Here is a 205882-nt window from a genome sequence, read left to right as displayed (position 1 = left end):
CCTTGTGCTAACCGACCACCTCAACACCCCCCGGCAAATCATCGACACCAGCAACCGCCTGCGCTGGCAATGGGACTTTAGCGACCCGTTCGGCGGCAACGCGGCCAACGGCAAGCCCGACGCCAGCCTGACCCGGTTCGACTACAACCTGCGCTTTCCGGGGCAGTATTTCGATGTGGAGACGGGGTTGTTTTACAATGTCTTCCGTAGTTATGACCCTAAGACTGGCAGGTATACGCAGAGTGATCCTATCGGCATTCAGGGTGGGTTGAATACTTTTGGGTATGTGGGGGGGAATCCGTTGGGGTTTGTTGATCCTACAGGTGAATACGCGCTTGTCGGCGGCGGTCTATTGGTTGGCAGTGGACTATTAACTGCTGGGGTAATGATGGCTACCCCAGCAGGACGAGATGCACTCAAGTCTGCTGGTGAGAAGATTGCTGATCTTTGTAAGCCCGATAATTTTGGGTCTAAATGTGATGAACTGGAAAAAAAAGTTCGTGATGCAAAAGATCACATGGGGGCTACATATCAAAAGGGTGTAAACGGTTCTAAATGCGAGGTAGGTATGTCTATTTTCCAGCTTACTCAACGCGCAAATGACTGGTTAAGACTTGCTATGGCAAGGGCACAGCGTGATGAGGTGTGTTATGGTGGCGGTGACGAGGATCACCAAATAGAACAAGCAACTGCTTGGAAACAGGTCTCTATATGCCAAAATTTAATGAGATGAACGAACTTATAAATTCAATAAAATCTGCCTTTGGATGGCGTTCTCGACCTGCTATTCTCAGCAATTCTAAGCAACTTTCATCGGGTGATAAATCCGATCTTCTAACTATTGGTAATCTCAAGTGGGAGGAAGTGACTTGTGAAGATTGGGAAAAGAACTTTGATGTGATTAGTTTGTTTTCTCCAGAGGCTTTTTGCTATTACTTGCCGGGTGTATACAAGGCATCAATTGAAGAAAATCTCGCGAATTTAATTGTTGTCAGCAATATTATAGACTCGTTGGATAGAAGTCCTACCCCAGAATGGTGGGATGATTGGTTTCTTAAGCGATGGCCTTTATTAACCTTGCCAGAATATAAAGTCACTCAAGATTGGATATGGTGGTTATCTTCTTTTAAGAATTCTCAATTTTCAGATGACTCTTTAATGAGAGCATTACATACAATTGAGTTACTAAGTAAGAATCAAAGGGGTCAGACCTGAGCAAGTAGCCCGTATGGAGTGAAACGGAATACGGGTTTTCCCGGCAACGATATGCCGTATTTAACCGCGCTGTTCCGGCACGGGGTTTTCGGGATTGGGAGCGGATTACGGGATTTTCCAAACCTAACATTGATGTATTTCATCGCACTGTTCCGGAACGGGGTTTCGGAATTGGGATTTATGCGGCTCCGAACCCCGTATTCCACTACCGCTGCATACGGGCTACCTCGCTGGAGCGAGTAGCCCGTAAGGAGCGAAGCGGATTACGGGATTTCTCGGCTACGATATGCCGTTTGTCATCGCACTGTTCCGGCACGGGTTCTCGGAATTGGGAATTGTCCGGTTTCGAACCCCGTAATCCGCTTCGCTCCTTACGGGCTACGCCAATCCCTGCCTTTTTACGGGATTTTCCAACTCCGCCATGCCGTATTGAATCATGTTGATTCGGTACGGGGGGTTGAAATTGGGAATGATGCGATTTCGAAACCCTGTATGTCGTGAAACGGATTACGGGATTTCTCGGCAATGATATGCCGTATATCATCGCACTGTTCCGGCACGGGATTTCGGAATTGGTAATTGTGCGGTTCCGAACCCCGTATTTCGCTATCGCTGCATACGGGCTACCTCGCTATGATCCCCCAATGGGCAAAAACAAAAACGGTTCCACCTTCAACTTCAAGGAAAAATGCGGATGCGAAAATTAATTAAATACTTGTTGCCTTTTATCATTGTTTTTCAAAGTAATTTTTCTTATGGGGAATCAAATAACAGCATTGATTGGTACAACAAAGAATTAATAATCAATGGCCAATATGTACGGGTTCTTTTAGTGGTCGAAAAAGAATTTATTTCACATATTACAGAGAAAGCCAATGAAATAAAAAAAAAGGGGATAAAGTACGATGTGGAATCAAGCACGTATTTGTCTAAAATTGAAAACTATAATATTGAGATAGGAGTTGGAAAGGGTAAGTTTGCTGTTTGGATATCGCCGCGTCTATCAGAAGAGTTTCCCGGATTTTTTGGTGGTGATGCTTTTTATGCAGTTGACAGCAAAACTTTCAAAATTCTCGATACCCAATATGGAAAATAAGGCTGTAACACGTAAGGCGGATTGGCCGCGCAAGGCCATAAGATGAGCTTATAGCAAGTAGCCCGTATGGAGTGAAACGGAATACGGGTTTTCCCGGCAACGATATGCCGTATTTAACCGCGCTGTTCCAGCGAGTAGCGAGTAGCCCGTAAGGAGCGAAGCGGATTACGGGATTTTTCGGCAACGACATGCCGTTTGTCATCGCACTATTCCGGCACGGGTTATCGGAATTGGGAATTGTCCGGTTTCGAACCCCGTAATCCGCTTCGCTCCTTACGGGCTACGCCAATCCCTGCCTTTTTACGGGATTTTCCAACTCCGCCATGCCGTATTGAATCATGTTGATTCGGTACGGGGGTTGAAATTGGGAATGATGCGATTTCGAAACCCTGTATGTCGTGAAACGGATTACGGGATTTCTCGGCAATGATATACCGTATATCATCGCACTGTTCCGGCACGGGATTTCGGAATTGGTAATTGTGCGGTTCCGAACCCCGTATTTCGCTATCGCTGCATACCTTGCTACCTTGCTTAATTCTTTTCTATCACGCTGGCTGCCGACAATGCCCCGTTAAGGTTATCCCTGTTTGCGGCCGCCTTGTGGATCACCATTTTTATTTCAGGGCTTTGGGTGCTTTGGTTTTGTGCCGCCGAGATTGGGGCCAAGGCTTGTTCATCATCAATTTTCCCTAACCAGCCTTCAAGGTTCCTGGCGCCTTCCGGGGGCGCATCTTTAGCCCAATCGGCGATTTGTTGGGTGGCGGCGACCGAACTCATTGCCGCCAAGGCATTGCCGCTGGCTTCAAATGCGGGCGCCCCAACAGGCTCTTGCCTTAAACTGGCCCCTAAGACTTTGATGGCGGCGGGATTGCGCACTTGCGGGACGGCCTTAAACGCCACTTCTTGTTTGATGCGGTTGGTCGCTTCAGGTTCTGTGTTTTTGGTGCTGCCTGATACGGTCAGCAGTAGTTGGCCGACGCCCTGGGGCGCCCCCACCACCGCAATGGCTTTGCCCAGCGCAGCCAATAACGCCGGGTCGGTGGCTTCTGGATCAGTCCAAGCCGCTTCTAAAGCCGGGGAAAGCTCTTCATGGAACTGGCCATGCCAACGGTTGTCGCCTATCCTGGAAATGGCTTGCAATACGAGGATATACAACGAAGACTGGAGTTCCTGTTTGGCCAGGTCAAGCAATTGGGACAAGGCCTCAGGGGTGGCGGTTTCGGATAAAAAGTCCAGCAAAATGGCTTTAATCGCCAAAGACAACTCCGGTTGCATCAGCAAACCGGTGATGTTTTGATAAATGTCCGGATCCGGATGCAGGCGCAAGTCCTCGGCCAACAACGCCGCCATGATAGGGATTTGTTGGAATTCCGATTGGAAGAGCAGGGTTTCCAAGGCTTGCCAGCGTTGCATGGCGGATGGCTGTTGAGGGCCTTTAACCGGGGTGGGCGCGGCATTGTGCACGGGGTTCCGTTTCTGCCAGCCCAAGGGGGCCGCCACGCCGGGGTTGCCGCTCCGCCCAGTCCCCAGCTGGGTTTGTTGCCGGATAAAGGACGCGTGCTGCGTCTGCAATCCATCAATGCCAGGCATAACGACGAGCAACAAACAAACCAAGACGGGTATTGACCGGTGTATCACCTGGGCATCCGCCGAGATGGGGCCAATTGGGCCAGCGCGGCACTGATTTTTGCCACCTGTTCCGGGCCCGCCTGCAATTTAAGCAGGGAAACATTTTTAGGCCGTCTGGCGGCGCGATGGTTTTCCCCTCCATCCCTAGGTTCCTGCAACACTAACAAACCCACGATGCGCTTCCGTTCCGCTGTATCCGCCTGCATAAAAGACTGCGCCGCCGAAGCCGCACGCCCCTGCCCGACTAACGTCAAGCTAAGTTTGGGATGACGGCCCAATATCCCCAGCACCGCCGCCCGCACTTCGTAGGCCAACTGCCGGACGGGGACGCGGCCGGGTTTTTCCGGATCGCCAAGCGATGGCGGCAAACCTTTGGCGGCGGCTTCACCATGTTGCAACAAATCGTAATAACCAAAAGCAATCCGGTAACAATAGGCTTTATTCTGCGGATCGTAAGCATCATCCCCCAACACGACACCGCCATAGATGACCGGGCAACGGTCATTGAAGCGTTGTTTGGCAAACTCATTCCAAACCGTGTTCTTAGCGCCTTCGCCATGCAGCAGCAGCAAGGCCTTGGTAGATGCCTGCGAGGCTTGGTTTTTGGCAAACCGGGCGGCCAAGCGTGTATCACCGCCCGGCCTCAGCGTGCACAACGGCCCTAACGTCCCGGCACAAGCCCCTTCCCAACCATCAAACCGATAGCCTTCATCAGGCAAGGCGAACAGGCTCAACAAAGAACCGTCGGATGTTTCGGCTATGCAATAAGGGGCGCATTCCATATCCCCAGGCACATTACCGATACGCCCACCCAAACCGCCGGCCACCCCAACCCCCAAAGTGGCTGCGGGTGCCGGTAATGGCAATACGGCCAGGCTTAACAAGCTTGGCAAGGCCCATTTCAAGCGGGCAAAAAATAGTTTCAAGCCATAGTTAAGGACAGGAAAACGGTGGTGATGGCGCATTGTCAAATTCCAAAAGTCATTATTTTTCGCATGATACAAGACAATTTGCCGTTCCGCGAGCGGGTTTTACGGTTAACCATCCATTCACCCTGCAGCTGCTAATATCTCCCTATCTAATGGATTTACAAACAGTTTTTAAGCTTCCATTAGATTTTCCCCTTCAATCAACAACAGTGGAGCATGACATGAACAAAGCAAGTTTAGGTGCCATCTTTTTGGGCATGGCCTTGACAGGCACATCCGCCCTTGCCGCAAACCGCGCAATTGAAATCAACATTGGCGGACGCGGCCCGGCAGTCGACGGGCCGGCTTTTGAAACAGTCAAGGATGTTATCGGGCATGCGGTGGCTAGCGGGATAGTGGATAAATTTACCGTGAGGGGCTATGGTGTCGAAGGTGGTTTTTCCGCTTGTGCCCAAGCATCGCCTTGGGTCAAAAATGTTGACTTTTATGCTTTCATACGCCAGCTACGCACCATCACCCCTAACGCACAAACGACTTTTTATTCGCTGGCCCCGGTTGAAGCGTGTAGCGATGATGTAGTGGTGCCTTTACAGGAATAAGCAAAACAGAACCCATAGGCCTTCCGGCCCTTTTATGCCTTAGAGGGCAATCCCAACCCGGAAGGCCTATTCGACAACACAGGCGTTTGAACGGGGTGGCCGGGGCGGTGCCGCTTACAACATATCAACCGAACTAATATCCTCCTTAATGCCACCTACACCCCCCCGGTTTTCATGGATATTGGTTTGCTTTTTCTGCATAATCTTAATTTTCAGCGTACTGTCAAGAAACATCCAACCCTACCTTAAACCCATGGTATCCAAGCATATTTACCCCATTGCCGGCCTTAGCCACGATCAAGCATGCGTATTTTGATTATCGAAGACGAAATAGGCATCCGTTCCCAAATCCGTAGGCAGCTTGAAAGGGAAGGTTATCACGTTGATGAAACGGGCGACGGCCGCGAAGGTTTTTATTTTGCCACCGAATATCCCGTGGACGCCGCAATTGTGGACTTGGGGCTACCCGGCCTCCCCGGCTTGCAGATCATTAGGCAATTGCGCCAACAGGGCAATACCTTACCGGTGCTGGTGCTTACCGCCCGGGGACGTTGGCAGGAACGGGTCGAGGGTTTGGAAGCGGGGGCGGACGATTATCTGGCTAAGCCCTTCCAAATGGAGGAGCTTTCCGCCCGTCTGAAAGCCTTGTTGCGGCGGGTGGTGGGCGCGCCCCAATCGTTGCTTAACTGTGGCCACCTTATCCTGAACCTGGATGCGCAGCGGGCTATAGTGGACGGGCTGGAAATTGAGCTGACCAGCTTTGAGTACCGGATGTTGGAATATTTGGCCCGGCATCACGGCAAAGTTGTCGCCAAAGATGAGCTGGCCGATTACCTCTACCCCCACGATGGCGATCCCGAAAGCAATGTGCTGACCGTATTGGTGGGCCGCCTTAGGCGCAAATTGGACCCCACAGGCGCGCGCAACCCCATCGAAACCCTACGTGGCCGCGGCTACCGCCTGCTTTAAGTGCTAAACTCGCTGTATTTCCGGCTTAACTTCACCGCCATTTTGGTGTTGGTCATTTTCCTGACCGTCACCGGCACGGTTTTGGACAATGCTTTTGTGACCAGCACCCGCCTCGCGCTACGCGAACGCATGCTGGGACAAATGTACCAGTTGTTGGGCGCATCTATGGTAGACGAAAGCGGGCGGCTGACCATGCCCTTACCCAGCAGCTTGCCCTATCCCCAGCTCGCCTTACCCGACTCCGGGCTGTATGCGTTTATCGGCACCAACGGTAACGGCACCTTGCTTTGGCGGTCGCCTTCCTTGCTCAACCGCCCGGCGCCCCCGCCCTTTGCCCTCCATGTCGGCGAAAAACATTGGACGGACATACACTTGGCAGACGGCAAAGAGTATTGCCTGCTCGGTTTCGGTTTCCAACGCACCGTAAAATCCGGCATTTACCCGTTCAATTTTTATTTGCTGGGTGAATTGGCACCGCTACACCAACAAGTCGCCAGCTACCGCCAACGCTTATGGGGCGGCCTGGCGGTGGCGGCGGTGATCATGCTGGCGACCCAGATTTGGGTCTTGCACTGGGGACTGGGGCCGTTGCGGAGGGTCAGGCGGGAACTCAATGCCATCGAAGCGGGCGAACACCCGCAAATTAACGGGCGCTACCCTAAGGAAGTCAAACAACTGACCGACAACATCAACGCCTTGCTCATCCAAGAACGCGCCCGCCAGACCCGCTACCGTAACGCCCTGTCTGACTTGGCCCATAGCCTGAAAACGCCGCTGGCGGTGCTGCTAGGCGCAACCGACCAGCCGGAATCGCTTCCCGAAACGGTCACTGAGCAAAGCACCCGCATGCTGCATATCGTCGAGCGGCAATTGCAACGCGCCGGCGCGGCAAACTATTCCACCACTGCACCGCCTGTCGCCATTTATGGGGTGGCGGAGCGCATCATCATCCCCTTGGGCAAAGTGTACCGCAACAAGAACATTAGCCTAAGCAACCGCATCGACCCCGACCTGCTGTTCCGCTGCGACGAAGCCGACCTGATCGAAATCTTGGGGAACCTGCTGGATAACGCCTACAAATGGAGCCGCTCGCATATCGAAATTTTGGGGCATAGGCAAAACCGCCAGGTGACCCTCAGCATCCATGACAACGGCCCCGGCATCAGTGCCCGGCATATTGAACATATCCTGCAACGTGGCGGACGTGCCGACGAATCCACGCCAGGCCATGGCATTGGCCTCAGCGTCGTTGCCGACATCGTCGACGCCTATCAGGGGCGGCTCCGCATAGAATCCAGCTTCTTAGGCGGCGCAGCGGTGATTATAGAATTTTGGGGATAAGCCCCAGCCTGCCATTTTTTTAACCCATTTCCTAAACAGCCGGGCCTCCCTTCCCAGGGCAAGCGCATATAAAATGAATAAAATATCAATGACTTATATTTTAACGTCGTATAGATGAATGCGGGATGGGGTTTGAAACCCCATCCTTAACGTTTTGAGCCACCTAATAGACACTAAAAACGTTACGGAACGGGTTACAAACCCGTTCCAGCACTCTTGTCTTGATGCTGGGTTGGTGTCGGCAAACCCGAAATTTCGTAACTTAATTGATTGTTTAATTTATTTATATGCGCTTGCCCTGCCTCCCTTCCCTTCCCTTCCCTTCCCTGCCCTGCCGGCGTAGGGGGCCGGAATGCCTGTCCCCCCATAAAGCATCTACACAACATTTCCTAAGGAATAGCTGAACAAATCGCCGATTCCCTAAGGGCAAAAGCCATTAGCGGAACCCTACCCACATAACATGACGTAACAACCACAAGAGTACTTTTTATGGATAAAAATGATTGGACATCCGAAGAAATTGCTTTTACCGCAGCAAGGCAAGCAGAAATAACCCAACAAGACAAAGCCGTTTTGGAACTGAAAACCAGTAAAAAACCTTCATTATTTTATATTGTTATCCGGCTTTTGATTGGCCTTATCCCCACGTTTTTCGTACTCCACTTGGCATATCTCCTCTGGGTTTGAGGTTATAGCCGAATACCTGCAAATATTTAGCTTACTGATGCTCTCATCTGGCTTTTATTTTTGTTACTTGGCTTTTTGGGCGAGTAAGGTGAATTTAATACCTTCCATATTTTATTCAGCCTTTATAGTAGGTTGCTTTGCTTTGTTACTGGTAATGAAACAGTGATAAAGCGATAAATTTTAACAGGAGTACAAATCCCAGTTTGTGCTCCTTGAATATGGGCTGTGCAAACCTTCATTGCTTGCATCGTAAACTTAGACAGTTACGCACATGATACCCAGCTTTAACGGCTTTACTTCGCCAAATCTGCCAAAATCTTATCCCGCACCAACTGCCCGGATAATGTCACCATCGGCATCCCGCCGCCGGGATTGACACTGCCACCGACAAAATACAAATTCTTCAACACCTTGCTGCGTTGGGCGTTTTTAAAACCCAAATTTTTAAAACGGTCAGCCACCACACCGTAAATTGAGCCTTGGTTGGAATAGTATTTCGCCTGAATGTCGACAGGTGTCCAGCTTTCTTCGCAAACGATATGCTTACGCAAATCTGTCAAGCCCATGCGTTCTAGTTTAATTAAGACCCGCTCGCGCATGGTGGCGTAATCGTCGGCAGACAAGGGTTTATCAGGATCAAGATGCGGGATATGCGGCAAGATTTTGATGATTTCACAACCGCGTGGCGCTTGGCTAGGGTCGCTTTTGCACGGCGCGACCAGATAAATGGTGGGGTCTTCCGATAAGCGGTGATCGTGGAAAATGGCTTTGAAATGCTCACGCGGATGGTCGGAATAAAAGAAATTGTGATGCGCGAGTTGCGGATAAATCGTATCCACACCCAAATGCAACACTAAACCGGAACAGCTAGGCGCGAATTTTTCCAAGCGGCGGATTTCACCCTCCTGCCCTTGCAGCAGATTTTTATAAGCCGGAATCACTTCCATATTGGAGACGACAATATCCGCCGCCAACACCCTGTCATCCGCCAAACGCACACCCGACGCGCGTCCGCCTTCGTGCTGGATTTCGACCACTTCGGCATTGACGTGAATATTGACCCCCAACTCCACTGCCAATTTTTGCAAGCCTTCCGCCATGCCGTACATGCCGCCTTTGATATACCACAAACCATAACCAAACTGGATATATGGCAATAAATTCATCAAAGCCGGTGCGTCATACGGTGAAGAGCCGACGTATTTGATGAAATAATTCAGCACATCGACCAGTTTCGGGTCTTTGATGAATCTTCTGACCCCCTGATCCATCGAGCGGAAAACATCGAACTCCTGCAAACTTTTCACTGGCCCGTAGTGCTTAAGCAATTCCCAGAACGAATCCAAACCGTGGGCGAAATAACCGTTTTCCGTCACTTCACAAAGCCGTTTGGAATACGCCAGAAATTTGTCAAATTGCCGTACCGTATCCGCGCCTAATTTATCCAACTCCTGTTTCATCACCACCGGATCGGAACTCAAGTCGAGCGTGCTGCCATCTTCAAAGAAATTGCGCCAATGTGGCTCAACGGTTTGGATACTGACGTAATCATCCATATTTTTGCCGACGCGCTCAAACAGCCTACGGAAAATATGCGGCATGGTCAGGATGGACGGCCCCAAATCGAAGGTGAAACCGTCTTTTACCAAGACATTCAATTTGCCGCCAACTTTGTCGTTTTTTTCCAGCAGATCGACGCTAAAACCTTCGGAAGCCAAGGAAATCGCGGCGGACAGGCCACCGAGTCCAGCGCCGATGACGACGATGTGGGGTTTATTATTGTTCATTCAAAATCTCTATTCAGTTTAAAAATGGGTCTGATTAAAACGGGGTTAAGCATTCTGGCCTTGGCATATATTTCAAACGGTCAAGTTTTTGGTTTTACAATTCACTAATTGCTATTTTTTGTAATGAAAATCCACAAGTTCCGACAATGTTGGCGCAAATTTAGTGATGAATACTTCTGGAACGCCCGCAATCTCCGCCAATTTCTGGCAATCCGTTGATATAAGCTCCCCGCCCCAAATCGCAAATCAATAAACGCACGCATTTCCTGATAACGGGTTTCGGAATAGGGGAACCAATTGGGTTCGTCATCCAGGGTCGTACGGCTGGTCAGTCCGGCGACGGTGTAAGTGAATTGCCGCAAGCCTTCCGCGCCATGATAACGCCCGAAACCGCTGTTTTTGACACCGCCAAACGGCAAGCCGACGTGACCGATGTTTTTGATGACATCATTCACCGCCCAATTACCGACTTTCAATTGTTTGGCGACTAGTTCGGCTTTGGCAATATCGCGGCTCCAGACACTGGCATTTAAACCAAATTCGCTGTCGTTTGCCAATTCAATGGCTTGAGCTTCCGACTCGAACGCCATCACAGGTAATAAGAGCCCGAAGGTTTCTTCGCGCATGATGAGCATGTCGTGGGTCACATCCCATAACACTACCGGACGCAAGTAACGGCCTTCCAATCGTAATGGCGACGATGCTTTCGCACCTTTGGCAAGCGCATCATTATATTGGGCTTCAATAACAGCAAATTGTTTTAGGCTGGTCAAACCACCCAAATCGCCGACCGCACCATGTCCGACGGTGATCTCCGCCACCGCTTCGACCAATTGCCCGACAAACTCGGCATAACACAAAGCTTCAACATAACACCGCTCAATCGACACGCAAACTTGCCCGCTATTGCTGAATGCACCATACATGGCGGCTTTCACGGCGCGTTGTAAATGTGCATCGGCAAAGACAATCATGGCATCTTTACCACCCAACTCTAAAACTACCGGAATAGGATGTTGCGCCGCACGAGTCATCACCGCCCTGCCCGCCGCCACGCTGCCGGTAAAAAATACCAAATCGGGACGGGCGTTGATAAGCTTTGTGCCTGTGTCCGCTTCGCCGATGACTTGTTGCACTAAGCCTTCGGGCAAGTCCAATTTTGCCAATAATTCCTCTATCAATTCACCCACGGGCAAACTGAGTTCGGACATTTTGAAGACCACGGCATTGCCGCTGAACAAAGCCGTCAACAACGGGCTTAAAGTCAGTTGAAATGGAAAATTCCACGGCGAAATGATCGCCACCACGCCATAAGGCTTTCTTTCATAAGCCGCGCTCGCTTGAGGAAAGGCCAATGGTGCGGTGTGGATAGGACGTGGCGCGAGTATGCTGGCGGCATGTTGTTGATAGTAGCGCAATAGCTCCAAGACAAAATAAATCTCGCCCAGTAGGACTTCGGTTTTCACCTTGCCGGTGGCTGACATGATAACTTCGGTAATAGGGTCAAAATCCGCCAAGATAATGGCTTGCAAGTGTGAGAGGATGTTTACACGCTGTTTGATGCCAGTTTGCGCCCAGATAGTCGCAGCTTGTTGTGCGGATGCCATGATGCCAGTAATTTCATTGGCTTGGGTGATCGGATAGCTGTTTAAGGCTTGTTCGGTTAAGGCGGAGATGGCGGTGATTTGCTGGTTCATGGGCAGGATAAAAAGTGTCTCTTGAATTGGTTTTTTCAATAGCAGCTTACCCTACTTTATCCGTGGAGGCGAAAACCGTCTCCACGTTTTAAAGCCGCCATTAGTGTTTGTGGCTGTGTGGGTAACTGTAAATCGCCGGGCCATAAGCCTGGTCGACATAAATCATCTGCAATTTGACTGGTTTTTGCCCGACATTGCTTGGGTAGCTATAAATGGCCGGCCCATTGGCTTGACTGACATAAACCATCTCGGCATTTTCAACCACCCGCGCCGGAATGGGATTAGGCGCATTGTGGATGGTGTAAATCGCCGCAGGGCTATCGTAAACAACAGTGCCGGAAGTGTCAGTATCGGCATTAGCAATACTGGTGATAGCCATAGCCGCAATCATGGCAATGATGGTTTTGGTATGTGTTTTCATGGTAATTCTCCTAATGAGTGTTTGGTTCAAGCCGAGCCTTTCGCTTTAAGTAGCTGAAAAGGCTTGTCGTCTGGCTTGGTAAACACTATACGGGCGAATTACCTATAAATAAAATTGATTGTTTTTATTATATTGATTGATTAACACTATGATTAAATACGGTTTCACACCCATCTAAATCAATAATAACTTTACCAATCCCTCCGCCAACCATAAATGAAACACCAACACCAACAATAACTAGCAAAAACATCAAAAAAGCCATAACAGCCTGCCGCAATGGTCGGGAACGAAATAAATAAACGGGAACCGCAATAATTCCGCAACCTACCACAGCCATATTCAGCCATTTCCCCGCCCGATAATCATGCTGCGCTTTATCGAGGTAATACCACCAATACATAATGAAAGAAAACAGGATAATTTCAAAAGTCTTCCAAGGTTGTCCAACAATGGGATCACCTGTCATCGCCACGCTTAATAAACTACTTACGAACACGCAGATTAGCAAAATCAGTATAGGGGCAATTCCAGTATTGAAATATTCCTTTACACTTTTTCGGGGTTGATTGCTAAATTCACGGCTAATTTCAGAAACCCAAATTAGCACTAAGATTCCGCCTGAGCAGCCGCTAGACAGTTCTGAACAGATATTGGCAATCGCGGAGGAAACGGTAGGCTCAAAAAACGGGGGGTAAAAATATACCAAGAATAATGAAGTATACAACCAACGCGCCCATGATCTTAATCGCCAAAGTCCATAGAGGGATGCCAAGTAAGCAAAAGCAATTCCCAATATAGACAATATCCAGAAGGCTCCCCATTGAAATTCCGATGAATCAGAACTAGTAAAATAATCTTGTAAAGCTTTAGGCAATAATTGAGGAAAAAACTGATCAATTATTGCGCCTATCAAAGGAGAAATGATTTCACCTAAGATTAAAATCCGTAAGAGTGTTTTTTGGGACATGGTTATTTCTCCTAAATTAAACCCTAAGCCATTGTTTAAAAAAGTATTAAGATTCCAACCCAAAAACTACTCCATACTTCTTACAAATCAGCTTAGCCGAAATATGCGCCGATTCATAAATGGTCGGCAAACCACTGCCCGGATGCGTACCACCGCCAACCAAATAACACTGGCGCAATTCCTGAAATTGGTTGTGGGGTCGCCAGTAAAGCAGTTGGCTGAATTTGTGCGACAAGCTAAACGTAGCACCTCGATACACGTTTTCCTCGGTTTCCCACGCTTGCGGAGTGATGATTTTCTCGCATTCGATGTGTTCACGGATGCCCGTCAAGCCCATCCGCGTTTCCATAATATCCAAGACTTGTTCGCGTTTTTCCGCACACAAGGTTTCCCAATCCAAACCGCTTTCGTTATTGGGCATAGGGACTAACACATACAAGGCCGATTTACCTTCCGGCGCGAGCGTGTCATCGCTGACACAGGCGTTTTGCACGTAAAAGGAAAAATCTTTGCTTAAGGTTTTATTGTGGAAAATATTGCTGACGTTGGTGACGTAATCCTCGGCAAAGGCGATGGTGTGGTGCGGCAAATCGTAACGGGTGTTTAAGCCCAAATAGAGCATGAAGGTCGAGCAAGAATATTCCAGCTTCGCGACCTTCTCAGGGCTGTATTGTTGCAACGCGTCCGGCTCGACCAGATTAGTCATCGCATACGCAAAATCGGCGTTGACGATCACTTCATCCGCCAGCACTTCACTACCATCTTGCAGACGCACACCGTTGACGGTTTTGTTGTCAACAATGAGCGACTTGACCGCCGTGTCGGTAAAGATTGCCCCACCCTGTTCAATAATCACTTTCGCCATTGCCGCCGCAATTTGGTTCAAACCGCCTTTGACATGATAAATGCCGTACTCGTGTTCCAAATACGACAGCATGGTAAACAAAGCGGGACAATCCCACGGCGACATGCCTAAGTATTTGGATTGGAAAGAAAACACCAAACGCATTTTCTCTTCTTTAAAATACTTACCCAAATTAGTGAACACGCTGTGGTTCAGCGCCAGGCTAGGCACAGCGCGGAGCAAATCCCACGAGAAAAACGCTTTCAGGCTGGAATAATCGCATTGGATGCACGGATATAGCTTTTCAAACCGCGCCCCTTCTTTTTTCAGATAGGCATCATAGCCCGTGCTGCCTTCAGGAAAGGCATCACTGAGTTGTTCACGCATTTTCTCGCGGTCGGAATACACCTGCACGGCACGGTCAGAAAACAGCAAGCGGTACATGGGATCCAGCTTGATAAAATCCAGATAATCCGCGCTACGCCGTCCGCATAACGCGAACATATCATCCAGCACATGCTTCATCAGCAAAAACGTAGGGCCGGTGTCGAAGACGAATTTTCCTAAGCGAATGGGTCGGTTACGTCCACCCACTTCGCTGTTTTTATCAAAAATAGAGACTTTAAAGCCGCGTTTGGAAAGCAGCATTCCAGCGCACAAGCCACCAGGGCCTGCGCCAATAATTACGATATGTTTTTTTTCGGGCATGGATTGGGTAGGGTTACGGGTTAAAGGGAATTTGGGGATTTATAATTTTGGATTTGTAGGATGTACTGACGACAGGTAGCACATCCTAAATATATGTGAGGTAAAGATGATATTGCTACATCTTTAGCTTGGATGCTAACAAAGCATATGTTTCAGCTGCCAACTCCATTTTATTTACATTCAAGTGTTTTAAATTTTCATTATCACGTATGTTATCCAAACAAGATGAATATTTTGCTTTACATCCAAAGTAGACTCCCCTAATACAATTTGGATCTATCCTAAATAAATGTACAGGTGGATTATTCATATCGTTTGACAGAAAATAAATTTCATTCTTAATACTTTCATCTCCCATTTCTTCATACATTTCATAACCTTTCGGATACGTTATTTGAATGAATCCATCAGCTAATTCAATCAGTTCAATTTCAGAATGTTTTAAGCAAATCTCACGAATTTCCTTTTGGTCTTTGCATATTATTCGATCCGCATCTTGCAATCTGACAATACTTCTACATTCCTTTTCGTAAATCCAATCATTTGCTTTAGTAAACAATATCGATTTATTAAATTTATTCCAATGATATTCATTGATTGATTCTGGTTCTGCATCTTCTTTATGCTCAAACGATGGAGTTTCTCTACGATAAACCACGCGTTCAGGGAATTCGAAAACATCACCTAAATAAGCTTTCCCAAATCGAGTTTTACCTATGCCTTCGACATCTTTAAAAGAATCAGAAAACAATGGAACCTCTGTTTTAAACTGGATCACCATACCTCTATGCTCATCAGCATAGTGTGCCCACATAAGTGGATTAATATGGTCTTCAGTAAATGAAATTATACCTAACGAAAAGAAATCACTTTGTATAACACTCATTAATTCTTCAGTTTCATTTTCTTCGAATTCATTTACATCTTCAATGCCGGATTCTTTAAAAAAGTTCGTTTGATGACGACTTGCATTAATAACTTGATTTTTATTGAATAAGCCTTCAAACGGGTCGTTCAACGCGGTAACTGGAGTTGCCCTCAACATTGGTTCGTTAAAAAAACTAGGTCTTAAAGGCATGTATTTGTATAAAAATTGAATCATTAAATTTCCAGTTAATGTTAAAAATTATGTGGTAACTCCTCAATAAACCCAAGGAATCAATTTCTTAGTACGTTGGCAGTAATCATAATAGACTTGCCCGAAATATCCTATCAACAACGACTCTTCATACTGAATGCGTTTTGCCAAGGCATAAGCCAGCGGGGCGCATAAACTGAACAACGCCAGCCAATCCCCCATCGCCAAACCTGCCGCGAAAAAACTGATTAACAAGCCTGAATAAGCCGGATGGCGGATGAAGCGGTACGGGCCGTGGTTGATGAGTTGGTGCTGGTCTTGCACCATCGCCGTGGTGGTAAAAAACCGCCCCAGACTGGCGATGGCGTAAAAGCGCAACGCCAAGCCAACGCTAAATAGCAATAACGCGATGATTTGCCGTAATTGGTAATCCAGCGGGATCGGCACTAATTGCCAGCGTTTGAAAGCCAAAGCCATTATTAATGCGGCGATGATCGCCCACCAAATCCATTTAGCCGAACGGAACGCGGCGGACTTCGCTTCATTGGCTGTGCGGGTTTTTATCACAATGGCGATTTCGGCTACCGCCCAGAGGCTGGCGAAGATTAGCCAGAGGGTTTGTGTTGGGTTCATACCGTTTCATTTGTAGGGTGGGCAAGCGGTTCTGCCCACCGGTCTATCCGATTGAAGGTGGGCAAACGATAAAGCTGTTTGCCCACCCTACGCAAATTGTGCCACATGCTAGAATCTACCAGCATTTCCTAATAATACCAGCCCAAATCCCGCCATGCCCAACATCATCCAACTCGATAACGTCCATAAAGCCTACACACTGGGACCAATTACCACGCCTGTGCTGCACGACATCAACCTGACCATCACCGCTGGCGAATTTGTTGCCATCGTCGGGCCGTCGGGCAATGGCAAATCGACTTTGTTGAATTTGTTGACAGGCATCGACCGCCCTTGCCAAGGCCAAGTGCAGATCAACGGCGCGGCTTTGCACAAGCTGAAAGAAGAACAATTATCGAAATGGCGTGGAGTTAATGTCGGGATTGTCTTTCAATTTTTCCAATTGTTGCCGTCGCTGAATCTTTTGCAAAACATCCAGTTGCCGATGGATTTTGTCGGCAAATTGCCCAAACGTGAGCGGCTGGAGCGGGCGCGGTATTTGCTGAATTTGGTCGGACTGGACGCGCAGGCCAAGCAATTGCCAGGGCAAGTGTCTGGCGGTCAACAACAACGGGCGGCGATTGCCCGTGCTTTGGCGAATGATCCGGCCTTGATTGTCGCCGACGAACCCACCGGCAACCTCGACACCGCCACCGCCGATGCCGTGTTTGCGTTGTTCAGCACCTTGCAACAACAAGGCAAAACGCTGGTGATGGTGACGCATAACGAGGAACTGGCGCAATCGGCATCGCGGCGCATTGCCATTCATGCGGGGCGGATTCATCACGATAGTCAGCATTCGGAGTAAAAAAACATGTTTTTTTATTCCAAGATTGCTTCTGATCTTCTGACTCATAAATCACGCACCGCCCTAGCCATCTCCAGTATCGCCATCGGCCTGTTCGTCATCGGCACTTTATTGGGCATGATGGATTTGCAATTAGGCGGCATGGACAACGCCCATCGGCAATCACAACCCTCGCACATCAGCCTGATTCTGCGCCAAGATGCCGATATGGCGATTGCCGAGACGCTGAAAAATATCGAGGGCGTTGCCAATATCGACTTGCTGACGCAATTCACCGCGCAATACAAAACCCCGCAATCTTCAAAATGGCAGACGGGAACGGTGATTTTCCGGCCTGATTACCAAAACCAACGCTATGACTTGATGGGCTTGGTGTCCGGCGATTTTCCCAAAAACCAGCACATCGCCGCCGAACGCTTATCGGCGCAGTATGCCAAACTCAACATCGGCGACAGCATCGAATTCGCCACGGCTAAAGGCTCAGAAATACTCAGCTTAAGTGGCATCATCCGCCATCCCTTCGTGAAACCGCCTGCCTTTGGTGGGCAATTGCATTTTTTCATCGCGCCCGAATTGGCACCCAAGTTTGGCATTCCGGCACATAGCTTCCGGCAAGTCTTGGTGCAAATCCAACAGCCCTACTCAGCCGACAAAGCCCGCGACATCGCCGGAAAACTCCGCGCCGAGTTGGCGAAATCCGGCATCGCCGTCAACGCCACGCTGTTGCAAAACCCTGAGGAACACTGGGGACGGGCGATTTTTTCGGGCATCCATTTGGTGCTGACGGTGATGGCGTGGGCATCGTTGGCTTTAAGTTCGGTGCTGATTTCAAACACCGTCGCCGCATTGATTACCCAGCAAACCGACCAAATCGGCATCATGAAATCCGTGGGTGCAAGCCGTTGGACCATTGCCAGCATTTACTTAAGCGAAGTGCTGATTTTGTCGCTGGTTGCGTTGGTGATTGCCGTGCCGTTGAGCTGGGCGGGCGCGTTTTTTAGCAGCTGCTGGTTGTTGGGCTTGTTCAATATCGAATTGGCAGATTTTGCCTATTCGCCCCGCGCACTGGTTTTCATGATCGTAGGCGGTCTGACTGCGCCCTTATTGGCAGCAATCTGGCCCATCTGGAAAGGCGCGGTGATGTCGGTACGGCAAGCCCTCGCCAGTTATGGTTTGGGTGCGGATTTTGCCAGCGGCGGTTTTGACCGCTGGCTAGAGCGTCGCGCCACCAGTTTGCTGCCAACCATTTACGCCGTCGCCTTGGGTAATTTGCTACGCCGTAAAGCGCGGTTGTTTTGGACGCAAAGCGTGTTAATCATTGCGGGCGTGTTGTTCATCATCATTATGAGTTTGATTGCGTCCGTCAAATTAACGTTGGACAACGAACTGGCGCGTAGCCGCTACGCCGTGCGCTTAGGGTTCAGCCAAGACCAAGCCGCAGACACCATCATACCCATCGTTCAGGGCATTGCGCCGACCACCGCCGTAGAATTTTGGAACCGCCTACCCGCCGAACTTTCGCAACACGGGCAATTGATAAAACAATCCGGCAGTTTGGGTGTGCAGATGATCGCCTTACCTGTCGAAACAAAAATGTACCAGCCCCTAATAGTTGCGGGGCGTTGGTTTGATCAATCTGATGATGGGCAACAGCATTTGGTTTTGAATGCAGCAACGGCTGAATTGAATGGGATTGAGGTGGGCGATAGCTTGCAAGTGAAGGTTTTTCAGCAAATATCCATGAAACATCTAAACGATCAAGGCTTAACCGTTCGCCCTGAGCCTGTCGAAGGGAGAACGGTTAAGCCGCTCATGGTTCGACAGGCTCACCACGAACGGCTTAACCTAACCGCACCTATTCCAAAATTGGAAACCCAACAAACCACCACCGATTGGCAAGTCATCGGTTTCTACCGCTGGTTCGCAGGCTCAGGCTACGCCGTCGAACCCGTGTACGCCCCGCTCAGCAGCATTTCAACCGACAACCGCCATTCCTTCGCCCTGCTCGCCGCCAACATCAACAACCTAGACGAAGAAAAAACCTACACCGACAGCCTAAAAATCGCCTTCGCCGAGCAGCAGATCAAACTCGACATCTACACCACCCTCGCCAAACTCGAACAACGCCAATTCGCGCAAAACCAATTCCGCCCGTTAACCAGCATGTTGCTTGGCTTAGCCAGCATGATCGCCGCTGTCGGGGCAATTGGTCTGTCCGGCACACTCGCCATCGGCGTATTGCAACGCACCCGCGAAATCGGCGTACTCCGCGCCATCGGTGCCAGCTCGTCCGCCATTTTTAAATTGTTCATGCTCGAAGGTTTGTTCCACGGTTTGCTGGCTTGGTTGGTCAGCATCCCCCTAGCCTATTTGCTCGCCGAACCGCTCGCCAAACAACTCGGCATCACCATGCTGGGCATCCGTCTGGATTTTGTCTTTGCTTGGACGGCGGAGGGGATTTGGTTGGTGGTGGTTTTAATTTTAGCGGTTTTGGCGGCATATTTGCCGGCCAGAAAGGCTACAAGGATTATTGTCAGGGTTGGATTGGGTTATTGAGCTTATATCATTAAGAAATTGCTGAACAAATCGGCGATTCCTTAACGTATGGGTTAGCTGACGTGTGTTTGCAGGTAAAATAAGCCGCATGGCCGCCAGGGCCGACCGATCCCCGTAAGCTGATCCCATGCCGAAAAGCGGGCGGCAGGGTCGCTTAAAGAATGGGGTATCTGGGCATTGAAATAGGGTGGAACTGGCCCCAAGACCAATCAACGCCGACCCTATCCATCAAGCAAAAAGCCGCTTTTATCGCAAAATTCAACGGTCTGGGGCATAATCAGGCAGATTGTGAAAGAAGCCCGGTGATTAAGTTTAGAAAGCCCTCACCCAATAGACGCAAGCCTTTACACTACGCTTCACCCTATCCGGGATGGGGTACCTTATCGTGGCCCTGAATTAAGACCGGTGCAAAAGGCCATGGAGCCACTGGCCGCCACAACCCCTAAACGTACCCTCCAGTTTCTTGGCGGCAGACCCTGGTAAATAGCCGATGAGTAAAAAACCTTTTTTGCTTGATATGCTGGAACGTAGTCAGCCCCAACGCTGGCGCCCATGGGTGCTGGCCACATGGGTGGTGGCGACGCTGTATGTCATTGGCTGCATGTTGGCGATGCTGCCCTTTTACGGCACCCTGACCAACCTGTTCTGGGCTCCCGCCGGTTTTGCCTTTGCCTCGTTGTGGTGGTTTGGCAGGCGTGCCGTGGTTGGCGTGATAACCGGTTCACTGCTGGCCAGCACTTTCATCTTCCCCAACCCGGTAAGCCATATTTTGCCAGCGGCATTTGCCATCACCTTGGAAGCGCTGGCCGCCGTGTGGTGGCTGAGGCGGCAAGGTGTCGCGGATATTTTCGAGGATCCGGAATCCATCCTCACATTCATTCTGGCAGCGGTATTGGTTGCCCCCATTCCGGCGGCCGTCATTGGCGTGTCATCCTTATGGCTCAACGGTTTGCTGCCCATCTCCAAGATCCCGCAAACCTGGTTGGCATGGTGGGTAGGCGATAGCATGGGGATATTGCTGGTGGCGCCATGTCTGCTTACCCTTCCCCATTTCCGTAAAGGCCTCCTCCCAACGGCCAAGTTACTGGAGCTAGCGGGGGTGGCGATACTATTGGCTTGGCTCTGGGCCAAGCTGTTTATGGCCACTCCGGAAAGCCTGCCTCCGCTTTCCTTCGTGACCCTCCCGTTGATCATCTGGGTCGCCGTGCGTTTCCCTATCGGTGTGCTGGCGGCGGTACTGTCCCTGATTTCACTGTTCGCCATCTACGGCACGTCCATCGGGCACGGCCCCTTTGTGCGCGACACCCTGCAACAGGGCATAGCCTATCTGTACGGTTTTCTCTGGACGCTGGCCAGCATCGGCCTGTTCCTTGGGGTGAGCGTCAACCATGGGTTCAAGAAACGTCTGGCATTGGAAGCCAGCGATGAACTTCTCGCCAAGTTATCCAGGCAGGTGCCGGGCATGATTTATCAGTTCCGGCTGTTCCCGGACGGGCGTTCAAGTTTCCCTTACGCCAGTGGCGGCATCCGGGAAATCTACGAAGTGGCTCCTGAACAGGTACACGAAGACGCATCGGCGGTGTTTGCCATCCTCCACCCCGATGACCACGACATGATAGCCGCTTCGATCCAACATTCCGCACAGACCCTGCAACCCTGGCACCTGCAATATCGGGTCAACCTTCCCGTAAAAGGGCTGCGCTGGCTTTCCGGACATGCCAGGCCGGAAAAGCTGGAGGACGGTAGCGTCCTGTGGCATGGGTTTATCACGGACGCCACCGAGCGCATGCAATTGGAAGCTTTGGCCCATGAAGCCGAAGAACGTTTCCGGCTCGCGGCGGATGCCGCCCCCGTCTTAATCTGGTTGGCCGGCACCGACAAGCTCTGTTGCTGGTTCAACCAGACCTGGCTGGATTTCACTGGACGCAACATGGCCCAGGAAAAGGGCAATGGTTGGGCGGAGGGGGTCCATCCTGATGACCTCCGGCGCTGCCTCGATATTTATACCGGGCATTTTGACCGGCGCGAGCCATTCCACATGGAGTACCGCTTGCGGCGGCATGATGGGGAATACCGTTGGGTGCACGACAACGGCGTGCCGCGGTTCGTCGACAACGGGGCATTTGAAGGCTACATCGGTTCCTGTGTCGACATCACTGAAAGCAAGCTCATTGCCGAGCAGCTTGAGGTTTTGGCGCGTGAACAAAAGGCGATGTTGGATACTGAACTGGTAGGTATCGCCAAAACCAGGGGCCGGGTGATAACCTGGAGCAACCCTTTATTCGAAAAAATGCTGGGCTATGGCAAAAATGAATTGTTCGGCTTGTCAACCAGCATCCTATTTCCGACTGTCCAAACCTACCACGCTTTTGGCAATGCCGCTTATCCGTCCCTGGATTCTGGAAACGTCTACCGGACAAAGGTCGAATTTATCCGCAAAGACCGGGAACCCATATGGGTTGATTTGTCCGGCATGATGCTAGACCCTACCACTGACGAAATCATGTGGGTGATGATAGACATCACCAAAGACCTCAAGGCGGAAGCGGAACTTCGCGTCGCCGCCACCGCCTTCGAGTCCCAAGAAGGCATGTTTGTCACCGATGCCAACCGGCGGATCTTGCGGGTCAACCACGCCTTTACGCACATCACCGGATACACCGAAGCAGAAGCTGTGGGCAAAACCCCAAACCTGCTCAAATCAGGGCGGCACGATGCGGCCTTTTATGACGCCATGTGGGACTGCATTCATCGGACGGGTGCGTGGCACGGCGAAATCTGGAACCGGCGCAAGAACGGCGAAATTTATCCCGAGCATATCACCATCACCGCCGTGACCGACCCGGACGGCAAGGTCAGCCACTACATCGCCACCTTGATCGACATCACGTCAATCAAGGCGGCCGCCGAAGAAATCGAAAATCTGGCATTCTACGACCCGCTCACCCGCCTGCCCAACCGGCGGCTGCTGATAGACCGCCTCCAGCAAGCATTGGCGGCCAGTGCGCGCGACCAACGGCGGGGCGCGCTGTTGTTCCTGGACCTCGACCATTTCAAGAGCCTCAATGACACCTACGGCCACGCCACCGGCGACCTGCTACTGCAACAAGTCGCCGAACGCCTGGGCGCCTGCGTGCGCGAAGGCGACACCGTTGCGCGGCTGGGCGGTGACGAATTCGTCGTCTTGCTGGAAGACTTAAGCCCGCACGCCACTGAAGCGGCGGCACAAGCGGAAATGGTCGGCAACAAAATTTTGGCCGCCCTCGACCATAGCCACCAGTTTTCCATGGGCGAATACCAAAATAGCGGCAGCATCGGCGTGGCGCTGTTCAGCGACCATGAACTGCCTTACCAAGATCTGCTGAAACAAGCCGACATCGCCATGTATCAGGCCAAGAAAACCGGCCGCAACACCCTGCGTTTCTTCGACCCGCAAATGCAGGCGAGCATTGACACCAACGCCGCCCTGGAAAATGCCTTGCGCAAAGCCATTGAAAACCGGCAATTCCATCTTTACTACCAGATACAGGTGGACAGTTCGCGGCGTCCTATCGGCGCCGAGGCCTTGATCCGTTGGACACACCCCGAACACGGACTCGTTCCGCCCGTGGATTTTATCCCGCTGGCGGAAGAAACTGGCTTGATCCTACCCATCGGGTTATGGGCGTTGGAGACGGCTTGCGCACAACTCAAGGCATGGCAGCAAACGGCGCTTACCCGTAACCTTGAGCTCTCGGTAAACGTCAGCGCCAAACAATTCCGCCATACCGATTTTGTGGCGCAAGTGCAAGACGCCGTGCGGCGGCATGCCATTGATCCGCAGCTGCTCAAACTGGAATTGACCGAAAGCATGTTGCTGGAAAACATCGACGGCACCATCGCCATCATGAATGCCTTGAACGGGATGGGCATCCGCTTCTCGCTAGACGACTTCGGCACAGGCTATTCGTCCCTGCAATACCTCAAGCGGCTACCGCTCAGCCAGATCAAAATCGACCAGTCGTTCGTGCGTGACATTGCCGTCGATAACAGCGACAAGGCGATTGTACGCACCATCATCGCCATAGCACACAGCCTAAACATCGAGGTCATCGCCGAAGGTGTGGAAACGGAGGTGCAGCAACGCCTTCTCCTGAACAAAGGCTGCCTACACTACCAAGGCTATTTGTTCGGTAAACCGATGCCGCTGGCGGAGTTCGAACAATTGCTGGAACACGGTGCCGGGGTAAAGCCCGGCACCGCTTAGTATCAGCAGTGACTGGCGGCTATGCCCAAAACCGGGAAACTAAGCCTATCAGGCCAGCCCTTAACATTTTCACCTAGGAATCCTATGAAAGCCTTACGCCCCCATTTAACCGCCTTATTTTTCCTGCCCCCCTTCTTGGCTTTTGCTAATCCCCAAACTGCTTGGGAGGACGCCTGTGGGCACGCCAAAAACCTTGAGTTGCCCGCCCAAGACCGGCCTGATACCAAGACCCTCCCAATGCTCAAAGATTGCGACTCTGAGGCGCTTTACTATGGCATTGGGCAAGCGGCGGATTATCAACAGGCAAAAGCGTGTGCTTACTCCGAATTGGGCAAGGAAGAATCACCGTTCCAAGGGGCATCTATCCTGATGATGGTTTATGCCAATGGTAAAGGCGCCAACCGGGACTACGGCCTTGCCATTAAGCTGGCTTGTGCGGTTGACGGTGCGCCAGCTGAAAATGAAGGCAGGATCGGGCATCTCCAGCAATTGCGGCAACAAGGGCCGGGGACAACGGATTTTGATATTTGCGATGACATCACTAGCGGTATGATGATGGGGCTTTGCACGGCCCATAATGACCGCATCGAACAAGTGGCACGCACTGAAAACTGGGCGGCTTTGACCCGAGCGTGGAGCCAAGAAGAGAAAAACGCCTTTAGCCTACTGGAAAAATCGGCCCGGCAATTTTTCCAAGCGCGTAGCGGCAACGAAATTGACCAAAGCGGCACTGCCCGTACGGCATTTGTCATTGCCGCAGACGCTTCGCTTCAAGACGATTTGCTTTCTTCATTGGCGGCCTTTGAGAAAGGCCGGCTCCCTAGCTTCACAGACCAACAGTTCGCCGCTGCCGATGCCAAGCTGAACGCGGTTTATAAGAAAATCCAAACGGACAAAGGCTTTTCCTGGGGCACGGTCAGTAAAGATGGCATCAAAAGCACCCAGCGGCAATGGCTCAAATACCGTGATGCCTGGGTCAGTTTCGGCAAAGTGAAATATCCAAACGTCAGCGCCGGAAGCTGGAAAACGTTTTGGACTGAAAAACGGACAAAAATGCTGGAGGACTTTCTGCAATGACCGATTTTGGCAGCGATCAGCAAACAGCCGCCCGGCCAAAACCCGCCATTGGCACAGCGATGCCGGGGATTCAAAAACCAACGGCGATACAGAGCGGCTGTCCTGTTTAAAGCCCTCGTTCCGGCATGGCTTGCAGGAACGAAGGCCACGAAGCAAATCCGGCTTACAGGGAGGCAGGCTTTTCAAAAACAGGCTGTTAAACCACTACCCAAAAGTGGCTTCTGGCCTCCCCTGGTTTGAACAAGCCATCCCCCCTTGAATGAGTTGTAACAGCCGAGCACCATCCCCTTATCTGGCGCATATAAGCATTTGCACTTTGCCGCCAACCTCATAGGAACAGCAGCTCCTGGGACTGGCCAAAGGCCAGGTATCCAGAAAAAACTTTTCTTAGGCGGTTTTTCCTTCCGGCCATGGCGTTGTCATTAGCGAGTAACAAATAACAGGCATCCTTTAGGGGATTATAAAATTCGTTTGTAATCCTACAATTCTAATCCACCTGATAAGGGCACATCCCAATGAACGGTAAGAAATCATTGTTTTATTCATCGCTGGCGCTCGCTATTTCTGTAGCGGCCAATAGCGGCATGGCCTTGGCCACCGCACCGGAAACCGCAACCCCCATCCAGCACGTTATTGTGGTCATCGGCGAAAACGTCACATTTGACACCTTGTTTGGTGCTTATAAACCAGCAAAAGGCCAAACAATCAATAACCTATTGTCACGCCGTATCATCAAAGCCGATGGCACGCCAGGCTCTAATTTCGCTAGGGCTTTGCAGCTTGAAGGCGTTAACCTCACTGACCGATACAATGCAAGGCCTCCCAAAGGCGCACCGTATGCAACCTTGCCGCAACCTTTACGCACTGGCATCTTGAATCCCAGCACTTTGCAGTTTGAAGGCCCGGCGCCTGATCCCCGTTTCCCTGCCGACCTGCCTAACGGTCCCTTCCAAATCACCAAATATGTCCCTTATGGTTCAGCCAATTCTGCCACAGGCGACCCGGTGCATAGGTTCTTCCAAATGTGGCAACAAACGGCGGGCAACAACCGCAACCACAGCCTGTTCACTTGGGTGGCCACGACAGCCGGTACCGGTGGCGACAACGGCGCCAATGGCCCGACACCAGGCAATGCGCAACAAGGCGGCGAGTTGATGGGCTTTTTCAATATGTCCCAAGGTGACGCGCCTATATTCAAGCAGCTGGCACAGAACTTTGCTTTGAGCGATAACTTCCACCAATCCATCATGGGCGGGACCGGGGCAAACTTTTTTGCCATCGCAACGGGGGATGTCGCCGTCTATAACAACAATGGCGTGTTGGCGGCCCCGCCTGCCAACCAAATCGAAAACCCAAACCCAAAAGCTGGGACTGACAATTTTTACACGCAGGATGGTTATGCAGGCGGCTCTTATGTGAACTGCTCAGATGCCAAACAACCTGGCGTCAGGTCAATCCTTAGATTGCTTACCCTGGTTAACCGCACCAGTAACTGTGAAAAAGGCGCGTTTTATCTCGTCAACAATTACGACACACCTTACAACGTTGATGGAAGCCCCAAGGCATTGGGCGCAGACAAATTCGTTTATCCCCCACAAACCGTCCCTACCATTGGCGAAGCGTTATCAGCCAAAGAGGTCAGTTGGAAATGGTATACCGCAGGCCGTGACGCTGGCGACGTGCTGAACGACAACCTTTATCCGTATGTCCATGCATTCGTAGATTCCCAAGTGCCCAAAGACATACCCGAACCGACCCGCACCCAAATCGTCGATGCCAAAACTTATTCCACAACCCAAACCGTTGTGTACAACAGTATAGGTGATGCGCATAATGCCTCATCAAAGGTGGTCAACACCCCCGCCTTGCGTGACCATTTGAAAGGTATGGAAACGTTTTTAAACGATGTCAGCAACGAAACATTGCCGGCCGTTTCATTCGTAGTCCCCAAAAACCTTGATAGCGGGCATCCAGGGTATTCCGCACCCGTGGCCTATGAATTGTTTATCCATGACTTAGTCAATAAAGTCCAAGCAAAGCCGGCATTATGGGCGAACACCGCGATCATCATTACGACTGACGAAGGTGGTGGCTATTTCGATGGCGGCATTATCCAACCCATTGATTTCTTCGGAGACGGCCCACGGATCCCATTTCTGGTCGTATCGCCTTATGCCAAAAAAGGTCATGTTGACCACGTTTACCACGACCATGCTTCAATCTTAAAGTTTATTGAGCATAACTGGGGCTTACAGCCATTGTCAGCGCGTAGCCGTGATAACCTGCCCAACCCGGTTGCCAGCAGCAACCCTTACCTGCCCGCCAACCAACCCGCCATTGGCGATTTGACCAGCTTGTTTGATTTTTCTGCAAAATAAATAGGCTGTAACGTGTGGGGACAGGCGCTCCGTCTGTCCCCACGACAAATTTGCGCCCCACCTCAATTACTTCATATCTGTCCCAACTGTTACCTAGATTCCAAAGGCGCCCCGTTTCAATGGAAAGACGCACAATGCCTGTTTGACAAGCCCTTAAAAAAATATTAAATAGTGTGGCGGTCAATCACTGTCAGAGTTGCCCCCCGTTTTCTGACTTTTCCGACGTTGGTGAGCCATTCGTATCTAACTGGCCAATAAAGCATGCGCTTCGTCGAAGGCTAGTGGCACATCACGGACAACGGCCTGGTCGAGCCAATCCGGCATCCATTTACGTGGGGAACTAGAGCGCGAGCGACTTTATAAAGCCCGGGATAAAACCGACCCACAAAACGTAGATTTTTCCAAGAAACAGTTTCCATTGAACCCCCTACCAAACATTTAATGCTAATCAAGTATCCAATACTCCGATTTGCTATTTCCCGACAATTGCCGGATAAAAAGCATGGACGAGTATTATCTGGCAATACCCGTACCCACGCCCCACACTTTGGGGAAGATTTTTATTGAACGTTAGCTTAAGACTATAACTAGGCCATGTCACCGTGAATTATGGAAGCCTTAAACAACGTGGCTTTCGGCGAAAACCACAAGCCGCATTAAAGATGACTTTTGTCGGAAAGTAAAAATTTTTCAAAAATTGATGGTGACATAGCCATAAACTATGATGCCCGATTAATAATTAGGTGCAAACAATGACAACTATTTACGATCAGCTAATTCAGAAAGGAAAACAAGCTAGGCAAGGGAAGGACAAGCCACAGGCATTAGCCCTATTTAAGGAAGCGATTGCGTTGGCTCCGTATCAGACCCAAGCGTACTTGGAAGCCGGAATCGAATGTAGGGACTTAGGTTTGTTTAGTGAGGCGGAAAGCTTTTTCGATAACGCATTAGTATGTGTGCCTAATGATTTTATTACGAAGACCCATCGGGCAATATGCAACCGCCTTCAAAAAAAATATGAACTTTGTTTGCAGCAATTAATGGAGCTTGTTGATAATAAAATTGAAAATGGATGGGTATACAGTGAATTGGCGATCACGCTAAAAGAGCTAGGGCGCTTTGAAGAAGCGGAGCAATGGTTTCGGCAGGCTTTGGCAAAAAATCCGGCCGACATCAGTTTTTTATGGGAATTCGCCCTGTCCGCCAGGATGGCAGGCAATAAGGAACTGGCTTTAGCCCAATTTGAAACCATTTGCCAATACAACCCCCTCCATATTCGCGCCCACATTGAAGCCACTGCGGAGTTATCGGCATTGGGCAGGCAACTAGAGGCGGCCAACAAGTTGCATGTTGGGTTTGTACAAACCCAAAACCCGTTTTTATTGGATAAGTACTTGTTACTTTTGTTTGGGCAAAAGACCCCAATAGCCGTCCACGAGTTATGTATACATGCCGCCCACTATCCTATTACCGTTAATGTAATGCAGAGTTTTTTCGATTACTCATTGGCTTTCCCGCAAAATATCAACCATTTAATGCGTTTCCCCAAACCTCTCATCCTAGCATTAGCGAATCAAAATAGCTTTGCTACACAGCTAATGTTTGTTAAAAACAATAACATTAACGCCTTCAATGCGCTGTTGGCCTATTTTAAGCCGGTATTTTTATTGCTTATAACCCACGACCACCCGCCATTACTTGGCATTAATTTATATATATTGCTAATTCTCTTTTCCAAACAGACAAAACACAATGATGTTAGCGCTTATGTTTTGGGACACGTTGAACAATATTTTGCCCAGTTTTCTTTCAGCGAATTATGCAAAGCCACGTCCCCGTTAGTGGGATTGACCAGCGAAAATTTTGTCCTGTCCCTATTCTCAAAAGTGGCAAGGGAGCGGCACGCTGCCAATTGCCTGTTAGCCAGTTTGATCATACGCGGTTATTATCCCCAGGAACCTTGCCTAACGGTATTTGATGACAAAAAAATGTTACTCAAACTATTGCCCCATTTTTGTGTACCAGAAAATAAGGCTGTCCTTAAAAATATTTTTACCCACTTTTTACAGAAAGAACTGCTGACGCTGGCTGAAATCAATGCGCTGTATCCAAAACGCAAATTTATTAAATCGCTTGGAGCCGTTGATAAGGCACTAAAACCCTTGTTCCAGGCCAATCACCCAGGTCACGGCAAACCCCAAAAACTGAATATGGCCTTATCCCTTTCCGGGCAATTACGCGGTTATAAGGAAGCATTAACCAAAACGTTTTATCCGGGCAAACCCATTAAACCGCATCCACCTGTTGATAAACCGCTAAAGCCAGTGTTCCATAAAAACCGCCTGGATCAGCCCCTCCCCCCCAAAAAAGACCTCAACGTGGCACTATGTATATCCGGGCAATTACGCGGTTATAAGGAGGCGTTTGCCGCCATCCAAAAATCAATTGTCGAACCCTTGCAGCCAGATATTTTTGTCCATACTTGGCAAGATGTCGGCTTTAAAATTCCCTACCCAGGCATAAATGCACCTAGGGTTTTTCAAGGAAATTTTTTGCGGGCGTATCAGGACTTTTTATTGGGAAACCCATATTCCTATGACGACATTAAAAAAATGTTGCCGACCGTCTTTTCATTATTTGATGAGAATACCTCGGTCACCGCACAGCAGCTTAAGGAATTTTACCAAACGGATTCTGTTATCGTTGAAGATGACCAAGCACTTCCCTACGCAAGTTTCAACAACCAACAGAAAATGCGCCATAAAATCGCCGCCTGCAACCAACTGGCACAAGAACACGGACAGGCAATTGGCAAGCAGTATGATTTGGTTATCCGTTTGCGTCCCGATTTAGAATTCCATGCCGTTGATCACACCAATTGGGTTCAAATCGCTGAAATTTGCAATAGCGAAAAAATAATTTTTCTGGATTGGAGTTTAGGATTGCGCAATTTTACTGAGAATGGCGTTTACGGGACAGGCGATGTCGTCGCCATCGGCTCCCCATCGAGCATGGCTTATTATGCAAGCATGTCGAAACTGAAAGACATTTTTGTCGAACATGGCCTCAAGCACTTCTCTGCAGACATGATGACACACCACTTACTCGCCCATGGCTTATGGGTAGGCGGATATACAACCCGAATCCCACCCTTGGAAAAAGGGCGTCTTATAAGCACCTCCCTTAAAGCCGAAGAAGTCCTTAAAGCCATTCAAAATGACTTGTCCAATCTGGACAAAAAAGTTGCGGATAGTTTAGTTAACGCGTTAAGGCAAGATATTATTAATGAATAACAAGCTGATAATGTATGCGCATTGGAGTACCAGCCATCGCCCGGTGCCTCACATTCGCTTGGTCAAGTATCCATCGCCCCCACTTTTGTGCAGCGATTTTTCTTTTAGCAACAAACAGTTTTTTACCCAAAATACAGTATAGCCTTGCTACCATATCGGACTTTGCAGATTGACTGATCCTTACTTCTTAAGCCCCCAATTGTGGAGGAATAACATGACCTATATCATTAAAATAACCAACAACACCCAATCATTTCCAGGCCATAGCCTAGGGGAATTCGGCAATTATTTTTCCTTCGCGGTGATCACAGCTGACGGTTCGGTGGCCGCTTGGGGGGATCCAAGCTCTGGCGGCAGCATCAGTGCGGTGTCGGCGCAACTTGACGGCAGCATTGATGTGACGCAAATCTATTCCACCAATACCGCCTTTGCCGCGCTACGCAAAGACGGCTCGGTGGTGACGTGGGGAAACCCATACTATGGCGGCAACAGCAGTTCGGTCGCGATGAAGCTCGACGGAACCATTGATGTCGCGCAAGTTTATTCCACCTACAATGCCTTTGCCGCGCTCCGTACCGACGGTTCGGTGGTCACTTGGGGCAGATATGGTGGCGACAGCAGTGCGGTGGCCGCACAACTCGACGGTACGATTGATGTGTCCCAAATCTATTCCACTGGCTATGCCTTTGCCGCCGTACGCACGGACGGCTCGGTGGTCACTTGGGGGGATCCCTTCTTTGGCGGCGGCAGCAGTGCGGTGGCCGCCAAACTCAACGGCACCATTGATGTGACAGCGATCTATTCCACCTACAATGCTTTTGCCGCCGTCCGTACGGACGGTTCTGTGGTTACTTGGGGAAGCGCTACTGGTGGGGGTGACAGCGGTACGGTCGCGGCGAAGCTCGATGGTACGGTTGATGTGTCCCAAATTTATTCCACTGGCTATGCCTTCGCCGCACTCCGCACCGACGGTTCGGTGGCCACTTGGGGGGATGCCAGTGGTGGTGGGGATAGCAGCGCAGTCGCAACGAAGCTCAACGGCACCATTGATGTGGCGGCAATCTACTCCACAGGCTACGCCTTCGCCGCACTCCGGACGGACGGTTCAGTGGTCACCTGGGGCGACAGCCTTCGTGGCGGTAATAGCAGCGCGGTGGCGGCGAAACTTAACGGCACCATTGATGTGGTGCAAATCTTTTCCAGTAACGATGCCTTTGCCGCGCTCCGGACGGACGGCTCGGTGGTCACTTGGGGCGGATATGGGGGTGACAGCAGTTTAGTAGCGGCAAAGCTCGACGGCACCATTGATGTGACGGCAATCTATGCCACCAACTCGGCCTTTGCCGCCGTCCGTACAGACGGCTCAGTAGTAACCTGGGGATATGACCTGGAAGGCGGCAACAGTAGCGCAGTGATGGCAGAGCTCGACGGCACTATTGATGTTTCCTATATATTTTCGACTGGCACGGCGTTTGCCGCACTCCGTACGGACGGTTCAGTAGTCACATGGGGGAACGGTAGTTTTGGCGGTGACAGCAGCATCGTGGCCAATCAATTGGCACCAGGCGTGCTTAGTTTTGCCAATATCAATACCAACGATGTCGTTGCCATTAATAGCGAGCCATCCGGTAGTGTGACCATTAACGATTACACGCCCGAAACCGGGCAAACCTTAACAGTGGCCAACACCTTGATGGATGCTGATGGCATGGGGCCGGTCAGTTATAGTTGGTTTGTGGGTGACATTATAGTCGGCACGGGCAACAGCTACATAGTCAACACGGACTCTGTCGGTAAGGCCATCAAAGTTACCGCCAGCTATACCGATGGCTTGGGTATCGCTGAAAGCGTCAGTAGTGCCAGCACTAGCGCGGTGAAATATGCCAATCTAACCTTGTACGGCACGGCAGGCAATGATGTGTTGAATGGCAGTGGCGGCAATGATTTACTAAAAGGTTATAGTGGTAATGATTCGTTAAGTGGCGGGGCTGGCAGTGATAGATTGTACGGCGACAATGGCAGCGACACCCTCAATGGTGGCTCCGGCAATGATACCCTTAATGGCGGTACGAAGGCAGATATGTTAAGTGGGGGCACTGGTAGGGACAACTTTATCTTTAACGGCGCTTTCGACGGCACTTTTGATAAAATAGACGATTTCAAACCCATTGATGACACCATCAAATTAGAAAACAAAATCTTCACCAAACTGGTTGTGACAGGCGTTTTGGACAGCCTTAACTTTGTCACTGCCGCCGTTGCGGCCGACAGCAATGATTATATTATTTACAACAACGCCACTGGCGCACTGTACTATGATGCCGATGGCAATGGCGCGGGCGCGGCGGTGCAGATTGCCCTTTTGGGGGCAACAACACACCCGGCCTTGACCAATGCCGATTTTGTGGTGATTTGATGGGTTAAGTTAAGCAGCTATCCAGCTAAAAGCGCTCCCCATTCGGTTTTCCCAATCCGGCTGCTTAACTAAAAGCCTGCGGGCGATGTGTGCCCACCATAACTTAAACCTGCCGATGATAGAAATATCCAGGCTTTAGACAAGTAAGCCTGGATATTGCCAAATAAGCAACCGATATGCCTCTTCCCCTTTTGTCTTCCCCCTCGCGTCTGCATGCTAAGGTTGGTTAAAACCTTGCTTTGGCCTTTAAGGCTTTCTTCAGCCATCTAATCGGCCATTTGTGTCAAATTGCCTCCCCAAAATCCTTTTCCAACCAACTCCCACCATTCTTTTGTTAAAATCAAACGCATTTTCACAGCCATCCTCCTGATAACGGTTTACTAAATGGACAATAGTGCTTTCCCAAACGATATCCAACGGTTTAAAGCCGCCACCTTTTTGCCCCAACCCCAGTTGCGCGCCCGAAACACCCAAGATATTGACAACATTGAGTTTTTGCAAACATCCGCCGTAGAAGCCTTATTTTATTTTTTCAGCAACCAGTTCGAGAAAATCTCTGACGGGCATATCAACGGCCTTCATACGTTGTTTGTTGCTGCCAAAAGTGACATCAGCGCACTGATAGCGCCAGTCACCATACTTAATTCAATAAAGGCCATCCAATCAGAAAAATTGACTGTCAACAAAAATAATTTGGCCGGATTAATTGCCGAGTGCAAAACCGAGGATTTTGCAATCAGGCTTGTGCAGGCGGCGGTGGCCAATAACTTAACGCTGATTAGCCCGTTCTCTGGCAATAGGGCGACTTGTCAGGAAAGCTATGAAGTTGAAAATGAAATGTTTTTTTTAAGGTTTACAGACAGCCACCGGTGTTTTTTCCTGATCCAATATGTCTCTTCCGCAGACGGTTTATATTTCCCAGAAGAAAATATCCTCATTACCCTTGCCCATGTCAAAGATGTCCATATAAAACGCTTCCTTAAAAAATTGATCAGCACATTTCCAAGCGCCGTTAACTATGCGACGTCAATGAACCGTTTTTTGGGTGTGCTCGCTTCCCATAGCCGCCCTGGGCATTTTTATTATGATATTTGGCCAGTATTGCTTGAGGTCTACCAGCAAAAGGAAATCATTGACCAAATCCCCTATTTGATCATGCGCAAAGACCATGATTTTTATGATATAGGGCAGCTATTTGAGGGCTACAAAACATTAATCACCGAAAAAAATGAGCTCGACAAGATATTGCTAAATGACGACAAATGGGTTATCCATTTAGGCACCAACCGTCAGCTCCATTTGCATAGGTTCTATTATGAAGTGTCCGATAAGTATTGGGTCAATAAGGCAATAAGTTCACCCACTGGAATTGCTTTAGCGAAAGTGAAACAAGTGGAAGGATGTTATCCGTTGGTCTGGATAGGGGTGGAGGGACAAAAACGGAGCTGGTTGGAACAGGTTGAAGGTTATGCTTATATGCTTAACCAACTTGCCAAAAAATATCCCAATTTAGGGGTGGTCATTGATGGCTGGACATTACCATACACGCCGTCAGAAGCCTCAATAAAAGAAGCCGGCAAAGACCTTCTGGTCGAAGGGAAAATCCTCAAACGGCTTAACCCTGCCATTAAGCATGTTTCGGTTATTGGCGAGAACAGCAATACAAAAATTTTCGTTGGCAATAAAATAGACTTTTTTATTTGTAATTTTGCGACGGGGTCAATACATGTTTCAAAAATGTTGGGTAAGCCTGGATTTTGTCATTTAAGTGGCGACTTATCGTCTATGTCCTTGCAATTTGGCATACAAATCCACCCTAATAATAGGGTTTATCTATTGCCTAAAAAGTATGTGGCTGACAAACACAAAATCCAAACCACTTATTTCAAAAAATTAAAAACCGCCCTTCTCAACGTAAAAAATAAATTCAGTAAAAATCAAAACACCCTAAAAATAGCCCCAGGAAGCCTCAGTTACTCGATAGACAAGAAAGTTTTTTATCATTTTATCGAACAACGGTTAGACAAGGTTCTTGACAAGAATGAACCTACAAAAACCAACATTTTTATTGAACCCGCTTTTGGCGTCCATTTCAGCCTGCGCCAGCATTTAAAAATGGCGGCACAAGGCAATTTCATCCAGATTTTCCAACATCAAAACTTTCCTAAGAAAATCGAGGATATTGCCGGTTTCTCAAATAGCTACCTAGCTAGGAATATCATTTATGGTGTGTTTGGGTTTGGCATCCATCATAAACTCAATACAGAAGCCAGCTACATGATCTGGCTAGGCGATCCACTGCAACGGCTCAGGCTCCATATCGGGCTATTCACTAAACAGGCGGCCAATAACAATCAACCGCCTGATCTAAACCACATCCTAACGGTTGGTTATAAAGGCTTGGATAACTATTACACACGTTTAGTGTCCGGGATGGAGGATGTGCCTTTTGGCCAATGTAGCGAAGACATGTTGGACACCGCGGTCGACAACTTAACCCGGCATTTTATTTTTATTGGCATAGATGAACAGCAAGCGCAGTCCTTTGACCGCCTTTGCACGCTGAAGGATTGGGACAGGTCGCTGTTCCCGGATGAGTTACCGAATAGGCTTCAAGCGGCTATTGATGAGTTTTCGGATAATGAGCAGCGGCTTGTAGACGCCTTGATCCAATACGATTTGCGTTTGTATGATGCGGCATTGGCCATGGTCAATAAGGTGAAGCCGTAAGTGTTAGGCGTTTTTATTTAAATTTTAATGTGTTTACCTATTGAAGGCCATCTAAATGACCCATAACGAGCCCCATACTGATATTCAGCAATTTAAAATTGCCAATTTCCTGAAAAAGCCCCGGTTACCACTCCACAAGGCAAAGGCCTATGCGGAATCACAACCCCCGGCAGCAGAAGCGTTATTTTATTTTTTCAGCAACCAGTACGAAAACATCTCCGAGCAGCATATTCAAAACCTGAATTCGCTGTTTGTGGCGGCCGGAAAGGACATAGGCAATTTTATGGAACCGGCTACCGTGCTTAATCCAACAGAAGCGCTCCGGTCAGAAAAACTACACGTCATCAAAGCGCATTTGGCAGGATTAACCGTTGCTTGCAGTGATGGGGAATTTGCCCTCAGGTTAGCGGAATCGGCGGTTGCCAATAATTTGGCACTGACGAGCCCGTTTTCTGATGGCAAAGCGACCTGCCAGGAAAGCTATGAAGCGGAACGGGGCATGACCTGCTTAAGGTTCATTGATAAAACGGATTGTTTTTTCTTGATCCAATGCGTTTCTTCAGCCGATAGCCTTTATTTTCCTAAAGAAAACATTTTAGTTTATTTGTCCCATGCCAGAGCCGTTGATGTAAAGCGGCTGCAATTCAAGTTAATCAGTGAATTCCGGAAAATTATCGGCTATGCACAAGCCAATAACCGGTTCGGCGGGGCCATCGCCTCCCACAGCAGGCCTGCCCATTTTTACTACGAAAGTTGGCCGGTCTTGGTCGCCATCCATAACCGGCCTGACATTGCCTCTAAAATACCCTGCCTGATCATGCGTAAAGGCCATGATTTTAATGACCTTAAACTCCTGTTCCCCCAGATGGGTAGCATCGTCCTCAATCCTGACGACATCTCGGACATGACCTTAGATGGCCACCAATGGCTTATCCATATCGGCAACAACCCGCATCTACGCAGGGCTTATAGGGATTACGATGCGGCTGACCAATACTTGCTTGACCGGATTCTCCAGGCACCTAGTGATGTTGCACTGCAAAAAGCCAAACAAATTGATGGCTGTTACCCGCTTGTTTGGATTGGTGTGGAAGGGCAAAAACGCTGTTGGCTAGAGCAAGTGGAAGGTTATGCCTACATGGTCAATGAACTGGCAAAACGTTTCCCAAGTTTGGGCGTGGTTTTTGATGGTTGGACGCTACCGTTTACACCTTCAGAAAAATCCATTAGTGAAGTCAAAAAAGACCAACGCATCGCCCATCAGATCATTAAAAAATTAAACACAGGCATTAAGCAGGTTTCGGTCATTGGCGAAAACAGCAACACCAAAATTTTTGTCGCCCATAAAATTGATTTTTTTATCTGCAATTTCGCGACCGGTTCTTTGTATGTGTCACGTATCCTGCATAAACCGGGGTTTTGTCATCTGAGCAATGTGCTGGCCAAGCATACCCTACAAACCAACATACAGATCCATCCCAACCGGAACGTTTATTTGTTGCCTAAAAAGTTTGTGACAGATAAACGCAGCAGCGTTTCTTATCAACAAACAGCCAAGCGTTGGTTTTTTAATATGATAATGCGCTTACTGAAAAACAAAAACCTAAAAGCCGTTGAATCAGGGGAAATTAGCTATTCGATCAACAAAAAAGAGTTTTACCCATTTATTGAACAACGGTTAGACAAAGTCCTGCTTAACATACAAAATGAAAAAATCCGGCTGTTTCTGGAGCCCTCTTTCAGTATCCACCCCGATGTCCGCCATTACTTAAAAATGGCCTGTTATGGGAATATGCTTGAAGTCTTCCCTACCTTAGACTTCCCCAAAAAGTTGTCCGATTTGATCGGGTTCAGGGAAAGTTATCTCAAACAACATATCATCTATGGTGTATTTTCTTATGGTAGCCATGCCGAACTGGACTTGCCCAGTGAATTTATGGTTTGGCTGGGCAATCCCTTAGAGCGTGTCCAACTCCATGCCCAGCAATTTGCCATCAATGCCGCCAATGAAAACCAGCCGACAGATATCTCCACCATCATAAATGCAGGGCATAAGGCTCTGGATAATTATTACACCCGCCTTATTTCAGGTATAGATGTGCCATTTGGTGAATGCACCGAAGCCATGCTCGATAAGGCCATTGAAAACCTTGCCCACCAATTTATTTTTATCGGGATTAATGAGCAGCAGGCGCAATCATTTGACCGCCTTTGTACGCTGATGGATTGGGACAGGTCATTGTTTCCGGACCAGTTGCCCAATAAATATCAGGTAGATGCATCGGCATTTTCCAATGAACATCTACAAAAGGCACAGGAGTTGATCCAATATGATAAGCGTTTATATGAAGCGGCGTTAAACTGGGTGGTGCCTTAATCAACAACCATCCCTCCGGGCACTCAGTTTTTGCCCATCCATCTGTCCTTAGTAACGCCCCATACCATTTTGGTGGTGTCACCACATAGCAAATAATTTTTACTACGGTGACTAAAGAAGCTTGCCGGTTGCATTGCACAGCCGGCAAGTGATGTGGTTATCCCAGAAAATAGGATTTGTTTAAGGCTTTAGCTGATCAGGAAATCGCTAGCGCTGAGTGCCGGGATACCCGTCAAGGTGACAAACTGGATCGCCGCACCCGCGCCGCTACCATCGGCATCGTAAGACAAGCCACCTGTTGTGGTGTTATAGACCAAATAATCATTCGCGTCGAGCGCAGTTGCGCCAGCTCCTGATACAAAGTTGCCTACGGCAATAGCCCCGGTTGCTACGAATTTGGTGAAAACAGCATTTTCCAGCACTATAGTGTCGGAGACGACATTAAAGTCAGTGATAGTATCCAAGTTGCTGGCAGCATTTAGCGCAGTGTTAAAGGCGAACTGGTCAGAACCTGTGCCACCCGTCAACGTGTCATTGCCAAGGCCACCTGCGATTGAATCATTACCTGCCGCACCTGACAAGATATTGGCTTTGGTATTGCCTTGTAGGCTGTTGCCCAGGCCATTACCCGTCCCGTTGATGACCCCAGATCCTGATAGGATAAGGTTCTCAACGTTTGCATCCAGTGTATAGGTAATCGAGGAAGTCACCGTATCCGTGCCTTCACCGCTGGCTTCGCTCACCGTATCCCCGGCATCATCAACAACATAACTGTCATTGCCTAAACCGCCGTTCATCTGATCACTGCCTATGCCGCCATCCAATAAATCGTTGCCATCCCCGGCATTGATGATGTCGTTGCCTTGGAAGCCATATAATTTGTTGGCATCTGCCGAACCGGTAATGGTGTCGGCTCCCTGCGAACCATAAACATTTTCAAAAGAAACGAAAGTCTCGTTGACGCCATCAATACTGGCTTGTTGGGTACTTAGGTTGATAGTGCCGCCTAATGTTGCAAAACGGTAATCGACAGTGTCGAATCCGTAACCGCCATCCATACTATCAATCCCCAAACCACCAGAAACAATATCATTACCCGTTTGTCCGTATAAAGTGTCTGCACCGTCATCGCCATTCAGGGTGTCAGCACCTGAGCCCCCATAAAGGGTGTCGTTATCATTACCACCACTGAGTTTGTCTGCATTGGCACCACCCGTAATGTAATCTTTACCATTACCCCCCTGCACATTATTGATGCCGTTGCCTGCTGAAATATTGTCATCACCGTCACCACCATTGATGATGTCGTCACCGCCACCACTGTTAAGGTAATCATTGCCGGCATTGCCTGAAATATTATTGTTGCCTTCACCGCCGTAAATCGTGTCGTCTTTATTCCCTCCGCTCAGCTTATCGTCGCCATCGCGGCCATTGATATTCAGAATGACCGTTTGCCCTGAGCCGTTGAAGTTATCGTCACCCAAGCTACCGGTAATATTTTCAATGCTTGTTGTCGTCAAATTAAGGGTTAAACCCGTGGTGGCACTGCCGTAATTACCGACGTAAACGCTATCAGTGCCTAACCCGGCTTGTAAAGAAAGCACGTCCACATTGCCGTCGATATAAATAGTGTCATTGCCTGCGCCGGCATCGACTTTATCCTTACCGCCACCAGCATAAATAGTGTCGTTGCCATCGCCACCCGTAATAGTGTCATCGCCCAATCCGGAAGAAATGCTGTCGTCACCAGTCCCGCCATCAATAATGTTGTTGCCTTCATAAGCGTTGATGTTGTCACTACCATCGCCGCCATTGATATTATCTATGCCGCTACCGCCAGACAGGTAATCATTACCGCTATTACCGGAAATGGTGTTGTTGCCTTCACCACCATAAATGGTGTCCGCTTCGCTACCACCAGCCAAAGTGTCGTTACCTTCACGGCCACTGATAGATAAAACCACAGACCGTAGTGAGCCATCAATATTATCGGCACCTTTACTACCGGTAATGTTTTCAATGCCAGCCGTTTCCAAATTGACAGCTATACCCTTAGTTTCACTGCCATAGTAGTTACCGACATAAACCGTGTCATTGCCCGCACCTGCTTGTAAAGCGGCAACGTTGGCAAAACCGTCAATATAGATAGTGTCATTGCCGCTACCCGCATCAACCTTGTCGGCACCGCCCCCTGCATAAATAGTGTCATCGCCATTGCCGCCCGTGATGGTATCAGCGCCTAGCCCGGTTGTGATGTTGTCATTGCCATCGCCGCCATCGACCAAGTTATTGCCAGCGCCTGCATTGATGGAATCATCACCGAATCCCCCATAAATTTTGTCATTGCCGGCACCCGCGTTAATGGTGTCATTGTCATCATTGCCATAGACCGTATTGTTGCCTTCACCTGCATAAATGCTGTCTTTAAAATTACTACCTTTAATGGTGTCGTTCCCAAAATCACTGCTGATGTAAACGGCTTCCGTTTGTGCAGAACCGTCGATATTGTCATCACCCACACCGGTGTCAATGTATTCAATGCCCGTAGTGGCCAAATTGATATTGAGGCCCAAGTCGGTTTCCGCATAGTAAACAAACAACTTGTCATAGCCGTTGCCACCTTTAATCGAACTGACCCGGTCGCTGACATACATCGTGTCGTCGCCATCACCGCCATTGACCGAGCCTGCACCGTAACCGGCATCAAGAGTGTCGTTCCCGTCACCGCCGTTCAAAATGTCGTCGCCATCACCACCATATAGATAGTCATTGCCAATTTCACCTGACAGGGTGTCGTTGCCAACATCGCCGTAGATATTATCGTTACCGTCCCCACCGGCAATGATATCGTTGCCTGCATAACCGTATATGTTGTCGGCATCTGCTGTCGCTGTGCCACTTACACCCGCTGATGCGGTAGTTGTAGTGATTGTGTCGTTACCGATGGTACCCGTAATAGTCGCCATTGTGTGTCTCCTGATAGGTTTGATTGCCAAATTAATTTTTGTTAGCAAGAAATTCTTTTCTAGTTTCTATCATCCGTTGCTAAACATTCTAAATATCCCTAAAGAAATTGACAGGCATATTTTTTATGCGGCCGGATTATCATCTACCTTAATACGTATTAATAAACCTGCTTCACGAATTACGGCAGGGATATGACCTTGAAATGCGCCATTAAATCCGTTGCCTAAATTTTTGAAGTCAGGTATAGGTTAAAATGATCTTAAAAAAGGTGTTATGCGTTATTCACCAAAACCTTTGTGCGTTATTTACATACCCGTCCAATATAGAGGATTTTCCCTATAAGCCAGAATAAGCCGTAATTTTAGGCTTACCGGAAGTGACAAACGGTTTCTGATTTTATGGAGGGAAATTTTCAACACCTAGGCTAACCTTGAGGCTAACCCAGGTATGGTTGACAGCAAGCGGGAGGGGTTACGTTTCAAGAAGCGCCCCAGGACATCACGGTTGACGTTGTCCAAATGCTTGGACAATTTGAAGCAGGTGAAATTGATCGTAAAATTCTATATAGCGTTGTTTTATTTCATTTTTTTTTCGTATATTTTCAGCACCAGCCGATAAAACCAAAGAGGCCTAAAGAGCACAATCCAAATCAGGAAAAGCCCGGTAATGGGTATGGGTCCAATCTCAAGAATGGTAATGACAAGAAGCACAAAAACACAAAGGATGCGCATAGTTTCTGCCCATATCCCAACGGCTTAAAAATGTTAAAAGTTAATGAAAACAGAACCCATGACCAAATTCCGCATCGTGTTGTTGGTATGCGAGGCATCATCCAAATATTGGTTCATATAACCCAATTCTGTACGCACATTTTTGTTAAACGTCCAGCCCAGACCAGCGAAAGCACGGTTTTGGTCAAAACCGGATTGGCCGCCGTAAGGCGTGGAATTCAGCCGGACAAAAAACTCATCCCAAGCAATCAAGTTCAGGCGCGGCTCAAACCCCATCGGGTGCATAAAGCGTATCATCTGCCGTGGCCGGACACGCACATTGTCATCTTGCAAAAAATTGCTTTCAATCAAGGTCCTGAATGAAAACGTCCCCAAACTGGTCGGCAATACATAGCGGAACCCTGGCCAGACATCTTGTTGGGAAACAAAACTCTTGCCTATATTTTCTGTAGGCAACCATGTGTAACCGGCCCAAACCGTAGCACGGTCACTCAGTGAATAACCGATAGCCACCCGCGCCATGCCTTGATACCAATGGCTAAAATCGCCATCATAACGGGACTGCCCTTCCAACCAAATACGGGTTTTTTCCAATTTTGGATCAAGGATTTTTAAACTCCCTTCACCGACCATTTGCAACCAGCTGCCATCGTCTTCAACTAAATTGCCGTCCACCGCTTTTGCCGCAAATGGCAAAAATATTATGTTCAAGCACATAACCATTATTGCCAAGCGTTTAATTTTTTTCATATTATTTTACCTATTGTTTGCTAGTTTCCACTAGTTGGGTAACGTGATCAGGCGCATTACGTAGTTTAAAAACTTACGAAAGTGACACGGGGCTTCTACGGGTATTGCCGGGATACTCCAATAACTTGTCTTGGAATATCCCGCCACTAAAGTTGTGATGGCATATAGCGGATAAACTGGGCTTATCGGCATGTGTGCATTAAGCCCAATCCATTGTTTCTAGCTATATCCAGAAACCATTTTTTGCTTGCGTGCCGCTAACGGATGGTTTGAGTAGGCATCATGATATTCCAGACCGTAAAAGTCACACTTTCCACCTTGCGCTTCATAGTCGTGCTGGAAATGGTGCATGAACTCCATGACGCTATGGTCAAGCAAATAGGCATCGTTTAACTGGAAAATAACCATCTTGCCTGGTTCCACAGCCATCATCGCATCTTTTAACGCCATGAAGTTGGAGAAAATGGCCGCCCCGCTGATTTTCACCAAAACAGTATTGCTGTCAGGCTGTTGGATTTCAAAATGGATTTTGAACAAATTGTTCAACTTAACGCCACGGCTGAGATGGATCAGCAATTTGACAACAATGCCCAAAGCGACCCCCACCAATAAATCGGTGGCGATGACACCAATAATAGTGACCACAAAAAGGAAAAACTGCTCTTTACCCAAACCCAACACTTTGCCAAACTCTTTGGGCGAAGCCAGACGGAAACCTGTGAACACCAGCAATGAAGCCAAGGCCGCCAAGGGTATGCTATGGATCAAACGCGGGAAAAAGACGACAAACAGCAACAAGAACAAGCCATGGAAAAAATTCGCCCAACTGGTTTTGGCGCCGTTGTTGACGTTGGCGGAACTGCGGACAATTTCTGCGATCATCGGCAAGCCACCGAGCATACCCGCCGCCACGTTACCCACGCCCACCGCCATCAAATCCTTATCCAGATTCGATTGGCGTTTATATGGGTCTAACTTATCAACCGCCATTGCGCTTAACAAACTTTCCAAACTGCCGACCAAGCAGATGCTGACCACGGCTTCCCAAAACTCTACCGTGGCGACTTTTGAAAAATCAGGGAAATAAAAGCTAGACATGAAATTGTCGGAAATGGCGACCAAAAATTTTGGCCCGACGGTTTCTTCATGGTGCGGCAAAAACGTCGCATCAGGCAAAAACAGATAAATATGCTCATGGTCCAAATCAAACAACTTGCCCAAGCCTATGCCCACCAACACCACAATCAACGGGGCGGGGATCATTTTCAAATACCTGTTCTTTACGACCGACCAAAGGATCAAAATAGCCAACCCCGAAAAACCGATGATGGCTATTTCATGGTTCATATTGATCAGGCTATGCGGTATTTGGGCAATCGTCGAAAACAGACTGCTGCCCTTTTCCGGGGCATTACCCAACACCACATGGATTTGTTTCGCCATGATAATGATGCCGATAGCCGCCAACATGCCATGGACAACCGAAGACGGAAAAAACGAACTCAACCGGCCTGTTTTAAAATAACCCATCAGCACTTGGAAGACGCTCGCCACCACAATTGCCGCCAAGGTGTAACGATACCCCGCCATCGCATCGCCCTCGCCCAACCCCTGCACAGCACCCAACACCACAACGATCAAACCGGCCGCCGGCCCGTTGATCGTGACAAACGAGCCACTCATACGCGAAACCAACACGCCACCTATCACCGCCGTGATGATGCCTGCTGACGGCGGAAAACCGGAAGCCATGGAAATGCCAAGGCACAAGGGCATGGCAATCAAAAAAACCAGGAAACCCGACAGCAGATCACTGCGCCAGTTCTCTTTTAATCCGGCCAAGCCGGTTTTAGGTAAAGCGGACAAATTAACTACACTCATGATTATTTCCTCATATTAATCGGACATCTGGAGCTGTCTTAGCGATTAATATGCCAGTTTTTTTCAACACATAACCAACTGGTTTTAAAAGCAATTTCTAACCGCAATCCTTTTACGCATGGGATGGGCGGATAACCTACGGGCAAATCAACCCACGGTTGGTTTATTTCAACCGTTACTGGCGGCGGTTAATTTTGTTATCCCAAGCCCTGCAAATTGGGCAGGGCTTGGCTTAGTCGCCCCAATAAACTCATACTAAAAAAGTCCAGTTACGCTACACTAAGCCAATTTATAACCTTCCCCCAACCTTGGAGCTAAAGATTATGAGCGACTCTATCTCAAACAACGCCGTCATTTACGCCACGCTTGCCTTAAACAGCGAAGTGGCTTTGCAACGCGAATACTTGGCTTCTGACGATGTCCCTGAAGATGAACGGGAAAATGAGGAAGATATTCTGGCTGATCTGGAGCAGGCTTTTATGGAATTTATTGACATTTACAAGGTGCGTTGCAAAGCCGACCCTGAATTGCCGACCCTTGACGAATTGTTAAACAGCCAGCTCTAAACGCACTATGACGACAACCTTTACCCTATACGGCGTTAAAACCTGCCAGACCGTGAAAAAAGCGCGGGTCTGGCTGGAACAACATGGCAAGCCTTACCGTTACCACGATGTCCGTGTGGATGGCCTGACCGCCACGCAACTTGACGACTTTATGGCCCGTGCCGACTGGAAGCTGCTGCTTAACCGCAGCAGCACCGCATGGCGGCAATTGTCCCCCGAACAACAAGCCGACCTGGACCAGGACAAAGCCAAGGCTTTGATCCTGGCGCATCCTACCTTAATGAAACGCCCCGTGCTGGACACGGGTGAGCAACTGCTGGTCGGCTTCACCGCCGAGCGCTACGCAAGCGAATTATGAGTGACACGCTGGAATTATTAAAAACCCTGATCAGCCGCCCGTCCGTAACCCCCCAAGACGCTGGCTGCCAGGAACTGCTCGCAGAATGCCTGGCACCGCTAGGTTTCACCGCCGAGCGGCTGGATTTTGCCGACACCCAAAATATCTGGCTACGGCGCGGGCAGGACAAACCTTTGTTCACCTTTTTGGGGCATACCGATGTGGTGCCGCCCGGTTCATTAAGCGCCTGGGATTCGCCGCCGTTTGAACCAACGATAAAAGACGGCAAATTGTACGGACGCGGGGCCGCTGATATGAAAGGCGGCATCGCGGCGTTCGTCACCGCCGTGGGGCGGTTCCTTGCCAAACATCCCGACCATCAAGGCTCGATTGCGGTCATGATGACCAGTGACGAAGAAGGCATCGCCACGCATGGCGTGGTCAAAGTCGTGGACGTGTTGGAACAACGCGGGGAAAAAATAGACTGGTGTTTGGTGGGCGAGCCTTCCAGCGACAAACGCATCGGCGATGTCATCCGTGTCGGCCGGCGCGGCTCCTTGTGCGCCCGTTTGACCGTCATCGGCATCCAAGGCCATGTCGCCTACCCTGAACTGGCGGAAAACCCTATCCACACTTTCGCCCCGGCGCTAAAAGCCTTGACCGAAGAGGTCTGGGACCAGGGCAACGAATTCTTCCCGCCCACCCGTTTGCAAGTCTCCAACATCAACGGCGGCACAGGTGCGGAAAACATTATCCCCGGGCATTTGGACGTGCAGTTCAACCTGCGTTTTTGCACCGAACTTGATGCACAAACCATCCAGCAACGCACCCACGCCATCCTCGACCCATTCGGTTTCAAATACCAGTTGGATTGGCGTTTGTCAGGCCAACCGTTTTTGACCGCTTCGGGCGAACTGGTCGCCGCCACCCATGCCGCGATCAAAAGCGTCACAGGATATGCCCCCCTAGATGACACGGGCGGCGGCACTTCGGACGGGCGTTTTATCGCACCGACCGGGGCGCAAGTGATTGAGCTGGGGCCGCTGAATGAAAGCATCCATAAAATCAACGAGCATATCGGGCTGGAGGATTTGGAAACCTTGTCGGCAATTTACGAACAGGTGTTGGTCAATTTGTTGGTTGCAACATAACAAGCGCACTCGGATGCCTAAGCAACATCACAAACCTATCTTTATTCTTGCTTAACCAGCCCCGCACTTCCAGCGTTTTGCCCCGATAACCCTGCACCTCGGGGAACAGCGGCAAATTGTCCTTTTCGATACGTGCCGCAAAGGTGCCGGTGAATTTCAGGTACACCGACTTGCCCGTCGCATAAACATCCTGCACTTTGCCCGTCACGCGCTGCCAATGGTGCCCGTCATAAACGGCTTCGTCCACTTGACCGGCCGCAACTGGCGCGTATTCGGGACGGTTCCAAATGCCCCGCCGGGCTTGTTCTGCTTCCTTTTCCGCCGCGACCAGCTCACGGACATAACCCAAGTTCGGCGGGAAAATGTTCACCGTCCCCAACCCCAACGTCACCAATTGCACATTGATATGCTCCTGGTTTTCGGTGATCAAATGCGCCAATGTCCGTCCGTATTTGTCGGTTTTTTCAACCCCCATTTCTAGCCGCACACGGGTGTGTTTTAGTTTCTCCTGCAACCACTGTTTCGCCGCTTCGCCACCCGCATCGGCCTTATTGCCGCGATGCGCGACTTCCGGCGTGTTCACGCCCAAAAAACGGATCTTGCGCCCATCCTGCAATACCACGGTATCGCCATCGTAAACCGTCCGCACAGACAAAAAGCCATAACCAGGCTTGATGTCCAGTTTTTTGGCAACCGGCTCAACGGGCTTGTCAGCAAAATGCCGTTGTCCACTGGCGTCTTGCCATTGATAAATATCGGCGTGCGCATTGACCAACACACACAACCATAACATCATTAAAATCTTCATAAATGGGCCGGTCTGCTAAAATTTGGATAGACTATCATTAATCCACGCCATTAAACCCCAACACTGCCAATGGAGCTTAACCATGAAACCTGCCGAACCCTCCCCACAAGTTAAACTGCCGTATTTTGATTACCTGCTGGAATTATTAAAAGACGGCAACGAAGCCGTGGCAAAAAGTTTTGGCCGGCATGTCCACTGGGGCTACTGGGAAAATCCCAAACAGGCCATGCTTAGCACCGAAGATTTTGGACAAGCCGCCGAAGAACTTTCCGCGCAAGTTTGCCAAGCGGGCAATATCCATAATGGCCTGGATGTGCTGGATGTCGGTTGCGGTTTTGGCGGCACAATCGCCCATATCAATGAGCGTTATGTGCGTATGGGCTTGGTCGGCCTGAACTTGGATGACCGGCAATTGGAACGCGCCCGCGCCACCGTCACCGCCAACGGACACAACCGCATCGAATTCCACCAAGGCGACGCCTGCGCCCTACCCTTCCCCGACCAGTCTTTTGACGTGGTGCTTGCCGTCGAATGTATTTTCCATTTCCCTGACCGCGCCCAATTTTTCAAAGAAGCTTACCGCGTCCTCAAACCCGGCGGCTATTTGGCCTTGTCGGATTTTGTGCCCAAAAAAAAACTGCTGCCGTTTACCCGTATGAAATTGCCGGATTGGAGGTTTTACGGCAAATGTAACTTGCAATTTTCCGCCGATCATTATCGCAAGCTTGCCGCACTCACCCAATTCGATTGCCTGGTTGAGCGCGACATCACCGTCAACACCCTGCCCACTTACCGCTATTTAAGAAAATTGGCGATGCATCAAGGCAAGATTGCCAGCACAAGCGCCGTTGCCGAAACCTTGGGCGCTGAAATCCTGAGCCGGCTGGCTTTGCTGAGTTACGTCATTTATGCGTTCAAGAAGTAGATTCATACGCTTTGGTTTTCCAAGTTTACCAGTTCCGCCATGGTATTGATGTTCATAAACAGTCCGGGTTGGTGGCTGAAATCCACAGGGACAACGTGATGCCGTACCAACCACGTTTCCACCTTGCGGTGGCCATCGGCCAGATACCTTTGCAAGTCCGTTTTTAATGAGGCCTTTATCGCCAGAAACACCGGATGCCAGCGCCCATCCGCAACGGCGACCGCTATGTCGGCATTGTTGTCCCGACGGGCGTCAAGCAATTGTTGCAAATGCCCTGTCCCCATCAGGGGCGAATCGCAAGGCATGACCAGCAACTCTTCGGTTTGGCTGTAGGACATCGCAGTGAGCACACCAGCCAAAGGGCCATCAAAGCTGCTGGTTTGGTCACTAATGACGGGTAAACCAAACTTCTGGTAATCCCCGACATTCCGGTTGGCGTTGATGACCAGCACACCAACCGCAGGCCGCATCGCGGCGATTGCATAACTGATGAGCGGTTGGCCTTTAAAGCTTACCAGGCCTTTATCTTGGTGGCCCATGCGCCTGGCCAGACCGCCAGCCAGAATCACGCCTGTTATTGTTTCTTTATTATCCATAAAAATAGCCCGTCTGCCCAAAGTGAAACACCAGCCAATTATCCAACAGTTCATGGGTGAATGTTTATTTTTCCGGCTTGCCTGAAAAACGCCAGGGATTTTCGGTTAAAATACTTAAACAAGCTGATAGGCCGCAATCTTATCAGCCATTTATCGCCCCCTACGTGTAGGGCTTTTTATTTTATAGGGCATTATTATCCATGAAAGCACCCTCTTTATTGTCTATTTTAACAATCGCCTTAATCACCATCACTACGGGCTGCTCAACCACGCCGGAGCAACCTTCCGCACCAGCCGGACCCGTTGTTGAAAAAACACCGGGCAATGACTTCCCGACCCGTGACCGCGTCGAATATGTCTTAAATTGTGTGGCGCAACACGGGGGCTTGAGCTATATCAACCAGTATGCTTGCGGTTGCAAAATCGACAAAATCGCCGAAAAGCTGACTTTCAGCGAATACGAAGCGGCAAAAACCTTTAATTACTTAAAAAGCACGCCTGGGGAAAGCGGCGGTGTTTTTCGTGACCCCAAACAATCCAAAGACTTACGCGCACAGCTTAAAGAAGCGGAAGCTTATGCGGAAAAAAGCTGTTTTGTAAAATAATCTCCCGTATTATTGGACAATTACCATTCGCCTGGCGGCGGCAACCCTGCCCGCTGCCATTATTTTCCGTCATTACCTTGGATGTCTGTGGATTTACAATCTCCTGCCCTTTTTTCCGATGTGGCGCCTACCCGGCTACGCGAAATTCCTTACAACTACACGTCTTTTTCAGACCGCGAAATCGTCATCCGCCTGTTGGGTGAAGACAACTGGCGCATCCTGGATTCGTTGCGTGACGAACGGGTGACCGGGCGCTCCGCACGGATGCTTTTCGAAGTGTTGGGCGATATTTGGGCGGTGCAGCGCAACCCGTATCTTGAGGATGACCTGCTCGACAACCGTAACCGCCGCAAGGCCTTGCTAGAAGCCTTGCGCCACCGTTTGCGGCAAATGGAAAAACGCCATGACGAGCTTGAAAATGAAGATGTCGGCCGGGCGAGGCGGGTCGCGTTATTGATAACCGCCGCGCACCAAGCCGTCAATGCTTTCGAAGCACATTTCGAAAATACCCGGGAAATGCGCCGGAAGGCCTTGGCGTTGCTGTCCAAACATACCCGTAAGGACAACATTTGTTTCGACGGTTTCGCCCGCGTGTCGCATGTGACCGACGCCACCGACTGGCGGGTGGAATATCCGTTTGTCGTCTTGTATCCGGGCAATGAAGAGGAAGTCGGGCAGCTGGTGCGTGATTGCATCAAACTGGGCTTGACCATTATCCCGCGCGGCGGTGGCACGGGCTATACCGGTGGTGCCGTGCCCTTGACACCCTTCTCTGCGGTGATCAACACTGAAAAGCTGCTGGAAATCGGACGTGTGGAGCGCGAATCCAGCTTGCCGGGCGTGGCGCAAACCTATGCGACCATTTTCACCGGGGCGGGTGTGGTGACCCGGCGGGTCATGGACGTTGCCGACAATGCGGGGCTGGTGTTCGCCTGCGACCCGACCTCGGCGGACGCGTCTTGCATAGGCGGCAACGTGGCCATGAACGCGGGCGGCAAAAAAGCCGTGCTGTGGGGTACGGCACTGGACAACCTGTTGTCCTGGCGCATGGTGACCCCGGACGGCAACTGGTTGGAAGTCGAGCGTTTCAACCACAATCTCGGCAAGATCCACGACCAGGAACACGTCAGTTTCTTGCTGAAACGGTACGATGCTGACGGCCGCAAGCTGTTGTCGGAAGAACCGCTTGTCATCCCTGGTGCGCAATTCCGCAAAGCCGGCTTAGGCAAGGATGTCACCGACAAGTTTTTAGGCGGTTTGCCTGGCATCCAGAAAGAAGGTTGCGATGGCATCATCACCTCGGCACGTTGGATTTTGCACAAAATGCCGCCACACACCCGTACGTTTTGCCTGGAGTTTTTCGGCCAAGTCCGGGAAGCCGTGCCGGCGATAGTCGAGATCCGCGATTACCTCGCCGCGTTGCCTAAAAACGGCCCGGCACGGGTGATGCTGGCAGGCCTTGAGCACCTTGACGAACGCTATGTGAAAGCCGTGGGTTACGCCCCTAAAGCCAAACGCCACGGCAGGCCCAAAATGGTGCTGGTCGGTGATATTGTTGGTGATGACGAAAACCAAGTCGCCTTGGCCGCATCGGAAGTCGTGCGGCTGTGCAACGCCCGGAATGCGGAAGGTTTCATCGCCGCCAGCCCGGAGATGCGCAAGAAATTCTGGCTGGACCGTGCCCGCACCGCCGCCATCGCCAAGCACACCAATGCCTTCAAAATCAATGAGGATGTGGTGATACCGCTGCCGCGCATGGGTGATTATTGTGACGGCATCGAGCGCATCAACATCGAGCTGTCACTGCGCAACAAATTGCGGCTGTGCGATGCGCTAAGCCATTTTTTGGCTGGCGATTTGCCGTTGCGTTCTTATGAAGACAACACCAACAAAGCCGAACTGGTCGGCGACCGCCGCAGTTTGGCCTTAGATACTGTCGCGCAAGTGCGCGGGCGTTGGCAGTGGCTGTATGACCATCTCGATTTGCCTTTGCTACAAGCGGAAGCGGCGTTCGGCGACTACGGCATTCACGTTTCCGAGCTGACCAATCGGGCAGACCAACCGACCTTGTTCCACCGTATCCAAGACCACTCGCTGCGCGTCTCCTGGAAATCGGAGCTATTGCCCCGTTTGCAGGACATTTTTGAAGGCGATAATTTCCGTCCGGTCATAGAACGGGTGGAAGCCGTACACAAGGAAATTTTACGCGGACGGGTGTTCGTGGCCTTGCACATGCATGCCGGTGACGGCAACGTGCATACCAATTTGCCAGTCAATTCCGACCATTATGAGATGCTGCAGGAAGCCAATGCGGCGGTGGTGCGGATCATGGGCTTGGCCCGGTCTTTAGGCGGGGTCATCTCCGGTGAACACGGTATCGGCATCACCAAATACGAGTTCCTGACCGAGGAAGAACTGGCAAGTTTTCACGACTACAAACAACGTATAGACCCGGAAGGACGCTTTAACCGCGGCAAGCTGATGCCGGGGGCTGACCTGCATGCAGCCTACACCACCTCGTTCAGCCTGATGGGCTATGAATCCCTGATCATGCAGCAAAGCGACATCGGCGCTATTGCCGACTCGGTGAAGGATTGCCTGCGCTGCGGCAAATGCAAGCCCGTGTGTTCCACCCATGTGCCACGCGCCAACCTGTTGTATTCACCACGCAATAAAATCCTCGCCACTTCCTTACTGATCGAAGCCTTCCTTTACGAAGAGCAGACCCGCCGGGGCATTTCCATCACCCATTGGAAAGAATTTGAAGACGTCGCCGACCATTGCACGGTCTGCCACAAATGTTACAACCCCTGCCCTGTTGATATTGATTTCGGCGACGTGTCGATGAACATGCGCAACCTGTTGCGCAAAATGGGCAAGCAAAGTTTCAATCCGGTTAAAACAGCCGCCTTGGCATTTTTGACTAGCAGCCATCCCAACACTGTCAAAGCCATGCGCAAGGTCTTGATCGAATGGTCTTACAAAGGGCAACGCTTGGGCAATGTCTTGCTAAAGCCCTGGGGCAAAGCGCAGCTCTCGCAACCGCCTTCATCGACTGGAAAAACACCGGTATTCGAGCAAGTGGTCCATTTCACCAACCGCAAAATGCCCGGCAAACTACCAAACAAGACGGCGCGGGCCTTGCTGGACATCGAGAACGACCATATCGTGCCGATCATCCGCGACCGGCATAAAACCCGCACTGACTCCGAAGCGGTATTTTATTTCCCTGGCTGTGGCTCCGAGCGCTTGTTCTCACAAGTCGGTTTGGCGACCCAAGCCATGCTTTACGAAATCGGCGTACAAACCGTCTTGCCTCCGGGCTATTTGTGTTGCGGTTATCCCCAACGTGCGGCGGGGCAATTCGATAAGGCGCAGAAAATCACCACGGACAACCGCGTGCTGTTCCACCGGGTCGCCACTACGCTGAATTATTTGGACATCAAGACCGTCGTGGTCAGTTGCGGCACTTGCCTGGACCAACTGGTGGATTACGAATTTGAAAAGATTTTCCCTGGCTGCCGGTTAATCGACATCCATGAATATCTATTGGAAAAAGGCGTGAAGCTGGAAGGTGTCAACGGCACCCGTTACCTATACCACGACCCTTGCCACAGCCCGCTGAAGCAGCAAGACCCCATGAAAACAGTCAACGGTTTGATCGGCACGACGGTCAACAAATCCGAGCGTTGCTGCGGCGAATCGGGGACTCTGGCAGTCGCCCGCCCCGATATTTCCACCCAGGTGCGTTCCCGCAAAGCCATTGAATTACAGGAAGACACCGCCAAGCTGCGCACGGACGGTTACGAGGGGCCCGTCAAAATGCTGACTTCCTGTCCGTCTTGTGTACAAGGCTTGCTGCGTTACCAGGATGACCTGGAGCAAATGGAAGTCGATTATATTGTGGTCGAAATTGCCCGGCACATATTGGGTCCGGACTGGATGGGCAACTATATCGGGCAAGCCGCAAACGGCGGGATAGAGCGGGTTTTGGTGTAAGGTTTTGACAGCCTTGGCAGCCGTCCCGTAACGTTTCCAACGCCCTATGGCAAGTTGAAACGTACGGGCGGATACCAATCCAATGCCGCTATAAAATCTAAAAACCGCTTCACCACCGCCACCGCCCTTTTGCCTCTAAAGGTTTCCGGGACTGACAGGCGTATTGGGGCATGCCAGGAGCTTGCTTTCTAGGGATCAGGGGAACGGCTTACCAAATGCCCCGGTGTTTTTGCGCGTAGATGTTGGGCTACAAGCAGTTTTTAACAATATGCACGCGGATACGGGCAATTGGCACGATATAAAGCGCCCAACTATTGGATTTTAATGCGTCCAGGCAATAAAAAAGGGCGGTAAACCGCCCTTTTAATTTTATCAGCCCAACGCCGCCAATTAGGTGGAAGGTTGGCCGTCTACAATGACTTTTAGTTTTTGGCCTGGACGCAACCCTTTACCCAAAACATCTGCGTTTGACTTACGTAAATCAGTGACCGGGACATTAAATTTTTTGGCAATCTGGGTCAATGTGTCACCCGCCCCAACCTTGTAGTGGACCAGGCGGATAGATGATACGGAAGCGATTTGCTGGTTGGCGCTTTTAATGACCAACTTACGGCCAGGAACCAATGCCGTTTTCAAGGTAATTTTATTCCATTCGGCAATATCCTTTGGGGTCACCGCGAAACGCTGGGAAATGTTCCAAAACGTATCACCTTTTTTCACCGCATACATTTGATGGTTTGCGGTTTGGATTTTTGCCGCCTTCGCGGCCAATAAATGGCTATCTGGCTTATTATCGGATACGGAAGGGACCTGTAGCATCATACCGGAACGTACCGTATTGCTGGCTAAATGGTTAACGCGGCGCAACGTTGATAGGGTGGTGTGGCTACGGTTGGCAATAGCCGACAGGGTTTCACCTGATTTGACCTTATAACGGCTAAAGGATGAAGCGACGGCTTGGGATTCTTCGTGCCTGGTGTCTTTAATTTCAGGCTTTTTGATTTGCGTCAATAGGCGCTCTTCGGGTTTGTTTCTCGCCAGTATCGGCTCTGGATTTAAACTGCCGTAATTGACACGTTCGTGATACGGAAGCTGGGCCAGGTTCCTTTTGAAAGTACTCGCCTGCTCAACAGGCACCAGCAAGCGGTGCGGGCCTTGCGGGGCGGTGCACGATCGGTTAAATCCGGGGTTGAGCTTTAAAAACTGGTCATACGGGGTATTAGCCAATTGCGCGGCCTTATGCAAGTCCAACGGGGCTTTAATGTCAACCACTTCAAAATAGGGCTTGTTGGGGATGTATTGCAAATGCAGGTTGTATTGCTCGGCGTTGGCGAATATTTTTGCGATGGCCAGCAAACGCGGCACATAATCCATCGTTTCTTGGGGCAAATCCAAGGACCAATAATCGGTCGGCAAATCACGCTCTTCATTTTTTTCAACTGAACGCCGCACACGGTTTTTGCCGCAGTTGTATGACGCCAAGGCTTTTAGCCAATCGCCGTCAAAAAGCTCACTCAGCTCTTTCAGATAGGTTGTCGCGGCTTTAGTGGACGCGTAAACGTCACGGCGGCCATCATACCAGGCATTTTGTTGCAAACCGTATTCTTCACCCGTTGACGGGATAAATTGCCAAAGGCCGGAAGCTTCGGCTGAAGAATAAGCATTCGCCACAAACGCGCTTTCCACCACAGGCAACAAGGCCAATTCGCCTGGAATGTCTTTGGCTTCGACTTCATCAAGGATATGGTGCAGATATGGCTCGGCACGTTCTTGGATAATGGCCAAGGATGCCGGATGTTGCAAATACCAGTCCATCGCACGGTCAACCCGATAGTTATCAATTTCTGGCAAGGAATATAACGACAACAAACGGTCCCATACCGTCTCATGTTCACCGGAGGCGCTTTTTTGCCTGTGTTTATTGAATTTAAGCCGGGAACTTGCTGAAGGATATTGTCCGGATAAATCATCCTGACTATCATAATCTGACCGCCCTGGAAGCTGATCAGCGACACTTAACTGGTTTTTGGGGGTTTCCGAACAACCTGCTGCGATTAAAGACAGCAAAATCAAAAGGAAATTGGCTGGCCTTTTAAAATTAACGTGCATCATCTTAAAGCCTAAGAGTGTAGTTTAATCATAATAAGGGTTATAGTATAACTTGTTTTTCTTGTAAATAACCCAAGTAATATTACATTGTAGTGAAGAATTCCCTAAATCCCCGCTATATTTTGAGCTGCCGATTGATCTTGTATACTCACGCCACCGTTTCAAAAACAAGGCATTGCCCCAAAATAGGCCAGGCTTAAACCCTTAATGCACTGCAATGAAACGTAAATTTTTATTTTCTTGGTATCAAACGCCACGAGGCAAGTTGCTAAAAGAACTGGAGGCGGCGTTCTTACAACGCGCCATCACGGTCAGTTGCCAGCAAACCGTATTGCAAATAGGCGGCTTGGGCTGGGAAAACGACTTTATTGATTGTTCTTTATACAAATTTTATACCATACTTGATGTAAACAGTCTGGGCAGTCAAGATGCCAGAAAAATTCAAGCCAAAGCATTCCGCTTGCCGCTCAAATGCGAAAGTGTCGACATGGTGATCATCCCGCATTTGCTGGAATTTGACACTTCCCGCTTCCAGACCATGCGCGAAATTGAACGTGTCTTAAAACCGGAAGGCATTGTTCTGATAATGAATTTTAACCCTTGGAGCTTATGGGTCAGATACCATTTTTTATGGGAAATAAAACTGGCGGACTCTTGGCGCGGCCACTTTATCAGCCATGGGCGGGTTATGGATTGGTTAAAACTGTTGAATTTTGAAGTCACCACTTCATCCAGTTTCTATCTTGATGAAGTCAAAACCAAACACAGTAAAGCCATTAATCCATCCGGCTCGTTGTCTGCGACCTCCTATGCCATTAAGGCCATAAAGCGCCGCTATAATCTAATCCCCCTAACCCCGGTGACACAGGAAATGCCCCGCTTAGTCAACGAAACATCTTTAGCGTCCTCCCCTGCAAACACCATCAGCCATGAGTGATATTGTCATTATTTATACCGATGGGGCTTGCCGTGGCAACCCTGGCCCAGGTGGCTGGGGGGTGCTATTGACTTACAAAGGCAACGCCAAGGAACTGTTTGGCGGCGAAAAAACCACCACCAATAACCGCATGGAACTGATGGCGGCCATACAAGCTCTGGAAGCCTTAAAAAAGCCCTGTAACGTCCAGCTCAACAGTGACTCCAGCTATGTCCTCAAAGGCATCACCGAATGGCTGCCCGACTGGAAAAAACGCAATTGGCAAACCGCCGCCAAAAAACCCGTCAAAAATGACGACCTTTGGCGCAGGCTCGATGCCGCCAAAACCCTGCACACCATCGAATGGAAATGGATTAAAGGCCATTCTGGCGACCAAGGCAATGAACGGGCCGATGCGCTCGCCAATTTTGGGATCGACTCATTGCCTTGATCCCCCCTCACTTTTTAGCATCCAACAGGCTTTTCAAATCCGCAAACGGGTTATGGGTGACCGTCGGCGTGCTTGGCTTGCGGGATTGGACACTGGCAAAACGTGTCTCTTCATAACGGGAATGCTCGTTGTCATGGCAATACAAACACAACAATTCCCAATTGCTTCCATCTGCGGGATTATCATCGTGATTGTGGTTCCTATGGTGCACCGTCAACTCAGCCAAATTCTTGTGCGTGAACTCCCGCGCACAGCGCCCGCAGACCCACGGGTACATTTTCAATGCCTGGCCGCGATAAGATTGTTCCCGTAACTCCTGGTCGCGGCGTGCAGCCATCACCAATTGGCTTTGCTTATTGTTATGGGGTAAGGGATTTTTGTGTGTCATACCAATGCACCTAAGATTTAATTCAAAATTCATATTGTAGGGCCACGCTCCGGTAAGCGATAGCCACCCGAAAACTAAAACCGCCCCTATTTTGTCCCGCCTGTCGAATTAAGGGTTCGTCCCTTCGCGCAACGCGCGTTTTATCCCCAAGAAAGCGCACAGATACTGGTCGCCCCTGTCGTAACTGACAATCGCCTTGTCAAAATCACACAAATAAGCCACCAAACGCTTGTTCAATTGAATAATATCGCCTTTTTGGCAAGCGTCCTGGATCACCGTAGTTTCCGTGCCACGTTCTGGAATATGCACGCACACTTGACCGTCAGGAGATTCGGCATGGCAAAGAAAGGCCAACAGCAACAGCGGCAAAATGGATAAGGGTTTCATAATGGGGGCATTTTATTAGGGATCCATCCATTTTAACCAAAAACACACCATCCGGCTCCTTAAAGTGCCTAAATGCCCGTTACCTTAAATGCCGGGTATTACGTAATTACCCAATACCACCTACCCTGGCTGCAGATCGAATGACGGAAACAGTTTGCCTCCCAAATGCAAACCCATCCTTACAGAATCTTTATTTCAGAAACCCTATTCCCTATCCACCGTTGAGGCAATAGGAATTTTGCGATGGGCATCACTTAGAAGCTGTCTGGGAAGGAGTACAGGAAGCGTAACGTTAGTGGCGCGGTGTACGACGCCCCCCGCGTAGCCGTAGGGGCCGGGCGTGTTGACGGAGTTGGGGCGCGAGCGGAAGCATAGTCAATATGCAAGGCCATCCCGACACGGCGTCAAGTCATTAGCTATCCTCAATATTTGGGTTTCATGGACCTTTATGTGGATTGTCCCCTTAACCGCCACCAATAAAGCCTACTTTTTAAGGGCTTTTGGCGGATGCCTATCGCGTGATACGTGTGCCTGCGCACAGAACTTTTGTTAAAAAAAGCAGAGGATAAGCACTGTACGATGATGATGCCCAGGCAACATTAAGGCCATTACTGGAATTTACGTCACCAACCGATTGCCAGCACCGCTTCCCTTATCAACAGGTAACGCCATTAATAACAATCCTTTAAACGGTTACATGCCGCTTCATCCATCGTATAGCCAACCCGGCCCGCTTATTAAGGCGGGGGAAGTTAAAGCTTCCTTAGCACGCTGGCGATGACTTCAAACCCAACTCTCACAATCATTACGAATAAGGACTAATCATGGCAATTTTTACACTCACGACGAATCTCGACAATTTTGTCGGCGGTTCTGGAGATGACACTTTCGAAGCCACCTATAATGACGGGGCAACCGGGACATGGGCCATCCTCGATTCCATCAATGGCGGTGACGGGATTGATACGCTGAATATCACCCCGATAGGCACCGCTTCGATCACGCCCGTCGACGGCTACTGGAGCGGGGTGAGCAACATCGAAAAAGTCGTCATCAACTCAACGGGGGCTGGCGCACAAACCATCACCACGGGCGGTTTTTTTGAAACGGCGTTCGCAACCGCCGGGGTTGACCTAGTGACGACATCTGGCGCAGGTGCGATTACGATTGACATGGGTACATTTACCGGAGCGGCAACCATCACCGCCACCTCGGTGGATGGCGCACAGGACATCACCATGGGGTCAGGCATTGCCACTGTGACGGCCATGTCCACAGCAGGTGCACAGACGATCACCGGGGCAAACCTTACGCAGGCGATTGCCATAACTGGTGCGGGCGCACAAACCATTTCGGGGGCAAACCTTGCGCAAGTGACCGCCATATCAGGTGCGGGAGCACAAACCATTTCGGGCGGGGATCTTACAGCCGTGAGCGTAACCTCGACGAGCGGTGCGCAGACCATCACCAGCACGGGTGCGCCCGCTGTCACCCTATCGGCCATATCGGCTTCAGGCGCGCAAACGATTGTAACGGGTATAGGCGCGGACTTTATAACGGCAAAAACGTCTGCCGCCATCAACACTATCACGTCCGATGCAGGCAACGACACTATTTTCATTAAGGCGGCGACGGGTAACTACACTATCAGTGCTGGTGCGGGTGATGACTTGGTCTACGGTGGATTTGGGAACGACGCCATCAATGGCGGCACAGACAACGACATCATCAATGGTTGGTATGGTAACGACACGATTGACGGGGGCGACGGTAACGACACCTTGAAGGGTAACGTGGGTAACGACACCCTTTTGGGTGGTTTGGGCAACGACATTTTGGGCGGTGGTGATGGTAATGACTGGATCGACGGCGGGGCGGGTGACGATTTGTTCACGATCAACCCGTCCGGCGACGATGTCATGATTGGCGGTGTCGGTACCGACACCGTGGATTACAGCAACTCGACCGATGGCGTGACCGTCAATCTGGCGACGACCGCCGCGCAACTTATCAGCGTCTTTAGCGGGACAGACACGCTGAGCGGCATCGAAAACGTGATTGGCAGTGCATTGTTTAATGACACTATTGATGGGAATTCAGCTGCCAATAACCTCAATGGCTTAGGAGGTGATGACGTAATCAAAGGCTGGAGCGGTAACGACACCATTTTTGGTGGTTTGGGCAACGACAATTTGGGCGGCGGTGATGGTGATGACTGGATCGACGGGGGCGACGGTAACGACACCTTGAAGGGTAACGTGGGTAACGACACCCTTCAAGGTGGTTTGGGCAACGACATTTTGGGCGGTGGTGATGGTAATGACTGGATCGACGGCGGGGCGGGTGACGATTTGTTCACGTTCAACCAGTCCGGTGACGATGTCATGATTGGCGGCGTCGGTACCGACACCGTGGATTACAGCAACTCGACCGATGGCGTGACCGTCAATCTGGCGACGACCGCCGCGCAACTTATCAGCGTCTTTAGCGGGACAGACACGCTGAGCGGCATCGAAAACGTGATTGGCAGTGCGTACAATGACCGCTTGGCTGGGAATAATCAGGCCAATGTCCTGACAGGTGCTGGCGGGGTAGATCACTTTGTGTTCAAAACGGCACTGAGTGGCTCAAATGCCGATACCATCACCGATTTCCTGAGTGGCAATGATGTCATTGAGCTGTCTGCTGCAATCTTCAATGCTTTCGCTGGTCAGGTGGGCAATACGGTAGGGCTGGGTGTAAACCTTAGCTACGATGCTGGCCTTGGCGTTGTCTCTTATGATGCTGACGGTGCAGGTGCGGGAAACCCGGTTGCTTTAGTTGTTCTTGGCGAACTATCCCACCCTGCCTCGTTGGGTAATGATTTCCTGATCATCGCCTAAGGATCTGGCTAGAAATAACTCACCTACCCATTGCAAATAACAGCCGCCGTCCATGGAATAAAAAACGCTTGGACGGCACAGGCCGGAAATAAAAAGAAACCGAATAGCTTAGGCTCTGTTGACATAACTTAGCGCAACCAAATCAAGGCGGAGACGAAACAAAGGAACCCCCTGTAGTTACGTGCAAGCCTTTCGAAGCGGGAGAAGATACGGCGGTAATGCTTTATTTTGCCGAAGAAACACCCGATGGCATGGCGTTCCTTTTTAAATGCCATGACCGAGCGGGGCATTTTCGACGCCTTGCGCATCGTCTTGGAAAACCGGCAATACAGTTACCGGCAATTATTTTGGATAACGGGAGCCATCGCCTTTTTGCTGTCTACGGTTATCAGCAGTTTGACGGTGGGCTTGTTGATGGGCTACATCATCTTGCAGATAGGAAAAAATCAGCCTAAATTTGTCGGCCTGGCAGGGCTAAATGCCGTGGTCGCCGCCAATGCCGACGGCACGATGAGCCCTTTAGGCGGTATTTCCACTTTCTTCGTTTGGCAGCAAAACGCGCTGCATTTCACCGAATTCTTTACCTTAACGATCCCCTGCATCGTCAATTTTTTAGTGCCCGCGGCCATCATGCACTTTTCGGTTACCCAGGAAACCCCTCGCTTTTCCAAGGAAACACCCGTGTTAAAACGCGGCAGCAAGCGGATTATTTTTATCTTTATCCTCACCTTCAGCATCACCATTTTATCTAATGTATTTTTTGACATGCCTGCCATAGCGGGAATGATATTTGGTTTGGCGTTATTGCAATTCTTTGCTTATTTTTTAACCAAAACCAAAAAACTGAGCCATTTTTTAATCCCTGAAACTCAAGAAACCATTGATTCGAATAAAGGCTTCGATATTTTCAAGTGTATCGCCGGTGTGGATTGGGATACCTTGCTGTTTTTCTATGGCGCGATGATGATCGTCGGCGCACTGAGTTTCTTGGGTTATCTGGATGCGATGGCGCATTATTTGTTTACCCAAATTAGCCCGACCCTTGCCAACGTGCTGATCAGTTTGTCATCATCCACTATTGATAACGGCACCTTGATGTTTGCCGTATTGAATATGCACCCCGACTTTCCAAACGGACAATGGCTGTTATTGACCTTGACTTTGGGCGTGGGCGGCAGCCTGTTGGCGATCGGTTCCGCGCCTGCTCTCCATGTGCTTGGGCTTATGAAAGGCGTAATGAAAGAAGGCGAAGGCCATACCTTTACCCTGCATTTACGCTGGATGCCTGCGATTTTATTAGGTTTTTTTGCCAGTATTGGCACACTATTTTTAATCAATGGCGGCAAATTTTAATGTTAATGTCCCTACGCAATAGTTTGTTAAGCATTTGTAGTATCGTCCTGCTGAATCCTGTAGCGAGTGCAGACGACTCGCCTTCTAGCCTGATTGCCGGGCTTTCTGGAAAAGAGGCCGCCAGTTGGGCCGGACTGCAAGCCCATGGGATAAACCTGGGTGGTTGGGCGACCACGGGCATCAATTACAACCCCGATGAGCCAACAGACCGCAGCAACAGCCCGGTATCCATGACGGACCGGGCGAACGAGTTTAATCTGTACCAGTTGGATTTGTTCATCGAGAAAGCGGTTGTTAAAGCCTCAAACTGGGATATAGGTGGCCGCTTCGATTTCATGTTCGGCACGGATACCCGTTATACCCAGGCAACCGGGGATTGGGACATCGGCATTATCAGCCAGCGCGACGAACGCTTTTATAATATCGCGCTGCCGCAGGCTTACATGGAAGTCTTCGCGCCTATCGGCAACGGCCTGAGCGGAAAATTCGGCCATTTTTACACCATCATCGGTTATGAGTCAGTGCCGTCGCCGCTAAACTTCTTTTCCTCGCACACCTACAGTTTCAAATCCTCGCCTTTCACGACGACAGGCGCATTGTTTACTTATCCTATCGACGGGCAATGGAGCCTGAACCTCGGCGCGACAACGGGTGCGGACAATTTCGACCGGGATTTCGGCGCTTGGAGCCACATGAGCGGATTGACTTGGAACCATGCCAAAACCGGCACCACCGTCTCTTTCTCGGTCTTGCAGGGCGATGTTTACGAACGCCGAAGTTCCGAACTAATGTATTACTCGGCGATACTCCAGCAGAATCTCGGCCGGTGGCATTATGTGCTGCAACATGACCGGGGCGCCCAACAAAATGCCATTGCCCAGGGACAAAATGCCGAGTGGTATTCCATCGTCCAGTACCTTACCTATCAGGCGGCCGATACCTGGGGGCTGGGTGTGCGCGGCGAATGGTTCCGCGACGATGACGGCGTTCGTTATTCGGCGGGCGCGGCGAGCTATTACGCGATGACGGCGGGCTTGAACTGGAAACCCAACGGCTGGTTGATGGTCCGCCCCGAAGTGCGTTACGACTGGAGCGAAGCACATACGCCCCCTTTCAACGTCGGGCGTAGTCCTGACCAAATCCTGTTGGGCGTTGACGCGGTCATACAATTCTGACGATGCGGTTCCGACCATGACTGCAATATCGTGCATACGCTAGAGCGGGTCTCGCTGGCGGAACAAGCCAAGGAGGCTACTTTAATAGGTCAATGGTTTGCCGTTTTCAAGAGAATATCGGCAATAACCCGCCCATCCCTTACCATCAACGGATGGCATAAGGCATACACTTTAATGTTCCCGGCCCTTGCCCAAACTGAGCTGGCCGCCGGCAAAATCATCAGGTCAAAGGGCGTCCAGTAGGAATAACACGCCACGTTTTGCAAACGCGCTGAGCTTTGCCACAGTGACTGGAGAAAATCACTGTTTGGGCGCATTTGCTTGGCACCCAAATTACCCGACAAATACGCCAAGACACTACCATGATGCGGTGCGGAAATGGAAAAGAAGTGGCTGGCTTTTTTATGGCCCCCCATTTCCTGCAAGTAATACCTGGAAATTAACCCGCCCATGCTAAAACCCACCAAACAGAACGGGGTGTCCACGCCCACCTCGGCGTTGATAATATCGCTTAATTGCCTTGCCAAAAATTCCAAGCCCTTGCTGCCATTTTTGGGAACCAAAGACGGCACGATACAAGTGTGGCCTTCACCTTCAAAAGCGGCCTGCATGGTTTTAAATTTACGGGACGTATCATTGATGCCGTGCACTAAAACGAAAATCATAGCCTTTCCAAATGTAATTTATTGATTAACCAATTACTTAGAGTTACCAACATCCTTGTCCCGTTACCCCCTTAATACTCAGTCAGCATTGTTTCGTCAGGTAAATGAGGGTTAGCTCGTAATTACCTCCCCTCTTTTTCAAAGAGGGGAACCTACGCACACTCATTACCCGTTATAATTAAAATAACTGATGTTACGCAGACTTTTTCTTCGAGTTGAAAATAAATAAACAAGCCAAATGCACACCTTGCAAAATAAGGCCAAGCATCCGTCTTTGTAATTTCCGCGCTTTTAATGGCACACCCGGCGCCACCAATACCGCACCAAAATTTCCGGTAGCATTGGCCAGCACGCCAATAAGAACGGCAAACGCATGGTAAAAGTATCCACTTTATAGGTTGGAACCACAAGGCATCCCTACGATTTTCACTTAGCATTTGCTATCGGCAATGCGACAATGACCCTATTGACAACTTATGAGAAGGAAATAATGGCGTCCCAATCCAATAATCATGAACCCTCCGGCGGTGTGCTCGCCTTAATGTTAGGTGCTATCGGTGTCGTTTACGGCGATGTGGGCACTAGCCCGCTGTACACCATGAAAGAGATTTTCAACGGCCCCCATGCCGTGGCGGCGACGCCGGACAATGTGCTAGGTATCCTTTCGCTGATTTTCTGGTCTTTGATTTTGGTGATCTCGATCAAGTATGTCTTGTTCGTGATGCGTGCCAACAACCGGGGCGAAGGCGGCATCATGGCCTTGATGGCGTTGGCGTTACGCCACCGCAACCAGCAACGCCAACGCAATATCATCATTGCCCTGGGGTTGTTCGGCACGGCGTTGTTTTACGGGGACGGGATCATCACACCAGCCATTTCGGTGTTGAGTGCGGTGGAAGGCCTACAAGTTGCCGCGCCCGCGTTACAGCCTTATGTGCTGCCTATCACAATCGTCGTGCTCATTGTTTTGTTTATGTTCCAAAGCAAAGGCACGGAAAATGTCGGCCTGCTGTTCGGTCCCATTATGATGGCATGGTTTGGCGTCTTGGCGTTGTTGGGTGGCTTGAGCGTGTCCCAAAACCCTGGCGTCTTGGAAGCGCTGAACCCGCTTTATGGGCTACATTTTTTTCTGGGGCACGGCTGGCATGCGTTTATCGCGCTCGGTGCGGTCGTGTTGGCCTTGACAGGGGCAGAAGCCTTGTATGCCGATATGGGGCATTTTGGTAAACGCCCGATACAATTGGCGTGGTTTTCGATGATTTTACCGGCGTTGGCGTTAAATTATTTTGGCCAAGGGGCGCTGATCCTACGCGACCCGACGGCGATCCTGAACCCGTTTTATCTGCTCGCCCCTAGCTGGGCCATGTACCCCATGATCGGTCTGGCGACCTGCGCCACGGTGATTGCCTCGCAAGCGGTGATCTCCGGCGCGTTTTCTATCACTAGCCAAGCCATGCAGATGGACTATATCCCGCGTATGCAACGTGTGCACACGTCAACGGAAGCCATCGGGCAGATTTATGTCCCCACCATGAACCGCACGTTGTTAGTCCTGGTGATATGCACGGTGCTTGGCTTCGGCTCTTCCGGCAACCTCGCCGCCGCCTATGGCCTGGCGGTGACCGGGACGATGATGATCACCACCTTGCTGACCCTGATTGTCGCCTTGGATAGCTGGCAATGGCGGCCATCGACAGCCTATTCGCTGGTGGCGGTGCTTTTGGTGATTGATGGCGCATTTCTGGGGGCGAACCTTTTAAAAATCCCGCAAGGTGGTTGGTTCCCGTTGGTTGTCGGCGGCCTGCTGTTTTTATTGATGTCCACTTGGCGAAGCGGACGGGAAGTGCTGACCTACCATCTGCAAAAAGCCTCCATGTCACTGACGGGGTTTATCTCCCGCCTCAACGCCCACCCGCCACTGGCGCGGGTTCCCGGCACAGCGGTGTATATGAGCGCCCGTAACCTCAGTATGCCCCATGCCTTGCAAGTCAATTACGCGCACAACCAAGTGCTGCATGAACGGATTGTCCTATTGACCATCGCCACCGAGGACGTGCCGACCATATCCGACGGGGAGCGCATCAACCTTGACGCCTTGGAGCATGGCTTTTACCGTGTGACGGCACGGCATGGTTTTATGGAAACGCCGAATGTGCCCAAAATAATAAAATTATGTAGGGCGCTAGGTTTGGATATTGACTCCGCTAGCGCGTCATTCTTTATTGGCAGGGAAACCTTGATCCCTTCTGACAAACCGGATTTGAACCCTTTACAAGAAAAAATCTTCCTGGTGATGTTCCGCAATGCGTCATCACCTATCCAGTTCTTTAAGGTCCCGCCAGAACGGGTGGTCGAGCTAGGTGTGCAATTTGAAGTTTAAGCAATGTTTTAACCATTGTCTTATGCATAAGCGGGGTTTGCCGAACCGCCGTTAACCCAAATAAGGAAACTTATGAGAATACTGATTTTAGGTGCGGGCAGGACAGGGAGATCCGTCGCCGAAGCGTTGGCGGATGAAGCCAACGAGATTGTCGTGATAGATGCCGATGCGCTCCGCCTTGAGGCATTGAAAGAACTCGTCAACATCACCACCGTAATTGGCAATGCCGCCTATCCGCATATTTTGGAGCAGGCGGGCATACGCCAAACCGATCTGGTGATTGCCGTCACTGACCGCGACGAGACCAATATCCTAGCCTGCACGATCATCCATAAACTGTACAACCGGCCCAAAACCATCGCCCGCATCCGCGCGATTGATTACCTGAAAAACCCAAAACTCTTCGGGCCCGAAGGCATCCCTATCGACATCGTCATCAGCCCCGAACAAAGCGTGATGGAATCCATCCGCAACCTGATCGACCTACCGGGTGTGCTGCATGTTTCTGATTTCGCCAACGGCCTGGTGCGCCTATTTTCGGTGAAAGTCAAGGCGGACGGGTTCTTGACCGGAAAGAAAATCAAGACCTTAAAGGGCCGTTTGACCGAAGGCAAAATCCGGGTGGTGGCGATTTTCCGTGATGGCGCCGCACTCCCCACCAACGGGGAAGCCGAAATCATCGCCAATGATGAAGTGTTCTTCTTTGCCCCCAGGCTAGAAGTCCGGCGTTTGTTAAAAGATTTGGGATGCCTGGAAAAGCCGCTCAAGCGCATCATCATTGCAGGGGGTGGGCATATCGGCAAACGCCTGGCGCAAGCATTGGAAAAAGACCACCATGTCAAAATCATTGAAGGCGATTTGAAACGCGCCAGAAAAATCGCCAATGAATTGAGCCACGCCATCGTGATACACGGTGATAGCGGTGACGAAACCTTGTTATTGGAAGAGTCCATTGACAAGACAGATTTGTTTTGTGCGATTACGGATAACGATGGCGTGAACATCATCTCCGCCTCGCTGGCAAAAGCCCACGGCGCACGCAAGGCAATTTGCATACTCAACCATCTGAGCTACAACAAATTGTTGCCAGGGACCGGGATTGATTTGGCCGTGCTGCCTAATGTTGAAACGCTGGGCGGCATACTCAAACATGTGCGGCTTTGCGATGTCGCACAAATCAGCCTGTTACGCAACGGCACGGCGGAAGCGATTGAAGCGATTGCCCATAAAGGGAATGGTGAAAATTCGGTGGTCGGGCGTAAGGTGGACACCGTCAAATTACCTGAGGGTATCGTCTTGGGCGCGTTGATCCGCAATAACGAGGCCATCTCGATACATCATGACACCATTTTTGAAGAAGACGACCATGTCGTCATGTTCACGTTGGACAAGACGCTTGTGCCGAGCATTGAGGAGAAATTCCGGTCACTGGTTAAACTTCGTGACCGGGGCGCTAATGGGAAACCCGGCTTGGCTAAATTGGGCTGATGCTTAGGCTTTCACGCCTACCGCCAAACAATCCGCCAGACAGGGCTATTTCAGTTGTTGGTAGTAGCTAGCCAATTCCTTGATTTCCGCCTCGCTTAATTGCTGGGCGATCAAACGCATACGGCTGTATATGTCATTATGGCGCCCGCCATTTTTATAAGCCAACAAAGTCCGCTCGAAATAATCGGCTTGTTGGCCTGCCAGCGCCGGAATATCCATCTTCTCGCCCTGCCCTTCGCTACCATGGCAAACCGAACACGGCGGCAAAATGCGTTTGCCGTCGCCTTGGGCAACCATCTTTTCCGCCCTGGCGGAACTTTGGCCAGCCGCCTTGTGTTGCGGCATAGGCAACGACGCAAACCATGCCGCCAAATCCGCCGCATCCTGTTCCCCCAAACCTTTGGCAATGGCGGTCATGGAATCATGGTTGCGGCTGCCGTCAAAATAATCCCGCAACTGTTTGTAAGTATACGTGGCCACCTGACCCGCCAAGGCGGGGATGGCGGCGAGAGTCTCCCCGTCACGGGTTTCCGCGGGCATGCCTTCGCCTTTTGCACCGTGGCAACTTTGGCAGGTTTCCGCCAAAGTTTTGCCTTTGTTCAGGTCGCCTTTTTTGACCAGGCCCAAGGTTTCTGGGGTCCAGGCAATGTTAGAGCCCGGCCCGGCGTGGACGGCAAGTGGCGCAAGCAATGCGATAGCTAACAATAAGTGTTTCATGATTAATATCCCCACGCGCTTGAGCCAAAGGTTTTCATAAAAAAGAACTGCAAGATCGGATAACCGAAGCTGACCGCCATTAACACGGCAATGACTTTATTCCAAAGTTTTAAGCCGTTCAGATACTCAGGCAGTGCAGTGACGGCATGGATAGGTTCGGCAAACTCAATCTCTCCGGCAACGGCTTCCGGCGTAGGGTTTAACTGGGTTTTGACCAGATTGTAGATGAACAGGCAAGCTGAACCCAGCAGGATCAGGCCACCAAAAATCATCATGAACTCATAAGGTTTCCACGCCAAAGTCAGCAAATTGTTGTAAACCACGCTGGATATACGGCGCGGCTGGCCCAACAACCCCAAAACATGCCAAGGCGTAGTCAAAATCGCCATGCCGATGAACCATAGCCATAATTGGGTCACCGCCATGGTATTGGAAAACAAGGCTTTTCCGATCAGCAGTGGCCAAAGGTAATAGGCGATAGCAAAATACATGATGATGGTCGTGCCGCCAAAAATCAGATGGAAGTGCCCGGGCACCCAAGCGGTGTTATGGATCATCGCGTTCATCGCATAACTGGCGTTGACGATACCGCCGAAACCGCCAAATATCAGCATCAGCAGGGCTAAAATCACCGACAGCACCATGGTGTTCGTCCACGGCAGGGTTAAAATCCAGCCAAACAGCCCTTTACCGCCACGCAAGCGTCCGGCGATTTCCAACGAAGCGATCACGGTAAAACCGGTCACCAAGGTCGGCAAGGCCACCACAAAGGTGCCGATGCCATGCAGCAATTTCCAGCCGCTGGCTTGCTCAGGATCCATGTACAAATGATGGAAACCAATGGGCAAGGCAAACACGGCGAGGACGATAAACGCAATCCGCGCCATTTCGTCACTGAACAAATAACCGCCCGCTTGTTTCGGTACAAACACATAAAACGCGGTGTAAGCCGGAATCAGCCAGAAATAAACGATAGGATGCAATGTCCAAGCGAACAAAGTCCGTGCAAGGCCCGGGTCAACGGTGTCAATCCAACCCAAAGACAAGGGGATTAATTGGAACAGCACTTCCAAAGCCACACCCGCGCTAGTCCATAACCACAACATGGCATTGGCGGCGGTGGCGAACATGGCGAGCGGCACGGTCTGGCCGGGATTGGCTGTTTTCCATTGGCTAAACATCACCAGCATGATGGCGCACCACACCCAAGACCCCACCACCAACAAAGTCGCGCCGATATAAAATGCGGCGTGGGCGACTATGGGTGGGTAAAACGTGTATAACACCGAGGCTTTGCCCGTCAGCAACGGAACCGCCGCCAACACGACACCCACTAAAGCCAACCAAAACCCGCCCCAAGCCAGCGGCATATTCCATACCGGCTGTTTCAGGCTGGCGGTTGCGATGGTGTAACCAAAGCCCATGATGAAAAATATCGTCAGTACAAACGCCATCAACACGCCGTGGGTACTGACCGAAGCGAAATAAACCGGGGCCGAATCCAACGCGGGGATAAAGCCGCTACGTTCCAGCACCTGATATTCGCCCATGAAACACGCCACAATAAAAGCGGCAAACGCCACCCATAAATGGCTTAACGCGAGTTTTTTAGTTGCCGCACCGTTCATTTTTGCTCTCCACTGGCGGGTGATTTAACCGGAGCTTTCCAGTCTTCTTTGGCGATGACGGAAATATTGCTCCACATGTGGTTATGGCCTAAGCCGCAATATTCATTGCACAACAAGGGATATTCACCTGGTTTAGGGAAGGTGGTGGACACTTGTGCGACATAACCTGGCACGATCATCGTGCTCATATTGGTCATCGGGATATGGACACCGTGCAGCACGTCCATACTGACCCAGCGGAAAGTCAACGGGGTTTCGGCAGGCACGTCAATGTGCTTAGGGAAAAATGAATAACGTCCGGCGACCATACGGATGGTGACCACGCCTTTTCCGTCCACTTGCACACCGAGGTTTTCTTCGGCAAACTCTTTACTGAGATGCAGGCTGGCGGAATCAATGGTTTCAACCTTGCTGGGAGGATTGACGCCATGAAAGAAAGCATCCAGGGTAATAATGCCGACCAATAGGCCAATCACCATCAACGAGATAGTTATCCATTTTTTTTCCAGTGGGTCGATATGGATTGCGTTAAACTGGGCGCACAAATCCCGTAGGAGGTTTATGGCTTTTGCGAGTTCTGTTTGCATAATAAAATCCTATCCCCGTGGCAAAAATACGCCGTAATACAGAAACAGCCAGGCGACGGCCATACCACCAATCACCGCTGACATCAGGGCAAAAGTGCCGACTGGGGAACTTTCGAGAATACGTTTTCGGTCTTCTTCACTCATTTGATCCATACTATCCTCCCACGTTGGTAACTATTACGGTGTTAGCGCGAATTTGGAAAAAATCGGCACAAAAAACGCTTTTTCGGGCGGATTTTCAAATTCACACAACATCATTCGCCCAGCTCAATACCATCAGAAATGGTGCGGTAATTATAGAGACAAAGCACTCCCTTGTCTGTTTTAATAAACAAAACATCCTGTTACTGATGGACTTATCATGCTGCACTAAACAAAGCCATCAACTCCAAGCCCATCATGGATAAAATGCGCCACCACACCTAACCACGAAAACATGGACATTATCTTAAAAGAATACAGCCGCGTTATCTGGCAGAAAAAAGCTTATTTCCTGCTGGCGTTGACCGCCTTGACCATTGAAGTCATTCTGGATTTGTCAGCACCCATCTATTACAAAAACATCGCCAACGGCCTCGCCGCGCCTTATTCAGATACCACACTGACTGTGTTGCTGGATAACCTGAAGACCATCGCTTTGCTGTATGGCGGTATCTGGCTGGCTTGGCGGTTCCTGGAAATCGCCCTGGTCCCGCTGGACGGCGGCGGCGTCAATCTGCTGGAAAAACGCTGTTTTGACGTGCTTAAAAAACAAAAATATGGTTTTTTCGAAAACCAGTTTTCCGGCAGCCTGATCAAACAAGCCAACCGCTTCTCGCGTTCGTTCGAAATTATCATGGACTGGTTCCTGTTCCAGTTTTTTATGAATTGCCTCGCGGTCAGTATTTCGTTCGCCATTTTTTACCAACAACAACCTGAATTTGCCTTTTATTTTCTGGTTTGGGTGGTGCTGTTTGTCGGCTGGAACATCGGTTTTTCGATCTGGAAACTGCGTTTTGACGAAGCGGTCGCAGAAGGCGATTCCAAAGTCGGCGGCCTGTATTCGGATGCCATCAGCAATATTTTTATCGTCAAAAGTTTTGCCTTGGAAAACCGCGAACAGCAACGCATCAACCAAGCTTCAGATTTAGTGTACCGCAAGAAAAAAATCGCCTGGACTTTGCTGTTTGTTTCTTTTGCGATACAAGGCCTGATGACTTTCGGTATTGAACTCTGGCTGGTGTACCTGATGATAGGCAAATGGCAGGCGGGTAATTTTCAGGTCGGGCAATTCGTGCTGTTCCAGTCCATCATGATTATGCTCATCCAACGCCTGTGGGAATTTGGCCGCAACTTCCGCAATTTTTTCACCGCCTTAGCCGATGCGCGGGAAATGACCGAGGTTTTCCGGCAGACGGATCTGGAAACCGATCCGCCCGATGCTCGCCCGCTAAGCATTGCACAGGGCGAAATTAGTTTTAACCGCATTAATTTCAGTTATAACCCGCATTCCCCGTTGTTTACCGATTTTTCCCTGCATATCAAAGCCGGTGAAAAAGTGGCGCTCGTCGGGCAATCCGGTTCCGGCAAATCGTCGTTGACGAAATTGCTGTTCCGTTTTTTGGAGCCGCAATCTGGCGCAATCACGTTTGACGGCCAGGATGCCAAAGCCTTTACCTTAAGCGCGTTACGCGGGCAAATATCCATGGTCCCGCAACAACCCGAACTGTTCCACCGATCGATACGCGAGAATATCACGCTAGGTGCGGACATCCCTGAAGCGCGTCTGCTGGATGTCGCACAAAAATCGCGGAGCCTGGATTTCATCGAAAAACTCCCGGATGGTTTTGACACGCTCGTTGGTGAACGCGGGGTCAAATTATCCGGCGGCGAAAGGCAGCGCGTCGCCATCGCCCGCGCCTTCCTGGAAAACGCGCCGATAGTCGTGCTGGATGAAGCCACCAGCGCCTTGGATTCCCTCACCGAACAACAAATCCAGACCGCCATTTTCGAACTGATCGAAACTAAAACCGCGATTGTCATCGCCCATCGTTTATCGACGATTTTACGCATGGACAGGATAGTGGTTTTGGAACACGGGCGTATCATAGAGCAAGGAACCCATCAGGAATTGCTGGATAAACAAGGCAAATATCACGCAATGTGGCAGCACCAAAGCGGTGGGTTTTGGCTTGAGTGAAGCCGGGCAAGCTTATCTTGCTGCCTGAAAAAAACCTCCATTCCACGCCATTCCCCCTGTCCTAAAAAATTTTTAAAATTTAATTGTAAGGTTTTCATTTTTAATTCGACTGATGAGTCAGGAAAGCGGTTGGCCATCCCAACCGGCTTTTCCTAACCGACCTTTAACTGAATTAAACAGGAATTGACCATGAACAAAACAACCTTGACCTTAACTTTTGGCGGCATCATCGCAACGGCCTTAACCGCATCCCCCATCGCTTTTGCCGACAACAACCCTTTTGGCATGAAAGAAATTTCTAGCGCCACGATGGTGGCCGAAGCCAATCAAGCCGGTACTGAAAAAACCATGGAAGGAAAATGCGGCGAAGGCAAATGCGGTGCTGAAAAAGCCAAAAAAGCGGCGGAAAGTACCGGGAAAGCTGCCGAAGGCAAATGTGGCGCAGGCAAAGCGGGTGCTGACAAAATGCAAGAAGGGAGCTGTGGGGGCAATAAAAAATAAGCCGCTGTAGGCAAACGGCCTTCGCAATCCTGGTGTTTGCGAAGGCCGGCTTTTTTTATCATCCAAAAACCTGCCACCGAGGAGCCATCATGGACTTACCCAAAGCCGCTAACTGCCAATGCCTGATCCCGCAAACCAAGCGGATACTGGCCCAAACAAACCATTGGATCGGAAACAACACGTCCGGCTATGCCCCGATTTTCCTGCGCTTGGTTTTGGCTTATGAATTTGCCGAAGCAGGTTTGGAAAAACTCATGGGCGAAAATTGGTTTGGCAATTTGCCTTTTCCCTTCCCGTTCAGTCTGTTACCTGCTGATGTCAGTTGGAATTTGTCAATGGGGCTGGAGCTGATAGGCCCTATCGCTTTGATTTTGGGATTGGCCACCCGTTTTTTCAGTCTGGCCTTGATGGTTCTGACCGTGGTCGCCATCGCCGCCGTGCATTGGCCTGCCGAATGGCACACTTTGGGGGAATTGTGGCAAGGTTACGCCATCACCGATAAGGGCTTTGGCAATTACAAATTGCCGCTGTTGTATTTGCTGATGCTGGCTTCGCTGTTTTGTAGCGGGGCGGGCTGGTTAAGCCTGGATTATTGGCTTGGCCGTAAGTTTGTCAAACACTGATGGTATACGGGCCATGTCCACGAAAACCTACGGCAAGTGCATTCGTGGACATTATGGCAAGACCAGTCAACTGGCCAAAATCAACCCTTCGTTTTTCCCGCCAATTTTTCCTTAATCCGTAATCTTGCCGTTTCCGGCAACTGCATCGCCTTACCCCGACTATCCAACATTTTTTTCATGAACAATAATTGCTTACGGTAACGGCGGCAGTTTTTGCAGACCGTCAAGTGCAACCGCATCGCCCAACGTTTAGGCCACGGCAATTGCACGTCCAGGCTATCAGAAAGCAAATCAGTCATTTTTTTACAGGTCAGCATCTTCTTATCCCTGATCAAACCATTGGATTTCCAGGCATTGCCTGAGCTTCAAACGAGTGCGCGATAAAGCCACGCAGAGTTGGTTAGTCGTTTCTATCGCCAAAACCTTACAACACTCTTCACTCGACAGGCCTTCCACCGTGCGCAAAATAAACAGATCCGCCATGTTTTGCGGCAAGCGGGCCAAGCAACGGTGAAACACTTGCCAAAATTGCTCATCATGGAGGTTTTTATCCGGAGACTCCCAATCAATCAGGTTAATTTTCCAATGCCCGTCGGCATCAAAAGAATGCGCCAGCAATTCGTCATGATCTTCAAAACCATCCAGCGATTCGGTTTCCTGGCTGTATTTTCGGAAATGGTCGATGATTTTATGTTTCAGAATACCGATCAACCAAGTTTTTATTGATGACTGCCCGCCGAATTGGGCAAACGATTGCCACGCCGCCAATAGCGTCTCTTGCACCATATCTTCGGCAAGCGGTTCCGAGCGCACACGTAACATCGCATAACGGTAAAGCGAATCGCCATAATCTTCTAGCCAGGTTGCGGGGTCAGATACCATTGATCAAGCCATTGTCATTATTTAATTAACGGAGATTTTAGCCACTGGAAATGACAACTGCCATTATCCTATTCCCAAAATTATTGTAACCAAAGAAACCGAAAAAAACCTAACCCTAACTTCGCCATCTTACAAGCCGGCAAATATAAGGCCGCAAATTAAGGGTGTCATTGAAGGCTGATAAAAACAGTCGGATGCCACCTTAGCATATAGGCTATGATAGGAACCGGACGTTACGGATTTTACAAGCATTGTCCATCCCTTATCTCAATAACCCTACAAAGGCATTTCAAAATTTATGAATTCCATCAAAAAAACTGCGCTAACGTTCTTTATGGCAATTTCTTTAGGTGCCGCCAGCGCCCTAGCATTCGCCGAAGAAGCGGTTAACAGCCCGGCGGCAAGCGTCGCTGAAACCATTGCGCATGTTGAAAAAGCCTTAGTTGAAGTCAACAAAAGCGATTTCTCCGCCGCCCGTTTGCATTTAAAAGCAGCCCGTTCCGCGTCGGAAAAAATCTCTGGTAACGAAGCCATCGTAAAACAAGCCAATGCCAGCGTCGTCCAAGGCCAAATCGAATCTAGCCATGGCGACGTCAAAAAATCGGCTGACGAATTGAACAAAGCGTTAGTGCTGTATAAATCACTATAAATTGAGGGCCTGAAAAGGCCGTTAAACAAAGGCCCAAGGCAATCGAGATAGCCTTGGGCCTTTTTTATTGCTTAATTATTTTCTGACGTTACGCAGTAACGTAGTTTGTATCCCGTTTGCCGCGTCGAGCACCGCAGTATTGGTCGGGACTAGCCCGAAGGGGTGCGGCAGGGATGCCGCACGGAGGCAGATGGGCAGGAAGCCCATTCTGCCTCCCTCCGGCCAATGCGAGGAGCGCAAGACATCAGCGGCAACCGGGCCGCCTTTTCTTTGGGCACTTTCTTTTGGCGGAGCAAAAGAAAGTGCCTCGCCTTCGGGTGCGAGAACCCGATTAAAATACCGTCGTGAAGCGACTCTTTAATTATTTATTTTCAACTCGCAGAAAATGTCTGCGTAACATCAGTTATTTTTCTTTAAAAACAGCCGCCGTACCTTTTTCCGGCTGCCGATGGATAGGCGCATGACACGGCTACTTGACCCGCATCCCCGCCACCGCGCCGTCGTCAGGGCTTAACAAGAAAATCTCCTTATCCCCCGGCCCTGCCGCCAACACCATCCCTTCCGACACGCCAAAACGCATTTTTCTAGGCGCCAGATTGGCAATCACCATAGTCAACCGCCCTTCCAAGGCTTCTGGCTGGTAGGCCGATTTGATGCCGGAAAAAATTGTGCGGGGTTCGTCGCCAATATCCACGGTCAACTGCAACAACTTATCCGAACCTTCGACGTGGTTGGCTTTGAGGATTTTGCCGATACGCAAATCCAGTTTGGCGAAATCGTTGAAATCAATGGTCTCGGCAATCGGCTCGAATTGGGGGGCGGCTTTTTCCACAACAGAAGCAACAGATGCGGCGGCTATCGCTGGCGTTTTCTCTAAATTTTCTTTCGACGCTTCGACTATCGCCGTGATCTTGTCGGGATCGACACGGGTCATCAATGGTTTAAACTCGTTGATTTGATGTGCCAATAACGGTTGCAACCCACTCACCCACGCTTGCGCCGGGATATTCAAAAAGCTTTCCGCTTCACCCGCCAAAGCAGGGATCACGGGTTTCAGATACACCGCCAATAAACGGAACAGGTTGAGGCCCATTGTACAAACTTCATGCAATTCCTGTTCTTTGCCCTCTTCTTTTGCCAACAGCCACGGTTTTTTCTCGTCGATATACTGGTTGGCTTTATCCGCCAAGGCCATAATCTCACGCATGGCCTTACCAAATTCGCGGGTTTCGTAAAACTCGGCAATGGTTTCGCTGGCGTTGATAAAATCGGCAAACAACGCAGGTTCGGAACAGTTCACCGACAACATCCCGGCAAAGCGTTTGGCGATAAAACCGCTGCAACGGCTGGCGATATTCACCACCTTGCCGACCAAATCGGAATTGACGCGCTGGCTGAAATCATCAAAGTTCAGGTCAATGTCATCGACACCGGCACTGAGTTTGGCGGCGAAGTAATAGCGCAGATATTCAGGGTTCAGATGTTCCAAATACGTCCGCGCGGTAATGAACGTGCCGCGTGATTTGGACATTTTCTCGCCGTTGACCGTCAAAAAGCCATGCGCAAAAATCGCTGACGGCGTGCGCAGATGGGCGCCATGCAGCATCGCGGGCCAGAACAAGGCATGGAAATAAATGATGTCTTTGCCGATGAAATGGTACAGCTCGGCATCGCTGCCTTTGCCCCAGAATTCATTAAAATCCAAGCCTTGCTTGTCACAGAGGTTTTTAAAACTCGCCATGTAACCAATCGGCGCGTCCAGCCAGACATAAAAATACTTGCCTGGCGCATCGGGGATTTCAAAACCAAAATACGGCGCGTCGCGGCTGATGTCCCATTGCTGCAAACCGCCGCCCAACCATTCGGCAAGCTTGTTGCTGACTTCCGCCTGCAAATGCCCGGCATTCGTCCATTCGCTGAGCATCTCGGTGAAATTCGCCAAATCAAAGAAATAATGCACAGAATCTTTGGCTATCGGCTTTTCGCCAGAAATCGCCGACACCGGATTTTTTAGATCCGTCGGTGAATAGGTCGCCCCGCACACTTCGCAACCATCGCCGTATTGCTCCTTCGCCCCACATTTGGGACATTCGCCTTTGATGAAACGGTCTGGCAAGAACATGTTTTTGACAGGGTCATACGCCTGGGTGATGGTGCGCGAACTGATATGCCCGGCATCGCGCAAGCGCGTGTAAATCAAGCTGGCAAGGACTTTGTTTTCATCCGAATGGGTGCTGTGGTAATTGTCAAAGGCCACGCCAAATTCGCAAAAATCGGCATAGTGCTGATCCCACACTTTGGCGATCAAGGCTTCTGGCGCAATGCCTTCCTTGTCGGCGCGGAGCATAATCGGCGTGCCATGGGTGTCATCGGCACAGACGTAATAACAGGTGTTGCCGCGCTGCTTTTGGAAACGCACCCAAATATCGGTTTGAATGTATTCGACCAGATGTCCTAAATGAATCGGGCCATTCGCGTAAGGCAACGCGCTGGTGACAAGAATTTTTCTGTTCAACATGGAGTAATGCACAAATAATGATGGGGGAAATTATGCGGCATTATGACATAAAACAGCGTGTGCCGCAGTGGCCCACACTGCGCGGGATGCTGGAAAGCGGAGTAAAAAATTTCTAGTTCATCAACTTCATGCCACTTCGAAACACAAAAATAAACGGCCAACATCCCCGACCCATAGCGGACTTTTTTCGGAAATCCGTCGAGAAAGCAGAAAAAAGGGGATACCACGAATAGCCGGTATCCCCTTGGGTGGAACGAGGCGTTTACCCCGTTCCGGTGTGGAATCAAAGTTAATAAAATATCAGTTAAGCACGACGGTTCTTCTGTTGTCTGCGGACAGCCAGAATGCCTAACAAACCGATACCTACCAGGGTATAGGCTTCAGGTTCTGGAAGCAGGATGCTTTCTTGGAGGGAAATGCTGTCCAAAAAGGCAAAAGGCGGCTGCCCGCTGGGTGTGCCTTTGGCGAAGAAGCTGAGAACTTCGCTTGCATTCGTTGCAGTGAATGTCAATGTCTGGAAATTCCAACCCACACTGCCATGATTGGGAGTGTTCATTAAGGTTGACAGATGGCTTTCGTTGCCCAATGCAACTTCCCACTGCTCGGTAGTGATACCGGAAAAGCTAGATTGCTGGCCTGACGCTTGCCAAAAAGAGACCTCATATTGCCGCCCCACAGTTAGGTTGTTGATTGTTTGCGTCAGGGGTACGCTGAAACCCCGATCACCATCCATCCCGACATAATTCCCTCCGTCCGGGCTTGCGCCGGGATTGACCCAGAATGTCAGCCCGCCCCCGAAGGAAGCCCCACAAAGACTCGTTGTGTCTCCGGTGACAATCAAACAATCGAGGGTGTTAGAACCAGCGCCTACGGCTGTCCAGTTTGGAATCGCTGTGGGGTTGTTGATGGAAAAACTGTTCGTAACCCCAGGAGTGTCAAAACCACCATTAATGACTAAATTAGCCGCTTGCACGGAACAAGCGAACAGAGATAGGGCAAGCCCTTTAAAACCAACAATTGCGATTTTACTGATATCCATAAACTTAAATAACCTATATGAGAAATTAAAGTGAGAAATCTATCACACATTTGCAAGTAATTTACTCACACATTGAAAAAAATTTTCCCATTGGTATCTCCCAAAAAAAATCATTAGCCAACCTAATTGTCATTGTTGGACTAACGTAAATTTCAAGCGTATTCGAGTTGGATGGGCATTGTTGAATCATTAGGCTGGATGTCCCGCTGTCAAAATATCAAAGGTTTTATCTGGGCGACGCGTCAAGCCAAGAAGAACATGAAAATGAGAAAGCAAAAACCTCGTGGTATTAGTGCCCTTAGCAGTTCATGGTTTTAAAAAAATGGATAGTTGGATTTACTTTATTCGCAAAAAATTTCTGGGCATCCATGGCCATAACCATTTTGTCCGCCTATTTCAAGGCAATATGCACATTTGCGGCAGGGCTGATAATACAATAGGATAGGCATCCTTATTGCTTCCACCTGTATGGAAAGGATATGCGTCATCTCATTTTTCTATTACTGGTTTTTTTTGCACGGCAGTGTTGGTCCGGCACGGATACCAGTAAAAGTTGCACGGGGCCATTTTCCGCCAAGCTGGTTTCTTTACAAGGCAAACTGTTCTTCGACCCCGACGGCAAAGGCCATTGGCAACCCGCACACCTTAATGAAAACTTTTGTGAAGGTAGCCGGGTACGGGTGGAACCTTATAGCCGCGCCTCATTATTGCTTCCAGACGGTATTGTTTTGCGCCTCGATGAAGGCACAGTCCTTACCCTAAACGGTATTGGCACTGACCAACCTACGTTGTTGGCATTGCTCAAAGGTTTTGTGCATTTCATTAGCCGGACCACCAAACGTCTTGAGATCAGCAGCCCCATTGCCAACGCCGGCCCGGAAGGCACTGAGTTTGCAATGGGCATTGACGGCAACAAAGCCTCATTATGGGTTTACGAAGGCGGCGTGAAATTTTTCAACCCTCAGGGTAGCGTCCACCTGCTACCAGGACAAGGCGCACAAGCCCAACTTGGGCGAGCGCCGCAAGCCCACATCACTATCAAACCCCAAGATGCCGTCAATTGGGCGCTTTATTACCCGCCAATATTGCCGTATCCCCTTGCCACCACAGCCATCGGTAACGATGTCCGCACCGCCATCCGGGATTACCGCCAAGGCCGTTGTGACGCGGCTTTATTAAGGCTGGACGCCTTGCCGCCAGCCCAACAGACGCCTTATTTTTTCAAAGTGCGGGCGGCGATACGGCTTAGCGTGGGGCGGGACCAGTTAGCCTTGCAAGATATTGACGCGGTGCTGGCGAACCGACCCAACGATGCCGAAGCGTTGGCCCTACAATCGGTATTGGCACTGACGCAAAACCGCAAAGAGGAAGCCTATGCCTTGGCAAACCGGGCGGTTGCGGCTGACCCTAACTCGGCAACCGCTTACTCCGCCTTATCTTATGCCGAACAGAGCCGTTTTGCCTTGGATAAAGCCCAAGAAGCGGCCAAGCAAGCAGTAAGGCTCGCCCCGGACGACGCGATGGTTTGGGCACGCCAAGCGGAACTTGAACTGGCCCAAGGGCTGGCTACGGAAAGCGCAAAAACCGCACAGCAGGCCTTAAGACTTGATGCCAGTTTGGAAAGGACACAAACAGTGATGGGCTTTGCCTATTTATTGCGTACTGACCTGGATGCGGCATTGCAAAGCTTCACCGAAGCCGTCCGGCTGGATTCCTCATCACCGTTGGCACGCTTGGGCTTGGGCTTAAGCAAAATCCGCAAAGGCGATTTGCCAGCAGGCCGCCAGGATTTGGAAATCACCGCCATCCTCGACCCAAGCAATTCCTTGATCCGTAGCTATCTGGGCAAAGCCTATTACGAAGAAAAACGTAACGCGCTCGCCGAAGACCAGTTTAATTTGGCAAAACTGCGTGACCCCAAAGACCCTACGCCGTATTTTTACGGTGCGATACAGAAGCAAACCACCAACCGCCCGGTTGAAGCCTTGCAGGATATGGAACAAGCCAAGGAACTGAACAATAACCGGGCGGTGTACCGGTCCAGCCTGTTGTTGGATAAAGATTTGGCGGCGAGAAGCGCCGCCCAAGGGCGAATTTATAATGACGTAGGTTTCCAACGGCTAGGTTTGCTGGAAGGCTGGAAGTCCGTGAATACCGACCCGACCAATTACTCGGCGCACCGGCTGTTAGCGGACAGTTATGCTTCCCAACCCCGCCATGAGATCGCCAGGGTCAGCGAATTGCTGCAATCCCAATTGCTGCAACCCCTGAATATCACGCCTATCCAACCCCAGTTAGGCCAGAGCAATATTTTGATCGTTGATGGCTTAGGCCCCTCATCCTTATCTTTTAATGAATATAACCCACTATTTGCCCGCAACCGCTATGCCCTACAGACCTCAGGCATTTATGGCGGCAACAATACCTGGGGTGAAGACGCCGTGCATTCAGGGCTTTGGAACCAGTTTTCGTATAGCCTAGGGCAGTTCCATTACGAAACCGATGGTTTTAGGCAAAACAACTTTGTTAAACAGAATATTTACAATGCCTTTATCCAAGGCAATGTCAGTGATTCGCTGAACCTACAAGCAGAATTTCGCTACGAAAAACGCAACAATGGGGATTTGTCGATTAATTTTGATCCTACTGCTTATTCAGCGGCGTTTAGGGAACATCAAAAAATTGCGTCTTATCGGATAGGCGGGCGTTATACCTTTTCTGAAAAGTCTGCTTTGCTTGGGTCTTTTATTTATCAAGACGCAACCCTTAGACAAACCGATATTTTGGATGATGAAGGTTTATCGCTTCTTAAAACCTTCGATGAAAACAGAAACGGAGGAATTGCAGAACTCCAACATGCTTATAGTACCCACGGATTTAATTTGATTACAGGGGCTGGTCATATCGAGCAAACTGTAGAGTCCAGTAGAAATGTCATATTCCTTGATTTTCCAGACCCATTACCCCCATTGCCTCCAGAAAGGCCGGATGTCAGTAGATCAAATATCTATAATTATTCAACAGTTAATCTTGCCCATAACCTAACTGCCACATTAGGTTTAAGTTACGACCATTTTGAAATATTAAAGGAGGTTAAACGCGATCCGATTAACCCTAAATTCGGTATTATTTGGAAACCATTAGCCTCGGCAACCTTCCGTGCGGCAGCTTTTCGAAACATGAACATCACCCGCACAGCAAATCAAAGCATAGAACCCACTCAAGTGGCTGGATTTAACCAATTATTTGATGACAACGACGGCACTATAGCTTGGCGTTATGGGACGGGGCTAGATTACCAATTCACAAAACTTATAACGGCGGGTCTGGAATACACCGAACGGGACTTAGATGTTCCCCGTAGCCGGGGAGTAACACTAGATTGGAAAGAGACACTAGGTAAAACATACCTTTATTACACACCGCATAATTGGCTTGCCGTCGGATTAGAATACTACTATGAACGATTTGACCGTCAGAGAAATAATTTTTCAGAATTAACTGACGATGATTATAAAACTATCAACCATTGGGTGCCTTTAACCCTTAATTTCATCCATCCCTCAGGTTTTAGCGTGATGATGAAAAATACTTACGTCAACCAATCAGGAAAGTTTATTAAAGACCCAACAACCATAACGCCAGGGCATGATGAATTTTTTATTGTGGATGTAAGCCTGAATTATCGCCTACCATCCCGACATGGCATGATTAGCCTAGGGGTAAAAAACCTGTTCGATAGCCGCTTCCATTATCAGGACATCAATTCCACACAGAGCAGAACCAATGAAAATTATTTTGCCCCGCAAACCACCTTATTTACCCGAATCAATCTAGCTTATTAATAACAATGCCCAAAGGGGGAAACATGAACATTATTGAAACTTTAAAAACATCCGTTAAATACCATGTAATTATTGAGTTGCTGCTTTTAGCCATTATCATTTTTTTATTAGCAAAACCTAACAAAGAAATAACGCTAGACACCAACGGTTTGGTCAAAAATAATCTGCTCAATATCAGCTTATTAGAAAACGGTACATTGGTTGCCTCCCATCCATTTGCCAATGAAACAACAACTATCACTAACGAAAACCAACTAAGCCAAACGGCCTTAAAACAATTGCATAATATTGTTATTGCAGTAACGGAAGATGGTATGGATCCAAAGCGTGTTGAAAGTGGAATTTTTGATAGCATTATTTCATCCGCCCATGCGACTCAACACAATATACCAGGTCATGTATATAGAAATATTACCTTCGATGGAGGAAACAATGTAACCTGCAGAAGATACGACAAAACACTCAACATGAAATATGTAGGAGCTTGCATGTAAAAAACCTAAAAATCTATTTTTCAGCACATTGATTGCCACACTTTTACTGGAGATAAAAAATGAACACTTTCGTCCGATTTTGGTTATTAGCGTTAACTGCCGCTATCAGCACCAGCCTTCTTGCAGCAGATTTACCCGTAACTGAACATAAAACCGCCATTGAAATTTCAATTGGTGGCAGCGGCATGGGATTTGATGCGAGTGCATACGATAAAATACGTAAGGTGATTGGCAGTGCGTTTGCTAATGAGGTGGTGGATACATTGACCGTTTACGGATATGGCAATCAAGGTGGCTTTTCTGTTTGTGCCGAAGGCAAAGTGGAAAATCCAGACACTAAAACAGCTAGGTTATTGCTAAAACGCCTGAAAACCATTCATCCCCAAGATGGCACGACCTATTCCGTACAGCGCGTAGACCATTGTTTTGCTTTAACGACTAACACCGATAAAACCCCAACTTTTCAGGTCTTTAAACCTAACAACAGCACGACTTGCAACATAAACAGCGGCATCCCGCTCACCACCATGCGCCAAGAGTTAGCTGCCATCAACATCTATTCCGCCAAAAAAGTTTTGCCTAATGGCATATTCCCCAATGGCTGTGGTTTTGACACCAATGAAAACAACATCTACGAAATCTCCGAAACTGACATCGGGCAGGCCCTTTCTTTAGGCTTTAACACCTTGTCTGAAATGGCTTTATTTGCTTTGGCATCTAGTGATTACTCTAAAATCAACAATATACCAGGGCATATTTATGTGAACATCACACTTAGAAGCCAAAATAACGTGGTGTGCAAAAGATATGACAAGACCCTCAATATGAAATATGTAGGTGCTTGCATCTAAAATCAGAAGCCAAAAATCCGATCCGTTACGATCCCGATTGGGTTGGTAAGCAGCAAATGTAGGATGGGCTGACGACAGGAAGCCCATCAATCCCAGCGGCAAATGCTGCGTGCCCCCTTCGCCCAGCACCTCCTACATTTTTAACCTTTTGACCATTAAACCCCATTTATTACGTGCCATCACCATTGCCACAATCACTGTATTCTTAGGTAATGGCATTGATTATTTGACTGGCCTGGAAACCACGCTAGGCTTGGACACCTTATTCCACATCCGGGGCACACGCCAACCGCCTCCCGAAGTTGTCGTCGTGGCAATGGATGAAGCTTCGGAAAATCGTTTAGGGGCGGGGCGGGATTTGACCAACTGGCGTGGTTTTCACGCCCAATTGATACAAAAATTGCAAACCCAGGGCGTGGCGCTCATTGTTTTTGACCTGCAATTTATCACTCCCCATGCGGACCAAGACCCGGCATTTGCGGCGGCGATGCGTTCAGCCGGTAACGTGTTGCTCACCGAATGTGTACAAAAACTACGGCACGGGGTTGAGGATTTTTACGGGCGTGATGAATGTTCGGAAACTAACCAAAAGCCTTTCGTCCAAAAGGAAGCAGGACAAGACATCCCGCTTTCTGAACAGCTCATCGCCATGCGCAAGGTTCCCCCCTCACCCATCCTAGCTAAAGCCGCCTTAGACCACGCCCCGTTTTCCCTGCCCAGTGATGCTGAAAATGAAACCATCCGCGAAGCCTGGACATTTCTTGACCCGCTGGCAGAAACCCCGGCTTTGCCCGTAGTGGCTTGGCTACACTACCTTCAACGTACGGGTGCGCTGCAAGGCATAAGCCAAGCCACCTCCCCTTTTTCTGCGTGGTTAACCGGACAACGACGGCAATGCGCTGGCCACTTGGCAAAAACCTTACCGGATCCAGCCAGTTTGGCAAGCCGCCTCAATGCCGTGATTTGCCAAGGGGAGACCCGCCACCTGGATTTTTATGGCCCGCCACAAACCATCAGGATGGAATCGTACAGTGACGTTTATGACGGGAAAGTGATGAATTTAAAAGGCAAGGTGGTGTTTGTAGGCAAAGCCAACCGCAAATTCTCGCCCGGCAAAATAGACTATTTCCCAACACCTTTCACGGACACCCACAGCGGCAAAATGGCAGGGGTAGAAATTTTGGCGACGCAATTCGCCAATTTACTGGAAGGCCGCTTTGTCGCTTCACCCTATCCCCCATCGCTTTTGCTGCTGATAGCCAGCTTAGTGCTTGGCGTGTCGCTGGCCCAGTTCGCGGGCTTTGTAGGGATACTCCTGAGCTTGGCCATCAGCGGCCTATACGCTGGTTTGGCCGTGTGGGTTTTTAACCGCCATGGCATGTGGCTACCTATTGCCGTACCGCTACTGGTCCAATTACCGTTATCGTGGCTGATTTCTTTAATCGGCTCGCGCCGTGATTTGATCAATGAAAGAAAACGGATACTTACCTTCGTCCGCCGGGTTTTCCCACAGTGGATACCCTTGGTCTCAACATCGCCAGGGGAATGGTATCCTGACCAAGGCACGGCACAAACGGCCACCACCCGACGGGATGTTTGCGGCATCTGCCTGGCCACCGACATTGCTGGTTATACAACCATTTCCTCGCAATACACGCCCCACCAAATGTGGGAATTGATGAACGCTTATTTTCAGGTGCTGGGGCAGCCAGTCAATGCGTATAAAGGCATCATCACTGATGTGGCCGGTGATGCGATGATGGCGGTTTGGTTTGATTCTCCCGTTGCCGAGCAACGGCTTGCCGCTTGCTTGACGGCCTTAGAGATGCAATTGGCGATAGACTTGTTTAACCAAGGTTCTAACCTTGGCAGCCTGCCAACCCGGATCGGCCTAAACGAAGGGGATATGACACTAGGCAGGTTGGATGCGGGTAAAGGTAGCCATTACAGCGTCATTGGCGACACCGTAAACACCGCCTCACGCATCCAAGGCGTAAACAAATATTTGGGGACGCGGATTTTAGCTTCCGCCACTGTTGCCGCCAACCTTACAAGTTTAACGTGCCGGCCAGTGGGTAATTTCCGCTTGGTTGGACGGGAAGAGCCCATGGAATTGGTTGAGATTGTCGGCAAAGCAACGCCGGCCATTGCCGCCAAGTCCCCCATGTATAAACAATTTGCTTTGGGGTTAAGCTTATTCCAAAACAGCCAATGGCCAGAAGCGTCAACCTGCTTCCAAGCGGTGCTTGATCAATATGGGCACGATGGCCCGACCCGGTTTTATTTGGATAAGGCATTGGCTTACCAAGAAAATCCGCCATCCTATTGGGATGGGGTGGTTACCCTGGATGCTAAATAGGATAGCGGGTCAAATCCTTGGATTAATTGGGCTGGACGGAGTGCAAACCTAGGTTTGTACTCCAAAACACAATTTTGACCGCCCCCTAAAATCGTTATAGGCACTGACAACATTACGGAACGGGTTGCAACCCCGTTCAGGCTCGGAAGCACAGGCAATAGACTGTCATGGATTCGCGTTCCACGATTTAAAACGCAAAGGGATAAGCGATACGGTTGGCGATAAAATGGAAGCATCAGGTCACCGGACGGTATCCATGATGAAGACATACGATGTTAAACCGGCAAAGGTAAAATCGACCCAAAGCGGGTATATCTAGGATTGTATACAGAAGGCGTTAAGCAATGCTAGTTAGCATGTTAACTGATTGATAATATTGGGGTGAACGACGGGGCTCGAACCCGCGACAACAGGAATCACAATCCTGCACTCTACCAACTGAGCTACGCTCACCATAAATGTTGGGAAACTATGGGGATACAAGAAATGGCGCGCTTGGCAGGACTCGAACCTGCGACCCCCAGCTTAGAAGGCTGGTGCTCTATCCGGTTGAGCTACAAGCGCAAAAATGGTCGGGGTGGAGGGACTCGAACCCCCGACATTCTGCTCCCAAAGCAGACGCGCTACCAGACTGCGCTACACCCCGACAATCTTCTTTAATGGCTTGTAAACTTTATAACCACCCTTGAAGAGCTGCATATGATAATCATAAACCCTGTTGCCGTCAATCTATTTTTCATAAATTAATCATAATTTGTAATTTACCCGATTTCAATTTAACTTCCCTAAGCCTATATCCCTGTTATTAGGCGCGTGTTTTAACAGTCAGAAATGCCTCGCGATTTGCTCAGGTTAATCTTTATTTGTGGCATTTCTCTTATTTGGAAAAGAAAATAAGGCTTCTCTTCCAGGAACAATAAGAACTAGAGGAGAGGATCTTTCAAAACACGCGCCAAGCATTGGCAGATAGCTGCGATGCCTTTAAGTTTAACGGGCATCATTGCCTGAAATATCATAACTTGGCTTTAACTTGTTGAAAAATGGCTTCAACATTTACGTCAGCACCCTTTATGATAGTTTCCAGTTCAGCCACCTTGGCACTGGCATAATCCAAATCCTTCAAACAACCCGTATTGATGTAAACATTCAAGGCCGCACTTTTTAATCCGCTATAGGCGGCCAATACTGCCGCCCCGGCATCACTGACAACACCAAGATTACCCTTATCAACGGCCATTTGGCTCAACTCCATGACTTCCCTGCAAGCACGGGCACAAGCTAGCGGAACTTCCGTGGCATCTTTTAAGACGGCCTGGATCGCCACACTCCGTGTGGTTTTTTCGGCATCAGACCCTTTAGGTAGATGATAAGTCGCCATCAGACGGTTAAAAACATCGACATCGGCCTTAACCAGTGACGTGAGTTCCGTACGTAACGCTTCCGCTTTATCCAGCAGCGCATGCATTTGATCTTCAACTTCGGCATATTGGGGCTTGCCTATCGTTAGGTTGCAAACCATGCTAATTAAAGCCGCACCTTGCGCGCCCATCAGTGCCGATACGCTACCGCCCCCAGGCGTTGCTGATTTGCTGGCCAATTCGTCAAGGAACACCTGGATTGATTTATCTTTTATGTCACTCATGGTATGTCTGCTTCGATAAGTAAAGTGGTTGATTGCCAGTTTGCAAACTAAACGCGCTAGGCTTCACGCCGCCAAGTGGTTGTGCCATTTGGCGAGTCTTCCAGGATAATGCCCTGCCCTTTTAGGTCGTCACGGATTTGGTCAGCCAAAGCCCAGTCCTTGGCCTTTTTGGCATCAATGCGGGCTTGGATTTGTTGCCCGATGGACTCATCGGCATCGCCTTGCAAGAAATTATCCGAATCGTTTTGCAATATGCCTAGCAAACCGCCTAAGAACCTAAGCGTCGCCGCATATTCCGAACATTTCTCCAGTTCGGCGGCTTGTTTGGCGATATTCAGCTCCCGCGCCAAGTCAAACAATACCGACAATGCCACAGGCGTGTTGAAATCATCGTCCATCGCCTGTTCAAAACGGCTAACGAATTCTGCGCTAATTGCCGCACCGCCCGCTGCCAAGCCACGCAAAGCGGTGTATAACCGTGTCAAAGCAACCCCTGCTTCATCCAATTGTTCATCGGAATAATTCAGCGGGCTGCGGTAATGGCTTAATAAGATGAAAAACCGGATAATCTCTGGCCTGTAGGCTTTCAGCACTTCGCGCACGGTGAAGAAATTCCCTAGGGACTTGGACATTTTTTCTTCATTGACGCGGACAAAACCGTTGTGCATCCAGACATTGACAAACTTTTCGCCCGTCGCCCCTTCGGATTGGGCGATTTCGTTTTCGTGGTGCGGGAACTGCAAATCCATGCCGCCGCCATGGATGTCGAAGTGGTTGCCCAGGCAGCAAGTGGACATTGCCGAACACTCGATATGCCAACCGGGGCGGCCTAAACCCCAAGGCGATTGCCACGCAGGTTCGTCTGGTTTCGCCATTTTCCACAGCACAAAATCCAGCGGGTCATGTTTCGCATGGTCAATATCAACCCGTTCCCCCGCTTGCAAGTCATCCAAGTTTTTACCAGATAATTGCCCGTAGTTTTCAAACTTGCCCACAGAATAAAACACATCGCCGTTACCGCCCACATACGCCAAGCCATTGCCGATCAGAGCTTCGATCATGGCAATAATGTCAGGGATGGATTGCGTGGCTTTCGGTTCGATGTCCGGCGGCAACACCGACAAGGCGCGTTCGTCTTCGTGCATCGCGGCTATGAAGCGTTCGGTTAAGGCCGTAAACTCTTCGCCGTTATCATGGGCGCGTTGGATGATTTTATCGTCTATATCGGTGATGTTGCGCACATACGTCAACTGATAACCGGCATGGCGCAAGTAACGCGCGACGGTGTCAAACACCACCATGACACGGGCGTGGCCGATATGGCAATAATCATAAACCGTCATGCCGCAGACATACATGCCGGCTTTACCTGCCACGCGCGGTTGGAACGGTTCTTTTTTACGGGTCAGGGTGTTATAAATTTTCAGCATACCGAGTCAGGCGAAGTTGTGTATTAATTGTTTCATAAGTGCTTGCACTGGAAATGGCCCGTGTCCGCTAATTTTTTCGGCAAGCACTTATGAAGCAATTAATACCTTATTGAAGGGGTATTACAATCCCATAAGTTTTTCCAACAGCACAATGAGAAGGATACTGTGCAAAAACTTATGGGATTGTAATACCAACAAATCTGTACAATCTACCAAGCGTGCACTTCTCTTTCAAGATAAAAACACATAAACTTATGCGTTTCCACTAATTCAAGGAAAAATAATGCGTCCACTGATGCTTGCCCTACTGTTTTCATTAACAACAACCCTCTCTTTCGCAAAGGAAAATACCATGTCAGAACCTTCAAAAGTTAAACTGACGACATCATTAGGTGTCATCACCATTCAGCTTAACCCAGAAAAAGCCCCCATTTCAGCCGCCAATTTTTTGACGTATGTTAAAGAAGGCTTTTACGACGGCACGATTTTCCATCGGGTGATCCCTGATTTCATGGCGCAAGGCGGCGGTTTTGATACGTCTTTCACGCAAAAAGCCGTGCACGCACCGATCAAAAATGAAGCCAACAACGGCTTGGCGAACAAACGCGGCACGATTGCGATGGCGCGCACCAATGTCCCCGATTCCGCCACCGGACAATTCTTCATCAACCTGAAAGACAATACTTTTTTGAACCACACCAGCCCGACACCTAGCGGTTGGGGCTATGCGGTTTTCGGCGAAGTGATTGAAGGCATGGACGTGGTTGACGCCATGGCAAAAGCGCCAACAGGTAACCGTGGCGGCCATCAGGATGTCCCCAAAACGGATATTGTCGTCGAAAAGGCGGAAGTGGTTGAGTAATAAAAACGTGTTGTAGCTATTTTTTGGGGAGTACAAAAACCTGTTTCTGTACTCCCCTGCTTCATAAAAGCCACTATCAACAGGAACTCACCCATGCCCAAAGACATCCTGTTCATCTCCGATCTGCACCTTTCGCTAGACAAACCCGAAATTACCCGCCGTTTTTTGGATTTTCTCAGAAACCGCGCGCCCCAAGCTTCCGCCCTCTACATTTTAGGGGATTTGTTCGACGCGTGGATAGGCGACGATGATTACACCCCACCAAACCGCGTGATCCGCCAACAGCTCAAACAGTTGGCCAATACAGGCACGCAAGTCTACTTGCAACCCGGCAACCGTGATTTTTTGCTGGGCAAACGTTTTTGCCAAGAAACAGGCGTGACCCTCTTGGATGATTACGCGGTGGTTGATTTGTTCGGCACACCGACCCTATTGACGCACGGTGATTTGCTTTGCACGGATGATTTGCCTTATCAGGCGTTCCGCAATAAATCCCGCACCCCTGAATGGCAAAACAATGTCCTGTCCAAGCCATTGCTGATCCGCTTACTGGCCGCACGCTGGTACCGCCTGCGGAGCTTTTTCCATAAACGCAATAAAAGCCAGGAGATCATGGATGTCAACCAAGGCACCGTCATCAATGCCATGCGCGGACACGGCTGTTTTCGCCTGATACACGGCCACACCCACCGTCCGGCCATCCACAATTTTGAGCTCGACGGCAAAACCGCACAACGTTTTGTGCTTGCCGCCTGGCATAAGCAAGCGGGCGATGTCTTGTGCTGGAACCAAGGCGCTTGTCGTAGCGAAGTTATTTAGGAAACAATAGGCTAAGCAGGCCTTAAGAAGCCTCCCAACTGCCATAAAAGACAACTAAACAATGTCCCTTCCATTAATAGTTGACTTTTGACCCAAAATCATTAAATCTAGGCACTTGGCGTGATAATTTCCTGTATACGAGGAAACAAAATAATTCACCCAAAAACTAATATTAGTCTAAAAAAACTATCACTATTTTGTTTCACGACAAAATATCAGGAGAAATAAATTATGATGAAGCCTTTAAAAAGCTTGCTACTTGCTTCTAGCGTAGCTGCTTTATTAGCCGCACCAGCGATTTCAACTGCTAACAGCGGTGTTGAACAACTGACCAAAAACCCAGCAAACTGGGCGACTTGGGGCGGTAACTATGCCGGTACGCGTTATAGCGAACTGAGCGATATCAACACCAGCAACGTAAAAAACCTGCAACCAGCATGGTCTTTCTCCACAGGCGTTTTACGTGGTCATGAAGGCGGCCCATTGGTTGTTGACGATGTGCTTTATATCCATACCCCTTTCCCTAACACCGTTTACGCGATTGACCAAAAAACCCAATCAGTCATCTGGGAATTCACCCCAACCCAAGATGCTGACGTCACTATCCCTGTGATGTGCTGCGACACTGTCAACCGTGGTTTGGCTTACGGCGACGGCAAAATCTTCCTGCAACAATCCAACACTGTTTTAACTGCACTGGACGCTAAAACCGGCAAACGCGTTTGGAGTGTCCAAAACGGCGACCCAAAATTGGGTATGACCAACACTAACGCCCCTCTGGTTGTTAAAGACAAAGTCCTGACCGGTATCTCCGGCGGTGAATTCGGTGTCCGTGGTTTCTTGGCTGCATACGACATCAACACTGGCAAATTGGCATGGAAAGGCTACAGCATCGGCCCAGATAAGGAGATGTTGATTGACCCTAAGAAAACAACTACTTGGAAAGATGGCAAAGTGGTTCCTGTTGGCGCGGATTCAAGTATCAGCACTTGGGAAGGCGACCAATGGAAAATCGGTGGCGGCACCACTTGGGGCTGGACTAGCTATGACCCAAAATTGAACTTGGTCTATTACGGTTCAGGCAACCCTTCAACTTGGAATCCAGTACAACGTCCAGGCGACAACAAATGGTCCATGTCATTATGGGCCCGTGACGCTGACACAGGAGCCGTGAAATGGGTTTACCAAATGACCCCGCACGACGAATGGGACTATGACGGCATCAACGAAACAGTCTTGGTTGACCAAGAAGTGAAAGGCAAAATGCACAAAACTATCGTGCATTTTGACCGTAACGGCTTCGGCTACACCTTGGACCGTGAAACTGGCGAATTGTTGGTTGCAGAAAAATTCGACAAATCTGTCAACTGGGCAACCCACGTCGATATGAACTCTGGCCGTCCACAAGTCGTATCAAAATACAGTACCGAACAAAACGGTGAAGACGTCAACACAACTGGCGCTTGCCCTGCTGCGTTAGGTTCTAAAAACCAACAACCTGTTTCTTATTCCCCACAAACTGGCTTGTTCTACATCTCAGGCAACCACCTGTGTATGGACTACGAACCATTTGAAGTGGCTTACACTGCGGGACAACCCTACGTTGGCGCCACGTTGACCATGATGCCCGCCGGTGCCGATGTATTGACAGGCAAACCAGATGGCACAACCAACTTAGGCCAATTCACTGCGTATGACGCTAAAACTGGCAAAATCGTTTGGTCAAATAAAGAACAGTTCTCTGTTTGGTCAGGTTCAGTAGCCACTGCTGGCGGCGTCGTTTTCTACGGCACCTTGGAAGGTTACTTGAAAGCGGTTGATGCAAAAACCGGTAAAGAATTGTACAAATTCAAAACCCCATCAGGCATCATCGGCAACGTCAACACTTGGAGCTATAACGGCAAACAATATGTTGGCGTATTGTCAGGGATCGGCGGCTGGGCGGGCATCGGTATCGCCGCCGGCTTAGATGACGGTACTGACAAATCTGGCTCAGAAGGTTTGGGCGCTGTCGGTGCATATAGAAGCTTAAGCTCTTACACCAAATTGGGTGGTACATTGACTGTATTCGCACTGCCCAACTAAAATCAAACCAATTAATTAGTTTGATTTGGAAAGCCCTGGCTGAGATTCAGCCAGGGCTTTTTCTATTCAGCCTACCGCATGCCAAATGCTTCTTAACAACCCACGCAGACAAAAGCGACTATACTTTGTCCGCTTTGCTCCCATGGTTTTTAAATTTCAAAACCCAGACGGCACTTAAAGTAAAGGCCATGTTTGAAGTTGCCTAAGCCCTTAGGGCGTACCCCACTTCGTGATCCGCAAAGCAAGCTACGCAGCCTAACAATTCAGGCGGCCCATACCAGGGTGACAGGGCAACCCGCACAGTCACACGGTAACCACCACCGAAACCACAGTCCACCACAAAAAAATCATACCGGAAACCAAGATGCACTTACGTTTCATCTGTTGCCTACTATTGGGCTTGCCTTGCATCAACTCACTGGCGGCGGCTGATGACGATGACACGGCAAAATTAACTAGCAAAGTCCAATCCGTCAATGGCCTGGCTGTCATCAAACTGGACGGGGAAGCCCAACGGCAGACGGGCTTGGCGGTCACCGTGCTCAAACCTGCCCGGCATCACTCCGAATTCCTAGCTTACGGCAAAGCCATTAGCATACAGCCCTTGCTGGACTTGCATCACCGTTACTTGGCGGCACTCACCGAACGCAACCGCGCGGCCGCCAAGTTCAAACAAGCCGAGCAAGCCATCCAACGCCAACAAGACTTATACCAGCATGGTGTCACCGCCAAACGCAACCTTCAAGACCAACAGGCGCAATGGCAAACTGACAAAGCGTTACTCGATGCCACCCAATACCAAGACCAGGCCATCATCGACGAAACTTTGCTTAGCTGGGGAAAAACCCTGTCCGACTGGGCATTGACACCCCACGCCGGAAAACTAACGGCATTTTTGGCTGGCGAGCAAACGTTGCTGCAAGTCACCGTCCCTAGCCACCACAAACCCATCGAAAACTTGCACACAATCGCTGTCAACGTTTCCGGGGAGCGCAGCGCAGCGCAAACGGCTGAATTTATTTCAACCGCGCCGCAAACTGACAGCAGCAACCAAGGCATCAGCTATTTTTTCCAAACCAGCGGCAAAACCATCAAAACGGGCATGAGCGTCAGCGCGTGGTTGCCGGAACAAGGCCAGCAACACGACGGCGTCATCATCCCCGCTTCGGCCGTATGCTGGGCTGCCGACCAAGCCTATGTCTACCTAAAAACCGATGATGGCACCTTCAGCCGGCGCGCCATCAGCCAGTACACCGCCACCGCCAACGGCTATTTCCTCAGCGGCATCCTAAAACCCGGCGACACCATCGTCACCACAGGGGCGCAAATGCTCTTATCCGAAGAATTACGCGGACAAATCCCCAACGAAGACAACGATTAGCTTTACTGCGGCGGCCAGTTATGCGTCTCCGTCTGGCAATGCCGGCACCATGCATACAGCGCGTCATACATGACCATCCCGTGCCCTAGCAAAGCATGGTCATCGGCAAAGGTTTGCGACAAACCCAATGAAATCGCATACAAACCCGCCGATTGCGGTGCCAACTCCAGCCGCGAAGTATCCGCGCCACGCACGATAACGGCAAGCTGTTGCAATGCCGGATCGTCCAACCGATATTTCTGCAAAAACGCGTCAAAACTGCACGACCCGCCGACATGCGACAATTCCACATCAGGAATATCGTAAGGAATGGCCCCCACCTCCCCAGCAATCCGCAAAACATCAGCCGAAGGCACATACAGAAACTCCGCTTCGCTATCTATAAAACGGGCCACCAACCACGGACAAGCAATGCGGTCAATTTTCGGACGTTCACGGGTAATCCACTTCATCTTAAACTCCTAGCACAACCACCAACCATGGCTTTAAAAAAGTAAAGGCCAAACCAACTACACCAGCCGTGGCAATCACCGGAATAACGCCAATTTTGTAACGCAACAAAGCCAACAAAGCCAACGCGGACAACAGGGCGGAAAAACCGTCAAAAACACCTGCCCAACCCTGGGGCCAAAAGGTGTGCCAAGCAAAAAACAACGCCAAGTTTAAAATAACGCCGACCACCGCCGCCGTGATGGCTACCAAAGGCGCGGTGAACTTTAGATTGCCGTGCGTCGATTCAATTATCGGCCCGCCCGCCAGCACCAATAAAAATCCTGGCAAAAACGTGAAATACGTCACCACAATCGCCGCCACAGTCCCTGCCAAAAACAAGGCGTCCGCACCCAATAAAGCTTGCGTCCAACCCGCGACAAAACCAACGAAGGTCACCACCATAATCAAGGGCCCGGGGGTCGTTTCCCCTAAGGCCAAACCGTCAATCATCTGTTGCGGAAGCAACCAGTGATAATGCTCAACCGCCCCTTGATAAACATAAGGCAACACGGCATACGCCCCGCCAAACGTCATCAAGGCGGCTTTAGTAAAAAACCAGCCCATCTGCGTCAGCGCGTTGTCCCAACCGTATTGCATCGCCAGCCACGCCATAGGCAACAACCACAACAAGCCACCGGCAATCCCCAAAATAACCAACCGCGGCCACCGGAATCCGGTGTGCGCCAACCTGGGCGTGTCGTCGTCAATCAAAGCCGGGCCGTAGGATTTATTGGCCTTACCGTGCCCGCCACCCGTTTTAAACCTTTCCGGTGCAACCCGCCCGCCCACATAGCCCATCATCGCCGCCGTGGCGACAATCGCCGGAAACGGGATGTCAAACGCGAAAATCGCCACAAAAGACAAACCGGCCAAGACCCACAGCAGCCAATTTTTCAAGGCCCTGGAACCGATACGGTGCGCCGCCTGCAAGACAATGGCCGTCACGGCGGGTTTAATGCCGTAAAACACACCTGCCACCCACGGCACATCGCCAAACGCGATATAAAACCAAGACAGCAATATCAGGATAAACAAAGACGGCAACACAAACAGCAAACCCGCGACAATGCCGCCCCAAGTTTTGTGCATCAACCAACCGATATAAATCGCCAGTTGCTGGGCTTCCGGGCCAGGCAACAACATACAAAAATTCAACGCATGCAAAAACCGCTGCTCGGAAATCCACCGGCGGTTTTCCACCAATTCTTGGTGCATGATCGCAATTTGTCCGGCGGGGCCGCCAAAACTAATGAAGCCCATTTTTAACCAAAACCCAAAAGCCGTCCCAAACGGCACGGCGGCAGGTCTGGCCAAACCCTGTGCCGTATTCGTTTTATCTGTCATTTTTATCCCCCCTCTATCGCCATTGCAAAAGCCGCCAGCAAGCCATCGAACACGCCGCCAGCCGCCGCCAAAAGTTGGCCGTCATCGGTTATCGTTTCACGTAAGCCTTTCAGCACCGATTCCACGCCACTCGCTTCGGCGGCTTGCACACCGCCGACATCCAAATAATGCACCAAGGCCGCAAGACGCTTTAACGCGGGTTGCCCGAGTTGGAAACGATGCAACAGCACCTCAAAAGTGACGTAAGGCCCGACATGGCTGAACACCGCACCGTCAAAGTCAAAACCTATCGCTTCTGGCGGGCAATCGGACACTGACTCCAGCCATAAGAACTGCGCCCGGGCGTCAATAAAACGTCGGATCAACCACGCACACGCCAAACGGTCCACCCACGGATGGCGGCGCGTTGCCCATAATTTATTTTGGTATTCGCCAATGGCTAGCGGCGCAAGCACGCCTTCAACCGGATGGGGCTCATCAGGTGACCGCAATCTTTGTAGGGATTCTTCAATCTCCACCAACGCCACGCCGACTTGTTGTTGGGAAGCGTTGGGGAAGAAATCAATCGCGGCCAATTGCGTAAACGCCTTGCGTAGCTTGGTGATTTTTTTAAAAGTGTCGGGCAGGTGATGTGTCACGGGCAAGCCCTGACGCACCACCTCAATGTCCTGCAACAACGTCGCGTAATCCCCGTCACGCAAAAACAGGCCGGACCAATCAACTGCTTCCAAAGTAGCCACCCGTAACAAATAAGCCACGCCGCCACTACTTTGGATATCATCATGCACGGCTTGAAATGCCGCCAAGCAAGCGTCGCGTTCAGGGAGCAAATACACGCCGTCACGCAAAACCGCCGCACCGGACGCTTTGACCGCCCGCCATGAGCGCATCCGTCCGGCGGCAGCATTGTCGGTGGACAACGAGATAATAAGCAATAACCAATTCATGTCTTATATATAACATAATTGTTATTTATATAACATATTTTTAAACATCCCTAAATGGAACCCCGTCACCAGACACCAACACACCCTAGAAAACGCCATTTTCGCCAAATGGCTACAGACGCCCCAGGAAAGCTCCTTCTAAAACCATCATGGCACCGCCAGCATAGGTGGCTTTTTATTTGCAACCAACCCCGGGAGCGTGGTTTTATACCGCTGATGGCTACAGGCAGATGCACCGGTACGGATTACCCTGCCAGATATTGGCCTGGCTTATGTCCGAGACGGATTTTGTGTCTAGCTGTCCCTAGCCCTTTTGTGGGCACGACCAGGCCAGATCATTTTGCAGGAACAAAAAAACCGCCCTGAAGGCGGTTTCCTTGTGTTGCCGGTAAGTAAAAATCGTTCCGATAGCTATTGACCCCAACCATTTTTCGCCCGACGGCGCGATAACCCCAAACCCGCCAAGCCCATCCCGAACAAGGCTATGCTGACCGGTTCGTCAACGCTGTTTGACTGCTGATAGCTTATGGAACCCAAACCAGAATCACCCGAAAGCGTATCGTATGAAAAATACGCCGCTTCCAATAGACCTATCCCGTAACCGGAGACTAGGGCGAACGCAGGGTCGAAACCGCCCACCGAAAAGTTCACGCCAAGAAACACGCCATCCAAAAAGTCGGCGCTTGCGGTGATATCGGCGTCACCCAAACCAAACGGGGTTGATAAAAAATTAAAAGACAGTGTGGACAGGTTGATGGATTCATCGCCGGAATGGGTCAGGAGAAGGTCGCTGTAAGAAAAACTTCCGCTAAACGTTTCATTCAACAACAATCCCGAATCGACAGTACCGCCGAAAGTGTAATTGAAATCAGCCGCTTGTGAACTTGGCATCAACAACATCAAGGCCGTGAACACGCTCGCGGTGTAAACGGTTTTAAACGGTTTGAACATGGTATTTATCCTATGGGTAGAGGCTGGGCGCCGCCATCGGCAAAGAGCCTAGGCGGCGAACTTATTATGTTTAGAATTTAAAATTGGCCGCGTTATTCAGGTCAATTGCACTGATGTTACGCACCACAATTAATGCCCTTTGCACAGCCGGGCCTGCACTGCCATCAGCATCAATATAGACAATGACATTGCTACCGGAAGCGGCGAACTTGATGACGCCGTCAGCAATAGGGTCGCCACCCTCATAACCTAGGCTTAACAGCAATGCCGCCAAATCAATAGCGTCCTGCCCTAGGGTAAAGTCAGTGATGGTGTCGATGCCGTCGGTTACGCTGGTGAAAACAAACTCGTCATTGCCCAAACCTCCCGTCAAGGTGTCGGCGGCGCCAAAACCCGTGATACGGTCTTTTCCGGCGGTACCTGCCAACACGTTCCTGGCGGCAGTCCCGTTAATAATGTTGAATGCTTCATCCAGTTTCAGGCCGATAATGACAGGATCATGGTCAGACGTACGGAAAGGGTTGGCCGCGTACAACGGCAAAGCGGAAGGCTTGGCTTCAAAGCTGGATTCGCCGGTATCCTTGATAGTGTCGTTGTAATCAAATGATGGGGGTTCGTCAGCATTAATATGCCAATCTGCGGCTCCCGTCACTTGTGGCAACAACGTCTTGCTGGCGATGGCATGGTCGAGATAACCCGTTTGGCCGTCAAAAACATAAGAGTAAGCGGCGTTGCCGCCAAAGGTTTTCACCAAATTGGTGTAATCATCAACCGTATTGGCGGTATCGTCGGCACCTTTTTCGATGGCTTTGATCGGGTCTTCCTTAGCATAGCTGTTCATGTCTCCGATCAGCAAAAAGTCAGGGTCGCCGCTGCCGGTCGGGTCGGCCGCCAGCCAGTCCACCAAAGCCTGGGCGGCGGCGACGCGGGTCAAGTTACAATTGCCTTGGCCGTCATTGTTGTCGGTGTCACTGGCATTGATGTCGGTACACGCCGAGCCTTTGGATTTAAGGTGGTTGGCGACAACCGTCAACTTTTCGTTGGTCGCGTTTTCCTTGAAGGTTTGCGCCAATGACGGACGGTTCTTAGTGTCTATGAAACGCGCATCTTCCGCCGAAGTCAGCAATGCGTAGTTGCCAACAGGCGTAACCGTCGCCGCCTTGTACAAGAAGCCTGGTTTAATCGCATCGCCACCGATAGTGCCGGTGCCGATGTATGAGTAAGGCCCGCAACCGCTAACCGCTGACGTCGCCGTAACCAGGGCGTCCAACGAAGCCGTCGTGTTATTTTCAAGCTCCATTAGCCCAAAAATATCCGCGTTGATGCCGCACAAAGCCGCGGCGGCCTTGGCGGTTTGACGCGCCAATTCAGCCGCCGAATCGGCGCCACGGCAATCTTGGTTGGCTGTAGGGCTGCATGGGCCTGAAGTGCTGCTGGCCGTGGTGTCTATAGTGGTGAAGAAATTCAAGACATTGAAGTTGGAAATTTTCAATGTCCCGCCAACATTTGGCGAGTTGTTTTTACGCGGGTTAGCAGCGGTGAAGGCATAATCGTACACTTCTTCAACCGGACGGATACGCCAAGCATCAGTGCCGCTTTGGCCTGCAAAAGACCAGTGCAATACACCCGTCAAGTTTTTGATGCTGTCGCCACCACGGAAACGGTTGGTGAGGCTTAAGCCACCCGTTGGATAAGGCAGAGGGATGCTGTTGGTGGTCGCGTAGGGCGTAACGTAAAAATTCTGGGTGTTGTTACCGTCATCCAAAATGATTTGGCGTTTCGCCAATTTGATTTGATGGTTGATATACCCTGCAATGCTTGGTGTGCTGACGTTGGTATAGGTCGGGATACGCCCGCCTTGGCTTAACACTAATTGGCCGTAACGCTCCAGTTCAAAGTATTCCGACACTTTCAATGTGGCCGGGAATGTCACTAACATCCCTTCAAAGGCTTCGAAGTAATTGTTGATGGCGGTGGTTGCCGCCGCCAAATCCCCATTCGGCACACCTGGAACCGGTAAAGCCAAGGCCGCTGGTGTCGGGATGGTTTGGTTATTGGCGCAAACCTCAACCCTAGTGACCGTACCCAATTGCGTCATATTAAAAAATTCGGTTGGTGTCCCGGTGACCCGGACGCGGTCACCAACAGCGACGTTGACGGCAGGATTAGTACCATCAAACACAAAAAGGCCTTCTGAAGTGGCGGCGTCACCGTCTGCATCGGCATCTTCTTCTTGGATAAAGAAACCACGTAGGGAATTAGTGTTGTCACCTTGGTAATCACCGACGACAATGCCTTCCACCGAAGTCGAGGTGTTCAACGGCGTGCTTGAACCGTTGCCTTGGACGGCAGAAATGTTGGTGGCCGGTTCACCACAAGCGGAGGCGATGTCATCATTTACGATGGTGCCGGAACCTTGCCCGTCAGTCAGGGCTGCGCCAGTGACACCAGTGACATTGACCGAAAAGGCCTCATTGGGCTCAACAGCCGTGTCGCCGTTGACGGCAACCGTAAACGTATAGCTTGAAGCGCCTGCGGCAATGGTTTGGCTAGACAATGATTGGCTGGCATAGTCGCTTCCTGCGGTCGCGGTGCCGTCCGCCGTGGCAATAGTAAACGTCACGCCACCTACAGGCGCCGGGGAAGAAAGGCTTACCGTAAACGTGTAATTTGTTGTGCCGCTATTGCCTTCGTTTTGTGAGGCATCGTTGATGCTCAAATTAGGTACAGCGTCGTTGTCGGTAATATTTGCTGTCACCGCACCGATGCTTAAGCCATTGTAATTGCTATCAGTGCTAGTTGCGGTGTGGGAAACCGTGCCTGTGTGCGCGCCCTCCACGGCAGCATCGTCCACGGCAGTGACAGTGACTGCTTGGGCGGTGTTCCAATTGGCAGGAGTAAACGTGAGCGTTGACGGACTGGCCGAAACTTGCGTATCGCCAGCCACACTGACCGTCACGTCAGCGCTAGGTTGGCTATCAAGTACAATCGTGTAGGTATCGGTCGCCCCACCTTCGGTGACATCCGTGCTACCGCCCGTTTGGGCCACCGTCACTCCGGCAGTGGCGGCACCTGTGGGTGTCAATGAAAAATCATCCACTGCCAAACCGTCGTCCGCCCCGGTGGCGTCTGTATCTGTCCAACGGACCCAAAAACTTGCCCCGTTGGCGATAGATAATGAGCTAACACTTGAAGAAATTGAGGTACGGTCAGCTGACGCGTTACCATTTTTGGCTCCGGTTGTGACGGTGTCCGGGGTAATAAAATTAAGGCTGGCTACACCCGTCCAGGTGCCGGTAACCAAATCCGTCGCCGTTGTGCTGTATTCAAAATTGATCTGGTCAGTACGTGCCGCCGTCCCTAAACGCCATTCTTCGCCAGTGTAGGCAATGTTCAAGGCATTAATTGCCGAACCCGTATCATTTGTGAAACACGCACCGAACACCGGGATTAACGTGCCACTGCGCAAGCCACCCAAAGCCCTGTCGCTATTGGCCGACGGGCCATAGCTGTAAGTGTCCCCCGTACTGCTGGCACCGGTGTCAGCGCCATATTGCTCATTGTCACGGGCACCGCCGCCTGATTCGGTCATGACCCATCCGTTTACCGACAGCACATTAGTGGTGCCGCTGGTTGCCAAGGTATCGAAGTTTTGCGTGTAAGCGCTGCCCAGCGCCGTCAAGGAAATGCAGGCGGCCTGGACAGCAGGCGTTAGGTTAAGTGCGGCAAACACCGCCAAAGCCAGCGGCCGCAATTTAAGTAATCGTTGTTCAATCATGTTTTTTCCAGATATTTAAGATGCAATAGATGATGTGGGCTTACAGCAAGGTTGGCTGTCAAAGTGCCCACATCATAAAAAATGAAAAGGAAAAAATTGTTACTGCTTTAAGTTAGTTTGATGAAATGTATTACAAGCACTAAGAACGTGTTTTAAACGTGCCGAAAGCAGTTCGGGCACAACGGCTGCTGGATGCATACCCTCTTAGGGCATAAAGGTGGTAGGGCAACGCAACCGGGCCGCGTAGCCGTTTTTAAACACGTTCTAAAATACCCAGGCGGGTTCAAAAACGGGCTGTAGGTGATTAAAACCGCCCATTTTTTGTGTTCCAAGCGCTGCGCAACAACGTCAGTATTCGAGGGATTATGGGCTATAGGCGTCTGGTTAAGCTGCTTAACCTTGTGCTTAAAGATGGGCGCACAACCGTGGTGATCGCCGGGCCAATCTGGCTAACATGGCCCGTCAATTTTGGGCGGAAGCGATTCGAGGGTAAGCGGTAGTCCGGCACATCCTAATAAAATTTGCGGATACGGAGGGAGGGCTTAGCGTTAAAAGCTACGGTTAAGGCAGGCCATCACAACAGCAGGCTGATTAATTGAAAAAAGAGTTTTTGATAGCGATTTGCTTATTTTTTTAACTGTTGCTTGGCTTCATTCCATAACGCATCCAATTCCGCCAATTCACAATCCGTCATGCCCCGGCCCGAAGCGGCAACGTGCTGTTCGATATATTGGAACCGTTTGGTGAATTTTTGGCTGCTTTGCTTGAGGGCGATTTCAGGGCTGACTTTTAGATGCCTTGCCAAATTGACGGCAACAAACAACAAATCGCCGATCTCTTCCTGAATATGCGCCTGGTCGCCGGATTGCCAAGCTTCTTTGACTTCATTAAGTTCTTCCAGGACTTTTTCGAACACTGGCGGCACATCCGGCCAATCAAAACCTTGTTGTGCGGCACGGTCTTGGATTTTTTCACTGGCCATCAACGCCGGCAGGCTAGCGGTGATGCCGGCCAACGCGCCAGTCATTTCCGGTTGTTTTTCCAAACGCTCTAACGCCTTGGCTTGCTCCCAAGCTTGGTGGCGCTGCTCATCGTTGGCGAACACGGCATCACCAAACACATGCGGATGGCGGCGCACCAGCTTGTCGCCGATACTTTCAGCAATGGCTTCGAAATCAAAGAGGCCCAACTCTTTGGCAAGCTGGGCTTGAAACACCACTTGCAACAACAAATCGCCAAGCTCCGAACGCAAGTCATCGTGGTCGTTGCGCTCTATCGCATCGACCACTTCATAAGCCTCTTCGATGACATAGGGGATCAAGGTCGAAAAATCTTGCTTGAGATCCCAGGGGCAGCCTTGTTCGGGGTGGCGTAGCTGCTCCATGATGGACAGCAATTGTTGGGTGTTTTTCAGCATCGTTCAGCCCATTTTAAAAGGACGAGCCAAAATTTTCACGGTAACGCTGCTTGAACGAGGCCATATCGAAACGATGGTTTTGCGTGCCATGATGCTCAATCTTGATAGCCCCTATTAACGACGCGATACGTCCGGTCACGTCCCAATCGAGCTCGTTCATCAAACCGTAAAGCAAGCCTGCGCGATACGCATCACCACAACCGGTCGGGTCATTGATGGCATGGGGCCGCGCAGGCGGAATGCTGATGCATTGGCCTTGGGTATAAATTTTTGAACCTTGCGCACCGAGGGTAATGATTAACGCCTCGACCCGATCCGCCATGGCTTCAAGCGACAAGCCGGTGCGTTCTTGCATGAGTTCCGATTCATAATCGTTCAGGGTCACCCATGTTGCTTGGTCAATAAACTTGAGCAGTTCAGCGCCGTCAAACATCGGCATGCCTTGGCCCGGATCAAAAATAAACGGGATGCCCTGCTCGACAAATTGCGCCGCGTGTAGCTGCATCCCTTCTTTGCCGTCCGGGGAAACGATGCCGATGCTGATGTCCTTACGGTCTGTCGGAATGGCGTTTAAATGCGAGGAACCCATCGCACCCGGATGGAAAGCGGTGATTTGGTTGCCGTCTTCGTCGGTGGTGATATAGGCCTGCCCGGTGTAATGGTTATCAAGGATTTTGATAAACTCGCTAGACAAACCATACTGGCTTAACCATTGGCTGTAAGGTTCAAAGTCATGGCCGACAACGGCCATGATCAAGGCTTCTTCACCCAGAAGGTTGAGGTTGTAGGCAATGTTGCCGGCACACCCCCCGTATTCGCGGCGCATGACCGGCACTAAAAAAGACACATTCAGGATGTGGACTTTCTCCGGCAGGATGTGATTTTTGAATTTGTCATGGAACACCATAATAGTGTCATAGGCCATGGATCCACAGATTAATGCACTCATTGTTTTTCCTTCAAAGTAAAATTAACGCCCAAGTGATGGCCGCCCAAGCCAATGACATCATCACCGCCGCCGAGCCTATATCTTTGGCACGCCCGGATAATTCATGATGCTCAAAGCCAACGCGGTCAACTACGGACTCTACGGCGGTGTTAAGCAGTTCAACTAGCATCACCAGCACCATACTACCGATTAGCAGCAGTTTTTCAATGACGGTTTCACCCAGCCAGATCGCCAATGGTGTGCTGGCCACAAACAGGATGACCTCTTGACGGAAAGCTTCTTCGTGCCTCCAAGTGGCCTTAAAGCCCGCTGCGGAAAAAAAGCACGCATTGATAAGGCGTTTAAAGCCTTTTGCATTTTGATTTGCCATGTGTTGTTAGGGTTCTTTTGATAAAAATGGGGAGAGTGGGGGCAAGCTTTCCATACCACCGCCATGAAGGGTTATTGGCCGACCATTTCCTGATAGGCCGTCGCATCCATCAGTGCGGCCAGTTCGGCGGCGGCACTGGGTTTGACCGTAAATATCCAGGCATCATAAGGGCTGTCGTTAATTTGTTCCGGTTCGTCCTGCAAACTTTCATTAACGGCGACAATTTCACCCGTGACCGGACTGTGCAAATCGGAAGCGGTTTTCACCGATTCCACGACTGCGCATTGTTCGCCCGCCGCCACTTTACGTCCCTGTTCGGGCAAGTTGATAAATACCAAATCACCCAATTGCTGTTGGGCAAAATCAGTGATGCCAACACGCACAGTGCCGTTTTCTTGCCATAACGCCCATTCATGGGAGGTGGCGTATTTTAAATTTTCGGGTAAATCGCTCATGTTAATCCCTCATAACGCTGGTGTTGGCCGGGCCAAGGCTTTGTTAATTTCATTCCATTCTTATCAGGCTATGGCAAACAAACAGCGTGCAGCACGCCCCATTGACATTGAATAACAATACCTTTACCGATAGAATGCCTGCATAGTTTAACAAACATTATCCGCCTATGCCTGAGATACTCATCTATACCACTAAGATTTGCCCTTACTGCATCATGGCAAAACGCCTGCTCGACAAAAAAGGCGTGACGTATAACGAAATTAATGTGGATGGCAATCCTGGGTTACGCGAAGCCATGATGCAAAAAACGCGGCGGCGGACTGTACCGCAGATTTATATCGGCGATTTGCATGTTGGTGGCTTCGATGAACTTTATTCGTTGGAACAAAACAAAAAACTGGATACTTTGCTGGTTTCTTGACCCTCCACAACGGGCAACATATTGCAGGACATTTAACCCATGGGCAGCAAACTATCATGACCGCACTTAAGCCCTATACCGCTTCACCCTGCATCAGAATATGCTGCCTGGATGATAAGGACATCTGTTTGGGTTGTTTCCGTTCGCTGACGGAAATTACCCAATGGGCGCTGGTTGATGACCATACCCGCCAGCACATATTACATAACGCCAGCCATCGTCAAAGAGCGTATGGCCCGCATAGGCCACGCTTGGATAATCCACAATAACTATTCTAAAGAGATTGCTGATGAAACAATTACACCGTAGAGATTTATTTGCCTGGTCGGTCTTCAATGAAGAGCGTGATTTGGACTTCCATAGCTATGTTTGGGTACGGGAAGGCGGCAATGTGGTCATCGACCCTTTACCTATGTCACCCCATGACCACGCGCATCTACAAAGGCTAGGAGGCGTGGCTTTTATAGTCATCACTAACAGCGACCATTGCCGTGCCGCCGAATTGCTTGCCAGCCACACAGGCGCGAAAGTGTATGGGCCGGCGGCTGAACAAGACACTTTCCCCATTATCTGTAGCCGTTGGCTATATGATGGCGATGAAATTGTCGCCGGGCTGCATGCCTATGAACTGCAAGGCTCCAAGACCCCAGGCGAACTGGCTTTGCTCCTGGAGCACACGACCTTGATAACAGGCGACTTGATCCGCTGCCATCTGGGCGGCGAACTCTGCATGTTACCGGACGCCAAACTCGCCGACCGCAAACTCGCCATCCAATCGGTCAAACGTATTGCCAGCTTGCCTGGCATACAAGCGGTGCTGACGGGCGATGGTTGGCCTTTGTTTGCGCATGGTAGCGAAGCGTTGCACCATCTCGCCCGATCCCTTTAATTCATTGGCCGCCTGCCCCCGGCAGGCAGCTACACAGCCAGAAACCCCATTCAACAACACATGATTAGAATACTTTCAAGTTTTCTGTTACTTCTTATCTTAACGGCCCTTGCTTTTGTCTATGGCGATATTAATCTGGACACTTTGTTTAGCACCAAGGATGCAGGCAAAGCCACTTTTATCGCCATAGATTCCAAACACAAACCCGGGAAACTGAACTATAGCTCGGTCAAAACGATATTGGACAACCGTTGTGCAAGTTGCCACTCAGGTGCGGACGCCCCCTGCCAATTGCAGCTCAGCTCTTATGAAGGTTTGCAGCGCGGCGCCAGCAAACAGCCGCTCTATGAAAACCGGCTGCATGCCATTGCCCCTAGCCGCCTGATGGTTGACGGCAAAACCGCTGAGGATTGGCGGACGAAAGGTTTTTTTCCGGTCCTGAACGAAAAATCCCAATTCCCTGAAATCAACCTCAACAATTCGCTGGTTGCGAAATTCCTGGTGCTAAAACACGACAACCCGCTATCCGGCACTGACGAAAAGCTCCAACCCACCGGCAAATGCCCATCCTTGGAAGAATTCCCCGGCTTTGCCCAAAGCCACCCTTTGGCAGGCATGCCTTACGCCCTGCCTGGATTGGACAAGGCCGAACAAGACAAGCTCATGAATTGGCTGCAGGACGGTGCGAAAAACAGCCCGCCAGCCGCCTTGCCCGAAGCCGCCCTTGCGGAAATTGGCAAATGGGAACAATTCCTCAATGACCCCGCACCACAAATGCAGCTGACCGCCCGCTATATTTACGAACACCTATCCAGCGGCCATTTGCATTTTAAAGGCCAACCCGCCCATGAATTTTACCGGCTCGTGCGCTCGAAAACCGCGCCAGGGCAAGCCATTGAAGAATTGGCCAGCCTGCACCCTTACTTGGAGGCCAGCACTGGCGCCTTCGCTTACCGCCTGCTACCCATCAACGAAACGCTGACGGACAAAAGCCATGCCGTGTACGAACTCAGCGACGGCAAAATGGCTAGGATCAGGGATCTGTTCCTAAAACCGGCCGTGGCCGTGGCGCAATTGCCCGCCTACCCACAAGAAGGTTCCGCCCAGCCGTTCACGACCTTCAAAGATTTGCCGGTGGACGCCAGATACCAGTTTTTGCTGGATGACGCCTACTTTTTTTTACAGGTGATTTTTAAAAGCCCGGCGCTTAACCGCCATGACGGCCTTAACGGTTTGCGTGACCAGTTCTGGGTGGCCTTCCTCAAACCCCGGCCCGATGCCAATCCACAAACCGCGCAGTTTTTAAGCGAAAACCAGGGCTTTTTACGCTTGCCCGCATCAGCAGGCGAAGCGGGCGGGCTTGCGCAGTGGTTTGAGCTGAAAGCCTTACAAAAACAGTACCTCGCCAACAAGGCCACGTTTACCCAAACCGTCTTGCTGAAAAACCAAGCCCTTGACCTAGGTTTGATATGGACGGGCGAAGGCGGCAACGGCGACGCCTTATTGACCGTGTTCCGCCATGATGACAATGCCTCCGTCGTCAAAGGCTTGCAGGGCAAAACCCCAAGCACCGCATGGGTCATCGACTATCCGCTATTTGAGCGGCTGCATTATTTGCTGTCGGCGGGATTTAATCCCTATGGCGGCACCGCCCATTACCTGGCCACCCGTTTGACGCTGGATTTGCTGCGTAGTGAAGCGGAAAACGACTTCCTGCAATTCCTACCCAAATCCGTCCGCCAAGCCGTACATGCGGATTGGTATCCGGATTCTGAAAGCCAATGGTTAGGCGTGTTCAATACGCCCGATTTTGCCGCCCTCCCCGAATCCGCCATTGCCTACGGAAGCCAGGATTATCCAAACGAATTTTTTAACCAACTCGCCAAAATCTCCGTCCCGGCAAGCGCCCCCCCCAGCCCAGCCCAAGCCGCCTTGCCAACCCCGTGCCCGCAAGAACCCTGCGCCCCGCTGCCGGCAACGCCCGAAACGGCCGCGCCATCCCCGCCATACTATGACAATTTCGCACGCCAACTTGCCGAAGCCAAAGGCCAGGAAATCGCCGCCTTGCCTGAAGTGTCGTTCTTGCGTATCAGCACGGCCAACGACCCGGCCAAAAATGTCATTTACACCTTAATCCGTAACCGCCAGCTCAGCCATGTCGGCGTGTTGCTGGGCGAAAACCACCGGAGGCTACCGGAGCAGGACACCCTGAGCGTGCTGCCTGGATTCGTGGGCAGCTATCCAAACCAATTTTTCACCATCACCAGCGACCAGATGGAAGCATTCATCACCCAGCTAAAACAGGCAAAAACCGGGGCTTTGATAGCAGCGTTCCGCGACACGTTTGGGGTAAGCCGCAAACACCCGCAGTTCTGGACGGCTTACGACAGTTTCAACCAACAACACCGGGACGGACGGCCTGAAAATGCCGGGATATTTGATCTGGGCCGTTATCAAAACTAACCGGCCACGTCCACACCAAGCTAGCCCATAAACGATCTAAACTAAAAAAGTGCATAAAATAACAATAAACAAATGCCATCAGCGCTTTTCCAGCACCGCCCGGCATTCCCCTACTTTTTACATGAGGATACATTGATGCCAGCAACAACCGATATTGCCGCCGAAAAGAAAAGCCACCCATGGCAATTTGTGCGCTTGGGTGGTTTTGATCAAGTTAAACTGGAGCGGACTGAAGATTTGATCGCCTTAGGCGAGTTGGACCAAAAACTCTGGACAGCCTTAAGTTGCCCCACGGAAGGGCTGCATTTCGATCCGCGCACGTTGGCGTTACTGGACAGCGACAGCGACGGGCGCATCCGGGCACCAGAAGTTATCGCCGCTTTACAATGGACAACCGCACGGCTTATCAATCCACTCGATCTCAAACAAGGAAGTGGCGTGTTGCCGCTGGCCGCCATCGACCAGTCACATACTGAAGGCGCCACCCTTTTGGCATCCGCCCTGGAAGTCCTAAAAATTATCAACAAGACAGAATCCAGCGAAATTTCCATTGAGGATGTGGCCAATATCGCGCAAATTTTTGCCAACACCCAATTCAATGGCGACGGCATCATCCCCGTAAAAGCCGCCGATGACGTTGCGGGCCAGAAAGTGATAGAAGAGATCCTTCGCTGTGTGGAAGGCAAACTTGACCGTTGCGGCGAGATGGGCGTCAGCCAAGAAAATGTGGATTATTTTTTCTCCCAAGCTGAAGAGTACGTCAAGTGGTGGCAATTAGGGGCTGTGGGTTCCGGCCAAAAATTGCAGTTAGGTACGGAAGCCCTATCCGCCGTTGAAAACTTCAAGCAAATCAAACCTAAAATTGATGATTATTTTACCCGCTGCCAATTGGCGGCTTTTGACACGCAAGCCGCACCGTTGTTAAACCCGTCGGCGGCCCAATATGAGCAAATCTCACTGCATGATTTGTCGCCTGACGACAGCGGGCTAACCGCCCTACCCTTAGCCAAAATTGAGGCCGACAAACCATTGCCGTTGGCCACCGGGTTGAATCCGGCTTGGACCAAGCAAGTAGCGCAATTGTCCCGACAGGTGATTAAGCCGCTCTTGGGTGATATTGATAGCCTAAGCCTTGGCCAATGGCAGGAAGTGAACACTTCATTTGGTGAATATGAAACGTGGCTGCAAAACAAACCTAGCGAAAACCTCGAAAAATTAGGCATTGACCGCTTATTGGAAATATTGGCAGGTGGTTATCAAGAAGAATTGGGCAAATTAATTGCCAAAGACTTGGCTTTAACGGCGGAAGCGGAGGCTATCGAGTCGGTCGAGCGTCTGATCTATTACTACCGTGACCTATACCGCTTGCTCAACAATTTCGTCTCTTTCCGGGATTTTTATTCCGCCACGCCTAACGGCATTTTTCAAGCAGGCACTTTGTACTTGGATGGCAGAAGTTGCAATTTGTGCTTTAAAGTGACGGATATTGACAAACACAGTGTCCTGGCAAGCTCTAGCCTGATATTTTTGGCCTATTGCGAATGCAAGCGCCCCGGGACATCGGACACCATGAAAATTGCCGCCGCTTTTACAGGTGGCGATGCCGACAATTTGATGGCGGGGCGGAACGGCATTTTTTATGACCGCCTGGGCCGTGATTGGGACGCCACGATCGTCAAGATCATCGACCATCCCATTAGCATTCCACAAGCTTTTTGGTCGCCCTATAAGCGCATGGGCAAAATGCTCGGCGGGCAAATTGAAAAATTCGCCGCCGCCCGCGACAAAGACGCGCAGGACAAAACCATTGCCGGCACAACAACCGTAGCGACGACAACCGTATCAGCTGCGGAAGCCCCGCCACCGCCTTTTGATGTCGGTAAATTTGCCGGGATTTTTGCCGCGATTGGCCTGGCGATAGGCGCGATAGGCACCATGCTGGCATCTATTGTTGGTGGCTTCCTGTCATTGGGGCTATGGCAAATGCCGCTGGCGATATTGGGGGTCATGCTCTTTATTTCCGGGCCGTCAATGTTGATTGCCGCCTTGAAGCTGCACCGCCGCAATCTGGCACCAGTCCTTGATGCCAGCGGCTGGGCAATCAATACCAAAGCCCTGATCAATATCCCTTTTGGCCGCTTGCTGACAGGGACAGCCAAATTGCCTAAAAATGCGGAACGCCAGTTGCTTGACCCTTTTGCCGATAAAAAAACACCCTGGCGGAGCTATTTGTTGATCGCCATTTTAATCGGGGCGATTTTGGCCGCGTGGCAACTACATCTATTCCAACAGAGGCCAGGCCATCCGGTTAAACCGGCGGCGACAGGACAAACCCAAGCGACTCCCCCGGCCCCTAACCATCCTTAGCCGAGTCCCACAAAATGGCTATGGTTGAATTTTATTGATTGCTAACCTATTATTCCTTGCGTTGCCGGGTCAATTTTAACCGGCAATTTCCAGGATAGGAGCAATTTATAATTATGAACATCATTGACTTAAGAAAAAACCTGTTTACCTCGCCTGCTAACCAACGCACTGGCGACAGGCGTAAAAACCCCCACCCTTTTGGCTCGCAAGAATGGCGGGATTATATTTACAAAAACGGGCTTGAACCTCCTACTTTTGACCGGCGCAAAACCATCCGAAGGGCTAGCGACCAACAGGCGCAAGCCGAAACTGAGCCTAGTGAAAGGCCTTATGCCCGCATTTTGCTGACACCTGCAGAAAAAAAGTTACTGGTGGACATGTATTTGACGGACTTGAAATAAGGCGTCTTGTTGGCCGGGAACGCCTAATGGCACAGGATTTTTATTCATTGATACCGCAGAAAACGGGGCTTGGGGGAATATGCTTCCACAAGCCCCTCCATTTTTAGCCGCCCGGTTTGACTGCCGTCTTTACAGCTTGCCTAATCGCGGCAATCGCGGCGGGATTTAACTGCCCTGTCCTCTCACAGGCAAAGCATAACGCCCCGCGGAAACCTAAATAATCCGGCATAAACGCCAATAAGCGGGCAATATCGCTTTTCCTCAAGGAACCCGCCAAACCACATAGCAATGCGCTTTGTTTGGCCATGCTAACAAATTGACGGATTTGCTTGCCATCCATCACTTTCGTTAACGAGCCTTTGCGCTTGTTCATGGTGTCCAGCATAACCCCTTTGAAACCGGCGGCTTCCAATGCCTTAATCACGCTAATGTCCGGCTTCATGTCGGCGAACAATACCGCAATTAAATTATGCTGCGGCGTCAAATGCGCCAGTTTTGCAATGACCGCCAGCCAATCCCCTCCCGGAAAAAAGCCGATTTTTATGTAATCGACACCGGTTTTCGCCATTATTTGCGCCGCAAAAAACACCATTTCTGGCTGCATCGGCAAATCGCCAATCGTGGCGCTGACCGGACAACGCCCGTTAATGGCGGCCACTATCTGTTGCACAGTTTCGGTGTCCAACGCGCCCAACGCACCATACTCAGGCTGTTTCAGATCAATGATGTCAACTCCCGCCCCCAATGCCAATAAGGCTTCTCCGACGCTGTTGACGCTTGCCAGCATTCCGGTCATAGGCCCGCCCCATTTTTAAATGCCCCCACCGCATCCATCAACCAGCCCCAAGCTTCACGTTCACGTTCGCCCGCCGTTTTTTCAAAACCTATACGCAAATAGGCCAGTTCCGATTCGATTTTTGCCATTGGCAACATAGACAAACGGCTGACTAATATGGCGGCTTCCAGCACGGCAAATTGGGCGCGGTTAAACCCTGTAAAAGGGGCATGGTTACCACTATGCACGGCTTTACAAAATAACTTAGGCCGGGTGGCGTCGTCTTCGATGCGCACCACTTCGACTTCAGTATGGGCTAGCGCACAGGCCAACATCGGGGCGTTGATTTTTTCCGCAGCCAACAAAGGCCAACCTCGCCGTCCGGTCAGACAGCCGGCAAACACGCGCACATCATCACAATAGTTCAGTACGGCAACCGGATTTTCCAGCAAGTTGTCGAGCGTGGTGGACGGGCGGAACGGCATGATAATGAAGCCATCATCATGGAGGTGCACGCCCATCGGCGCGATATGCGCAAGCCCTGCACTATTTTGGGTCGTGACTAACGTTTCTTGAATCATGCTTTTTCTAAATTATGGCTTCTGTAAAGTGGTTCCGGCAGGCTTAAAGGTATGCAAATCCACGGTGGCTTCGGCGAGGTCGGTGGCGCACCCCCAAGCCAGGGCTTGGTCTTGGGTGAAACGTTTGCCCAATTGCCAGGCGATTTCCGCCCGCGCCAATTCAACCCCCAGATAAAATGCATGGCCACCGTCCTTTTCCACCTGTAGCTTCGGATATAAGGCAAACGGGTCGGCCGCGCTGTGCAAGCCGTCACGGTTAAAGATATGCAGGCCTTCATTGCTGGTTTGGATGCGGAAACTGGGGTCTTTGATTTCCCCCGCCAGTTCCTGGATTTCCGGCAATGTGTACGGGAACGGCGAGGGTTCGTGCACCGTCAGCAAACCGGGATGGATATGCTTGGGTAAGGTGCCGTGCTGTTTGGCGGCGAACATGATGCGCCGTGCGACATCGGCTTCTTTAATGGCGCGGCAAGCGTGGCGGCTGACTTCGGTCGCCAAAATATGGTTGATGTCGAGCTCCGAACAAACCCCCAGCAACAAGGCGTTCATCCCAACGGTGTCCGCATGGGTCAGCTCGGTGATATTGCCAACCCCCATCATCATTTCCACATCAGGATGCTGGCTGCGCACGGTGTGGTAACGCACAAGCGACTGGGTAAAGCCAAAATGGATGGGGTCTAAAATCGGGTCGACGATGAAGGCGCGCCCCCTGTCCTGCATCCCCTTGACTGCACGGTCTAAGGAAGCCAAGTCCTCATGGAGTTTAGGGATTAAAATCGGGGTGCTGGCGACCTCATCGGCAATCCATAAGCTGGATTCGTGCAAGCTCAACAAATAATCCGCCCCCGCCTTACCGCCCCTCAGCAAATCCTGGTCTTCCAACGAGTCGATGCTGACCAGGAAACCGGCGCTTTTTAGGGCTTGGATCAGCTCCTCCATGTGCGGGAACGGTGTGCTAGGCAGGCAACCGATGTCAATGACATCCGCGCCGTTGTGTTGGTAATAACGGGCGCGTTCCATCACCTCATCGACACCCAGATTGGGCGCATCGGTGATTTCCGCAAAAATCTTTACACGGTATTGGCTTAAATCATAGCTATGGGCATTTTGGCCGAAATACTGGGGCAAGTCTTTTAGCTCTTCCGGCCCGCGCATAACCGGCAGGTTGTTGAAGTGCCGCGACAAGGCCTCTATATCGCCCCGGCAACGCCCCGGCAGGATTATCCGGTCAGCCCCAAAGGTGTCATGCAAGCGCCGCGCAACCATGTCGGTGGTCATCAAGGCCGCGACCTTTAGCCCCAATTGATGCACCGTATAAGTGAACTCCGGCCGCATTTTTTCGAGGATGCGGTGCAACTGTTTTTCCGCCAGTTTGCCCGTCAAAAAGAGGATATGTTCGCTCATGCCAAACTAGCCAAACGTGCTTGCACCGCCGTGACCAATTCGCCCACGCTGTCAACCACGGTGGTGTATTCAAATTGGCGTAACTTGTCAGTCCCTTCCAAATCAATTTTGCGCGGATAGACCATCACCTTACCCCCTGGTGCGGTGGTTTCCATTTCCGGGGCGATGTCGCAAGGATAAACAATGCTGGGTATGCGGCATTTGCCTGCTTGGGAATAGAGGTTGGTGACCAAGGTGTCAGCAATGCCCAACACGCATTTGGCCACCGTGTTGGAGGTGGTCGGCGCCATCACAAAGGTGTGGTAATAGCCTTTATAAAACAGCCCGACAGGCGGGGCTGACGCCGCCTTGTCGCGGTACACCGACATTTTCGAACGGACGTCATTGAGCTGGATGCCATACATTTTCAGGACTTCCTCACCCGCAGGGCTGATGTACAAGTCCACGGCGTCCAAAGTCATCAAAAAAGCGATACATTCTTCTATATAATGCCCAGAGCCAGTGATCGCCCAAGCTAATCGGGGTTTATCCATTTGGTGTCAAATCGGTCTATGTAAATGGCTATTATAACCGAATCGTAACGGCTCGCGGTTGCCGCTTTGGATTTTGCGGGGCAAGCACACTAGAAAATAACGGGCTTGTCGGCATTGTATAAATATCCTTGCGCTTGGACATGCCAGTGCAAATTTAAAAAAACTACCGGATTGGCCATGCCATCGTATCTATCCCCCTAAGCCAATTCATCTATACATAAAGCAAAAGCCTCTTCCTCCGGACAAAGCCTAAGGATGTCTATATGGTCATGGAGATCAAAGTAAGTGAGCCGTGAAATTGATTCGAATGAATTGAATAGCGGCTTCCTCAGACCTTTATTAGACAGCCATACCAATGTTTGCGGGTTATCCCGCCCCCCACTGAGGGTGCGGTAATTTAAGGAAGGATGGAAATCATGTAGGGCAAATACCACCTTAAAAACATCACCATGCCATTGCAAGCCCTTGCCTCCCGCCTGTTTACGGAATTGGTTCGCTTTCCTCTGGACATTAAGTGAAGAGTACACATCGCTTGGTTTTGTATCGTCAATTAAAAAAACCGTACGGTCATGGGAATGCACGAGGCAATTGCAAAAATCCCGATACGCCTGCTCGAAAGTATGGAGGCCATCAATAAAAATAAGGTCAAACTTCTGTGCCACGGGTAAACGCGAAAAAAACTCATCGGATGAGGTTTCGCTAAAGAGGGTATTTTTATCCGTAACCGTAGCCACATCAAAAAGGAACTTTGGGTCAACAGCGGTTTTTTGCGGAATGGACACATCAAAAAATGTGACCCCTTTGTTAACGCCGATTTCAAGATAATTTTGCGCATTGATAGCCAAAGCCATTGTGTTAATGCGGCGGGCCGAATGGTTCATATCATCCTGACGATAGGGGAGACCATTTTCCCCCTCTGTGCCTTGGTTTTTTAGTTCTTCGTTCATCGTCGCTTGTCTGTGGTGAGTGGAAATTTTTTTTGGGGAGGCTTCGTAACTTATTTGAAGCCCACCTCAATAAACTAGGGAAAAACATTCAACCGATACCGTTGCTACCCTTACCAGCAATCCTGGCAGTTCAGTTTCCGGACTTCAAAATATATTCGTCCGAAATTAGGCTTTCCTGCCCTGAAGACTGCACCGCCGAAATTGAAGGCTATGTCACCGTTAATTATGGAAGCCTTAAACAACGTGGCTTTGGGCGAAAACCACAAGCCTCATTAAATGTGGCTTTTGTCAGAAAGTAAAAATTTTTCAACAACTAACGGTGACATAGCCAAATTGAATAACGGTAAGTTGCCCCACGCCGCATGTGCCGGTCTTTAAAGTGGCGGGATTTGACACTTCGTAACCATTTTGCCGGGCCATTGCCTACGGCGCGATAAGCATTGTAATGGATCAAGCCCCCCGAAACACCAATGCAACCCATTCTGTAAGCACTGTTTTCCGTGCCGCCAAGTAAACATGCTTTATTGGTTATTTTTCATTTGCAGGTATTCTTTATAGGTCAACTCAGGGATTGGCTTCGTCTCGCTCAACGCGCTGATACCGTTAACGCCGACATCACCGCCCAAAAATTCTAAGTTTTGCCAATCCAAATAACCACCCGTCAGAGTATTGACGGCACCGTCACCATTAAGGTCAACGGATACCCCTAGGTTGTTACCGGCCCCGTTGCCGTCCCAATCCACCAGCCGATGTGCCCCAACTAGCTTGCTCTTTGTCCTGACAAGCGCATCGAACCATTGTGTCCCATAATGGGATAAATCAGCTTCTAGCGTCCCTTTTGCCGCATTTAAACCGGCTGGTTCGCTTAGGTTAGCTTCATCCAATGCCCTTGTATTGACCCGGCTATAATCGAGCCTAGCCCTCCTGTCGAAGTTCAACCAATCGACTTGAAAGAAATAATTCATAATACTCAGGTAATTGGGTTTGTAATTGACATGATCGCTGCCGCCATGGCGCAAGCCAAGATTATGCCCCAATTCATGCATTAACGTACCTGCCTGTTGCTTGGCCGTCCCCACTTGGTTATCCCACGAACCTAGCGTCACAATAAAATCGCTGGCAGGAATTCCACGGGATAAGCCACTGGAACCGTCGCCGTCATAATTATGGGCAAACAGGCAATAATGGAAAATGCGTGCCCTTTCCGGTTTGAAATTCACCGATTTAATCGCATCGAAATCAGTCCACACGGGCGCAAGGTCATCATCATGGGCAACCGCATTGCCGCCTTTTAATGAACCCGCGTCCAAATGCAAGGTAATGCCATTGATGCCATCCGGGTTGGTGACCGGTGCGTTGGCGAACGCGCTGATGACACGCGACATCACGCCCAAAGTCGGCTTGTGGCTATGGCTTGCGTTTCTCATCCAATCGATTTCAATGAAAATGTCCTTGTGTTTTGGGTTAGCCCCCATACCAGGCAGGTTTACGTCAACAACACCGTCACTATCATGGTCATAACCGTTGCTTTCCCATTCATCCAACAAACCATCACCATCGGTGTCCTTATTGGCATCGGCATTCGTTGACAAATCGAAATAGGCAAAAAAGATGTTGTCGTTATTGGACGGGTTGACCGTGTCAACGGTAATCGACGTATCCGTTTTTTTGATCCACGGTAACAAAGAATACAGCTCGTCATCAAATTTCGGGTCGCCGTTAGGTAAGGCACCGGGATCGGCCGGATTGGCGTTTGCGTCTCCGACACCCCCAACAGTTATCAAGCTCCCATCGAAAGGGCTACCATCATCCTGCCCTCCCGCAGCCGAACTGAGCAGGTTGCCATTGACCTTTACCGTGCTGTATTGTTCACCTCCTTGATAACCAAAAGAAATGCCTAAACCCATATCGGCCCTGGCATCCAATGCAATTGGGTTTAAGGGGGCGTTCAAGCCAATTTCGAATCTGCCGCCCGAAACGGGTTGGGCCCCGAACAACAAAGCCACCGTACGGGATTTGCTCAAAGATGGCTGGTCGAAGACAACAACGAGTATCTCCCCGTCTATCGTATCCGTATTAGTTTCCGCAACAGGAAAAGCGATGTCGCCAGGAGCCGCCGCATCAACGCTTGGTTTGACGATAGTGGTGACATCGGCGAGCACATTGTCAAAATAATTAGGCTTGTATTCCCAATAACACGAGGCACAAAGGTTCCGGACGGAGGACACCCAATTGATGCCCACACCATTTAGCTGAATGTCCCCATTGGCGATTTCCCGGCTATCTAAACTTGCCGCCATCAAAAAAGCTTTTTTAACAACCGCGTCAGCTGATGGCTTTTTAATTGTAATATGATGACTAGGGCCATTACTGCCCATAGCATTAACGGATAAAGACAACTTGCCATATTTCCGGTAAAACACGCCCAAACCTGCCACGCCTGTTGCCGACGGGAGGATGTTGTCCGGAAGCCCGTTGGCAGGCATCCCGCCACCTCCTTGCTCTAATGCCAACACACCCGAACCAGGCAACAACAGCAACCCGGCTATCGCCGCTAACAACGTGTATCGATTTAACGCTTTCATAAAAATAACCTCCCGCCCCCAATAGATGAAAAATACAAATGCCCCTTTGCGCAACCACCCTATCACGGATGATAACAACAAATTTGTTCACAAAAACATTAATTAATCACGGGAAAGGAAGCGCACATATTACCCAAATGAACCGCCTTAATTGCCAATGGGCCATTCCGGATGCTTAGGGAAATAAGGCTAACCCTCCCATTACTATCACCACGAAGCTTACATCTCCTATATAATCCCGCTTCGCTTCCACCCACCCAAACCACCCCATGGGCATCTTAAAAAAACTCGCCTCCCAAACCGCAATTTATGGCCTTAGCAGCATCTTCGCCCGGTTCTTAAATTACCTGTTGGTGCCGCTGCTGACTTATTCGTTCTCGGCGCAGGAATACGGCGTAGTCTCGGAATTTTACGCTTATTCGGGTTTTTTGTCGGTCTTGCTGTTGTGCGGTTTTGAGACGGGCTACTTCCGCTTCCGTGATAAAGAAGAAACGGGCCGTGACACCGCTTATTCCACGGCGCTGATTTTCACTATGCTGCTTAATCTGGTGTTTTTTCTGGGGATATTTTTTGCCGACAAGCAATTGGCGGGCATGCTCAATTATGCCAAGCACCCTGAATATGTCTGGTGGTTCGGTTTGATTTTGACCTTGGATGCCGTCGCTTCGCTGCCGTTTGCGCGCTTGCGGGCTGAACAGAAGGCTTTCCGGTTTGCGGGCATCAAACTGGTTGAAATAGGGGTGACGGTGTTGTCGACACTGTTTTTCATCGTTTACTGCCCGAAACTATACGCCAATAACCCGCCCCCGTGGTTGGGCTATGTCTATGACCCGGCTATTGGTTTAGGCTATGTGTTCATTGCCAATTTGCTGGCTAGCGCGTGTAAGTTCTTATTGTTAAGCCCCCAATTGGCGGGGATCGTTTGGGGCTTTAACCGCCATTTGTTCGGCAGGATGCTGCGTTATTCCGCACCGATGGTGGTGATTGGTTTTGCCGGAATTATCAATGAAATGCTTGACCGCGCCTTGCTGAAATACCTGTTGCCCTTTGATTTTGCCACCAATATGCAGATGCTTGGCGTTTACAGCGCCTGTTACAAGCTGGCGATGTTGATGTCGTTGTTCATCCAAGCGTTCCGGTATGCCGCAGAACCCTTCTTTTTTGCCTACGCCAATAAAACTGATGCGCGGGACGTTTATGCGAAAGTGCTGAAATTTTTTGTGATTTTTTGTGTGCTGATCTTTTTGCTGGTGACGCTATACATTGATGTCTTCCAATATTTTATGGGCGAAGAATTCCGCACGGGGTTGCATGTGGTGCCGGTGTTGCTATTGGCGAACCTGTTCTTGGGCGTGTATGTCAATCTGTCGATTTGGTACAAACTCACCGACCGCACCGGGATGGGTGCATGGGTGTCGCTAGGCGGTGCGGCCTTGACCATTGGCCTGAATGTCTGGTGGATCCCTTTGTACGGGTACGAGGGTTCGGCGTGGGCGACCTTGGCGTGTTATGCCAGCATGGCGGCGGCCTCATATCTGTTGGGGCGGTGGTTTTATCCTGTCCCCTATCCGGTCATGCGTATCCTTGGCTATATTTTGCTGGGGATTAGCCTGTATTTTGCTGAAGAATGGCTGCGGCCTTATCTGGCTTGGCCTTGGTGGCTATTGTCTTCAGGCTTGTTGGGCGAATACCTGTTAACCGTGGCGCTGCTCGAAAAACGCCGTCCCCTCCATATCAAAATCTGACCGCCACTTTTTGTGGACAGCATGTTTTCACAGGGGCTTCGGTGTTAGAATGCCGCACCATTTTAGCAACCTGTAACCTGTCATGAACGATTTACTGCAAATTCGGGCGCGTTTGTCCGCTGTCGCTATCCTCCTGTTATTAGGAGGCTGGGTCGTCCAGGGTTTTTTGCCCCTATTGGCATGGGCGGTGGTGTTGGCAATCAGCACCTGGCCTATTTATAACCGCTTGCTGGCCAGCAAAGAATTGCATGGCAAAGTCACCTGGGGGGCGGTAGCTCTGACGCTGTTCATCGGCGCGATTATTTTGGCACCCTTGAGTTACGGATTGGTCAAGCTGTTTGCGGAAGCGGAAGCATTGGGGCAATGGTTGATGGAAGCGCAAAAAACCGGCATCCCGCCACCCGATTGGTTGGAAGCCATGCCCATGATCGGCACTTCGGCAAAAGAATTTTGGGTTAAGTCCTTAGGCAGCAAAGAAGCCGCCAATAGCACACTGCACTGGTTAAGCACCAGCGGTGCCTTAGGCTATACCAAGGTCTTCGCAGGCCAATTGATGCAGCGCTTGGTCAGTTTCCTGATCATTTTGCTGGTGCTGCTGTTTGTCTACCAACACGGCGACACCCTGAGCCGCCAAGTGTTGGCAAGCAGCCGCCGGATTTTCGGCGATATTGGCGTACGTTATCTGCTGCACGCCGCCGCCGCCGTGCGCGGAACCGTCAACGGCATGATGCTGATCGGCATTGTCAAAGGCCTGTTGCTGGGCGTCGGCTACCATTTGGCGGGACTGGGGCATCCGGCCATTTTAGGCACGTTGACGGGCATTTTTGCCATGATCCCCTTTGCCGCCAAACTAATTTTTGGGGCATGTTCTCTGGTGCTGGCTGCCGAAAGCCATTTCACCGCCGCCGTTGTCCTGTTTAGCTACGGGATGGTGCTGACCTTGATTGCGGATAATTATGTGCGCCCGGTACTCATCGGCAATGCCGTAAAACTGCCATTTATCTGGACCTTGTTGGGGATATTCGGCGGCATGGAAGCATTTGGCCTGCTCGGCCTGTTTTTAGGCCCCACCCTCATGGCGGTATTGATGTCGATTTGGCGTGACTGGATTGAAGATATAGGGAAATCAGCGTAAATTGGGCGCTGTATAAACATTCAGTTTGGATTAAGCAAGGCTACCTATATTTGGCTTCCCCGAATGGCGACATCCAGGCGCATCATTAAGGCTGGCAATGGTCCCATGGACATAATAACCACAACATAAGGCGACACCATCATGAAAAAAATTTTAATAGTAGGCATAACTTCCGCATTGTTAACGGCTTGCGTGACCGACCCCTATACAGGCCAATCGGCTATGGGTAACACCGCAAAAGGTGCGGGCCTTGGCGCATTAGCCGGTGCTGGCGCCGGCGCCTTGTTTGGCGGCAATAAGCTTCATAACGCAGGCTGGGGGGCGTTGGCCGGCGGCGTTGTCGGCGCGGCGGTCGGTGCGTACATGGACAACCAGGAAAAAGAGATGCAGCAATCCCTGCAAGGTACAGGCATACAAGTGCAAAGGACTGCCGAAAACACCTTGAACCTGACCATGCCCAGCAGCATCACTTTCGGTTTTGACTCCGCCGACCTGACCCCACAAGCACAAACCGCATTGGATTCGGTCGGCAGGGTACTAAACCAATATCCTGATTCTTCAGTGACCATCACCGGGCACACCGATGACCAAGGCGCTGACAAATACAACCAAAAACTGTCCGAACAACGCGCCGCAAGCGTGTCGGGTTATTTGTCCCAACACGGCGTCAACTATTCGCGTTTGACGACTCAAGGCATGGGCGAAAAACAGCCCAAACTGCCAAACACCAGTGAAGCCAACCGCGCCCAAAACCGCCGTGTAGAGCTGGCGATTGTCGCCAATAACAACGCCGGGGCAAACCAACAAGGCGCCCCACAACAGCAAGGCTATCCTCAGCAACAAGGTTATCCGCAACAGCAGGGCTATCCACAACAGCAAGGTTACCCTCAGCAACAAGGGTATCCACAACAGCAAGGTTATCCTCAGCAACAAGGTTATCCGCAACAGCAGGGCTACCCACAACAACAGGGTTATCCGCAACAAAATAACCCATACTATCAACAATAGAATGTCCTAAGTTAAGTGCCCGGTTTCAACTTCCCGTAGATTTACGGGCACCTAAGCAACACGAAAACAGGCACACCCTCCTTGGCGTGTGTCCGCCGAATCCGGATTGCAAGGCTTGAAGCCCGCTTAATGTTAGGGGGCAATTAAAGCTTATATCACCTTTGAGCTTGTATGTACCGCCCATTTCTGTTGCCATATCGGCCTTATCCGGACTAACCCAGAACTTTCATAGTAAGCCTATTCAGCAGGCCTACCTCCCAACCCATCCATCGGGCCGTGTGATGTTGGAAACCATCATTAAAGCGATACATGACCGTGAAGAGCTGTCTTTGGCGTACTATAGCCTTGTCCGCATCGTGGAGCCGCATGCCGTCGGCGTGTCAATCACAGGAAGCAATGTCCTGTGGTGCTTCCAAACCCAAGTACGGCCCGCCGCCGCCAAACCCACTATGTTCATCCCCCCTACGCTCTGTTATGACTGGGAATTATTGGAACTCTCACAAATCTCTTCCCTGCATCCTGCCGGAAGGCACTTTGCCAATGAACGGTTTGGCTACAAACGCAGTAACAAACACATGGTAACTATCTTTGCGGAACTTTAATGCCACTATTATCCCGCCGACATTTTCTTGAAGGGCTCATGGCAGCTGGAGCCGCCTCGATACTGCCCAGCTGGTATAAGAGCGCCCAAGCAAAAACTGCCGGAATCCTCAGCGGTACGGAATTTATCCTTACCATCGCCGAAACGCCCGTCAATTTCACAGGATCTGCCCGTATCGCCACCACGGTCAATGGTTCCATCCCCGCGCCGACGTTGCATTGGCGCGAAGGTGACATGGTCACGCTCACCGTCATCAACCAGTTGCAAGAAACCACCTCGATACACTGGCATGGCATTATCTTGCCTTACGACATGGACGGCGCACCCGGCGTCAGCTTTAACGGCATCCCGCCCGGAAGTAGCTTCACCTACCGGTTCAAAGTGCAACAATGTGGCACGTACTGGTACCACTCGCATTCGGGCATGCAGGAACAAACGGGCCTATACGGGGCGATCGTCATCACACCCGCCCAAGAAAGCCTTCAGGCCGACCAAGACTACGTCATCCAATTGTCCGACTGGACGGATGAAAACCCCTTGGCCGTGTTCGCCAAACTCAAAACCCAAAGCGATTATTACAATTTCAACCAGCCAACCGCAGTTGATTTTATCCAAGAAGCCCGCAAAAACGGACTCTCGGCGGCATTTGAGCAACACAAAATGTGGAATGAAATGCGCATGTCGATGACCGACTTAGCCGACATTTCCGCTTACACTTACACCTACCTGCTCAATGGCATGACCGCGTCCGGCAACTGGACAGGCCTCTTCAAGCGCGGCGAACGGGTGCGTTTGCGCTTTATCAACTCCGGTGCCCAGACCTTTTTTGACGTGCGTATCCCTGGCTTACCCATGACCATTGTCCACGCCGACGGGCAAGCGGTTGAACCCGTCACGGTCGATGAATTCCGTATCGGTTTAGCGGAAACGTTCGACGTCATCGTCACGCCCGAACACGACGCTTATACGATTTTTGCCCAATCTATGGACAGAAGCGGTTTTGTTTGCGGCACATTGGCAACCCGCCCAGGCATAAAAGCCGGGATTCCCGCACTGGACAAACCCAAACCCTTGACAATGACGGACATGATGGGCCACGGCACAGCCACCGCGCACCATGCCAAAACCGAGTACGGCGCGGGCGTCGATATGCGCGTTGACAACCCGCGCACCAACCTTGATGACCCTGGCATTGGCTTAAGGGACAATGGGCGGCGGGTATTGGCTTATGCCGATTTGCGCAGTGCCAACGGCATTATCACCGACCACCGGCCACCGGAACGCGACATTGAACTGCATTTGACGGGTAATATGGAACGCTATAGCTGGTCAATAGACGGTGTGGAATTTAGCGAATCCACGCCTATCCATTTCCGTTACGGCGAACGCTTGCGGGTGATTTTCGTCAACGACACCATGATGGCCCACCCCATGCACCTGCACGGCATGTGGAGCGACTTGGAAAACGCCGAAGGTGAAGTGCAGGTACGCAAACATGTGGTGGTCGTGCAACCCGCCCAACGCGTCAGTTTCCGCGTCACCGCCGATGCGAAAGGCTACTGGCCATGGCATTGCCATTTGTTTTACCACATGCACGGCGGCATGTTCCGGGTTGTGGTGGTGGCATGATGAAAATAAACCCGCTGTTACTACTGGCCATCCTGGCTGCCCCGCCCGCCCAAGTCCAGGCCGGAACTGACCCTATGGAAGGCATGGACCATAGCAAAATGTCCCACGGGGGCACGGCCAGCGATCCGCAGCATGCGGTTGATCCCGCTCCAACAGCACATCAGCACGGCCATACCGGAAACCACCCGCCAGCTACCCAAGCGCCTGAAGAAGCACGGGATCCCAACGCCTATTCTGACGGCTATGGTTTTGGCGAAAACATAGCCTATAGCCACAAAGAAGAACACAATCTTGGCGCCTTGCTGGTTGACCGGTTAGAAGGTTTGGGCAATGGCAAGCAAAGCTTGATGACTTACGATTGGCAAGCCTGGTATGGCAAAACCTATGACCGTGCTGTAGTTAGGGCAGAAGGCAACCTGGAAGAAGGCCAATTTGCCGACGCCCGTAACGAAGTGCTTTGGGGGCATGCACTGACCCCCTACTGGGACACCCAACTGGGTGTCCGTTACGACACGGGCTTAGGGCCGGATCGCAGCTGGTTCGCGTTTGGCTTCCAAGGACTGGCCCCATACTGGGTTTATATCGAAGCCACCGCATACGTCGGCGAACAAGGCCGTTTCGCCTTCCGGTTTGAAAGCGAATATGACCTGCTCATCACCCAACGCCTTATCCTCCAACCGCGCATCGAAGCCAATATCTATAGCCAACACGACACTGGGCGCGGCGTCAGCGACGGCCTATCCTCTTTTGAAAGCGGCCTGCGGCTACGCTATGAAATCCGCCGCGAATTTGCCCCGTATATCGGCGTGGAATGGTCAACATCGCATGATGCCAATAGCGCTACGGATACCAGCACGGACAACACACGCTGGGTGGCCGGGGTGCACTTTTGGTTTTGACGGGCTTTGTTGCATAAATCATCGGGATCATGCAATGCTTAAAGCACCTACTGTTGGTGCCCTACCTCCTTTATGCCTAGCACTCAGCCAATGTTGAATTGCCAGCATTATTTTCGTAGGCGCGGGCGGTTGCCCGCCTAACCGCTACGGATGTTGGCACAGGCCCTAAAAAAGGCGGACAACCGTCCGTTCAGGTTTAGATTGGCCCGACAAAAAATCAGTGACCGGGCACTAGAGGTATGCATCCATGCCGCACCCGAACCGACCGCGACGCCTTTAAAACACCTTCCAAACCCAAACCAAAATTTGTCGCATGATAATAGCGCGTGGCGCATAACTTGCTTGCCGAACAAGAACCGTCTTCAGAAACCCATTTGCCTTGCAAACCCATCCGATGAAGAAAAGCCCCCAAACGCCACATTACCGTAAGCCGGGACACTGGCAACTGAGCAAGATATTGTTGGCAAGCATTTTTTGCCAAAGCTATGCTTATTCAGAAACCTTGAGCCTACCGCAAGTGCTTAAGCTGTTGGAAGCAAGCAACCCGTCAATCGCCCATGCCAAAGCCCGCCAAGAATCGGCCCAAGCGGCATGGGTCACTGCCAAAGCTTATCCCAATCCGGAGCTGGAAATAGGTGGCGGGACTTCAACCGGCCTGGGCCCGGGTGCGCTCAGCGGCTCCAACCAACAGATTGTGATAGCCCAGCCGTTAGACCTGCCCTTCGTTAGGGAAGCGCGGCGTAAGATTGCCGAGGCCGGCATCGCGTCGGCAGACGAAGCCAACCGTTACACATGGTTAATCGTCCGTAGCCAAACCAAGCTGGCATACTATGAAATTTTACGGCGTCAGGCAGAACTGCAAGTCAGCAAAGATAATGAACAATTGCTGATGCAAATACGCGACAAAATCAAGCTCAAGGTGTCTGTCGGTGAAGCGCCACGTTACGAACAGGTCAAATCTGAAGCTGAAGCGCTCAATGCCTTAAAATTAAGGGAAAGTGCGGAAACGCGCGTGGATGATGCAAAATCGGCGCTGCGCATGATGTTCGGCCCGGCCATTCCGCACCAATTTAATGCGCAAGGGGAGTTGCCCGCACCACCATCACACCTACCTAGCCTGGAAAACTTACGTGAAGAGGTGCTCGGCAAGCAACCCGTTTTGCAACAATTTAGGGCGGATGCCCAAAAAGCCCTGGCTAAAATCAAGTATGAGGAAAACCTCCGCTACCCGCTACCCACCCTGAAAATGGGCGCACAAAGCGACCCCGGGCTCGAACAATGGCAAGTTAATATTGTCCTGCCCTTACCCGTCTGGAACCAACGGCAAGGCCCGATTGCCGAAGCAGCCGCCGAGCACCGCCAATCCGAAGCCTTGGTCAACCAACAAGAATACGCGGTGGTACGTGAACTGGAAAACGCCTATAACCGCTACCGGATAGCCCACCGCCAAGTGGAAACCTTTGATGCCGGCTTGCTAAAGGAAGCCGAAACGGTGCTGAAAGTCGCCGAAGCCGCTTACAAGCTCGGCGAACGTAGCATCCTTGATTACCTTGATGCGCAACGGACATACCGCACTGTCCGGAACGATTACCTGAACGCCCGATTTGACCGCCAAGACGCACTGATTGACCTGGAACGTTTACGCGCCACCGATTTGGAGAATTTAAAACTATGAACTTGTCCTACCCGCTTATTTTGTTGGCGATCACGTCAATGGCCCATGCAGAAACGCCGATGACCGTCAAGGCTTCCCCCATGCTGATGCAGCAGATCAAGGTCATCGCCATCGGCGAAGGGCAAGTGCATGATTCCCTGCGCTTGCCGGCACGGGTGGAACTCGACCAGCAACGGGTTGCCCGCATAGGGGCGACGGTCACCGGACGCATCACCGAAACCCAAGCGGTGCTTGGCCAGGCCGTCCACAAGGGCGAGCGCTTGGCCACCCTCAACAGCACCGAATTGGGTATGGCGCAATCGGCTTATCTGAAAACCCGCTCGCAACTCAACCTACGCCAACTTGCGGTCAACCGGGCCAAACGCCTATTCGCCAGCGACGTGATTGCCGCCGCCGAACTCCAAGAAAGGGAAAGCATGCTGACGGAGGCGGATGTGGATATGCGTACCGCGACCGACCAGCTGCGCGTGCTGGGCATGTCCGACAGCGATTTGGCGCGGCTGTCCAAAGAAAAAAAAATCCACTCCATGTTGCCGATCACCGCCAGCATCCAAGGCACGATAGTCGAACGCAAGGTCACCGTCGGGCAAGTGGTGCAACCGGCCGACGCGCTGTTCACCGTCGCCGATTTGTCCCATGTCTGGGTGGTTGCCGAACTGCCTGAGCAACAGGCGCATTGGGCGCATACAGGCGATGAGGCCTTGGCCACCATTGCCGCTTTGCCGGAACAGGGGCAAAGCGGCCGTTTGATTTACGTCGCCGATATGGTTGACCCCCAAACCCGTACCGTCACCGTACGCATGGCATTACCGAACCCCCGGCGCATTTTCAAACCGCAAATGCTGGCGACCCTGGTCATACACAAACAAGGTGAACAAGAACTGGTGTTACCGGACTCCGCGGTCATCCGCGTCAATGACCAGGACCACGTATTCGTACAAACCACCCCCGAAGAGTTCACCTTGAAGCCGGTAAAACTCGGCATCCGCGACGGGGCGATGCGCCACGTTTTGGATGGCTTGCAAGCGGGTGATAAAGTCGTTGTGGAAGGCAGTTTCCATCTCAATAACGAGCGCCAACGCAAAGAATTAGGGTAAACCATGATTGAGGCTTTGATTAGCGGTGGGTTACAAAACCGCATTTTAGTGGTGGTGCTGGCCATTGGCTTAGGCCTGTTTGGCATTAACGCCTTAAAAACCTTGTCCGTCGACGCTTTTCCCGATGTCACCAACGTGCAGGTACAAGTCGCCACTGAAGCGACCGGACGCTCGCCGGAAGAGGTCGAACGCTTCATCACCGTGCCGCTGGAAATTGCCATGACCGGCTTGCCGGGGCTGACCGAGATGCGCTCCTTGAACAAAAACGGCTTGTCGCTGATCACCTTGGTGTTCACCGACAACACCGATGTCTATTTTGCGCGGCAATTGGTGATGGAACGGCTGATGGAAGTCAGCCACAACATGCCGGAGGGGGTCACACCGATTTTGGGGCCGGTGTCCACCGGTCTAGGCGAAGTATACCAATACACCCTGGACAAGGCCGATGACGGGCAAAACACCTTAAGCCAAGCCGAGCTGATGCGCCGCCGCGAAGTCCAGGATTGGGTGGTGCGGCCGCTACTACGCGGCATCCAGGGCGTGGCGGAAATTAACTCCCAAGGCGGTTACATCAAGCAATACCAAGTCCTGGTCAATCCCGACCGCTTGCACCATTACAATATTGCCTTGGGCGATGTCTTCAACGCATTGGCGCAAAACAATGCCAACAGCGGCGGCGGGGTATTGCCGCATTATGCCGAACAATACCTGATCCGCGGCGTGGGCCTGATCCGCGATGTCGCCGACATCGGCAATATCGTTCTGAAAGAGGCGCACAGCGTGCCCATCCATATCCACGATGTGGCCGAAGTGAAAATCGGCCATGAAGTGCGCGTGGGCGCGGTCATCAAAAATGGCTACACCGAATCGGTGGGCGGCATAGTCATGATGCTACGCGGCGGCAACGCCAAGGAAGTGGTCAGCCACATCAAAGCGCGGGTACAGGAAATCAACGGCAAGAACATGCTGCCGGACGGCCTGAAAATCGTGCCCTATTATGACCGCAGCGAGTTGGTCGATGCCGCGTTGCACACCGTCACCAAGGTGTTGATGGAAGGCATCGCACTGGTGGTCATCATCTTGATATTGTTTCTGGGTGACCTGCGCTCCAGCGTCATCGTGGTGTGCACCTTGGTGGTCACGCCGCTGGCCACCTTTATTGTCATGAACCAACTGGGCATTTCCGCCAACCTGATGTCCTTGGGCGGCTTGGCGATCGCCATCGGCCTGATTGTCGATGGCTCGGTGGTGGTGGTCGAAAACGCCTTCACGCTGTTGGGGATCCGCAAAGGCCGGGCGACCAGCCGCATCAAAGTGGTGTTGGCGGCCGCCATGGAAGTGGCGACACCCGTGCTGTTTGGCGTCGGCATCATCATCGTGGTGTTCCTGCCCTTGATGACCTTGCAAGGCATGGAAGGCAAAATGTTTTCGCCACTGGCCTTCACTATCGCCATCGCTTTGTTGATTTCGCTGATATTGTCGCTGACCTTAACGCCCGTTTTGTGTTCGTTTTTGCTGAAAGGCCATGATAAGCATGACCACGACACGGCCATCATCGCCTTCATGAAAAGGCCTTACCTCAAATTGCTGGATATGGCTTTGCAGCACGGCAAACTGGTGGTGCTGGTGGCGGCCGGGCTGTTTGCCGGCACCATCGCCATCTTGCCGTTTTTGGGCAGCTCGTTCATCCCGGAAATGAAGGAAGGCTCGATTGTGCCGGGCATTAACCGTACCCCCAATATTTCCTTGGATGAATCCATCAAAATGGAATCGGCGGCAATGCGGATGATTATGGACATTCCCGGCGTGTTGTCGGCGGTGTCCGGCCTAGGACGTGGCGAAAGCCCGGCCGACGCGCAGGCGCAAAACGAATCCACCCCCATCATCAGCTTAAAGCCGCGTGACCAATGGCCAAAAGGTTGGGATCAGGACACAATTGCCGATGCCATGCGCGATAAGCTCAACACCAGCCTGCCCGGTATCCAAGTGGTGATGGCGCAGCCGATTTCCGACCGCGTCGATGAAATGCTCACCGGCGTGCGTTCGGATTTGGCGGTGAAAGTTTTCGGTGATGATTTGGAGCAACTGAAAGCCACCGCCAATGCCATCGCGAAAGTGGCCGCCAACGTTAAAGGTTCACAAGACATCCGTGTGGAGCGCCTGACCGGCCAACAATACCTGTCCATTAGCGTCAACCGCGAAGCCATCGCCCGCCACGGCATCAATGCCTCCGCCATCCACGACGTCATCGAGACGGCGATAGGCGGCAAAACCGCCACGGAAATCTACGAAGGCGAGCGGCGTTTTTCCGCCGCGGTGCGCCTGCCGGAAAATTTCCGCAACAGCATCGAAGCGATAGACGCGATTTTGCTGACCTCCACTAACGGCGCACGGGTCCCGTTAGGGGATTTGGCGGACATCCGCCTAAGCGACGGGCCTTCGCAAATTAGCCGCGAAATGGGCAAACGCCGGATTGTCATTGGCGTCAATGTGCGCGATCGGGACTTGGGCGGCTTCGTCGCCGAATTGCAACAGGCGGTCGCCCAGCAAGTCAAGCTGCCGGAGGCCTATTATCTGGAATGGGGCGGGCAATTCCAAAACATGGAACGTGCCTTGGGGCATTTGAAAATCATCATCCCCATCACCATCGGCGCGATTTTCTTCTTGTTGTTCATGCTCTTCAACTCACTGCGTTTTGCCGCGCTGATTATCTTGGTGTTGCCGTTTGCGTCAATTGGCGGCGTGGTGTCGCTGTTCATAACCGGCGAATACCTGTCCGTCCCCGCCTCGGTCGGCTTTATCGCCTTGTGGGGCATCGCGGTGCTGAATGGCGTGGTGCTGGTGTCGTACATCCGCAATCTGCGTGATAATGGCCTAAGCCAAATTGATGCCATCCGCCAAGGCTGCGCCCAACGTTTCCGGCCCGTCATGATGACCGCGACCATTGCTTTGCTGGGCCTGGTGCCGTTCCTGTTTGCAACCGGGCCGGGTTCGGAAGTGCAACGGCCTTTGGCGATAGTGGTGATTGGCGGCCTGATAACCTCTACCTTGCTGACGCTGGTGATGTTGCCGACCCTGTACCGGTGGTTTGAGGAAAAACGTGGGGACGGGTTAAGTTAGCTGCCAACCAAGTGCCTAGCCAATGCGCCCACATAAATTGGTTTGGTAAGCGCATCCATTAAGGACGATGCGCTTACCCCAAAACCGTATCCGCTAATCCAGCGCAGGATTACGGCGGAAAAAGCCATAGGGCACGAGCTTAAAAGCCAACAGGCTTTCAGTGTTCATCACCGGATATTGCTCAACATCGGGTATGTGCGTCAAACCACTTGTCACCCACAACACCAAGTCTTGGTCCACTAAATTTTCCGTACCGGAATACTTTGGCAACCCTTCCCCAACGCCACCTTGGTTTGGATAGTCGCCAGTGGCATACAACTCATTGGCCTGATACTGGGTCACCCACAACGGGTATTCTACAAAGGCGGCGCGTTGCCGGGCGGGAAAAGTGCTGGCGGCGTAAGGGACGGCCGTATCCCCCAAAGCCAAGGTGTAACCGGTAGGCATCCCTAAGGCATTTTTGGCATCGGCGCTAAAGATTTTCCAGCTACGCGCCTTGTCGATATTGGCAGGGCGTTTCGCTTCCGCTTCGTCCTTCAGCAACGTTTCCTCGGCGGCGAACGCATTGCCCAGGCTGCTGTCTCGCGGGCCCACATTGCTTTCGCTAATGCGGTTTGACCTGCCATCAACATCCAAATCCACACGGAAGTTAAAAAAATGCTGATGGTTGGGGGCGGCGACCAAAGCCGTGCCGCCATCCAAAGACCGGGCCACATCAACGACATGACCATGTTTGGAACCTTCGCCAATACTGTTCACGCCCTGGTTTAAGGTGGTGCCTGTCGCGTCCACCCGCACTTCCAACGCGCCAGTCATGTGGAAAATATAATTCACACCGTAAATATAATTGCCTATCCACGCATTGGAGGTTATGACCAATTCGCGGGCTTCGCGCCGGTCTTGCCCGGAAGAACTGGGATCCACCCGTTTCCACAATAAGCCGGCATTGCGCTCATAAAGCGCGACCGCGTTGGGGAAAACCAGGGAGCCACCGACATCATCGGCGATACGGGCATTAAAAAAGGCCGCGTTGCCCGGCACGTCCACATTTGGCGCCAGCGGGTTGGCATAGCGGCCCATACCGTATTCCCCGGCATCAAACGCCGTACGCCACACCCAATTGCTGTCCGGGACGCCATAAGGCACAAAAATCTCGCTTAAACCCAAGCGGTAAGCGACCGGGCGCAGCACCCCTTTGTTTTCATGGCTTAAGGTATAGATCACCAAGCCTTCACGGGGATGCAGCGCGAAACGGAAACGCCAGCCCTGCCAACTCACTTCCTGCCCACACAGCTTATAGCCAGGTTGGTCTTGCACAACTTTCAATGGTGCCAAAGGCTCATGTTGGCTATCAGTGCCTTGGCCCTGGTATTGGGAAACGGGCATGACCACGGTATCGGTGACTTGCAGCACTTTCAAGCGGTTCATGTCCACAGCCACCACCACGCCTTCGATGGGGCGGTCATAGGGGTTGGGCTTGCCGCCGCCCAAGAACGACAAAACCCGCATAATACGCGTCCCTGGTGGTACCGTGTTGCCGTCACGGTCAACGCTGATGGGCAAGTCGCCGCCCGCCCAAACATCGAGATAAACATCATCAGGGTTAACACCGCGTTTTTGCATGGCCGCACGCCAACTGGCGTCTTGGCTTACTATTGGCAAAACCGTGGTGTATTCGTCAAAAAACGCGGGGGGTTGGGTCGCCTTAGGCAATGGCACAAAGCTTAAGATTTTTCTTGCCCCCAAATCCACGATGGCCCGGTACAATTGGTTATTGGGCCGGTCATAAGCTTCCACCACCGCTTGCCGGGTAAATGCCTTACCCGCCTGATAGGACAACACTTCCGCTTTAGGGGGCTCGTTGAGCACCACATTCGGGAAAAACACCCCGGCAGGCAGACCCGGATGGGCCTTGACCAAAGCCACGGCATGCTCTATTTCCAAGCGGCCCAGCGGATCCAATGGATGTTGGCAAGCCTCGGATGCCGATTCCGTAGCGGACGGCAATTGCAAAGCGGCCGCCCGTTGGATGTCGTTGATCCGAGGCGACATACTGGTGGGTACGGAAGCGGCATTAACCGTGAAGGTGGTTAAACTGGCAAATAAAATACAGTGGCGCATAGGGAATATCCTTTACATTTTCTGGCTTGGGCAATCTTGCACTATCTACAAAAAAATTCGTGGGGGTTGGGTAAAACAACGGCTATTTGAAATCAGGATGAGGTTAGCATCCTACCCTTCCCTTCTTGGCCGCCGTCATTTGAAGCATTTAGCATTTTAAAAATGCCTGCCATATTGATACCTTTAAGCTAGTGTGTAAACGTTTTAACATTGAATTTTTGTATCACCCATACCATAACTGAAATGGGGTTGTACTCACAGTAGGCGCATTACGACTTATATGGGCGCAGGAGGTAGGGCAACCGCCTGCCCGGCGTCACCGGACAGCCCACCGTCGTCCGTTACCAGGACAGCAACGGGCGCATGCCCCAATACACCTACTTTAAAGGCCCTAGCGAGCGCAAACGGCTGCTCTATGACCGTATCGGCAACGTCATCCAACTGGACGAACTCGTCCTGGGTTCCAGTTTTCACCGCTATGTGCGTCGTGGGGTGTATCCAGAGAATTGGGGTAATGATGTCAATGTTTCCAACGTTACGGTGGAGGAGTGACGCGAACGATGCGGTTCGTACCTCACCGCATCCTACGGGCTGGTGCTATAATATGTGCAACCAACCCTGTTTTATGCAAAAAAGCAATTCAGGGCTGCTTTGATTCAATTAACAAAATGTTCAATGAAGGCGTGTCTCCTGAAATTGACCCTAAAGAGATTGCAGGAAAAACGCCATCCCAGATCGACAAAATTGCGAAGGGCAAGGGTTTGATCCCAAAAGGTGACCCTGAAACGGGCAATGGTTCTTACATTGATCCAGTTACAGGCAAGCAACGAGTTTTAACTCATCCTGAGCCGGATAGTGGTTGTTCTGGCTCTCACTGCCATGTAAACAATCCAACAGGGGAAAGATTAGACATCAACGGTAATGTTGTGCCTGCAAATTCACCTGATGCGCACCTTCCTTTAAATTACCCTTAGAGAGATTTAGAGCTTATGCATGACTGGACTTTGCTTTCCATCGTAGTTGAGTGGATGAAAGGTATAGTTACGATTACCTTTGATACTTATGAATACAATCGCGTAACTTTAACAGCCGAAGGACTGACTGAATTAGTTGTTCCTAAACATGATGAGTGGGGAGAAAGCGTATCAGTTAATAAAGTACAAGGCCCCGTGAAACTTGAAAATGGTAATTACCATTTGGCTTTAGAAATTCAATCAGGAGATACGATTACCCTCGAAGCAAGGTCTATTCAAATGCCAAACATATAGCGAGCCCGTATGCAGCGATAGCGGAATACGGGGTTCGAAACCGCACAATTGCCAATTCCGAAACCTCATGCCGGAATAGTGCGATGACATACGGCATGTCGTTGCCGAAAAATCCCGTAATCCGCTTCGCTCCTTACGGGCTACTTGCTGCCGTTCGCTCCCAAAATGACATTGGTGACAGGGAGCGTTTTAGAGTTAATGGTCGTGATAGAATCTCCGATGGTTCAAATAGAAATGCCGTCAGCGAAGTAAAAAATGTTCAAAATACACAAAGCCTTACTCAACAGATACGAGACACTATCCAGCATGCTCAAGAAACGAACAGAGCAGCCGATTTATATTTACCGGAAAGCACAAAGGTGACCGGGCCGTTGCAAGACGCAATTGATAATGGGTTCGTTACTCGAAAACCAATTCCCTAGCTATGTCTAAAATTAAAAAAGCTGAAATTAAGCGTAGCCCTTTAAGCTATGAAGAATTAGAGAAATTAACGATAAACGATCTATATAAATTAAAGTTGACTGATGAAGAAACATCAATGTTGCGGGAGATCAATCGACTTCGTCAGGAAAGAAATATCGAACGAGGGAAAAGGCTTGACATAGAGGAAGAGCCAATTGTCGCCGATTTGCGTACCGTTGGCTTAGAGCTTGAGTCCGTCTGGGATTTAGTCAGTAGGCCTTCAAATTATCCTGAGGCCATCCCTATTCTTCTAAAGCATTTGCAAAAACCCTATTCCGACCGGACCCGGGAAGGCATTGCTCGTGCTTTATCTATCCGTTATCCGGTGGTCAGAGCGGCTTGGCCAATTCTCGTCAAAGAGTACTGCAATACGCCCGAAGGCTGGGGCATTGTCGCGCCAGATGATACAGTCAATGTAAAATTGGGGGCTAAAGATGGCCTTGCCTGTGCACTTTGTGTTGCAGTCACGGATGAAACCTTGGAAGAGTTCATTAATTTGGTCAAAGACCCGGCAAATGGAGACAGCCGGATACTGCTATTAAAACCTTTGCGTAAATCGAAAAACCCACTGGCAAAGATGGTACTGGAAGAGCTTGCAAGCGATCCTGTTTTTGCAAAGGAAATAGGTTCTTGGAACAAAAAGGGCCGTAGGGATGATTAGCCGAGTAGGACGGGCATGCTGTTTATGCCCGACGCTCCACCGTCCGGAGTTGGATGGGTCATTGGTTTCGTTGCGGTTTTCCATCATCGGACGCTTAAACGTCGGGCAACGATACGGCTGTTGCCCGACCTTGTATGATAAAAATAACTGAACTGACTCAAAAAAGATCAAGCACGTAGGATGCGGTGAGGTACGAACCGCATCGTTCGAGAAACATGGCTCCATTTATTAAACCATGACCGAATACCGCCGTTTCCGACATCCCGGAGCCACTTGGTTTTTCACGGTGAACTTGGCCGAACGCCGGGGAAACCGGTTGTTGACTGACCGAATTGACCTGTTGCGGGTGGCCTTCTCCCATGTAAAAGCCAAGCATCCCTATGAAATTGATGCCATCATGGTTTTGCCCGACCACCTGCATTGCATTTTGACCTTGCCGGACGGGGATTCCGATTTCTCTACCCGTTGGGGATTAATCAAAGCCCATTTTTCCCGTCATCTTGAAAAAGGCGAGCGGATTTCAAAAAGCCGTGCAAAACGGGGCGAGCGAGGCGTGTGGCAAAGGCGTTTTTGGGAACACTTGATCCGCGACGAAGCCGATTACCGGCAACATATCGACTACATCCATTGGAACCCCGTCAGGCATGGCTGGACGCAAAGTGTCAAGGATTGGCCGTATCCAGTTTTCACCGCTATGTGCGTCGTGGGGCGTATCCAGAGAATTGAGGTAATGATGCCAATGTCTCCAACGTTACGGTGGAGGAGTGACGCGAACGATGCGGTTCGTACCTCACCGCATCCTACGGGCTCATAAGCCAAAGCGTGATAATCGGCGGGTAACTCTTTCATAAATTCTTCAAAGCGGATGTCTTGGGATGTGGGCGGGACGACCATGTTTCATTACAAAACCAACTATATGCTGCTACTTATTAATTTTCTTAAGTTAGCGCGTATCGGTTTCAACCTCCGTCCTACCCTGGACTTTCCACGCATTTTTAAAATCCAATTTCGAAATGGGGCGACAAAAAAGCCCGGAACAATTGCCATCACCATAAAACCCTTATACAATCATTTCAAACAACCGTTTAATATTACCGTTTATATGCCGGAAACCCCTCAGGAACTGACCTTTAACCGCTTGTTGCAAGCCGCCGTCGAGGTGTTCGCAGAATATGGCTTCCGTGACGCGACGGTGCGCGAAATTTGCACACGGGCAAATGTCAATGTGGCCTCAGTCAATTATTATTTCCGTAGCAAAGAAGCCTTATACGGCCAAGCCTTGGCTTTTGCGTTTACAGAAATGAACAGACGCTATCCTTACCAAGCCGCCCAAGATAAAAGCTTGCCCCCGGAACAGCGCCTGACCTTATTCATCAGCCATTTTGTGCATAAGCTGTTGGATGATAGCCATTTTGGCATCGCAGGCAAACTGATCAGCCGCGAAATTGCCGAACCGACTAAGGCCTTGGATATTATTATCGACCAGGCAATTGTCCCACAATGCACGTTGCTGGAGGAGATTATCGGGCAACTTTTAGGCGGGCGGGCAGACAAACTGGCTTTGCAGCGTTGCGTGCTCAGCGTTTTGGGGCAATGCCTGATGTTCAAGCATTCCCGCTCCATTATTGACCGCCTGTTCCCCGAGGCCATCGCCGGACAAACCGCCATACAAGCCAGCGCCGAACATATCGCGGCATTTTCCTTGGCCGCCATCAGCCATTTAAAGCCAACCACGGCAGGCGCCTTATGAACCATATTGCCTTGAAAATGTTAATGGGCGACAAAGGGAAATATTTGGGTATCGTTATGGGACTGACGTTCGCCTCGTTGATCATGACCCAGCAGCCCGCTATTTTTGTTGGCCTGATGGCGCGGTCTTATAGCTTTATCTCCGATGTCGGCTTGCCGGACATTTGGGTGATGGACCCGAAAGTGCAGTTTATTGACGACATCAAACCCATGCAGGACACCGAACTGTACCGTGTGCGCGGCATTTCCGGCGTGGAATGGGCGATGCCGTTATATAAGGGCATGCTAAAAGCGCGGCTGACCGACGGCACTTTCCAGACCTGCAATGTCATCGGCCTGGATGACACGACGCTAATCGGCGGCCCGGCGGTGATGCTGGAAGGGAAATTAAGCGATTTACGCCGTAGCGACGGGGTCATTGTCGATATTGATGGCGCAAAAGACAAATTGGGCAAAGCGGCGGCAAGCCCTGACGGCAAAAACACGCCGCTGAAAATCGGCGACAGCCTGGAATTGAACGACCGCCGGGCAATCATCGTAGGGATCGCCAAAGTCACGCGCACCTTCCAATCGCAACCCGTGATTTACACCACCTATTCCCGCGCCAAAGCCTACGCGCCCAGGGAACGCAGGTTATTGTCGTTTGTCGTGGTAAAAGCCAAACCAGGCCAGAACCTTGACGAACTGACCCGGCGCATAACAGCCACCACGGGCCTGGCAGCCTATACCCAAGACGGTTTCAAACAGCTGACTTACAACTATTTTCTAAAAAACACGGGCATCCCGATCAACTTCGGGATTACGATTGCGTTAGGTTTTATCGTCGGCACCGCGATTGCCGGACAGACTTTTTATAACTTCACGCTGGAAAATCTCCGCCAATTCGGGGTGTTAAAAGCCATGGGTGCCAGTAATGGCACCTTGTTGCGCATGATCTTGCTACAGGCGGTATTGGTCGGCAGTATCGGCTACGGCATGGGGGTCGGCATCGCGGCCTTGTTTGGTTTTCTGATGCGCCATACCATTTTGGCTTTTAAAATGCCTTGGCAACTGCTGCTATTCAGCGGTGCAGGTATCAGCCTGATTTGTATCATGGCCGCGCTCATCAGCATCATGAAAGTCATCCGGCTGGAACCCGCCATTGTCTTTAAGAGCTAAGCCATGAACGCCAAACCTCCCGCTATCCGGTGCCAAAATCTCGTTAAAATCTACGAAGCTGGCGGACAACAGGTGACCGCGCTCAACGGCGTGGATCTGGATATTGCCATGGGCGAGCTGATGATGTTGGTCGGGCCTTCGGGTTGTGGCAAGACCACGTTGATTTCGATCATCGCCGGTATCCTTGACCAAACCTCGGGCGGTTGTGAATTGTTTGGCGAAAATTTACTGGCGTTGCGCAACAAGGACAAGTTGCTCTTCCGTGCGGAAAATATCGGTTTTGTATTCCAGGCCTATAACCTCTTGCCCACCCTGAACGCCGCCGAAAACGTCTCCGTCCCCTTGATCATTAACGGGGTAAAGCGTGCGGAAGCCGAACGTAGGGCAAAACAAATCTTGGATAAAGTCGGCCTGGGCGCGCGGACCAAAGCGTTGCCTGCCGAGCTGTCCGGTGGCCAGCAACAACGGGTGGCGATAGCGCGGGCATTAATACACGACCCGCGCCTGATCGTCTGCGACGAACCGACTAGCGCGTTGGACCATGAAAGCGGGCAAAAAGTCATGGACATCTTAAAAGCCGTAGCGTTAGACCATCAGCGCGTACTGGTGATCGTGACCCATGACGCACGGATTTTTAATTTTGCCGACCGCATAGCCGAGATGGACGACGGGCATATTCTCAAGGTGGTCAATTCCGCCGCCAAACTGAAATAAATTGCCCCCAAGGCCAAGGCGTAGCGGGACGACGACAGGCCCGCTTAACAATATTGACCCACTATTCCCAAGAGGCGATATGAAAATCAAATACCTGCTACCCATACTTGCCAGCACCGGGTTTATTTTTGCCACGTATACCGTGATCAGCGGCAGCCAGCCCATGCCCGTCGCCGCCGCCGTCGTCGAACCCGCATCGGCACCGTTCAAGGCCTTCATCGCGGGTTCGGGGATTATTGAAGCCCAAAGCCAAAATATTACCGTCGGCACGCCCTTATCAGGCATAGCCAGCAGCGTCACCGTCAAAGTCGGCGACAAGGTCAAAGCGGGGCAGCCATTGTTTTATTTAGACGACCGTGAAGCAAAATCGGCCATGGCGGTCAAACGGGCCGACCTCGCAAAAGCCCAAGCCGAGGTCAACGTCGCCCTCGCCAACGTCAACGAAAGCCAAGCGCTTAGCCGCTTAGCCGAAGCCGTCAGCGACAAACGCGCGATCAGCGCCGAAGAATTGCTTAAACGCCGCAACACGGTGCTGGTCACCAAAGCCCAATTGGACAGCGCCAAAGCCGCCGTCCGGCAAGCCGAGGCGGGTATCGCCGACATCCAAACGACGCTGGACAGGATGGTGGTGCGTGCGCCAGTCGATGGCGAAGTGCTGCAAGTCAACCTGCGCCCTGGGGAATTTGCCCAAGCGGGCGGCTTAGGCACGGATTTGCTGATCCTGGGGAACCTCGAGCAACTGCATATCCGGGTTGACATCGACGAAAATGATGCCTGGCGGTTTGATAAAAACACGAAAGCCGTGGCGTACTTACGTGGTAACCGGGATTTTAAGTTCGACCTGCAAATAGCCTACGTCGAGCCGTTTGTCGTCCCCAAAAAATCCCTGACCGGGGATAGCACGGAACGTGTGGACACGCGGGTTTTGCAAGCTTTGTACCGTTTTGACCGCAAACAATCATCGGTTTATGTCGGCCAACAAATGGACGTGTTCATCGAAGCGCCGGAATTTGCCACCGCCCACCGCGCCGGAAACTTAACGCACACGGGGGGTTAGCCTTTATGAAGCCCCAACAAATGGCCTTGGCCATCAGCTTATTGCTCACGGCCTGCGCGGCGGTAGGCCCGGATTATCAAACGCCCGACATCGCCACCCCTAAGCAATGGCAGTCTGCAAGCGGCAAACAGACGGCGGCCGGCACACAAACGGGGACTTGGTGGCAAACCTTCAATGACCCGCAGCTCAACCTACTGGTCGCCGAAGCCATTGCCGCGAACCTGGATTATAAAAAAGCCCTGGTCCGCATCAAAGACGCCCGCGCCCAACGGATGTCCATTTTCGCTTCCGCCTTGCCGGCTTTAACGGCAAAAAGCAATATCAGCCGCCGCCTGAACAACACTTCAGGCGGCTCTTCCCAAGGCGGCACGGCGGGCAGTGGTTTTGGCGTCGGCAACCAACTGATTGACATTTTCCAAACTGGCTTTGATGCGCAATGGGAATTGGATTTTTTTGGCGGCGTCCAGCGTTCGGCGGAAGCGGCGGATGCGGCAGTGGAAAGTGAAATCGAAAACAGCCGTGCCGTGCTGGTGACCTTGCTTGCCGAAGTCGCTAGAAATTACCTGGAACTTCGCGCCAACCAACAATGGCTGGCCATCACGCAAGACACCCTGGATAACCAAACGGAAACGCTGGAATTGACCCAAATCAGGCAAGAATCGGGGTTGGCCAATAGTTTGGAAGTCACCCAAGCGCAAGCGCAGCTGGCCGCCACGCAGGCACAAATCCCTAATTATGAAAGCCAAATCCAACAAAGGCTGCACGCGCTGAGTTTGCTATTGGGATTGCAGCCTGCCGCCCTGAACGCCAGGCTGCAACGCCCTGCCGCCATCCCCAGTGTCACGGCCACCGTCATTCCCGACCTGCCTTCTGAATTGTTAAAACGCCGCCCTGATATCCGCCGCGCAGAACGCCTGTTGGCGGCGGCAGTGGCCAATATCGGTGTGGCCAAATCAGAACTATACCCCAAGATAAATTTGACGGCGTTCTTGGGCTTGCAAAACCTGAGCGTCAAAGACGTCACACCCATCGGCAAATCGTGGTCAACCGCCGCCTCCTTGACGATGCCGATTTTCAACTGGGGCAACCTGCAAGCCAATATCAAAAGCAAACAGGCCTTGTCGGAAGAAGCGAAGCTGGATTATGAAACCAGCATCTTGACGGCGTTTAAGGAAGTCGAAGACGCGCTGGTTGCCTACAGCAAGGAACAACAACGCCATAAGGCCTTGGAACGCGCTGTCGCCGCCAACCAACTCGCGGTGCACTTGGCGACTGAGCGTTACCAAAAAGGCCTGACCGCATTTATCGACGTGCTGGATAGCCAACAGGCGCTGTACCAAAGCCAAAACAACCTCACCGACAGTGCGATGGCCGTTTCCAGCCAATTGGTCGCGCTCTATAAAGCCCTAGGCGGCGGCTGGCAAACGCAGGCCAGCGCCGGCACCTGCAATGGCTGTAAAAATAGCTGGACCGAGAGTATTCACCAAGGGACAAAGGCTTTATCATATAAAAACCCGCCTTAACACCATCATCGCCAGCATTTGTCCACACATCATAATCCACCAACCCCACCACGATGGCCGATCAGCGCGATACTGCGCAATCTCCTCCTGTTTTTTCTCCTGTCATCTATCGGCCTCGGCTTCCTGCTCCGCTGGTTACCGCCACCGACCTCCGGGGTCATGCTTTATCGGCATGCCGAAGACCTATTGGGACATGGGTTATTCCATGCCATAGATTACCGTTGGGTCAGCGGCGATGAAATCGCCCCGGCCGCCTACCTGGCGGCGGTAGCCGGGGAAGACCAACAATTTTTCCGGCACGGGGGGTTTGACATCAACTCCATCCAATCTTCATTGGCGGTTTACAGCCATGGGGGCAAACTGCGCGGAGCCAGCACCATATCCCAGCAAGTCGCCAAGAACCTATTCCTGAGCCCGTCAAAAAACGTCATCCGCAAAGGCCTGGAAGTCTGGTTCACCCTAGTGCTGGAATTGCTCTGGGATAAGGAACGGATCTTGGAAGTGTATCTGAACATCGCCGAATTTGGCGACCATCTGTTTGGCATCGAAGCCGCCAGCCAACATTATTTTGGCATCCCCGCCAAAAAATTGAGCCGCCCGCAAGCCGCCTTGCTGGCCGCCACCTTGCCCAATCCCTTCAAGCTGAAAGCGGCGAAACCTTCGGGTTATCTGATCAAACGGCAACAATGGATACTTAGGCAGATGCAGAATTTGGGGACGCTGCATTAACAATGCCGGAATGTTTTTTTAGCCCCATTCGGTAAGGTTTTAAAAACGCCTAACCAGCCCCGGCGCAAGTCCCATACCAGCCAACCTTATCACCACTGGGACTCGCCCGTTTCAGGGTCATACATCTCATGGACTATCGTATGGCGGTTGGCGATCAGCTCCTCAATGCTCGGCGACAAATTCATGGCCCGCGAGATGGCCAATTTCATGGCTTCATAGTTAGTGCGGTACAAGTCCTTGCGGTCAAGATCCGGGTTGGTGGCGCATTCTGGCGCGATCCAGACCATGGCGACGATGCACAAATCATTCGCCAATCCGGCGGGGATGACGCCGTCAATGACACTGTCCAGCACCGCATCGGCGATGGCCGATTGCACGGGGCCGCCGAACAGGTTGACGTAAGCCGCCGATTTGATGGTCACTTTCGGCACGATCATGGTCGCCGGACGCACTTGTTGGTTACAGGCCCGGATGGCGAACATGCGCGTATGGCCTTCGGTTTGCCCCATCAGGTTGGCGAACGCCTGCCCCGCCGGGCCTTTGACGCTACCGATCAAAATTTCCGGCATGGCATCGGTGCCTTGGCCTTCACTGGAAAATACCGTGGCTTCGCCGGTCCTGAACCAAATGGAATCTGCTGTGATGTCTGACATGGAAAACCCTTTCTTATAATAGGAAAAAGTTGGCATTCTAGCGGATAATCACCAATGGGCAATAGTTATCTGGTTTTGCCAAAATCGTCTGAACATTTGGCCCGTTACGGGTTCAGAGAAGATAACCAATACTTAAGCCGTTTTAACTTTGTCAGGAAGCCATTATGAATATGAAACCCATTTTATCCGCAGCCACCTTCGCCTTATTCACGTTTAGCCACTTCAGCCAGGCACAAGCCTTAAACCTGCCCTTACAGCTTGATTACGGGCTGATCAATAAACTGGTGAGCAACAGCCTCTATAAAGGTTCAGGCAACACCGCCGAGCTTTGGCAAGACGGGCAAAAATGCAGCTCCTTAAAGCTCGCCAACCTGAAAATCGACGGAAAGGACCAACAGATCCGCTTGGCCAATGATGTGTATGTGCAATTCGGCACGAAACTGGGCGGCCAGTGCATTCCCTTGTTGAACTGGCAAGGTGTACTGGAAACCTTGCAGCAACCCGTCTTGAGCGCCGACCATACCGTGCTGAGCTTGCCCGTGACGCAAGCGATCGCTTACGACCAACAAGGCCATCAGGTCAATATCAACAAATTGCAGGAATTGCTGAAAAGCGTTGTCGAGCCCAAACTGGCCGGGCTAAGCATTGATTTGAACCGCGTGCATAAGGATATGGAACGCAATGTCAGCACCTGGCTGCCCAAACAGGAAGCCGCGGAAGTCAGCCAGATGCTGGACACCTTGACCTTTACCAGCGCTACGGCCAACGACCAAGGCATAGCGGTGCAACTGGGTTTGGACGCCCCCGTCAAACATGCCGCACAAGCCCCTAGCGCCGCACTGACGGCGGACGAACAAAAACAATGGCAGGTGATTTGGAAAAATTGGGAAGGCTTGCTTAACAAATCTATCCAAAGCATCGGTCAGGACGGACAAAGCCAAGCCTTACAAGCAACCCTGAGCAATATGCTGCAAACCTCCGGCACAGCCTTCCAGGCGGGTTTGGCGGGCCAAGAAAGCAATGGCAACGACCCCGTACGTGATTTTTTTAGCCAGTCGTGGGAAAAACTGGCCCCGCAATTAAAACAGCTCAGCAAACAAATGCCGGGGCTTGATGGCTTTAATTATCTGGGCATTATCGCGGCGACGGATGTGCTGTACGAATTGGAAAATAACGTAGCCCCGCTGGGCATCACCTTTACTTCGGACGGTTTGCGGAAATTGGCGCGATTATTGATTGCGGGAAAACAACAACAGCTGCAAGCCCGCCAGTAACTTAGGCCCAACGGAATAGGCCATCGTAAGTTGGATAGCGACGGCTAGCTGGACGCCTTCCCAAACTATGCCAAGTAAGCGAATCCTAACAACTATTTTTAAATTAAAAAAATTGGAAGGAGGACATAATGAACAAAATCATATTATTTTTCCTGTCACTTTTTCTGGCATGCTTTACCACAAGCGTACGGGCCGAGGTGTTCAAATGTGTGGTTGACGACAAAACCCTCTATCAACCCGACCCCTGCCCCGCTACCGCCGTCAAACAGGCGGAAATCGCCATCGAAAAACCCGATCCGGCAAAAACCGCCGAAGCGGAAGCTAAGTTAAAAGCCTGGGAAAACGATTTCGCCAGAAGGGAAGCCGAAGAGCGGCAAGCCCAGAAGGAGCGGCAAGCCGAATTGGACAAACAAGCGGAGCTTGACGCACTTAAGCGTAGCGCCAGGGCACAGGAAGAGCTTGCCGAGGAAGCCCGCAACCCCATCATCATCAACCGCCCTTATGTCGTCAACCCTTACTTCTCGCCTTACCATCGTCCAGGCGGCTTTGGCCATGACTTCCCGTACCGCTTTGGCAATGACCACCAGCCCCAGCAGCCACCTAACAAACAACCACGGCATTACGAGCTCAGCCCCCATTCACGATAACCATCCCTGACACCATGACCGAAAACCGCCCGCTAGCCCCATTAAACTTCGATAATTCCTTCATCCGCGAGTTGCCAGCCGACCCGGAACCCCTCAATTTCCGCCGCCAAGTATTGGGTGCCTGCTATTCAAAAGTCCAACCAACGCCAGTCAGCCGCCCCCGATTGGTTGCGTATGCCTGGGAAGTCGCGGATTTTTTGGGTTTGCCGCCCCAAGCTTGCGTAACCGATGAATTTGCCGAAACCTTTGCCGGCAACCGCTTGGCGGAAGGCATGGACAGTTACGCCACCTGTTACGGTGGCCATCAGTTCGGCAACTGGGCAGGGCAATTGGGTGATGGGCGGGCGATCAATTTGGGCGAAGTCGTCAACCGGCACGGCGAACGGTGGACACTGCAACTCAAAGGCGCGGGGCTTACGCCCTACTCCCGCAACGCCGACGGCCTGGCGGTGCTGCGCTCGTCGGTGCGGGAATTTTTATGCAGCGAGGCCATGTTCCATCTCGGCATCCCCACCACGCGTGCGTTGAGCTTGGTGCTGACGGGCGACACCGTCATCCGCGATATGTTTTATGACGGCAACCCTAAAGCTGAACCCGGGGCGGTGGTCTGCCGGGTTGCGCCCTCATTTACGCGCTTTGGCAATTTCCAAATTTTTGCCGCCCGTGGCGACTTCGCCGTGCTCAAGCAATTGGTCGACTACACGATACGCACCGATTTCCCGCATTTGGGTGAACCCTCGCCCGCCGTGTATTTAAAATGGTATGAAGAAATTTGCCGCCGTACCGCCGAAATGATTGTGCATTGGCAACGGGTCGGCTTTGTGCATGGCGTGATGAACACCGACAATATGTCAATTTTGGGCTTGACCATCGACTACGGCCCTTATGGTTGGCTGGAGAATTTTGACCTTAACTGGACGCCCAACACCACCGATGCTTCTGGTAGACGCTACCGCTTCGGCAACCAGCCGTCCATCGCTTTCTGGAACCTAGGGCAATTGGCAAACGCGCTGTTCCCGTTGCTGGAAACGGATGACATCGCCCCCCTGCAAGCCGCACTGAATGTCTACCAGCAGGCCTTTGCCGAAGGCTGGCAAACCATGATGGCAAACAAATTGGGTTTGCAACAATTTAATCAAGAGACAGACCATGACTTATGCGCAGAATTGCTCACTATCCTACAAAGCATCGAAACTGACATGACAATATTCTTCCGCCGTTTGGCGTTGCTAGACACCCATAATGTCCAGGCCGGCGACTGGCAACTGATGTCGCCGCTATTGGATGCGTATTACTTACCAGAACAAATCACCCCGGAATACCAAGCGCGGTTGGGGGCATGGCTAAGGGCTTATCTAGGCCGCCTCCACGGCGAAGGCCTGCCGGATGGCACACGCCGCCAACGCATGGACGCCGTCAACCCCAAATATGTGCTACGCAACTATCTTGCGCAACTCGCCATCGACCAGGCCGAACAAGGCGACTTTACCAAGGTGGATGAACTGCTGGAATTGCTGCGCCATCCTTACGATGAGCAACCAGATAAAGAAGGGTTTGCCGCCAAACGGCCGGATTGGGCAAGGCAACGGGCGGGATGCTCTATGTTGTCCTGTAGCTCTTGACACCATAAATAATGCCCGAGCTTTTTAAACCACGACGGCCTTCAAAACCTAAAACTAAGTTTCACCCAGTCAACGTTTATTCCGGTATCTAAAAGGTTGGATCATTTGCTCAAGAATACTGGGCGACATCCTTTCATTAATGCCATAGCGCTTAGGCCACTGTTGCTTAGGAAGGTAATAAGTGCCAAAAAGCTTATCCATCCACGGCAACATCGGGGCATAGTTTTTGTTGATAAGCTCTAAACTATCATTGGTGTGATGCCAATGATGGAATGCGGGGGTGGAAACAAACCACTCCAAGCAGCCAAAACGCCATCTTAAATTGGCGTGTATGAAAAAGCCCCAAATTGTCCCGACCAAGGTGACCAACAAAGGCATTAAATCCACACTATTTCCGCTAGGTTGCGCCAACCCCAAAAAATACATGGGGATAAACCCACAAAGGCGTGGGAAAGCCAGATCTATAGGATGCGCACGGGTATTGACCAGCCAGTCAATGTCTTCCGCACTGTGGTGGATGGCATGGAAACGCCATAAAAAAGGGACTTCATGCATCCAACGATGCCCCCAATACGTGCCAAACTCCCCGGCAACCATCGCCGCCCCGAAACGCGCCCATAGCGGTAATTGGGCCACGGCTTGGTGAAGCCCGACGGGAAGCACATCACGCAACCCCAGCATAATAAATGCCATAGGAATGGCTAACAGGAACTTTGGCAATAGCCCGCTAAGAAAATAATAAACCAAATCCGTGAGATAGGCTTTGCGGAAAAGTTTTTGCCTATGCAAAGGGAAACACCTTTCCAAAGGCACAAAGATGGCCATGATAACCAGCAACCAGAGTGATAACCTAAGAATATCAATGGCTAAAGCAGGAAGATGCAGTTGCTGGATAGCGTCCATAAGAGTCAATTGAAAAATGATACCCACAAAAAAAAGCGGGTGCCGTTTGCAAACGGCACCCGCTTTAGCTTAGCTGGCAGTTAGGCATCCAATGCAAGCTTTTGACCACGCCTTCTTATTACGACAAAGGCCATTAAGCCAACAACCATCAGCCTAATGCTACCTGGCTCAGGAACGGTTACTTCTGTCAGGGAGATACCGTCAATTAAACTAAATGGAGGTTGGCCTAATGGCCCGCCCAAAGCCATAAACCCCAATAATTGGCTGCTCGCAGTCGCCCTAAACGTCATAGTTTGCGATTCCCAAGGGCTAAAGCCTTTGCTTTTATTGTTCATCACATGGGACAACTGGCTGGTTCCCCCTGAAATGACCTTTGTTGATCCGGTATAAACTTGCCCATTAGGTAGCGTAATGCTATTGGTGGTCGTCAAATTGCCACCGAAAGAAACCTTCCATAAGTTTTGGGTATCGCCTGTGAAACCAGTTTGTTGCCCCGCCGCCTGATAAAAGCTTAATTTATACAATTGCCCTACATTCAGCCCGCTTATCGTTTGATAGAGGGTGGTCAATTGATAAGCGCCGTCGCTCACAATAAATTTGCCGCCATCAGGGCTTGAAGTTGGGATAGTGTTCAGGCCACCATTGCCTTTGTCCCATAACCTAATGCCGTTGCTGCCATTAATGCTTGTGCCTGCGGTACCCGGATAAGCCAGGAAGGTATAGCCATTATTCACGCCGGCACCTATCGTCCAACCACTAAGCTTGCCCGTGCCACTTTGAAGGATTGTCGATCCGGTTACACTGGCGGACGTTTCTTCAAACGACCCATTGTTGACAAAATTGAATTGGCCTGAGAAAGCAACACCTGAAACCGAAAGAGTAAGGGCTGCAAATCCGGTTATGATGAACTTACGCAATGCATTGCTAAACTTGCTTACTGCTACCATTGGCTTTTACTCGCTAAAATTAAGGATTTATTTTAGAGAATACAATAATCAGGCCAAAATACGCAACAAATATGTATTTTTAATAAAAAAACAATAAAAGCATATTTTGCGCCAATAATTCTTACAAAATACTATTTTTATTAAAAAAATACGCCAAAAAACAAATTTAATACCGCATCGCCTAGTTAGGTAGGCGTTATTGCCCAACGCATAGGTGACAAAAATTGTTACATACTGACAATTAGCCTTTCCATTGGGATGCATCCGTCCTTACGAGATAACTTTTGCATACGCATGCTGTTTGATCGGCAACGATTCGAACAACCTTAAATCTTCCGGGATACCTAAACCATACATGCCATCCGCTTCACTGCCTATGCTGTAATAGCCGATTTTTTTATGTTCGGCAACTAGGCCGTTATAGACCGGGGCGACGTAAAACTCGCCATTGACCCGAAAGTCTTGGGCGATCATCCCGTCAGCCGCCCTGACAAAATCGCTGCCTTTGGCAAAATTGTAAATGCCGACCGTGGCTTCATTAGAGACCACTTGTTTTTCAACCACTTCGGTAATATTGCCTTCGTCGTCAAAGCGTAAAAATGACCATTTGGGGTCGTTAGCGGTCATAGTCATGATCCAACCGTCCGCTTGGGCATTGCCCATCGCCAACAAATAATCATCAATCGCGACATCGACCCATTGGTCACTATTGGCGATCATCAAGGCATCATCATTGTCGATGAAGTCCCGCGCCAATAATACGGTGCAGGCCGCCCCTTCGGTGACCGCCGAAACAGGCACGACCTTGCAGCCAGGCGACCACTGCGCCAACTTTTCTTCCAGACCGTATTGCTGGAGATGCTCTTCCAAGCAGACAAAAATAAAACGGTGGGCTTGAGCCGGGCGCAAATTGGCGATAATCCAACGGATCATCGGAATGTTTTCGATGGGGATCAGCGGTTTTGGGTCCGGATAACCGGCAACGGCAAAGCGGCTCCCACGTCCCGCCATAGGGATCACGATGTTTAGCATGTCAGTTCCCGTCAACCATGTATTTGTCATTCGCCACGCAGGGCAGTTTAACCACCGTGGTCACGGTGTCTTCCAGGGCTGCAAAGTCGGTGGTTTCACCGGGTGCAATCGTGACAATGTCCCCCGCACTGTAAACCGTGCAGCCCATGCAGACCTTGCCGGACACGATCACGGTGATTTCGGTGGCGACCTTATGGTAATGGGCGGGTTCTTTATCCCCCGCCTGGTAATATTTGACGGCGACTTCGCATTGCCCGGTGTTATAAACGGTCGGCTCAAAATTGCCGACAAACCAGCCTTTGAACATATCGTCCAGTTTTGTGACTTGCATGGGGTTTCCGTTGGTTAGTTTTTGGGGATATCCAGATAAGCACGCAACTCGACCATCAGGCCTTGTTGCCATTCGATGATGTCCGTACCTGTTAACAGCAGGCCGTCAAGGTGCAAGGCAAACTCGATGACCGTGGTTTGCCCCGAACAAAAAATATTACGTGCGGAAAAATCCAGCCGTTGGCATGAGCTGAAAATGTTGCTGATGGCCGCCAGTGCAGCGGGCTTGCCTTCGATGCGTTTGACCACGGGGTCTTCCAAAACAAAATTATCAGCCAGTAAGGCGGCCACCGCATCCAAATTTTTAGCTGAAAAAGCGGCGACATAGGCTTTGGTTTTGGCAAGCAATTCTTGGTTTGATAACGGGGGGGTTTTTGTTTCCAAGATCACTTCATATTCATGCACTTTTTGTGGCGAATAAAAGTGGTGGTAATTTTCGGAAGGGATGTCGACCATTTTTAAGGTCTTATTTTGCAAGACCATTTCATTGAGCGCGGAAGACAAATAATAAATGCCATCAACATGCGCCTGCTTCTCCAAAACCCGCATCGCCGCTTTCACAAAATCTTGGGCATGGCGGTAATAATAAACCCCGGCAATGGCATGGCGGCTAATCGGGTGCTTTTCGGCGGCGCGGATGATGTTGCCGTCTTCGATTTGGACATACGACCATTTAGGGTGCACTGACGGGAAGCAAACCACACCGCTGTCTATCCCGGATGGCTGCCGTAACGGAGCCAAAGTAAGGCCAAGATCGACATCAAGGATATGGTCACTATTAGAAATGATCAGCTCATCACCGTTATCCAAATAATCAATCGCCAATAAAGCCGTACAGAGCGCTCCTTGGGTATATTGCTGCACAGGGATAATAATGGCCTTATCACCCGCAATCAAACGCAATACCGCGTCCAATTGGTAGCGTTGGCAGTCCTCTTCATTGACGATAAACACATAGCGGTCAGGCGATAGGGCATCAAAGTTGGCGATGACCCGTTCGATAATCGGGCTGCCCTTAATTTCCACTAAAGGTTTGGGATAAAGATAAGCTTCATCCCCAAAATGGTTGTTGCCACACATCGGGAAAAGTACGGTTAACACAGTTCTTCAATCTCCTTAATGCGGCGGCTGATATTGGTGTAATTGACTTCTGAAACATTGCTGACGCGTAGCAAATGCGCCCCGCTGGCCAAAGCGGCTTTTACGCCGTGGTCATTGTCTTCAACAATCAGGCACTCTTCGGGGCTAAGGCTTAACCGCTGGATGGCAGTGGAATAGATTTCGGGATCAGGTTTAGACTTTTCAACATCTTCATTGGATAGGAAGAACTCCAAGTAATCAATGAGGTTGGCACGTCGCATCATCAGTTCTATGCTGTTGCGGATGGAATTGGAACACACCGCCAATTGCAGGCCTTCATTTTTTAGCCTAGCCAACGCGTATTCGTGTTCAAACACTGGGGCGCATTTTTGGTGGACACACTCGATGGTGTAGATTTGTTTCAGATGGTTGATAAAGTGATGCAGCTTTTCCGGCAAACCACGCTCTTTCGTCAGCATTTCCAGTTTGCGGCGGGTGGGCAAGCCATCGTAAGTCACCAGATGGTCGAAACGGCTAATCTCCATACCAAACAGGCGCAATGCCTTGTTGAGGGCATCATAATGCCATTCGCGGGCATCAATCAGGACGCCATCCATATCAAACAAAATCGCCCGGATTTTAGCCATGAAAAAATTCCAATGCCTGTTGGGGGAAATCGGTGCATAACATTACATCGGGGTGTGCACACCAAGAAAACGACTTCATTTTCTCCCAGGTGGGAAAATGGGGGCGGCGATGCAGTTCGGGCGAAACGATACAAACTTTTTTGTGATGATCCAAATGTTCCTGGATGACCTGCCCAGACCACCATTCGCCGTGGAAGCCATCCAACCAAATGCCTTCGGCTTGCCCGTAACACGCAGGATCCGGTTCATATTCGCTCTGCCTCGAAAACACGTTAATATCTGCCTTTAAGTAACCCAACATATCGGGCACGGACATATCAAACGTAAAGTAATTGGAAACTTGATATTTTTTCAACAATTCCATGACCAAAACTTGCAAACCGTCCGCTTTAATATTGATGGCAAGCGGCAAATGTGGGCCAATGTCACGATGGATTTGTAGGAAATCTTCAAAAGGCAATGAGGTTGGGACTGGAATATCGTGGGAAATGACCAAATCGCCCTGGTAATCCCTAATATCTGTTTCTAACCCAAAGCCCTGCTCAAAGGAACGTTTAAAAGCTGCGACGGTATTTTTTTCTGAGGCGGATAACCAAAAACCTCTGTGGCTAAGTATTAACATGATTGTTTATTATTTTTAAAAAAATCCCATGTCCCCTGATAGGCCTTTTACCGATTGATCAAAATCAAATAGCAACAGCAGGGACTTAAAGGGCGGAAACTACTGTCGTTCTCTAATGCTTTTACCAAACGTTCTGCAACATCCCTATCCAAATTAATCAAATCATGTTGGATAGCTTGGAAAATATCTTCCGCTTTAAGAACGGTATTTATAAGTTGCCCCTTCGTCAAGGGTAGAGACCGGTTCACATATCCGCCCAACCATAAACCATGGCCGAACAATATATGCGAAAGCTCCATATTAAAAAATGCTAGACGATGTCCAACAAAAGTTTCTTTAAGTTTCAGCATACCGGCATAAAAATCCATACTTCGCTGGGAACCAATGGCAATTTGATCACCAATGCCATAAATTCCCTCACAAGTTTCAATAAAACTATCAATCCCTTCTTTTATACCCGTACACCAATCAACCAATATCACTTTTCCGTTATTGCAAGCTTCCGCGACCTCTAGCCAATTTGTATCCTTGACGGCATGCAATTCTAGGTCAGGACGCAAACGGATGACCAAATCATAGAATTTACCGTTTGTTTGCATCAGTTGATTACAGGCAGCAATCTTGTAGCGCATTTTTTGTTGATTGGTATATTGTCCAAAATCCCCTGATTGGTCATCCTCAACAACGACAAAATCAGTTTGGTAAAATTCTTTAAGTTGTTTCTCGGTAACGGTGCAGTTATTGTCGAGCAATGAAAATACGTTTGGCAGCTTTCCTTTAGCATCGTCATACGAATAATTTTTGCTTGCCATAAGATCCTGATACGCACGGAGAAAATGACCTTGAAAAACCCTATTGGCATGTGGAATAGGATAAGGTTTTTTAAAACCTACATCCTGCCACGTATGGACAAAAATATCCGGTTGTAGAGGATCAACAATAGACTTTTTAATGGAATTATATGCCTCTTTATAGCCGCGTAATTGCCCTGAAATACACAAAGCCACTTTAAGTTTTAAAGGCTTCCTAAAACTAAGGACGTTTACCTGGAAAATTGGTTTTAAGACGTTATCAATAGCTTTGATTGATTCAAAAAAATCCTGATCAGGATAGAGTGTTTTGATTTCAGTCAGGGACAGAATTTCTTTTTGCAGTAGATGTGTAAAAATATTCTTAAGGATGGCTTCGTTTTTGGATATGCAAAAAGATGGCAACAGTTTTAACAGCACCTCTTTGTCATTCAATGCGGAGAAACAAGGCTCCTCAGGAAAATAACCACGCATTATTAAACTGGCCAATAAGCAATCGACAGAATAATGCTCAATTGCTGCTTTAGCGATTGAAGACATAACGAATTGACGGTTAGTCAATTTTTCCAGAGATGCCCTCGCCTTACATAAATCACTAAAAGTAAACTGGGGGAGATAAAATTCAATATGATCTATAATAAAATGAGTAACTAAACTATTTTTTTTATAGAGGGCAAAAATAATCAGGAATAAAAATAACTTTCCATTGATTAATGGTTGGTGCTCAACCTCTGTGAGCGATATTATTCTTGGCTCAAGATAAGATAACAAATCAATAAATGCCCCAAAATTACGAAACCTAAAAGTAATAAGAGGTAAGTTAAAATTTTCTTGACCCAAAAATGAGGCAATCTGATGGATAGGTAAATTAACTAAATCTTCAGTATGTTGTAACTGAGTAATTCTACAATCAAAAAACCGTTGGATCAAAACAATAGGGATGGGATAGCTAGCTGCATAGAAAAATAATTCTTTAACGGCGGCACCTATATCATGCTCAAACAAAAATAAAAGATATTTCTCTAATAAAGATAGATTCTGGGACTGGATAAATGCAAGCCGCAATTTTTCTGACGCTTCATATAGTCGGCCTAATGCTTGTAATTCCGTAGCCGCTTCGCGGTAGGCAGCAACATTCAAGGGGTGATATTTGTTAATGGTTTCAAACTGGGTTAATGCCAGCTTCCTATTTCCCAATACTCTGGCAAATAAAGCAAATTGCCATAATATGGAAACGTTGGTAGGAGCTAAAGATAGGGCTTGGCGAAATTTTTGTCCAGCTTCAGTTAACCGCCCTAATTCTTTTAACGTAATTCCCAATTCATTGCATACCCAAGCATTTACAGCATCTTTTTCAGCAACCTCCGTCAATTGTTGCAAACAAAGCTCATGTTTTCCTTGAACCCGATTCCCCACAGCTTGATGGACCTTTGTTGCTAAATCATTAGGTGCGTGCATAAGTGCCACATCAAAAAAACTATTTGACTCATCAAACAATCCCATGTCCCTACACTCTACTCCTGCCTCACGGTATGCCCGAGATTGGTTAGGCGCTAATCCGATCGCTTCTTTAAAGAGCCTCAAAGCTTCTTGCCTACGGTTGGCTTGCCTAGCTTGAATGCCTTTCTGAATTATCTTATCGTAAGAAACAGTCATTATATGTCCAAGGATTGGGTGTGGACGATAAAAATATAGATCAAATATTATTTATCCATTCATGCCATCTGCTATTCTAGCCTTGAACCCTAACAAAGAAAAGGGAGTGTACGTTAATATCAGCTCATGATAGCTTTACGAGGCGGTCGAAAACGGCCGGGACAAGATCAAGGTTGACGATTCCATCTGGAAGGTGTGTGGCGAGGACTGCGGCATCGGCACCAAAGTGGAGGTGGTGGCGGTGGACGGCACCGTTTTCCGGGTCGCCCCGGTTGGCGGAAAGGGGCCGCAGGCCGGCGCCGGCCTATGACGGCTTTGCCGCCCCGGGCCCGGGGCAGAAACGGCGGGCAAAAAAAAGCCCGCCCCCGGTTGAGGGGGCGGGCTTCCTGGGTTGGGCGCTTGGCGATTCCCTACTTTCGCATGGCAAACCGCCACACTATCATCGGCGCTAAGCGGTTTCACTTCCGAGTTCGGGATGGGGTCGGGTGGTTCACGCTCGCTATGGTCACCAAGCAATTCGGTGTGCCCGGCGCTCGCCGGGCGGTGCGCGCCCCCTCCCGGGGGCGCGCGCGGAAACCTGTAAAGTCCATGTGTCGCCCGGGGCGGCGTCAGCCGCCCCGGGCCTTGGCCTGGCCACCAGGCCGATTGGGTGTTATAGGGTCAAGCCTCACGGGCAATTAGTACACGTTAGCTGCACGCATTGCTGCGCTTCCACACCGTGCCTATCAACGTCGTAGTCTCCGACGGCCCTTCAGGGGGCTCATGGCCCCGGGGAGGTCTCATCTTGGGAGGGGCTTCCCGCTTAGATGCTTTCAGCGGTTATCCTGTCCGCACATAGCTACCGGGCAATGCCATTGGCATGACAACCCGAACACCAGCGGTGCGTCCACTCCGGTCCTCTCGTACTAGGAGCAGCTTCCCTCAAACCTCCAACGCCCACGGCAGATAGGGACCGAACTGTCTCACGACGTTCTGAACCCAGCTCGCGTACCACTTTAAATGGCGAACAGCCATACCCTTGGGACCTGCTTCAGCCCCAGGATGTGATGAGCCGACATCGAGGTGCCAAACACCGCCGTCGATATGAACTCTTGGGCGGTATCAGCCTGTTATCCCCGGAGTACCTTTTATCCGTTGAGCGATGGCCCTTCCATACAGAACCACCGGATCACTATGACCTACTTTCGTACCTGCTCGACTTGTCCGTCTCGCAGTCAAGCACCCTTATGCCATTGCACTCATCGCCTGATTTCCGACCAGGCTGAGGGTACCTTCGTGCTCCTCCGTTACTCTTTGGGAGGAGACCGCCCCAGTCAAACTACCCACCAGACACTGTCCCCAGCCCAGATAATGGGCCCAGGTTAGAACTCCGAACAAACCAGGGTGGTATTTCAAGGTCGGCTCCACCGGCGCTGGCGCGCCCGCTTCGATGCCTCCCACCTATCCTACACAAATCGGTTCAAAGTCCAGTGTCAAGCTATAGTAAAGGTTCACGGGGTCTTTCCGTCTAGCCGCGGGTACACTGCATCTTCACAGCGATTTCAATTTCACTGAGTCTCGGCTGGAGACAGTGTGGCCATCGTTACGCCATTCGTGCAGGTCGGAACTTACCCGACAAGGAATTTCGCTACCTTAGGACCGTTATAGTTACGGCCGCCGTTTACCGGGGCTTCGATCAAGAGCTTCGCTTGCGCTGACCCCATCAATTAACCTTCCGGCACCGGGCAGGCGTCACACCCTATACTTCCTCTTTCGAGTTTGCAGAGTGCTATGTTTTTGCTAAACAGTCGCAGCCACCAATTTTTTGCAACCTTGTCCGGCTCCACCCGCGGGGGGCTTCACCTACTTAAGGCATACCTTATCCCGAAGTTACGGTATCATTTTGCCTAGTTCCTTCAGCCGAGTTCTCTCAAGCGCCTTAGAATTCTCATCCCACCCACCTGTGTCGGTTTACGGTACGGCCACCCGTGGCCTGAAGCTTAGAGGTTTTTCTTGGAAGCATGGCATCCATCACTTCGCCCGCAAGCGGGCCCGTCATCACGCCTCAGGATAGGGTTCCCCGGATTTGCCTAAGGAACCTCCCTACACGCTTAAACCGGCACTTCCAACCGCCGGCTGATGTAGCCTTCTCCGTCACCCCGTCGCAGCCACGGCCGGTACGGGAATATTAACCCGTTTTCCATCGACTACGCCTTTCGGCCTCGCCTTAGGTACCGACTCACCCTGCGTCGATTAGCGTTGCGCAGGAAACCTTGGGTTTTCGGCGAGGGGGTTTTTCACCCCCTTTATCGTTACTCATGTCAGCATTCGCACTTCCGATACCTCCAGCCAACTTCCCAGTTGACCTTCGCAGGCGTACGGAACGCTCCTCTACCGCCACACCAAAAGTGTGACCCGTAGCTTCGGTACTAGGCTTAGCCCCGGTAAATCTTCCGCGCAGGCCGACTCGACCAGTGAGCTATTACGCTTTCTTTAAAGGATGGCTGCTTCTAAGCCAACCTCCTGGCTGTCTGTGCCTTCCCACATCGTTTCCCACTGAGCCTAGATTTTGGGACCTTAGCTGACGGTCTGGGCTGTGTCCCTTTTCACGACGGACCTTATCACCCGCCGTGTGTCTCCCGCACTTGCACTTGTTGGTATTCGGAGTTTGCATCGGGTTGGTAAACCTAGACGGCCCCCTAGCCGAAACAGTGCTCTACCCCCAACAGTGATATGCGAGGCGCTACCTAAATAGCTTTCGAGGAGAACCAGCTATCTCCGAGCTTGATTAGCCTTTCACTCCGATCCACAACTCATCCCCGTATTTTTCAACAGACGTGGGTTCGGCCCTCCAGTCAGTATTACCTGACCTTCAGCCTGGTCATGGATAGATCGCCCGGTTTCGGGTCTAATCCCAGCGACTGAACGCCCTGTTCAGACTCGCTTTCGCTACGCCTCCCCTATTCGGTTAAGCTTGCCACTGAGATTAACTCGCTGACCCATTATACAAAAGGTACGCAGTCACCGGACAAAGCCGGCTCCCACTGCTTGTACGCATACGGTTTCAGGGTCTATTTCACTCCGCTCTCCGCGGTTCTTTTCGCCTTTCCCTCACGGTACTGGTTCACTATCGGTCAGTCAGGAGTATTTAGCCTTGGAGGATGGTCCCCCCATGTTCAGACAAGGTTTCACGTGCCTCGCCTTACTCGTTTTCACTGGCACAGGTTTTCGTGTACGGGGCTATCACCCTGTGTCGCCGGACTTTCCAGACCGTTCCACTAACACTGTGCCAACTTAAGGGCTGTTCCCCGTTCGCTCGCCGCTACTAAGGGAATCTCGGTTGATTTCTTTTCCTCCGGGTACTTAGATGTTTCAGTTCTCCGGGTTCGCTTCAGGCAGCTATGTATTCACTGCAAGATACCCTTGCGGGTGGGTTTCCCCATTCGGAAATCCGCGGATCAAAGTTTGTTTGCAAACTCCCCGCGGCTTATCGCATGCTACAACGTCCTTCATCGCCTCTGACTGCCTAGGCATCCACCGTATGCGCTTATTCACTTGACTCTATAACCCCAATCGGCCTGCCCCGCGCCCCGGCTCGCGCCGGCGCACGGGCGTCCTGTCGGGGCCTTGTGGCCACTTGACGCTTACATGTCGCTAGGATGCGCGCCGCGCCCGGCTCGCCGGCCGCGCTCGCGCATCGTTCCAATCTTTCGATTGCTTTACAGATTTCCGCATTGTTAAAGAGCTATTGATTGTGCATCAATTCTATAGGGCCTCGGCCCCGCGACGGGGAAAAAACCTATAGAATTGGCGCCCATGCCCGGATGCCCGGGCCTTCCCGCCTGGCCTTGCGGCCGCGTCCTGGATGGTGGAGCCAAGGAGGATCGAACTCCTGACCTCCTGCGTGCAAGGCAGGCGCTCTCCCAGCTGAGCTATGGCCCCAGGTCTGTACCAAGTCCCCGGCCCGTCCGCGCCGTTTCGCAGGGGCGCCGCGCCGCCGGGATGGCCGGCGCCGGGCGGCCGCTCCAAAAGTGGTGGGCCTGGGAGGATTTGAACCTCCGACCTCACCCTTATCAGGGGTGCGCTCTAACCAACTGAGCTACAGGCCCGGGCTCGTGTGGTGGTGGCCGAAACAATGTGTTGTGGGCGCTCGCGGCGCGTTTGCGTCTTTGTAAGGAGGTGATCCAGCCCCAGGTTCCCCTAGGGCTACCTTGTTACGACTTCACCCCAGTCACGAACCACAAAGTGGCAAGCGCCCCCCCGAAGGTTAGACTACCTGCTTCTTTTGCAGCCCGCTCCCATGGTGTGACGGGCGGTGTGTACAAGGCCCGGGAACGTATTCACCGCGGCATTCTGATCCGCGATTACTAGCGATTCCGACTTCACGGGGTCGAGTTGCAGACCCCGATCCGGACTAGGACCGGCTTTGTGGGATTGGCTTACCCTTGCGGGTTCGCAGCCCTCTGTACCGGCCATTGTAGCACGTGTGTAGCCCTACCCATAAGGGCCATGATGACTTGACGTCGTCCCCACCTTCCTCCGGTTTATCACCGGCAGTCTCCCTAGAGTTCCCGGCATGACCCGCTGGCAACTAAGGATAAGGGTTGCGCTCGTTACGGGACTTAACCCAACATCTCACGACACGAGCTGACGACAGCCATGCAGCACCTGTCTCAGTGTTCCCGAAGGCACTAAGGCATCTCTGCCGAATCCACTGGATGTCAAGGGTAGGTAAGGTTCTTCGCGTTGCATCGAATTAAACCACATGCTCCACCGCTTGTGCGGGCCCCCGTCAATTCATTTGAGTTTTAACCTTGCGGCCGTACTCCCCAGGCGGCCGACTTATCGCGTTAGCTGCGCCACTTACCCCATAATTGGGGCCAACGGCTAGTCGGCATCGTTTACGGCGTGGACTACCAGGGTATCTAATCCTGTTTGCTACCCACGCTTTCGTACCTCAGCGTCAGTTTTGGGCCAGTAAGTCGCCTTCGCCACTGGTGTTCCTTCAGATCTCTACGCATTTCACCGCTACACCTGAAATTCCACTTACCTCTCCCAAACTCTAGCCCGCCAGTTTCAAATGCCGTTCCCAGGTTGAGCCCGGGGCTTTCACATCTGACTTGACGGGCCGCCTACGCACGCTTTACGCCCAGTAATTCCGATTAACGCTTGCACCCTCCGTATTACCGCGGCTGCTGGCACGGAGTTAGCCGGTGCTTTTTCTATGGGTAATGTCAGTCTGCCGGGTGTTCGCCGGCAGGGGTTCCTCCCCATTAAAAGTGCTTTACAACCCTCAGGCCTTCTTCACACACGCGGTATTGCTGGATCAGGCTTGCGCCCATTGTCCAATATTCCCCACTGCTGCCTCCCGTAGGAGTCTGGGCCGTGTCTCAGTCCCAGTGTGGCTGATCATCCTCTCAGACCAGCTATGGATCGTCGCCTTGGTAGGCCTTTACCCCACCAACTAGCTAATCCAACATAGGCCCATCCCATAGCGCGAGGCCCGAAGGTCCCCCGCTTTCCCCCTTGGGGCGTATGCGGTATTAGCGTGGGTTTCCCCACGTTGTCCCCCACTACGGGGCAGGTTCCTATGCGTTACTCACCCGTCCGCCGCTCTCGCCCGAAGGCTACTCGCCCGACTTGCATGTGTTAAGCATACCGCCAGCGTTCAATCTGAGCCATGATCAAACTCTTCAGTTTCAATCAGTTTTGCCGCTTAATGAGACAAGCGGCCAATCTTGGCCCGGCAAAACGCCCGACGCAATCTTCGATTGCGTGCGGAGCCTTGTGCCGGTTGTTTGCATACACAAACCGCCGCCGCAAGCGCCCACACACATTGTTTCGGTCCACCTTGTTAAAGAGCGTTGGCGCTTCACGCCAGCTGAGTCGGACTATTATACAGATCCAAAACAACCTGTCAAACTTTTTTTTCAGCCCCGGGAACCTTGCCCCGGGGCGGCACGGCCAAAACCCGCCGCCGCGCCGGGCGGCCTCCGCCGCCCCGAACTTCCCGCTTACCGTGAAGAGCCGACTATTCTAACCAAACCACAGAAGTTGTCAAACTAATTCTTGGATTATTTGCGTAAATTGTTGCCTATGCCAAGCCAGAAAACCATCTTACCAATTAACTATCAATATGTTAAGTAATTTGACATAAGTTTTATGGTATAAAATATAAGCTTTTTGAGCCACCGCCCCCATGCCACGTTTAAAATTTGTCCGGCCACTCAGCGACACAGACAAGCAAGAGTTGGATGCGCTTTACAAGACCCACCCAAACTTTAAGGTGCGAAGACGCGCCCACGCCTTGTTGCTGAGCGGCAGCGGGCATACGATAAACCAGCTACAAGCCATTTTCCAGGTTGACCGTGACCCTATCAGCCAGTGGATCNACCGCTTCAACGCGCAAGGCGTCGGCGGGCTTGGGGATTTGCCGCGCTCCGGGCGGCCACCGATTTACACGCCGGAAGAAATCGCACTGTTCCGGGCACAATTGGACGAAGAACCGCGCCAAATCAAGCAGGCCCAAGCCCTTCTGGAGGCCCGGACCCGGAAAAAGTCGGCGACCGGGACGTTAAGGCGCATTTTAAAAAAACCGGTTATTCATGGCGGCGGTGCAGGCGCTCCGTAAAAGGAAGGCGTTGTGCCAATGGCTTTGCCAAGGCCAAAGCCATCCAAACCGTCATGAAACAATGGGCCGATGAAGACAAAATCAGCCTGTACTATTTTGACGAGTCAGGCTTCAGCACCGCGTCCTCCGTGCCTTACGCCTGGCAACCCAAAGGCCGGACGTTGGAAATCCCCTGTTTCCATAGCCAGCGCCTCAATGTCCTGGGGTTTGTTTCCCGGGACAGCCGGTCTTTTTTCCACACCGTTGAAGGGCGCGTCAAAACAGAACAGGTGGCCGGGGCCTTCGACCTGTTTGCCGCACACTATGGCGACGGCTACGCCGTCCATAAAAAACCGTGCGTCGTCATTATTGACAACGCTTCCATGCACACCAGCCGTGCCTTTTTGGCACGCCGCGACGACTGGATGGCGCAAGGTGTCGTGTTGCATTATCTGCCGCCCTATAGCCCTGAGCTTAACCTGATCGAAATCGTCTGGCGCAAGATCAAGTATGAATGGCTGCCCCTATCGTGCTATGCCAGTTACGGGACATTGAAACAGGCCGTATTGGACATCCTTTCAAAATTCGGCGATGAATACCGGGTTACTTTTGTGTAATTACTTAATGGAAACCCCTTCCTTTTGGGCAAATTCCTTAATATGCCGATGGATGGAATCCGGCAACCGCAAGTCTAACAGACCCATATTAAATACCCCAAAAGTTTTGCCGCAGGTTACCCATTAACTATAAAATCGCTTTACATGGTTCGTTTAGCTGGAAACCCAATCCTCAGCGGCGTATCATGATGCCACTATTTATATAGAGGAAACGATGATGAGCGTTGCTGTTCAAGATAATTTATCAGCCCAACTTTCAGCTAACGTGCTGGCCTCAATTCAGCAACTTGCAGCAATCGAAGGGCGTGAGGTGCAAGCTTTGCTTGATGAAGCCCTACAAGAATACATTGACCGCAAAACCAAAACGCAAGTTAGCCAGCAGGTGTTAAACGCGTTTGCTGATAGCGTAGCTGAATTTGATAGCTTGTATACCGAACTGGCAAAGTGAAGGGAACAAAATTCCTGACGGTTGCCGATGCCCTAACACTTCACGACCTATTGATCCAACGATATGGCGGCTCAGCAGGAATTCGTGATGTTGGGGCATTAGAATCGGCATTATTCCGGCCACAAACGGGGTATTATGATGATACCATTGTCGAAGCAGCGGCTTTATTGGAAAGTTTGGCGATTAACCACCCGTTCATTGATGGCAACAAACGCATTGCTTTTGCAGTCGCGGATGTTTTCCTTCGAATCAATGGTTACCGTATTATTAACCAACCGATGGCGATTTACGCCGATATGATTCAAATGTTTGATTCCGGCACTTTTGACATGGCTCACCTCGAACCGTGGCTTAGGCGAATGATCGTCAAACAAGGGATTTGATAAAAACATTTTTGAGATTTGACACAAGAACAACCAACGTTTTGGCTACCTAATAGGCACTAAAAACGTTACGGAACGGGTAACAAACCCGTTCCAGTACCAGTGTATTTTGGTATGCCCTGGCGAATCAAATGACTGTCTGACCCGCTCCACCACAAATGATCAGCGTCAATGAAAATCTATTCATAATGGCTCCACAACCGCAAAACCTTCACCTGTTTTTCCGCTTCCAAAACCTGATAAACCAAACGGTGCTGGATATTAATCCGCCGCGAATAAGCACCCGCCAAATCGCCGACCAATTTTTCATAGGGCGGCGGATTCTGATACGGGTCGCATCTTAGTATTTCCAATAACAGCAAAGCTTTATCTTTTAATCCTACCGCCGCCAATTTTTTGGCATCTTTCTGTGCTTGTTTGGTATAGATAATTTCCCAGTTCACCAATCCAGTTCCTTGCTGCATTCATCGGGAGTTTCCGACATGCCTTCTAAAATAGCTTCGCGCATTCCGGGTACGCCGAGCAAATACAGGGTTTCCTGTATCGCCGACCAATCTTCCGCAGAGAGCAAAACAGCATTGGCGCGTTTTCCGGTGATGGCAATGGGTTGGTGGGATTCGGCGGCTTGGTCGATAATCCGATAAAGGTTTGCGCGGGCTTCGCTTGCAGTTAAGGTTTGCATAATGGCACTTTAAAAATACAAAAAACATATCGTACGTTAATGCGTACTTATTGGCGAATTTATTCGCTATTTTAAGTTTTAGAAGCTCCAACACAAACCCGAAAAACCTAAACAATAGGCTTTCGGGTTTTTTATTACCTATAGCTCCCTACCAGGCCGCGCAAAACCTTAGTTTTTAGTGGCGCGCCCCCAAACAAAACCCATTTCTGGAAGCTATTGCCGGTAAACGCTAGGCACCCTCTTCCAAAGGTTCGTCATCCTGATAATCATATGTCTGGGCGGTGAAATATTTTTTAAACTGCGGCATAAAGCTCGCGGTGATGGGGATGGAATAAAAACAGTAAATCGCCCCTGCTTCACCTGTAGTGACCCCAAAAAACCATTGCGGGAAATACAAGGTAAAAATCGCCATGACAAAATGGTAAGTGGCTATTTTTTTATTGTCTTTCCAGACATAGCCGCTCAACGCCAAGGCGAACAAAGAGCCGTACATCACCAATTCGCCAAAGGCGCTGGCGATGTTATAGGCGATATGGTATTTGCCGCTGCGCATGCAAGCGACAATGTTGCCGATAAACGTGGTGTGGTCGGTAAACAATTGCCAAGTGCTTGGTAGGAAACTACACGCCAAGAAAATCGCGCTTAAACCACCGCCCAATAAGGCCGCACGCTTTAGGGCGGTCGGGTCGGATGAATAAGTCGCCAATGCAGGCATAATCGCAAACGCCTGCAAACAAATGTGGTAAGTCGATAATTCGCTTAAGTATAAATTTGTGCCATAGCCGCATTGGTCGGCGACCGGATAGGCGAAATACTGGATCAATTCCATCAAGGAAAAATGAAAAATGGCATACGCCCTGGCGGAACGCACCCAAAGCGTTTCTTTTTTATCAAGAAAAGTCACGCCGGATGCGGCAAGGCCGACGATACCTAGGCCGAGTGACATATTTGCACTGAAACACATAAGCAATCCTATACTTTTATAAGGTTGATGTAAGGGTTGGTGAACTAGTCAGGTGACTAGCCGGGGAGTATAAGCGGCTTAAGCGGGGCTTGTCGAGTGTGCGGTGCTTGCTGTGAGGTTTTTACAAACGGTATAAATGAGGCGCTTTTTTCCGGGCACGGCCCTTTGTACGCCTTTCATTTTAAATGCTTTATTGGCTTAATTTGCTGTGGCTGCGTAAAGCCAGTAATCATGGTCATGGGGGCAAACGCATAGGCGCCAACTCAAGGTAAGCCGTAGGCCTTAAGTTGGCGCATGGCAACCTCGCCCTAAACGACCCGCCACTTAAGGGCAGGCCAAATGTTATGGAAGCGGATTGCCCATTTTTCAGGCCATCGCTTCACCGCGTAGTGTCGGCCATCGTAAAGGTGGACCGGAACACAATGACCGCCCCCCAGCCAAAACCGTAAGTCGTGAGGGAGACGCTGAGCATGGAAAACACCCGGAAAGCCATTGAAACCGCATCGTTTGTCGGCGGGTTCAGTGCCGGGAATATGGATTGCAGCAAGAACAAACTTGAATTGGTAAACGCGCCGACCGCCATCGCCCAGCGCACTTGCCAAGGTAGCGGCACATTGGCGGCATAAAAACCGAATAGCAACGCGCTCATCAGCAAAAAATCCAGATGCCCTTGCAGCAAGCGGTCGAAATCTTTAAAAATCAGCGGGATCAGGGGCAGCTCCAGTTTCACTGCGACCAAACACCAGGCCAACACCAACGCCACCAACAACCATAAGGCCGCCGCCCTCAATAAAACAACATTACCTGCCCGATTATAATTTTGATACATTGCCACACTCCACTCAGTTTAAAAACAACAGGAGTATGACGGTTTGTGGATTTTTCTGTTGGTACGGGACGGAACGGCGGCTTGCCTGAAACGGCGGCCAGGTATTTTTTGACAACACCCAAACATGGGAAGGCAGGTTTTTTCATGGCCCACACTTCAGCATCCGGCAATCAGGCGGTAACGGGCATCAGGCTCAGCACCAACACCATCGCGCCGCAAGAACGGCAAAGTTGGTTACGCGAGGTGATTTGCCGTGAATATGCCCATGTTGACATCACTTCGCCCGGCAACCAGGGCATGTCCCAAGACTTGGCCATTTATTCAGGGCAGAATTTGCAGCTGTCCGTCATCCGCTCCAGCGCAATTTCAATACAGCGCCTGCCACAGGAGCCCTGGCGGAATTCCCAAGATGCGTACTTTGCCGTGGTCTTGGTGTCTGGCCGGTACAAGCTGTCCCAAAACGGCCGTGAAGCCTATTTACAGCCTGGGGATATGGCCATTTATGACGCCACGCTCGCCCACCGCGTCCAATGCCCCGATGATTTTAGCAAGTTGATTGTGGCGATACCGCGCGGGGTGTTTCGGGAGCGGGTTGCGGGGGCTGACCATTGCACTGCCTTGCGGATTCCTGGCCACACAGGCAGCGGCCTGATCGCCTCGCATTTCCTCCGCACGTTTGCCGGGCAGATCGGGCATGTCAACACCCAAGAATTTGCCGCGCTTTCCGGACACGCAGTGGACTTGCTGGCCTTGGCGGTGGCTTCGGTGCGCCCGCTTAATGTCACCTTGTCCAAAAGCCGTGTGTTTGCCATGAACCGCATCAAGGCATTTATTGAGCAACACTTGCCAAATGCCCGGCTGGACACAGCGATGGTCAGCCAATTTTCAGGTTTGTCGCCGCGCTCCATCAACAGTTTGTTCGCCAGCGAAGGCACTTCGCTGATGCGTTATGTCTGGCAACGGCGATTGGCGCAATGCCATAAAGATATGTCAGACCCGCTTTGTGACGGCCGGCAAATTTCGGAAATCGCCTTTCGCTGGGGATTTAATGACCCCTCGCATTTCAGCCGGGTGTTCAAACGGCAATTTGGCAGTTCGCCACGGGACTACCGTTGCCGCATCCTTTCATCCCGCGCATAAAACCAGCAGGCCTGCCATCGCTTCGTCTGCTTTGAGGCGAAGACGACCCCAACGGAGGGCAATGTCCCGACATTTGGCATAAGCGTTCCGGGCAATGCTTTTAACCCTCGCTATCGGCTATCAAAAAAACCATGTGATATGCCACAGCCACCTAAGCCATTTCACACGGTTTTTCAAAAAGCCCCCTGCAACACCCTCTTACGCACTTTTGTAAATTACATTTTCACAATAAAAATCAATTACATATTAAGCGCCAACAAAACAATGCAGCAGGTGGCATGGGTAGTGCTGCCCGTATGTGGCCCATCAGGGCCGGGCCTGTCCCGAACGGCTCGCCACCCTTTAAATTGGCGGTTTACGCGCTTGGGCATTTGCTTGATGGCAATGGGTTTCCTGCAATACGGCCCGATCCGTTGCCTAATCAATAAACGTCAACACAGACAACATTTTGGAGAAATGAATGAATAATAAAAATGGCCTTAAGCTTTTGGGGATTGGCTTATTACTTTGGCAGGGCCTAAGTGCCAACGCGCATGCCTGTAGGATCATTGCCGCAGACCGGCTGTTTGATGGTTTCAACTTGCAAACGAATATGGCCGTTTTGGTTAAGGGCCAAAGGGTCATACAAGTAGGGACAAAAGCGGCGTTATCAGGCCAGTGCAGCAACAGCGTGATTGATATGGGGGACGCCACCCTATTGCCGGGGTTTATTGAATCACACGCCCATATCGGTTTTCAGAACGTCAGGAAAGATAAGGTGCTGCAACATGGCGTAACGACCGTGCAAGATACCGGTGGCGCCTTGGCCCCGCCTGAAAGCGGGCCGGGCCAGCTCCGTTTGTTTAGCGTCGGGCCGATCATCCAGGCTCCCGGCGGTTACCCTTTGAATATCTTTGGCGGCACCAGCGGTTTTGACCAGATTGGTTACACCGTCGCCTCCGTGGCGGAAGCGCCAGGCGTGGTCCAACATTTGGTCGATGGCGGCGCGACAGCGATCAAGATCGCCTTAGAACCTGGCGGCGAAACGGGCGCGCCTTGGATGATGCCGCACGGTAGCAACCCTGTGCCCGCCGCGCCTTGGGACATCCTTTCCCAACCTATCGTCAATGCGATAGTCGATGAGGCGCATCACCCCCATGACGGAAGGCCAGTAAGGCGTGTCATCGCGCATGTCGGCGAAAACATGGGTTTTGAACGGGCATTGCTGGCTGGGGTTGATGAGTTTGCGCACATGCCCTGCGCACCCATTGACCCAAACTTATTGGCCCAAGCGGCGGGCACGGCAGGGTTAACGTTTGTCAGCACTATCGACACCCTGGGGTCTTGTGTGGACACCAACACCCACATGGGCATCCATTCCAATACCGCCCAATTGGCGGCCAAGATAGCGGAATGTGAAAAGGCCACGCCAGGAAATTGCGCACAAATTTTATATGGCTCAGAAATCGGGCACGATAATGTGCCTTGGGGCATCAACGGGGAAGAAATGCACTATATGTTGCTGTTAACCAGCGGTGCATCAATTGATTTTATGGATGTGCTGAATGTGTTCAGGGCGGCCACTTCCAAAGCAGGGGCGCACTTAGGGATCAACAAGTTGGGGACTTTAACGCGGGGTGCGCCTGCCGATGTGATCGCGGTGCGCGGCAACCCATTCGAAAAGTTCAAGCTACTGGAATACCCTGACTTTGTCATGTCAGGCGGACGCATTGTGGTAAACCGGTTCAAATAAGCATTTGACGGGGGATTGCAAACCTTTCCCCCGGGTTTCCAAACCCAAGCCCAAATGCGGGACGGGGCCAAAACCGCATTATCGCTATCCTGGGAAATCCCGGCGGCAAATTGGCCTCCCCTCCGGGATTTATTCCGGCATGACCCTGGAAAACCAGTTATCAGCAATATGCCCGTGCAAGCCGCCGAGTTTGTTTTGCAAATCATCCAGAATAACGCGTAATTGCAATTGTGTGGCTTCGCGGATATCTATGGCCTGGACATAATCTTCCAACTCCTGCACGCGATCCGATAGCGCGTCATTGTTCGGCAATTGGTTGATGCAATCGGATATTTCCACTAAACAACGCGTCACGGAGCGCGGCAAATCTTTATCCAGCAACAGATAACTCAACACATCATCGCCTTTGACCCGGCTACGGACATGTTGGCGGTACATCAACAAAGCGTTCAGGGCGGTCAGGATATTCATCCATAAAATGGTTTCATATTGGCGCAATTCGTCACTGCGTGATTCGGACAGCAGCAATGAAGCCAGGTCAAGGATGCGGCTGGTCATATCGGCGCGTTCGAGGTTCCTGCCCAAACGGATGAAACGGTAAGGGTGATGGTGGCTCATATAGCCGGACAACAATCCGCTGAAGCGTTGGCAGCCCTCGAGGATTTTTTTCAGGAACAACACGCGGCTACGGCGATTGGAGACGGTTTCCAAATCATTCTTGGCAAATAAGTACAGTTCATTGACTTGCTCCCAGGCCTCATCCGGCAACAATTCACGGGTGGTGCGGATATTTTCCCTGGCGGCGCTCAGCGATGAAAATAAAGAGCCCATATAACTTTCGTCACTGAGCAAAAAGCGGATGACATTGCGCTCGCCCGCTGATTTGTATTTTTCATAAAATTCAGCTTCCGCCCCGTTAATGCGTAGCAGTTGCTGCCAGCCCATCTCCACGCCTTTGGGCAAATCCATCAATAAATTCATATAGACACTGACAACTTTAGCGGTGTTTTCAGTGCGTTCCATATAACGTGCCAGCCAATACAGGCGCTCTGCTGAACGAGATAACATTAATGTCCCTCCATGTTGATGATCCAAGTATCTTTACTGCCACCGCCTTGCGATGAATTGACCACCAACGAACCTTTGCGCAAGGCGACGCGTGTCAATCCGCCTGCGGTCACGAAGGTGTTTTCACCTTGGAGGATAAAAGGGCGCAAGTCGATATGGCGTGGCTCAAGCTTACCTTTACACAAGGTCGGCGCAGTCGAAATAGCTAACGTTGGCTGGCCGATATAATTGCGCGGATCGGCTTGGATGACTTTGCGGAAGGCCGCGACCTCCTTGGCTGTGGCATGGGGGCCGACTAACATGCCATATCCGCCGGATTCGTTGGCGGGTTTCACCACCAGTTCGGCAAGATGGGCCATGACATATTCATAATGTTCAGGGTTGCTGCACAAATAAGTTGGCACATTGGGTAGGATGGGTTCTTCGTTCAAGTAATAACGGATCATCTCCGGCACATAGGCATAGACAACCTTGTCATCCGCCACCCCTGCCCCCGGCGCATTCGCCAACGCGACATTTCCGGCTTTCCAGGCCCGCATTAGCCCCGGCACACCTAAGGCCGAATCTTTGCGGAACACTTCAGGATCAAGGAAATCATCATCAATACGCCGGTAAATCACGTCAACTTTTTCCAGGCCTTCAATCGTGCGCATGTACACGCAATTGTCATCCTTGACCACGAGATCGCTGCCTTCCACCAATTGCGCGCCCATTTGCTGGGCAAGGTAGGCATGTTCAAAGTAAGCCGAGTTATAAATGCCCGGCGTCAATACGGCTATCAGCGGTTTGGGGATATGTTCGGGCGCGATCGACGAAAGCATGTCATGCAATTGGGTCGGGTAATCGTCGATGGGCAGGATGTTGATGCCTTGGAGCAACTCCGGAAAGACCCGCTTGGTGATGACGCGGTTTTCCAACATGTAAGAAACACCCGATGGAACACGGAGATTGTCTTCCAAGACGTACATGACACCGTCCTTATTGCGCACCAAATCAGTGCCGCAGATATTGGCCCAAACATTGTGGCGCGGCTTCATACCGACGCATTCTTTACGGAAGTTTTTGGAACTGTTGATGGTTTCGCTAGGTATCTTACCGTCCTTGATAAAATGCTGTTCGCCATAAACATCGCTGATAAAGCAATTTAAGGCCGTCAAACGCTGTTTTAGGCCTTTTTCGATGATACGCCATTCCCTTGCATCCATGATGCGCGGGATAATGTCAAACGGCCACGCCCGGTCAATATTGCCTTCGTCACTATAAACGGTAAAGGTTATGCCCATTTCCATAATGGCCAGTTCCGCCGCTATTTTACGCTTGTCTATATCGGTTTTTTTCAGCGAATTTAAATATTGGCACAAGCCGTGGCTGACCGGACGCGGCTGAAACTCGGAATACATGAGTTCATCGTAAGCATTCTCGGTTGTGTAGTTTTCCCAGATCGATTTCATAGCTTTTATTAGTTATAGTTAACTTTATAATAAATCAAGCATGAAATATGCCACCATCCCATAAACCCGCCGTATTATTCCCAACAGCCAAATAGGTTTCGGCTTAATGGTAAGCCTAAGTTTATATCACATCCACTTAAAAATCAGTTGGGCGCGGCAAACCATCCTGTAAGCCAAGGGTTGCCTCTGGGGAAAAGTGTCTTTCAGGTGTTCAGGCCAATCATTACGCACCAAAACAAAGCAATATAAACTATACGACTTAAATTGGTGCAACACAATCATACTGAAATTATAAACTGGTGCAAAGCCACCATATTATTGGGGGATGTGTTGCGGAGGTGTTGCGCCACCTGACTAACCACGGCTTTTAGGACGCAGTTAGCTCAAGCAAGCAGCAAGAAAACGGAACCTTTATTTGATTTTCGCTTCTTTGTACATGACATGTTTACGGACAACCGGATCAAATTTTTTGATCTCCATTTTTTCAGGCATGGTCTTTTTATTTTTGGTGGTGGTATAAAAATGACCTGTTCCTTCTGTAGAAATTAATTTGATTTTATCGCGCATATTTTATCCCCTTAAGCTTTAATGCCATTTTTACGCAAGTCTACCAACACTGCGTCTATACCTTTCTTGTCGATGATGCGCATCCCTTTAGCGGAAACGCGCAGCCTAACCCAACGATTTTCGCTTTCCACCCAAAATCTGTGATGTTGCAGATTTGGCAAAAAACGTCTTTTGGTTTTGTTGTTTGCGTGTGATACGTTATTGCCGACCAACGGCTGTTTTCCTGTTACTTGACATACTCTGGACATGATTGACCTCTACGATATACCTTAATGCTAAATAGCCGACTTTTATACCAAAAAATCTTTGCAAGGTAAACTGCAATCTATAAAATAAAGTAAATTTACAGGATTTACGCTTAAATAAGGAAACAACATGCCTATAAAACTCGGTATGGTGATGGATCCCATCAGCCGCATCAACATAAAAAAAGACACCAGCTTCGCCATGCTGCTTGAAGCCCAAAGCAGGGGCTGGGAACTCCATTATATTGAGCTTAATGACCTCTATCTGCGTAATGGCAGGAGCTATGCCAGAACCCGGACACTGCAAGTCCAACGCCACCCTGAAAACTGGTATAGCTTCATTGCCGAACAAGACATCCCCTTGGATGGGCTGGATGTCATCCTGATGCGTAAAGACCCGCCTGTCGACCAAGAATATATTTACGCGACTTATTTATTGGAGCGTGCCGAAAGCCTGGGCACTTACGTCGTCAATAAGCCGCAGTCATTGCGTGACGCCAACGAAAAGCTGTTTACCGCCTGGTTTGCAGACTGCTGCGCCGATACCCTGGTTACCCGTGAGCCGGCCAGGATCCGGGATTTTTTGCACGAACAGGGGGAAATCATCTTAAAGCCGCTTGACGGGATGGGCGGCACGTCAATTTTCCATTTGCGGCTGGGGGATCCCAACTTCAGCGTTATCATGGAAATTATGACACAATACCGCAGCCGCCATGTCATGGCGCAAAAATATTTGCCAGAAATCAAAAATGGCGATAAACGTATATTAATGGTCAACGGCGAGCCTGTCCCTTATTGCCTGGCGCGCATTCCGGCACAGGGCGAAACCCGTGGTAACCTGGCCGCAGGAGGCCAGGGCGAAGGCCGCCCATTGACAGAACGGGATCTCTGGATCGCCCGGCAAGTCGGCCCCACATTACGTGAAAAAGGCCTGGTCTTTGTCGGCCTGGATGTCATAGGCGACGCATTGACGGAAATAAATGTCACTAGCCCCACTTGCGTGCAAGAGCTGGACCGCCAGTTTAACCTCAATATTTCCGGGTTGTTAATGGACCACATTGAGACAAAAATTAATACATGACCAAAAAGGTGGCTTTTAACGCTAAGGCGGCAATTTCCAATAACGACTCGATACTTATCGCCTTGTTTATTGCGGTCATCATCCATATCATTGCCATCTTAGGCGTTAGTTTCACGGCTCCGGCACCCGAAAAATTTAACCGTTCCATCGACATTACACTGGTTAACACACCAACAAAAAAAGCCCCCAAAGCAGCCAAATTTTTAGCACCCGACCATCAGATTGGCGCGGGTGAAGCCGTAAAAAAAACGGTGTTACCTAAATTACAACTGCCTAGCCCAGGCAATAGCGAGCGGAAGGCCATAAACAAACAAGCTGAAACACCCAACGCGCCGAAGCCAGCGGAAAAAATACTGGCCCAAAAAACATCTACTGTGAAGGTGGCGACCGAAAACAAGCAAAACAATGGTGATGGCATAGAAGAAGAGCGCCCCCGTTTGACTGAAGAGACTTTGCGTAGCCAATTGACCCAACTCGGCACCGAAATCAGCTTGAGCCAGCAAAGCTCAGACGACAGCAAAATTAAATCGGTCAACCAAGTCAGCGCCCATCAATTTTTGGCCGCCCAATACCAAAAGGACTGGGAGGCCAAAGTTGAACGTATTGGCAATATGAATTACCCGGAAGTGGCCGCCAGAAAAAATTTTTTTGGCCGCTTGACCATGGAAGTTGGCATTAGATCTGATGGCAGCATTGACCGGATCATTGTCAGCCGCTCTTCAGGCAACCCGGCTTTGGATGAAGCCGCAAAAAATATTGTCAAAATGAGCGCGCCCTTTGCCCCCTTTTCAACGGAACTACTTAAGGAAGTCAAGGTGCTGATTATCACTCGAGTATGGAAATTTTCTGATGAATCCGGCATGAGCACACATTAACCATTTGCTAACGCAAGCTACCCTTACTGATTTGAGCCGTATGATAGAACCCACTTATTTAAGCAACCAATTTATTATCGCCATGCCAGGCTTGGCTGACCCGATATTTTTCCATACCGTCACCTTTTTGTGCCAACACAATAAAGAGGGGGCGCTTGGCATTGTCATCAACCGCTCCACAGACATGAAATTGGGGGACATTTTCAAGCAAATGAACATCCCTTTCACGTCTTTGCTTGCCGCTGAAACCCCCATTTTCGCAGGCGGGCCGGTACAGCAGGAACGCGGCTTTGTCCTACATACGGCTGGCGGCGACTGGCACGCATCGTTACCCATTTCAGAGACTATCTCACTGACGACATCCCGTGATGTCCTCGAAGCCATTGCCGTCGGCAAAGGGCCGGAACAATATTTAGTGGCCTTAGGTTACGCGGGCTGGGGCGAAGGCCAATTGGAAAAAGAAATGATTGCAAATTCTTGGCTAAACACGCCTTTTGGGCAAGAAGTGCTGTTTGACACCCCCGTTGACTTGCGCTGGAGCGCGGCGGCCGGACAAATAGGCATCGACATCAACAAATTAACGACACTGGCCGGACATGGTTAAAACTGACCCATTAAGGGCCAATGCCCAAAACGACACCTACCTGGGCTTTGATTTCGGCAATAAAAAAATCGGCACCGCCGTTGGCCAAGCGACGACCGGATCGGCAAGCGCATTACAGACCCTACGTTCGCCCAACCAAAATCCTGATTGGCAGGCGATTGGCAAATTAATTGCCGAATGGCAGCCTGCGGGATTGGTTGTGGGCGTTTCCAGACAATCTGATGGCACCGACAACCCGATAACGCCGCGCATGTTAAAATTCTGCCGGCAGCTGGAAGGCCGTTTCCATTTGCCGGTGCACCAACAGGACGAAACCCTATCCACCTTTGAAGCGAAACAGCTTTTGTTCGATGACACTGGCATCAAAGCCACCAAACTCTGGGCTGTCCAAGACCAATTGGCCGCACAGCTTATCCTGCAAAGTTGGCTCAACGATTTTACGAAAAGGACTATTTAGTGCTAGACATCAATTGCTTGCTCGACAACCTTGAAACCGGGTTGAACCGGGTCATCCATGAAAGGAAACTGGCCCAACCGCTCATGATAGGCCTCCGTACCGGCGGCGTCTGGGTCGCTGAAGCGCTGCACCAACGCCTTAATATCCAAGAACCTTTAGGCTTGCTGGACATTTCCTTTTACCGTGACGATTTTTCGCAAATTGGCGTGCACCCCAATGTCAAACCCAGCCAATTGCCGCCCAACATCGAAGGCCGTGACATCATCCTCGTTGACGATGTGTTTTATACAGGCCGGACGGTACGGGCGGCCCTCAATGAGATTTTCGATTATGGCCGGCCCAAGCAGGTGGTCTTAGGCGTATTGATCGAACGCAACGGCAAGCAAATCCCCATTTCCCCTGACTGTTCGGGTGAGCAGGTCATTTTAGCGGCCAACCAACGCATCAAACTCACCGGCCCCGAGCCTTTAGCCATCCACATAGAAACCACAGCCAGCCATGACTGATAATTTGCAATTAAATGCAGAAGGCAAGCTTAAACATTTCCTGACCATTGAAGGCCTAAGCCAAGCCCTCTTGACCGAGATCCTTGACACGGCAGAATCCTTTGTCGGCGTATCCGACCAGCAAATCAAGAAAGTCCCATTGCTGAGGGGAAAAACCATCGTCAACCTGTTTTTTGAAAACAGCACCCGTACCCGCACCACCTTTGAACTCGCCGCCAAACGCCTGTCTGCGGACGTCCTGAGCATGAGCATAGCCACGTCTTCCACGTCCAAAGGCGAAAGCCTGCTCGACACCATCCGTAACCTGGAAGCCATGTTCGTGGACATGTTTGTCGTCCGTCACGCCATCAGCGGCGCGGCGCATTTCATCGCCCAACATACCGCACCGCACATTAGCGTCATCAATGCCGGCGACGGCCAACATGCCCACCCGACACAAGCGATGTTGGACATGTTCACCATCCGCCAGATAAAAAAAGACTTCGCGCCATTACGCGTGGCGATCATCGGGGATATCCTGCATTCACGGGTCGCCCGCTCCCAAATCCAGGCGCTGAACGCTTTGGGCACGGCTGAAGTTCGGGTGATCGCCCCAAAGACATTGCTACCCGCCCATGTGGAAACGTTAGGGGTCACGGTCTCGCATAATTTGACCGAAGGTTTGCAGGACATAGATGTCATTATTATGTTGCGCCTGCAAAAAGAACGCATGACATCGGCATTGCTGCCCAGCGAGAGCGAATATTTCAAATGCTTCGGCCTAACCGAAAGCAAGCTAAAAATCGCCAAACCCGATGCCATCGTCATGCACCCAGGGCCGATCAACCGCGGCGTGGAAATTGAATCCAACGTCGCCGATGGCCCGCAGTCGGTTATCTTAAAACAAGTCAGCAACGGCATCGCCGTGCGCATGGCAATTATGTCAATGGCGATGCAGCCGCACGGGGTTTCATGATGGGCAAAATACACATCAGGCACGGAAGGGTTATTGATCCCGCCAACGAAATTGACCGCATCGGTTCGGTTTATATTGCCGACGGCAAAATTGCCTCGGTGGCCGAGGAACCGGCAGGCTTTAAGGCGGACATTGTCATTGATGCCAGCAACCAGATTGTCTGCCCCGGATTCATTGACCTAAGCGTACGTCTGCGCGAGCCCGGGCACAGCCGAAAAGCCACTTTTAAAAGTGAAACCCGCGCCGCCGCCAGCGCCGGTGTCACGACCATGTGCCTCCAACCTGACACCAACCCTGTGATTGACACTGCCGCAGTCGCCGAGCTGATTAAGGAATTGGCGGAAAAAGCCAATTACCCGCAAGTTTACCCCATCGCCGCGCTGACCCAAAAACTGGAAGGCAATGAATTGAGCTCAATGCTGGCATTGAAGGAAGCGGGATGTATTGCGGTCAGCAACGCGAACCAGCCGATACGCAACCTGTTGATTTTAAGGCGGGCTATGGAATATGCCGCCAGCCATGATTTGTTGTTGATGTTCCGCCCCAATGATTACTGGCTAGGCAATAACGGCTGCGCGCATGAAGGCCCGGTCGCCACGCGCTACGGCTTGCCAAGCATCCCGGACGCCGCTGAGACCATTGCGCTCGACCAATGCCTGGAGCTTGCGGAGCTGACCCGCTGCCGCGTGCATTTTGGGCAAATCAGTTGTAAACGTTCGGTCATCAAAATCCACCAGGCCAATAAATACGGCCTTAATGTCAGCGCCGATGTGTCGATACACCAGTTGCATTTGACTGAAAATGACATTAAACCGTTTGATAGCGCTTATCACGTCCTCCCCCCTTTCCGCACCGAGGCCGACAAACAGTACCTTAGACAAGGGCTGGCAAGCGGCACGATAAGCAGCATTTGTTCGGATCACCAGCCCCACGATATAGATGCCAAACTCGGCGCATTTCCAGAGACCGATCCAGGCGTTTCCTCATTGGAAACACTATTGCCGCTCATGCTGAAACTGGTGTCCCAACACGCGATCACTATGGAACAGGGCATAGCCGCCTTAAGCGAGCAGCCAGCACGTATCTTACAACTGCGGAGCGGTGCGCTGACCCCCGGGTTTCCCGCCGATGTGTGCGTGTTTGACCCTGATATGGATTGGCAAATCAACAAGCAAAATTGGCATAGCCGTGGTGTCAATACGCCCTTTTGGAACCAAACGTTTAAAGGCAGGGTTACCCATACTTTGCAGGCCGGCAAAGTTATTTTTTGTGTCCCAAGTTACCGGTAACAAACCCCAAACCTAAATCCACCAGGGTAATCCTTAAACCAAAAAAGCGATAACCCACTCCATGAAAGGTTATCGCTTTTAAGGGGAGCCGCTACACATCCCATTAACAAATAAAACTTTTTATGGCCTAACGCTGCCGTTTGACAAATAGGTAAATAACATCGGCATAAAGACCATAATGCTATACACAAGCGCTATGCCGGCGACTATCATTAAGAAACTATATAATGCTTTCATACTGTAACCTTCTGTTTTTTTAATTATTGTTTGTTGATTTGCCAATATATCCCGAATCACCCAAATGGCAAGCCGGGTGTTAACCCGGACGGTGCCCCAAAGCCCCCCCCCACCAGCAACAAGGCAATGCTTTTGGGTCCTCCAAACCATGCATAAACCCAATCAATGTCAGCTTTTTTAACAGCAATAAAGGCATAAAACAGCCAACTTGCCTGGATTTATTAATAAACGCCCATTCCACTATTAAAAAATCCACATTAATACAAACAAAAGGTGTCAATTGTTTTTACAACTAATTTATTGAATAGAAACAGAAAAACTATAACTTATTAAATTGCAAATATATTAATTTTTTTGGCATATATAGTGCTTGTAGCCATTACAATATATAACAAAGCGCATGTGTCACGTTGCATTTTGGTCATATAAATAGCATCCACAATCTCTATTAACAATATTTAGGACACTAACATGCCATCCATAATTAAACCCAAACTTGCAATTGCAGGCGCGTTGTTGCTTTTGCTGTTCAGCTCCATCGCAACGGCGGCAACGGTGACAATCACCAATGTCAGGTTACCATCAGGAACCCCGTTTGACCTGACAATCACCACCCCTGGCGCAGGTAGCATTTTTGCCAATGGCCATACCGTCACCCGCCCTTACGCTGGCCAAATACTATTGGACACCGTAGAATATGGCACCCTTGCCACATGGTGCGTAGACGATTTGCACACCATATACCTGGGCGGGCACTACAGTTACACAACGGGCATATTGCAAACTGACAACAGCGGCTCCACCCAAGCCAACTCAAACCCGCTATCGGGCCAGCAAATCCATGATGTCATGGCATTGGCGACTTATGGCAACCAACTGCTGGCCAGCCTCCCCTCAGGCCTAAACCACGATATAGCTTCAGGTCAAGTCCAGGCCGCCATTTGGGCCGTCATATACGGCGCCACGGTCACCGCCACTGGTGCCGACATTTCAGGTGTCAGCTCCCTGACTTTCAGCCAAGGGATCGCCAACCTGATAGCCTTAGCCCCAAGCTTATCGCCAGGAAACGCCATTGCATTGTTCAACCTTGGCCCGGACGGAGCCATGCTGTCCCAAGTGTTAGTAGGTAATTTCGTACCGGAACCCGGCACATTGTTGTTGATGGGCATCGTGCTGAGTGGCGCATTGCTGCGCAAACGCAGCCCAGTCTAAAAAAACAATCCGCAACCTTGCAAAAAAGGCCGCTTAAAGCGGCCTTTTTTATTGCCTTGGAAGCGGTAAGGCGTTACGGCAAACACAACAAAATATACACAGCCCCGGCCCCGCCATCTTTAGGGGCCGCTGACGTGAAGGCCTGGACATCCATATGCTGCCTTAACCAAAGATTGATATTGTTTTTCAACATCGGATACTGGTCTTCGGAACGGTACCCCTTGCCATGGACAATATGTACGCAGCGATAGCCAGACCTCACACAATCGCGCAAGAACCTTACCAGCTCCCGCTTCGCGTCGTTACTGCCCAATCCATGCAAATCCATTTCTGCTTCCGGCACAAAATAGCCTTGACGCAATTTCACCAGGCTATCCTTAGGCATGCCCTGGGCAACATAACTAATCTCATCTTCCGCCCCGACAGGGGATAGCCCATAGGCGCCCTCCCCCAAAGTAAGGGCCAGATCTTCTTCGGGCCCGGCCATTGGCCGTCGGGGGAAGGGTTTGGGTTTATTTTGCCCGTAGGTATAGGCTTTATCATTTTTCACCGAACGCACGTTGCCAACCGTTTCCCGAAATAAATCGCGGTCTTCTGCACTAAGGATTTTTTTTGTCACGGAAGCTGATTTTGTTGGCTATAGTTGTTAATATGTTCGATTTTATAGCTTATTCTGTATCAGGGCGATAGATAATGCACATTTTGTTAAGTAATGATGACGGCTACTTGGCTGAGGGCCTTTCTGCATTAGCCAATGCACTACGGGAACACGCCGATATTTCCGTAGTCGCCCCCGACAGGAACCGTAGTGCAGCCAGCAATTCATTGACTTTGGAAATGCCTCTCCGAGCATACCCCTCCCATAATGGCTTCATCAAAGTAGATGGCACCCCCACCGATTGCGTGCATCTCGCCATTACCGGCTTGCTCGAAAAGGAGCCTGACATGGTGTTTGCCGGCATAAATCACGGCTCCAATTTAGGTGATGACGTGCTTTATTCAGGCACTGTCGCCGCTGCAACCGAAGGGCGTTTTTTGGGGCTTCCTGCCGTCGCCATCTCTTTAGCCGGAAACAACCCGGTTAACTTTGCCACTGCCGCACACGTCGCCGTCACCCTATTCAAACAATTGGTGGAAAACCCCTTACCGCAAGACACGATCCTAAACGTCAACGTACCGGACCTCCCTTTGCAGGCGATCAAGGGCTATCAGGCCACCCGCTTGGGACAACGGCACAAATCCGAGCCCGTCATAAAAAGCGAAGATCCGCGCGGCCGGACGATTTACTGGGTTGGCCCGCCGGGCGGGGAACAGGATGCCGGCAACGGAACGGATTTTTACGCCATTGCCGAAGGCTTTGTATCGGTCACACCTTTACAGCTTGATTTGACTTGGTATGGCCGCATCAACGCCCTCAAAGCATGGCTGCCCAAGGGGCGATGCCTATGAGCCTAGACTTGCAAGGCATAGGGATGACTTCGCCCCGTACCCGTAAACGCATGGTACAACGCTTAGCGGAACAAGGCATTACTGACCCAAAGGTACTTGATGTCATGCGCCACACGCCGCGCCATGTGTTTATGGACGAAGCCCTGGCTAGCCGCGCCTATGAAGACACCGCCCTGCCCATCGGTTTTAACCAAACCATTTCACAGCCTTATATCGTCGCCAGGATGACTGAACTGTTAATGGGATCCGGGCGCTTATCTAAAGTCCTAGAAATCGGTACGGGCTGCGGGTACCAGACAGCAATATTGGCGCAACTGGTTGACCACGTTTATTCGGTGGAGAGGATCCTCTCCCTGCAAAAGAAAGCCAAAGACATACTATGGAATTTGAAATTCAAGAATATCAGTTACCTATACGGTGACGGGAATTTAGGCTGGGCGGATTATGCGCCATTTGACGGTATTCTGGTTGCCGCTGCGGCTCCTGAAGTCCCTGAGCCTTTGTTGCAACAATTGGCGGTTGGCGGGGTGCTGGTCATGCCAGTTGGCGAAAACGGGCGATCCCAAACCCTACAAAGGATCACCCGGACTGGCGTCAATTATAAAATCGAATACCTTGAAAGCGTTTCTTTTGTCCCTTTTTTGCCTGGCAAAGAGTAAAAATGGTGGCGGTTGAAGCAACCGCCATGAAAACCCCATTTCCCTGTAGGCCGGATTCCGGCAACCGATGCCTGAATAGGGGGATTCGGCCTGGCAATAGTCTTGTGGCTGGCACCCCAAAAATTACTTACCATTAAGCTCGGACGATAATTGGGTTTCATCCAAGGCATTTTCCCAACGGGCGGCGACCACTGTCGCCACGCCATTACCAATCAAATTGGTCAACGCCCGCGCTTCGGACATAAAGCGGTCAATGCCTAAAATTAGCGCAAGCCCGGCCACAGGTATTGTCGGGACAGTTGACAATGTCGCCGCCAAGGTAATGAACCCGCTTCCGGTGATACCGGCCGCACCTTTGGATGTCAATAGCAACACCCCCAACAACGTCAACTCCTGACCCCAGGTCAGCGGCGTATTGGTCGCTTGCGCCACAAAAACGGCCGCCATGGTCAGATAAATGGAAGTGCCGTCCAAATTAAAAGAATAGCCTGTCGGTATCACCAATCCCACAACCGGCTTAGCGCAGCCCAAACGTTCAAGCTTGCCCATGATACGCGGCAGCACCGATTCAGATGAGGAGGTGCCCAGCACAATCAGCAATTCATCTTTGATATAAATTATGAATTTGACCAGACTAAACCCGCTCCATCTGGCAATCAGGCCTAAAACACCAAAAATAAACACGCCACAGGCCAAGTAAAAACTGCCCATCAATTTCGCCAATGGGGCAAGCGCATGCACCCCATATTGGCCGATAGTGAAAGCCATGGCCCCAAAAGCCCCCAAGGGGGCCAATTTCATAATTGTCTCGACGATACCAAACAGCACCTCTGAAACATTATGGATAAAACGCATCACGAGAGCGCCTTTATCACCGATTACGGCAAGGGAGCAACCGAACAGCACGGCAAAGAGGAGCACTTGCAAAATATCGCCTTTGGCAAAGGCATCGACGACGCTAACAGGAATGATATTTAAAAGGAAGCTAACTGTATTATGGGTTTTGGCAGCTTCAGTGTAGCCCTGTAGGCTTTGGGCATCTAAATTCCTGGCATCAATATTCATACCGGCGCCAGGCTGGATGATATGCACCACCAACAAGCCAATAACTAGGGCCAGCGTACTAACCACCTCAAAATACAGCAACAATTTAATGCCGACCCGCCCGACCCGTTCCATGCTTTGCATTCCGGCAATCCCCGTCACCACGGTACAAAAAACAATAGGCGCGATCAGCATCTTAATGAGTTTGATAAAACCATCACCCAATGGCTTCATTGCGACTGCCGTCTCAGGGCAAAAGTGGCCGAGCAAAATGCCCATAAAAATCGCAGCAAGCACTTGTGCATAAAGGTGGCGATGGATATTTTTCAACATAATCAATAAAAATAAATCCGTTACGGCATTAATGGACACGTACCAACCGCCAACGCAAAACCACCAGAATCCCATAGGTTTTGTATTGCCGCCCTCCCCATAAGATCAATCTGGCATCATAGCCATTGCTACCTTGATTCGGTAATGATCCGGCTGGCCTCTTCCTGCAAAGCGGCGATTTCTTCTGGTTTGAGCCTGCCCTCTATCTGGTCCCGGCCAATCGCAGCCTCCATTGAACCCTGCCCCGCCGCCAACGTAAACCAAAGATAAGCCCGCTTGTCATCATTCGCCACGCCCGACTTAAACCGGTAAATATTGCCCAAATCATATTGGGCCTTCACATAACCGGAGCGTGCGGCTTTTTCAATCCAGTAAATGGCGTCCTTATAATTTTGCAACACGCCCACCCCTTTAAATAGGGAATTGCCATACTGATATTGGGCTTCAACATTGCCATGTAACGCCCCTTTCTTAAACCATTGCGCCGCTTCTTTATCGTTTTTGACGACCCCCCTGCCCTCACTTAACAAGATACCCACTTGCAATTCGGCGGCCCCATCATCCCCACTCCGGGCCCGTTCTTTGGCACGGTCATAGACGGCTATATCACGGGCTTCCAATTCAGGGATGTCAAACCGTTGCACCGCCCAGGCGAGTAACATAAATAATGAAAGCCCCAAGACAATTAAGCACCAACTGACGATAATCGTGTTAGCAAGAAAAAAACGGTAACGACACTTTTTACAACGATAAGCCTTGTAAAAAGTTCTAATCAAAAAAGGGTCATTAGACCGGAATGTTGTCCTGCGAAATTCTTCACAACCGCATTTAGGGCATTTTGATGAGGATACTGGGGAAGGGGTGTCATTCTTATTAAGCTTTATCATGTTATTTTTCTATACTCAACGCACATCAAAACCCACTAATCAACACCACCCCGCTGAAGAAACTTTGATGCCCATTGATAAATGGTTCAGGAATACAGCAAATAGACATTACCACTTGAGAACGATTACTTACACATCTTAAAAACCGTTAGTAGCTTGCGAGGAGTTTTTAAAATAAGTTAAAGGCGAAAGATAATATCCCCTTAACTGTTTTTATGCAATTACGGTGATTGCATAGGGACGCGGTTAACTTACGGGCAAAGATAAGCAGAGACCCGGGCGAATTTAAGCACCCGCCAATCCAGGCAATTTTCAGGCAAAAAAAAGGGGGCCAAAGCCCCCCTCCAAAATGAGCGCACCTCAAACTTGTCTAGCAGGTTTGTTTTTGTTGATATTCACCTTGGTAACAGGTTTCACCTCAACTTTTTCCTGCTTGCTAAAATTAGGTTTATTCAATAAATCACTGTCATCCGCTGGTGGTTCAGGGTCTCTCCCTGCCATCATTGCTTCGATCTGATCTTTATCAATGGTTTCCCATTTCATCAGCGCATCCGCCATTTTGTGCAAAATACTGATGTTTTCTTGCAGCAAGGTTTCAGCGCGTTGGTAATTGCGGTCAATCACGGCGCGGATTTCTTCATCAATTTGCTGGGCGACGTTGTTGGACACGGAACTGCCTTGCGTTTGGTAACCCATAAAAGGCTGGCCTTGTTCTTCGCCATACACCAATGGCCCGAGCTTTTCAGAAAAACCCCAACGTTTGACCATGTTCCGCGCCAGTTCGGTGGCCCGTTCGATGTCATTGGACGCGCCAGTGGTGACACGGTCGCCGCCATAAATCATCAACTCGGCAATACGGCCGCCAAACAAGCTGGCGATTTGGCTTTCCAATTTACGCTTGCTGGCACTGTACTGGTCTTGTTCAGGCAAGAACATGGTGATACCCAGAGCCCGTCCCCGTGGCATGATACTGACTTTGTACACCGGGTCATGGTCGGGGGACAATTGCCCGACGATGCAATGCCCCGCTTCATGATAGGCGGTCAACAACTTGTCATCTTCGCTCATCACCATTGTGCGTTTTTCCGCGCCCATCAAAATCTTGTCCTTGGCTTTTTCAAGGTCTTGCATGGTCACTTCTTTTTTGTTGGCGCGTGCCGCAAACAAAGCCGCCTCATTGATTACGTTGGCAAGTTCCGCACCTGAAAAGCCGGGCGTGCCTCTGGCGATATATTTCAATTCCACATCAGCGGCAACAGGGACTTTTTTGATATGGACATTGAGGATCTGCTCCCGTCCGCGCACATCAGGCAGACCGACATTGACTTGGCGGTCAAAACGGCCAGGCCTTAGCAAGGCTTTATCAAGAATATCCGCACGGTTAGTCGCAGCGATAACGATCACGCCTTCGTTGCCGTTAAAACCATCCATCTCCACTAACAATTGGTTCAGGGTTTGCTCACGCTCATCATTGCCCCCACCGACACCGGCACCTCCGCGTTGGCGGCCCACCGCATCAATTTCGTCGATGAAGATAATGCAGGGGGCGTGTTCTTTAGCTTGGGCAAACATGTCCCTAACCCTGGAGGCGCCAACCCCGACAAACATTTCGACGAAATCAGAGCCTGATATGGTGAAGAACTTAACCCCGGCTTCGCCGGCAATGGCCCTGGCGATCAAAGTCTTGCCTGTTCCCGGAGGGCCCACCATCAGGATGCCACGGGGGATTTTTCCGCCCAATTTTTGGAACTTTTGCGGGTCAGAAAGGAAATCAACCAACTCGGACACTTCTTCCTTCGCTTCCTCACAGCCAGCGACATCATCGAAAGTCACGGTCATCTTGTCTTCTTCAAGCATTTTGGCTTTGCTTTTACCAAAGCTGTTGCCGCCTACGCCGCCACCCTGCATCCGCCTCATATAGATGACCCACACGGCGATCAATAGCAACATAGGGAACCAAGATATAAATATCTGCATTAACAAAGATTGCTGGACAGGCGGCGTCGTCCGTATCTGGATATTGGCGGTCAGCAGATCATCAATCAAATGCGGGTCGCCAGGATTGAAGGTCTCATAATTTTGGCCATCGGTAGTACGGATTTTGATCAATTGCCCATTGACTTCGACACGGTCAACCAAACCGTTCTTAACTTTGATGATAAAATCCGAGTAGGCAAGCGAGTCTTGTACAGGCGGAGCTGTGTTTACGCGATTGTAGATCAGGAATGCCCCCGTAAATACAACCCCCCAAAGCAGCGCGTTCAGTATATATTTTTTCATTTCATTATCCCCTGGCCTTTAGCAAGGCCATCTGTTAGACGTTTGTTGATTACGATACTTATCGCTTTTCAAAACCCGACGCCTCCACGCCGCCCTAATAGATTGATATTAATTGTACTTCACCAATTTAACCACGCTTGGCTTCAAGACAATTAAACCACCTTTACATAGAAAAGTCTTTTATTTACAGAGGCTTCCGGCAACTGGCCGCAGCCCTAACATAATAATATAAGCAATTGTTTTAAAAGGCTAAACCACTTTATTTCCCGGCCTTAATAAGATTGTGTCAAATGAGCTAACTGTGTTTTTACAAAAAACACATCAATTGCTGGCCGTAATTGGCTTTAATTTTATTTAGCGCCATCACCTGGATCTGCCTAACCCGTTCCCTGGTCAGGTTCAATTCGCCACCAATTTCTTGCAAGGTCATTTCCTTGTCGGCATCGACCCCAAAATGGCTACAAATGACTTTTGCCTCACGTGAATTCAGGGATCCAATCGCCTTGCCCAATAAGCGGTCCAAATCGTCTTCGGCTATTGAGGTAAACGCATGGATAAAAACCTGTTGCTCAAGATAATCAATCGGGGCGAAAGCGTCTTCTTCATCTTCCGTCCCCTCTAAGCACATTACGGTTTGGGAGATGGACAAAATCATATTGACGTCATCACTTGACAGCTTGGTGTATTCTGACAATTCCGCCACCGACGGCTCTTGTCCGGTCTTAGCCATTAACTCGTTTTTGGCACGGAACAACTTGTTCATATTCGCCACCTGGCCGCAGGGCACACGCACCAGGCGTTCACAACGGGACAACGAGCGTGATATGGCTTGCCGGATCCAATATCCCGCATAGGTTGAAAACTGAAACCCCAGCCGATAATCAAAGCGGTCCACCGCTTTTAGCAAACCGGTCTGGCCTTCCTGGACCAGGTCTTCAAAATCCAAGAAACCGGCTTTATATTGGTTAGCAATGAACAGCACCAGTTTGTTATTGGCTTCCGCCAATTGCTTCCTTGCCGCTAGCCAACGGTGCTCGGCAATGACAATATCGGTAAAATATTTGTGCATTTCCGAAGTTGGCAAAAACAAAAATTGCTCATCATAATCAAAGCCATCTATTTCCCTAAACAAATCAGCCATACTGCTAACATTAGCGCGGTTCCGGCGCTTAGAGCCTTCCAAGCGCCTAATGATTAAACCGGAATTTTTACTGTCAGCCTCATGTGCAGGCTGATAGCAAAGGCCTCTGATCTTATAGGCATAAACAATGACCTCGGTAATTTTATTGAGCTCTTCAAATGAGAAGGGGAAGGCCTGCAAAACGGACACCAAGTTTTGCTTGTAACCCAGGTATAAAGAATCGCTTTGTCCCGCCCCTGATAGGCTTTGACTGGCCTCCAAGAAATATTTTTTAATTTCACTTAGGGCGGACGCCAAATCTGAAACCAATGCGGATTCTTCATCCTGCTCTGACAGGCCGGCCATCTTTTCATGGGCATTCAGCAACAACAAAGCGGTCGCCGGGAATTGCGACAACCCGTTTATCAGTTTATATTTTTCATCATTTAATCTGCGGGCAATCTCAAAATTGCAATGCTCGTTGGTGACTTGTGCCGGACTAACACTACTGACAAACTGACTGGATACCGTGCCGGCACCGCCGCTTTTAACTACAGCACCTAATTCTTGTCTTGACAAATGTTCAGTTAAGTAAGCCATTTCACCCATTCCCCGCCAAAAAAGCGTCTTATATATACCATCAGGCCGCAACTAAATTGAGTAGGAGCAATAAGCTTGAAATCAATCAACCGTGCGCGCTTAGTTTTTTCTAATCCACAACGTGCAAAATCCAGACAATTTTCCACATCATTGTTAATTTATTCGAATCAGTCTGTTTATCTTTCGCTATATAATAATTTAACAACAAGCCTTGTTTACGTCAAGATATAGTTTTACAAAACATGAACAAAAATAAGACAAGCTAAAATAAAACTGTCATTTGTTTAATTAACGAAGGCTCACTTAACCCAAACAACTGACACCACCAAGACGAGACAAGCCGTTTATGCTATTGATAAACAAAATATCCATGTCATTTTCATGGATTTTCAGCTGGCATCCTATAAAAACCAATAACAAACCAACATGAAATGCTTTCAATAATTAGAATCCGGTTAACCTATATAGGTTTTTTATAAAGCTATTGTCAAACTTTCAAAATGCCAGACACTCTTCTTGAGTTTGAATATATACCCGTTACCTAAACGGTTGCTGAACGGATAAAAAAATACTTTTGCCCATTAGACGCAGTTGCAACACACCGGCCATTACCTATTATTGGACCGTAAAAGGTTGGCATTCAAGGGTCTGGCCTATTCCCCCATCGCCCTAAAAAATAAATGGTGTCCAACTGGATTTAATGCACCGACTACGCCCTGCTCAGGTAAAATATAGCAACCCAACTTATTCCACGGCCTGTTTCCAGTTGTGGATGGACTATTGTGAAATTTTTAAATTGATTATTGACGTGAAACCACTATTAGAAGACTTAGTACAAACGCCTATCCCAACCCAACATGGCGAGTTTATCCTGCATTACTACAGCAATTCTATTGATAACAAAGAACACATCGCCCTGGTCAAAGGCGAAGTCGCCCATCAGGAGGACGTGCCGGTACGCATCCACTCCGAATGCTTCACCGGTGATGTCTTAGGCTCCAGACGTTGCGACTGCGGCGAACAACTGGATATGGCGATGCACCTTATTGATAAGGCCGAACGCGGCGTGCTAATTTATTTGCGCCAGGAAGGCCGTGGCATTGGCTTATTAAAAAAACTCCAGGCTTATAATTTGCAGGACCAGGGCATGGACACCGTCGATGCCAACCTACATTTAGGCTATCAGGCGGACGAAAGGGAATATGGGATTGCAGGGCTCATCCTGGAAAGCCTGCAAATCAAATCGATCCAATTGATAACCAATAACCCTAAGAAAATTGATGGCTTAAAAAAACTGGGGATCACAATCACCGGACGGATCCCGATTGAAGTGGCCGCTAATGTTGATAATTTGGGTTATTTACAAACTAAAGCCCAAAAGATGAAGCACTGGTTATTTCAGACGCAAAATGAACAAGATTGAGCCCTTTGCAATCCGCCCCAAGTACGTTTAACAAGACGTAAAAACGCCCCTTTTTACGTCTGCAATATACCGCCCAGCAAAAAACCTACCGCACCCAATATCCTCCCCGGAAGCAATCCCCTTTTAGGACAATCGCTTAGCCGGATCTGTATGGCGACGCCATTTTTCTTCTGCAATTACCCTAAAGCGCCCCCTCTGGCAAGCAGTTTTTAGAAAAAAAATATTTCTACCAATTCCCCTTTTAACCACTACATATTGTGTTAATATAACTTTCAACAACTACATATAGCGTTAAAGCCATTTATCCACCTACTGCTAAGGTACTGATTTATGGCCTCTTTTCCCCTCCCCATTCCAATACCCCTAGAGGATGCCCACAATGTCCGCACAACTCCATGCTATTGCCAACAACGTAACCGATATCCCCTTCCAAGACGCCTCAATGGATATTTGGGACACTAAATATTGCCTAAAAACTAAAGAAGGCGCCGCCTTGGACAGCACTATTGACGGCACTTACCAACGTGTCGCCAAAGCCTTGTCCGACGCCGAACAAAGCAAGGCCAAACAAGAACAACATTACAAAGAATTTCTCTGGGCATTGCGGCAAGGGGCGATCCCTGCGGGGCGCATTGTCTCGAATGCAGGCGCCCTGGAACACAAACCCGCCACCTCCACCATCAACTGCACCGTATCCGGCATCATTGCCGATTCCATGGACGACATCCTCCACAAAGTCCATGAAGCCGGACTGACATTGAAAGCGGGCTGCGGCATCGGCTATGAATTTTCCACCCTCCGCCCCAAAGGCGCGTATGTATCCGGTGCCGGCGCGTACACCTCCGGGCCGCTGTCGTTCATGGACATTTACGACAAAATGTGTTTCACCGTTTCCTCAGCAGGCGGGCGGCGCGGGGCGCAAATGGCGACTTTCGATGTCGGCCATCCTGATGTCATCGAATTTATCCGGGCCAAACGTGAAGATGGCCGCTTACGCCAATTCAACTTGTCTTTGCTGGTCACCGCCGAATTTATGCAAGCCGTCAAAAACGACAAAACCTGGGCGCTATCTTTTCCGGTCACCGAAAAAGAGGCCCAAGCCGATAAACTCGACCTCAATAACAGCGAACAGATTATCTGGCGGGACTTCCCCAACAAAAGCAACTACATCGTCAACGACGACGGCCTAGTTGCCTGCCGCGTCACCAAAATCATGCCCGCCCGGCGCTTGTGGGACATGATCATGAGCTCAACTTACGACTACGCCGAACCGGGCTTCATCCTGATCGACAAAGTCAACGAGATGAACAACAACTGGTTTTGCGAAAAAATCCGCGCGACCAACCCCTGCGGAGAGCAACCGTTGCCGCCTTACGGCTCATGCTTGCTAGGTTCCATCAACCTGACCCGCTTCGTGAAAAAACCCTTCACCGCCGACGCTTATTTTGACTGGGACGCTTACCGCAAAACCATCAAGATTTTTACCCGCATGCTCGACAACGTCGTCGAACTCAATGGCTTGCCCTTAGCCAAGCAACGCGAAGAAATCACCAGCAAACGCCGCCATGGCATGGGTTATCTAGGCCTAGGCTCGACTGTCACCATGCTTGGCATGAGATACGGCGACCCCACCTCTTTAGAATTCACCGAAGAAGTCACCAAAGTATTGGCGGTAGAAGGCTGGAAAGCCGCACTGTCTTTGGCAAAAGAAAAAGGCCCGGCACCGATAATGGAACAGCTGTTCACCGTTACCGGCGCTTTGCTGCATCAACGCCCGGAAATGCTCGCCGACGGTTACAAAATCGGCGACCAAGTCCCTGGCAAAATCCTGCACGCCAAATACAGCCGCTACATGCAGAAAATCGCCCAAGTCGAGCCAGAACTGGTGCAACAACTGGCAGAAACAGGCGCCCGCTTCACCCACCACAGCTCGATTGCGCCGACTGGCACCATTTCCCTGTCGCTTGCCAATAACGCCAGCAATGGCATCGAACCCAGCTTCGCGCACCATTACTCGCGCAACATCATCCGCGCCGGTAAAAAATCCAAGGAAAAAGTCGATGTCTTTTCATTTGAACTGCTGGCCTACCGCCACATGGTCAACCCTGATGCCATACCCTACAGCGACGACCCCAAACAACAATTGCCCAAATACTTCATCGCCGCCGATGATGTCACGCCCAAACAACACGTTGACATCCAAGCAGCCGCGCAAAAATGGATAGACTCGTCCATCAGCAAAACCGCCAACGTGCCGACCGATTACCCGTATGAAGATTTCAAGTCCATCTACCAATACGCCTACGAACAAGGCCTAAAAGGCTGCACCACCTTCCGCTTCAACCCCGAAGTGTTCCAAGGCGTGTTGGTCAAAGAATCCGACCTGGAAAACACCACCTACCAGTTCACGCTGGAAGACGGCTCAGTAGTGGAATTGAAAGGCAATGAAGAAGTGGAATACGACGGCGAAATCCATTCTGCCGCGAATTTGTTCGATGCCTTGAAAGAGGGGTATTACGGGAAGTTTTGAGTTTGCGATTTTTACGGCCATTTATACTCAAGGATTTGTAGTTTGTAGAGTACGCATGGCTTACCTTCTCGAATTTAGATGTTAAACCAACCTTTCAATAGTTACGAAATGCTTACCCTAAATGGCTTATTAGTAAAATTTGGAGATTTATTTTGGATAAAGAAGCGACCTTAATTAGTCTAGCAATGCTTAAAGTCAATATTGATGAAGGAAAAGATTATCTCGAATATTTACGCCCCTTTGTCCTGGATATTTTTCCAAATTTAGATAACCTAATAACCGACGAAATAATTACAGAACTATTAAGAAATAAATTTGGTTTAGTAATACCTAGAAGAACTGTACAGATAGTTCTTCAAAGAATTTCAAAATCAGGTGTCATAAAAAAAATTGATGGGAACTATATAGTAATAGATCCTTTTCCACTAACTAATATTGCTAAAGATAAAGCAATTGCAGAGCGGCATATATCTGCAGTAATCGAAGGGCTTATTAAATATTTTAAAGAAGAAACTGTTGCCAATAAGGAGTTTAATGAAGAAATAGCAATAGATGTTCTTTTAATTTTTCTATCTAAATTTTCAATTCCATGCCTTAAAGCCTACTTGAGAGGAACAACCATACCTGATGTTCCAAACGGAAAAGATTGGAAAATTATTTTAGTTAGTCAGTATATTAATTATCTAAATAAAAACGATCCAGAACGATTTGAAAGTTTTATATGTTTAGTTCAAGGACATATGCTTGCTAATGCGCTTTTATGCCCTGATTTAAAGTTTGCAACTAAATCATTTCAAGATGTTTGTTTTTATCTTGATACCCCCCTACTTGTTCAGTTATTTGGATTAGGCGGAGAACCCAAAAAACAAGCAGTAGAGGAAATGTTGCGTTTAGTTTTAAAACTAGATGGGAAATTTGCCTGTTTCAGTCATACCAGAGAAGAATTGGAAGGAGTCCTAAGACGGTCGTCAGACTTTGTAAATTCGAATCAAGGTAAAGGTGAGATTATCCTAGAAGCAAGGCGCCAAAATATATCAAAATCTGATTTGTTATTAATGGCAGAAAAAATTGATGAGTATCTTGAAAAATACAAAATAAGCATAAACGGTACACCTGCATATTTAGAAAAATTTCAAATTAGCGAAACAAATTTTGCTAATTCTCTTGATGATGAGGTTTCTTACAAGAATCCAAAAGCACGAGTCTACGACATCAATTCCGTTAGAAGTATTTATGTGTTAAGAGAAGGCTCATCCCCATTCAGTATTGAAAAATGCAAGGCTGTTCTTGTAACTAATAACACTGCGTTTTCAAAGGCTGCATATGAGTTTGGTAAAAACCAAAGTGAATCTAAAGAAATATCCAGTGTAATTACTGATTTTAGTCTGGCTAATATAGCTTGGCTAAAAGCCCCTCAAGGTGCACCAAGCTTACCTAGAAAAGAAGTTCTTGCCATGGCATATGCAGGGCTAAATTCAAATCCCATTTTTTGGGAGAAATTTCTTTCTGAAACTGAAAAACTTGAAAACATTGGGAAAATTTCTCCAAGAGATCACCAGTTATTAAGGAGCAATATTCATATCACAGATGAATTAATGAAACTGACTCTTGGCGAGGAAAATGCTTTAACAGCACAAACAATTACGGAAACTTTAAGCCGGGTAACGGATGAAATTAAATCGGAAGAAAATGCAAAGCTTTTGGAAGTAAGCAAAAAACTTGAGAAAACCACTACCCAACTTAACGAATTAAAAGAAAAAGAAGAATATTTTAAACAATCTATTTATTGGCAACAAGAGGCACTTGTAAGAAGAGACGCTCGCGCCATCTCTATATTCTTAGGTTTTTTGCTTATTTTAGGATTAATTTATGGTTTTATTAATTCAGATCAAATTTTGTTTCAGATATGCTTTGGATTTGTAACTATTTTTTCATTTTTTGGCTATTTTTACGGAACTACTGTCAAGCAAATCCAAAAAGTGATTGGTGGATATTTTTTAAAATCAAGACTAATAAAAAAGGAGAAAGAGCTAAATATTAAGTTTGATAATCAAGCTAGTTAGATACTCTGTTGAATTTCAAGTTAAATTTTCTAATTTTTACTATCTGGTGCAATCCGGAATAACAAGCCTGTAAGGAGAGAAGTTTCGGACTCCGTATTTCGCTATCGCTGCATACGTGCTACACCATCCTTCTATTTTGGCAGCCTGATAGGATGGCCTATGTATTTCTGTCGACCGATTATGCCGAGAATGGTGGGCAAAAAAGCAAGTAGCCTGTAAGGAGCGAGGCGGATTACGGGTTTTCTCGGCAATGACATGCCGTAAGCAATCGCACTATTCCGGCACGGAAAATCGGGATTGGCAACTCTACGGTTTTGAACCCCGTATTTTGCTACCGCTGCATACAAGCTACGCCATCCTTCTATTTTGGCAGCCTGATAGGGTGGTCTACGTTTTTCTGTCCACCGATTATGCCGAGAATGGTGGGCAAAAAAGCGTTGCCCACCCTACGAATCTGCTCACTACCAATTCACGTTGGAAATTGGCAAGGCAATAAAGAAGCAGGATACGAGAGCCAAATCCATTCCACTTAAACCCCAAAAAACAAAAAGCCCCAGTAGTTCCACAGAGGCTTTTTGTAGACCGCCCCCAAATCCTTAAAATGATTTTGTACTAGCCCAGAAAATAAGTCAGCAAAGTAAGATTATCGCTTCATCATCCTAAATTACGAAAGCGATTATAAAACCGCCATCAGCGTATTAAATTACTTGTTGGATTTGGGTGGAACCAATGAAAAACACTCTTTGGCGCGATGGGTAACCGCTTTGGGGGGATTTATTGAAAGCTATGAAAAGCATAAAGCTGAGGCGGATAGCTGGTCAGCAAATCCGCCTAGTTTGTAAATCCCGTTTATTTCTTCACAAAATAATACAACTCGCCAAACTTCCCTTTCAAGGTCATGGTGTCGGCGTTGCGTTCTTCTAAAGTGAAAACGTCAAACCCTGACCTGCCCACAAAAGGCACTTTTAATTTGCCGTTTTCAATCTCGTAATTCAGCGGGACTTGGTCGTAATGCCCACCTTCGCGGGCGATGTTGGTGATGGTGACTTTGCCGCCGGAAAACTCCCACGAATCTTCCCGTTGTACGGTTTCTTTGGCGGTCAGCGAGTTTTTGGTGTATTGCAATTTCCATTTGCCGTGCATGTCGTCTTTGGATGTTAGCGCAATATCCGCGTATGCCGTGCTTGCCAAAACGCCTGAAGCCAATACCGCCGCCACCCAAGTTAATTTTTTCACAATCATTTCCCTTTTTAGAATTAAATAATTGCCTTGGATTGTACGCGCCGCTTTGGGATAACCCTATTTTTAATTTTGTTTTGTCAAAAAACCGAAATGGCGGATGATTCATATGCAAAGTTTGCATTTTGGCTTTAAAACGGATGGCCGATCCGGCAATACAAGAGCCGATGTTGTCCTTAAACACTTGGTTGTGTCATAGTGGGTGCTGTAAAGTATTTGCTTTTTGACGAACCTCAAAATGCATTTTTACCATTTACCCTATTGAAACTATGACGCAACCTGCCCCAAAACATCTCGTCCTTGTCGATGGCTCATCCTTCCTCTTCCGGGCTTACCACGCCGTGCCGCCGTTAACCAGCCCCGACGGGAAACCCACCAACGCCATTTACGGGGTCAGCAATATGTTGCGCAAGCTCATGGCCGACTATGTGGACGACCATATCTCGGTCATTTTTGACGCGCCAGGCAAAACTTTCCGTAACGACCTTTACGACCAATACAAAGCCCACCGCCCACCGATGCCCGATGATTTGCGCGTCCAAATCGGGCCGCTACATCAATTGGTCAGGGCAATGGGTTTGCCATTGGTGATGGAACCAGGCGTGGAAGCGGACGATGTCATGGGGACGCTGGCCTATCGTGGCGTGGCATCCGGCTATCACGTCATTCTCGTCACTGGCGACAAGGACATGGCGCAATTGGTCAACGGGCAGGTCATCCTTGAAAACACCATGTCAAACACCCGCATGGACATCCAGGGCGTGATTGACAAATTTGGCGTAAGGCCGGAGCAGATCGTCGATTATCTGGCCCTGATGGGCGACGCGGTCGACAACATCCCTGGCGTCCCCAAAGTTGGCCCCAAAACCGCCGCGAAATGGCTGGAGCACTATGAAACGTTAGAAAACCTGATGGCACATGCCCATGAAATTAAGGGCAAGATTGGCGACAATTTGCGCGAAGCCTTGGCGCAGCTACCGCTCGCCAAACAATTGACAACCATCAGTTGCGATTTGGCATTGCCCTTTGGTATTGAAGACTTGCACCAGCAAGCGATGGACAAGGCCACCCTGAAGGCCCTGCTGACGGAATTGGGGTTTTCTTCATGGTTGAAAACATTGGATAACGGGGTTGCCAATCCCCCCGCACCAACCAAACCTGCGCCAATAACAGAAGGCCTTCCAGGTTTTGAAGACCTCGCAAACCCAAACGAAAACGTCCAAAAAACTTACGAAACCATCCTGACTGAAGCCCAGCTTTCTGCTTGGCTCAAACGCCTGGAAGCCGCCGAACTGTTCGCCTTCGACACTGAAACCACCAGTTTGGATTACAGCCAAGCGCACATCGTCGGCGTGTCGTTTGCCGTGGAAGCGGGGCACGCCGCCTACCTGCCCTTGGCGCATACCTATCCTGATGCGCCCCAACAGCTAGACCGTACCGAAGCGTTGGAAAAACTGCGCCCCTTGCTGGAAAACCCCGCCAAGGCCAAAGTCGGGCAAAACCTGAAATACGACATGCACGTACTGGCCAACCACGGCATCAGCCTGCGCGGCATTGCCCATGACACGATGCTGGAATCATATGTCCTGAACAGCACCGCCAGCCGCCATAATATGGATGACCTGGCGAAAAAATATTTGGGACTAGACACCATCCATTACGAAGACGTCGCGGGCAAAGGCGCGAAACAACTGGGTTTTGCCGACATCGCCATCGACCAGGCCACGCCCTATGCCGCCGAAGATGCCGACATCACCTTGCGTTTGCATCAGGCTTTGTTGCCGAAATTGCAACAGCACCCTACCCTCCACCAGCTTTACCAAGACCTGGAAATGCCGCTGGTTCCGGTATTGGCGCGGATTGAGCGCAACGGCGTGCTGATCGACACCGCCATGCTCGCCCAGCAAAGTTTGGAACTGTCCAGCCATATCATCACCCTGGAGCAACACGCCCATGATCTGGCGGGGCGCGCCTTTAACCTGGGTTCGCCAAAACAAATCCAGGACATTTTATACGACCAGCTCAAACTGCCCATCTTGAAAAAAACCCCGAAAGGCCAACCTTCCACGGACGAATCAGTGTTGCAGGAATTGGCGGTGGACTATCCCTTGCCCAAAGTGATTTTGGAATACCGCGGCTTAAGCAAACTCAAATCCACATATACCGACAAGCTGCCGCAACAGGTGGACAGCCAAACGGGACGCATCCACACCTCTTACCATCAGGCCGTAGCCGCCACCGGGCGCTTGTCATCATCCGACCCCAACCTGCAAAATATCCCGATACGTAGCGCGGAAGGCCGCAAAATCCGCCAAGCCTTTATTGCCCCGTCCGGCTATAAAATCGTTGCCGCCGACTATTCGCAAATTGAACTGCGCATCATGGCGCATTTGTCGGCGGACGAGGGTTTATTGGAAGCGTTCCGGCTCGGCGAGGACATCCACAAAGCCACCGCCGCCGAAGTGTTTGGCGTGCCGCTGGAGCAAGTCACCCACGATTTGCGCCGCTCCGCCAAAGCCATCAATTTTGGCCTGATTTACGGGATGTCATCCTTTGGTTTGGCACAGCAATTGGGTTTGGGGCGCAACCAAGCGCAAGCCTATATTGATCTGTATTTTGCCCGCTATCCGGGCGTGAAAAACTACATGGACAGCATCCGCGAACAGGCGCGGGAGCAAGGTTTTGTCGAAACGCTTTTTGGGCGGCGTTTGTATTTGCCGGACATCAAAGCACGCAACGCCAATATCCGCCAATACGCCGAACGCACGGCGATCAACGCGCCCATGCAAGGCACGGCGGCCGACATCATCAAACGGGCGATGACCGCCACGGACACTTGGCTAAATGAAGGGTTGGCCGATGCCAAGATGATTATGCAAGTGCATGATGAATTGGTGTTTGAAGTCGCGGAAAACCAGCTGGATGCCTGCACCGCCGAAATCAAAAACCTGATGTGCGCCGCCGCCGACCTAAAAGTGCCGTTGGTGGTGGATGTGGGGATCGGGGACAATTGGGATGAAGCCCATTAACAGGGGCGGCCCTGGATGTTGCAATGGGGTAGGCGCCACTACCCAAAACGGCATCTAAGGACAAAAGCCTCAACCGTGCGACCCCACAAAGCCGCGACAGGTGAAAACTGCGGCCAGAAAGTCCTATTCCGGGCTGAAAACTGTTTTTAATGTAACTGATCGGCTGACGGTTAGTCGTGGCTTTAGGGAAGGCATTAAAAAATCTTGGCCAGAATTTGCCAGACCATTAGCGGTGCCCAGCTAACAACAGATCATGCCGCCTTCACCACATTCAGAACAAAAACGTCACAATCGCCTTCATCCGCCCGCCTTCAATGACGGGGATCGCCAGCATGGTGCTTAAATTATCCAATTCCGGATTATATTCGGCATCGTGGTCCCCGGTAATGACTGGCATACCTGTTAACCAGACGCGGCCTAAGGCGCCCTCACCTTTTTTGATGGTGAGGGTTTCAAAGATTTGCGCCAGTTCGTTGTTGTCTTTGCTGTAACCTTGCTGGCAACTCAAGCTTTTGTTTTGGGCGTCGGGTATCCAAATTTGGATACGTTTGGCCAGTGGCGTGGCTTTCGCGGACAGGAAGGTCATGATATAAACTTGTTCCCCATTGTCCGTTATCGGGATGCCTAGGCAAGTGGAGATCCCGGCTTTTTGCGCTTCAACGCCGCGCACGAAAATGTCCGGTTGGCCGATATTTTCAATCAGGATAGGCATGCCTGACGCCCAGACTTGCCCCGGGATGCCCTGGCCTTTGGGCATGGTGATTTGCCTGGATAGCCGTTCAAAATGGTGCAGCGTGCCATAATAACCGTCCATGACGCTGAGCTGTCCGGCGTCATTGTGGTTGCTCCAGACTTCGATGGCCCCCGCGTGGTCTTCGTCATCACCGCAGAGGAACATGACGACGGCAAGCAGGAAGTCGCCGGAAAAAATCGGAATGGCGATGCCGCAGGTCAACCCGGCTTTTTTGGCGGCGGCGGTGCGTTTGAAGTAGGAATGCTCAAACGCGGTGAGCATGACCGGATGCCCCTGCGCCCAGGCTTTGCCGGGCAAACCTTCATCGTAAGCAAAATGCTGTTGTTCGCTGGCGGCTTTAAATTCAGCCAATGCGCCGTACAAGCCGGAACCAAATTCCAGTTGCGTGCGTTGACGGTCTGGAATCCAGATCTCTGTAACCTTGATAAACGTTTTCATAATGGTGTTGTGCAGGAAATGTTCACTTAAGCAATGCCGCCATGGCGATGACATTTTTCGCCATTTCACCCAAAGTAATATTGCGGTCCATTGCCAGTTTTCTAAGCGTATGGTACGCCTCGTTTTCGGTGAAGTTTTGGGTCTTGATTAAAATGGCTTTAGCCCGGTCAATAAGTTTGCGGTCTTCAAGCTGCGCCCGCGATTCTTCCAAGGCGTTTTTAAGCGCCTGCTGCTGGCGGAACCGGGCTAGGGCGACATGGATGATACTGGCCAAACGATGGCAGGCAAAACCATCGACGATATAGGCGCTGATTTCGGACTGGATAGCCTGGTTAATTGTGTCAATATGCGCGTCTTTAGAGAAGATGACCACGGGTAAAGGCAATTGTTGGCTGAGGCTACGCAAGTCACCCAACAAACTTTCCGAAGGCGTGTGCAGATTGAAAATGACCACATCCGGTTTTATGTCCTTGACCAAGGTTAAAAATGCCGCGCCGTATTGGATTCTCAGGCAGTTAAAACCCTGTTGGCACAGGCAGGTTTCCAGCAATGCGTTATCGGCATCACTGTCCATCAATAACACATTTAACATAAATGACGGTGTGTTTCGGTAAGCGTTTTAAGTGCTTCGGGGTGGGGAATAAAAACGTTGGTGCACCAACGGCAGAACATCCAGAATCTTACCATAAAAACAAGCAGGTATCGTACCATCAATAATCTATAGCCCCTTCAATTGTTTGGCACCGGTATGGGCACACATACTTGTCTGTATTTGGGGCAAAAGATGCATTGTTGCACTTATTTAGAGCTTCGGGTTTACGTTACGGCCACCCTTGCCTAGCCATCGGGTTAACGCCCAGGCTATTTGACGCCCAAATGGCAGCGGTACAAAAACTGCTTAATATCAAGGGGTATGGAAAGGGCCATGAATTGGCAACACTATGAATAATAAAGTGATGTTAATAAAGCGCAAAAATTATAATCCAATCAGGTATGCTAACAATCGGACTGCGATTTCAATCCAACTTTTAATCCAAAAATACAGGTAGCATTATGACAGCGAAATACACGCCCCTTAAAGATCACGACACGCCCATTAAAGTGTTGTTTACGGGTTATCTTTGTACCGTCGGAATAGGTTATATGTTTGCCTTGATGCAGATATTGTTCACCCACGGCATGGCGGACGGCAAATTTGGTTTGTCCATTGATGACATTGTTTACAGCTATTATGGCAACCGCTCAGGTACGGTGTTGGAAAACCAATTGAACGGGGCGATGAAGGCCAACGCTTCGGCGCAAGAACGTTTTGACATGATTGAATGGGTCAGGAATGGGGCTGATGAAGCCGACTATAAAGCTGACGGCATCGAAAAAATTATCGGGGAACGTTGTGTGATATGCCACAACGAAGCGGCCTCAGGGATACCTAATTTCAAAGAATTTAAGCAATTGAAAGCCCTAACCGCAGAGGACCAAGGCGCGACCTTTGCATCATTGACGCGGGTTTCCCATATCCATCTGTTCGGCATCAGCTTCATTTTTATGTTCGTCGGGTTGATTTTCAGCTTTGCGGAAACAACGACGGTGCAGTACAAATGTATCGCGATCGGCATGCCTTATACCTTCCTGATCGCCGACATATTGTCCTGGTGGCTGACTAAAATCCACCCGATGTTCGCATGGCTGGTCATTTTTGCCGGTATGGGCATGGCGGTTTCATTCATGTTCATGTGGGCCACGTCAATCTTGGAAATGTGGTTGTTCAAACCTGTGTTTATTGACGGGATAGGTTCACGGTATTTGCAATTGCGTGACAGCAAAGAAGCCTCGGCGATAGACCACCTGCTATCAGGGATGAAATCGTTATTCCAAAAGGCCGGGCCTGCAGCGGCTTGGGCCACCCAACAATGGCTAGAGCGGGGTTGGCCTTTGCTGAAAGGCCTGTTCAAAAAGTAACCGACCTGTCCATGTCATAGCAAAAGCGGGCCATCAATCGCGATAAAGCGGTTGCTGGCCTGGATCAGCGATGGCGCAGTCAATGGGCTTACCCCATAGACCTCGGCCACAACCCCATAGGCCACACGGACTTTATTGAGCAACAAGTCAAAATCACCGTCGCCGGACAACAAAATAACCACATCAACCTGTGGCGCATAATCAATGACATCCAGCGTTATGCCCACATCCCAATCGCCTTTTGCCGACCCGTCGCTACGTTGGATAAAAGGTTTCAGCTTCACCTCAAAACCGATAGTTTTCAGTATCTGTTGGAACCCCAATTGCTTGCTGTCGCCCTTATCAATGGCGTAGGCAAACGCGGCGACCACCGTCCGGTTTGCCGTCGCTTGCGCCCAAAACGCATGGTAGTTGAAATGCCGCTGGTAACGTTGCCGGGTCGTGTAATAGATGTTCTGCACATCAACAAAAATGGCAACTTTTTCCATGGCTTAGCTAAGGAAAGAGCAGCAGTAATCGGTGGCGGTGCGGATTTTGACCGTAAATTGTGCATTGGCAGGCACATTGAACGCTTCGCCGCCCTTGACCGTTTGCCATTCTGCACCAGGCAATAACACTTCCAGGTCGCCATCAAGGATTTCCATCACTTCCGCTGCCGCCGTATTGAACGTGTATTCGCCAGGGAGCATAAAGCCCAAGGTTTTGCTGGAACCGTCAGCAAAGCGGAGGGTGCGGCTGCTGACATTGCCACCAAAATAGACATTGGCTTTTTTGACGACGGTGACGTTATTAAATTCTGACATGGCTTTTCCTAGGCAATAAAGTGAATAAAAAATCGGCAGATCATATCAGATTAACGCCTTAAATTTTGGCGTGCTTGCACAAAAATTTTGGGTTTGGGTTGACAGCCCTTAGGTATTGAATAATAATTATTCTCATTTAATCATTATCCTTTTGTTTAAATTGCTATAATTTTTATGGACTTGCCGCCATGCGCCTAAAACCACTACTTCCCTTCGCCTTATTAACGCTTAGCTTTGTCGCCCATGCCCAATCGGAACTGACCGAAGAGCAAAATTTGGGCAAACGTTTATATAACGATAACAACTTGTCCGCGAACCGTAACCAATCCTGTGCATCATGCCACAGCCTAAAAACCATAGCCGGTAAAGCCGCCGCTTTCGTCGACCCCGCCAATGCCAAACATGGCACACCGGTTTCCCTCGGCTCGATCGAATTCGCCACGGGCACATTGAACGCACCCAGCGCCGCTTATGCGGCATTTAGCCCAAAATTCCATTGGGATGGACAAGAAGGGCTTTATATCGGCGGGCAATTCTGGAACGGGCGCGCCAGTGATCTAGCCGGACAGGCCGAAAAACCGTTGTTGAACCCGGTGGAAATGGCAATGCCCAGCCAATGGGCGGTAGTCAGCCGACTGAAAGAAAACACCGCTTACGTCAAAGCGTTTTACCAGCTCTACCAACTGGACTTGGATGCCGTGCCGCATATTAAAGACGCACAATTCCAGCAATCGACACCTAAAACAGTGGAGGGGATTTACCATAAAATGGCGCAAGCCATTGCCGAATTTGAAAAATCACCGGTATTCAGTAAATTCAATTCCAAATTTGATTTTGTCACGGCGGGAAAAACCCAGTTCACTGAATTGGAAGCGCAAGGCCTGAAATTGTTTAACGGCAAAGCCGGTTGCTCCGCCTGCCACATCAGCCAGCCTGGCGTTGACGGACAAGGCAACAAAGTGCCGGCACTGTTCACCGATTTTACTTACGACAATATCGGCCTGCCGCGTAACCTTAAGATTCCTGGCAACCCCAAACCGAATTTAGGCCTAGGCGAACGCAGCGACCTTAGAAAACTAGATCCTGACAAAGCCTTGTGGGGCAAACATAAAGTCATGACGCTCAGGAATATCGCCATCACCCCGCCTTACGGCCACAATGGCGTGTTTGCATCGCTCGAACAAATCACCCATTTCTACAACACCCGCGACACCTTAGGCGAAGTCAGCAACAACCTCAGCCCCAACTTTGGCATTTCCGGCTGGCCAAAACCGGAAGTGGACAAAAACGTCAATCACGATGAGCTGGGCAACCTAAGGCTGACCACGGCGCAGGAAAAAGCCGTGGTCGCGTTTATGGGAACCTTGACTGACGATTATCCCGAATGGGGCAATGACCCCTCAGTGCCACCAGGGACACCATCGCCGTTTGTGGGTGCAGGGTATTGAGGCCAGTTCCAGCGGTGCGCACATCGCTTGATTGCGCTGTGAACTGACCTGCCTGTTAGCAATTAGATATTGTATTCAGCAAATATTTAATTGTCGGTGGCTTTAGGGCGAGTGATTGCTCGCCTGACCGCTTCAGCTTTCACTACAGGCCATAAAAAAACGGACGGTTTTTCTGGCTGATAGCGGATATATACTCTGAACGGTCAAGTTTTCGGTTTTTTTAGGTTAAGCCGTTCGTGGTGAGCCCTTCGATACCTCAGGAGAGCCTTGTCGAACCATGAGCGGATTAACCATCCACCCTTCGACGGGCTCAGGACGAACGGTTAATCCTAAAACCGAAAACTTGACCGTTTGAAGTATAACAGCAGATTATTCAATCAACCCATTTACGGTTGGGTCATTACAAGGAGCAAAAAAACCCCGCCGACAATGCAGGCTGAATAAAAAAGTGAGGGCACTAAATTCACCTTGCACACCCAAAGGAATAGGTAACAAAAATAAAAACAGGATGACAATAACAGTAGTCCAAATAACTGAATGTACTCCCCTATTACCTCAAGGCCAGAAGAGACATGCCAAGAAGAAAGCATGGCAAACGGCGGGATGAGACCAATCAAAAGCCGAATGAAAATATAGGCGAGCGGGGGTTTTTCACTTTTTTTCAGTTCGAGAAGCACTTCGTTTCGTTCGGTTGTTGCGTTTATTTCTGCTTGCCTTTCAGCCACTAAAGCCATTTCATCTACAGTCCAATCATCGTTATCCATAAGTTTTACTCTTGTGGTGCAACAGAAGGCGCGGGTGGGGACCACCGGATATAAAGCGGCGGCATCCCGACGTTATCCAGCTTTATCCCCAACTTCTCAACTCATTCAAATAAGCATCCACTTTGCTGAGAATCACTTGCTGCCTTTTTTCCAGGTAAGAAGCCGCCAGCAACACGAGCAACCCCAAACCAATTGAGCTTAACCAAGGCGCGTGGTTATAAGCGTCGATGGCATAGCCGCAATAAAACAAGATCCCGCTTAAAAAACACAAATGCCCAGAGAAAAACGGTATTTTTTCACGGTGACGTAAGCCCGCCAAGCTTAAGGCTATACCTGTAAGCAGGGCCATTAGCGGTGCCAAGGCCTGCCCGTCCAATAAGGCACCGGAAATGATGCCCAACGCCAAAAGCGAGCCTAGGAAACGGTAGGCTCCGGCATAGTAATCCACATAAGCGGACAGCATGAACAGCAACACGGCTAGCGGCAACAGCAGCCCATAATGCAAATGCCCGCTATTGGCCAGGCTATCGGCGATCACGCCCCAAGCCAGCAGGGTCGCCAATGTGCCTATGCACTGCCCGATATAAATGATTAAACCCGACTTCGCGTAATGTTTGATGTCAATGACACCAACGACCGCAACAATGCTTGCCATAACCACAACCAACGGCAGCGACGCCGGATGTAGCAGGCTCCTGCCCAACAAAATCAAGAACGGCAGGCTGATTAAAACCCTCGCCGAAAAGCCTTCGGGCAAATGCATGGAACTGTCCTGCCTAAGCCGCTGTTCCATTGCCCTCAGCGCAAAGAACAACAAGGCAATGACCCAGGGTATCCAATAAGCATCCCGGACCGGCAACAGCAATAGGCTATTGCCCAGCAACATCGCCTGCATCAGCGGCCTTACCTGCCGCCTTGCCAGCATGGCAAAGCCGGTGTAGCTGACCAAAACCAATAGAATGGCGGTAATGGCAAAGTCCACGGCGATTAACGACGGGCTGACATGGTCAAATTGCAACCAACTGTAGGGCAGTTGCAATGCTAGCCCGCCATGGACGTATGCGTAAATCATCGCGCTGACTTGGGACACTTGCACAGGCAGAAATGCCACGCCCAAGGCAAAGAAAATCCTCGCCCCCGTGGCCTCCTTAAGCCCGTAGGCGCAAATCATGCCACCGGCACACAGCACCAAGGTAAAGGCCAATCCTACCCAATAGCGGTAGGCAGGCAGCAAATCGGCATGGCCTTGCAGCATAAAGCCGATGGCGGAAATGACGATCAAGGCCGTACCTGCCCAACGCAGATAACGGATGATTTGCCGGGCGGTAGATGGGGATGCGTCTTTTGGGGCGTCGGGTT

At 50.3% G+C, this 205882-nt stretch carries 166 protein-coding genes, 5 tRNA genes, 3 rRNA genes and 2 pseudogenes (1 of these 176 running past the window's edge); 94 read left to right on the top strand and 82 right to left on the bottom strand.

What is annotated here, in order from left to right; genetic code table 11:
• From METMI_RS0113685 to METMI_RS0113675, 3 genes are all read left to right on the top strand, one after another.
• Window positions 1–733 (top strand): RHS repeat domain-containing protein (locus tag METMI_RS0113685; protein ID WP_232215227.1); only part of this gene is annotated, 733 nt, incomplete at its 5' end.
• A complete protein-coding gene (locus METMI_RS0113680; RefSeq protein ID WP_156829853.1) occupies window positions 712–1215 on the top strand; it encodes a hypothetical protein in 504 nt (167 codons plus the stop codon). The genes METMI_RS0113685 and METMI_RS0113680, both read left to right, overlap by 22 nt.
• A gap of 694 nt (window positions 1216–1909) precedes the next feature.
• The gene (locus METMI_RS0113675) at window positions 1910–2311 is read left to right on the top strand and encodes a hypothetical protein (RefSeq protein ID WP_019866856.1); all 402 of its coding nucleotides are present in this window, start codon (window positions 1910–1912) and stop codon (window positions 2309–2311) included.
• Window positions 2312–2845: 534 nt separating this feature from the next.
• On the opposite strand, the gene METMI_RS0113670 is transcribed toward METMI_RS0113675, so the two are convergent.
• Window positions 2846–3904, bottom strand: coding sequence for a hypothetical protein (locus METMI_RS0113670; RefSeq protein ID WP_019866855.1), 1059 nt, complete (start codon window positions 3902–3904; stop codon window positions 2846–2848).
• A 44-nt stretch (window positions 3905–3948) separates the two neighbouring features.
• Window positions 3949–4908, bottom strand: coding sequence for an InlB B-repeat-containing protein (locus tag METMI_RS0113665; protein ID WP_019866854.1), 960 nt, complete (start codon window positions 4906–4908; stop codon window positions 3949–3951).
• Window positions 4909–5093: 185 nt separating this feature from the next.
• Here METMI_RS0113665 and METMI_RS0113660 point away from each other — a divergent pair, with 185 nt between their 5' ends.
• From METMI_RS0113660 to METMI_RS0113640, 4 genes are all read left to right on the top strand, one after another.
• Entirely contained in the window at window positions 5094–5471 is a 378-nt protein-coding gene (locus METMI_RS0113660) for a hypothetical protein (RefSeq protein ID WP_019866853.1), read from the top strand.
• A 303-nt stretch (window positions 5472–5774) separates the two neighbouring features.
• Window positions 5775–6440 (top strand): response regulator transcription factor, encoded by a 666-nt coding sequence (locus METMI_RS0113650; RefSeq protein WP_019866851.1) that lies wholly within the window; start codon window positions 5775–5777, stop codon window positions 6438–6440.
• On the top strand, window positions 6441–7781 hold the full coding sequence (locus tag METMI_RS0113645; RefSeq protein WP_019866850.1) for an ATP-binding protein: 1341 nt from the start codon (window positions 6441–6443) through the stop codon (window positions 7779–7781). It abuts the gene before it with no gap.
• Window positions 7782–8270: 489 nt separating this feature from the next.
• Window positions 8271–8468, top strand: a complete 198-nt coding sequence (locus tag METMI_RS0113640) for a hypothetical protein (protein ID WP_019866849.1) — start codon at window positions 8271–8273, stop codon at window positions 8466–8468.
• Window positions 8469–8761: 293 nt separating this feature from the next.
• On the opposite strand, the gene METMI_RS0113635 is transcribed toward METMI_RS0113640, so the two are convergent.
• The 7 genes from METMI_RS0113635 to METMI_RS0113605 all read right to left on the bottom strand — a co-directional run bounded on the left by METMI_RS0113635 (window position 8762) and on the right by METMI_RS0113605 (window position 16606).
• Window positions 8762–10255 (bottom strand): phytoene desaturase family protein, encoded by a 1494-nt coding sequence (locus tag METMI_RS0113635; protein ID WP_019866848.1) that lies wholly within the window; start codon window positions 10253–10255, stop codon window positions 8762–8764.
• Window positions 10256–10359: 104 nt separating this feature from the next.
• Entirely contained in the window at window positions 10360–11991 is a 1632-nt protein-coding gene (locus tag METMI_RS0113630) for an aldehyde dehydrogenase family protein (RefSeq protein WP_232215226.1), read from the bottom strand.
• Window positions 11992–12052: 61 nt separating this feature from the next.
• A complete protein-coding gene (locus tag METMI_RS0113625; RefSeq protein WP_019866846.1) occupies window positions 12053–12373 on the bottom strand; it encodes a hypothetical protein in 321 nt (106 codons plus the stop codon).
• A 127-nt stretch (window positions 12374–12500) separates the two neighbouring features.
• Window positions 12501–13343 (bottom strand): hypothetical protein, encoded by an 843-nt coding sequence (locus METMI_RS0113620; RefSeq protein WP_019866845.1) that lies wholly within the window; start codon window positions 13341–13343, stop codon window positions 12501–12503.
• Between the two features lie 46 nt (window positions 13344–13389).
• Entirely contained in the window at window positions 13390–14895 is a 1506-nt protein-coding gene (locus METMI_RS0113615) for a phytoene desaturase family protein (RefSeq protein WP_019866844.1), read from the bottom strand.
• A 115-nt stretch (window positions 14896–15010) separates the two neighbouring features.
• Entirely contained in the window at window positions 15011–15997 is a 987-nt protein-coding gene (locus METMI_RS0113610) for a DUF2971 domain-containing protein (protein ID WP_019866843.1), read from the bottom strand.
• 39 nt (window positions 15998–16036) lie between these two features.
• Window positions 16037–16606: a methyltransferase family protein gene (locus METMI_RS0113605; RefSeq protein WP_019866842.1), complete on the bottom strand. Its 570-nt coding sequence runs from the start codon at window positions 16604–16606 to the stop codon at window positions 16037–16039.
• A gap of 154 nt (window positions 16607–16760) precedes the next feature.
• Here METMI_RS0113605 and METMI_RS0113600 point away from each other — a divergent pair, with 154 nt between their 5' ends.
• The 9 genes from METMI_RS0113600 to METMI_RS0113545 all read left to right on the top strand — a co-directional run bounded on the left by METMI_RS0113600 (window position 16761) and on the right by METMI_RS0113545 (window position 38526).
• Window positions 16761–17453, top strand: coding sequence for an ABC transporter ATP-binding protein (locus METMI_RS0113600; RefSeq protein ID WP_019866841.1), 693 nt, complete (start codon window positions 16761–16763; stop codon window positions 17451–17453).
• Between the two features lie 6 nt (window positions 17454–17459).
• On the top strand, window positions 17460–20009 hold the full coding sequence (locus METMI_RS27890) for an ABC transporter permease (RefSeq protein ID WP_019866840.1): 2550 nt from the start codon (window positions 17460–17462) through the stop codon (window positions 20007–20009).
• A gap of 490 nt (window positions 20010–20499) precedes the next feature.
• Window positions 20500–24255 carry an EAL domain-containing protein gene (locus METMI_RS25530; protein WP_019866839.1) on the top strand — a complete coding sequence of 1252 codons (3756 nt, stop codon included), beginning with the start codon at window positions 20500–20502 and terminating at the stop codon, window positions 24253–24255.
• 84 nt (window positions 24256–24339) lie between these two features.
• Window positions 24340–25332 (top strand): lysozyme inhibitor LprI family protein, encoded by a 993-nt coding sequence (locus METMI_RS0113585; protein ID WP_019866838.1) that lies wholly within the window; start codon window positions 24340–24342, stop codon window positions 25330–25332.
• Between the two features lie 515 nt (window positions 25333–25847).
• Window positions 25848–27710, top strand: coding sequence for an alkaline phosphatase family protein (locus tag METMI_RS24075; protein ID WP_019866836.1), 1863 nt, complete (start codon window positions 25848–25850; stop codon window positions 27708–27710).
• A 752-nt stretch (window positions 27711–28462) separates the two neighbouring features.
• A complete protein-coding gene (locus METMI_RS0113570; RefSeq protein WP_019866835.1) occupies window positions 28463–31003 on the top strand; it encodes a tetratricopeptide repeat protein in 2541 nt (846 codons plus the stop codon).
• 214 nt (window positions 31004–31217) lie between these two features.
• Window positions 31218–33419 (top strand): hypothetical protein, encoded by a 2202-nt coding sequence (locus METMI_RS25525; protein ID WP_019866833.1) that lies wholly within the window; start codon window positions 31218–31220, stop codon window positions 33417–33419.
• A gap of 384 nt (window positions 33420–33803) precedes the next feature.
• A complete protein-coding gene (locus METMI_RS0113550) occupies window positions 33804–36149 on the top strand; it encodes a hypothetical protein (protein ID WP_019866830.1) in 2346 nt (781 codons plus the stop codon).
• A gap of 55 nt (window positions 36150–36204) precedes the next feature.
• Complete coding sequence (locus METMI_RS0113545) at window positions 36205–38526, top strand: hypothetical protein (protein ID WP_019866829.1); 2322 nt, start codon at window positions 36205–36207, stop codon at window positions 38524–38526.
• A 188-nt stretch (window positions 38527–38714) separates the two neighbouring features.
• Here METMI_RS0113545 and METMI_RS0113540 read toward each other — a convergent pair whose 3' ends face one another.
• The 3 genes from METMI_RS0113540 to METMI_RS0113525 form a co-directional block, all read right to left on the bottom strand.
• A complete protein-coding gene (locus METMI_RS0113540) occupies window positions 38715–41492 on the bottom strand; it encodes a beta strand repeat-containing protein (protein WP_019866828.1) in 2778 nt (925 codons plus the stop codon).
• Window positions 41493–42257: 765 nt separating this feature from the next.
• The gene (locus METMI_RS0113530; RefSeq protein ID WP_040573092.1) at window positions 42258–42941 is read right to left on the bottom strand and encodes a DUF2490 domain-containing protein; all 684 of its coding nucleotides are present in this window, start codon (window positions 42939–42941) and stop codon (window positions 42258–42260) included.
• 252 nt (window positions 42942–43193) lie between these two features.
• Window positions 43194–44855, bottom strand: coding sequence for a SulP family inorganic anion transporter (locus METMI_RS0113525; protein WP_019866825.1), 1662 nt, complete (start codon window positions 44853–44855; stop codon window positions 43194–43196).
• A gap of 323 nt (window positions 44856–45178) precedes the next feature.
• Here METMI_RS0113525 and METMI_RS0113520 point away from each other — a divergent pair, with 323 nt between their 5' ends.
• Genes METMI_RS0113520 through dapE form a run of 3 tightly spaced genes read left to right on the top strand, consistent with a single transcriptional unit; the run spans window position 45179 to window position 46909 of the window.
• Window positions 45179–45421: a hypothetical protein gene (locus METMI_RS0113520; protein ID WP_019866824.1), complete on the top strand. Its 243-nt coding sequence runs from the start codon at window positions 45179–45181 to the stop codon at window positions 45419–45421.
• 7 nt (window positions 45422–45428) lie between these two features.
• On the top strand, window positions 45429–45779 hold the full coding sequence (locus tag METMI_RS0113515; protein ID WP_019866823.1) for an arsenate reductase: 351 nt from the start codon (window positions 45429–45431) through the stop codon (window positions 45777–45779).
• Entirely contained in the window at window positions 45776–46909 is a 1134-nt protein-coding gene (gene dapE / locus METMI_RS0113510) for a succinyl-diaminopimelate desuccinylase (protein WP_019866822.1), read from the top strand. Before METMI_RS0113515 ends, dapE begins: the two co-directional genes overlap by 4 nt.
• On the opposite strand, the gene METMI_RS0113505 is transcribed toward dapE, so the two are convergent.
• The gene (locus tag METMI_RS0113505) at window positions 46887–47717 is read right to left on the bottom strand and encodes a thermonuclease family protein (protein WP_019866821.1); all 831 of its coding nucleotides are present in this window, start codon (window positions 47715–47717) and stop codon (window positions 46887–46889) included. The genes dapE and METMI_RS0113505 overlap by 23 nt on opposite strands.
• An 82-nt stretch (window positions 47718–47799) precedes the next feature.
• On the opposite strand from METMI_RS0113505, the gene METMI_RS0113500 reads away from it, so the two are divergent.
• Window positions 47800–48642 carry a class I SAM-dependent methyltransferase gene (locus tag METMI_RS0113500; protein WP_019866820.1) on the top strand — a complete coding sequence of 281 codons (843 nt, stop codon included), beginning with the start codon at window positions 47800–47802 and terminating at the stop codon, window positions 48640–48642.
• Window positions 48643–48644: 2 nt separating this feature from the next.
• Here the strand turns inward: METMI_RS0113500 and mobA are convergent, their stop codons facing one another.
• Window positions 48645–49238 carry a molybdenum cofactor guanylyltransferase MobA gene (gene mobA / locus METMI_RS0113495; protein ID WP_029151696.1) on the bottom strand — a complete coding sequence of 198 codons (594 nt, stop codon included), beginning with the start codon at window positions 49236–49238 and terminating at the stop codon, window positions 48645–48647.
• A 200-nt stretch (window positions 49239–49438) separates the two neighbouring features.
• On the opposite strand from mobA, the gene METMI_RS0113490 reads away from it, so the two are divergent.
• Together METMI_RS0113490 and METMI_RS0113485 are read left to right on the top strand one after the other, a co-directional pair.
• Window positions 49439–49843: a hypothetical protein gene (locus tag METMI_RS0113490; protein ID WP_019866818.1), complete on the top strand. Its 405-nt coding sequence runs from the start codon at window positions 49439–49441 to the stop codon at window positions 49841–49843.
• An 87-nt stretch (window positions 49844–49930) separates the two neighbouring features.
• Window positions 49931–53842: a DUF3683 domain-containing protein gene (locus METMI_RS0113485; RefSeq protein ID WP_408630386.1), complete on the top strand. Its 3912-nt coding sequence runs from the start codon at window positions 49931–49933 to the stop codon at window positions 53840–53842.
• A gap of 390 nt (window positions 53843–54232) precedes the next feature.
• Here the strand turns inward: METMI_RS0113485 and METMI_RS0113480 are convergent, their stop codons facing one another.
• Window positions 54233–55954: a lytic transglycosylase gene (locus tag METMI_RS0113480; protein WP_019866816.1), complete on the bottom strand. Its 1722-nt coding sequence runs from the start codon at window positions 55952–55954 to the stop codon at window positions 54233–54235.
• A 214-nt stretch (window positions 55955–56168) separates the two neighbouring features.
• On the opposite strand from METMI_RS0113480, the gene METMI_RS0113475 reads away from it, so the two are divergent.
• Both METMI_RS0113475 and rnhA read left to right on the top strand, forming a co-directional pair.
• Complete coding sequence (locus METMI_RS0113475) at window positions 56169–56888, top strand: class I SAM-dependent methyltransferase (protein WP_019866815.1); 720 nt, start codon at window positions 56169–56171, stop codon at window positions 56886–56888.
• On the top strand, window positions 56881–57318 hold the full coding sequence (rnhA, locus tag METMI_RS0113470) for a ribonuclease HI (RefSeq protein ID WP_019866814.1): 438 nt from the start codon (window positions 56881–56883) through the stop codon (window positions 57316–57318). The genes METMI_RS0113475 and rnhA overlap by 8 nt, the downstream gene beginning before the upstream one ends.
• 7 nt (window positions 57319–57325) lie before the next feature.
• Here rnhA and METMI_RS0113465 read toward each other — a convergent pair whose 3' ends face one another.
• On the bottom strand, window positions 57326–57706 hold the full coding sequence (locus METMI_RS0113465; protein WP_029151694.1) for a YajD family HNH nuclease: 381 nt from the start codon (window positions 57704–57706) through the stop codon (window positions 57326–57328).
• 108 nt (window positions 57707–57814) lie between these two features.
• Complete coding sequence (locus METMI_RS0113460) at window positions 57815–58093, bottom strand: hypothetical protein (RefSeq protein ID WP_019866812.1); 279 nt, start codon at window positions 58091–58093, stop codon at window positions 57815–57817.
• 824 nt (window positions 58094–58917) lie between these two features.
• On the opposite strand from METMI_RS0113460, the gene METMI_RS27005 reads away from it, so the two are divergent.
• The 3 genes from METMI_RS27005 (at window position 58918) to METMI_RS0113445 (ending at window position 63503) form a co-directional block, all read left to right on the top strand.
• On the top strand, window positions 58918–60975 hold the full coding sequence (locus METMI_RS27005) for a calcium-binding protein (protein ID WP_019866811.1): 2058 nt from the start codon (window positions 58918–58920) through the stop codon (window positions 60973–60975).
• Between the two features lie 246 nt (window positions 60976–61221).
• Entirely contained in the window at window positions 61222–62328 is a 1107-nt protein-coding gene (gene nhaD, locus METMI_RS24060) for a sodium:proton antiporter NhaD (protein ID WP_019866810.1), read from the top strand.
• On the top strand, window positions 62328–63503 hold the full coding sequence (locus tag METMI_RS0113445) for a porin (protein ID WP_019866809.1): 1176 nt from the start codon (window positions 62328–62330) through the stop codon (window positions 63501–63503). The genes nhaD and METMI_RS0113445 overlap by 1 nt, the downstream gene beginning before the upstream one ends.
• A gap of 89 nt (window positions 63504–63592) precedes the next feature.
• Here METMI_RS0113445 and METMI_RS24055 read toward each other — a convergent pair whose 3' ends face one another.
• Window positions 63593–64168 carry a lipase family alpha/beta hydrolase gene (locus tag METMI_RS24055; RefSeq protein WP_019866808.1) on the bottom strand — a complete coding sequence of 192 codons (576 nt, stop codon included), beginning with the start codon at window positions 64166–64168 and terminating at the stop codon, window positions 63593–63595.
• A 457-nt stretch (window positions 64169–64625) separates the two neighbouring features.
• On the opposite strand from METMI_RS24055, the gene METMI_RS0113430 reads away from it, so the two are divergent.
• A complete protein-coding gene (locus tag METMI_RS0113430) occupies window positions 64626–66548 on the top strand; it encodes a potassium transporter Kup (protein ID WP_232215224.1) in 1923 nt (640 codons plus the stop codon).
• Window positions 66549–66620: 72 nt separating this feature from the next.
• A complete protein-coding gene (trkA, locus tag METMI_RS0113425; RefSeq protein ID WP_019866805.1) occupies window positions 66621–68036 on the top strand; it encodes a Trk system potassium transporter TrkA in 1416 nt (471 codons plus the stop codon).
• A gap of 45 nt (window positions 68037–68081) precedes the next feature.
• On the opposite strand, the gene METMI_RS0113420 is transcribed toward trkA, so the two are convergent.
• The 4 genes from METMI_RS0113420 to METMI_RS27495 are packed head-to-tail and all read right to left on the bottom strand — an operon-like array spanning window position 68082 to window position 71121.
• Window positions 68082–68753, bottom strand: a complete 672-nt coding sequence (locus METMI_RS0113420; protein ID WP_019866804.1) for a c-type cytochrome — start codon at window positions 68751–68753, stop codon at window positions 68082–68084.
• Between the two features lie 2 nt (window positions 68754–68755).
• Entirely contained in the window at window positions 68756–70381 is a 1626-nt protein-coding gene (locus METMI_RS0113415; protein WP_019866803.1) for a b(o/a)3-type cytochrome-c oxidase subunit 1, read from the bottom strand.
• On the bottom strand, window positions 70378–70968 hold the full coding sequence (locus METMI_RS0113410; protein WP_019866802.1) for a cupredoxin domain-containing protein: 591 nt from the start codon (window positions 70966–70968) through the stop codon (window positions 70378–70380). Before METMI_RS0113410 ends, METMI_RS0113415 begins: the two co-directional genes overlap by 4 nt.
• Before the next feature lie 9 nt (window positions 70969–70977).
• Window positions 70978–71121 (bottom strand): hypothetical protein, encoded by a 144-nt coding sequence (locus METMI_RS27495; protein ID WP_019866801.1) that lies wholly within the window; start codon window positions 71119–71121, stop codon window positions 70978–70980.
• Window positions 71122–71404: 283 nt separating this feature from the next.
• Between METMI_RS27495 and METMI_RS0113395 the strand changes: the two genes are divergently transcribed.
• From METMI_RS0113395 to METMI_RS0113385, 3 genes are all read left to right on the top strand, one after another.
• Window positions 71405–73147 (top strand): ABC transporter ATP-binding protein, encoded by a 1743-nt coding sequence (locus METMI_RS0113395; RefSeq protein WP_019866800.1) that lies wholly within the window; start codon window positions 71405–71407, stop codon window positions 73145–73147.
• A gap of 189 nt (window positions 73148–73336) precedes the next feature.
• Window positions 73337–73648, top strand: a complete 312-nt coding sequence (locus METMI_RS0113390) for an HvfA family oxazolone/thioamide-modified RiPP metallophore (protein WP_019866799.1) — start codon at window positions 73337–73339, stop codon at window positions 73646–73648.
• An 89-nt stretch (window positions 73649–73737) separates the two neighbouring features.
• Window positions 73738–74271: an HvfX family Cu-binding RiPP maturation protein gene (locus METMI_RS0113385; protein WP_019866798.1), complete on the top strand. Its 534-nt coding sequence runs from the start codon at window positions 73738–73740 to the stop codon at window positions 74269–74271.
• A gap of 80 nt (window positions 74272–74351) precedes the next feature.
• Here METMI_RS0113385 and METMI_RS27490 read toward each other — a convergent pair whose 3' ends face one another.
• Window positions 74352–74588, bottom strand: coding sequence for a zf-HC2 domain-containing protein (locus METMI_RS27490; RefSeq protein WP_019866797.1), 237 nt, complete (start codon window positions 74586–74588; stop codon window positions 74352–74354).
• 4 nt (window positions 74589–74592) lie between these two features.
• Window positions 74593–75153: a sigma-70 family RNA polymerase sigma factor gene (locus METMI_RS0113375; RefSeq protein WP_019866796.1), complete on the bottom strand. Its 561-nt coding sequence runs from the start codon at window positions 75151–75153 to the stop codon at window positions 74593–74595.
• Between the two features lie 298 nt (window positions 75154–75451).
• Here METMI_RS0113375 and METMI_RS0113370 point away from each other — a divergent pair, with 298 nt between their 5' ends.
• The gene (locus METMI_RS0113370; RefSeq protein ID WP_019866795.1) at window positions 75452–75802 is read left to right on the top strand and encodes a hypothetical protein; all 351 of its coding nucleotides are present in this window, start codon (window positions 75452–75454) and stop codon (window positions 75800–75802) included.
• Between the two features lie 75 nt (window positions 75803–75877).
• Here METMI_RS0113370 and METMI_RS28155 read toward each other — a convergent pair whose 3' ends face one another.
• The 3 genes from METMI_RS28155 to METMI_RS25515 form a co-directional block, all read right to left on the bottom strand.
• Window positions 75878–76009: a hypothetical protein gene (locus METMI_RS28155; RefSeq protein ID WP_269634436.1), complete on the bottom strand. Its 132-nt coding sequence runs from the start codon at window positions 76007–76009 to the stop codon at window positions 75878–75880.
• 262 nt (window positions 76010–76271) lie between these two features.
• Window positions 76272–78320: a methionine--tRNA ligase gene (gene metG, locus METMI_RS0113365; protein WP_019866794.1), complete on the bottom strand. Its 2049-nt coding sequence runs from the start codon at window positions 78318–78320 to the stop codon at window positions 76272–76274.
• Between the two features lie 304 nt (window positions 78321–78624).
• Window positions 78625–79359: a carbohydrate binding domain-containing protein gene (locus tag METMI_RS25515; RefSeq protein WP_019866793.1), complete on the bottom strand. Its 735-nt coding sequence runs from the start codon at window positions 79357–79359 to the stop codon at window positions 78625–78627.
• Between the two features lie 479 nt (window positions 79360–79838).
• Between METMI_RS25515 and METMI_RS0113350 the strand changes: the two genes are divergently transcribed.
• The 4 genes from METMI_RS0113350 to METMI_RS0113335 all read left to right on the top strand — a co-directional run bounded on the left by METMI_RS0113350 (window position 79839) and on the right by METMI_RS0113335 (window position 86908).
• The gene (locus METMI_RS0113350; RefSeq protein WP_019866792.1) at window positions 79839–83204 is read left to right on the top strand and encodes a tetratricopeptide repeat protein; all 3366 of its coding nucleotides are present in this window, start codon (window positions 79839–79841) and stop codon (window positions 83202–83204) included.
• A gap of 23 nt (window positions 83205–83227) precedes the next feature.
• Window positions 83228–83698 carry a hypothetical protein gene (locus METMI_RS0113345; RefSeq protein ID WP_019866791.1) on the top strand — a complete coding sequence of 157 codons (471 nt, stop codon included), beginning with the start codon at window positions 83228–83230 and terminating at the stop codon, window positions 83696–83698.
• A gap of 59 nt (window positions 83699–83757) precedes the next feature.
• The gene (locus METMI_RS0113340) at window positions 83758–84549 is read left to right on the top strand and encodes a hypothetical protein (protein WP_019866790.1); all 792 of its coding nucleotides are present in this window, start codon (window positions 83758–83760) and stop codon (window positions 84547–84549) included.
• 109 nt (window positions 84550–84658) lie between these two features.
• Window positions 84659–86908 (top strand): CHASE2 domain-containing protein, encoded by a 2250-nt coding sequence (locus METMI_RS0113335; RefSeq protein WP_019866789.1) that lies wholly within the window; start codon window positions 84659–84661, stop codon window positions 86906–86908.
• A gap of 377 nt (window positions 86909–87285) precedes the next feature.
• On the opposite strand, the gene METMI_RS0113330 is transcribed toward METMI_RS0113335, so the two are convergent.
• The 5 genes from METMI_RS0113330 to cysS all read right to left on the bottom strand — a co-directional run bounded on the left by METMI_RS0113330 (window position 87286) and on the right by cysS (window position 89980).
• Window positions 87286–87361: transfer RNA gene (locus METMI_RS0113330), tRNA-His, on the bottom strand.
• Window positions 87362–87395: 34 nt separating this feature from the next.
• Window positions 87396–87472: transfer RNA gene (locus METMI_RS0113325), tRNA-Arg, on the bottom strand.
• A 5-nt stretch (window positions 87473–87477) separates the two neighbouring features.
• A tRNA-Pro gene (locus METMI_RS0113320) sits at window positions 87478–87554 on the bottom strand.
• Window positions 87555–87920: 366 nt separating this feature from the next.
• The gene (gene fchA, locus METMI_RS0113315) at window positions 87921–88550 is read right to left on the bottom strand and encodes a methenyltetrahydrofolate cyclohydrolase (RefSeq protein ID WP_019866788.1); all 630 of its coding nucleotides are present in this window, start codon (window positions 88548–88550) and stop codon (window positions 87921–87923) included.
• A gap of 56 nt (window positions 88551–88606) precedes the next feature.
• Window positions 88607–89980, bottom strand: a complete 1374-nt coding sequence (gene cysS, locus METMI_RS0113310; RefSeq protein ID WP_019866787.1) for a cysteine--tRNA ligase — start codon at window positions 89978–89980, stop codon at window positions 88607–88609.
• A gap of 352 nt (window positions 89981–90332) precedes the next feature.
• Here cysS and METMI_RS0113305 point away from each other — a divergent pair, with 352 nt between their 5' ends.
• The 4 genes from METMI_RS0113305 (at window position 90333) to METMI_RS0113290 (ending at window position 95127) form a co-directional block, all read left to right on the top strand.
• Entirely contained in the window at window positions 90333–90842 is a 510-nt protein-coding gene (locus METMI_RS0113305; protein WP_019866786.1) for a peptidylprolyl isomerase, read from the top strand.
• 93 nt (window positions 90843–90935) lie between these two features.
• Window positions 90936–91661 carry a UDP-2,3-diacylglucosamine diphosphatase gene (gene lpxH / locus METMI_RS0113300; RefSeq protein ID WP_019866785.1) on the top strand — a complete coding sequence of 242 codons (726 nt, stop codon included), beginning with the start codon at window positions 90936–90938 and terminating at the stop codon, window positions 91659–91661.
• Window positions 91662–91892: 231 nt separating this feature from the next.
• A complete protein-coding gene (locus tag METMI_RS0113295) occupies window positions 91893–93746 on the top strand; it encodes a methanol/ethanol family PQQ-dependent dehydrogenase (protein WP_019866784.1) in 1854 nt (617 codons plus the stop codon).
• Window positions 93747–94110: 364 nt separating this feature from the next.
• Entirely contained in the window at window positions 94111–95127 is a 1017-nt protein-coding gene (locus METMI_RS0113290; protein WP_019866783.1) for an efflux RND transporter periplasmic adaptor subunit, read from the top strand.
• A gap of 2 nt (window positions 95128–95129) precedes the next feature.
• Here the strand turns inward: METMI_RS0113290 and METMI_RS0113285 are convergent, their stop codons facing one another.
• From METMI_RS0113285 to gcvH, 9 genes are all read right to left on the bottom strand, one after another.
• A complete protein-coding gene (locus METMI_RS0113285; RefSeq protein WP_019866782.1) occupies window positions 95130–95579 on the bottom strand; it encodes a chromate resistance protein ChrB domain-containing protein in 450 nt (149 codons plus the stop codon).
• Window position 95580: 1 nt separating this feature from the next.
• Window positions 95581–96963 carry a chromate efflux transporter gene (chrA, locus tag METMI_RS0113280; RefSeq protein WP_019866781.1) on the bottom strand — a complete coding sequence of 461 codons (1383 nt, stop codon included), beginning with the start codon at window positions 96961–96963 and terminating at the stop codon, window positions 95581–95583.
• Between the two features lie 2 nt (window positions 96964–96965).
• Window positions 96966–97910, bottom strand: a complete 945-nt coding sequence (locus METMI_RS0113275) for a chromate resistance protein ChrB domain-containing protein (RefSeq protein WP_019866780.1) — start codon at window positions 97908–97910, stop codon at window positions 96966–96968.
• A gap of 411 nt (window positions 97911–98321) precedes the next feature.
• Window positions 98322–98861 (bottom strand): PEP-CTERM domain protein, encoded by a 540-nt coding sequence (locus METMI_RS0113270; protein WP_019866779.1) that lies wholly within the window; start codon window positions 98859–98861, stop codon window positions 98322–98324.
• Between the two features lie 70 nt (window positions 98862–98931).
• A complete protein-coding gene (locus tag METMI_RS24045; protein ID WP_019866778.1) occupies window positions 98932–102639 on the bottom strand; it encodes an ExeM/NucH family extracellular endonuclease in 3708 nt (1235 codons plus the stop codon).
• A gap of 625 nt (window positions 102640–103264) precedes the next feature.
• The gene (gene mazG / locus METMI_RS0113260) at window positions 103265–104056 is read right to left on the bottom strand and encodes a nucleoside triphosphate pyrophosphohydrolase (protein WP_019866777.1); all 792 of its coding nucleotides are present in this window, start codon (window positions 104054–104056) and stop codon (window positions 103265–103267) included.
• A 13-nt stretch (window positions 104057–104069) separates the two neighbouring features.
• On the bottom strand, window positions 104070–105005 hold the full coding sequence (locus tag METMI_RS0113255) for a carbohydrate kinase family protein (RefSeq protein WP_029151687.1): 936 nt from the start codon (window positions 105003–105005) through the stop codon (window positions 104070–104072).
• Window positions 105006–105015: 10 nt separating this feature from the next.
• Window positions 105016–105375 carry a diacylglycerol kinase gene (locus tag METMI_RS0113250; RefSeq protein WP_019866775.1) on the bottom strand — a complete coding sequence of 120 codons (360 nt, stop codon included), beginning with the start codon at window positions 105373–105375 and terminating at the stop codon, window positions 105016–105018.
• Window positions 105376–105446: 71 nt separating this feature from the next.
• On the bottom strand, window positions 105447–105830 hold the full coding sequence (gene gcvH / locus METMI_RS0113245; protein ID WP_019866774.1) for a glycine cleavage system protein GcvH: 384 nt from the start codon (window positions 105828–105830) through the stop codon (window positions 105447–105449).
• A gap of 167 nt (window positions 105831–105997) precedes the next feature.
• On the opposite strand from gcvH, the gene grxC reads away from it, so the two are divergent.
• From grxC to METMI_RS0113215, 6 genes are all read left to right on the top strand, one after another.
• The gene (gene grxC / locus METMI_RS0113235; protein WP_029151686.1) at window positions 105998–106252 is read left to right on the top strand and encodes a glutaredoxin 3; all 255 of its coding nucleotides are present in this window, start codon (window positions 105998–106000) and stop codon (window positions 106250–106252) included.
• Window positions 106253–106308: 56 nt separating this feature from the next.
• The gene (locus METMI_RS26240; protein ID WP_083930484.1) at window positions 106309–106521 is read left to right on the top strand and encodes a DUF1289 domain-containing protein; all 213 of its coding nucleotides are present in this window, start codon (window positions 106309–106311) and stop codon (window positions 106519–106521) included.
• A gap of 20 nt (window positions 106522–106541) precedes the next feature.
• Window positions 106542–107141 (top strand): MBL fold metallo-hydrolase, encoded by a 600-nt coding sequence (locus tag METMI_RS0113230; protein WP_019866771.1) that lies wholly within the window; start codon window positions 106542–106544, stop codon window positions 107139–107141.
• A 60-nt stretch (window positions 107142–107201) separates the two neighbouring features.
• A complete protein-coding gene (locus METMI_RS0113225; protein WP_019866770.1) occupies window positions 107202–109604 on the top strand; it encodes a fatty acid cis/trans isomerase in 2403 nt (800 codons plus the stop codon).
• A gap of 135 nt (window positions 109605–109739) precedes the next feature.
• Window positions 109740–111971, top strand: a complete 2232-nt coding sequence (locus METMI_RS0113220) for a hypothetical protein (RefSeq protein ID WP_019866769.1) — start codon at window positions 109740–109742, stop codon at window positions 111969–111971.
• Between the two features lie 113 nt (window positions 111972–112084).
• Window positions 112085–112372, top strand: a complete 288-nt coding sequence (locus METMI_RS0113215) for a hypothetical protein (protein WP_019866768.1) — start codon at window positions 112085–112087, stop codon at window positions 112370–112372.
• A 103-nt stretch (window positions 112373–112475) separates the two neighbouring features.
• Here the strand turns inward: METMI_RS0113215 and METMI_RS0113210 are convergent, their stop codons facing one another.
• From METMI_RS0113210 to METMI_RS25510, 6 genes are all read right to left on the bottom strand, one after another.
• Window positions 112476–113168, bottom strand: a complete 693-nt coding sequence (locus METMI_RS0113210) for a (5-formylfuran-3-yl)methyl phosphate synthase (RefSeq protein ID WP_019866767.1) — start codon at window positions 113166–113168, stop codon at window positions 112476–112478.
• Window positions 113165–113728: a DUF447 domain-containing protein gene (locus METMI_RS0113205; protein WP_019866766.1), complete on the bottom strand. Its 564-nt coding sequence runs from the start codon at window positions 113726–113728 to the stop codon at window positions 113165–113167. The genes METMI_RS0113210 and METMI_RS0113205 overlap by 4 nt, the downstream gene beginning before the upstream one ends.
• 12 nt (window positions 113729–113740) lie before the next feature.
• Complete coding sequence (locus METMI_RS0113200; protein WP_019866765.1) at window positions 113741–115132, bottom strand: DUF6513 domain-containing protein; 1392 nt, start codon at window positions 115130–115132, stop codon at window positions 113741–113743.
• Entirely contained in the window at window positions 115129–115665 is a 537-nt protein-coding gene (locus tag METMI_RS0113195; protein WP_019866764.1) for a flavoprotein, read from the bottom strand. Before METMI_RS0113195 ends, METMI_RS0113200 begins: the two co-directional genes overlap by 4 nt.
• A 197-nt stretch (window positions 115666–115862) precedes the next feature.
• Entirely contained in the window at window positions 115863–116612 is a 750-nt protein-coding gene (locus METMI_RS24040; RefSeq protein ID WP_051102347.1) for a class I SAM-dependent methyltransferase, read from the bottom strand.
• Between the two features lie 521 nt (window positions 116613–117133).
• Entirely contained in the window at window positions 117134–119197 is a 2064-nt protein-coding gene (locus tag METMI_RS25510; protein ID WP_019866761.1) for a hypothetical protein, read from the bottom strand.
• Window positions 119198–119466: 269 nt separating this feature from the next.
• Between METMI_RS25510 and METMI_RS0113170 the strand changes: the two genes are divergently transcribed.
• The 9 genes from METMI_RS0113170 to METMI_RS0113130 all read left to right on the top strand — a co-directional run bounded on the left by METMI_RS0113170 (window position 119467) and on the right by METMI_RS0113130 (window position 132106).
• Complete coding sequence (locus tag METMI_RS0113170) at window positions 119467–120942, top strand: lipopolysaccharide biosynthesis protein (protein WP_019866759.1); 1476 nt, start codon at window positions 119467–119469, stop codon at window positions 120940–120942.
• Window positions 120943–121024: 82 nt separating this feature from the next.
• On the top strand, window positions 121025–122077 hold the full coding sequence (locus METMI_RS0113165; RefSeq protein ID WP_019866758.1) for an AI-2E family transporter: 1053 nt from the start codon (window positions 121025–121027) through the stop codon (window positions 122075–122077).
• 141 nt (window positions 122078–122218) lie between these two features.
• Window positions 122219–123085: an OmpA family protein gene (locus METMI_RS0113160; protein ID WP_019866757.1), complete on the top strand. Its 867-nt coding sequence runs from the start codon at window positions 122219–122221 to the stop codon at window positions 123083–123085.
• A 281-nt stretch (window positions 123086–123366) separates the two neighbouring features.
• Window positions 123367–123687 carry a hypothetical protein gene (locus METMI_RS24030; protein WP_019866756.1) on the top strand — a complete coding sequence of 107 codons (321 nt, stop codon included), beginning with the start codon at window positions 123367–123369 and terminating at the stop codon, window positions 123685–123687.
• Window positions 123687–125315: a copper resistance system multicopper oxidase gene (locus METMI_RS0113150; protein ID WP_019866755.1), complete on the top strand. Its 1629-nt coding sequence runs from the start codon at window positions 123687–123689 to the stop codon at window positions 125313–125315. Before METMI_RS24030 ends, METMI_RS0113150 begins: the two co-directional genes overlap by 1 nt.
• Entirely contained in the window at window positions 125312–126214 is a 903-nt protein-coding gene (locus tag METMI_RS0113145; RefSeq protein WP_232215223.1) for a copper resistance protein B, read from the top strand. The genes METMI_RS0113150 and METMI_RS0113145 overlap by 4 nt, the downstream gene beginning before the upstream one ends.
• A gap of 394 nt (window positions 126215–126608) precedes the next feature.
• Complete coding sequence (locus METMI_RS0113140) at window positions 126609–127889, top strand: TolC family protein (protein ID WP_019866753.1); 1281 nt, start codon at window positions 126609–126611, stop codon at window positions 127887–127889.
• Window positions 127886–128986 carry an efflux RND transporter periplasmic adaptor subunit gene (locus METMI_RS0113135; protein WP_019866752.1) on the top strand — a complete coding sequence of 367 codons (1101 nt, stop codon included), beginning with the start codon at window positions 127886–127888 and terminating at the stop codon, window positions 128984–128986. Before METMI_RS0113140 ends, METMI_RS0113135 begins: the two co-directional genes overlap by 4 nt.
• Before the next feature lie 3 nt (window positions 128987–128989).
• Window positions 128990–132106: an efflux RND transporter permease subunit gene (locus tag METMI_RS0113130; RefSeq protein ID WP_019866751.1), complete on the top strand. Its 3117-nt coding sequence runs from the start codon at window positions 128990–128992 to the stop codon at window positions 132104–132106.
• A gap of 93 nt (window positions 132107–132199) precedes the next feature.
• Here the strand turns inward: METMI_RS0113130 and METMI_RS24025 are convergent, their stop codons facing one another.
• A complete protein-coding gene (locus METMI_RS24025; RefSeq protein WP_019866750.1) occupies window positions 132200–134227 on the bottom strand; it encodes a copper amine oxidase in 2028 nt (675 codons plus the stop codon).
• A gap of 363 nt (window positions 134228–134590) precedes the next feature.
• Here METMI_RS24025 and METMI_RS26995 point away from each other — a divergent pair, with 363 nt between their 5' ends.
• The 12 genes and pseudogenes from METMI_RS26995 to mtgA all read left to right on the top strand — a co-directional run bounded on the left by METMI_RS26995 (window position 134591) and on the right by mtgA (window position 143548).
• The gene (locus tag METMI_RS26995) at window positions 134591–134779 is read left to right on the top strand and encodes a hypothetical protein (RefSeq protein WP_156829851.1); all 189 of its coding nucleotides are present in this window, start codon (window positions 134591–134593) and stop codon (window positions 134777–134779) included.
• 8 nt (window positions 134780–134787) lie between these two features.
• Window positions 134788–135201: a hypothetical protein gene (locus tag METMI_RS26990; protein WP_156829850.1), complete on the top strand. Its 414-nt coding sequence runs from the start codon at window positions 134788–134790 to the stop codon at window positions 135199–135201.
• A 15-nt stretch (window positions 135202–135216) separates the two neighbouring features.
• On the top strand, window positions 135217–135495 hold the full coding sequence (locus tag METMI_RS0113115) for a hypothetical protein (RefSeq protein ID WP_029151683.1): 279 nt from the start codon (window positions 135217–135219) through the stop codon (window positions 135493–135495).
• An 83-nt stretch (window positions 135496–135578) separates the two neighbouring features.
• Window positions 135579–135917: a putative toxin gene (locus tag METMI_RS0113110; RefSeq protein WP_019866747.1), complete on the top strand. Its 339-nt coding sequence runs from the start codon at window positions 135579–135581 to the stop codon at window positions 135915–135917.
• A gap of 2 nt (window positions 135918–135919) precedes the next feature.
• A complete protein-coding gene (locus tag METMI_RS24020) occupies window positions 135920–136618 on the top strand; it encodes a hypothetical protein (RefSeq protein ID WP_019866746.1) in 699 nt (232 codons plus the stop codon).
• A 235-nt stretch (window positions 136619–136853) separates the two neighbouring features.
• Window positions 136854–137344: pseudogene (locus METMI_RS24015) on the top strand (REP-associated tyrosine transposase).
• A gap of 190 nt (window positions 137345–137534) precedes the next feature.
• Window positions 137535–138368 carry a CerR family C-terminal domain-containing protein gene (locus tag METMI_RS0113095; RefSeq protein ID WP_232215222.1) on the top strand — a complete coding sequence of 278 codons (834 nt, stop codon included), beginning with the start codon at window positions 137535–137537 and terminating at the stop codon, window positions 138366–138368.
• The gene (locus tag METMI_RS0113090; protein ID WP_019866744.1) at window positions 138365–139525 is read left to right on the top strand and encodes an ABC transporter permease; all 1161 of its coding nucleotides are present in this window, start codon (window positions 138365–138367) and stop codon (window positions 139523–139525) included. Before METMI_RS0113095 ends, METMI_RS0113090 begins: the two co-directional genes overlap by 4 nt.
• Before the next feature lie 3 nt (window positions 139526–139528).
• Window positions 139529–140239, top strand: coding sequence for an ABC transporter ATP-binding protein (locus METMI_RS0113085; protein ID WP_019866743.1), 711 nt, complete (start codon window positions 139529–139531; stop codon window positions 140237–140239).
• A 79-nt stretch (window positions 140240–140318) separates the two neighbouring features.
• Window positions 140319–141296 (top strand): efflux RND transporter periplasmic adaptor subunit, encoded by a 978-nt coding sequence (locus METMI_RS0113080; protein WP_019866742.1) that lies wholly within the window; start codon window positions 140319–140321, stop codon window positions 141294–141296.
• 5 nt (window positions 141297–141301) lie between these two features.
• Window positions 141302–142819: an efflux transporter outer membrane subunit gene (locus tag METMI_RS0113075; protein WP_019866741.1), complete on the top strand. Its 1518-nt coding sequence runs from the start codon at window positions 141302–141304 to the stop codon at window positions 142817–142819.
• 18 nt (window positions 142820–142837) lie between these two features.
• A complete protein-coding gene (gene mtgA / locus METMI_RS0113070; protein WP_040572792.1) occupies window positions 142838–143548 on the top strand; it encodes a monofunctional biosynthetic peptidoglycan transglycosylase in 711 nt (236 codons plus the stop codon).
• 89 nt (window positions 143549–143637) lie between these two features.
• On the opposite strand, the gene fae is transcribed toward mtgA, so the two are convergent.
• The gene (gene fae / locus METMI_RS0113065; RefSeq protein ID WP_029151680.1) at window positions 143638–144201 is read right to left on the bottom strand and encodes a formaldehyde-activating enzyme; all 564 of its coding nucleotides are present in this window, start codon (window positions 144199–144201) and stop codon (window positions 143638–143640) included.
• A 164-nt stretch (window positions 144202–144365) separates the two neighbouring features.
• Here fae and METMI_RS0113055 point away from each other — a divergent pair, with 164 nt between their 5' ends.
• From METMI_RS0113055 to METMI_RS0113045, 3 genes are all read left to right on the top strand, one after another.
• The gene (locus METMI_RS0113055) at window positions 144366–145475 is read left to right on the top strand and encodes a hypothetical protein (protein ID WP_019866737.1); all 1110 of its coding nucleotides are present in this window, start codon (window positions 144366–144368) and stop codon (window positions 145473–145475) included.
• A gap of 128 nt (window positions 145476–145603) precedes the next feature.
• Window positions 145604–146122: a hypothetical protein gene (locus tag METMI_RS0113050; RefSeq protein ID WP_019866736.1), complete on the top strand. Its 519-nt coding sequence runs from the start codon at window positions 145604–145606 to the stop codon at window positions 146120–146122.
• Between the two features lie 14 nt (window positions 146123–146136).
• Window positions 146137–147744 carry a protein adenylyltransferase SelO gene (locus METMI_RS0113045; protein WP_019866735.1) on the top strand — a complete coding sequence of 536 codons (1608 nt, stop codon included), beginning with the start codon at window positions 146137–146139 and terminating at the stop codon, window positions 147742–147744.
• Between the two features lie 69 nt (window positions 147745–147813).
• Here METMI_RS0113045 and METMI_RS0113040 read toward each other — a convergent pair whose 3' ends face one another.
• The 8 genes from METMI_RS0113040 to METMI_RS0113005 form a co-directional block, all read right to left on the bottom strand.
• Window positions 147814–148647, bottom strand: a complete 834-nt coding sequence (locus tag METMI_RS0113040) for a sterol desaturase family protein (RefSeq protein ID WP_040572791.1) — start codon at window positions 148645–148647, stop codon at window positions 147814–147816.
• Window positions 148648–148727: 80 nt separating this feature from the next.
• The gene (locus METMI_RS25505) at window positions 148728–149594 is read right to left on the bottom strand and encodes a PEP-CTERM sorting domain-containing protein (protein WP_019866732.1); all 867 of its coding nucleotides are present in this window, start codon (window positions 149592–149594) and stop codon (window positions 148728–148730) included.
• Window positions 149595–149864: 270 nt separating this feature from the next.
• Window positions 149865–150626: a glycosyltransferase family 2 protein gene (locus tag METMI_RS0113030; protein WP_019866731.1), complete on the bottom strand. Its 762-nt coding sequence runs from the start codon at window positions 150624–150626 to the stop codon at window positions 149865–149867.
• A 1-nt stretch (window position 150627) separates the two neighbouring features.
• Entirely contained in the window at window positions 150628–150957 is a 330-nt protein-coding gene (locus tag METMI_RS0113025; RefSeq protein WP_019866730.1) for a cupin domain-containing protein, read from the bottom strand.
• Window positions 150958–150971: 14 nt separating this feature from the next.
• Window positions 150972–152057 (bottom strand): nuclear transport factor 2 family protein, encoded by a 1086-nt coding sequence (locus METMI_RS26985; RefSeq protein ID WP_156829849.1) that lies wholly within the window; start codon window positions 152055–152057, stop codon window positions 150972–150974.
• Window positions 152051–152683, bottom strand: a complete 633-nt coding sequence (locus tag METMI_RS0113015; RefSeq protein WP_019866728.1) for an HAD family hydrolase — start codon at window positions 152681–152683, stop codon at window positions 152051–152053. The genes METMI_RS26985 and METMI_RS0113015 overlap by 7 nt, the downstream gene beginning before the upstream one ends.
• The gene (locus tag METMI_RS0113010) at window positions 152676–153305 is read right to left on the bottom strand and encodes a PI-PLC domain-containing protein (RefSeq protein WP_019866727.1); all 630 of its coding nucleotides are present in this window, start codon (window positions 153303–153305) and stop codon (window positions 152676–152678) included. The genes METMI_RS0113015 and METMI_RS0113010 overlap by 8 nt, the downstream gene beginning before the upstream one ends.
• 47 nt (window positions 153306–153352) lie before the next feature.
• On the bottom strand, window positions 153353–155770 hold the full coding sequence (locus METMI_RS0113005) for a tetratricopeptide repeat protein (protein ID WP_083930302.1): 2418 nt from the start codon (window positions 155768–155770) through the stop codon (window positions 153353–153355).
• Window positions 155771–155936: 166 nt separating this feature from the next.
• On the opposite strand from METMI_RS0113005, the gene METMI_RS27885 reads away from it, so the two are divergent.
• Window positions 155937–156080 (top strand): NfeD family protein, encoded by a 144-nt coding sequence (locus METMI_RS27885; protein ID WP_456299008.1) that lies wholly within the window; start codon window positions 155937–155939, stop codon window positions 156078–156080.
• An 87-nt stretch (window positions 156081–156167) separates the two neighbouring features.
• Here METMI_RS27885 and rrf read toward each other — a convergent pair.
• The 5 genes from rrf to METMI_RS23990 form a co-directional block, all read right to left on the bottom strand.
• Window positions 156168–156283 (bottom strand): 5S ribosomal RNA (rrf, locus tag METMI_RS0112995).
• 143 nt (window positions 156284–156426) lie between these two features.
• Window positions 156427–159310 (bottom strand): 23S ribosomal RNA (locus METMI_RS0112990).
• A gap of 305 nt (window positions 159311–159615) precedes the next feature.
• Window positions 159616–159691: transfer RNA gene (locus METMI_RS0112985), tRNA-Ala, on the bottom strand.
• A 90-nt stretch (window positions 159692–159781) separates the two neighbouring features.
• A tRNA-Ile gene (locus METMI_RS0112980) sits at window positions 159782–159858 on the bottom strand.
• A 63-nt stretch (window positions 159859–159921) separates the two neighbouring features.
• Window positions 159922–161449: ribosomal RNA gene (locus METMI_RS23990) — 16S ribosomal RNA — on the bottom strand.
• Together the 16S, 23S and 5S rRNA genes with 2 tRNA genes alongside form the textbook arrangement of a ribosomal RNA operon.
• Before the next feature lie 499 nt (window positions 161450–161948).
• Between METMI_RS23990 and METMI_RS27880 the strand changes: the two are divergent.
• The 4 genes and pseudogenes from METMI_RS27880 to METMI_RS0112945 all read left to right on the top strand — a co-directional run.
• A pseudogene (locus METMI_RS27880) lies at window positions 161949–162326 on the top strand (helix-turn-helix domain-containing protein); the annotation flags it as partial.
• Window positions 162242–162976 carry an IS630 family transposase gene (locus tag METMI_RS26980; protein WP_232215281.1) on the top strand — a complete coding sequence of 245 codons (735 nt, stop codon included), beginning with the start codon at window positions 162242–162244 and terminating at the stop codon, window positions 162974–162976. The pseudogene METMI_RS27880 and the gene METMI_RS26980, both read left to right, overlap by 85 nt.
• Before the next feature lie 214 nt (window positions 162977–163190).
• Window positions 163191–163424 (top strand): hypothetical protein, encoded by a 234-nt coding sequence (locus tag METMI_RS0112950; protein WP_232215220.1) that lies wholly within the window; start codon window positions 163191–163193, stop codon window positions 163422–163424.
• The gene (locus METMI_RS0112945; RefSeq protein WP_019866724.1) at window positions 163421–163807 is read left to right on the top strand and encodes a type II toxin-antitoxin system death-on-curing family toxin; all 387 of its coding nucleotides are present in this window, start codon (window positions 163421–163423) and stop codon (window positions 163805–163807) included. Before METMI_RS0112950 ends, METMI_RS0112945 begins: the two co-directional genes overlap by 4 nt.
• Before the next feature lie 179 nt (window positions 163808–163986).
• Here METMI_RS0112945 and METMI_RS0112940 read toward each other — a convergent pair whose 3' ends face one another.
• The 4 genes from METMI_RS0112940 to METMI_RS0112925 form a co-directional block, all read right to left on the bottom strand.
• A complete protein-coding gene (locus METMI_RS0112940) occupies window positions 163987–164250 on the bottom strand; it encodes a Txe/YoeB family addiction module toxin (RefSeq protein ID WP_019866723.1) in 264 nt (87 codons plus the stop codon).
• On the bottom strand, window positions 164247–164489 hold the full coding sequence (locus tag METMI_RS0112935; RefSeq protein ID WP_019866722.1) for a type II toxin-antitoxin system Phd/YefM family antitoxin: 243 nt from the start codon (window positions 164487–164489) through the stop codon (window positions 164247–164249). The genes METMI_RS0112940 and METMI_RS0112935 overlap by 4 nt, the downstream gene beginning before the upstream one ends.
• 229 nt (window positions 164490–164718) lie before the next feature.
• Window positions 164719–165453, bottom strand: coding sequence for a DUF5765 domain-containing protein (locus METMI_RS0112930; RefSeq protein WP_019866721.1), 735 nt, complete (start codon window positions 165451–165453; stop codon window positions 164719–164721).
• Between the two features lie 379 nt (window positions 165454–165832).
• On the bottom strand, window positions 165833–166282 hold the full coding sequence (locus tag METMI_RS0112925; RefSeq protein ID WP_019866720.1) for a hypothetical protein: 450 nt from the start codon (window positions 166280–166282) through the stop codon (window positions 165833–165835).
• A gap of 144 nt (window positions 166283–166426) precedes the next feature.
• Here METMI_RS0112925 and METMI_RS0112920 point away from each other — a divergent pair, with 144 nt between their 5' ends.
• Complete coding sequence (locus METMI_RS0112920) at window positions 166427–167422, top strand: AraC-like ligand-binding domain-containing protein (protein WP_029151678.1); 996 nt, start codon at window positions 166427–166429, stop codon at window positions 167420–167422.
• Between the two features lie 460 nt (window positions 167423–167882).
• Window positions 167883–169154 carry an amidohydrolase family protein gene (locus METMI_RS0112910; protein WP_019866717.1) on the top strand — a complete coding sequence of 424 codons (1272 nt, stop codon included), beginning with the start codon at window positions 167883–167885 and terminating at the stop codon, window positions 169152–169154.
• A gap of 129 nt (window positions 169155–169283) precedes the next feature.
• On the opposite strand, the gene METMI_RS0112905 is transcribed toward METMI_RS0112910, so the two are convergent.
• The 4 genes from METMI_RS0112905 to rpmB all read right to left on the bottom strand — a co-directional run bounded on the left by METMI_RS0112905 (window position 169284) and on the right by rpmB (window position 172488).
• Complete coding sequence (locus METMI_RS0112905) at window positions 169284–170222, bottom strand: alpha-E domain-containing protein (protein ID WP_019866716.1); 939 nt, start codon at window positions 170220–170222, stop codon at window positions 169284–169286.
• The gene (locus METMI_RS0112900) at window positions 170222–171673 is read right to left on the bottom strand and encodes a circularly permuted type 2 ATP-grasp protein (RefSeq protein WP_029151677.1); all 1452 of its coding nucleotides are present in this window, start codon (window positions 171671–171673) and stop codon (window positions 170222–170224) included. Before METMI_RS0112900 ends, METMI_RS0112905 begins: the two co-directional genes overlap by 1 nt.
• Window positions 171674–172084: 411 nt before the next feature.
• Window positions 172085–172240 carry a 50S ribosomal protein L33 gene (gene rpmG / locus METMI_RS0112890; RefSeq protein ID WP_019866713.1) on the bottom strand — a complete coding sequence of 52 codons (156 nt, stop codon included), beginning with the start codon at window positions 172238–172240 and terminating at the stop codon, window positions 172085–172087.
• Window positions 172241–172251: 11 nt separating this feature from the next.
• Window positions 172252–172488, bottom strand: coding sequence for a 50S ribosomal protein L28 (gene rpmB / locus METMI_RS0112885; protein ID WP_029151676.1), 237 nt, complete (start codon window positions 172486–172488; stop codon window positions 172252–172254).
• Between the two features lie 127 nt (window positions 172489–172615).
• On the opposite strand from rpmB, the gene gshB reads away from it, so the two are divergent.
• From gshB to METMI_RS0112840, 8 genes are all read left to right on the top strand, one after another.
• Complete coding sequence (gene gshB / locus METMI_RS0112880) at window positions 172616–173566, top strand: glutathione synthase (protein WP_019866711.1); 951 nt, start codon at window positions 172616–172618, stop codon at window positions 173564–173566.
• Complete coding sequence (locus tag METMI_RS0112875; protein ID WP_019866710.1) at window positions 173563–174441, top strand: energy transducer TonB; 879 nt, start codon at window positions 173563–173565, stop codon at window positions 174439–174441. Before gshB ends, METMI_RS0112875 begins: the two co-directional genes overlap by 4 nt.
• A 40-nt stretch (window positions 174442–174481) precedes the next feature.
• Entirely contained in the window at window positions 174482–175045 is a 564-nt protein-coding gene (locus tag METMI_RS0112870) for a YqgE/AlgH family protein (RefSeq protein ID WP_019866709.1), read from the top strand.
• The gene (ruvX, locus tag METMI_RS0112865) at window positions 175038–175502 is read left to right on the top strand and encodes a Holliday junction resolvase RuvX (RefSeq protein WP_019866708.1); all 465 of its coding nucleotides are present in this window, start codon (window positions 175038–175040) and stop codon (window positions 175500–175502) included. The genes METMI_RS0112870 and ruvX overlap by 8 nt, the downstream gene beginning before the upstream one ends.
• A complete protein-coding gene (gene pyrR, locus METMI_RS0112860; protein ID WP_019866707.1) occupies window positions 175502–176008 on the top strand; it encodes a bifunctional pyr operon transcriptional regulator/uracil phosphoribosyltransferase PyrR in 507 nt (168 codons plus the stop codon). The genes ruvX and pyrR overlap by 1 nt, the downstream gene beginning before the upstream one ends.
• A complete protein-coding gene (locus METMI_RS0112855; RefSeq protein ID WP_019866706.1) occupies window positions 176001–176963 on the top strand; it encodes an aspartate carbamoyltransferase catalytic subunit in 963 nt (320 codons plus the stop codon). Before pyrR ends, METMI_RS0112855 begins: the two co-directional genes overlap by 8 nt.
• A complete protein-coding gene (locus METMI_RS0112850; protein ID WP_156829993.1) occupies window positions 176963–178252 on the top strand; it encodes a dihydroorotase in 1290 nt (429 codons plus the stop codon). Before METMI_RS0112855 ends, METMI_RS0112850 begins: the two co-directional genes overlap by 1 nt.
• A gap of 708 nt (window positions 178253–178960) precedes the next feature.
• The gene (locus METMI_RS0112840) at window positions 178961–179701 is read left to right on the top strand and encodes a PEP-CTERM sorting domain-containing protein (protein WP_019866703.1); all 741 of its coding nucleotides are present in this window, start codon (window positions 178961–178963) and stop codon (window positions 179699–179701) included.
• A gap of 73 nt (window positions 179702–179774) precedes the next feature.
• Here the strand turns inward: METMI_RS0112840 and METMI_RS0112830 are convergent, their stop codons facing one another.
• Window positions 179775–180320 (bottom strand): Smr/MutS family protein, encoded by a 546-nt coding sequence (locus tag METMI_RS0112830; protein WP_019866701.1) that lies wholly within the window; start codon window positions 180318–180320, stop codon window positions 179775–179777.
• A 74-nt stretch (window positions 180321–180394) separates the two neighbouring features.
• Here METMI_RS0112830 and surE point away from each other — a divergent pair, with 74 nt between their 5' ends.
• Together surE and METMI_RS0112820 are read left to right on the top strand one after the other, a co-directional pair.
• Entirely contained in the window at window positions 180395–181150 is a 756-nt protein-coding gene (gene surE, locus METMI_RS0112825; protein ID WP_019866700.1) for a 5'/3'-nucleotidase SurE, read from the top strand.
• Entirely contained in the window at window positions 181147–181809 is a 663-nt protein-coding gene (locus tag METMI_RS0112820; protein ID WP_019866699.1) for a protein-L-isoaspartate(D-aspartate) O-methyltransferase, read from the top strand. Before surE ends, METMI_RS0112820 begins: the two co-directional genes overlap by 4 nt.
• Before the next feature lie 123 nt (window positions 181810–181932).
• Here METMI_RS0112820 and METMI_RS0112815 read toward each other — a convergent pair whose 3' ends face one another.
• The 4 genes from METMI_RS0112815 to METMI_RS0112800 all read right to left on the bottom strand — a co-directional run bounded on the left by METMI_RS0112815 (window position 181933) and on the right by METMI_RS0112800 (window position 188073).
• Window positions 181933–183186, bottom strand: coding sequence for a dicarboxylate/amino acid:cation symporter (locus tag METMI_RS0112815; RefSeq protein ID WP_029151675.1), 1254 nt, complete (start codon window positions 183184–183186; stop codon window positions 181933–181935).
• A 128-nt stretch (window positions 183187–183314) separates the two neighbouring features.
• A complete protein-coding gene (locus tag METMI_RS23980) occupies window positions 183315–183848 on the bottom strand; it encodes a tetratricopeptide repeat protein (protein ID WP_019866697.1) in 534 nt (177 codons plus the stop codon).
• Between the two features lie 585 nt (window positions 183849–184433).
• Window positions 184434–186353: an ATP-dependent zinc metalloprotease FtsH gene (gene ftsH / locus METMI_RS23975; protein ID WP_019866696.1), complete on the bottom strand. Its 1920-nt coding sequence runs from the start codon at window positions 186351–186353 to the stop codon at window positions 184434–184436.
• Window positions 186354–186660: 307 nt separating this feature from the next.
• The gene (locus METMI_RS0112800; RefSeq protein WP_156829848.1) at window positions 186661–188073 is read right to left on the bottom strand and encodes a sigma-70 family RNA polymerase sigma factor; all 1413 of its coding nucleotides are present in this window, start codon (window positions 188071–188073) and stop codon (window positions 186661–186663) included.
• Window positions 188074–188881: 808 nt separating this feature from the next.
• Between METMI_RS0112800 and ribA the strand changes: the two genes are divergently transcribed.
• The 3 genes from ribA (at window position 188882) to METMI_RS23965 (ending at window position 194089) form a co-directional block, all read left to right on the top strand.
• Window positions 188882–189496 (top strand): GTP cyclohydrolase II, encoded by a 615-nt coding sequence (ribA, locus tag METMI_RS23970; protein WP_156829847.1) that lies wholly within the window; start codon window positions 188882–188884, stop codon window positions 189494–189496.
• A gap of 379 nt (window positions 189497–189875) precedes the next feature.
• Entirely contained in the window at window positions 189876–192026 is a 2151-nt protein-coding gene (locus METMI_RS0112790; protein WP_019866693.1) for an adenosylcobalamin-dependent ribonucleoside-diphosphate reductase, read from the top strand.
• Between the two features lie 152 nt (window positions 192027–192178).
• Window positions 192179–194089 carry a hypothetical protein gene (locus tag METMI_RS23965; protein WP_019866692.1) on the top strand — a complete coding sequence of 637 codons (1911 nt, stop codon included), beginning with the start codon at window positions 192179–192181 and terminating at the stop codon, window positions 194087–194089.
• Between the two features lie 849 nt (window positions 194090–194938).
• Here the strand turns inward: METMI_RS23965 and METMI_RS0112775 are convergent.
• Window positions 194939–195331, bottom strand: coding sequence for a hypothetical protein (locus tag METMI_RS0112775; protein ID WP_019866690.1), 393 nt, complete (start codon window positions 195329–195331; stop codon window positions 194939–194941).
• Between the two features lie 266 nt (window positions 195332–195597).
• Between METMI_RS0112775 and polA the strand changes: the two genes are divergently transcribed.
• Window positions 195598–198357 carry a DNA polymerase I gene (polA, locus tag METMI_RS23960; protein ID WP_019866689.1) on the top strand — a complete coding sequence of 920 codons (2760 nt, stop codon included), beginning with the start codon at window positions 195598–195600 and terminating at the stop codon, window positions 198355–198357.
• 271 nt (window positions 198358–198628) lie between these two features.
• Here polA and METMI_RS0112760 read toward each other — a convergent pair whose 3' ends face one another.
• Window positions 198629–199549, bottom strand: coding sequence for a GAF domain-containing protein (locus METMI_RS0112760; protein WP_029151673.1), 921 nt, complete (start codon window positions 199547–199549; stop codon window positions 198629–198631).
• 22 nt (window positions 199550–199571) lie between these two features.
• Complete coding sequence (locus tag METMI_RS0112755; protein ID WP_019866687.1) at window positions 199572–200141, bottom strand: ANTAR domain-containing response regulator; 570 nt, start codon at window positions 200139–200141, stop codon at window positions 199572–199574.
• A 461-nt stretch (window positions 200142–200602) separates the two neighbouring features.
• Here METMI_RS0112755 and METMI_RS0112750 point away from each other — a divergent pair, with 461 nt between their 5' ends.
• Complete coding sequence (locus METMI_RS0112750) at window positions 200603–201508, top strand: hypothetical protein (protein WP_019866686.1); 906 nt, start codon at window positions 200603–200605, stop codon at window positions 201506–201508.
• Window positions 201509–201522: 14 nt separating this feature from the next.
• On the opposite strand, the gene METMI_RS0112745 is transcribed toward METMI_RS0112750, so the two are convergent.
• Both METMI_RS0112745 and ppnP read right to left on the bottom strand, forming a co-directional pair.
• Window positions 201523–201996, bottom strand: a complete 474-nt coding sequence (locus METMI_RS0112745; protein ID WP_019866685.1) for a LabA-like NYN domain-containing protein — start codon at window positions 201994–201996, stop codon at window positions 201523–201525.
• A 3-nt stretch (window positions 201997–201999) separates the two neighbouring features.
• Complete coding sequence (ppnP, locus tag METMI_RS0112740) at window positions 202000–202311, bottom strand: pyrimidine/purine nucleoside phosphorylase (protein ID WP_019866684.1); 312 nt, start codon at window positions 202309–202311, stop codon at window positions 202000–202002.
• 188 nt (window positions 202312–202499) lie between these two features.
• Here ppnP and METMI_RS0112735 point away from each other — a divergent pair, with 188 nt between their 5' ends.
• Entirely contained in the window at window positions 202500–203759 is a 1260-nt protein-coding gene (locus tag METMI_RS0112735; protein ID WP_019866683.1) for a cytochrome-c peroxidase, read from the top strand.
• 386 nt (window positions 203760–204145) lie between these two features.
• On the opposite strand, the gene METMI_RS0112730 is transcribed toward METMI_RS0112735, so the two are convergent.
• Together METMI_RS0112730 and METMI_RS0112725 are read right to left on the bottom strand one after the other, a co-directional pair.
• Window positions 204146–204523, bottom strand: a complete 378-nt coding sequence (locus METMI_RS0112730) for a hypothetical protein (RefSeq protein ID WP_019866682.1) — start codon at window positions 204521–204523, stop codon at window positions 204146–204148.
• Window positions 204524–204605: 82 nt separating this feature from the next.
• Window positions 204606–205882: the 3' portion of a hypothetical protein gene (locus tag METMI_RS0112725; protein WP_019866681.1), read on the bottom strand. Its footprint extends 46 nt past the window's final position; 1277 of the gene's 1323 nt are visible here — the last part of the coding sequence; its start codon lies off the right edge, out of view — the gene reads right to left on this strand; it ends in the stop codon at window positions 204606–204608.

The sequence above is a fragment of the Methylovulum miyakonense HT12 genome (assembly GCF_000384075.1).
Classification (GTDB): domain Bacteria; phylum Pseudomonadota; class Gammaproteobacteria; order Methylococcales; family Methylomonadaceae; genus Methylovulum; species Methylovulum miyakonense.
This window is presented reverse-complemented; position numbering and strand designations above follow the sequence as displayed.

Coding starts and splice junctions, on each gene's coding strand:
- METMI_RS26995 (WP_156829851.1), top strand. CDS start 134,591: ATGCCCCAATACACCTACTTTAAAGGCCCTAGCGAGCGCAAACGGCTG.
- METMI_RS0113290 (WP_019866783.1), top strand. CDS start 94,111: ATGCACTTACGTTTCATCTGTTGCCTACTATTGGGCTTGCCTTGCATC.
- METMI_RS0113285 (WP_019866782.1), bottom strand. CDS start 95,579: ATGAAGTGGATTACCCGTGAACGTCCGAAAATTGACCGCATTGCTTGT.
- METMI_RS0113220 (WP_019866769.1), top strand. CDS start 109,740: ATGCCAGCAACAACCGATATTGCCGCCGAAAAGAAAAGCCACCCATGG.
- ppnP (WP_019866684.1), bottom strand. CDS start 202,311: ATGTCAGAATTTAATAACGTCACCGTCGTCAAAAAAGCCAATGTCTAT.
- METMI_RS0113110 (WP_019866747.1), top strand. CDS start 135,579: ATGACATACGGCATGTCGTTGCCGAAAAATCCCGTAATCCGCTTCGCT.
- METMI_RS0113660 (WP_019866853.1), top strand. CDS start 5,094: ATGAACAAAGCAAGTTTAGGTGCCATCTTTTTGGGCATGGCCTTGACA.
- METMI_RS0113465 (WP_029151694.1), bottom strand. CDS start 57,706: ATGACACACAAAAATCCCTTACCCCATAACAATAAGCAAAGCCAATTG.
- METMI_RS0113410 (WP_019866802.1), bottom strand. CDS start 70,968: ATGCAAACAGAACTCGCAAAAGCCATAAACCTCCTACGGGATTTGTGC.
- METMI_RS0113010 (WP_019866727.1), bottom strand. CDS start 153,305: ATGTTAATACTTAGCCACAGAGGTTTTTGGTTATCCGCCTCAGAAAAA.
- METMI_RS24020 (WP_019866746.1), top strand. CDS start 135,920: ATGTCTAAAATTAAAAAAGCTGAAATTAAGCGTAGCCCTTTAAGCTAT.
- METMI_RS26990 (WP_156829850.1), top strand. CDS start 134,788: ATGCGGTTCGTACCTCACCGCATCCTACGGGCTGGTGCTATAATATGT.
- METMI_RS0113680 (WP_156829853.1), top strand. CDS start 712: ATGCCAAAATTTAATGAGATGAACGAACTTATAAATTCAATAAAATCT.
- METMI_RS24040 (WP_051102347.1), bottom strand. CDS start 116,612: ATGAACGAAGAACTAAAAAACCAAGGCACAGAGGGGGAAAATGGTCTC.
- METMI_RS0112750 (WP_019866686.1), top strand. CDS start 200,603: ATGACAGCGAAATACACGCCCCTTAAAGATCACGACACGCCCATTAAA.
- ftsH (WP_019866696.1), bottom strand. CDS start 186,353: ATGAAAAAATATATACTGAACGCGCTGCTTTGGGGGGTTGTATTTACG.
- METMI_RS25525 (WP_019866833.1), top strand. CDS start 31,218: ATGACCTATATCATTAAAATAACCAACAACACCCAATCATTTCCAGGC.
- METMI_RS0112910 (WP_019866717.1), top strand. CDS start 167,883: ATGAATAATAAAAATGGCCTTAAGCTTTTGGGGATTGGCTTATTACTT.
- METMI_RS24055 (WP_019866808.1), bottom strand. CDS start 64,168: ATGATTTTCGTTTTAGTGCACGGCATCAATGATACGTCCCGTAAATTT.
- gshB (WP_019866711.1), top strand. CDS start 172,616: ATGCCTATAAAACTCGGTATGGTGATGGATCCCATCAGCCGCATCAAC.
- METMI_RS0112755 (WP_019866687.1), bottom strand. CDS start 200,141: ATGTTAAATGTGTTATTGATGGACAGTGATGCCGATAACGCATTGCTG.
- METMI_RS0112760 (WP_029151673.1), bottom strand. CDS start 199,549: ATGAAAACGTTTATCAAGGTTACAGAGATCTGGATTCCAGACCGTCAA.
- METMI_RS0113375 (WP_019866796.1), bottom strand. CDS start 75,153: ATGGTATCTGACCCCGCAACCTGGCTAGAAGATTATGGCGATTCGCTT.
- METMI_RS0112870 (WP_019866709.1), top strand. CDS start 174,482: ATGATAGAACCCACTTATTTAAGCAACCAATTTATTATCGCCATGCCA.
- mobA (WP_029151696.1), bottom strand. CDS start 49,238: ATGGATAATAAAGAAACAATAACAGGCGTGATTCTGGCTGGCGGTCTG.
- METMI_RS0113670 (WP_019866855.1), bottom strand. CDS start 3,904: ATGCCTGGCATTGATGGATTGCAGACGCAGCACGCGTCCTTTATCCGG.
- METMI_RS0113215 (WP_019866768.1), top strand. CDS start 112,085: ATGAACATCATTGACTTAAGAAAAAACCTGTTTACCTCGCCTGCTAAC.
- rnhA (WP_019866814.1), top strand. CDS start 56,881: ATGAGTGATATTGTCATTATTTATACCGATGGGGCTTGCCGTGGCAAC.
- METMI_RS0112950 (WP_232215220.1), top strand. CDS start 163,191: ATGATGAGCGTTGCTGTTCAAGATAATTTATCAGCCCAACTTTCAGCT.
- METMI_RS26240 (WP_083930484.1), top strand. CDS start 106,309: ATGACCGCACTTAAGCCCTATACCGCTTCACCCTGCATCAGAATATGC.
- METMI_RS0113210 (WP_019866767.1), bottom strand. CDS start 113,168: ATGACCGGAATGCTGGCAAGCGTCAACAGCGTCGGAGAAGCCTTATTG.
- METMI_RS0113480 (WP_019866816.1), bottom strand. CDS start 55,954: ATGATGCACGTTAATTTTAAAAGGCCAGCCAATTTCCTTTTGATTTTG.
- dapE (WP_019866822.1), top strand. CDS start 45,776: ATGAGTGACACGCTGGAATTATTAAAAACCCTGATCAGCCGCCCGTCC.
- METMI_RS0113150 (WP_019866755.1), top strand. CDS start 123,687: ATGCCACTATTATCCCGCCGACATTTTCTTGAAGGGCTCATGGCAGCT.
- METMI_RS0113195 (WP_019866764.1), bottom strand. CDS start 115,665: ATGGATAAACCCCGATTAGCTTGGGCGATCACTGGCTCTGGGCATTAT.
- METMI_RS0113600 (WP_019866841.1), top strand. CDS start 16,761: ATGCCCAACATCATCCAACTCGATAACGTCCATAAAGCCTACACACTG.
- METMI_RS0113050 (WP_019866736.1), top strand. CDS start 145,604: ATGAACAAAATCATATTATTTTTCCTGTCACTTTTTCTGGCATGCTTT.
- METMI_RS0113530 (WP_040573092.1), bottom strand. CDS start 42,941: ATGTGCTTGAACATAATATTTTTGCCATTTGCGGCAAAAGCGGTGGAC.
- METMI_RS27490 (WP_019866797.1), bottom strand. CDS start 74,588: ATGCTGACCTGTAAAAAAATGACTGATTTGCTTTCTGATAGCCTGGAC.
- METMI_RS0113345 (WP_019866791.1), top strand. CDS start 83,228: ATGAACATTATTGAAACTTTAAAAACATCCGTTAAATACCATGTAATT.
- METMI_RS27495 (WP_019866801.1), bottom strand. CDS start 71,121: ATGGATCAAATGAGTGAAGAAGACCGAAAACGTATTCTCGAAAGTTCC.
- METMI_RS0113080 (WP_019866742.1), top strand. CDS start 140,319: ATGAAAATCAAATACCTGCTACCCATACTTGCCAGCACCGGGTTTATT.
- METMI_RS0113430 (WP_232215224.1), top strand. CDS start 64,626: ATGACCCTATTGACAACTTATGAGAAGGAAATAATGGCGTCCCAATCC.
- METMI_RS0113135 (WP_019866752.1), top strand. CDS start 127,886: ATGAACTTGTCCTACCCGCTTATTTTGTTGGCGATCACGTCAATGGCC.
- METMI_RS0113130 (WP_019866751.1), top strand. CDS start 128,990: ATGATTGAGGCTTTGATTAGCGGTGGGTTACAAAACCGCATTTTAGTG.
- METMI_RS25505 (WP_019866732.1), bottom strand. CDS start 149,594: ATGGTAGCAGTAAGCAAGTTTAGCAATGCATTGCGTAAGTTCATCATA.
- METMI_RS0112930 (WP_019866721.1), bottom strand. CDS start 165,453: ATGTGTTTCAGTGCAAATATGTCACTCGGCCTAGGTATCGTCGGCCTT.
- METMI_RS0113205 (WP_019866766.1), bottom strand. CDS start 113,728: ATGATTCAAGAAACGTTAGTCACGACCCAAAATAGTGCAGGGCTTGCG.
- METMI_RS27005 (WP_019866811.1), top strand. CDS start 58,918: ATGGCAATTTTTACACTCACGACGAATCTCGACAATTTTGTCGGCGGT.
- METMI_RS0112745 (WP_019866685.1), bottom strand. CDS start 201,996: ATGGAAAAAGTTGCCATTTTTGTTGATGTGCAGAACATCTATTACACG.
- METMI_RS0113515 (WP_019866823.1), top strand. CDS start 45,429: ATGACGACAACCTTTACCCTATACGGCGTTAAAACCTGCCAGACCGTG.
- METMI_RS0113055 (WP_019866737.1), top strand. CDS start 144,366: ATGAATATGAAACCCATTTTATCCGCAGCCACCTTCGCCTTATTCACG.
- METMI_RS0113160 (WP_019866757.1), top strand. CDS start 122,219: ATGAAAAAAATTTTAATAGTAGGCATAACTTCCGCATTGTTAACGGCT.
- METMI_RS0113255 (WP_029151687.1), bottom strand. CDS start 105,005: ATGAGTGCATTAATCTGTGGATCCATGGCCTATGACACTATTATGGTG.
- METMI_RS0112875 (WP_019866710.1), top strand. CDS start 173,563: ATGACCAAAAAGGTGGCTTTTAACGCTAAGGCGGCAATTTCCAATAAC.
- METMI_RS0113500 (WP_019866820.1), top strand. CDS start 47,800: ATGAAACCTGCCGAACCCTCCCCACAAGTTAAACTGCCGTATTTTGAT.
- METMI_RS0113045 (WP_019866735.1), top strand. CDS start 146,137: ATGACCGAAAACCGCCCGCTAGCCCCATTAAACTTCGATAATTCCTTC.
- METMI_RS0113585 (WP_019866838.1), top strand. CDS start 24,340: ATGAAAGCCTTACGCCCCCATTTAACCGCCTTATTTTTCCTGCCCCCC.
- METMI_RS0113540 (WP_019866828.1), bottom strand. CDS start 41,492: ATGGCGACTATTACGGGTACCATCGGTAACGACACAATCACTACAACT.
- METMI_RS0113230 (WP_019866771.1), top strand. CDS start 106,542: ATGAAACAATTACACCGTAGAGATTTATTTGCCTGGTCGGTCTTCAAT.
- METMI_RS0112900 (WP_029151677.1), bottom strand. CDS start 171,673: ATGAAATCGATCTGGGAAAACTACACAACCGAGAATGCTTACGATGAA.
- METMI_RS25515 (WP_019866793.1), bottom strand. CDS start 79,359: ATGGATATCAGTAAAATCGCAATTGTTGGTTTTAAAGGGCTTGCCCTA.
- grxC (WP_029151686.1), top strand. CDS start 105,998: ATGCCTGAGATACTCATCTATACCACTAAGATTTGCCCTTACTGCATC.
- METMI_RS0113340 (WP_019866790.1), top strand. CDS start 83,758: ATGAACACTTTCGTCCGATTTTGGTTATTAGCGTTAACTGCCGCTATC.
- METMI_RS0113095 (WP_232215222.1), top strand. CDS start 137,535: ATGCTGCTACTTATTAATTTTCTTAAGTTAGCGCGTATCGGTTTCAAC.
- METMI_RS0113140 (WP_019866753.1), top strand. CDS start 126,609: ATGAAGAAAAGCCCCCAAACGCCACATTACCGTAAGCCGGGACACTGG.
- fchA (WP_019866788.1), bottom strand. CDS start 88,550: ATGAGTGACATAAAAGATAAATCAATCCAGGTGTTCCTTGACGAATTG.
- METMI_RS0113605 (WP_019866842.1), bottom strand. CDS start 16,606: ATGAACCCAACACAAACCCTCTGGCTAATCTTCGCCAGCCTCTGGGCG.
- METMI_RS0113005 (WP_083930302.1), bottom strand. CDS start 155,770: ATGACTGTTTCTTACGATAAGATAATTCAGAAAGGCATTCAAGCTAGG.
- fae (WP_029151680.1), bottom strand. CDS start 144,201: ATGTCAGACATCACAGCAGATTCCATTTGGTTCAGGACCGGCGAAGCC.
- METMI_RS0113275 (WP_019866780.1), bottom strand. CDS start 97,910: ATGAATTGGTTATTGCTTATTATCTCGTTGTCCACCGACAATGCTGCC.
- METMI_RS25510 (WP_019866761.1), bottom strand. CDS start 119,197: ATGAAAGCGTTAAATCGATACACGTTGTTAGCGGCGATAGCCGGGTTG.
- METMI_RS0113030 (WP_019866731.1), bottom strand. CDS start 150,626: ATGCTAAACATCGTGATCCCTATGGCGGGACGTGGGAGCCGCTTTGCC.
- METMI_RS0113145 (WP_232215223.1), top strand. CDS start 125,312: ATGATGAAAATAAACCCGCTGTTACTACTGGCCATCCTGGCTGCCCCG.
- METMI_RS0113505 (WP_019866821.1), bottom strand. CDS start 47,717: ATGAAGATTTTAATGATGTTATGGTTGTGTGTGTTGGTCAATGCGCAC.
- METMI_RS0113570 (WP_019866835.1), top strand. CDS start 28,463: ATGACAACTATTTACGATCAGCTAATTCAGAAAGGAAAACAAGCTAGG.
- METMI_RS0113490 (WP_019866818.1), top strand. CDS start 49,439: ATGAAAGCACCCTCTTTATTGTCTATTTTAACAATCGCCTTAATCACC.
- METMI_RS0113610 (WP_019866843.1), bottom strand. CDS start 15,997: ATGATTCAATTTTTATACAAATACATGCCTTTAAGACCTAGTTTTTTT.
- METMI_RS0113395 (WP_019866800.1), top strand. CDS start 71,405: ATGGACATTATCTTAAAAGAATACAGCCGCGTTATCTGGCAGAAAAAA.
- METMI_RS0113270 (WP_019866779.1), bottom strand. CDS start 98,861: ATGTTCAAACCGTTTAAAACCGTTTACACCGCGAGCGTGTTCACGGCC.
- METMI_RS0112820 (WP_019866699.1), top strand. CDS start 181,147: ATGAGCCTAGACTTGCAAGGCATAGGGATGACTTCGCCCCGTACCCGT.
- METMI_RS0113015 (WP_019866728.1), bottom strand. CDS start 152,683: ATGGCTAAAATCCGGGCGATTTTGTTTGATATGGATGGCGTCCTGATT.
- METMI_RS28155 (WP_269634436.1), bottom strand. CDS start 76,009: ATGGGCTTCCTGCCCATCTGCCTCCGTGCGGCATCCCTGCCGCACCCC.
- METMI_RS0112905 (WP_019866716.1), bottom strand. CDS start 170,222: ATGTTATCTCGTTCAGCAGAGCGCCTGTATTGGCTGGCACGTTATATG.
- METMI_RS0113520 (WP_019866824.1), top strand. CDS start 45,179: ATGAGCGACTCTATCTCAAACAACGCCGTCATTTACGCCACGCTTGCC.
- METMI_RS27890 (WP_019866840.1), top strand. CDS start 17,460: ATGTTTTTTTATTCCAAGATTGCTTCTGATCTTCTGACTCATAAATCA.
- METMI_RS0112730 (WP_019866682.1), bottom strand. CDS start 204,523: ATGGATAACGATGATTGGACTGTAGATGAAATGGCTTTAGTGGCTGAA.
- METMI_RS25530 (WP_019866839.1), top strand. CDS start 20,500: ATGAGTAAAAAACCTTTTTTGCTTGATATGCTGGAACGTAGTCAGCCC.
- METMI_RS24075 (WP_019866836.1), top strand. CDS start 25,848: ATGAACGGTAAGAAATCATTGTTTTATTCATCGCTGGCGCTCGCTATT.
- METMI_RS24030 (WP_019866756.1), top strand. CDS start 123,367: ATGTTGGAAACCATCATTAAAGCGATACATGACCGTGAAGAGCTGTCT.
- cysS (WP_019866787.1), bottom strand. CDS start 89,980: ATGCTGAAAATTTATAACACCCTGACCCGTAAAAAAGAACCGTTCCAA.
- METMI_RS0112815 (WP_029151675.1), bottom strand. CDS start 183,186: ATGTTGAAAAATATCCATCGCCACCTTTATGCACAAGTGCTTGCTGCG.
- METMI_RS0112800 (WP_156829848.1), bottom strand. CDS start 188,073: ATGGCTTACTTAACTGAACATTTGTCAAGACAAGAATTAGGTGCTGTA.
- METMI_RS0113200 (WP_019866765.1), bottom strand. CDS start 115,132: ATGAGCGAACATATCCTCTTTTTGACGGGCAAACTGGCGGAAAAACAG.
- METMI_RS0113305 (WP_019866786.1), top strand. CDS start 90,333: ATGTCAGAACCTTCAAAAGTTAAACTGACGACATCATTAGGTGTCATC.
- surE (WP_019866700.1), top strand. CDS start 180,395: ATGCACATTTTGTTAAGTAATGATGACGGCTACTTGGCTGAGGGCCTT.
- METMI_RS0113295 (WP_019866784.1), top strand. CDS start 91,893: ATGATGAAGCCTTTAAAAAGCTTGCTACTTGCTTCTAGCGTAGCTGCT.
- METMI_RS0113640 (WP_019866849.1), top strand. CDS start 8,271: ATGGATAAAAATGATTGGACATCCGAAGAAATTGCTTTTACCGCAGCA.
- gcvH (WP_019866774.1), bottom strand. CDS start 105,830: ATGAGCGATTTACCCGAAAATTTAAAATACGCCACCTCCCATGAATGG.
- nhaD (WP_019866810.1), top strand. CDS start 61,222: ATGGCATGGCGTTCCTTTTTAAATGCCATGACCGAGCGGGGCATTTTC.
- ruvX (WP_019866708.1), top strand. CDS start 175,038: ATGGTTAAAACTGACCCATTAAGGGCCAATGCCCAAAACGACACCTAC.
- METMI_RS0113675 (WP_019866856.1), top strand. CDS start 1,910: ATGCGAAAATTAATTAAATACTTGTTGCCTTTTATCATTGTTTTTCAA.
- METMI_RS0113625 (WP_019866846.1), bottom strand. CDS start 12,373: ATGAAAACACATACCAAAACCATCATTGCCATGATTGCGGCTATGGCT.
- METMI_RS0113040 (WP_040572791.1), bottom strand. CDS start 148,647: ATGGACGCTATCCAGCAACTGCATCTTCCTGCTTTAGCCATTGATATT.
- METMI_RS0113025 (WP_019866730.1), bottom strand. CDS start 150,957: ATGCAAGTCACAAAACTGGACGATATGTTCAAAGGCTGGTTTGTCGGC.
- METMI_RS0112855 (WP_019866706.1), top strand. CDS start 176,001: ATGACTGATAATTTGCAATTAAATGCAGAAGGCAAGCTTAAACATTTC.
- METMI_RS0112920 (WP_029151678.1), top strand. CDS start 166,427: ATGGCCCACACTTCAGCATCCGGCAATCAGGCGGTAACGGGCATCAGG.
- METMI_RS0113115 (WP_029151683.1), top strand. CDS start 135,217: ATGCATGACTGGACTTTGCTTTCCATCGTAGTTGAGTGGATGAAAGGT.
- metG (WP_019866794.1), bottom strand. CDS start 78,320: ATGTTGAACAGAAAAATTCTTGTCACCAGCGCGTTGCCTTACGCGAAT.
- METMI_RS0113650 (WP_019866851.1), top strand. CDS start 5,775: ATGCGTATTTTGATTATCGAAGACGAAATAGGCATCCGTTCCCAAATC.
- polA (WP_019866689.1), top strand. CDS start 195,598: ATGACGCAACCTGCCCCAAAACATCTCGTCCTTGTCGATGGCTCATCC.
- METMI_RS0113635 (WP_019866848.1), bottom strand. CDS start 10,255: ATGAACAATAATAAACCCCACATCGTCGTCATCGGCGCTGGACTCGGT.
- METMI_RS0113665 (WP_019866854.1), bottom strand. CDS start 4,908: ATGCGCCATCACCACCGTTTTCCTGTCCTTAACTATGGCTTGAAACTA.
- METMI_RS0113165 (WP_019866758.1), top strand. CDS start 121,025: ATGAACGATTTACTGCAAATTCGGGCGCGTTTGTCCGCTGTCGCTATC.
- METMI_RS0113615 (WP_019866844.1), bottom strand. CDS start 14,895: ATGCCCGAAAAAAAACATATCGTAATTATTGGCGCAGGCCCTGGTGGC.
- METMI_RS0113085 (WP_019866743.1), top strand. CDS start 139,529: ATGAACGCCAAACCTCCCGCTATCCGGTGCCAAAATCTCGTTAAAATC.
- METMI_RS23980 (WP_019866697.1), bottom strand. CDS start 183,848: ATGTTACTCGCCTGGGCGGTGCAACGGTTTGACATCCCTGAATTGGAA.
- METMI_RS0113545 (WP_019866829.1), top strand. CDS start 36,205: ATGACCCATAACGAGCCCCATACTGATATTCAGCAATTTAAAATTGCC.
- METMI_RS0113385 (WP_019866798.1), top strand. CDS start 73,738: ATGGACTTACCCAAAGCCGCTAACTGCCAATGCCTGATCCCGCAAACC.
- METMI_RS0113250 (WP_019866775.1), bottom strand. CDS start 105,375: ATGGCAAATCAAAATGCAAAAGGCTTTAAACGCCTTATCAATGCGTGC.
- METMI_RS0113390 (WP_019866799.1), top strand. CDS start 73,337: ATGAACAAAACAACCTTGACCTTAACTTTTGGCGGCATCATCGCAACG.
- METMI_RS0113415 (WP_019866803.1), bottom strand. CDS start 70,381: ATGAACGGTGCGGCAACTAAAAAACTCGCGTTAAGCCATTTATGGGTG.
- METMI_RS0113550 (WP_019866830.1), top strand. CDS start 33,804: ATGGACAATAGTGCTTTCCCAAACGATATCCAACGGTTTAAAGCCGCC.
- rpmG (WP_019866713.1), bottom strand. CDS start 172,240: ATGCGCGATAAAATCAAATTAATTTCTACAGAAGGAACAGGTCATTTT.
- METMI_RS0113525 (WP_019866825.1), bottom strand. CDS start 44,855: ATGAGTGTAGTTAATTTGTCCGCTTTACCTAAAACCGGCTTGGCCGGA.
- METMI_RS0113370 (WP_019866795.1), top strand. CDS start 75,452: ATGAATTCCATCAAAAAAACTGCGCTAACGTTCTTTATGGCAATTTCT.
- METMI_RS0113445 (WP_019866809.1), top strand. CDS start 62,328: ATGTTAATGTCCCTACGCAATAGTTTGTTAAGCATTTGTAGTATCGTC.
- METMI_RS0113475 (WP_019866815.1), top strand. CDS start 56,169: ATGAAACGTAAATTTTTATTTTCTTGGTATCAAACGCCACGAGGCAAG.
- trkA (WP_019866805.1), top strand. CDS start 66,621: ATGAGAATACTGATTTTAGGTGCGGGCAGGACAGGGAGATCCGTCGCC.
- mazG (WP_019866777.1), bottom strand. CDS start 104,056: ATGCTGAAAAACACCCAACAATTGCTGTCCATCATGGAGCAGCTACGC.
- rpmB (WP_029151676.1), bottom strand. CDS start 172,488: ATGTCCAGAGTATGTCAAGTAACAGGAAAACAGCCGTTGGTCGGCAAT.
- METMI_RS0113225 (WP_019866770.1), top strand. CDS start 107,202: ATGATTAGAATACTTTCAAGTTTTCTGTTACTTCTTATCTTAACGGCC.
- METMI_RS0113350 (WP_019866792.1), top strand. CDS start 79,839: ATGCGTCATCTCATTTTTCTATTACTGGTTTTTTTTGCACGGCAGTGT.
- METMI_RS0112840 (WP_019866703.1), top strand. CDS start 178,961: ATGCCATCCATAATTAAACCCAAACTTGCAATTGCAGGCGCGTTGTTG.
- METMI_RS0112935 (WP_019866722.1), bottom strand. CDS start 164,489: ATGCAAACCTTAACTGCAAGCGAAGCCCGCGCAAACCTTTATCGGATT.
- METMI_RS0112775 (WP_019866690.1), bottom strand. CDS start 195,331: ATGATTGTGAAAAAATTAACTTGGGTGGCGGCGGTATTGGCTTCAGGC.
- METMI_RS24045 (WP_019866778.1), bottom strand. CDS start 102,639: ATGATTGAACAACGATTACTTAAATTGCGGCCGCTGGCTTTGGCGGTG.
- METMI_RS0113620 (WP_019866845.1), bottom strand. CDS start 13,343: ATGTCCCAAAAAACACTCTTACGGATTTTAATCTTAGGTGAAATCATT.
- METMI_RS0112925 (WP_019866720.1), bottom strand. CDS start 166,282: ATGTATCAAAATTATAATCGGGCAGGTAATGTTGTTTTATTGAGGGCG.
- chrA (WP_019866781.1), bottom strand. CDS start 96,963: ATGACAGATAAAACGAATACGGCACAGGGTTTGGCCAGACCTGCCGCC.
- lpxH (WP_019866785.1), top strand. CDS start 90,936: ATGCCCAAAGACATCCTGTTCATCTCCGATCTGCACCTTTCGCTAGAC.
- METMI_RS0112850 (WP_156829993.1), top strand. CDS start 176,963: ATGGGCAAAATACACATCAGGCACGGAAGGGTTATTGATCCCGCCAAC.
- METMI_RS24025 (WP_019866750.1), bottom strand. CDS start 134,227: ATGCGCCACTGTATTTTATTTGCCAGTTTAACCACCTTCACGGTTAAT.
- METMI_RS0113420 (WP_019866804.1), bottom strand. CDS start 68,753: ATGAAACACTTATTGTTAGCTATCGCATTGCTTGCGCCACTTGCCGTC.
- METMI_RS0113460 (WP_019866812.1), bottom strand. CDS start 58,093: ATGAAACCCTTATCCATTTTGCCGCTGTTGCTGTTGGCCTTTCTTTGC.
- METMI_RS0112790 (WP_019866693.1), top strand. CDS start 189,876: ATGTCCGCACAACTCCATGCTATTGCCAACAACGTAACCGATATCCCC.
- METMI_RS0113090 (WP_019866744.1), top strand. CDS start 138,365: ATGAACCATATTGCCTTGAAAATGTTAATGGGCGACAAAGGGAAATAT.
- METMI_RS0113075 (WP_019866741.1), top strand. CDS start 141,302: ATGAAGCCCCAACAAATGGCCTTGGCCATCAGCTTATTGCTCACGGCC.
- METMI_RS0112735 (WP_019866683.1), top strand. CDS start 202,500: ATGCGCCTAAAACCACTACTTCCCTTCGCCTTATTAACGCTTAGCTTT.
- METMI_RS0113170 (WP_019866759.1), top strand. CDS start 119,467: ATGGGCATCTTAAAAAAACTCGCCTCCCAAACCGCAATTTATGGCCTT.